Annotated in this window: 219 protein-coding genes, 4 tRNA genes, 5 pseudogenes, 1 riboswitch and 2 other annotated features (1 of these 231 cut by a window edge); of the genes and pseudogenes, 149 read left to right on the top strand and 79 right to left on the bottom strand. The window is 42.5% G+C overall.

What is annotated here, in order from left to right; all coding sequences use genetic code 11:
• A protein-coding gene (locus D8785_RS01195; protein WP_125374203.1) for a DEAD/DEAH box helicase family protein crosses the window boundary here: on the bottom strand, positions 1-1,966 show its 5' portion. The gene continues 749 nt to the left of window position 1, outside the view; 1,966 of the gene's 2,715 nt are visible here — the first part of the coding sequence; its start codon is at positions 1,964-1,966; its stop codon lies beyond the left edge, outside the window.
• 156 nt (positions 1,967-2,122) lie between these two features.
• On the opposite strand from D8785_RS01195, the gene D8785_RS01190 reads away from it, so the two are divergent.
• The 7 genes and pseudogenes from D8785_RS01190 (at position 2,123) to D8785_RS01155 (ending at position 13,701) form a co-directional block, all read left to right on the top strand.
• Entirely contained in the window at positions 2,123-2,887 is a 765-nt protein-coding gene (locus D8785_RS01190; protein ID WP_125374202.1) for a nucleoside phosphorylase, read from the top strand.
• A gap of 31 nt (positions 2,888-2,918) precedes the next feature.
• Entirely contained in the window at positions 2,919-4,301 is a 1,383-nt protein-coding gene (locus D8785_RS01185) for a TrkH family potassium uptake protein (RefSeq protein WP_125374201.1), read from the top strand.
• Between the two features lie 9 nt (positions 4,302-4,310).
• Positions 4,311-4,985, top strand: a complete 675-nt coding sequence (locus tag D8785_RS01180; RefSeq protein WP_125374200.1) for a potassium channel family protein — start codon at positions 4,311-4,313, stop codon at positions 4,983-4,985.
• 286 nt (positions 4,986-5,271) lie between these two features.
• Positions 5,272-6,036 (top strand): annotated as a pseudogene (locus D8785_RS01170) (CPBP family intramembrane glutamic endopeptidase).
• Between the two features lie 404 nt (positions 6,037-6,440).
• Positions 6,441-9,719: an ATP-dependent nuclease subunit B gene (rexB, locus tag D8785_RS01165; RefSeq protein ID WP_125374199.1), complete on the top strand. Its 3,279-nt coding sequence runs from the start codon at positions 6,441-6,443 to the stop codon at positions 9,717-9,719.
• Positions 9,716-13,393 carry a helicase-exonuclease AddAB subunit AddA gene (addA, locus tag D8785_RS01160; protein ID WP_125374198.1) on the top strand — a complete coding sequence of 1,226 codons (3,678 nt, stop codon included), beginning with the start codon at positions 9,716-9,718 and terminating at the stop codon, positions 13,391-13,393. The genes rexB and addA overlap by 4 nt, the downstream gene beginning before the upstream one ends.
• A 2-nt stretch (positions 13,394-13,395) precedes the next feature.
• Positions 13,396-13,701 (top strand): DUF4298 domain-containing protein, encoded by a 306-nt coding sequence (locus D8785_RS01155; protein WP_117744135.1) that lies wholly within the window; start codon positions 13,396-13,398, stop codon positions 13,699-13,701.
• A 42-nt stretch (positions 13,702-13,743) separates the two neighbouring features.
• On the opposite strand, the gene D8785_RS01150 is transcribed toward D8785_RS01155, so the two are convergent.
• Complete coding sequence (locus D8785_RS01150; RefSeq protein WP_003002781.1) at positions 13,744-13,914, bottom strand: DUF3042 family protein; 171 nt, start codon at positions 13,912-13,914, stop codon at positions 13,744-13,746.
• Between the two features lie 83 nt (positions 13,915-13,997).
• Here D8785_RS01150 and miaA point away from each other — a divergent pair, with 83 nt between their 5' ends.
• The 7 genes from miaA to D8785_RS01115 are packed head-to-tail and all read left to right on the top strand — an operon-like array spanning position 13,998 to position 19,553.
• Positions 13,998-14,888 (top strand): tRNA (adenosine(37)-N6)-dimethylallyltransferase MiaA, encoded by an 891-nt coding sequence (gene miaA / locus D8785_RS01145; protein WP_125374197.1) that lies wholly within the window; start codon positions 13,998-14,000, stop codon positions 14,886-14,888.
• Complete coding sequence (gene hflX / locus D8785_RS01140) at positions 14,875-16,125, top strand: GTPase HflX (protein WP_125374196.1); 1,251 nt, start codon at positions 14,875-14,877, stop codon at positions 16,123-16,125. Before miaA ends, hflX begins: the two co-directional genes overlap by 14 nt.
• Positions 16,109-16,729 carry a cystathionine beta-lyase gene (locus tag D8785_RS01135; protein WP_398575123.1) on the top strand — a complete coding sequence of 207 codons (621 nt, stop codon included), beginning with the start codon at positions 16,109-16,111 and terminating at the stop codon, positions 16,727-16,729. Before hflX ends, D8785_RS01135 begins: the two co-directional genes overlap by 17 nt.
• Before the next feature lie 10 nt (positions 16,730-16,739).
• Entirely contained in the window at positions 16,740-17,669 is a 930-nt protein-coding gene (gene rnz / locus D8785_RS01130) for a ribonuclease Z (RefSeq protein WP_023022942.1), read from the top strand.
• Position 17,670: 1 nt separating this feature from the next.
• Positions 17,671-18,426 carry an SDR family NAD(P)-dependent oxidoreductase gene (locus D8785_RS01125; protein ID WP_125374194.1) on the top strand — a complete coding sequence of 252 codons (756 nt, stop codon included), beginning with the start codon at positions 17,671-17,673 and terminating at the stop codon, positions 18,424-18,426.
• A 10-nt stretch (positions 18,427-18,436) separates the two neighbouring features.
• Positions 18,437-19,147 carry a class I SAM-dependent methyltransferase gene (locus D8785_RS01120; protein ID WP_125374193.1) on the top strand — a complete coding sequence of 237 codons (711 nt, stop codon included), beginning with the start codon at positions 18,437-18,439 and terminating at the stop codon, positions 19,145-19,147.
• A 1-nt stretch (position 19,148) separates the two neighbouring features.
• Complete coding sequence (locus D8785_RS01115; protein ID WP_125374192.1) at positions 19,149-19,553, top strand: GNAT family N-acetyltransferase; 405 nt, start codon at positions 19,149-19,151, stop codon at positions 19,551-19,553.
• Between the two features lie 172 nt (positions 19,554-19,725).
• Here the strand turns inward: D8785_RS01115 and D8785_RS01110 are convergent, their stop codons facing one another.
• Entirely contained in the window at positions 19,726-21,708 is a 1,983-nt protein-coding gene (locus D8785_RS01110) for an Ig-like domain-containing protein (RefSeq protein WP_260469855.1), read from the bottom strand.
• A 591-nt stretch (positions 21,709-22,299) separates the two neighbouring features.
• Here D8785_RS01110 and recJ point away from each other — a divergent pair.
• The 4 genes from recJ (at position 22,300) to D8785_RS01090 (ending at position 26,920) form a co-directional block, all read left to right on the top strand.
• Positions 22,300-24,516, top strand: coding sequence for a single-stranded-DNA-specific exonuclease RecJ (gene recJ, locus D8785_RS01105; protein WP_125374191.1), 2,217 nt, complete (start codon positions 22,300-22,302; stop codon positions 24,514-24,516).
• A 149-nt stretch (positions 24,517-24,665) separates the two neighbouring features.
• Positions 24,666-25,178: an adenine phosphoribosyltransferase gene (locus D8785_RS01100; RefSeq protein ID WP_003002788.1), complete on the top strand. Its 513-nt coding sequence runs from the start codon at positions 24,666-24,668 to the stop codon at positions 25,176-25,178.
• Between the two features lie 101 nt (positions 25,179-25,279).
• Complete coding sequence (gene metA, locus D8785_RS01095; protein ID WP_125374190.1) at positions 25,280-26,224, top strand: homoserine O-acetyltransferase MetA; 945 nt, start codon at positions 25,280-25,282, stop codon at positions 26,222-26,224.
• 9 nt (positions 26,225-26,233) lie between these two features.
• Positions 26,234-26,920 (top strand): DnaD domain-containing protein, encoded by a 687-nt coding sequence (locus D8785_RS01090; RefSeq protein WP_125374189.1) that lies wholly within the window; start codon positions 26,234-26,236, stop codon positions 26,918-26,920.
• Positions 26,921-26,955: 35 nt separating this feature from the next.
• Here the strand turns inward: D8785_RS01090 and add are convergent, their stop codons facing one another.
• Positions 26,956-27,975: an adenosine deaminase gene (add, locus tag D8785_RS01085; RefSeq protein ID WP_125374188.1), complete on the bottom strand. Its 1,020-nt coding sequence runs from the start codon at positions 27,973-27,975 to the stop codon at positions 26,956-26,958.
• Positions 27,976-28,112: 137 nt separating this feature from the next.
• Between add and yghU the strand changes: the two genes are divergently transcribed.
• From yghU to rfbB, 8 genes are all read left to right on the top strand, one after another.
• Positions 28,113-28,901 (top strand): glutathione-dependent disulfide-bond oxidoreductase, encoded by a 789-nt coding sequence (yghU, locus tag D8785_RS01080; protein ID WP_125374187.1) that lies wholly within the window; start codon positions 28,113-28,115, stop codon positions 28,899-28,901.
• Positions 28,902-29,238: 337 nt separating this feature from the next.
• Complete coding sequence (locus D8785_RS01075) at positions 29,239-29,928, top strand: tRNA (adenine(22)-N(1))-methyltransferase (RefSeq protein WP_125374186.1); 690 nt, start codon at positions 29,239-29,241, stop codon at positions 29,926-29,928.
• Complete coding sequence (locus D8785_RS01070; protein WP_125374185.1) at positions 29,915-30,712, top strand: Nif3-like dinuclear metal center hexameric protein; 798 nt, start codon at positions 29,915-29,917, stop codon at positions 30,710-30,712. The genes D8785_RS01075 and D8785_RS01070 overlap by 14 nt, the downstream gene beginning before the upstream one ends.
• A 9-nt stretch (positions 30,713-30,721) precedes the next feature.
• Positions 30,722-31,837 (top strand): NAD(P)/FAD-dependent oxidoreductase, encoded by a 1,116-nt coding sequence (locus tag D8785_RS01065; RefSeq protein ID WP_125374184.1) that lies wholly within the window; start codon positions 30,722-30,724, stop codon positions 31,835-31,837.
• A 224-nt stretch (positions 31,838-32,061) separates the two neighbouring features.
• Positions 32,062-32,886, top strand: coding sequence for a ZIP family metal transporter (locus D8785_RS01060; protein WP_125374290.1), 825 nt, complete (start codon positions 32,062-32,064; stop codon positions 32,884-32,886).
• Positions 32,887-32,978: 92 nt separating this feature from the next.
• Positions 32,979-33,848 (top strand): glucose-1-phosphate thymidylyltransferase RfbA, encoded by an 870-nt coding sequence (rfbA, locus tag D8785_RS01055; RefSeq protein WP_023022976.1) that lies wholly within the window; start codon positions 32,979-32,981, stop codon positions 33,846-33,848.
• Complete coding sequence (locus D8785_RS01050; RefSeq protein ID WP_125374183.1) at positions 33,848-34,441, top strand: dTDP-4-dehydrorhamnose 3,5-epimerase family protein; 594 nt, start codon at positions 33,848-33,850, stop codon at positions 34,439-34,441. The genes rfbA and D8785_RS01050 overlap by 1 nt, the downstream gene beginning before the upstream one ends.
• Before the next feature lie 266 nt (positions 34,442-34,707).
• Positions 34,708-35,754, top strand: coding sequence for a dTDP-glucose 4,6-dehydratase (rfbB, locus tag D8785_RS01045; protein ID WP_125374182.1), 1,047 nt, complete (start codon positions 34,708-34,710; stop codon positions 35,752-35,754).
• Between the two features lie 83 nt (positions 35,755-35,837).
• Here rfbB and D8785_RS01040 read toward each other — a convergent pair whose 3' ends face one another.
• Both D8785_RS01040 and D8785_RS01035 read right to left on the bottom strand, forming a co-directional pair.
• Positions 35,838-36,236, bottom strand: coding sequence for a DUF6556 family protein (locus D8785_RS01040; RefSeq protein WP_125374181.1), 399 nt, complete (start codon positions 36,234-36,236; stop codon positions 35,838-35,840).
• A 102-nt stretch (positions 36,237-36,338) separates the two neighbouring features.
• Positions 36,339-36,902, bottom strand: a complete 564-nt coding sequence (locus D8785_RS01035) for a hypothetical protein (protein WP_125374180.1) — start codon at positions 36,900-36,902, stop codon at positions 36,339-36,341.
• A gap of 240 nt (positions 36,903-37,142) precedes the next feature.
• Here D8785_RS01035 and D8785_RS01030 point away from each other — a divergent pair, with 240 nt between their 5' ends.
• Together D8785_RS01030 and thiI are read left to right on the top strand one after the other, a co-directional pair.
• Positions 37,143-38,285: a cysteine desulfurase family protein gene (locus D8785_RS01030; RefSeq protein WP_125374179.1), complete on the top strand. Its 1,143-nt coding sequence runs from the start codon at positions 37,143-37,145 to the stop codon at positions 38,283-38,285.
• A gap of 21 nt (positions 38,286-38,306) precedes the next feature.
• Complete coding sequence (thiI, locus tag D8785_RS01025) at positions 38,307-39,527, top strand: tRNA uracil 4-sulfurtransferase ThiI (RefSeq protein WP_125374178.1); 1,221 nt, start codon at positions 38,307-38,309, stop codon at positions 39,525-39,527.
• A gap of 127 nt (positions 39,528-39,654) precedes the next feature.
• Here thiI and ppdK read toward each other — a convergent pair whose 3' ends face one another.
• A complete protein-coding gene (gene ppdK, locus D8785_RS01020) occupies positions 39,655-42,276 on the bottom strand; it encodes a pyruvate, phosphate dikinase (RefSeq protein ID WP_125374177.1) in 2,622 nt (873 codons plus the stop codon).
• Between the two features lie 241 nt (positions 42,277-42,517).
• Here ppdK and D8785_RS01015 point away from each other — a divergent pair, with 241 nt between their 5' ends.
• The 10 genes and pseudogenes from D8785_RS01015 to D8785_RS00965 form a co-directional block, all read left to right on the top strand.
• Complete coding sequence (locus D8785_RS01015) at positions 42,518-43,156, top strand: helix-turn-helix transcriptional regulator (RefSeq protein ID WP_125374176.1); 639 nt, start codon at positions 42,518-42,520, stop codon at positions 43,154-43,156.
• Positions 43,157-43,158: 2 nt separating this feature from the next.
• On the top strand, positions 43,159-43,971 hold the full coding sequence (locus tag D8785_RS01010) for a pyruvate, water dikinase regulatory protein (RefSeq protein ID WP_125374175.1): 813 nt from the start codon (positions 43,159-43,161) through the stop codon (positions 43,969-43,971).
• A 53-nt stretch (positions 43,972-44,024) separates the two neighbouring features.
• Positions 44,025-45,935 carry a fructose-1,6-bisphosphatase gene (locus tag D8785_RS01005; RefSeq protein ID WP_125374174.1) on the top strand — a complete coding sequence of 637 codons (1,911 nt, stop codon included), beginning with the start codon at positions 44,025-44,027 and terminating at the stop codon, positions 45,933-45,935.
• Between the two features lie 199 nt (positions 45,936-46,134).
• Positions 46,135-46,222 (top strand) — a sequence feature (ribosomal protein L21 leader region).
• Between the two features lie 34 nt (positions 46,223-46,256).
• Positions 46,257-46,571 (top strand): 50S ribosomal protein L21, encoded by a 315-nt coding sequence (gene rplU / locus D8785_RS01000; protein ID WP_003002830.1) that lies wholly within the window; start codon positions 46,257-46,259, stop codon positions 46,569-46,571.
• Between the two features lie 15 nt (positions 46,572-46,586).
• Positions 46,587-46,931, top strand: a complete 345-nt coding sequence (locus D8785_RS00995; RefSeq protein ID WP_009731218.1) for a ribosomal-processing cysteine protease Prp — start codon at positions 46,587-46,589, stop codon at positions 46,929-46,931.
• A 17-nt stretch (positions 46,932-46,948) separates the two neighbouring features.
• On the top strand, positions 46,949-47,242 hold the full coding sequence (rpmA, locus tag D8785_RS00990) for a 50S ribosomal protein L27 (RefSeq protein ID WP_003002805.1): 294 nt from the start codon (positions 46,949-46,951) through the stop codon (positions 47,240-47,242).
• 125 nt (positions 47,243-47,367) lie between these two features.
• The gene (locus D8785_RS00985) at positions 47,368-48,270 is read left to right on the top strand and encodes a LysR family transcriptional regulator (RefSeq protein WP_125374173.1); all 903 of its coding nucleotides are present in this window, start codon (positions 47,368-47,370) and stop codon (positions 48,268-48,270) included.
• 3 nt (positions 48,271-48,273) lie between these two features.
• Positions 48,274-48,735, top strand: a complete 462-nt coding sequence (gene lspA / locus D8785_RS00980) for a signal peptidase II (protein ID WP_125374172.1) — start codon at positions 48,274-48,276, stop codon at positions 48,733-48,735.
• The gene (locus D8785_RS00975) at positions 48,725-49,615 is read left to right on the top strand and encodes an RluA family pseudouridine synthase (protein WP_023023004.1); all 891 of its coding nucleotides are present in this window, start codon (positions 48,725-48,727) and stop codon (positions 49,613-49,615) included. The genes lspA and D8785_RS00975 overlap by 11 nt, the downstream gene beginning before the upstream one ends.
• A gap of 228 nt (positions 49,616-49,843) precedes the next feature.
• Positions 49,844-50,011 (top strand): annotated as a pseudogene (locus D8785_RS00965) (pyrroline-5-carboxylate reductase dimerization domain-containing protein); the annotation flags it as partial.
• 36 nt (positions 50,012-50,047) lie between these two features.
• Here the strand turns inward: D8785_RS00965 and D8785_RS00960 are convergent.
• The gene (locus D8785_RS00960) at positions 50,048-51,571 is read right to left on the bottom strand and encodes an ATP-binding cassette domain-containing protein (RefSeq protein ID WP_125374171.1); all 1,524 of its coding nucleotides are present in this window, start codon (positions 51,569-51,571) and stop codon (positions 50,048-50,050) included.
• Between the two features lie 318 nt (positions 51,572-51,889).
• Here D8785_RS00960 and hemW point away from each other — a divergent pair, with 318 nt between their 5' ends.
• The 18 genes and pseudogenes from hemW to ldcB all read left to right on the top strand — a co-directional run bounded on the left by hemW (position 51,890) and on the right by ldcB (position 70,225).
• Positions 51,890-53,020 carry a radical SAM family heme chaperone HemW gene (hemW, locus tag D8785_RS00955; protein WP_125374170.1) on the top strand — a complete coding sequence of 377 codons (1,131 nt, stop codon included), beginning with the start codon at positions 51,890-51,892 and terminating at the stop codon, positions 53,018-53,020.
• A gap of 3 nt (positions 53,021-53,023) precedes the next feature.
• Complete coding sequence (locus tag D8785_RS00950) at positions 53,024-53,755, top strand: acyl-ACP thioesterase domain-containing protein (protein ID WP_125374169.1); 732 nt, start codon at positions 53,024-53,026, stop codon at positions 53,753-53,755.
• A 9-nt stretch (positions 53,756-53,764) separates the two neighbouring features.
• Positions 53,765-54,469: a hypothetical protein gene (locus D8785_RS00945; protein WP_185759606.1), complete on the top strand. Its 705-nt coding sequence runs from the start codon at positions 53,765-53,767 to the stop codon at positions 54,467-54,469.
• On the top strand, positions 54,459-55,229 hold the full coding sequence (locus D8785_RS00940) for a TIGR01457 family HAD-type hydrolase (protein WP_125374168.1): 771 nt from the start codon (positions 54,459-54,461) through the stop codon (positions 55,227-55,229). The genes D8785_RS00945 and D8785_RS00940 overlap by 11 nt, the downstream gene beginning before the upstream one ends.
• Positions 55,222-55,851 carry a TIGR01906 family membrane protein gene (locus D8785_RS00935; protein ID WP_125374167.1) on the top strand — a complete coding sequence of 210 codons (630 nt, stop codon included), beginning with the start codon at positions 55,222-55,224 and terminating at the stop codon, positions 55,849-55,851. Before D8785_RS00940 ends, D8785_RS00935 begins: the two co-directional genes overlap by 8 nt.
• A gap of 12 nt (positions 55,852-55,863) precedes the next feature.
• Entirely contained in the window at positions 55,864-56,823 is a 960-nt protein-coding gene (locus D8785_RS00930) for a CPBP family intramembrane glutamic endopeptidase (RefSeq protein WP_125374166.1), read from the top strand.
• Between the two features lie 343 nt (positions 56,824-57,166).
• Complete coding sequence (locus D8785_RS00925; protein WP_125374165.1) at positions 57,167-57,604, top strand: Imm6 family immunity protein; 438 nt, start codon at positions 57,167-57,169, stop codon at positions 57,602-57,604.
• A 480-nt stretch (positions 57,605-58,084) separates the two neighbouring features.
• Positions 58,085-59,920: an excinuclease ABC subunit UvrC gene (gene uvrC / locus D8785_RS00920; protein WP_125374164.1), complete on the top strand. Its 1,836-nt coding sequence runs from the start codon at positions 58,085-58,087 to the stop codon at positions 59,918-59,920.
• Between the two features lie 10 nt (positions 59,921-59,930).
• Positions 59,931-60,779, top strand: coding sequence for a metallophosphoesterase family protein (locus tag D8785_RS00915; protein ID WP_125374163.1), 849 nt, complete (start codon positions 59,931-59,933; stop codon positions 60,777-60,779).
• 788 nt (positions 60,780-61,567) lie between these two features.
• Positions 61,568-62,434, top strand: coding sequence for an OSTA/TMEM184 family protein (locus D8785_RS09720; RefSeq protein ID WP_185759605.1), 867 nt, complete (start codon positions 61,568-61,570; stop codon positions 62,432-62,434).
• A 125-nt stretch (positions 62,435-62,559) separates the two neighbouring features.
• On the top strand, positions 62,560-63,165 hold the full coding sequence (locus tag D8785_RS00905; RefSeq protein WP_125374161.1) for a nitroreductase family protein: 606 nt from the start codon (positions 62,560-62,562) through the stop codon (positions 63,163-63,165).
• A 127-nt stretch (positions 63,166-63,292) separates the two neighbouring features.
• The gene (gene pepV / locus D8785_RS00900) at positions 63,293-64,699 is read left to right on the top strand and encodes a dipeptidase PepV (RefSeq protein WP_125374160.1); all 1,407 of its coding nucleotides are present in this window, start codon (positions 63,293-63,295) and stop codon (positions 64,697-64,699) included.
• A gap of 52 nt (positions 64,700-64,751) precedes the next feature.
• Positions 64,752-65,345: a uracil-DNA glycosylase family protein gene (locus D8785_RS00895; protein WP_023026736.1), complete on the top strand. Its 594-nt coding sequence runs from the start codon at positions 64,752-64,754 to the stop codon at positions 65,343-65,345.
• A gap of 33 nt (positions 65,346-65,378) precedes the next feature.
• The gene (locus tag D8785_RS00890) at positions 65,379-65,870 is read left to right on the top strand and encodes a prolyl-tRNA synthetase associated domain-containing protein (protein ID WP_123159256.1); all 492 of its coding nucleotides are present in this window, start codon (positions 65,379-65,381) and stop codon (positions 65,868-65,870) included.
• Positions 65,871-65,891: 21 nt separating this feature from the next.
• On the top strand, positions 65,892-66,173 hold the full coding sequence (locus D8785_RS00885) for a rhodanese-like domain-containing protein (RefSeq protein WP_125374159.1): 282 nt from the start codon (positions 65,892-65,894) through the stop codon (positions 66,171-66,173).
• A 98-nt stretch (positions 66,174-66,271) separates the two neighbouring features.
• Positions 66,272-67,570: pseudogene (locus tag D8785_RS09920) on the top strand (DUF6574 domain-containing protein).
• Between the two features lie 80 nt (positions 67,571-67,650).
• Positions 67,651-69,441, top strand: coding sequence for a TcaA second domain-containing protein (locus tag D8785_RS09810; protein ID WP_260469851.1), 1,791 nt, complete (start codon positions 67,651-67,653; stop codon positions 69,439-69,441).
• Positions 69,442-69,451: 10 nt separating this feature from the next.
• Entirely contained in the window at positions 69,452-70,225 is a 774-nt protein-coding gene (ldcB, locus tag D8785_RS00870; RefSeq protein ID WP_125374158.1) for an LD-carboxypeptidase LdcB/DacB, read from the top strand.
• Positions 70,226-70,326: 101 nt separating this feature from the next.
• Here the strand turns inward: ldcB and D8785_RS00865 are convergent, their stop codons facing one another.
• From D8785_RS00865 to D8785_RS00855, 3 genes are all read right to left on the bottom strand, one after another.
• Positions 70,327-70,569, bottom strand: a complete 243-nt coding sequence (locus D8785_RS00865; RefSeq protein ID WP_023023047.1) for a type B 50S ribosomal protein L31 — start codon at positions 70,567-70,569, stop codon at positions 70,327-70,329.
• A gap of 222 nt (positions 70,570-70,791) precedes the next feature.
• Complete coding sequence (locus D8785_RS00860; protein ID WP_125374157.1) at positions 70,792-71,784, bottom strand: hypothetical protein; 993 nt, start codon at positions 71,782-71,784, stop codon at positions 70,792-70,794.
• A gap of 181 nt (positions 71,785-71,965) precedes the next feature.
• A complete protein-coding gene (locus D8785_RS00855) occupies positions 71,966-72,904 on the bottom strand; it encodes a DHH family phosphoesterase (RefSeq protein WP_125374156.1) in 939 nt (312 codons plus the stop codon).
• 177 nt (positions 72,905-73,081) lie between these two features.
• Between D8785_RS00855 and D8785_RS00850 the strand changes: the two genes are divergently transcribed.
• The 12 genes from D8785_RS00850 to D8785_RS00795 all read left to right on the top strand — a co-directional run bounded on the left by D8785_RS00850 (position 73,082) and on the right by D8785_RS00795 (position 80,700).
• On the top strand, positions 73,082-73,525 hold the full coding sequence (locus tag D8785_RS00850; protein ID WP_023026746.1) for a flavodoxin: 444 nt from the start codon (positions 73,082-73,084) through the stop codon (positions 73,523-73,525).
• A 131-nt stretch (positions 73,526-73,656) separates the two neighbouring features.
• Positions 73,657-73,938, top strand: coding sequence for a chorismate mutase (locus tag D8785_RS00845; protein ID WP_125374155.1), 282 nt, complete (start codon positions 73,657-73,659; stop codon positions 73,936-73,938).
• Between the two features lies 1 nt (position 73,939).
• On the top strand, positions 73,940-75,151 hold the full coding sequence (locus D8785_RS00840; RefSeq protein WP_125374154.1) for a chloride channel protein: 1,212 nt from the start codon (positions 73,940-73,942) through the stop codon (positions 75,149-75,151).
• A gap of 117 nt (positions 75,152-75,268) precedes the next feature.
• Positions 75,269-75,616: a 50S ribosomal protein L19 gene (gene rplS, locus D8785_RS00835; protein ID WP_003016418.1), complete on the top strand. Its 348-nt coding sequence runs from the start codon at positions 75,269-75,271 to the stop codon at positions 75,614-75,616.
• A 43-nt stretch (positions 75,617-75,659) separates the two neighbouring features.
• A tRNA-Arg gene (locus tag D8785_RS00830) sits at positions 75,660-75,731 on the top strand.
• Positions 75,732-76,058: 327 nt separating this feature from the next.
• A complete protein-coding gene (locus tag D8785_RS00825; RefSeq protein WP_125374153.1) occupies positions 76,059-76,724 on the top strand; it encodes a lantibiotic ABC transporter permease in 666 nt (221 codons plus the stop codon).
• Positions 76,721-77,170: a hypothetical protein gene (locus tag D8785_RS00820; RefSeq protein ID WP_125374152.1), complete on the top strand. Its 450-nt coding sequence runs from the start codon at positions 76,721-76,723 to the stop codon at positions 77,168-77,170. The genes D8785_RS00825 and D8785_RS00820 overlap by 4 nt, the downstream gene beginning before the upstream one ends.
• Positions 77,160-77,621, top strand: coding sequence for a hypothetical protein (locus D8785_RS00815; protein ID WP_125374151.1), 462 nt, complete (start codon positions 77,160-77,162; stop codon positions 77,619-77,621). The genes D8785_RS00820 and D8785_RS00815 overlap by 11 nt, the downstream gene beginning before the upstream one ends.
• Positions 77,622-77,759: 138 nt before the next feature.
• Positions 77,760-78,416 carry a DUF443 domain-containing protein gene (locus D8785_RS00810; protein WP_125374150.1) on the top strand — a complete coding sequence of 219 codons (657 nt, stop codon included), beginning with the start codon at positions 77,760-77,762 and terminating at the stop codon, positions 78,414-78,416.
• Positions 78,417-78,450: 34 nt separating this feature from the next.
• Positions 78,451-79,107, top strand: a complete 657-nt coding sequence (locus D8785_RS00805; protein WP_125374149.1) for a DUF443 domain-containing protein — start codon at positions 78,451-78,453, stop codon at positions 79,105-79,107.
• Between the two features lie 239 nt (positions 79,108-79,346).
• Positions 79,347-79,634, top strand: coding sequence for a hypothetical protein (locus tag D8785_RS00800; RefSeq protein WP_125374148.1), 288 nt, complete (start codon positions 79,347-79,349; stop codon positions 79,632-79,634).
• 253 nt (positions 79,635-79,887) lie between these two features.
• Entirely contained in the window at positions 79,888-80,700 is an 813-nt protein-coding gene (locus D8785_RS00795) for a PrsW family glutamic-type intramembrane protease (RefSeq protein WP_125374147.1), read from the top strand.
• Between the two features lie 446 nt (positions 80,701-81,146).
• On the opposite strand, the gene mnmE is transcribed toward D8785_RS00795, so the two are convergent.
• Positions 81,147-82,520, bottom strand: coding sequence for a tRNA uridine-5-carboxymethylaminomethyl(34) synthesis GTPase MnmE (mnmE, locus tag D8785_RS00785; RefSeq protein ID WP_125374146.1), 1,374 nt, complete (start codon positions 82,518-82,520; stop codon positions 81,147-81,149).
• A gap of 162 nt (positions 82,521-82,682) precedes the next feature.
• Between mnmE and rpiA the strand changes: the two genes are divergently transcribed.
• The 8 genes from rpiA to D8785_RS00745 all read left to right on the top strand — a co-directional run bounded on the left by rpiA (position 82,683) and on the right by D8785_RS00745 (position 89,919).
• Positions 82,683-83,360, top strand: a complete 678-nt coding sequence (gene rpiA / locus D8785_RS00780) for a ribose-5-phosphate isomerase RpiA (RefSeq protein WP_040803071.1) — start codon at positions 82,683-82,685, stop codon at positions 83,358-83,360.
• Between the two features lie 128 nt (positions 83,361-83,488).
• Positions 83,489-84,700, top strand: a complete 1,212-nt coding sequence (locus tag D8785_RS00775; protein WP_125374145.1) for a phosphopentomutase — start codon at positions 83,489-83,491, stop codon at positions 84,698-84,700.
• A 1-nt stretch (position 84,701) separates the two neighbouring features.
• Positions 84,702-85,244 (top strand): DUF1697 domain-containing protein, encoded by a 543-nt coding sequence (locus D8785_RS00770; protein ID WP_125374144.1) that lies wholly within the window; start codon positions 84,702-84,704, stop codon positions 85,242-85,244.
• A gap of 13 nt (positions 85,245-85,257) precedes the next feature.
• Positions 85,258-86,067, top strand: a complete 810-nt coding sequence (locus D8785_RS00765; RefSeq protein WP_125374143.1) for a purine-nucleoside phosphorylase — start codon at positions 85,258-85,260, stop codon at positions 86,065-86,067.
• Between the two features lie 5 nt (positions 86,068-86,072).
• Positions 86,073-87,353: a chloride channel protein gene (locus D8785_RS00760; RefSeq protein ID WP_125374142.1), complete on the top strand. Its 1,281-nt coding sequence runs from the start codon at positions 86,073-86,075 to the stop codon at positions 87,351-87,353.
• A 355-nt stretch (positions 87,354-87,708) separates the two neighbouring features.
• Complete coding sequence (deoD, locus tag D8785_RS00755; protein ID WP_042507506.1) at positions 87,709-88,419, top strand: purine-nucleoside phosphorylase; 711 nt, start codon at positions 87,709-87,711, stop codon at positions 88,417-88,419.
• Complete coding sequence (locus tag D8785_RS00750) at positions 88,419-89,195, top strand: hypothetical protein (protein WP_125374141.1); 777 nt, start codon at positions 88,419-88,421, stop codon at positions 89,193-89,195. The genes deoD and D8785_RS00750 overlap by 1 nt, the downstream gene beginning before the upstream one ends.
• Entirely contained in the window at positions 89,188-89,919 is a 732-nt protein-coding gene (locus D8785_RS00745; RefSeq protein ID WP_125374140.1) for an NAD-dependent protein deacylase, read from the top strand. The genes D8785_RS00750 and D8785_RS00745 overlap by 8 nt, the downstream gene beginning before the upstream one ends.
• A gap of 70 nt (positions 89,920-89,989) precedes the next feature.
• Here D8785_RS00745 and D8785_RS00740 read toward each other — a convergent pair whose 3' ends face one another.
• Positions 89,990-90,898: a LysR family transcriptional regulator gene (locus tag D8785_RS00740; RefSeq protein ID WP_048689847.1), complete on the bottom strand. Its 909-nt coding sequence runs from the start codon at positions 90,896-90,898 to the stop codon at positions 89,990-89,992.
• A 142-nt stretch (positions 90,899-91,040) separates the two neighbouring features.
• Here D8785_RS00740 and D8785_RS00735 point away from each other — a divergent pair, with 142 nt between their 5' ends.
• The 17 genes from D8785_RS00735 (at position 91,041) to D8785_RS00645 (ending at position 109,097) form a co-directional block, all read left to right on the top strand.
• Positions 91,041-92,408 (top strand): DUF6688 domain-containing protein, encoded by a 1,368-nt coding sequence (locus D8785_RS00735; RefSeq protein ID WP_125374139.1) that lies wholly within the window; start codon positions 91,041-91,043, stop codon positions 92,406-92,408.
• 186 nt (positions 92,409-92,594) lie between these two features.
• Positions 92,595-93,401, top strand: coding sequence for a dihydroorotate dehydrogenase electron transfer subunit (locus D8785_RS00730; RefSeq protein ID WP_125374138.1), 807 nt, complete (start codon positions 92,595-92,597; stop codon positions 93,399-93,401).
• Between the two features lie 9 nt (positions 93,402-93,410).
• Positions 93,411-94,349, top strand: a complete 939-nt coding sequence (locus D8785_RS00725; RefSeq protein ID WP_125374137.1) for a dihydroorotate dehydrogenase — start codon at positions 93,411-93,413, stop codon at positions 94,347-94,349.
• 375 nt (positions 94,350-94,724) lie between these two features.
• Positions 94,725-95,417 carry an orotidine-5'-phosphate decarboxylase gene (gene pyrF / locus D8785_RS00720; protein ID WP_023023089.1) on the top strand — a complete coding sequence of 231 codons (693 nt, stop codon included), beginning with the start codon at positions 94,725-94,727 and terminating at the stop codon, positions 95,415-95,417.
• 320 nt (positions 95,418-95,737) lie between these two features.
• The gene (gene pyrE / locus D8785_RS00715) at positions 95,738-96,370 is read left to right on the top strand and encodes an orotate phosphoribosyltransferase (RefSeq protein WP_125374136.1); all 633 of its coding nucleotides are present in this window, start codon (positions 95,738-95,740) and stop codon (positions 96,368-96,370) included.
• Positions 96,371-97,460: 1,090 nt separating this feature from the next.
• Complete coding sequence (locus tag D8785_RS00700; protein ID WP_125374135.1) at positions 97,461-98,966, top strand: glycosyltransferase family 39 protein; 1,506 nt, start codon at positions 97,461-97,463, stop codon at positions 98,964-98,966.
• A 130-nt stretch (positions 98,967-99,096) separates the two neighbouring features.
• Positions 99,097-99,753 carry a uracil-DNA glycosylase gene (locus D8785_RS00695; protein WP_125374134.1) on the top strand — a complete coding sequence of 219 codons (657 nt, stop codon included), beginning with the start codon at positions 99,097-99,099 and terminating at the stop codon, positions 99,751-99,753.
• A gap of 19 nt (positions 99,754-99,772) precedes the next feature.
• The gene (locus D8785_RS00690; protein ID WP_125374133.1) at positions 99,773-100,237 is read left to right on the top strand and encodes an NUDIX hydrolase; all 465 of its coding nucleotides are present in this window, start codon (positions 99,773-99,775) and stop codon (positions 100,235-100,237) included.
• 11 nt (positions 100,238-100,248) lie between these two features.
• Positions 100,249-101,517, top strand: coding sequence for a dihydroorotase (locus D8785_RS00685; protein ID WP_125374132.1), 1,269 nt, complete (start codon positions 100,249-100,251; stop codon positions 101,515-101,517).
• Positions 101,518-101,569: 52 nt separating this feature from the next.
• Positions 101,570-102,409, top strand: a complete 840-nt coding sequence (locus D8785_RS00680) for an SGNH/GDSL hydrolase family protein (protein ID WP_125374131.1) — start codon at positions 101,570-101,572, stop codon at positions 102,407-102,409.
• Positions 102,381-103,037: a YpmS family protein gene (locus D8785_RS00675; protein WP_125374130.1), complete on the top strand. Its 657-nt coding sequence runs from the start codon at positions 102,381-102,383 to the stop codon at positions 103,035-103,037. The genes D8785_RS00680 and D8785_RS00675 overlap by 29 nt, the downstream gene beginning before the upstream one ends.
• Positions 103,038-103,352: 315 nt before the next feature.
• Positions 103,353-104,915, top strand: a complete 1,563-nt coding sequence (locus tag D8785_RS00670) for a 2-isopropylmalate synthase (RefSeq protein WP_125374129.1) — start codon at positions 103,353-103,355, stop codon at positions 104,913-104,915.
• A gap of 11 nt (positions 104,916-104,926) precedes the next feature.
• The gene (gene leuB / locus D8785_RS00665; RefSeq protein WP_125374128.1) at positions 104,927-105,964 is read left to right on the top strand and encodes a 3-isopropylmalate dehydrogenase; all 1,038 of its coding nucleotides are present in this window, start codon (positions 104,927-104,929) and stop codon (positions 105,962-105,964) included.
• On the top strand, positions 105,961-106,230 hold the full coding sequence (locus D8785_RS00660; RefSeq protein ID WP_125374127.1) for a DUF1294 domain-containing protein: 270 nt from the start codon (positions 105,961-105,963) through the stop codon (positions 106,228-106,230). Before leuB ends, D8785_RS00660 begins: the two co-directional genes overlap by 4 nt.
• A gap of 2 nt (positions 106,231-106,232) precedes the next feature.
• A complete protein-coding gene (gene leuC / locus D8785_RS00655; RefSeq protein ID WP_125374126.1) occupies positions 106,233-107,615 on the top strand; it encodes a 3-isopropylmalate dehydratase large subunit in 1,383 nt (460 codons plus the stop codon).
• A 10-nt stretch (positions 107,616-107,625) separates the two neighbouring features.
• A complete protein-coding gene (leuD, locus tag D8785_RS00650) occupies positions 107,626-108,216 on the top strand; it encodes a 3-isopropylmalate dehydratase small subunit (protein WP_125374125.1) in 591 nt (196 codons plus the stop codon).
• Between the two features lie 95 nt (positions 108,217-108,311).
• On the top strand, positions 108,312-109,097 hold the full coding sequence (locus tag D8785_RS00645) for an L-threonylcarbamoyladenylate synthase (RefSeq protein WP_125374124.1): 786 nt from the start codon (positions 108,312-108,314) through the stop codon (positions 109,095-109,097).
• Between the two features lie 74 nt (positions 109,098-109,171).
• Here D8785_RS00645 and D8785_RS00640 read toward each other — a convergent pair whose 3' ends face one another.
• The 3 genes from D8785_RS00640 to plsY form a co-directional block, all read right to left on the bottom strand.
• A complete protein-coding gene (locus tag D8785_RS00640; protein ID WP_125374123.1) occupies positions 109,172-109,804 on the bottom strand; it encodes a DUF421 domain-containing protein in 633 nt (210 codons plus the stop codon).
• Positions 109,801-110,253: a DUF3290 family protein gene (locus D8785_RS00635; RefSeq protein WP_125374122.1), complete on the bottom strand. Its 453-nt coding sequence runs from the start codon at positions 110,251-110,253 to the stop codon at positions 109,801-109,803. Before D8785_RS00635 ends, D8785_RS00640 begins: the two co-directional genes overlap by 4 nt.
• Positions 110,254-110,424: 171 nt before the next feature.
• The gene (gene plsY / locus D8785_RS00630; protein WP_185759604.1) at positions 110,425-111,066 is read right to left on the bottom strand and encodes a glycerol-3-phosphate 1-O-acyltransferase PlsY; all 642 of its coding nucleotides are present in this window, start codon (positions 111,064-111,066) and stop codon (positions 110,425-110,427) included.
• Positions 111,067-111,254: 188 nt separating this feature from the next.
• Between plsY and parE the strand changes: the two genes are divergently transcribed.
• The 10 genes from parE to D8785_RS00570 all read left to right on the top strand — a co-directional run bounded on the left by parE (position 111,255) and on the right by D8785_RS00570 (position 121,149).
• Positions 111,255-113,204, top strand: a complete 1,950-nt coding sequence (gene parE / locus D8785_RS00625; protein ID WP_023023136.1) for a DNA topoisomerase IV subunit B — start codon at positions 111,255-111,257, stop codon at positions 113,202-113,204.
• Between the two features lie 484 nt (positions 113,205-113,688).
• Positions 113,689-114,210 carry a hypothetical protein gene (locus D8785_RS00615; RefSeq protein ID WP_125374120.1) on the top strand — a complete coding sequence of 174 codons (522 nt, stop codon included), beginning with the start codon at positions 113,689-113,691 and terminating at the stop codon, positions 114,208-114,210.
• Entirely contained in the window at positions 114,200-115,018 is an 819-nt protein-coding gene (locus tag D8785_RS00610; protein ID WP_125374119.1) for an aminoglycoside 6-adenylyltransferase, read from the top strand. The genes D8785_RS00615 and D8785_RS00610 overlap by 11 nt, the downstream gene beginning before the upstream one ends.
• 184 nt (positions 115,019-115,202) lie before the next feature.
• Entirely contained in the window at positions 115,203-117,656 is a 2,454-nt protein-coding gene (parC, locus tag D8785_RS00605) for a DNA topoisomerase IV subunit A (RefSeq protein WP_125374118.1), read from the top strand.
• Between the two features lie 79 nt (positions 117,657-117,735).
• The gene (locus D8785_RS00600; protein ID WP_312023830.1) at positions 117,736-118,854 is read left to right on the top strand and encodes a branched-chain amino acid aminotransferase; all 1,119 of its coding nucleotides are present in this window, start codon (positions 117,736-117,738) and stop codon (positions 118,852-118,854) included.
• A gap of 140 nt (positions 118,855-118,994) precedes the next feature.
• Entirely contained in the window at positions 118,995-119,225 is a 231-nt protein-coding gene (locus D8785_RS00595; RefSeq protein ID WP_125374116.1) for a DUF2969 domain-containing protein, read from the top strand.
• Positions 119,226-119,277: 52 nt separating this feature from the next.
• Positions 119,278-119,358, top strand: a tRNA-Tyr gene (locus tag D8785_RS00590).
• A gap of 49 nt (positions 119,359-119,407) precedes the next feature.
• Positions 119,408-119,479, top strand: a tRNA-Gln gene (locus D8785_RS00585).
• A 167-nt stretch (positions 119,480-119,646) separates the two neighbouring features.
• On the top strand, positions 119,647-120,846 hold the full coding sequence (rpsA, locus tag D8785_RS00580) for a 30S ribosomal protein S1 (RefSeq protein WP_006596419.1): 1,200 nt from the start codon (positions 119,647-119,649) through the stop codon (positions 120,844-120,846).
• 231 nt (positions 120,847-121,077) lie between these two features.
• Positions 121,078-121,149: transfer RNA gene (locus D8785_RS00570), tRNA-Arg, on the top strand.
• A 155-nt stretch (positions 121,150-121,304) separates the two neighbouring features.
• Here the strand turns inward: D8785_RS00570 and D8785_RS00565 are convergent.
• Positions 121,305-122,291, bottom strand: coding sequence for an L-lactate dehydrogenase (locus D8785_RS00565; RefSeq protein ID WP_006596417.1), 987 nt, complete (start codon positions 122,289-122,291; stop codon positions 121,305-121,307).
• Positions 122,292-122,486: 195 nt separating this feature from the next.
• On the opposite strand from D8785_RS00565, the gene gyrA reads away from it, so the two are divergent.
• From gyrA to radC, 4 genes are all read left to right on the top strand, one after another.
• Positions 122,487-124,949 carry a DNA gyrase subunit A gene (gene gyrA / locus D8785_RS00560; protein ID WP_125374115.1) on the top strand — a complete coding sequence of 821 codons (2,463 nt, stop codon included), beginning with the start codon at positions 122,487-122,489 and terminating at the stop codon, positions 124,947-124,949.
• An 8-nt stretch (positions 124,950-124,957) separates the two neighbouring features.
• Positions 124,958-125,704 carry a class A sortase gene (locus D8785_RS00555; RefSeq protein ID WP_125329445.1) on the top strand — a complete coding sequence of 249 codons (747 nt, stop codon included), beginning with the start codon at positions 124,958-124,960 and terminating at the stop codon, positions 125,702-125,704.
• Positions 125,705-126,009: 305 nt separating this feature from the next.
• Positions 126,010-126,288: a porphobilinogen deaminase gene (locus D8785_RS00545; RefSeq protein ID WP_125374114.1), complete on the top strand. Its 279-nt coding sequence runs from the start codon at positions 126,010-126,012 to the stop codon at positions 126,286-126,288.
• Positions 126,289-126,350: 62 nt separating this feature from the next.
• The gene (gene radC / locus D8785_RS00540; protein ID WP_125374113.1) at positions 126,351-127,034 is read left to right on the top strand and encodes a RadC family protein; all 684 of its coding nucleotides are present in this window, start codon (positions 126,351-126,353) and stop codon (positions 127,032-127,034) included.
• A gap of 187 nt (positions 127,035-127,221) precedes the next feature.
• Here radC and D8785_RS00530 read toward each other — a convergent pair whose 3' ends face one another.
• The 6 genes from D8785_RS00530 to D8785_RS00505 all read right to left on the bottom strand — a co-directional run bounded on the left by D8785_RS00530 (position 127,222) and on the right by D8785_RS00505 (position 131,256).
• Positions 127,222-127,866, bottom strand: coding sequence for a redox-sensing transcriptional repressor Rex (locus D8785_RS00530; RefSeq protein WP_042361403.1), 645 nt, complete (start codon positions 127,864-127,866; stop codon positions 127,222-127,224).
• Between the two features lie 94 nt (positions 127,867-127,960).
• Positions 127,961-128,197: a DUF4649 family protein gene (locus tag D8785_RS00525; protein WP_125374112.1), complete on the bottom strand. Its 237-nt coding sequence runs from the start codon at positions 128,195-128,197 to the stop codon at positions 127,961-127,963.
• Positions 128,197-128,544, bottom strand: a complete 348-nt coding sequence (locus D8785_RS00520; RefSeq protein WP_125374111.1) for a DUF1831 domain-containing protein — start codon at positions 128,542-128,544, stop codon at positions 128,197-128,199. The genes D8785_RS00525 and D8785_RS00520 overlap by 1 nt, the downstream gene beginning before the upstream one ends.
• Complete coding sequence (locus D8785_RS00515; protein ID WP_125374110.1) at positions 128,534-129,661, bottom strand: cysteine desulfurase family protein; 1,128 nt, start codon at positions 129,659-129,661, stop codon at positions 128,534-128,536. The genes D8785_RS00520 and D8785_RS00515 overlap by 11 nt, the downstream gene beginning before the upstream one ends.
• 9 nt (positions 129,662-129,670) lie before the next feature.
• On the bottom strand, positions 129,671-130,627 hold the full coding sequence (locus tag D8785_RS00510; protein ID WP_042361082.1) for a ribose-phosphate diphosphokinase: 957 nt from the start codon (positions 130,625-130,627) through the stop codon (positions 129,671-129,673).
• 62 nt (positions 130,628-130,689) lie between these two features.
• On the bottom strand, positions 130,690-131,256 hold the full coding sequence (locus D8785_RS00505; RefSeq protein ID WP_125374109.1) for a CYTH domain-containing protein: 567 nt from the start codon (positions 131,254-131,256) through the stop codon (positions 130,690-130,692).
• A 95-nt stretch (positions 131,257-131,351) separates the two neighbouring features.
• Here D8785_RS00505 and yjbM point away from each other — a divergent pair, with 95 nt between their 5' ends.
• The 5 genes from yjbM to mutY all read left to right on the top strand — a co-directional run bounded on the left by yjbM (position 131,352) and on the right by mutY (position 136,107).
• Positions 131,352-132,023, top strand: coding sequence for a GTP diphosphokinase (yjbM, locus tag D8785_RS00500; RefSeq protein WP_023026784.1), 672 nt, complete (start codon positions 131,352-131,354; stop codon positions 132,021-132,023).
• A complete protein-coding gene (locus D8785_RS00495; protein ID WP_006597238.1) occupies positions 132,007-132,825 on the top strand; it encodes an NAD kinase in 819 nt (272 codons plus the stop codon). Before yjbM ends, D8785_RS00495 begins: the two co-directional genes overlap by 17 nt.
• Entirely contained in the window at positions 132,822-133,712 is an 891-nt protein-coding gene (locus tag D8785_RS00490; protein ID WP_125374108.1) for an RluA family pseudouridine synthase, read from the top strand. The genes D8785_RS00495 and D8785_RS00490 overlap by 4 nt, the downstream gene beginning before the upstream one ends.
• 20 nt (positions 133,713-133,732) lie before the next feature.
• Entirely contained in the window at positions 133,733-134,707 is a 975-nt protein-coding gene (gene pta / locus D8785_RS00485; RefSeq protein ID WP_123159215.1) for a phosphate acetyltransferase, read from the top strand.
• A 245-nt stretch (positions 134,708-134,952) separates the two neighbouring features.
• Complete coding sequence (gene mutY / locus D8785_RS00480; protein ID WP_125374107.1) at positions 134,953-136,107, top strand: A/G-specific adenine glycosylase; 1,155 nt, start codon at positions 134,953-134,955, stop codon at positions 136,105-136,107.
• A 182-nt stretch (positions 136,108-136,289) separates the two neighbouring features.
• Here mutY and D8785_RS00470 read toward each other — a convergent pair whose 3' ends face one another.
• From D8785_RS00470 to D8785_RS00450, 5 genes are all read right to left on the bottom strand, one after another.
• Positions 136,290-136,637: a DUF6568 family protein gene (locus tag D8785_RS00470; protein ID WP_023026789.1), complete on the bottom strand. Its 348-nt coding sequence runs from the start codon at positions 136,635-136,637 to the stop codon at positions 136,290-136,292.
• Between the two features lie 107 nt (positions 136,638-136,744).
• Entirely contained in the window at positions 136,745-138,463 is a 1,719-nt protein-coding gene (locus tag D8785_RS00465) for a phospho-sugar mutase (RefSeq protein WP_125374106.1), read from the bottom strand.
• A 149-nt stretch (positions 138,464-138,612) separates the two neighbouring features.
• Positions 138,613-139,173 (bottom strand): ECF transporter S component, encoded by a 561-nt coding sequence (locus D8785_RS00460; protein ID WP_125374105.1) that lies wholly within the window; start codon positions 139,171-139,173, stop codon positions 138,613-138,615.
• Positions 139,170-139,709, bottom strand: a complete 540-nt coding sequence (coaC, locus tag D8785_RS00455) for a phosphopantothenoylcysteine decarboxylase (protein WP_125374104.1) — start codon at positions 139,707-139,709, stop codon at positions 139,170-139,172. The genes D8785_RS00460 and coaC overlap by 4 nt, the downstream gene beginning before the upstream one ends.
• Positions 139,710-139,714: 5 nt before the next feature.
• A complete protein-coding gene (locus tag D8785_RS00450) occupies positions 139,715-140,401 on the bottom strand; it encodes a phosphopantothenate--cysteine ligase (RefSeq protein WP_125374103.1) in 687 nt (228 codons plus the stop codon).
• Between the two features lie 264 nt (positions 140,402-140,665).
• Between D8785_RS00450 and D8785_RS00445 the strand changes: the two genes are divergently transcribed.
• From D8785_RS00445 to D8785_RS00315, 27 genes are all read left to right on the top strand, one after another.
• Positions 140,666-142,336, top strand: coding sequence for a formate--tetrahydrofolate ligase (locus tag D8785_RS00445; RefSeq protein WP_125374102.1), 1,671 nt, complete (start codon positions 140,666-140,668; stop codon positions 142,334-142,336).
• A gap of 79 nt (positions 142,337-142,415) precedes the next feature.
• On the top strand, positions 142,416-142,928 hold the full coding sequence (locus D8785_RS00440; protein WP_125374101.1) for a GNAT family N-acetyltransferase: 513 nt from the start codon (positions 142,416-142,418) through the stop codon (positions 142,926-142,928).
• 356 nt (positions 142,929-143,284) lie between these two features.
• Positions 143,285-143,578 (top strand): hypothetical protein, encoded by a 294-nt coding sequence (locus D8785_RS09805; protein ID WP_260469848.1) that lies wholly within the window; start codon positions 143,285-143,287, stop codon positions 143,576-143,578.
• Positions 143,579-143,645: 67 nt separating this feature from the next.
• Positions 143,646-144,284, top strand: coding sequence for a DUF3137 domain-containing protein (locus tag D8785_RS09800; RefSeq protein ID WP_260469847.1), 639 nt, complete (start codon positions 143,646-143,648; stop codon positions 144,282-144,284).
• Positions 144,285-144,286: 2 nt separating this feature from the next.
• A complete protein-coding gene (locus tag D8785_RS00430; protein ID WP_125374100.1) occupies positions 144,287-144,841 on the top strand; it encodes a LemA family protein in 555 nt (184 codons plus the stop codon).
• A gap of 154 nt (positions 144,842-144,995) precedes the next feature.
• Positions 144,996-146,072 carry an aspartate-semialdehyde dehydrogenase gene (locus D8785_RS00425; RefSeq protein ID WP_125374099.1) on the top strand — a complete coding sequence of 359 codons (1,077 nt, stop codon included), beginning with the start codon at positions 144,996-144,998 and terminating at the stop codon, positions 146,070-146,072.
• A 93-nt stretch (positions 146,073-146,165) separates the two neighbouring features.
• Positions 146,166-147,101 (top strand): 4-hydroxy-tetrahydrodipicolinate synthase, encoded by a 936-nt coding sequence (gene dapA / locus D8785_RS00420; protein ID WP_125374098.1) that lies wholly within the window; start codon positions 146,166-146,168, stop codon positions 147,099-147,101.
• 71 nt (positions 147,102-147,172) lie between these two features.
• Positions 147,173-147,511: an ATP cone domain-containing protein gene (locus tag D8785_RS00415; protein WP_006597242.1), complete on the top strand. Its 339-nt coding sequence runs from the start codon at positions 147,173-147,175 to the stop codon at positions 147,509-147,511.
• A 125-nt stretch (positions 147,512-147,636) separates the two neighbouring features.
• Entirely contained in the window at positions 147,637-148,488 is an 852-nt protein-coding gene (gene ylqF / locus D8785_RS00410) for a ribosome biogenesis GTPase YlqF (protein ID WP_125374097.1), read from the top strand.
• The gene (locus D8785_RS00405; protein WP_125374096.1) at positions 148,475-149,245 is read left to right on the top strand and encodes a ribonuclease HII; all 771 of its coding nucleotides are present in this window, start codon (positions 148,475-148,477) and stop codon (positions 149,243-149,245) included. The genes ylqF and D8785_RS00405 overlap by 14 nt, the downstream gene beginning before the upstream one ends.
• A 12-nt stretch (positions 149,246-149,257) precedes the next feature.
• Positions 149,258-150,184 (top strand): ROK family protein, encoded by a 927-nt coding sequence (locus D8785_RS00400; RefSeq protein ID WP_125374095.1) that lies wholly within the window; start codon positions 149,258-149,260, stop codon positions 150,182-150,184.
• A 76-nt stretch (positions 150,185-150,260) separates the two neighbouring features.
• Positions 150,261-151,103, top strand: a complete 843-nt coding sequence (gene dprA, locus D8785_RS00395; RefSeq protein ID WP_125374094.1) for a DNA-processing protein DprA — start codon at positions 150,261-150,263, stop codon at positions 151,101-151,103.
• Between the two features lie 92 nt (positions 151,104-151,195).
• Positions 151,196-153,283 (top strand): type I DNA topoisomerase, encoded by a 2,088-nt coding sequence (gene topA, locus D8785_RS00390; RefSeq protein ID WP_125374093.1) that lies wholly within the window; start codon positions 151,196-151,198, stop codon positions 153,281-153,283.
• Between the two features lie 107 nt (positions 153,284-153,390).
• Positions 153,391-154,068 carry a SatD family protein gene (locus D8785_RS00385; protein ID WP_125374092.1) on the top strand — a complete coding sequence of 226 codons (678 nt, stop codon included), beginning with the start codon at positions 153,391-153,393 and terminating at the stop codon, positions 154,066-154,068.
• Positions 154,052-154,756: a DUF3307 domain-containing protein gene (locus D8785_RS00380; RefSeq protein ID WP_125374091.1), complete on the top strand. Its 705-nt coding sequence runs from the start codon at positions 154,052-154,054 to the stop codon at positions 154,754-154,756. The genes D8785_RS00385 and D8785_RS00380 overlap by 17 nt, the downstream gene beginning before the upstream one ends.
• Before the next feature lie 173 nt (positions 154,757-154,929).
• Positions 154,930-156,264, top strand: a complete 1,335-nt coding sequence (gene trmFO / locus D8785_RS00375; protein ID WP_185759603.1) for a methylenetetrahydrofolate--tRNA-(uracil(54)-C(5))-methyltransferase (FADH(2)-oxidizing) TrmFO — start codon at positions 154,930-154,932, stop codon at positions 156,262-156,264.
• A 94-nt stretch (positions 156,265-156,358) separates the two neighbouring features.
• Positions 156,359-157,186, top strand: a complete 828-nt coding sequence (locus D8785_RS00370; protein ID WP_125374089.1) for an alpha/beta hydrolase — start codon at positions 156,359-156,361, stop codon at positions 157,184-157,186.
• A 39-nt stretch (positions 157,187-157,225) separates the two neighbouring features.
• Positions 157,226-157,966 (top strand): esterase family protein, encoded by a 741-nt coding sequence (locus D8785_RS00365; protein ID WP_125374088.1) that lies wholly within the window; start codon positions 157,226-157,228, stop codon positions 157,964-157,966.
• 21 nt (positions 157,967-157,987) lie between these two features.
• Positions 157,988-159,154, top strand: coding sequence for an ATP-grasp domain-containing protein (locus D8785_RS00360; RefSeq protein WP_125374087.1), 1,167 nt, complete (start codon positions 157,988-157,990; stop codon positions 159,152-159,154).
• A 223-nt stretch (positions 159,155-159,377) separates the two neighbouring features.
• A complete protein-coding gene (locus D8785_RS00355) occupies positions 159,378-160,346 on the top strand; it encodes a thiamine pyrophosphate-dependent dehydrogenase E1 component subunit alpha (RefSeq protein ID WP_125374086.1) in 969 nt (322 codons plus the stop codon).
• Between the two features lie 16 nt (positions 160,347-160,362).
• A complete protein-coding gene (locus D8785_RS00350; protein WP_125374085.1) occupies positions 160,363-161,355 on the top strand; it encodes an alpha-ketoacid dehydrogenase subunit beta in 993 nt (330 codons plus the stop codon).
• Between the two features lie 329 nt (positions 161,356-161,684).
• Positions 161,685-162,728: a dihydrolipoamide acetyltransferase gene (locus D8785_RS00345; protein WP_023026811.1), complete on the top strand. Its 1,044-nt coding sequence runs from the start codon at positions 161,685-161,687 to the stop codon at positions 162,726-162,728.
• 41 nt (positions 162,729-162,769) lie between these two features.
• Complete coding sequence (gene lpdA / locus D8785_RS00340) at positions 162,770-164,473, top strand: dihydrolipoyl dehydrogenase (RefSeq protein ID WP_125374084.1); 1,704 nt, start codon at positions 162,770-162,772, stop codon at positions 164,471-164,473.
• Between the two features lie 68 nt (positions 164,474-164,541).
• The gene (locus tag D8785_RS00335) at positions 164,542-165,531 is read left to right on the top strand and encodes a lipoate--protein ligase (RefSeq protein WP_070465922.1); all 990 of its coding nucleotides are present in this window, start codon (positions 164,542-164,544) and stop codon (positions 165,529-165,531) included.
• Between the two features lie 372 nt (positions 165,532-165,903).
• Positions 165,904-167,913 (top strand): DUF1430 domain-containing protein, encoded by a 2,010-nt coding sequence (locus D8785_RS00325; protein WP_125374083.1) that lies wholly within the window; start codon positions 165,904-165,906, stop codon positions 167,911-167,913.
• A 1-nt stretch (position 167,914) separates the two neighbouring features.
• Positions 167,915-168,541, top strand: coding sequence for a putative bacteriocin export ABC transporter (locus D8785_RS00320; protein WP_125374082.1), 627 nt, complete (start codon positions 167,915-167,917; stop codon positions 168,539-168,541).
• A gap of 212 nt (positions 168,542-168,753) precedes the next feature.
• A complete protein-coding gene (locus D8785_RS00315; RefSeq protein WP_125374081.1) occupies positions 168,754-169,395 on the top strand; it encodes a hypothetical protein in 642 nt (213 codons plus the stop codon).
• A gap of 86 nt (positions 169,396-169,481) precedes the next feature.
• Here D8785_RS00315 and xerS read toward each other — a convergent pair whose 3' ends face one another.
• From xerS to D8785_RS00280, 7 genes are all read right to left on the bottom strand, one after another.
• Positions 169,482-170,552, bottom strand: a complete 1,071-nt coding sequence (xerS, locus tag D8785_RS00310; protein ID WP_125374080.1) for a tyrosine recombinase XerS — start codon at positions 170,550-170,552, stop codon at positions 169,482-169,484.
• A 183-nt stretch (positions 170,553-170,735) separates the two neighbouring features.
• The gene (locus tag D8785_RS00305) at positions 170,736-171,719 is read right to left on the bottom strand and encodes an acetylxylan esterase (protein ID WP_125374079.1); all 984 of its coding nucleotides are present in this window, start codon (positions 171,717-171,719) and stop codon (positions 170,736-170,738) included.
• Between the two features lie 102 nt (positions 171,720-171,821).
• A complete protein-coding gene (locus D8785_RS00300; protein ID WP_125374078.1) occupies positions 171,822-172,589 on the bottom strand; it encodes an alpha/beta hydrolase in 768 nt (255 codons plus the stop codon).
• 64 nt (positions 172,590-172,653) lie between these two features.
• On the bottom strand, positions 172,654-174,225 hold the full coding sequence (gene ffh / locus D8785_RS00295) for a signal recognition particle protein (RefSeq protein ID WP_125374077.1): 1,572 nt from the start codon (positions 174,223-174,225) through the stop codon (positions 172,654-172,656).
• Positions 174,226-174,245: 20 nt separating this feature from the next.
• Positions 174,246-174,461, bottom strand: a complete 216-nt coding sequence (locus D8785_RS09795; RefSeq protein WP_125374076.1) for a 2-oxoglutarate:acceptor oxidoreductase — start codon at positions 174,459-174,461, stop codon at positions 174,246-174,248.
• Positions 174,462-174,463: 2 nt separating this feature from the next.
• Complete coding sequence (locus tag D8785_RS00285) at positions 174,464-174,796, bottom strand: putative DNA-binding protein (protein WP_125374075.1); 333 nt, start codon at positions 174,794-174,796, stop codon at positions 174,464-174,466.
• Between the two features lie 156 nt (positions 174,797-174,952).
• Positions 174,953-175,651: a GntR family transcriptional regulator gene (locus D8785_RS00280; protein ID WP_125374074.1), complete on the bottom strand. Its 699-nt coding sequence runs from the start codon at positions 175,649-175,651 to the stop codon at positions 174,953-174,955.
• Between the two features lie 138 nt (positions 175,652-175,789).
• Here D8785_RS00280 and guaA point away from each other — a divergent pair, with 138 nt between their 5' ends.
• Positions 175,790-177,355: a glutamine-hydrolyzing GMP synthase gene (gene guaA / locus D8785_RS00275; protein ID WP_125374073.1), complete on the top strand. Its 1,566-nt coding sequence runs from the start codon at positions 175,790-175,792 to the stop codon at positions 177,353-177,355.
• Positions 177,356-177,500: 145 nt separating this feature from the next.
• Here the strand turns inward: guaA and D8785_RS00270 are convergent, their stop codons facing one another.
• The 3 genes from D8785_RS00270 to D8785_RS00260 form a co-directional block, all read right to left on the bottom strand.
• Positions 177,501-177,989 (bottom strand): hypothetical protein, encoded by a 489-nt coding sequence (locus D8785_RS00270; RefSeq protein WP_125374072.1) that lies wholly within the window; start codon positions 177,987-177,989, stop codon positions 177,501-177,503.
• 105 nt (positions 177,990-178,094) lie between these two features.
• Complete coding sequence (locus D8785_RS00265) at positions 178,095-181,343, bottom strand: DEAD/DEAH box helicase family protein (protein WP_125374071.1); 3,249 nt, start codon at positions 181,341-181,343, stop codon at positions 178,095-178,097.
• Positions 181,340-183,226 carry an Eco57I restriction-modification methylase domain-containing protein gene (locus tag D8785_RS00260; protein ID WP_125374070.1) on the bottom strand — a complete coding sequence of 629 codons (1,887 nt, stop codon included), beginning with the start codon at positions 183,224-183,226 and terminating at the stop codon, positions 181,340-181,342. The genes D8785_RS00265 and D8785_RS00260 overlap by 4 nt, the downstream gene beginning before the upstream one ends.
• Positions 183,227-184,052: 826 nt before the next feature.
• On the opposite strand from D8785_RS00260, the gene D8785_RS00255 reads away from it, so the two are divergent.
• Positions 184,053-184,334, top strand: a complete 282-nt coding sequence (locus D8785_RS00255; protein ID WP_125374069.1) for a hypothetical protein — start codon at positions 184,053-184,055, stop codon at positions 184,332-184,334.
• Between the two features lie 54 nt (positions 184,335-184,388).
• A complete protein-coding gene (locus D8785_RS00250; RefSeq protein ID WP_125374068.1) occupies positions 184,389-184,601 on the top strand; it encodes a hypothetical protein in 213 nt (70 codons plus the stop codon).
• Positions 184,602-184,868: 267 nt separating this feature from the next.
• Here D8785_RS00250 and pezT read toward each other — a convergent pair whose 3' ends face one another.
• The 3 genes from pezT to D8785_RS00235 form a co-directional block, all read right to left on the bottom strand.
• Positions 184,869-185,639: a type II toxin-antitoxin system toxin PezT gene (gene pezT / locus D8785_RS00245; protein WP_125374067.1), complete on the bottom strand. Its 771-nt coding sequence runs from the start codon at positions 185,637-185,639 to the stop codon at positions 184,869-184,871.
• Positions 185,639-186,115 carry a type II toxin-antitoxin system antitoxin PezA gene (gene pezA / locus D8785_RS00240; RefSeq protein ID WP_125374066.1) on the bottom strand — a complete coding sequence of 159 codons (477 nt, stop codon included), beginning with the start codon at positions 186,113-186,115 and terminating at the stop codon, positions 185,639-185,641. Before pezA ends, pezT begins: the two co-directional genes overlap by 1 nt.
• Before the next feature lie 228 nt (positions 186,116-186,343).
• Complete coding sequence (locus D8785_RS00235; RefSeq protein ID WP_260469846.1) at positions 186,344-186,568, bottom strand: hypothetical protein; 225 nt, start codon at positions 186,566-186,568, stop codon at positions 186,344-186,346.
• Positions 186,569-186,738: 170 nt separating this feature from the next.
• Here D8785_RS00235 and D8785_RS00230 point away from each other — a divergent pair, with 170 nt between their 5' ends.
• Positions 186,739-187,044, top strand: coding sequence for a hypothetical protein (locus tag D8785_RS00230; protein WP_125374065.1), 306 nt, complete (start codon positions 186,739-186,741; stop codon positions 187,042-187,044).
• A gap of 48 nt (positions 187,045-187,092) precedes the next feature.
• On the opposite strand, the gene D8785_RS00225 is transcribed toward D8785_RS00230, so the two are convergent.
• Genes D8785_RS00225 through D8785_RS00185 form a run of 9 tightly spaced genes read right to left on the bottom strand, consistent with a single transcriptional unit; the run spans position 187,093 to position 193,958 of the window.
• The gene (locus D8785_RS00225) at positions 187,093-187,695 is read right to left on the bottom strand and encodes a lysozyme family protein (protein WP_125374064.1); all 603 of its coding nucleotides are present in this window, start codon (positions 187,693-187,695) and stop codon (positions 187,093-187,095) included.
• Complete coding sequence (locus tag D8785_RS00220; protein ID WP_125374063.1) at positions 187,695-188,669, bottom strand: nucleoid-associated protein; 975 nt, start codon at positions 188,667-188,669, stop codon at positions 187,695-187,697. Before D8785_RS00220 ends, D8785_RS00225 begins: the two co-directional genes overlap by 1 nt.
• Before the next feature lie 8 nt (positions 188,670-188,677).
• A complete protein-coding gene (glyA, locus tag D8785_RS00215; RefSeq protein ID WP_125374062.1) occupies positions 188,678-189,934 on the bottom strand; it encodes a serine hydroxymethyltransferase in 1,257 nt (418 codons plus the stop codon).
• Between the two features lie 11 nt (positions 189,935-189,945).
• The gene (locus tag D8785_RS00210; RefSeq protein ID WP_125374061.1) at positions 189,946-190,377 is read right to left on the bottom strand and encodes a GNAT family N-acetyltransferase; all 432 of its coding nucleotides are present in this window, start codon (positions 190,375-190,377) and stop codon (positions 189,946-189,948) included.
• 1 nt (position 190,378) lies between these two features.
• Positions 190,379-190,978, bottom strand: coding sequence for an L-threonylcarbamoyladenylate synthase (locus D8785_RS00205; protein WP_125374060.1), 600 nt, complete (start codon positions 190,976-190,978; stop codon positions 190,379-190,381).
• Positions 190,965-191,801 (bottom strand): peptide chain release factor N(5)-glutamine methyltransferase, encoded by an 837-nt coding sequence (gene prmC / locus D8785_RS00200; protein WP_125374059.1) that lies wholly within the window; start codon positions 191,799-191,801, stop codon positions 190,965-190,967. The genes D8785_RS00205 and prmC overlap by 14 nt, the downstream gene beginning before the upstream one ends.
• Entirely contained in the window at positions 191,801-192,880 is a 1,080-nt protein-coding gene (gene prfA, locus D8785_RS00195; RefSeq protein ID WP_125374058.1) for a peptide chain release factor 1, read from the bottom strand. The genes prmC and prfA overlap by 1 nt, the downstream gene beginning before the upstream one ends.
• A gap of 9 nt (positions 192,881-192,889) precedes the next feature.
• Positions 192,890-193,369 (bottom strand): GNAT family N-acetyltransferase, encoded by a 480-nt coding sequence (locus D8785_RS00190; protein WP_125374057.1) that lies wholly within the window; start codon positions 193,367-193,369, stop codon positions 192,890-192,892.
• The gene (locus D8785_RS00185; protein ID WP_125374056.1) at positions 193,359-193,958 is read right to left on the bottom strand and encodes a thymidine kinase; all 600 of its coding nucleotides are present in this window, start codon (positions 193,956-193,958) and stop codon (positions 193,359-193,361) included. The genes D8785_RS00190 and D8785_RS00185 overlap by 11 nt, the downstream gene beginning before the upstream one ends.
• A 114-nt stretch (positions 193,959-194,072) precedes the next feature.
• Here D8785_RS00185 and D8785_RS00180 point away from each other — a divergent pair, with 114 nt between their 5' ends.
• Positions 194,073-194,255, top strand: coding sequence for a 4-oxalocrotonate tautomerase (locus D8785_RS00180; RefSeq protein ID WP_001117401.1), 183 nt, complete (start codon positions 194,073-194,075; stop codon positions 194,253-194,255).
• A 177-nt stretch (positions 194,256-194,432) separates the two neighbouring features.
• Here D8785_RS00180 and D8785_RS00170 read toward each other — a convergent pair whose 3' ends face one another.
• The 14 genes from D8785_RS00170 to nox all read right to left on the bottom strand — a co-directional run bounded on the left by D8785_RS00170 (position 194,433) and on the right by nox (position 208,552).
• Positions 194,433-195,779 carry an MATE family efflux transporter gene (locus D8785_RS00170; RefSeq protein WP_125374055.1) on the bottom strand — a complete coding sequence of 449 codons (1,347 nt, stop codon included), beginning with the start codon at positions 195,777-195,779 and terminating at the stop codon, positions 194,433-194,435.
• Between the two features lie 116 nt (positions 195,780-195,895).
• Positions 195,896-197,158, bottom strand: coding sequence for a nucleobase:cation symporter-2 family protein (locus D8785_RS00165; protein WP_125374054.1), 1,263 nt, complete (start codon positions 197,156-197,158; stop codon positions 195,896-195,898).
• Positions 197,158-197,739: a xanthine phosphoribosyltransferase gene (locus D8785_RS00160; RefSeq protein WP_125374053.1), complete on the bottom strand. Its 582-nt coding sequence runs from the start codon at positions 197,737-197,739 to the stop codon at positions 197,158-197,160. Before D8785_RS00160 ends, D8785_RS00165 begins: the two co-directional genes overlap by 1 nt.
• Positions 197,740-197,813: 74 nt before the next feature.
• Positions 197,814-197,909, bottom strand: a riboswitch (purine riboswitch).
• Positions 197,902-198,885, bottom strand: a complete 984-nt coding sequence (guaC, locus tag D8785_RS00155) for a GMP reductase (protein ID WP_040803046.1) — start codon at positions 198,883-198,885, stop codon at positions 197,902-197,904. It overlaps the preceding riboswitch by 8 nt.
• Before the next feature lie 179 nt (positions 198,886-199,064).
• On the bottom strand, positions 199,065-199,742 hold the full coding sequence (locus D8785_RS00150; protein WP_260469845.1) for an alpha/beta fold hydrolase: 678 nt from the start codon (positions 199,740-199,742) through the stop codon (positions 199,065-199,067).
• 41 nt (positions 199,743-199,783) lie between these two features.
• Entirely contained in the window at positions 199,784-200,344 is a 561-nt protein-coding gene (locus D8785_RS00145; RefSeq protein WP_125374051.1) for a sugar O-acetyltransferase, read from the bottom strand.
• A 57-nt stretch (positions 200,345-200,401) separates the two neighbouring features.
• Positions 200,402-200,527 (bottom strand): hypothetical protein, encoded by a 126-nt coding sequence (locus D8785_RS09790; RefSeq protein ID WP_023023285.1) that lies wholly within the window; start codon positions 200,525-200,527, stop codon positions 200,402-200,404.
• A gap of 254 nt (positions 200,528-200,781) precedes the next feature.
• Positions 200,782-200,979: a twin-arginine translocase TatA/TatE family subunit gene (locus D8785_RS00140; protein ID WP_125374050.1), complete on the bottom strand. Its 198-nt coding sequence runs from the start codon at positions 200,977-200,979 to the stop codon at positions 200,782-200,784.
• Positions 200,980-200,981: 2 nt separating this feature from the next.
• The gene (gene tatC / locus D8785_RS00135; RefSeq protein WP_125374049.1) at positions 200,982-201,701 is read right to left on the bottom strand and encodes a twin-arginine translocase subunit TatC; all 720 of its coding nucleotides are present in this window, start codon (positions 201,699-201,701) and stop codon (positions 200,982-200,984) included.
• Positions 201,691-203,373 carry an FTR1 family iron permease gene (locus D8785_RS00130; RefSeq protein ID WP_125374048.1) on the bottom strand — a complete coding sequence of 561 codons (1,683 nt, stop codon included), beginning with the start codon at positions 203,371-203,373 and terminating at the stop codon, positions 201,691-201,693. Before D8785_RS00130 ends, tatC begins: the two co-directional genes overlap by 11 nt.
• Positions 203,351-204,559, bottom strand: coding sequence for an iron uptake transporter deferrochelatase/peroxidase subunit (efeB, locus tag D8785_RS00125; protein ID WP_125374047.1), 1,209 nt, complete (start codon positions 204,557-204,559; stop codon positions 203,351-203,353). The genes D8785_RS00130 and efeB overlap by 23 nt, the downstream gene beginning before the upstream one ends.
• A gap of 2 nt (positions 204,560-204,561) precedes the next feature.
• Positions 204,562-205,431: an iron uptake system protein EfeO gene (gene efeO / locus D8785_RS00120; RefSeq protein WP_125374046.1), complete on the bottom strand. Its 870-nt coding sequence runs from the start codon at positions 205,429-205,431 to the stop codon at positions 204,562-204,564.
• 94 nt (positions 205,432-205,525) lie between these two features.
• Positions 205,526-207,067 carry a ClC family H(+)/Cl(-) exchange transporter gene (locus D8785_RS00115; protein ID WP_125374045.1) on the bottom strand — a complete coding sequence of 514 codons (1,542 nt, stop codon included), beginning with the start codon at positions 207,065-207,067 and terminating at the stop codon, positions 205,526-205,528.
• Between the two features lie 108 nt (positions 207,068-207,175).
• A complete protein-coding gene (gene nox / locus D8785_RS00110) occupies positions 207,176-208,552 on the bottom strand; it encodes a H2O-forming NADH oxidase (protein WP_125374044.1) in 1,377 nt (458 codons plus the stop codon).
• Positions 208,553-208,767: 215 nt separating this feature from the next.
• Between nox and D8785_RS00105 the strand changes: the two genes are divergently transcribed.
• The 3 genes from D8785_RS00105 to D8785_RS00095 are packed head-to-tail and all read left to right on the top strand — an operon-like array spanning position 208,768 to position 211,575.
• Entirely contained in the window at positions 208,768-209,691 is a 924-nt protein-coding gene (locus D8785_RS00105) for an FAD:protein FMN transferase (RefSeq protein ID WP_125374043.1), read from the top strand.
• A 24-nt stretch (positions 209,692-209,715) separates the two neighbouring features.
• Positions 209,716-210,321: an NADPH-dependent FMN reductase gene (locus D8785_RS00100; protein WP_006596326.1), complete on the top strand. Its 606-nt coding sequence runs from the start codon at positions 209,716-209,718 to the stop codon at positions 210,319-210,321.
• An 18-nt stretch (positions 210,322-210,339) separates the two neighbouring features.
• Positions 210,340-211,575 carry an NAD(P)H-dependent oxidoreductase gene (locus D8785_RS00095; RefSeq protein WP_125374042.1) on the top strand — a complete coding sequence of 412 codons (1,236 nt, stop codon included), beginning with the start codon at positions 210,340-210,342 and terminating at the stop codon, positions 211,573-211,575.
• A gap of 30 nt (positions 211,576-211,605) precedes the next feature.
• Here the strand turns inward: D8785_RS00095 and D8785_RS00090 are convergent, their stop codons facing one another.
• The 3 genes from D8785_RS00090 to brnQ form a co-directional block, all read right to left on the bottom strand.
• A complete protein-coding gene (locus D8785_RS00090) occupies positions 211,606-212,175 on the bottom strand; it encodes a TlpA family protein disulfide reductase (RefSeq protein ID WP_125374041.1) in 570 nt (189 codons plus the stop codon).
• 21 nt (positions 212,176-212,196) lie between these two features.
• On the bottom strand, positions 212,197-212,904 hold the full coding sequence (gene ccdA2 / locus D8785_RS00085; RefSeq protein WP_125374040.1) for a thiol-disulfide oxidoreductase-associated membrane protein CcdA2: 708 nt from the start codon (positions 212,902-212,904) through the stop codon (positions 212,197-212,199).
• Positions 212,905-213,063: 159 nt separating this feature from the next.
• Entirely contained in the window at positions 213,064-214,383 is a 1,320-nt protein-coding gene (gene brnQ / locus D8785_RS00080) for a branched-chain amino acid transport system II carrier protein (RefSeq protein WP_125374039.1), read from the bottom strand.
• 195 nt (positions 214,384-214,578) lie between these two features.
• Between brnQ and D8785_RS00075 the strand changes: the two are divergent.
• Positions 214,579-215,601 (top strand): annotated as a pseudogene (locus tag D8785_RS00075) (YdcF family protein).
• A 48-nt stretch (positions 215,602-215,649) separates the two neighbouring features.
• On the opposite strand, the gene D8785_RS00070 reads toward D8785_RS00075, so the two are convergent.
• Positions 215,650-216,204: a GNAT family N-acetyltransferase gene (locus D8785_RS00070; protein WP_125374038.1), complete on the bottom strand. Its 555-nt coding sequence runs from the start codon at positions 216,202-216,204 to the stop codon at positions 215,650-215,652.
• 117 nt (positions 216,205-216,321) lie between these two features.
• On the opposite strand from D8785_RS00070, the pseudogene D8785_RS00065 reads away from it, so the two are divergent.
• A pseudogene (locus D8785_RS00065) lies at positions 216,322-217,677 on the top strand (MATE family efflux transporter).
• Positions 217,678-217,985: 308 nt separating this feature from the next.
• Here the strand turns inward: D8785_RS00065 and D8785_RS00060 are convergent.
• From D8785_RS00060 to D8785_RS00005, 11 genes are all read right to left on the bottom strand, one after another.
• Positions 217,986-219,770, bottom strand: a complete 1,785-nt coding sequence (locus D8785_RS00060) for an ABC transporter ATP-binding protein (RefSeq protein ID WP_125374037.1) — start codon at positions 219,768-219,770, stop codon at positions 217,986-217,988.
• A 13-nt stretch (positions 219,771-219,783) separates the two neighbouring features.
• A complete protein-coding gene (locus tag D8785_RS00055; RefSeq protein ID WP_125374036.1) occupies positions 219,784-221,520 on the bottom strand; it encodes an ABC transporter ATP-binding protein in 1,737 nt (578 codons plus the stop codon).
• A 185-nt stretch (positions 221,521-221,705) separates the two neighbouring features.
• Positions 221,706-222,158, bottom strand: coding sequence for a hypothetical protein (locus tag D8785_RS00050; protein ID WP_125374035.1), 453 nt, complete (start codon positions 222,156-222,158; stop codon positions 221,706-221,708).
• A 486-nt stretch (positions 222,159-222,644) separates the two neighbouring features.
• Positions 222,645-223,013, bottom strand: a complete 369-nt coding sequence (rplL, locus tag D8785_RS00045; protein ID WP_001196965.1) for a 50S ribosomal protein L7/L12 — start codon at positions 223,011-223,013, stop codon at positions 222,645-222,647.
• 76 nt (positions 223,014-223,089) lie between these two features.
• A complete protein-coding gene (gene rplJ, locus D8785_RS00040) occupies positions 223,090-223,590 on the bottom strand; it encodes a 50S ribosomal protein L10 (protein WP_012000594.1) in 501 nt (166 codons plus the stop codon).
• Positions 223,591-223,628: 38 nt separating this feature from the next.
• Positions 223,629-223,764: a sequence feature (ribosomal protein L10 leader region), on the bottom strand.
• Between the two features lie 62 nt (positions 223,765-223,826).
• Positions 223,827-224,624, bottom strand: coding sequence for a formate/nitrite transporter family protein (locus D8785_RS00035; RefSeq protein WP_125374034.1), 798 nt, complete (start codon positions 224,622-224,624; stop codon positions 223,827-223,829).
• Positions 224,625-224,803: 179 nt separating this feature from the next.
• Entirely contained in the window at positions 224,804-225,502 is a 699-nt protein-coding gene (locus tag D8785_RS00030; protein WP_023026847.1) for a glucosaminidase domain-containing protein, read from the bottom strand.
• 146 nt (positions 225,503-225,648) lie between these two features.
• Positions 225,649-226,245, bottom strand: coding sequence for a ribosome biogenesis GTP-binding protein YihA/YsxC (gene yihA, locus D8785_RS00025; protein WP_125374033.1), 597 nt, complete (start codon positions 226,243-226,245; stop codon positions 225,649-225,651).
• An 11-nt stretch (positions 226,246-226,256) separates the two neighbouring features.
• Positions 226,257-227,489: an ATP-dependent Clp protease ATP-binding subunit ClpX gene (clpX, locus tag D8785_RS00020; RefSeq protein WP_125374032.1), complete on the bottom strand. Its 1,233-nt coding sequence runs from the start codon at positions 227,487-227,489 to the stop codon at positions 226,257-226,259.
• Between the two features lie 210 nt (positions 227,490-227,699).
• Positions 227,700-228,212: a dihydrofolate reductase gene (locus tag D8785_RS00010; protein ID WP_125374031.1), complete on the bottom strand. Its 513-nt coding sequence runs from the start codon at positions 228,210-228,212 to the stop codon at positions 227,700-227,702.
• A 150-nt stretch (positions 228,213-228,362) separates the two neighbouring features.
• The coding region (locus D8785_RS00005; protein WP_125374030.1) for an LPXTG cell wall anchor domain-containing protein at positions 228,363-230,686 on the bottom strand (2,324 nt) is incomplete at its 5' end.

The following is a 230,686-nucleotide window of genomic DNA, read 5'->3' as shown; positions in this document are numbered from 1 at the left end:
GGGTGGAGCGCTCTAAGGTCTCTTCATTCAGTTTTTCTAAGTGTTTTTTAGTATAGCGGATCTGATCAAAGGCCAAACGTTCAATGCCGGATTCGATGAAAGGTTCCTTGTAATGGAGGCCTAAAAATTGCTTCATCCGTCTCTCTAAGAGCTCTAAATCAGGACTGTATTCTTTCAGCTGATCAGTGATGGCTTCAATTTCTTCCTTTTCAAGATCTGACTTTTCATACCATTTCTTTAGGGAAAGATTGATAGAGACTAAATGCCAGATATTACTGGTCTTATTTGGCTCTTCGGGCCACACTCGGATGGCACGACCTCGCATTTGGTTACTGAGCATAAAACTCCCAACAAAGCTAGCTAGAATCAGGGAGTTGACACAAGGAGCATCCCAGCCTTCTCCTAGAAGAGACTTGGTTCCAATGACGACCTGGATAATCCCTTCTTGAAAAAGTTGGGTTACAGCTGTCACTAAATCATGTTGAGAGCCAACCAAGCGAACCTTGAGAAAATCATCAGGGGATAATTGGCCGACACTTTGGTAAGTCAGTCGGTTCGCTCCTAGAAGCTCTTCTAGTCTTGGCTTAGCGACTGTCGGGATGATGACGATACTACCTGTTAGGACAGCGATGGCAGGAGGAGTCGTTATCTCTAGGCTTTCTCTGCGAATGGATTCAAAATACGAGAGAACTCCCAGTTGAGTGAATTGGGCGTCCTTGTCCCCTAGGTGAACTTCAAAGTCTTGACGAATATAGTCTGTTAAGACCAGTTGTCGTAGTTGGCTTCCAAGGGCCTGGTATTCGGCCTTGAAAATCTCTCGGACGGCATTAAGTTTTCCGAGGGATTGGTTGAGTAGAAGGTCTTGTTTTTTGTTGCGGACCAGTTTGACTTGTTTTCGATCGATCAAGCTGGCTGCTTTTAATTCATGAAGCAGTTGCTTCTCGTATTCCTCAGGTAGATTGTACCAGTGAGGCACCTGAAAGAGCAGGCCTTGCAGGAGAATTTCAAGCCAGTCCAGGGTGAAAGCAGGTAGTTTCTTGGCTCCTAAAAGGTCCTGGAAACGTTTGGGAAAGTCAATTCCCTTGCTTCGAAGAAAGATCAGGGTAGCAGAGAGATACTTGGGCTCATTGAGCAATTCATCGTCGCTGATCTGACCAGATAAGGCTTGGCAGTTTTGGAGGTGTTGGCAAAAGAGGGGATCGGAAGTCAGTTGTTGCAAGAGAGCATTCTTTTGTTGGCTAAAGGCATCCAATTGCTCTTGCTCTTCCTTGGTTGGAAAGGCGAAGTAGACATAGTCCTGATGAGGACAAAGGGTTTCTTCCTTGACCAATTCGGGAACCGTAATTTCCTCATCAATCTCACCACACATGCGGATATAGCGATCCCAAAGGGCAGGATCCCCTTCATAGGGCGGGGTGGCGGTAAGGGAGATCATCTTTAAGTCAGGGAAGGCTTGACGAAAAGCTTCCAAGCTCTTCCACCATTCATTGCGTAAGTGGTGGCACTCATCTAAACAAAGGGTCCCAAGTGAGATGGCCTTGAAAGTAGTAAAGATATCAAAGCCTTTGAAATCAAATGTTTCAATCTCTGCCTGGTCATCGGTATCCTCAGATTGTGATTGACCGACGACTTGGTTCATGGCGCTGTGTAGGGCCTGATAGGTAGCCACTGTAATCAGCTTAGGATGTTTTAAGTCTTGTGAAATCAGTTGTTCTGCTTGGCTTTCATCACTCAAGAATGCCTGGATAATCCGGTCCACCCATTGTTGACGAATGGTGACCGTAGGTGCCAAAATCAAGGTTGGCTGGCCAAAGCGTCTGATAAATTCGATTCCCAGGGTTGTTTTTCCAGAGCCAGGAGCTGCTACCAAATGCAGGTGGCCATCCGCCATAAAAGCGTCACTCTTATCGAGAACGCGTTTTTGATAGTGTCTCCATTGGCCTGTAAAGGCTAGTTCTTGTAACATTGGTTTCCTCCCTTGTACTGTCTCCATTATATCATAGTTGGAGGTATTCATTAGAAAGGGAGTTGCTATAGAAGGGAATTAGTTCTTTTTGCTAACTCTTCTTGACAAAGGTTAGATGGACTTATATAATGTTACAAACAAGTTTGGAGGTGGCTGATGATCCATAAGCATGATATTCCTATTTTAGAGTTTGACGACAACCCACAGGCAGTCATTATGCCGACCCATGAGGGGCTCGATGTGCACTTGCCTGAAAAATGCGTTTATGCTTTCTTAGAGGATGAGATTGATCGCTTCGCGAAAGTTGTCGGAGCCAAACAAGTAGCTAGCTTTGTCTCAGCTACCAAGACCTATCCGGTTTATGTCATGGAACACCAAGGAGAGGAAATCTGCTTGGCCCAAGCGCCAGTTGGATCTGCCCCTGCTGCCCAATTCATGGATTGGTTGATTGGCTATGGGGTGAAGAAGATTATTTCAGCAGGTAGCTGTGGCGTCTTGGTGGACATGGAAGAAAATGCCTTTTTGATTCCGACCAAGGCCTTGCGAGATGAGGGAGCTAGTTACCATTATGTGGCGCCTTCTCGGTATATAGAAGTGGATCGTCGAGCACTGACTGCCATTGAAACGGTTCTAAAACAAGCGTCCATTCCCTATCAAGAGGTCATGACTTGGTCGACGGACGGCTTTTATAGAGAAACGCCCGACAAGGTAGCCTATCGCATTGAAGAAGGGTGTAGTGTGGTGGAGATGGAGTGCGCCTCACTTGCGGCAGTAGCTCAGCTTCGAGATGCGGTTTGGGGCTTGCTCCTATTTACCGCAGATTCTCTTGCAGACCTGGAAAATTATGACCAGCGTGACTGGGGGTCTGAAGCATTCGAGAAAGCCTTAGAATTGTGCCTAGAAATGGTTCATCACTTGTAGGTCTATTCACTTTTTATGATACAATGAAGCTATGTTAGTCAAATTATTTTTTAAACAATGGCAGTCTAAGATTAAAAGCCTGTCTCCGGCTAGGCGAATCTTTCTCAGCTTTGCCTTGGTAATCTTAATCGGATCTTTCTTATTGAGTCTGCCTTTTGTCCAGCAAGCAAGCTCAAAAGCAGGTTATATCGACCACCTGTTTACAGCAGTCTCTATGGTCTGTGTAACGGGGCTCTTTACCCAGTCAGTGGCTTCGACCTATAATGCCTGGGGGCAGTTGATCTGTATGCTCTTGATTCAGATTGGTGGCCTGGGGATCTTGACCTTTATCGGTCTATTCTTTATGGAAAGCCGTCAAAAGCTCAGCTACAAGGACCGGCAGACCATTCGGGATAGCTTTGGCTTTAGTAATAACCAGAGCTTGGCTCGTTTTGTCCGTTCTATTTTCATTACCACCTTTACCATCGAAGGACTGGGGGCCTTGCTCCTCATGATTCGCTTCATTCCTCGCTTTGGCTGGGGCCATGGAATCTTTAACTCCATCTTTGTCGCGGTTTCTGCCTTTTGTAATGCGGGCTTTGATAATTTTGGGGTAGATAGCATGATGAGCTTCCAGACCGATTGGCTGGTGAACCTGACCTTGTCTGCCCTTATTATTACGGGGGGCTTGGGCTTTATGGTCTGGTTTGACCTCGCCACCAAGGCCCGCAATCAATCAGGACGGCGGACCTTACGCCTCCATACCAAGGTGGTTCTCTGGTTAACAGCTGCGATCCTCCTCTTTGGGACAGTAACCAGTCTCTTGACCGAGTTTGACAATCCGGCAACCATTGGGGCCCTCCCCTTGGGAGAGAAAATTTTAGTCAGCTTCTTCCAAACCGTCAGCATGCGGACAGCTGGTTTTGCCTCCTTAGATTATACTGCAGTCCGGCCAGTGACGCTCTTCATCTATCTCTTGCAGATGTTTCTAGGTGGGGCACCAGGCGGGACAGCAGGGGGCATGAAGATCACCACCTTCCTGGTCCTCTTGCTCCTGGCTCGGAAGGAACTGTTAGGGCTACCACATACCAACTTAGGAAAACGAACAATTTCACCGGACCTTGTTCAACGTTCCTTTGGGACAGCGGTGATTTTCCAGTTGACCTTCTTAGTGGGGCTATTAGGAATCTGTTTGGTGACGCCGGATGGCCAACGCTTTATTTATTTGGTCTTTGAGGTGGTATCCGCTCTAGCGACAGTGGGAGTGACCGCCAATGTAACCTCGACCTTAAATGGAGCGGGACTAGGCATTATCATGGTCCTCATGTTTATTGGACGGATCGGTCCCTTGACCCTCATGGTCAGCTTGAACAATTACCAAGCCAAGAAAGCAGATACCTTGCAGCATGCCAAGGCAGACATCATTATCGGATAGGAGAAACTCATGGCGAATCGAACCATTGGAATTTTAGGATTAGGAATTTTTGGACAGAGTGTCCTAAAAACGCTGCAGGACCAGGATGTGGATATTATTGCAATTGATGATCACGAGGATGTGATCAACCAGTATGAATCCATGATTACAACTGGAATTGTTGGAGACATTACGGAGTTGGACCTCCTGGATGCGGCAGATATTGGGAATTGTGACACAGTCGTCATCGCGACGGGTGAAAACCTAGAGTCCAGTGTACTGGCTGTCATGCACTGTAAGGCCCTTGGCGTCGAGCACGTCATTGCCAAGGTCAAGAATGAAGTGACCAAGGAAGTCCTTGAGAAAATTGGGGCTGATTTGGTCATCCTACCAGAGGTAGAAGCGGGAATGTCCCTAGCTAAGATGATTCTTTTCCAGCACGGGATTGAAGTTTTCCAGTTGGATGAAGAAGTGGTGGTAGCTGAGTTTACGGTGCCAGCTAGCTGGGTAGGCAAAAACCTTCAAGACTTGGCAGTCAGAGAAGAGTACCATCTCAATATTATTGGTTATCGAAATGCGGAAGACCAACCACTTCAGATTCAGATTAGTCCCGATTTTATCTGGCCAGAAGGCGTGCGCGTGATGGCGGTGACCGACAACCAGTATCTGGATAGAATCCAAGACCTCTTAGAGGAATCGAACTAAGAGAGAGTGGGACAGAAATCGGTCATTCGTTAGAATTCGATTTCGTCGTCCCACCTCCGCACAGTTGAGTAGGACTGTAAAAGCTGATGAAATCAGCGTAGTAGAGCCCACTCAACCACTGCGTCTTGCTCGACAATCCAAAGACAATTAAGAGGCTAGGATTTTTGTCCCAGCCTCTTTATCGATACCATTTTATTACTAATTAAGAATTAAAGTTATTTTAAGCTATTTCTTATATAGTAGAATCATTAGAAATACTTCACTTGTGGGAATAGAAGGATGAAAGATGAAAATTTTAAAGTTGATACGACCTGAAAAGCCTTTAAAAGAGCTCAAATGGTATGATATCGCGATAGTAACTGTTATCATGTTTGGGCAGTTTATTGTATGGTCTACAGAACTCTTCCTTGCCAGTCTTCAACCAGTTGCTCAAACCGTTACCGCGACTACTGAAACGACAGCCAATACAGCTACGGATGGCGCAGCATACTCTAGCAACTTCACCTTGCAAATCATCTTATTAGCCCTTGCTTTGACCTACTTGCTTCTACGTAATTTTGATTTTAAACAGCTTCCTATCCGTTTTAAATAGTCCGTCTTCTTTTGGGTACCCTTTATTTTTGCCATCGTTGGTCTGTTTGGGGATATCGTGACAACGGTGAGTGGAGAGTATGATTACTTCAATATCAATCTCCTCGCTTATATCGATCCCATGCAGATTATCCACAAGTTCTTAGCGCTTAGTCCCATGGCAATTGCTTATGCCTTTCTCAATGGCTTCTATGAAGAGTTCTTCTTCTTAGGAGTCATGACATCTGTTAATCAGAAGTACAAGTGGTGGGCGCTAGCTTATTCGATCTTGATTCGGATCTCCTTCCATACCTACCAAGGTTTGCTTTGGGCAGTGGTCATCGGAGTTATCTATGGACTCTTCTACTATGTTCTCTACAAGAAGGTGATCAAAAACCTCTTGCCATTTTTCCTCATGCATGCTTTGGCCGATATGTTTGGCTCTAGCATACTCTATCTTTTAATCAACTGGGGAACTTAATAACATGGTTGAAAAACTGGACATTTTGTCTGGTTTCATATTTAAGATAAAGTCTTCTTAAAAACTATCCTAAGGTGAGTACGGACGTCAGCGAACTTCGTAGAAGTTCCATGACTAATTATTGAGCCTAAGGTCTCAATAATTCCGAGTTCCTGAAACAATTGCGTTTCAGGAACTTTTTTCACGGCGGAAAGTTTTAGTTCTGTTTAAATGACTCAAAAATATATAAAGACTTTAAAAAATTATCTAACCATTTTATGAAAAAATAGTTAATCTACATTAAAACTAGACATTTTGTCTGGTTTTTTTAACTGCTTTGAATCTACTGAATGATGGGAATATCCCTGTAGAAAAGGCACAAAGATGGTATAATAGAACTATCATTTTACAGGAATCAGCACATTATGAAATTAGTCTATACAGATATTCGAACGCCTTTAACCCAGGTTTTGGTAGATGAAGCCAATCGCTTGGTTGAAGAAGGGAAGCGGGTCTTTTATATCGCGCCCAACTCTCTATCTTTTGAGAAGGAGCGCAAAGTCTTGCAACTCCTAGACCAGAAGGCTTCTTTTGCCATCACCATTACGCGCTTTGCTCAGATGGCACGCTATTTTACACTCAATGAAAGCCATCAGCAACAAGCACTCGATGATATCGGTCTCGGTATGCTCTTTTTTAAGGTGCTTTCTCAGATGCCGGATGAAGAGCTCAAGGTCTATGCCCGTCTCAAAAAGGATCCCCAGTTTATCCAACAATTGATCCAGCTCTTTCATGAGTTGCAGACGGCCCAGATGACTCCGTCAGACTTGGATGCCTTGCCGGATCAGGAGAAGAGAGAAGATCTGGTCCATATCTTGAAGTCTGTTCAAGAGCAATTAGTTGCAGGTGCTTTTGAGTCTGAGTCTAAGTTGGCTCGTTTTGCCTCTCACCTTATCAAGGGAGATTTGGATGAGGAGTTAAAAGATGTGGCTCTAGTGATTGACGGCTTTACCCGTTTCTCAGCCGAGGAGGACTACCTGGTTCATTTACTACATGACAAGGGCGTCGAGATCATTATTGGGGCTTACGCCAGTGAGAAAGCCTATCGCTCGACCTTTCGTGAGGGGAACCTCTACCAGGCCAGTGTGGACTTCCTGCTAGACTTGGCCAGAGCTTACCAGGTCACGCCAAGCTACGTCGGTCAAGGAAAAGAAGATGCCTTTAGCCGGATGACGCGGATCTTGGAAGCGCGCTATGACTTTACGGAGGTAGAGGGTAAGCTGTCTGACCAAGACAGAGAAGCGGTAGAGATTTGGACCTGCAACCATCAAAAGGAAGAACTAGAGGCTGTAGCCCGATCCATTCGCCAACGCCTGTATGAGGGAGCGCGTTACAAGGATATTCGGGTGCTTTTGGGGGATGTAGATGCTTATCAACTCCAGCTCAAGACCATCTTTGACCAGTACCAGATTCCTTTCTATCTTGGAAAGAGTGAATCCATGGCCCAACATCCCCTGGTCCAATGGGTAGAATCCTTGGATCGCCTTCGTCGATATCGGTTTTTGACCGAAGATGTGGTCAATCTCATGAAGACGGGGCTCTATGGGATGCTGACACGAGAGGATATTGACCATTTCGAACAATATGTTCGCTTTGCAGAGATCAAGGGTCTGGCTGCCTTTTCTCGTGACTTTACAGCCAACCACCAGGACAAATTTGACCTAGAGCGTCTCAATCAGATTCGCCAGCAAGTCATCGATCCTCTGCAGGACTTTTACAAGACCAAGAGTCAGACCAGCCAGGGACTTCTGAAGAAGTTTGCCCAGTTTTGTCAAGATGCCCAGTTGATGCAAAACATGCAAACCTTAGCCAGTCGTGGCTCTGAGCAGGAGATGGAACGCTATGACCAGGTCTGGAAGTCCTTTAGCCATGTGCTAGAACAATTTGCCCAGGTCTTTGATCAACTCAAGGTGACCTTGGATGATTTCCTTAGCATCCTCTTGTCAGGGCTTTTGTTGGCAAGCTATCGGACGGTCCCAGCGACTGTAGATGTGGTGACTGTTCAGTCCTATGATTTGATTGAACCTCTATCAGCTCCTTATGTCTATGCCATTGGCTTGACCCAGGAGCACTTCCCTAAGATTGCCAAGGACCAATCCTTACTGACAGATGAGGAGCGTCAGGTCTTGAACCAAGCTTCTGGGGAACAGGCTAATCTCCAAATTGCCAGTCAGGACAACTTACGGAAGAATCGTTTCGTCGCCCTGTCTCTCTTCAATGCAGCCACCAAACAGTTAGTATTGTCCAGTCCTATTTTAGTCAATGAAGTGGATGACAAGATGTCGCCTTACTTGCTTGAGCTGACCAAGGAACCGCTTGCTCTATCCGTCATTCAGAAGAAGGCAAGGGCCTCTAGTGAAGATATGGGGTCTTACCAGGCTCTCTTAGCCCGACTGATTGAATTGCACCAGGGAGAAATTGACCAGGAGTTGAGCAAGGAAGAAGCGACTTTCTGGGCAGTTGCTATTCGTGTCCTTCGGAAGAAATTAGCGTCAGAAGGCATGCACATTCCGCAAATCAGTCAAAGCTTGACGACCAAGGTCTTAGAGGATGAGACGCTGGCAGTCCTTTATCCAAAAGGGCAGGCCCTGTCTTTATCTGCTTCAGCTCTCAACACCTACTATCAAAACCAATACAGCTATTATCTCCACTATGTCTTGGGCTTGCAGGAGGAGTGGCATTTGCGCCCAGACGCTAGAAGCCATGGGAATTTCTTGCACCGAATTTTTGAACGAGTGCTGAAAGATCCTTCAGAAGGGAATTTTGATGAGCGCTTGAACAAGGCCATTCGCGAAACCAGCCAGGAGACAGAGTTTGCCCTCCTTTATCAGGAGAATGCTACGGCTGCTTTTTCAAAAGAATTGCTCCTGGATACAGCTCGGGCGACTGGTCGTGTTCTCGCTCACAATGACAGCATCGAAACCATTGGAGAAGAAGCTCTCTTTGGCCGAGAAGATCGTCCCTTCTTAACCCTTGAGGATGGTCGTCCGCTCTTGGTCAAGGGCAAGGTCGATCGGATTGACCGTCTCTCTAATACAGGAGCCTTGGGAGTGGTGGACTACAAGTCTAGCGAGACTAAGTTTAATTTTGAGAAGTTCTTTAATGGACTCAACTCCCAGTTGCCAACCTATCTGTCTGCTATCAAAGACTTTAAGTCTTTTGATCCTGACAAGGGGATTTTTGGAGCCATGTACTTGCAGATGACAGATCCTTTGGTGCCTCTCAAGGATACCAAGGCGGTTGATGATGCTGTCCAAGCGGTTCTAAAATCCCAACAATACAAGGGGCTTTTCTTGGCAGACCAAGCTAACCAACTAGGGGAGAGCTATGAGAAAAACAAGGCCATGTTGCTGAGACAAGAGGAGCTAGATCTGCTCTTGCTCTACAATGCCCATCTCTATCAACAAGCAGCCGAGGGCATCTTGTCGGGAGACTTTGCTATCAACCCTTATACTGAAAATGGTCGAAGCATCGCTCCGTATGTAGAACAATATAAATCAATTACGGGATTTGAAGCCAATCTTCATCTAGGACAAGCTCGCTTCTTGGAGAAATTGGACCCAAGTCAGTATGATAAACGCCCAGTCGGTGACAAGCTCCGTCAGGCCTGGATAGAAAAAATGAGGGAGGAATTGAATCAATGAAACCAATTGAATTTCTAAGTCCCGCTCAGATTCAAGACCTCCAAATCCAGGAGGCCCAGTCTGACAAGGAACAAAAACGAACCCCTGAGCAGATAGAAGCCATCTATTCGTTAGGAACCAATATCCTAGTCTCAGCTTCGGCCGGTTCTGGGAAGACCTTTGTCATGGTCCAACGGATCCTGGATCAATTGCACCGAGGGATTTCCGTCCAGCAATTGTTTATCTCAACCTTTACGGTCAAGGCAGCGACCGAGCTCAAGGAACGCTTGGAAAAGGAATTGGAGAAAAGCCTCAAGGCTACCAAGGACGAGGAGCTCAAGTACCACCTGGCCCAGCAAATTGCAGAATTACCAACTAGTGATATCGGGACCATGGATGCCTTCACGCAGCGGCTGGTCTCCAAATATGGCTATTTATTAGGCCTCTCGCCGACCTTCCGTATCCTCCAAAGTGCAAGTGAGCAGTCCTTACTCAAGAATGACTGCTTCGAGCAAGTCTTTGAGCAGTTTTATGAGGAGCAAGGGCCTGAACGCCTCTTTAGTCGCTTGGTTAAGAACTTTACAGGAAAGGGCAAGTCGCTAGCAGGTTTTAAGGATCAGGTCTACGCCCTAGTAGACTTCTTGCAATCCACTACGGATCCTCTCGCGTGGTTGGAGGAGTCCTTCCTCAAAGGTTATCAGGATCTGGACTATGATGAAGCCTTGGATCAGTTAGCCCAAGAGGTAAAAGAGCAACTCTTTGAATTAGAATCTTTCTTTACCTTCCATCTGGCTAATGAAGGACAAGCATTTTCAGGGGCCAAGTACCAAGAAAATGTCACCGCTATTCAAGACTTGATTGCTCGTCTTAATGAGAAATCCAGCCAGGAAGCGATTTTTGAGGTCTTGGAGTGGGTGGTCTTGATCTCCCGTGCCAGCGGAGGACGAAGTCTGACCATCACGACACGAAAAGAAGACTTGAAAGAGCTAGCGACTGCCTTTAATGACGAACGCAAAGAACGCATCGAAGCCTTGCGGGCATCAGCTTCCCAGCACTACCAACTAACCTATCAGATTCGCTTCAAGGATGAACCCTTGCCTTTGCTAGTCTTGCTCAGGGATTTTGTCCAAGCTTTCACGATTGCCTATTTGGAGCGCAAGAAGCAGGAAAACGCCTTTGAATTTGGCGACATCAGCCATTTTGCCATCCAGATTCTTGAAGAATTTCCTCATATCCGCAGTCTCTATCAGGAGCGCTACCACGAGGTCATGGTCGATGAGTACCAAGATACCAACCACACTCAAGAGCGGATGTTGGAGCTCCTGTCTAATGGCCACAACCGCTTCATGGTGGGAGATATCAAGCAGTCTATCTACCGCTTCCGTCAGGCTGATCCTCAGATTTTTAATGACAAGTTTAAGGCCTACCAAGAAGAAGGGGCAGATGGCAAATTGATCCTGCTCAAGGAGAATTTCCGGAGCCATTTAGAGGTCTTAGAAGCGACCAACCATGTCTTTGAACGTCTAATGGATGAGGAAGTTGGAGAGATCCTCTATGACCAGAGCCACCGCTTGATAGCGGGAAATCCGGAGAAGAAAGAGCCGACGCCAGCTTATGAGACGGAGTTCCTGCTCTATGATGGCAGTCAGGACGTAGCTGAAACAAGTGAAGAAGAGGAGCAAGAAGGGGATAGCCTATCCTCAGGTGAAGTCCTTTTGGTCATCAAGGAGATCATCCGCCTCCACAATGAAGAAGGGGTAAACTTCAAAGATATTACGCTTTTGACGGCTTCTCGGACCCGTAACGACAAGGTGCTTTCAGCTTTTGAAGCCTATCAAATTCCTATCGTTGCGGACGGGGGAGAGGAAAACTACCTCCAGTCTGTTGAGGTCATGGTCCTCTTGGATACCCTCCGGACCATTAACAATCCCTTACAGGACTATCCCTTGGTGGCTCTCATGAAATCAGCCATGTTTGAATTTGACGAGGACCAGTTAGCTCGCTTAGCTTTACAGGGAGTTGAAGGCAAGAAAGCAGAAAATCTCTATGAGAAATTGCAACATGCTTTAGACCAGACTGGAAGTGCTCCTCAGTTGATCGATTCAAGCTTAAGAGAGAAACTCACTCGCTTTATGGAGACACTGGATGCCTGGCGTGACTATGCCCAGACGCATTCTCTCTATGACCTGCTTTGGAAGATTTACCAGGATCGCCACTACTATGATTATGTGGGTGCCCTGCCAAATGGTGCCCAACGGCAGGCCAATCTCTATGCCTTGACCCTTCGGGCAAATGACTTTGAAAGTTCTAGTTTTAAGGGTTTGCCTCGCTTTATCTCCATGATTGATAAGATCTTGGAAAACCAGCACGACTTGGCCAATGTTGCCCAGGCAGTTCCTAAGGATGCTGTCCAACTCATGACCATCCATAAGAGCAAGGGACTTGAGTTCCCCTACGTCTTTATCCTCAACACCGATAAAAAGTTTGTCGGCAAGGAACTGTCTACTAATGCCGTTATCAGTCGGAAAAATGGGGTGGGCATCAAGTATATTGCGAATCTTCCTGTCGAGTCTGATCAAGAGGGACTTCCTGAGGCGGTTCGATTGGTCATTGAGACCCTGCCTTACCAGCGAAATGTCGAGGAAATTCGTCTGGCAGCCTTGTCGGAGCAGATGCGCCTCCTCTATGTCGCTATGACCCGGGCGGAGCGCAAGCTCTATCTTGTCGGTAAGGGCCGGCAGGATAAGCTGGAAGAGAGAAAATGGGGAGCCAGTGTCAATGGACGCTTGAGCCCAGCTCTTCGCAAGGAGATCAATTGTTTCCAAGACTGGCTCTATGCCATTCAGGCAGTCTTTGCCCAGCAACACTTAGCCTATCAGACTCATTTTGTGACCGACCAAGACTTGACGCCCGAGCAAATCGGTCACTTGGAGTTGAAGACGTCCCTCCCAGTCGATGACCTGAAGGACAACCGCCAATCAGAAGAGATTCGCCGTGCCCTGGATGTCTTAGAATCTGTGGACCGGCTCAACACCCAGTACCAAGCAGCTATCCAACTGCCTAGTGTGCGGACCCCAAGTCAAATCAAAAAATTCTATGAACCCATCCAAGATATCGAAGGAGTGGATCTCATGGAAAAAGCGGACGTCGCCTTACCAAGCTTTGAGTTTCCAAACTTTGGCAAGGAAGAAGCTGTGACAGGGGCAGCAGTCGGTAGTGCTCTGCATGAACTGATGCAACGAATTCCATTGACGACAGTTCCAACGATGGAGAGCTTAACAATGGTTCTCCAAGAGGTCAATGCCAGCCCAGCTGTCAAGGAGCGAATCGACCTCAAGAAGATCTTAGCCTTCTTCCAGACTGACTTGGGCCAACTCTTGCTCAAGGAGTCAGGCAAAGTTCATCGCGAAGCCCCATTTGCCATGCTCAAGACGGATCCAGCTAGTGGTCAGGACTTTGTAGTCCGGGGGATCTTGGACGGCTACCTGCTTCTAGAAGACCGGATTCTTCTCTTTGACTACAAGACAGACCGTTACCGCAACCCTCAGGATTTACTAGATCGCTACAGAGCCCAACTGGAACTCTACGCAGAAGCCCTCCGTCGCTCGTATGGTATAGACTGCATCGAATCGTATTTAATCTTACTAGGAGGCGAGCAATTACAAGTCGTTTCTCTAGCAGATAGAAAGGATTAATCATGACTCCTATCGAACGAATCCAAGAGATGGAAGGCCATCTCAACGCCTACCAAGGTTTAATCGAAGAGCTTGAAGCATGTTTGCGACGAGTAGAAGCAGGCCAGTCTAGCTATATCGCTCTTCGCGATTACTACACTAGCCAGGTCTATATGGACGATGTCGAACTGTCTAATCAGCCAGACTTTCCTGAAGAGGTCTACTGTGGTGTCTTATCCGAAGATGCCGTCTACGATTTGTTGGACGAGCATTACCAAAAGGCAGTGGAGATGCTAGACCTTGCGACCAAAATGTTAAAAGAACGATAAGAACACAAAAAAACTCCGGTTTCCCGGAGTTTTTTTGATTGATTAGTGTGATACACGACGGCGTGCTGCTTTTTTACGATTTTCTTCGATGAAAGCTGCTTTTTGTTCTTCTGGCTCGATGACTTTCTTCTTGAAAGTGTAAACTGCTCCTGCAACTGCAGCGACAGTACCAGCAACACCAGTAACAAAACCTTTACCAAATCCTTTAGCCATGAGAATTTCTCCTTTTTAGAACTTTAAATTTTTATGTTATAATATATGGTAACGAAAAAATGCGATTTTTGCAAGGAAAAACGATGAAAAACAAGATAATTGTGATAGTGGGACCGACCGCTGTTGGAAAAACAGCCCTCGCTATCGAGGTGGCCCAGCGCTTTCAGGGCGAGGTCATCAGTGGAGACAGTCAGCAAGTCTACCGCACACTAGATATTGGAACGGCCAAGGCTAGTCCAGAAGAGCAGGCGGCGGCTCCCCACCATCTGATCGATGTCCGTGAGGTGACAGAGACCTACTCGGCTTATGATTTTGTCAAAGAAGCCAGCCAAGCCATCGAGGAGATTCAAGAACGGGGCCATCTCCCCATTATTGCTGGAGGGACCGGTCTCTATGTCCAAAGTCTCCTAGAAGGTTATCATCTAGGAGGGGACGTTGCCCACAAAGATATACTAGCCTATCGGGAGTCATTGTCTCCTCTTACGGACGAAGAACTGTTTAAGCAAGTAGCGAAAGAAGGAATGGAGATTCCGCAGATCAATCGTAGACGGGCCATGCGGGCTTTGGAGATCGCCCATTTCGGTCAGGACTTGGAAAATCAAGCTCCAGCCTATGAGACCTATATGATCTGTCTAGACGATGATCGCCAAGCCTTATATGACCGCATTAACCGACGGGTGGATCTCATGGTTGAACAAGGCTTGTTAGAAGAAGCTAAATGGCTCTATGATAACCATCCTGAGGTTCAGGCGGCTAAGGGGATTGGCTACAAGGAGCTCTTCCCTTATTTTAAGGGGGAGCAAAGTTTAGAAGAGGCCCTAGAGCAGCTCAAGCAAAACACGCGCCGCTTTGCCAAGCGCCAGTTGACCTGGTTCCGCAATCGGATGACGGTCCATTTTTACCAGATAGGAGAAGAAGGCTTCAAGGAGCGGGTTCTTCAAGATATAGAAAGATTTTTAGATGATAGAAACTGAGAAAAAACAGGAGCGGGTCCTCATTGTCGGGGTCGAACTCCAAGGCATGGAAAACTTTGACATGTCCATGGAGGAGTTGGCCAGTCTAGCCAAGACAGCCGGAGCTGAAGTAGTCGGTGTCTACACTCAGAAGAGAGAGAAGTACGACAGTAAGACCTTCGTCGGCTCTGGAAAGCTAGAAGAAATTGCCCAAATGGTCGATGCAGATGAGGTTTCGACAGTTGTCGTTAACAACCGTTTGACCCCACGACAAAATGTAAATTTAGAAGAAATTTTGGGTGTAAAGGTTATCGATCGGATGCAACTCATCTTGGATATCTTTGCTATGCGGGCTCGGAGCCATGAAGGCAAGCTCCAGGTTCATCTGGCCCAACTCAAGTACCTCTTGCCTCGTTTGGTGGGTCAAGGAATCATGCTCAGCCGGCAGGCTGGAGGGATTGGTTCCCGTGGTCCAGGGGAAAGTCAGCTGGAGTTAAACCGCCGGAGTGTCCGCAATCAAATCACCGATATTGAGCGTCAACTCAAGGTAGTCGAGAAGAACCGAGAAGTGGTTCGAGAAAAACGTCTGGAATCTTCTGTTTTTAAGATTGGCTTGATTGGCTACACCAATGCAGGAAAGTCAACCATTATGAATGCCTTGACCAGTAAGACCCAGTACGAAGCAGATGAACTCTTTGCGACCTTGGATGCTACAACCAAGAGTATTCATCTAACAGGCAATTTACAAGTAACCCTGACAGATACGGTTGGCTTTATTCAGGACTTGCCGACAGAGCTAGTGACCAGCTTTAAGTCAACCCTAGAAGAAAGTAAGAATGTGGATCTCTTGGTCCATGTCATCGATGCCTCTGATCCCAACCATGAAGAGCATGAAAAGACAGTCCTTCAGATTATGAAAGATTTGGAGATGCTGGATATTCCACGCTTGACCCTCTACAACAAGGCAGATAAGGTCGACGACTTTACCCCGACACAGACACCTTACCGCCTGGTTTCAGCTAAGGATCCCGATAGTCGAACTAAACTTCAGGACATTCTACTTAAAAAGATGCAAGAGCTCTTCCAGCCCTTTACGATTCAAGTACCTTTTGAGCAAGCCTACCGGATCCATGAGTTGGAGACAATGGTCATTTTGACCGAGCGTTCCTATGAGGAGACTGGCGAGGTCTTAACAGGGTACATCGCACCTAAAAATGCATGGAGACTAGAGGAGTTTTATCATCATGGATTATCTTAACCTCGCCCTCAGCTATGGAGGCTATACCAGTCTAGATAAGGTCTATTTAGATCGGATCTTGGCGGGATTGACAGAGGAGCAGAAGCTCCAGTTTATTACACCACCACCGAGTGTGATCAATGCCTACTTCGCTGAGCTCTACCAAAAAAAGAGCCCAGAAGCTGCAACTGACTACTATGAACAAGTCACTGAGGCCTTTGCTCTCTATCAGACACATCCCAGCTTTGAGGAGGAGAAACCCTTTGTCCGTCTCAATCTTTCGGGTAAGGCCTATGGTTTTTGCTACCGAGAGAAGGGACTGGCTCAAGTATTTGCTCAGCAAGCAGAAGCCATCAGCATGGACCTCTTGTTTGAGATCGCGCAAATCTTTCCTCACTACCTCGTCTATGAAGAGGAAGGCTTGATCTTGATGCGCCTTGTTAGGGAACAAGAGATAGTCGAGACCAAGGAATTGTCAGCTTTGTCGAATCTCGAAGAGCTGGCAGATGGGACCATACATCTATCTGGTTACAACCAGGACGAATTGGTTCAATTAGCCGCTGCCTACCCTGGGAAAATCGCTGTTCGATCGAAGAATCGGACCGCTATGATCTATATTAGTTAGAAAGTATACAATGGAAATTCAATTTTTAGGAACAGGTGCGGGACAACCGTCCAAATCTCGTAATGTCTCTAGTCTAGCCCTCAAACTCCTGGATGAAATTAATGAAGTCTGGCTCTTTGACTGTGGGGAAGGGACGCAGAACCGAATCTTAGAAACGAGCATCCGTCCTCGAAAGGTTAGCAAGATTTTTATCACCCATCTTCACGGGGATCATATTTTTGGCTTGCCAGGTTTCCTCTCTAGCCGAGCTTTTCAGGCCAATGAAGAGCAGACCGATCTAGAGATTTATGGCCCAGTTGGGATCAAGTCTTTTGTCTTGACTAGTCTTCGGGTTTCTGGCTCTCGTCTCCCATACCAGATCCATTTTCATGAGTTTGATGAAGGTTCACTTGGGAAAATCATGGAGACAGACAAATTCACAGTCTATGCCGAGGCCTTGGACCATACCATCTTCTGTGTGGGCTACCGCATCATGCAGAAAGACCTGGAAGGAACGCTCGACGCAGACAAGCTCAAAGCGGCAGGGGTTCCATTTGGACCGCTCTTTGGCCAGGTTAAAAATGGACAGGACGTTACATTAGAAGATGGCACCCAGATCATTGCTGCGGACTATATCTCAGCCCCTCGACCCGGTAAGGTCATCACCATCCTAGGCGATACACGAAAGACCAATGCCAGCGTCAGACTGGCGGTCAATGCCGATGTCCTCGTCCATGAGTCCACCTATGGCAAGGGCGATGAGAAGATTGCTCGTAAGCACGGGCACTCGACCAATATGCAGGCGGCAGAAGTGGCGCGTGAAGCAGGGGCCAAACGCCTACTTCTCAACCATATCAGCGCCCGCTTCCTCTCCAAGGACGTCAGCCAATTGCGCAAGGATGCTGCGACTATTTTTGACAAGGTCCATGTGGTCAAGGACCTAGAAGAAGTGGAGATCTAAGATGCGAACCATCATCATCACAGGAGCGAGTGGAGGCCTAGCTCAGGGAATGGTCAAACTCCTCCCTGAAGACCGCTTGATCCTCTTAGGGAGAAATCAAGAAAAACTGGAAGACCTCTATGCCGGCCATCCTCAGGCCGAATGTATTGGACTTGATATCACAGATTCCTCAACTGTCCAAAAGCTTGTCGAAGAGCTGATTCAGCGCTATGGAAAGATTGATGTCCTGGTTAATAATGCTGGCTATGGAATCTTTGAAGAGTTTGACCAGATTACTAATGAGCAGATTCATGCCATGTTTGAAGTTAATACCTTTGCCCTGATGAACCTTTCGCGCTTGATAGGCGCGCACATGAAGGAAGCAGGCAAGGGGCATATCGTCAACATCGTCAGCATGGCGGGCTTAGTTGCAACTGCTAAATCCAGCCTCTATTCGGCGACCAAGTTTGCGGCCATTGGCTTTTCCAATGCCCTACGCTTGGAACTCATGCCTTTTGGTGTCCATGTGACGACGGTCAATCCGGGTCCAATTCGAACCACTTTCTTTGACCAGGCAGATCCAGACGGGACCTATGTTAAAGCTGTGGACCGTTATATTTTGGAGCCAGGCTTTGTGGCTAAGAAGATTGTGAAGAATTTTGGAAAACCAAAACGCGAGCTCAATCTTCCTTGGCTCTTGAACCTGACCCATAAGCTCTATACCCTTTTTCCACGCATCTCGGACAAGCTAGCCAGCAAGATGTTTAACTATAAATAGGAGGAGCCAGATGGCCGCAAATATTCAAGCCTACTTAGAAAATCTCCAGCAACCCTGGGGACAGATCTATTATGATATCCTTTTTGAGCAATTAAAGGACATCAAAGGCAAGCGGGTGCTTGATTTTGGCAGTGGCTTCGGTCTTGTGGCTAACCACCTAGCGAAAGAAAACCAAGTCCTTGCTGTGGAGCCTAATCAGGAAATGGTGGCCTTGCGGGTCCAGAATCATCCCTACGAGCAACTCGTCGGAAGTCTGGACCAGTTAGCAAGCCTTGAAGATGCTAGCTTTGATGTCATCCTCTGCCACAATGTCTTGGAGTATGTAGAGGATCGCAAGCTGGTTCTTGAGGAATTTACCCGTCTCCTGAAACTAGGAGGGATGCTCTCCATCGTCAAGCACAATGAGGTTGGTCGCGTCTTGCAGACAGTGGTCTTTGAAAACGATACTCGGAAGGCGCTTGCTCTCTTAGCAGGTCAGGACCTAGAAACCCACTCCATGGGCCTGGCTCAGGCCTATGATCTGGATGCGGCAGTAGAAGACCTAGCTCTTGAAGTGAAAGACTACCAAGGAATTCGAGTCTTTTATGGCTTGCAAGATAATCGCTTCAAAGGCCAAGAAGGCTGGCGAGAGTCCATGCTTGAAATGGAGCTGGCTGTTTGCCAAGAGTCCCCATATCGGGAGATCTCCTTCTTCCAGCACTATACCTTAAAAAGGAGGTAAGATGTTCGTTTACAAAAAAGAAATTCCAGCGATGACAGACCTACTCGCACTCTACAGCTCGGTCGGCTGGACCAATTATACCAACAATCCAACCATGCTAGAAGAAGCTGTTAAAGCCAGCCTTTGGCAATTAGCCGTCTATCATAAGGAGGAGCTCGTCGCTTATATCCGCCTAGTAGGAGACGGTCACTCCGTCCTTTTGGTGCAGGATCTCTTGGTGCGACCAGATCACCAGCACCAAGGGATTGGAACAAAACTCTTAGAAGAGGCTTTAGCGACCTTCCCCCATGTCTATCAACGGCTCCTCGTCACTGAACGGAGCGAGAAAAATCTTGTCTTTTACCAATCCCTGGGCTTTGTTGAACTTTCAGAGCAAGCCTGTACGGGCATGATCAATATGAAATAATGGACTTCCGTGAGGAAGTCTTTTTCTGTAGCAACTAGAGCGGTAGAAACAACTAGCTAGTAATAAAATTCTTTTTAAGCAACAAAAAAGAGAGAGAATGTGATTCTCTCTCTGGCTATTAGTGACTAGGAGGTGGAGCTAGTGCAAGCTAATAGTAGTTATCTGAACTGAATTAGTTATCAGTCATTTTACGTTTCAAGACAACGGCACCAGCCAAGATCAATACTCCTGTAAGAACAAGACCTGTTGCGACAACTTCACCTGTGCTTGGAAGAAGTTTCTTACGTCCGCCACCATTACCGTTTGGTCCGGTTGGATTTTCAGGTGTTGTAGTAGTACTATCTTCAGTAGATTTACTTGTCTTAGGTTCTTTAGTTGTAGTTGTTGTGCCTTTGTCTTCAGTTGTAGTTGTTGTGCCTTTGTCTTCAGTTGTAGTTGTTGTGCCTTTGTCTTCAGTTGTAGTTGTAGTAGTTGTTGTTGTACCTTTGTCTTCAGTTGCAGTTGTAGTAGTTGTTGTTGTACCTTTGTCTTCAGTTGTAGTTGTAGTAGTTGTTGTTGAAGGCTCCTCTGTAGAAACAGATGTAGCAGGAGTTTCAGGTGTAGTAGTTACTGTAGTCGAAGGCTCTCCAGTTGTTGTAGTGGTTGAAGTAGTTGGCTCTTCAGTAGTTGTAGTAGTTGAAGTAGTCGGTTCTTCAGTAGTTGTAGTAGTTGTAGTAGTCGGTTCTTCAGTAGTTGTAGTAGTTGAAGTAGTTGACTCTTCAGTTGTAGTTGTAGTGGTTGTAGTAGTCGTAGTAGTGGTTGTTGTAGTTGGTTTGTTTGATGTGTTAATAACCTTAATCACGTTAGCATCATCAATTTTTTCGACTTTTGAAGTGTAACCTTCAGGTGTGTTTGTTTCCACTACTGAGTACTCAATCTTCTTACCGTCTTTGATACCTGGCAAATTCGTAAATGCTGCTTGCCAACCAGAAGCTTTTGTAAGAGTTTGTGTCATTCCTTCTAAAGCTTGGCCGTCGGCATACAATTGAACAGTGATATCTTTACGGTCTGCTTCGCTATCTCCAACCCATTCTTTTTGAACTGTAACAGTTGTGTCACCAGTTACCCAGAAATTCAATTCTGTGTTATTCCAGAATGCTGGATCTTCTTGTGGAGTTGTAATTTCGTCAGCTTTCAATGTAGCGTTGTTGTCTACACGAATTGTAGTCTTAGGAATTAATGTTTGGTATTCAACGATTAATTCTTCGTCTGTAGCTGTTTTGAACACATCACTTACATCTGATAAATTCACAGTAAATCCGTTGCCATCTGCATCGAACTTAACATGTTTCCAGAAATCCCAACCTGAAGCAACTACTTGTCCACCTTTTCTTAATGTGAATGATGGTTTTAAGTAAGTTCCCACGAAGAATTCACTTGCTGCATGGTTCGCAGCTGGAGCAAAAGTGATTTTAGAGTAATCTACCGCTGGAGCTTGGATACGGTCAGTAACAACTGGGTTAGTGATGGCTTGTTTTTTGCCATCTCCATTGATACGGATGAACCATTTTGTAAGATAGTAGTCATCTCCAACATTCATCCATGCATAGTTTTCAGATGCATCTAATTTGAATTGCTTAGTAACATAGTCCCCAGTAAGGTTATATTTATTGATCACAGATTCAAATATGCCAGGTCCATCAGGACGAGTGATTACCACTGATTCAGAACCTACTTTTGAAGTAGCTGTTTTGTTGCCAGGGTTTCCTGGAGTGTTATCCCATTCCGCTTTGTATGAGAATCCACCTTTTACGTTTTGGTTCATTGATTCGATTGCTTTTTTGAAAGTAAAAGTAATCTTTTTACCTGTCATTGAAACAGTCGCCACTTCAGCACCGTTTGCTTGTAGTGATTGTGTTGCGATTTCAGTAATATTGACACCTTCTGGAGCGTCGATAGTAAACGTATCACCTTCCTTAACAGAAATTCCTGTCAAGTCCCAGTCAAAAGAAAATGTAACCTTTTGACCATTTGCATTTGCTTTGAGGTTTGTAATGGTTGGTGTAACAGTTGCTGCAGAAACTGGCTTGATGATTGACAAACCAAGAGCAACTACACTAATCATTGCTACAAACGCGAATAATTTTTTATAGAAAGTTTTCACTTGTTCCTCCATTCCTTTTTCCTGGTTTGGAAGTACATCACTTTTTTTCCACACATTTTAAGCGTGTCCAGCCCTATACCGACAAGGAGTCGGTTAGATGTTTATGACGGTTTTTCTGCTAGGAGTGAATGGTAGAGACCATCGTTGTAGCTAGAGAAAAGGGGAAGTCGACTGTGACAGCTTAAAACAAAAAACTGATTGTCCTTTCCACACACAGAATTAATAACTCAAATGGCCATAAAGTAAAGGATTTCAAACCAAGACGGCTGAAAAAACCGATCAGTCCGTTACCATATAATTTAAAGCCACTTATATTATATTACAATCCTTTGCAGTGTCAAGTAATTTGTATCTCAATAATAAAAAAATATAGTAGAAACTATTTATAGGGAGCGTCAGTCATTCGTAAAATGAATTTAGCGGAGATAGAGTGATTCTAATGGATACACTTGAAATGGGGTTCCAGTGTGTTAGTGGGGAAACTATAATGGGTTATCTTCTATTTGCTCTTCCCAATCTTTCCAAATATGCTCTTTCATTTTCCTGATTCCTGGCTTTCATGTTATAATATGCTGATAAGAAAAACAGGAGACAAGGACCGAGATGATCACGTCAAAATATGAATGGCAGTTTGCTGCGCCCTTTTCAGATGATACGTTTTTGGCGCAAGCAAAGAAGAGAGGATTAGAAGCATCCGCAGCCAAGTTACTGGGAGAACGAGGGATCCAGTCGGAAGAAGCGCTGGATCGTTTTCTAGAACCGCAGCTAGAAGATATCCATGATCCCTACCTGCTTCACGATATGGACAAGGCAGTGGATCGGATTCGCCAGGCTATTGAAGACTATGAACAAATCCTAGTTTATGGAGACTATGATGCAGACGGGATGACGGCCGCTTCTATCATGAAGGAAACCTTGGAGCAGATGGGGGCGGAAGTAGCAGTCTATCTACCCAACCGCTTTACAGATGGGTACGGTCCCAATGCCAGTGTCTACAAGTACTTTATCGAACAGCAGGGGATTTCCCTCATCATCACGGTAGACAATGGAGTAGCTGGACACGAAGCCATTGACTTGGCCCAAAGCATGGGAGTAGATGTCATTGTGACGGACCACCATGCCATGCCAGAAGTCCTACCAGATGCCTATGCCATTATTCACCCGGAACATCCAGATGCCGATTACCCTTTCAAGCATCTAGCAGGCTGTGGGGTTGCCTTTAAGTTGGCCTGTGCCCTTCTAGAGGAGGTGCCTCTAGATTTTCTAGATTTGGTAGCCATTGGGACCATTGCGGATATGGTCAGTTTGACAGATGAAAACCGCATCTTAGTCAAGTATGGCCTAGGTGTCCTTCGTCAAACCCAACGGATCGGCCTTCAGGAAATGCTCAAGTTGGCCTCCATCGCCCCTCAAGATGTAAATGAAGAAACGGTTGGTTTCCAGATTGCCCCTCGTCTCAATGCCTTGGGTCGCTTGGATGACCCTAATCCAGCGATCGAGCTCTTGACAGGCTTTGATGACGAAGAAGCGCTAGAGATTGCGCTGATGATTCAAGCCAAGAACGAAGAGCGCAAGGAGATTGTGCAAGCCATCTATGATGAGGCCAAAGCTATGGTTGATCCAAGTCTTTCGGTTCAAATCTTGGCCAAAGAAGGATGGAATCCTGGTGTCTTAGGAATCGTGGCAGGTCGACTGCTAGAAGAGCTCCATCAGCCTATCATTGTCTTGACTATTGACCAAGGCAAGGCCAAGGGCAGTGCGCGAAGCCCCGAAAGTGTCCATATTTTTGAAGCCCTGGATCCCCATCGTGATCTTTTTATCGCCTTTGGGGGCCATGCGGGTGCAGCTGGTATGACGTTGGAAGTAGATAATCTTCCTCGCCTGACCGAGATTTTTTCTGATTATATTCGTGAAAAAGGGATTGACCTGACGGCTAAATCTACTCTCTTTGTAGATGAGGAGTTGGATCTTGAAGAGCTGACCTTGGATACCTTGAAGAGCTTTGATCGTCTAGCACCTTTTGGGATGGACCATAAGAAACCCGTCTTTTACATTCGAGATTTCCAAGTGGAGTCTAGCCGGACCATGGGAGCAGGAAATGACCATCTCAAGTTGAAGATTCAAAAAGGCAATGCCCGCTTTGATGTGGTGGCTTTTGGTCAGGGTCATTTGGAATTGGAATTCTCCCAAGCGAAAAATTTGGAGTTGGTAGTATCCTTGGCCATCAATCAATGGAATGGACAGACCACCCTGCAATTGATGGTGGTGGATGCCCGTGTAGAAGGTGTGCAACTTTACAATATCCGAGGAAAGAATGCTCCTCTCCCACAAGCTATCCCGCTCTTTAGTCAGTTAGAAGGAAGAGTAGATTCAGCCGCCATTGTCATTGATCGCATACCGGATGACCTGGCTGACTTGAAGGCCCTTTTCCAAGAACAGAGCTTCCAAGCGGTCTATTTTAAGAATCAACTAGACAAGGCCTATTATCTGACTGGCTACGGTAGCCGGGATCAATATGCCAAACTCTATAAGACACTATATCAGTTCCCTGAGTTTGATATCCGCCATAAGCTAGGCCAACTATCTGACTACCTCAAGATTCCACAGATTTTGTTGATCAAGATGATCCAGATTTTCCAAGAATTAGGCTTTGTCCAGATTGAAAATGGCATCATGACTGTCAACAAGGATGCGGAGAAGAAGGAGATTGCCTCTAGTTCCATCTATCAGGATTTGGTGCAGACGGTCAAAGACCAAGAACTCATGGCCCTAGGATCTGTGCAAGAAATTTATGAGTATTTAACGGATTCGATGCAATGAACAAGAAGAAATTATTCCTTTGGCTCAGCCCTTTCTTCCTTTTACTATCGTTGTAGGTGTTTGGGAAAATGATTTGGCAAAAATGATGCAAGTTAGTAGAATTCATGGTATAATGGAATGTAAAAATTTTTTATGAAAGAAAGTTAACCATGAATTTAAAAGATTACATTGCAAGCATTGAAAACTATCCACAAGAAGGGATTACCTTCCGTGATATCAGCCCTTTAATGGCAGATGGCAATGCTTATAGTTATGCGATTCGTGAAATCGTTCAATACGCAACCGATAAGAAAATCGACATGATTGTCGGCCCTGAAGCGCGTGGTTTCATCGTTGGATGTCCGGTCGCTTTCGAGCTCGGTATTGGTTTTGCGCCTGTTCGTAAACCTGGTAAATTGCCACGTGAAGTCATCTCAGCGGACTACGAAAAAGAATACGGTGTGGATACCTTGACCATGCACGCTGATGCTATCAAACCAGGTCAACGCGTTCTCATCGTCGATGACCTCTTGGCAACAGGTGGTACGGTTAAAGCAACCATCGAAATGATTGAAAAACTCGGTGGAGTGGTTGCAGGTTGTGCCTTCTTGATCGAGCTCGATGATCTCAAAGGCCGCGAAGCAATCGGAGATTACGACTACAAAGTCTTGATGCATTACTAATATAGTTTAGAACTATATCTGGATAGAGAAAAACCATAATTGAAAACTATATGCTCCTGTCTTATAATAAGAGGTAACAACTTGTAAGATGGGAGCTTTTTATGCCAATTACCTTAGATAAGAAATTACCAGCAGTTGATATTCTTCGCTCAGAAAATATTTTTGTCATGGATGATATTCGGGCAACGCACCAAGATATTCGTCCGATGAATGTTCTGATTTTGAATCTCATGCCAACTAAGGTAGCCACTGAGACTCAACTGTTACGCCTCTTGGCCAATACTCCCTTACAGATCAATGTGGATTTCCTCTATATGACCAGCCATGAGTCTAAGACGACAGCGGCAGAACATATGGAAGTCTTCTACAAATCCTTCGAGGATATTAAAGAGAACTATTATGACGGCTTGATCATTACTGGAGCTCCAGTTGAGAAATTAGCCTTTGAGGAAGTGGATTACTGGGAAGAATTAACAAAGGTCTTTGATTGGTCTAAACGCCATGTCTTTTCGACCTTGCATCTTTGTTGGGGTGCCCAAGCTGGTCTCTATTACCGCTACGGCATTGAAAAGGTAGCTCTGTGCGACAAGCTATCTGGGATTTATGAGCAAACCGTCCTGAATCCACAGAACCGTTTGATGCGTGGTTTTGACGATGCTTTTTTGGCCCCTCACTCACGTTATACGGATGTCCCCCTCAAAGAAGTGCTAGACAAGAGCAACTTGCAAGTCTTAGCTCAAGGCAGTGAAGTAGGACTATCTATCCTGGCCAGCCCAGACCTTCGAGAGGTCTATAGTTTTGGCCATTTGGAATATGACCGTGATACCTTGGCCAAGGAATACCAGCGGGATGTGAAAGCAGGCTTGAATCCAGATCTTCCCAAGAATTATTATGATCAGGATGACAGCAGTCGTGACCCTCGGATGCGGTGGAATTTAGCGGCAGCCAACTTCTTTAGTAATTGGATCAATTATGCAGTTTACCAAGAAACTCCTTATCGTTTGGAGGAGTTGGAAAAAGATATTTCATTTTATGGTTACCTATAAAGGGGTAGTATGACATATTCACAAGCATTTAAGTCGGGCAATTTGGTCATACCAAGTGCCTTACTTTTCCATTATCAACACTTATTTAAAGACGCAGAGGATTTTCTGGTTTGGCAGTTCTTTTATTTGCAAAATACGACCAACCAATCCAGCCTCACACCTAATCAAATTGCAGATGCGATTGGCAAGTCTGTCACAGAAGTGAACCAGTCCATGTCTCGCCTGACCAACCAAGGTTTGCTCCAATATCGGACTATTGAGCTAGATGGAGAGATTGAAGTTCTTTTTGATGCGACTATTGCCCTCGAACGCCTGGATGACTTGCTTCAAAGTAAGACAGAGGCGTCTCAGCGTGGGCAAGGCAAGCAGGCAGAGAATGAACTGGCTGATTTGGTCAAAACATTTGAGCAGGAGTTGGGCCGTTTATTGACTCCATTTGAAATCGAAGATTTGACACAGACAGTCAAACAGGACCAAACGGATCCAGACATTGTTAAGGCTGCCTTGAGAGAAGCTGTCTTTAATGGCAAGCCTCACTGGAAGTATATTCAAGCCATCTTGCGCAATTGGCGACGTGAAGGCATTACTAGTTTGACACAATTAAAAATCAAGCAACAAGAACGGGAAGCTCTTCAGCCTGAAAATGTCACGGTTTCAGATGATTTCTTACAGGCCATGGATTTATGGAAAGATTAAAAAAACTAGCACTCATAAAGTGCTAGTTTTTTCGTTTATAAATAGTCTGCGTAGGCTTTTTCTAGTTTGGTGAGGAGCTCTTGTTTTTCCTCCTCGCTAGCAAAGGAAGCCTGGATGGCATCGACATTATGCTGGTAAAAGTCAGCTGGTGTCGTTTGGAAGTGCTGATGGTAGAGGGCGTACTCCTTGGTCAAATCTGTATCAGAGACGGTCCGGTTATCGGTGTTGATACTGATGTGAGCTTGTGCTTCCTTCATCTTGAGGTAAGGGAAGTCCTCCACAGTGGCAGCAGCCTTGGTTTGAAGGTTACTGGTCAAGCAGAGCTCACCGGTGACCCCGTTTTTCACAAACTCTTTTAGAAGTTCTGGTTCATAGGCGAGTAAGGTCACATGGCCATTTCGTTTGATCCCATAGGCTATGGAGTGAGCGACATTGGCTGGACAGTGGCATTCACCCGCATGAAGGGTCATAGGACGATTGTAGCTCTTGACCTGTTGGATGAGGGCGTCAATGGCTTGTGGTGGATAGTGGTGTTCATCTCCAGCGAAGTCAAAACCAACAAAATCTTGATCAGTGACCTGGTTGGCTTCTGCCAGGATGCGAGAGGTGAGTTCTTGATCGGACTGGCGCATGCCACAGACCAGGGCTTTTGCAACAATGCCAAATTCATCCTGGGCTTGGCGCAGTCCTTCGCAGACAGCATCGATAGTTTCTGGGACGGTAAGCCCTTGGTCCATGGACAATTCTGGAGCAAAACGAACCTCGAGGTAGAGGACATTCTCCAGAGCAGCTTGCTTAGCCACATCGTAAGCAGCAAGAGTCAAGGCTTCCTTGGTTTGAAGGAGAGGGCGAATGTAGTCAAAGGCCTCCAAATAGTCTAAGAGATTTTCACAGTGGGCAGGTGCAGTGACATGGTGTTTGAGTTCTTCATCGCTAGTAGGAAGGTCAATATTGGCCATGGCTGCCAATTGGCGAATAGTCGGAAGTGACAAGGAACCGTCTAAGTGGCAGTGCAATTCTGTCTTTGCCAAACTATGAAAGTCAATCGTGGACATATTTTTTCTCCTTAAAATATATTTTTTCTATACTATCATTTTGCCAAGAAAAGTCAAGTAAAGCTATCGTAGCAGATTTTTGAAAGTAGCGTCTGGATTTGATATGCTAGTAGTAACTCAGAAAAAGGAGAAAAGAGATGTCAGACTATCAATTACCAGAAGTATGGGAAGCACCAAGTCAAATGGGTGGAGCTTGGGGTGGCTTGAACCAACCAACAGCAGGTGCCCGTTTTGAACAAAGCCTTCCAAAAGGTGACCAGCCTTTCCAACTCTATACCCTTCCAACACCTAATGGGATTAAGGTGACTATTATGCTGGAAGAATTGAAAGAGTTGGGAATGGATGCAGGCTATGACGCTTATCGCATCAAGATTGGTGATGGGGACCAATTTGGCAGTGACTTTGTAGCCATCAATCCCAATTCAAAAATTCCAGCTATGTTGGATCAATCAGGAGATCCAGCCATTCGGGTCTTTGAATCAGCCAATATTCTCTTGTATCTAGCAGAGAAATTTGGGAAATTGATTCCTACAGATCCTGCTAAACGGACAGAAGTGCTCAACTGGCTCTTCTGGCAGACAGGAGCTGCACCTTTCTTAGGGGGAGGTTTTGGCCATTTCTTCCACTACGCTCCTGAAAAAATTGAGTATGCCATCAACCGATTTGCCATGGAAGCTAAACGCCAATTGGACCTGCTTGACAAAGAATTGGCGACTAAACCTTATATCGCAGGAGATGACTATACGATTGCAGATATCGCCATCTGGTCCTGGTATGGCCGTCTAGCCCAAGACAAGGTCTGGGACCGAGCAGGATTTTTCTTAGATGTGAAGGAATACAAGCATTTGCAAGCTTGGACAGAGAAAATTGCCAATCGCCCAGCTGTGCAACGAGGCTTGGAAGTAGAATATAAGGAAATCGACTAATGTTTAAGCATGATTATTCTTGATTTGGATAATTCAATTGTATTGAGATTTTCCTTAGGTGAGTTCGGACGTCAGCGAACTTCGTAGAAGTTCCATGACTTAGTTTTGAACCTAAAGTTTCAAAACTCCCGAGTGCATGAAACAAAAAAGTTTCATGCACTTTACTCACTGCAGAAAACTCAATACCTAAATTTTTACTCCAAGAATAAGAGATTTCTTAACTTTTGTATATAGCTAGAAGAATTTAGAAGTAATTTGACAAGGCGCCGTCGCGCCTTTTTTTAATGGTGATAACATGGTATACTAAAGGGTGGAATAAAAGTTTAGAAAGTAGCACATGGAATTTACAAAATTATCAAATCGCTTGGACTTGGTGGCTAGCTTCGTCCCAGCTGGAGCGCGTCTGTTAGATGTGGGAAGTGACCATGCTTATCTCCCAATCGCCCTTTTACAAGAAGGGAAAATTGAGGCTGCCATTGCTGGTGAGGTAGTTGAGGGGCCTTATCAATCCGCTCTTCAAAACGTCGCTGATAATGGCTTAGAAGACAAGATTGAGGTCCGCCTGGCCAATGGCTTGGCTGCTTTTGAACCATCCGATGCCATTTCTTGCATCACCATTGCAGGGATGGGCGGGCGCTTGATTGCGGATATCTTAGCGGCAGGTCTTGAGAAATTAGCCGGTGTCTCTCGCTTGGTCTTGCAACCTAATAATCGGGAAGATGAACTGCGGGCTTGGTTGGTAGACCATAATTTCCGCATTGTTGATGAAGCTATCTTGGAAGAAAATGAGAAGTTTTATGAGATCCTCGTGGTCGAACACGGTTCTCAAGAGTTGTCTGCCAAGGAACTGCGTTTTGGTCCCCATTTGATGGAGGAGCAAGCTCCAGCCTTTGTTCAAAAGTGGTCCAGAGAAGCGGAGAAATTAGCCTTTGCCTTAGAGCAGGTCCCAGTTGAGAATCAATCTGCCAGAGGTTCGTTAGAAGAGCGCATCGCACAAATCAAGGAGGTTCTGCATGCTAGCAAGTGAAGTCATCAAACGCTATGAAGCATACTGTCCCCAGGAACTTTCCATGGAGGGAGATGTCCGTGGGCTACAGGTCGGCACCCTGCAAAAAGTCATCAAGAAGGTCATGGTAGCCCTAGATATCCGTGAGCAAACGGTGGCAGAAGCCATCGCCCATGGGGTGGACTTGATCATCGTCAAGCATGCGCCAATTTTCCGTCCTATTAAGGATTTGGTAGCCGATCGGGCTCAAAATCAGATCTATATTGACTTGATCAAGCACGATATCGCGGTCTACGTCAGCCATACCAATATTGATATTGTCCCAGATGGATTGAACGATTGGTTCTGCCAGCTTTTAGAAATTGAAAATCCAGAGCCCCTCAGCCTGACAGGAGAAGGTCTAGGTATCGGCCGCATCGGTCAGGTGCGCGCCCAAACCTTTGGCCAGTTGGCCGAAAAGGTAAAAGAAACCTTTGGCTTAGATGCTTTGCGCTTGATTGGTTATGACCAGGCGGATCTGGATCGGGTCATTGAGCGTGTCGCAATCTGTGGAGGAAGTGGCCAGTCCTTTTACAAGGATGCTCTCGCTAAGGGAGCAGAGGTCTATATCACAGGAGATATCTACTACCACACCGCTCAGGACATGCTGAGCGATGGCCTTCTAGGCTTGGATCCAGGCCACCATATCGAGGTTCTCTTTGTGAAGAAACTAGTAGAAAAGCTCAATCAGTGGAAGTCTGAGGAAGCGTGGGAGATCGAAGTGTTTGGCAGTCAAGCTAGCACCAATCCTTTTTACCATATCTAAGAGGTTATCATGAAAGTTGCGATTATTGGTGCAGGGATAGTAGGATCCACTGCAGCCTATTATTTATCCAAAGAAGCACAAGTGGATGTAACCGTCTATGACCATGGAGTTGGCCAAGCAACCAAGGCAGCGGCTGGCATTATTAGCCCTTGGTTTTCTAAGCGACGAAACAAGGCCTGGTATCGCCTCGCTCGCTTAGGAGCTGATTTCTACCAAGAATTGGTAGAGGACCTAGCTAAGGATGGAATCGAAACGGACTTTTACCAGCAGACCGGTGTCTATCTTCTTAAGAAAAAAGAGGAGAAATTAGATGAACTTTATCAGTTGGCACTAGGCCGTCGGGAAGAATCACCCCTGATTGGGGAATTGGAGATCTTGACCAAAGAAGAAGTGACCCAACAATTCCCAGGTCTGCAAGGCTTTGACCAGCTCCTTTATGCCTCAGGTGGAGCCCATGTAGAAGGAGCCCTTCTGACGGCAACCCTTCTTGAAGCCAGTGGTGCAAGAGTGATTAAGGAAGAGGTTGCACTCACAGTCACAGATAATGGCTATCAGATTGCAGGAGAGAATTATGACCAAGTCCTCCTAGCAACAGGAGCTTGGTTGAGGCAACTACTTGAGCCACTTGGTTACCAAGTGGATGTCCGTCCGCAAAAGGGACAGTTGCGGGATTATCATTTAGCCTTAGATACAGACAACTATCCTGTGGTCATGCCAGAAGGGGAACTGGATATCATTCCCTTCCAAAAAGGCAAGATCAGTATGGGAGCCACCCATGAGAATGAAATGGGCTTTGACCTAAGTGTGGACCAAGCTTTGATGAACCAGATGGAAGAAGAGGCCTTGACCTACTATCCGGAACTGGCTCAAGCGACAGTCATGGGGGAGCGCGTGGGTACTCGGGCTTATACTAGTGACTTCTCGCCCTTTTGGGGAGCCGTTCCCGATCAAGCAGGCCTTTATGTGGCGAGTGGTCTGGGATCGTCTGGTCTTACAACGGGCCCCCTCATTGGTTGGCATCTAGCCCAACTAGTGACAGGAGGAGACTTGCGTTTAGATCCAGCGGATTATCCAGTTATACAATATGTGAAGAAGAGCGTAGGACAGAAATCGGTCATTCGTTAGAATTCGATTTCGTCGTCCTACCTCCGCACAGTTGAGTAGAGCTGTAGAAGCTGATGAAATCAGCGTAGTAGAGTCCACTCAACCACTGCGTCTTGCTCGACAATTCAAAGACAATTGAGAGGCTAGGACTTTTGTCCTAGCCTCTTTTTTTGAAATATCTTTCTTAATTCAGATAAAATATAGTAGAATAGAACAAGTGAATCAACAAGAAAATGGGAGTTATTATTAATTGGTTTCAATCACAATCCGTGGTCTTGCAGGCCTTTATCGCAGGATTGTTTACATGGGGCTGTACCATTGTCGGGTCGGCCATCGTCTTTTTCTTCAAGCATATTAGTCGAAAACTATTGGATATCATGATGGGATTTGCGGCAGGGGTCATGATTGCGGCTTCTTTTTGGTCCCTCTTGCAACCGTCTATTGAGTATGCGAAAACCTCCTATGGAAGCTTGGCTTGGTTGCCAGCTGCGATCGGTTTTCTAGCTGGAGGATTTTTCCTCCGCTTGATCGACGACATTGTCCCTCACCTTCATATGACGAAGGAAATTGAGGAGGCTGAGAGTATCCTTACGCCGCGGGAGAAGAAGTTGTCTAAGACAACTCTACTCTTTCTCGCTATTACCATCCACAATTTTCCAGAAGGCTTGGCGGTCGGTGTGGCCTTTGGGGCTCTCGCTAGTAATCCAAGTCCAGAAGCTTTTATCGGAGCAGTTGGTTTGGCTATTGGGATTGGCTTGCAGAATATCCCAGAAGGGGCTGCCCTCTCGATTCCGATTCGGACGGATGGAAAATCTCGTCTCAATGCCTTTTATTGGGGATCCATGTCAGCTATTGTGGAGCCAGTAGGAGCCCTGTTAGGAGCAGTAGCCGTTTTATCTATGACAGTCATCTTGCCCTATGCCCTCTCTTTTGCAGCAGGTGCTATGATCTTTGTAGTGGTTGAAGAGTTGATCCCAGATTCGCAGACCAATGGCAACACAGACGTTGCGACCTTAGGCCTCATGGTTGGCTTTGTCATTATGATGATCCTAGACGTCGCTCTTGGATAACCTGTCATCACCTTGTAACATGTGAACAAGGTGACTTTTTTATATAAACATGATAAAATAGGACTAATGAATACGTAGAAAGGCCTAACATTATGAAAGGTATTATTTTAGCCGGTGGTTCGGGTACCCGTTTGTATCCTTTGACCCGTGCTGCTTCCAAACAGTTGATGCCCATTTATGACAAGCCAATGATTTACTACCCATTGTCAACCCTTATGTTGGCAGGGATTAAAGACATCTTGATTATCTCAACTCCTCAAGACCTTCCTCGTTTTGAAGAGCTTCTTGGAGATGGTTCTGAACTTGGGATTTCCCTCTCTTATGCAGAGCAACCAAGCCCAGATGGATTGGCTCAAGCCTTCATCATTGGAGAAGACTTTATCGGAGATGATCATGTTGCCCTTGTTCTTGGAGATAATATCTTCCACGGAAATGGCTTAACCAAGATGTTGCAACGGGCGGAAGCCAAAGAAAAAGGCGCGACTGTCTTTGGTTACCAAGTCAAAGACCCAGAACGCTTTGGTGTGGTAGAGTTTGATGCGGACATGAATGCCGTTTCTATCGAAGAAAAACCAGAGCATCCAAAATCGAATTTTGCGGTGACAGGCCTTTACTTCTATGATAATGATGTCGTAGAGATTGCCAAAAATATCAAACCAAGTCCTCGTGGAGAACTCGAAATCACAGATGTCAATAAAGCATATTTAGAGCGTGGAGATCTCTCTGTTGAGCTCATGGGCCGTGGCTTTGCTTGGTTGGATACAGGTACTCATGAAAGTCTCTTGCAGGCTTCTCAATATATCGAAACCGTTCAACGCTTGCAAAATGTTCAAGTAGCCAACCTTGAGGAAATCGCCTATCGCATGGGCTATATCACAAAAGAGCAAGTCTATGAATTGGCGCAACCGTTGAAGAAAAACGAATACGGACAATACTTGCTCCGTCTGATTGGAGAAGCTTAATGACAGAACAATTTTTCGAAAAAGAATTAGCTGCCCGTAAAATCGAAGCCATCCCAGGTTTAATGGAGTTTGATATTCCAGTTCGTGGCGACAACCGTGGCTGGTTCAAGGAAAACTTCCAAAAAGAGAAGATGCTTCCTCTCGGATTCCCTGAAAGCTTCTTTGCGGAAGGTAAGTTGCAAAATAACATTTCATTCTCACGCAAACACGTTTTGCGTGGCTTGCATGCAGAACCTTGGGACAAGTACATCTCTGTAGCAGATGAAGGAAAGGTTCTCGGAACTTGGGTAGACCTTCGGGAAGGTGAGACCTTTGGGAACACCTACCAAACCGTGATTGATGCTTCAAAAGGAATCTTTGTCCCTCGCGGCGTAGCCAATGGTTTCCAAGTTTTGACGGATAAAGTGGCTTATACTTACTTAGTTAATGATTACTGGGCATTAGAACTCAAACCAAAATACGCTTTTGTCAACTACGCAGACCCAAGCCTAGACATCCAATGGGAAAACTTGGAAGAAGCAGAAGTCTCTGAAGCAGATAAAAATCACCCATTGCTCAAAGACGTCAAACCCCTAAAAGCAGAAGATTTGTAAGAATATAGCTCCTAAAACAATTAAGAAAATCATTATTTAGTTTTTAGCTTTGCTATAAACGAGCAAAGAGAGCTATATGCTTAGCTTTCCGCCGTGAGAAAAGCACCTGAACCATTGTGTTTCAGGTGCTCGGAAGTTTTGAGATATGAAGCTCAAAACTTAGTCATGGAACTTCGTAGAAGTTAGCTGACGTCCGTACTCACCTAAGGAAAGCTAAAAAAATTGATTTAAGGAACAATCAAAACTAAAAACTATTTGGAGAAAAAATGACTGAATACAAAAACATCATCGTAACCGGTGGCGCTGGTTTCATCGGTTCAAATTTCGTACACTATGTTTACAACAACCATCCAGATGTACATGTGACTGTTCTTGACAAACTCACTTACGCTGGTAACCGTGCCAACATTGAAGAAATCCTTGGGGATCGTGTTGAATTGGTTGTTGGTGATATTGCAGACGCGGCATTGGTGGACCGATTAGCTGCTAAGGCTGATGCGATCGTTCACTATGCGGCTGAAAGCCACAATGACAATTCATTGAACGACCCATCACCATTTATCCACACCAACTTCATCGGTACATACACACTTTTGGAAGCGGCTCGCAAGTACGATATCCGTTTCCACCACGTGTCAACAGACGAGGTGTATGGGGACCTTCCATTGCGTGAAGATCTTCCTGGACATGGTGAAGGTCCTGGTGAAAAATTCACTGCTGAAACCAAATACAACCCATCATCTCCTTATTCATCAACCAAGGCTGCTTCAGACTTGATCGTGAAGGCTTGGGTCCGTTCCTTTGGTGTCAAAGCAACCATCTCTAACTGTTCAAACAACTATGGACCATACCAACACATCGAGAAGTTCATCCCACGTCAAATCACCAATATCTTGTCAGGAATCAAACCAAAACTTTATGGTGAAGGGAAAAACGTTCGTGACTGGATCCACACCAACGACCACTCAACTGGTGTTTGGGCTATTCTTACCAAAGGCCGTATCGGTGAAACCTACTTGATCGGTGCTGATGGTGAAAAGAACAACAAGGAAGTGCTTGAACTGATCCTTGAAAAAATGGGTCAACCAAAAGATGCTTACGACCGTGTGACAGACCGTGCTGGTCACGATTTGCGCTATGCTATTGATTCAACAAAATTGCGTGAAGAATTGGGTTGGGAACCACAATTCACAAACTTTGAAGCCGGTTTGGAAGAAACCATCAAGTGGTATACAGACAACCAAGACTGGTGGAAAGCTGAAAAAGAAGCTGTCGAAGCCAACTACGCAAAAACACAAGAAGTCATCAAATAAAAATAAGCCTCTGTTGATCAGGATTTCTGGTCGACTGAGGCTTTTCTAGTTTATAAATAAAAAAAGACCAAATGGTCTTTTTATTAATTGGCAGATGATTCGGTATCAGTAGCAGAAGGTGTTGTTTCTGCAGGAGCTTCACTGGCACTGGTTTCTACCTGTGATGAATCACTTTGTTCAGAGCTTGCATCGGATGCTTGGCTACTGCTAGCACTGGTATCCGTCCCCGTAGCACTTGAATCAGTAGCAGATCCATCCTTTTCATGGACAACAACAACGCTAGTAGAGCTATCTTTTTTCTCCTCTGTCTTAGTCGTTGGTTTCATGATACTGTAAATGGTAAATGAAGTAACGATAATCCCGAGAAGACTAGCAATCGTTGCGACAATCATCTGGAATAAAGAAAGGCTCTGTTTCACTTTTTCGCTTCTAGATGGTTTGTTGCTGTCTTGATGTTTTTCTTTTCGTGAGTATTGTGACATAATCTATTTCCTCTTCATTTCATTTTTGGTTCTTTAATGTGAACACTTTAGTCATTATACGTTATTTTTATGAAAATGTCTAAAAAGAAATGAAAGAGGTTTTTAAAATTTCAAATTGCTTTCAAATTGGACACTTTGGGTCTCGTTTGCTTCAGAGGATGATACAAAGTTTGCCTCTCCTTTTTCAGAGAGTGAAATCGCTTGGCTTGGTTGACTAGGCTGGCTGGTGATTTGATGGTTACTAAAACTAGAGGCATCATTAGGAGTGATAAACTGACCATTTGCCTGAATCTCTATCTTGTTTGGATCCGGGATAGAGTAGTCGATCCTTCCTTTGAATTCCTTGGTCTTTGAAATTACTCTTACATCTTTCACGCGGATGATGCGACGGAACCATCCATTGTATTCGACCAAGCATTTGAATTCGATGTGGCTATCAGTTTCGCCTGGGATTGCTTGGGTAAGGGTCATTTCACGGAGGCTACCTTCATCTTCCTTAAAGTATGGCGGTTTATCCAAGGGCTGTTGTAGATCACACTGTCCTTTACCGTGACAGGCTAGTTGGGCAGAAGGGAGGGCAAATGGAAGTGGTGGTAGGACAGAGAGCAGTCCTCCAAGAGCAAGACTTCCAGCTAGGGCAATAGAAAGATAGATCGGTCGTTTCATGTTTGTCTCCTTTTATCATCTTTCGGGACCAGTTTAGTGGTTGAACAACTGTTTTAAAAGCAAGAACTTAGTTTTGTAAGCGTTTTACAAAACACTCCTTCTTCATCATAAGCTATTTTGAGAAATTTACAAGTTTTCTGTCTGAAACTAGGAACAAAATGAAGCTGGCCAAATCCTTGTCCCTCCAACCTATAAATGTTACAATAAGATGATTGAAAATTGACTAGGAGAGAGTGGAAGATGATTTACTTTGATAATTCAGCAACAACCAAACCTTATCCAGAGGCCTTGGCTACCTACACGGAAGTCGCAAGCAAAATATGGGGAAATCCATCTAGCTTGCACAACTTGGGTAGTCAGGCGACTCGGATCTTGGAGGCATCTCGCAAGCAGATTGCTTCCCTCCTAGGAAAGAAAGTAGAAGAAATCTTTTTCACCTCGGGTGGGACAGAAGGGGACAACTGGGCTATCAAGGGAGTTGCTTTTGAAAAAGCTCCTTACGGGAAGCACATGATTGTCTCAGCTATTGAGCACCCAGCTGTGAAGGAATCAGCTCTCTGGCTACAAGGTCAAGGATTTGAGGTGGATCTTGCTCCTGTTGATGCGCGTGGCTTTGTCCAAGTGGAAGAGCTGGAAAAACTCTTGCGCCCAGATACGACTCTCGTTTCGATCATGGCAGTTAATAACGAAGTCGGGTCTATCCAGCCTATTCAAGCCATTGCAGACCTATTGGCGGATCGTCCAACCATCACCTTCCACGTCGATGGGGTTCAGGCGCTAGCTAAGATTGCCACCTCTCTCTACCTACCAGAACGGGTGGATCTAGCGACCTTCTCCAGTCATAAGTTCCATGGACTTCGTGGGGTAGGCTTTCTCTACCTCAAAGAAGGAAAAAAGATTAGCCCTCTCTTAACTGGTGGAGGACAAGAAAAGGACCTTCGTTCGACGACTGAGAACTTAGCTGGGATTGCGGCGACAGCCAAGGCCTTGCGCTTGGCGATGGAGCGTCAAGAGGAATTTGAACGTAAATGCCATCAGTTGAAAGAAGTCATTCGTGAAGAATTAGCTCATTATCCAGATGTAACTATCTTCTCAGGAGATGAAGGGTTTGCGCCTCATATCTTGACCTTCGGCATCAAAGGAGTGCGAGGAGAAGTCATCGTCCACGCCTTTGAAGAGTATGAGATTTATATTTCGACCACCTCTGCCTGCTCTTCCAAGGCTGGAAAACCTGCTGGAACCTTGATCGCTATGGGAGTCGATAAGGCTCTGGCACAAACAGCTGTCCGTCTCAGTCTCGATCTCGAAAATGATATGAATCAGGTCGAGCAATTTTTGACCAAGTTCAAGCTGATCTATGAAAAGACGCGAAAGGTGCGTTAAGGAAAAGAAAAGGAAATAACTATGCCATTAACTTATTCAGAAATTATGATCCGCTATGGTGAGCTTTCTACTAAAGGAAAGAACCGGATGCGCTTCATTAACAAATTGCGAAATAATATTTCAGATGTCTTGTCCATTTATCCAGCTGTCAAAGTGACAGCCGATCGGGACCGGGCTCATGCTTATCTAAATGGGACGGATTACGAACCAGTGGCTGAATCCCTCAAACAGGTCTTCGGGATTCAAAACTTTTCACCAGTCTACAAGATTGAAAAATCTGTCCCAGCCTTAATTTCAGCCGTTCAAGAAATCATGCAGGAGATTTACCAGGAAGGGATGACCTTCAAGATTTCCAGCAGACGGAGTGACCATTCTTTTGAGTTGGATAGCCGAGAGCTCAACCAAACCTTGGGTGGGGCTGTTTTTGAAGCGATTCCAAGTATCCAAGCCCAGATGAAAAAACCGGATATTAACCTCCAAGTGGAAATCCGGGAAGAAGCAGCTTATATCTCTTATGAAACCATTAAGGGAGCGGGTGGTCTGCCGGTTGGGACTTCTGGAAAAGGGATGCTCATGCTGTCTGGTGGGATTGACTCTCCAGTAGCTGGTTACCTAGCCTTGAAGCGAGGTGTGGACATTGAAGCGGTCCACTTTGCTAGCCCGCCATATACCAGCCCAGGTGCTCTTAAAAAAGCCCACGATTTAACTCGTAAATTGACCAAGTTTGGAGGCAATATCCAGTTTATCGAAGTGCCTTTTACAGAAATCCAAGAAGAGATTAAAGCTAAGGCACCTGAAGCTTACCTTATGACCTTGACCCGTCGCTTTATGATGCGGATTACAGATCGCATCCGTCAAATCCGTGGGGGCCTGGTCATCATCAATGGGGAAAGCCTCGGTCAGGTAGCTAGTCAAACGCTAGAGAGTATGCAGGCCATCAACGCCGTGACCAATACACCAGTTATCCGTCCAGTGGTGACCATGGATAAGTTGGAAATTATCGATATCGCCCAAGCCATCGATACCTTTGAAATATCTATCCAGCCTTTCGAAGATTGCTGTACCATCTTTGCGCCGGACCGTCCAAAGACCAATCCAAAACTCAAAAATGCGGAGCAATATGAGGAGCGCATGGACGTGGAAGCTTTGGTCGAACGAGCAGTTGCTGGAATCACGATTACAGAGATCACACCTCAAGCTGAAGCGGATGAAGTCGATGAGCTGATTGAGGATTTGTTGTAAAAGATGACGGTGATCGGTTCTCACTAAGAGCTCTGACCACTGACAAGAATTTGATAAAGAAAATAGCACCCTTGAAGGTAGATGCACTAGTCTAGCTTTAAGGGTGCTTTTCGAATGTAAGGGGGACTTAATTCTGATCTTCTTGGAGTGCTACTTGAGCGACGGCTAGTCTAGCAGCAGGAACTCGGTAAGGAGAGCAGGAAACGTAAGTTACTTGAATGTCTTGGAAGAAGGAAATTGAAGAAGGATCTCCGCCAACTTCTCCACAGATACCGATGGCGAGGTTTGGTTTTACCTGACGAGCCTTGCTGATAGCAATTCTCATTAATTCACCGACTCCATCCTTATCAATTTTTTGGAAAGGGTCGAAAGAAAGAATATCCTTATCCTTGTAGTGGCCAATGAATTTCCCAATATCATCCCGAGAGAAGCCATAGGTCATCTGGGTTAAGTCATTGGTGCCAAAGCTGAAGAAATCAGCCTCTTGAGCTAGTTTATCAGCAGTTAGGCAGGCGCGGGGCAGTTCAATCATAGTACCAATTTCATAAGGGAATGGCTCCTGACCATACTGCTCGAAAAGATGTCTAATATGTTGAACGAGATACTCTTTGATGCATTCGAATTCTTTTTGATCAGCAATTAAAGGAACCATGATTTCCGGCTTGATCGTTTGACCTTGCTGATGCAATTTGATGGCACTTCTAAAAATAGCTTCCGTCTGCATCTTGTAGATTTCCGGCTTAGTTATGCCGAGACGGCAACCCCGGTGTCCCAACATCGGATTACTTTCCTGGAGACCTTCGATGCGGTCGGCAAGTTTTTCAGGAGATTTTTTTAGTTTGCTTGCTAATAATGCAATTTCTTGGGAATCCCTAGGTAGGAATTCATGCATGGGTGGATCGAGCAGGCGGACAATCATTGGTTTATCTTGGACGGTTTGGAACATTTGGAAGAAATCTTTTTCTTGGAAGTCTAGGAGCCTATTGAGTGCTTCTTTTGTTTCTTCTTCGGAATCCGCTAAGATGAGGCGACGCATTTCGAGAATCCGTTCTTGTCCAAAGAACATGTGTTCCGTGCGGGCTAGGCCGACGCCTTTGGCCCCAAAGTTCATTGCTGTTGTCAAGTCTTTGACAGTTTCTGCATTGGCTCGAACTTGAAGGATGGCGACTTCATCTGCCCAAGCAAGCAAGCGTTGGAGGTCTTGGTTATTTTCTACTAGAACAGTTGGAAGTTCGCCACGAAAAATGCGGCCAGAATAGCCGTCGACGGAGATCAGATCTCCCTCCCTTAGGACTAGACTGCCACAGGAAAGGGTTTTGTTCTCCTCGCTAATGATCAACTCTCCACAACCAGCGACACAGCAAGTTCCCATCCCGCGAGCTACAACAGCAGCGTGAGAAGTCATTCCCCCTTGGCTGGTGACAATGGCTTGACTGACAATCATCCCTTCAATGTCTTCTGGAGAAGTTTCTTGTCGAACAAGGATGACTTTTTTCCCTTCTTGATGGATTTCTTTAGCTCGGTCAGCAGTAAAGACAATTTGGCCAGTAGCTGCACCTGGGCTGGCTGGTAGGCCCTGAGCTAAGAAAGGTGCTTTCTCTAAAGCAGTTTCCTCAAAGACTGGATGAATCAGTTGACTGATGGAAGCAGGAGAGACTCTGAGGAGAGCTTCTTCCTTGCTAATCAGACCTTGGTCTACCATATCTAGGGCAATCTTTAACGAAGCCTTGGCTGTCCGTTTTCCATTTCGGGTTTGTAGGATGTAGAGCTTGCCTTTCTCAATGGTAAATTCAATATCCTGCATATCCTTATAGTGGTTTTCAAGGATCTTGGCGTAGTCTCTGAAAGCCTGATAGGTTTCTGGTTGGATCTCTTTTAAGGCTGCAATCGGCTCAGGCGTACGGATACCAGCGACGACATCTTCCCCTTGAGCATTCAGCAAAAATTCACCAAAAAGTTCCGCCTCACCAGTTGCAGGATTTCTAGTGAAGCAGACCCCTGTTCCGCTGGTTTGATCACTATTTCCGAAGACCATGGCTTGAACATTGACAGCTGTTCCTAAATCATGAGGGATCTGATGAAGCTCCCGGTAAATTCTAGCCCGGTTGTTATTCCAGGATTTAAAGACTGCTTGGATGGCAGCAAAGAGTTGCTCATTAGGATTCTCAGGAAATTGCTTCTTGTGTTTGGCGTAGAGATCTTTATAGCGCTGGATCAATTCTTGTTGCTGGGCCAGGTCAAAATCATGGACCTTTTTATTCTGTTTTTGTTCAAATGTAGCTAGTTGGTCATCAAAAAGTCCCTTATCGATGCCATAGACCACGTCAGCAAACATCTGGAGTAGACGACGATAGCAGTTGTAGGCGAAATCAAGATTGGTTTCTTTGGCCAGTAATTGAGTCCGTTGATCATTGAGACCAAGATTGAGAATGGTATCCATCATCCCAGGCATAGAAAATTTAGCTCCGCTCCGGACAGAGACTAAGAGTAAGTGAGGATCTTCTCCTCTAAAGGACTTACCCGTTTTTTCTTCCAATTGGGCAACCGCTTTTAAAACTTCCTCTTTTAAAGAGGAATCAAAGAAGTCAGGATGATCTAGGTAGTGGATACAACTTTTAGTAGTGATGGTAAATCCAGGAGGAACTGGAAGTCCCAAATGGCTCATCTCAGCTAAATTAGCACCTTTTCCACCTAGGAGATCATTGGCCTTCGCGCTCCCTTCTTCGAAGGAGTAAATCCATTTTGTCATATAAGCCTCCAAATAAAATTAAATATGTGTCACATTTAAGACAAAATCATTCTAATATACATCACATATATTTGTCAAATAAAACATACCTCTTTTTATGTTGACTATTCGAATTATTCTGCTATAATATTCAGTAAAAATGATGATTATTTTAAAACAAAAGATTGATATGATACGCATATTGTTTTGGGTGTGTCTGATATAATCATCATGAAGATAGAAATAGAAAGGCTAGGAAATTTTGAAATTAAGTGAACGTCAAAAGAAAATAGTTGAAATTGTAAAATTGCATCAGCCCTTAAGTGGAGAGAAGATTTCTGAGTTATTGGATATTTCAAGGGCGACCCTGCGTCCAGATTTGTCCTTTCTAACCTTGGTTGGTATTTTGAAAGCTACACCAAAAATTGGTTATACTTACTCTGGATTAGATCTCGAAACGCTTTTCTTTTTTGATACTTTTCAAAAAGAAGTGGCAGAGATCATGACCTCTCCTGTTTTAGTCACCCATGATTCCTATATTCAAGATGCGATTATTACCCTTTTTATGTATGATGCCGATGTCCTCTATGTTATCGATGAAGACAAGCTCTTGCTAGGAATTATGTCCCGTAAAGATCTATTGAGGGCATCTCTCAATTCGAGTATCCAGACGACCCCTGTAGCAGTTTGTATGACTCGAATGCCACATATCATTACCTGTACTAAAGACATGAACATCTTAGAAGCGGCTGCTCTCCTGCAAGATCATGCCATCGATTCCTTACCGGTAGTCGATGAGGACAATGACCGAAAAGTTGTTGGAACGGTGACCAAATCAGCCTTGCTCGATTACATTATTCTACAAGCAAGAAATGCTGAACTGAAGAGTGAAGAGGAATAAATATGAAAAAAGAGATCATTGTATATAGTATTTCAGATTCTTTGGGTGGGACTTCCCAAAAATTATTGGCAGCAGTTACCGCACAGTATCCGGATATCATTTTTAATAATAGTTATCGGTTCCCTTTTATCAATCAAGAAGAGGAACTCTTGGATATCTTATATGATGCCTTGAAGGATAATGCACTTGTCATCAGCACCTTGGTCAATAGTCAGTTAGCATCAGTAGCCAGAGAATTTAGCCAAAAAAATGCTTTGGCTTATTTGGATCTCATGCATCCATTTTTTGAAATTATTGAAGAAAAGACTGGTACCAGACCAATAGAAGTTCCAGGAACCTTGCACCGCTTAGACAGTGATTATTTTAAGAAAATTTCAGCAATTGAATTCGCTGTTAAATATGATGACGGTAAGGTACCTCAGGGGTTTTTAGAAGCCGATTTGGTCCTGCTTGGTGTTTCCCGTACCTCAAAAACTCCCCTGAGTATTTACCTGGCCAATAAGGGCTACAAGGTTGCAAATCTGCCTTTGATCCCAGAAGTTCCTTTACCTCAGGTCTTAGATAAGGTTGATTCTCGTCGCTTGATTGGTCTGATCTGTGAGCCTGAAAAATTAATGAAAGTTCGAAGCCATCGCTTGGATTCTTTAGGATTAACGCAAGAAACAAGTTATACGAATTTAGAAAAAATTTATCAAGAATTGGATTATTCCAAGAAGGTCTTTAAACAATTTGGCGCTCAAATCATCAATATGACAGATAAATCGATTGAAGAGACAGCTTTCCTAATTGAAGAGGAATTGAAGAAGATGAACTGATTCTTGAATCAGCGTAGATGAGGTTGTAAATAGAGAATCCTTGGAGAGTTGATATGGAGCAATATAAGCGTATTTTACTAGAGAAATTTGATTCTCGTCAAAAAGTCATTACTGAACTTACTAATCTTGAGGCCATTTTAAACCTACCAAAAGGGACAGAGCTTTACATTAGTGATATTCATGGAGAATTTGCAGCTTTTGATTATATTTTGAGGAGTTGTGCTGGAATTTTAAATGAAAAAATCAATGACTGCTTTGGAGCTTCATTGACACAAGAGGAAAAGAATACACTGTCAGCTCTGGTATCTTATCCAGAAAGGGTTTTGGAACAAGTGAATAAGGAGAAAGAGTGGTATAAATCAACGATTTCTCAGCTCTTAACTCTATTGAGTTTTGTAGCGGCTAAATATAGCCGTTCCAAACTCAGAAAGGCCTTGCCTCAGGAATATGCCTATATCATAGAAGAACTGATCTATAGTGATCTTACACTAGCTGATAAACATTCTTATTTCCATACTATCTTAAGTTATGTTATTGAACTAAGAGAAGCGGATCCCTTTATCTTGGGAATTGCCAGCAGTATTCGTCGCTTATTGATTGATCACCTGCATGTGGTAGGAGATATTTTTGATAGAGGGGTTGGAAGTGCCCAGGTAATGGATGAGCTCCTTGATTTTCATTCTTTAGACATTCAATGGGGCAATCACGATATCATTTGGATGGGGGCTTACTTTGGGTCCGAGGCATGTTTATTGAATGTATTGCGCATTGCAGCACGATACGGTTACTTATGGGATATCGAAAAAGCTTACGGCTTAAACATTCGTTCTTTAACCTTATTTGCGGATAAAACCTACAAAGCCAATCCTAAGTTTAGGCCCATCCTAGGGACAAGGGCGGAGGAATTTACAGCTGAAGAAATATTGCAACTGGAAAAGGTCCATCAAGCGCTGGCTATTCTCCAATTTAAGGTAGAAACTCAATTGATGAAGAGACGGCCAGAATTTCAGATGGACAATCAAATCTTGCTGGATAAAATTGATTATTGGAAGAACTCTATCACCATTGAAGGGAAGAGCTATTCCTTGCAAAACACCTGCTTCCAGACCATAGATCGGGCAAATCCTTCAGAATTAAGCATAGAGGAAAAACAAATAGTGGATAGCATGTTGGCTTCCTTCCAAGGATCTCCCAAAATGGCCAAACATATGGAGCTCTTAATGAAAAAGGGATCCATGTATAAGATTTACAATCACCACTTGCTGTTTCATGGTTGTATACCCTTGAAACCTTCTGGGGAATTTCAACCTCTAGTGCTTCATCAAGCTCAGTATGTGGGGAAAGAATTACTAGATTTTTTCGAATACCATATTCGCCTTGCAGCAAAAAACAAAGAGGTTGGGGATGACCTTTCAACAGATTTAGTATGGTATTGCTGGCGAGGGCCATTGTCTCCCCTCTTTGGGAAGAATAAGATGACGACCTTTGAACGGTATTTTATTGAGGAGCCAGAAACGCATAAGGAAGTAGAAAATGAGTATTTTAGCTATCGAAATTCAAAAAAGATTTGCCAATTACTTTTAGAGGAATTTGGTCTTGAAACCAACTTATCTCGTATTGTGAATGGCCATACACCGGTTAAGACAGGAAAAGGGGAATCACCCATTCGAGGTGAAGGACTGCTCTTTGTCATTGATGGGGGGCTTTGCGAAGCTTATCAAAAGAAGACAGGTACAGCAGGTTATTCACTCCTTAATAATTCCTATGGCTTTCAACTGGTCACCCATCAGCCCTTCCAAGATATTCAAAAGGTTGTAGATTCGCCATTTGAGCAAACGTCTTTGAAGAAGGTGATTGAAGACCTGGAGGACCGTACCCTCATCCAATCAACCACCATCGGTCAGAACTTACTAGAACAACAGCAAGAATTGATCCAATTGCTCCATGAATTTTATGATGCTTGATATCTTTCACTAAAGGAGCAAACAAAAGAAGAAAAAGAATCCTAAATAGCTTTTTTATAAAGATAAACAAGAGCTTTAGTAACTATTTAATTCTTTTAAACACTTAAAAGAAATTTTTAAAAGAAAATTCGTTTTCAAAGCGCAAAAATGCTTGTCTTTGGTTGATAGAAGTGATATACTAAGAGAGTTGACTATGCACATGCCTGTGCAACCGCTCGATCATCGTTGCTCATCCTGATGAGCTTAAGTGGTTCGCCCCACGATGCTAGGCGAGTCTTCACAAAAATATGGGGAAACCCAAAAATACATAGGAGGTGCATAATGAGCACATACGCAATCATTAAAACTGGCGGAAAACAAGTTAAAGTTGAAGTTGGTCAAGCAATCTACGTTGAAAAATTGAACGTTGAAGCTGGTCAAGAAGTTACATTTAACGAAGTTGTTCTTGTTGGTGGTGAAAACACTGTTGTCGGAACTCCACTTGTTTCAGGAGCTACTGTTGTTGGAACTGTTGAAAAACAAGGAAAACAAAAGAAAGTTGTTACTTACAAGTACAAACCTAAAAAAGGTAGCCACCGTAAACAAGGTCACCGTCAACCTTATACAAAAGTTGTCATCAACGCAATCAACGCTTAATTTTTAGGAGAACACATGATACAAGCAGTCTTTGAACGAGCCGAAGATGGCGAGCTGAGGAGTGCAGAAATCACTGGGCACGCTGGAAGTGGCGAATACGGCTTTGATGTCGTGTGTGCATCGGTTTCTACGCTTGCCATTAACTTTGTCAACTCTGTTGAGAAATTTGCAGGCTATGAACCGGAACTAGAATTAAACGAAGAAGAGGGTGGCTTCATGCGGGTTACAATCCCGACAGACATTCCACCTCATCAAAGAGAAATGACCCAACTATTCTTTGAATCATTTTTCTTAGGGATGGCAAACTTATCGGAGAACTCATCGGAGTTCATCCAAACAAGAGTTATCACAGAAAACTAACATGGAGGAAAACAATTATGTTGAAATTGAATCTTGCTAACTTGCAACTTTTCGCCCACAAAAAAGGTGGAGGTTCTACATCAAACGGACGTGATTCACAAGCAAAACGTCTTGGAGCTAAAGCAGCTGATGGACAAACTGTAACAGGTGGATCTATCCTTTACCGTCAACGCGGTACACACATCTACCCAGGTGTGAACGTTGGACGTGGTGGAGACGATACTTTGTTCGCAAAAGTTGAAGGCGTAGTACGCTTCGAACGCAAAGGTCGCGATAAGAAACAAGTTTCTGTTTACCCAATCGCTAAATAATTTGTATTCAAAAACTCTCTATCAATCAGAGAGTTTTTTTATGCTCCCTTTCGATTGATGTCCCCATCTTTTTTCATCCTCTAGATTATGGTATAATGGAGTGATATTGTTAGAAGGAAGAAGACATGAATATTCAACAATTACGCTATGTTGTCGCGATTGCCAATAGTGGTACTTTTCGTGAAGCAGCTGAAAAAATGTACGTCAGTCAGCCAAGTCTATCGATCTCTGTGAGAGACTTGGAAAAGGAACTGGGCTTTAAGATTTTTCGTCGGACTAGTTCAGGGACTTTCTTGACCCGCCGGGGAATGGAATTTTATGAAAAAGCCCAAGAATTGGTCAAGGGATTTGACGTTTTTCAAAACCAGTATGCTAATCCTGAGGAAGAAAAGAAGGAATTTTCGATCTCGAGTCAGCACTATGATTTCCTTCCCCCTTTGATTACCCAATTCTCTGTCCTTTATCCTGAGAACAAAGACTTTCGGATCTTTGAGTCGACCACGGTTCAGATCCTGGATGAAGTAGCTCAGGGGCATAGTGAACTGGGGATTATCTACCTCAACAAGCAAAATACCAAAGGGATCATGCAACGGGTGGATAAATTGGGCTTAGAAGTCATTGACCTCATTCCTTTCCAGACTCATATTTATTTGCGCAAGGGTCATCCATTAGCTAAGAAAGAATTTCTGGTCATGGAGGATTTGGCACACTTACCGACCGTTCGCTTTACCCAGGAAAAGGATGAGTATCTCTACTATTCGGAGAACTTCGTCGATACCAGTGGTAGCTCGCAGCTCTTCAATGTGACAGACCGAGCGACCCTGAATGGGATCCTAGAGCGGACCGATGCCTATGCGACTGGTTCTGGCTTCTTGGATAGCCAGTCGGTGAATGGCATTACTGTTATCCCCTTGATCGATGATTTGGATAATAAAATGGTCTATGTCAAACGGGAAGAGGTGGATCTCTCACCAGTGGCCGAGAAGTTTGTCCAAGTTATGGAAGCCTACTTTGATGAGAAGAGGTAGGACATGAAGAGAAAAGTAAGTATTTTTATCAGTATCCTCCTCCTGATTGCCTTGGACCAAGCAGTTAAGTGGTATGTGGTCAAGGAAATCCCACTGGGGGGCATGCGTTCATTCATTCCCAAAGTTGTCAGCCTGACCTATCTCAAGAACTCAGGTGCCGCCTTTTCCATGCTAGAAAACCAACAGTGGTTCTTTACCATCATTACCATCATAGCGATGGGGGCAGCCTTTGTCTACCTTTATCGTCACATCAAAGGTTCCCTCTGGCTCTTGTTGGGGTTGACCCTGATTATTTCAGGGGGAATCGGCAACTTTATTGACCGGGTTCGTCAGGGCTTTGTCGTCGATATGTTTCACCTGGATTTTATGAATTTTGCCATTTTTAATGTAGCAGATATCTATTTAACCGTCGGTGTGGGATTGTTACTGATCCATATTTTAAGAGAGGAGAGCCATGGAAGTTAGAGTGGAAGTCGCTGGAGCGCGACTGGATAAGGCCGTCTCAGAGTTGACTGAACTCTCACGTGGCTTGGCCAATGAGCAAATCAAGGAAGGAAAGATTCTTGTCAACGGTCAAGTCAAAAAGGCTAAGTATACCGTAAAAGAAGGGGATGTTATCAGCTATGAAGTCCCTCAAGTTGAAGAAGTGACCTATGAGGCAGAAGATATTCCTTTGGAGATCGTCTATCAGGATGCTGATGTCGCAGTGGTCAATAAACCCCAGGGCATGGTGGTCCATCCTAGTGCCGGTCACACCAGTGGAACTCTGGTCAATGCCCTCATGTATCACATCAAAGACTTGTCAGGGATCAATGGCGAACTTCGTCCGGGTATCGTCCATCGGATTGACAAGGACACCTCTGGCCTCCTCATGGTGGCTAAGAACGATGCAGCCCATGTAGCACTGGCAGACGAGCTTAAGGCTAAGAAATCCCTGCGCAAGTATTGGGCCATTGTCCATGGTAATTTACCTAATGATCGGGGTGTCATTGAGGCGCCGATTGGGCGGAGTGACAAGGATCGCAAGAAGCAAGCTGTGACAGCTAAAGGGAAACCAGCCCTGACCCGTTTCCATGTCTTGGAACGCTTCGGGGATTATAGCTTGGTCGAGCTACAATTGGAAACAGGACGGACCCACCAGATCCGGGTTCATATGGCCTACATTGGTCATCCGGTCGCTGGTGATGAGGTTTATGGACCTCGCAAGACTTTGAAAGGCCATGGCCAGTTCCTCCATGCTAAGACCCTGGGCTTTACCCATCCACGGACGGGAGAAGTCATGGAGTTTTCAGTCGAGGTACCGGAAATTTTCCAAGAAACCTTAGAGAAGCTTCGTCAAGGATAAGCCTATCATCATAAAAACGAGTTTAACTCTTGTGGTTCAAACTCGTTTTTTTGTGGGCAAAGAGCCTTCACTTGGTCAGCTCTTAGTATTTTTTTAGGCTTTCATGGTATAATGTTACAATCGAATACTCTGGAGAATGAAGGATATGAAGAATAAGAGAATTGTGTTTAAAGTGGGGACCTCTTCCCTAACCAATCAAGATGGGAGCTTATCTCGGAGCAAGGTCAAGGCCATCACCCAGCCTGCCTAAGGGATGCGGTTTGTAGTCCAGGAGGCTCTACCATCGCAGGAGTCAACCGTTTAGAACAAGTCGGTTTACGGGGTGACATTATTGCAGGAGTCGAAGCAGCCTACAAACGCACCCAAGAAATCGGACAAGAGGCAACGAAAAACTAGAGAAAAAAAGATTGGTTTTTGCCAATCTTTTTTACGTTAGAGCGATTCTATCTCTACTAAACCATTTTCAGTCAGACGATAGATTTTTTGGCAGACTTCTTTGAGGAAGGTCTGATCGTGGGAGACTGTAACCAATCCTCCTGGGTAGTCTGCGAATAGGCGTCGAATTTCTGGTTGGGAAGTGGGGGAAAAATTACGAGTAGGCTCGTCCAAAAGCAGAAATTGGGGACTTGTGAGTACTAATTGAAGGAGGAAGAGTTTTCCTTGCTGGCCACCAGAAAGTTCAGAGATAGGATGGTGCATTTCAGAATAAGTAAAGTTGAGGGAGGCTAAATGCAATTGAATGGTGTTGATTTCTTCGCGATCGCCTGAATGCTGTAGAAATTGAACCGGTGTCTGAGTTAGAGGGAGGAGTTCAGTGTAATCTTGAGGCATATAGGCAGTGCGGATACTCTCATTCTTCTGTAAAATCTCCCAGATCATTTTTAGGAAAGTGGATTTTCCAACACCGTTGGAACCGATAATCCCTATCTTATCCTGCCCATGAAGAGTGAGGGAGAGGTTCTTGACTAGGACACGATCACCAATTGCGAGCTCTTCCTGATCTAAGAGAAGGACACGTTTTTGAGGAGACAAGGGAGTAAGGGAAGGGAAATGCAGATTAATGATTTCCTCATCATAGGGTTGGGAAGTCATGGATTGGAATTCTCGCTCATAGCGCTTTTCCTGTGAGAGGAGAGACTTCATTTTCTTTGCTAGGAGACGTCCAGCAGTGCTATCTTTGGTATTTCGTAAGGAGGTTTCGACTTGTTGGCGGACGCGACGGTGCTTCTCCATTGTTTTTTTGTAGGCTCGTTGATCATTGGCAGCTTGCTGAGACTGTTGCTTAAATTGTTGTTCCCTCTGGCTACTGTAGTCTTGATAGCCTAGGTGCTCCACGATGGTTTCAGCCTCCTTGCGGTGTTTGATCTGTCTTAAGTGTATGATAGTATCCGCCGTCTGAGTCAAAAAATCCTCATGATGGGAAATAAATAGAATGGTTTGGGGGCTCGTTTGGATCATCTGCTGGAGCCAGTCCAGGGTTTCTAAATCTAGATCGTTTGAGGGTTCATCTAAAAATAGCAATTCATGAGGACGACAAAGTTCGTGAAGAAGTTGGACTTTGAGGGCTTCTCCTCCAGATAGACTTCCGATGGTTTGATCGCTTGCAAAGCGGTCGCTATTAAAATGCAATTGATCAGCCAGTCTGTAGAGGCTGGCATAGTCTAGCTCGTCCTCTCCAAAAAAATATTCTTCCAAAGTTTTTCCCTTCAATGCTTCCGGTAAAGTCTGGGGAATATAGGCGTAGGAGTGAAAGGAAGTGGTGATTTCTCCTTCTATGGTCAGATAATCTGGTAGAGATTTTGGGGACATGAGGACCTGAAGTAAGGAAGATTTTCCATTCCCTTCTTCGCCAATAATGGCAACTTTTTCTCCTTCATGTATGGTTAGGGACAGATTACGTACTAGATCGCGTAAATCTTTTGTATGGCGGATAGTGAGGTGGGATAGTTTTAGCATAAGATTCCTTTCTACTGGGACGAAAAACAGCTCTACCTATTTAGTAGAGCTGTATTCAAGTGGAACCCAAGCAGAAAAAGAGCTAATTTACCCAACAAAAGGTTGGAGAATAGGCGAGAGGGTACACAAAAAGAGATAGAACAAGCAGTCCACTAAATAAAGTATCTTATTTAACGAAACTTAGTTGTTCATATCTCCTTACCTCCGAATGTGATTAGCTTTATTCTATTCCTTTCATTCCTTCTTGTCAAGGAAATCCATGCTTTCCCCTTTCTTTTCTGCTCGGGCTTTGGTTGGAAATATGGTATAATAAAGGTTATGCAAGCTAAACCGTCCTCTGCCTATGTGCATATTCCATTTTGTACCCAGATTTGTTATTATTGTGACTTTTCTAAGGTTTTTATCAAGAATCAGCCGGTTGATGCCTATCTGGAACACTTGATCCAGGAGACTCGATCGTATGAGATTGGCAAACTTCGGACTCTCTATATCGGTGGAGGGACACCAACAGCCCTATCTGCTCAGCAACTGTCTTATCTCTTGACAGAATTGCCCAAGGTCATGGACCTATCGGAGGTAGAAGAGTTTACCATTGAGGCCAATCCTGGAGATTTAGATCCGGATAAGATCGCAGTTCTCAAGGAGTCTCAGGTCAATCGGGTCTCTCTGGGTGTCCAAACCTTTGATAACAAGATGTTGAAAAAGATCGGACGGAGCCACCAGGAGCAGGATATCTATGATAATATCCGCCACCTCAAGCAGGAAGGATTTGACAATATTTCGATTGATTTGATCTATGCTCTCCCTGGTCAGACCATGGACCAGGTCAAGGAAAATGTCGCCAAGGCGATCGACTTGGACATCCCCCACATGAGTCTCTATAGTTTGATTTTAGAAAACCATACGGTCTTTATGAACCGCATGCGACGGGGCAAGCTTCCTCTACCTAAAGAGGAACTGGAAGCAGAGATGTTCGAGTACATCATTGAGGAGCTAGAAAAAGCAGGCTTTGAACACTATGAGATTTCCAATTTCTCCAAGCCTGGCTTTGAAAGTCGCCACAATCTGGTCTATTGGGATAATGCAGAATACTATGGCCTGGGAGCTGGTGCTTCTGGCTATGTCGATGGAATTCGCTACAAGAATCATGGACCAATCCGGCATTACTTAGAGGCTGTTGAGGCAGGTAAGGCTCGGATCACAGAGGAACACCTGACACTGGAAGAGAAGATGGAAGAGGAGTTGTTCCTCGGTCTACGGAAAAAGACAGGTGTGTCCAAGGCACGTTTTGAAGAAAAATTTGGTATCTCCTTTGACCAACGCTATGGACAAGTTGTGGCCAGTCTAACGGAACAGGGACTCTTGGTTCCTGATGACAAGCAAGTTCGGATGACCAAGAGAGGCTTGTTCCTTGGTGATACCGTAGCAGAGAAATTTATATTGGAGTAAATGATGGCTAAAATTTATCAGTATGACATGAAAGTTCCTTTTGATATGAGCGATGTAAATGGCTTTATCAAGATGCCACAGCTCATCCTCTTGTCTTTGCAAGTCTCAGGCATGCAGTCGATGGAGATTGGTATTAGTGACAGGGACCTGCTCGAACAGTACAATCTAGTCTGGATCATCACAGACTACGACATCACGGTCCATCGCCTACCAGTCTTTGATGAAAAAATCACTATCGAGACCAAGGCCCTGGCCCACAATCGTCTCTTTTGCTACCGTTCCTTTGTGGTCAGAGACCAGAATGGGGAAGCTATCGTAGAGATGGTGGCCACCTTTGTCTTGATGGATCGGGATAGTCGTAAGGTCCAATCCGTACCGGAGGAAATTACCGATCCATATGAGTCACCGTTTGAGAAGAAGATCCGCCGTGGTCCACGCTATCCAGAACTGAATGGGGCTATGGAGCAGAACTACCATGTACGTTTCTATGATTTAGACATGAACGGCCATGTGAACAACAGCAAGTACCTAGACTGGGTCTTCGAAGTGATGGGAGCAGAATTCCTCACCCAGCATATCCCTAAACGGGTCCACCTCAAGTATGTTAAGGAGGTCCTGCCTGGGGGCATGATTACCTCTAGCGTTGAGCGAGAAGGGATGATCAGCAATCATGTCATCTCATCAGAAGGCCAAGTACACGCCCAAGCCCTCATCACTTGGGAAGAAATAGATTAAGGAAACATTATGGAAAAAAGAAGATTAAAACAGAAAAAAGAAGACTTGATGGAGGTTCAACGACGGGTTGTTGCCTATGCTCGTCGTAAGAAAAATCCTCTCTATGTATTGGGAGATGGTTTCTTAACCTTAGTCGCAGCCTTTTATATCTTTATTGAGGAAGCGATTCGTTTTGTACGCTACCGATTGAGTTTTGAAGACTTTCTTCGTTTTCTCAAGGAAGATGTACGCTGGTATCGTGTTTGGATTCATTTGATTTTGGCCTTTATCCTGCCTGTCGTCGTCTTTTCTTTGAGTATCACTAGCCAATCAGGTAGCTTTTGGAGTAACTTCTTTAATAAGCTCTCTCAAGGTGTTCTCTTCAGTACGACTGTCAGCCTCGCAGCGACTTTAATGACAGATTTCATTGAGACCATGAAGCCTATTCAGGCTGGCAAAGAGACTAATGAGGAAAAAGAAACTGGCGTCTATACCATTACCATTGATCAGGCTAAGATTGGTGGCTTAATGGTGACCATCGTCATCTTGATGATTTCATCCTTCCTCTTTACTCAGGCTGGAAAAGCAAGTATCAATTTCTTCGGTCTGGTCCTTCAATTTGCCTTATACGGGGCTTGCTTGCTTCTGTATGGAGCAGGTGGCCAGTTTCAAGTTCAGGAGAAAGAAGCAGAGGAAGTAAGTGAAAAAGGAGACCAAGAATCTCATGACTTATAAGGGTTATTTAATTGATTTAGACGGAACCATCTACAAAGGGAAAGAGCGGATCCCAGCTGGGGAAGCCTTTGTCCACCAACTGCAAGAGCGTCAGATCCCCTACCTCTTTGTGACCAACAATACCACCCGGACGCCGGAAATGGTCCAAGAGATGCTGGCTGGCCAGTTCAACATCGAAACGCCGCTGGATACCATCTATACTGCGACGCTAGCAACCATTGATTATATGGTGGATATGAATCTTGGGAAAACTGCCTATGTCATTGGAGATGTGGGCTTGAAACAGGCTATTGCTGAAGCAGGCTTCATAGAAGATACTGTCAATCCAGCCTATGTCGTGGTTGGTCTCGACTGGGAAGTGGACTATGAGAAATTCTCTATCGCTACCTTGGCCATTCAAAAGGGAGCCCATTTTATCGGGACTAATCCTGACCTCAATATCCCGACAGAGCGGGGAATGATGCCAGGAGCGGGTGCTCTAAATGCTCTTATCGAAGCGGCAACGCGCGTGAAGCCGACCTTTATCGGTAAGCCCAATGCCGTTATTATGGACAAGGCCATCGCTCACCTGGGACTAGAGCGCGGAGAAGTGGTCATGGTGGGAGATAATTACCTGACCGACATCCGAGCAGGAATTGACAATGGCATTCCTACTTTGCTGGTGACAACTGGCTTTACCAAGCCAGAAGAAGTGCCAGACCTGCCCTTGCCACCAACGCACGTCCTATCTAGCTTAGCGGAGTGGGATTTCGATGCGTGATCGGTTAAAAGTAACGGGCTTTGTCCTCTGGCTCTTAGCAACGGTGATTTTAGGGACTATTCTCGTAGCCTGGTTGATTTATCCCATGGAAATTAGCTGGTTACGGATTCAGAATCGGACCGGTTTGACACCAGCAGTCATTCAGAAGAACTTTCAGATCCTCATGCAGTATTTGACCAGTCCTTTTACTTGGAAGCTGGAGATGCCGAATTTCCCATCCTCTCCAGATGGCCTCCATCATTTTCAAGCAGTCAAGTCCCTCTTTCACCTGACCCAGGCCTTGTTCCTGATCTTATTGCCAGTGGCTATTCGATTTATTCGAACGGTGATGTGTAAGGGTTACGCAGGTCTCTATCGTCCTTTATTTGGTGGGATGGTTCTCTTGCCTATCGTCATAGGAGGAGTGACCCTCTTTATTGGCTTTGATCAATTTTTTACCCTCTTTCACCAAGTCCTCTTTGTCGGAGATGCTACCTGGCTCTTTGATCCCTACAAGGATCCCATCATATTAGCTCTTCCGGAGGACTATTTCCTACATGCCTTTCTGATTTTCTTTGTTCTCTATGAGGGGGCTTTTGGATGGTGCTACGGATGGAGCCGGAAAACAAAAACAGTAGATTAGTGGAGTGAATGGATGAAACAGTTCAATCGATTTATAGATCCCAAAAAGGATTTGGGAAGCTTTTCAGGGATGGTTTGCCTCTATCTCTTGGTCATGGTCTTTGTCAGCATCATTTCGACCTTTGTCATTACCCTCTTTATGTTTGGACGGTATGGTTTGGAGATGGCAGAGAAGCAGGAGTATGTAGAAAAACTCATCAATGGGAATGGGATTAGCTACCTGATATCTGTCAGTATAGGTGTCTTCCTATTTGCCCTTTATCGGCAAGGCTCCCTCTTTAAAGGAGATGTGAGACAAAAGGGACGCAAGATGACCTGGCAGACTTTCTTAGTATTCATTGCCTTTTTGGGCTTCGCCCAGTTGGCTTCTAGCGCCTTATCTCAACTCTTAGACCACATGATGGGAACCCTGGGCTTTTACAAGCCTCAAGAGGATATGTCTGAGCAACTCAGCCAGTCTTGGAGTCTCTTGCTCTATGCGACCCTGATCGGTCCTATCACAGAGGAATTGGTTTTCCGGGCCGCTGGACTGAGAGCATTAGAAAAGTATGGAAAAGTCTTTGCGATCGTTATGACAGCTATCGCTTTTGGGCTCTTTCATGCCAATTTTGATCAGTTGTTCTTTGCGACCATTATTGGTTTTGGATTTGGCTACTTGACCTTCGAGTATTCGATCTGGTGGGCTATTTTCTACCATATCTTTAACAACTTGGTCCTCTCACAAGGGCTTCATTACCTCGGCACGCATGTCAACATGAATGTAGCCGAGTGGGTTCAAATTCTGGTCTTTTTAGGTGGAACCATCGCCTTTACTATCGTCTTGATTTTAAAAAGAAAAGCTATTTTTCACTACATTCAAGAAAACCGACCAGCACCCGGTGTCTTCCAAAGAAGCCTGTATTCCTTCTGGTTCTGGGTCTTGGTCCTTGGGACAACTCTTATGTCCTTACTTCCTTATTTAAAAGGCTATTAATATCAAAGAGGGATCGTTTTCGATCCCTCTTTGATTGAAGATAAATTCTTCTGAAAAACTTTCCTTAGGTGAGTACGGACGTCAGCGAACTTCAAGGAAGTTCCATGACTTAGTTTTGAGCCTAAGGTCTCAAAACTCCCGAGTGCCTGAAATTCGAATTGTTTCAGGCACTTTTCTCACAGCAGAAAGTTTTTTATCCTCTTAATTGACTAAAAAAGTCATTTTTTTATAAATATCTAACTATTTTACTTAAAACAATAGTCTGTCTCCATTATAATAGAGAGAGTGTAAGACAAGGAGAAAGTATGTTTGATCGTTATTTGATGCTTACTTTTTAGAAGCGATCGTTAATCAACTGGCAACACACTATAAACCTCGGATTCGCTCTGCTTTCGATGCTTGTTGGAGCTTTTTGGAGAATAAAGATAGAGGTGGAGAAGAGCTCTATGCTCTGTTGGATGATGGAACTGATGATGGTGGTATTTTCATTTATATGCAATTGGATGAAAATGAAGCGAATATCCCATCCTGGGATAATATCAGTTACGCGATAGGCTCAACTGCAAAAGAATCTTATTCATTTGAAAATAAGGCAGCACTACCGTCTCCTTTGGAAAATATCGACGGTTCTTTGTTAGAGATTTTTATTGAGAATTTAAAAGAAATCAATTTTAATTTTTATGATCACGTTCAGGATATCAAAGACTTCCTTGCGCGTGGCAAATCACCATCTAAGAAAGAGGCCTTGAACGAATTAAAGAGAATAGGATTGTTGCAATGAAAACATTTGAAGATAATTTAATGATATTTTGAACATTCCATTATGTTTTATGCTACAATGAAAGCGAAAACAGTTCGTTTAGGTTAGAAAGGAGAAGCATAAATGCGTGGCCTTAAAATTAAACTATCATTATTTTGTTTCTCTCTTCTAATCTTGACATCAATAGCTTATTTTAGCAATAAATTAACATGTCCTCTTTTTTTAAAGCTTATATTTTACTCGATAATCATTGCCTATTGTTTCAATATAGCTTTGAGTTTTTTTAGTAAGAGGTAGAGCTAGTTATCCACCTCTACTTTATTTTGACAATATTAAAGTGAACGTAACATAATAAGGTTTTATAAGGAAAATGAAGAATACAATTGCAATTTGGATCGGTCATTTTTCAGATTTTATTTTTGTTAAATAATCAATCAATTTAATAGATTATAGAGAGGTTGGCCAAGTGCTAGACCTCTCTTTTTTGCTATAATAGAGAGTATGAACAACTTGATTAAATCCAAGCTCGAGCTCTTGCCGACGAGTCCGGGCTGTTACATTCACAAAGATAAGAACGGTACCATCATCTATGTGGGGAAGGCTAAGAATCTTCGCAATCGGGTGCGGTCCTATTTCAGAGGGAGCCATGATACCAAGACGGAAGCGCTGGTATCTGAGATTGTGGATTTTGAGTTTATCGTTACCGAGTCCAATATTGAGGCCTTGCTTCTCGAGATTAACCTGATCAAAGAGAACAAGCCCAAGTACAATATCATGCTCAAGGACGACAAGTCCTATCCCTTCATCAAGATTACCAATGAGCGCTATCCGCGTCTCATCATCACGCGCCAGGTCAAAAAGGATGGTGGCCTCTATTTTGGTCCCTATCCGGATGTAGGAGCGGCTAATGAGATCAAGCGACTTTTGGATCGAATTTTCCCATTCCGTAAGTGTACCAATCCGCCTTCCAAGGTTTGCTTTTACTATCATCTAGGCCAGTGTATGGCCCACACGGTCTGCCATAAGGATGAGGCCTATTTCAAGGGCATGGCTCAGGAGGTTTCTGATTTCCTCAAGGGGCAGGATGACAAGATTATCGATGAGCTCAAGGTCAAGATGACTACCGCTGCGCAAAACATGGAATTCGAGAGGGCGGCTGAGTATCGGGATCTGATCCAGGCCATCGGCACCCTGCGGACCAAACAGCGGGTCATGGCCAAGGATTTGCAGAACCGGGATGTTTTTGGCTACTACGTGGACAAGGGCTGGATGTGTGTGCAGGTCTTCTTTGTCCGTCAGGGTAAGCTGATCGAGCGGGACGTCAACCTCTTTCCTTACTACAATGATCCAGACGAAGATTTCTTGACCTATGTAGGGCAGTTTTACCAGGAGAAATCTCACCTGATCCCCAATGAAATCCTGATACCTCAGGACATCGATGAGGAAGCGGTCAAGGCCCTTGTGGATACCAAGGTCCTCAAGCCCCAGCGGGGGGAGAAGAAGCAGTTGGTCAATCTGGCTATCAAGAATGCGCGTGTCAGTCTGGAGCAGAAGTTCAATCTCCTTGAAAAATCTATTGAGAAGACCCAAGGTGCTATTGAAAACCTTGGAAAACTCCTGCAAATTCCAACTCCTGTGCGGATTGAGTCTTTTGATAATTCCAACATCATGGGGACCAGTCCGGTCTCAGCCATGGTGGTCTTTGTCAATGGGAAGCCAAGTAAAAAGGACTACCGCAAGTACAAGATCAAGACTGTCGTCGGGCCAGATGACTATGCCAGCATGCGGGAGGTCATTCGCAGACGCTACAGCCGGGTCATGCGAGATGGTCTGACGCCACCAGATCTGATCGTCATCGATGGGGGTCAGGGCCAGGTCAATATCGCTAAGCAAGTCATCCAAGAGGAGTTAGGACTGGACATTCCTATTGCAGGACTTCAGAAGAATGACAAGCACCAAACCCATGAATTGCTCTTTGGTGATCCTCTCCAAGTCATCGAACTCTCTCGGACTTCGCAGGAATTTTTCCTCCTGCAACGGATCCAAGATGAAGTTCACCGTTTTGCCATCACCTTCCACCGCCAGCTCCGTTCCAAGAATTCCTTCTCCTCCCAGTTGGACGGTATCGAAGGCTTGGGACCAAAACGCAAGCAGCTGCTGATGAAGCACTTCAAGTCACTGACCAAGATCAAAGAAGCTAGTGTGGATGAGATCGTTACAGTCGGCATTCCGCGAGCAGTCGCGGAGGCAGTGCTAGCCAAGCTCCATCAAGGAAAGCAGGAAGAAGCAAGTCCGTTGAGGGAAGTGGCGGAGGATTCTGAACCATACCAATCATAAGGAGTTTAAAATGAACAATCGAATTGCTATTTTATCTGATATCCACGGAGATACGACAGCCCTGGAGGCAGTGATTGCGGATGCGCGTGCTCTAGGTGCAACGGAATACTGGCTTTTAGGGGACATTTTGCTACCGGGGCCAGGAAGAGAGGACCTTTTTGACTTGCTGGATGCGATTCCCATTACAGCAGCTGTTCGTGGAAATTGGGATGATTGTGTCCTAGAGGCCTTGGATAGCGAGTACGGTCTTGAGGATCCGCAGGAGATCCAGCTTCTTCGTCTCACTCAGTATGTCATGGAGGGACTAGATCCTAAGCGGATCGATTGGCTTCGTTCCCTTCCATTGGTAGAGAAGAAGGAGGTCAATGGTATTCGCTTTTCACTAAGTCACAACTTGCCAGAAAAGAATTATGGTGGAGACTTGCGTCCAGCAAATACGACCGAAAACTTTGACCAACTGCTGGATGACCAGACCGATGTGGCCATCTACGGTCATGTCCACAAGCAGTTGCTTCGCTATGGCAGTCAGGGCCAGCAGATTCTTAATCCAGGAACCATTGGCATGCCCTATTTTGACTGGATGCCCCTACAAAACCATAGGGCCCAGTATGCGCTGATCGATGTCGAAGAAGATGGAGTGACCAACCTGCAATTCCGTAAGGTGGCCTATGACTATGAAGCAGAGCTCCAAAATGCCAAGGACAAGGGCCTTCCCTTTATTGAGATGTACGAAGAATTGAGACGCGAGGATAACTATCGGGGTCATAACATCGAGCTCCTAACTTCCTTGATTGAACAACACGACTATCTAAAGGAGGCTAATGCTTTCCTTCAGTCTATAAAAACGCATAAGGGGTAAGAAACAGAGAAATGGGATTAACTGTTGATCAACATAGAGAGCTTGTTGTAAATGATATCCGAGAAGCACTCCAACATGTTTTTGGTGAGAATTTCGAAATTGTAGACATAGAAACGACGGCCAGGAGTGCATATGGTCCGACTTTTATTCTTGAGATTTATCTTGAAGAGTATAAGATAACAGTGAATATGATGGTTGAAGGTAACGATGTATCACTCCTCTGGGGGCCTGAAAGATTTTCGATGGATTTTTTATATGATCGAGATCTTTTTAGGGATAGCTTTGGAAAGATCAAAACTTATTTGGATCAACCTGGCCTTATGTTTTCTGAAGCACTGACTCCTGATAATCTCTTAAAAAAGCGTTTTCTCCTTAAAAGAATGATAGAATCTACCTTTGAGGGAATAGCAAAAATAGACTTCTGGAGAAGACCCTTCGAAAAAAATGAGCCCTTTAGGGTTGTCTTTACTTGTCTGTTGCCTCATTATCCGGCTTTTTTTAGCCTTGAGATAGCGGGTCAGCAGTTTGTCCTTGGAGAGTTAGACCCAGCAATGTCTGGAATAGAAAGACAAGACTTCCCATTTCCTCAGCCTATTGATCTAACTGTTTCCAATATGACTTCTTTCTTGGAATGGTTTAAAGATAGTCTAAAAGGGAAACTAGAAAAGAATGCTTCCACCGATACGTTTTCTACTTTAACACTCCCCCTTGATCCTGCTACAGTTGAAGAGAATATTTCTCAAGTACAAGAGATAATCCGATTGACGTTTACAAAGGATGTTTCTTTTATGGAACCCAACAAACTGGTCAAGTCTAAGACTTTTTATGGAGTTGATTTTGCTGTTGCATCTGATTTTTATGGAGCCATATTTTCAATAAGCTTGATTGGACGACACTTTGATCTTCAGGTTATGAAGCCAGATAAACCCGACAAGAAAGACAATTGGGTGATCAATGGCTTCCCTTATAAGCTGACAGAAGAAAATCTTAGGAAAGTCATCAGGGAAGCAGAGGCCTATTTTGCTAGACAGTTAAAAGCAGTTGAAACGACAGTGGAGTCAAATGAATGTAATAGTGAAGTAGAATCAAGCACCCCAGCTCCAGTAGAAGTAGACCAAGCTAAGGAGAAAGAAGAGGCACTCAAAAAAGAGTATTTAGGATTAAGAAAACTCTGGAAAGTCCAGTTCCTGATTTTCTGTCTGTTGATGATTGCCGTCTTCGCCCTAGAAGTGTATATGGGGGAAGCTGGTTATAAGGCCTTTAAGATGAAAATTAGGTATAGTTGGATTTCTGTCCATAGTTTTTCATTTCTCTTTCTGACCTTGTATGCATTGTTGATCCTCTTCCCGACTCAAAAGAGAGTCTATGAGCTCTTGCCTCAAAACCCTAGTTGGAAATCTCTTTCGACCAAGGGAGTTCGGCTACCTAAGAAGGAAACTGGCTGGACCTCTTTAGTGATTCTAATCTTGGTTCTTCTGGGGACTATTGATTTCTTCAGTCGCAAGCCGGAACCAAAGGTTGAAAATCCGTTGAACTATCAAGAAATCAACAAACTCTATGAGGAAGAAAGAAATTCTCACTACGACGACATCATCAACAAATTCCAAGATTCTAGTGGTCCCATCTTTGAAAAAGAAGGTCCTGCATCAGAATGATCGGATCCCGTAGAAGGGCTAAGGGGCTTGTTGAAAAGGAAGTAGGCTCCTCAATGAAAAAACTCTGCAAGCTCTTTCATTTTGTGTTAAAATAGAGGTAATAGAATTAGAAAAGGAAGTTGACTATGAAATTCCTAGAACTCAACAAAAAACGTCATGCGATCAAGCATTTCACAGACCAGCCGGTCGATCCAAAGGATGTGCGGACAGCTATTGAAATTGCGACCTTGGCTCCAAGTGCGCACAATAGCCAACCATGGAAATTCGTGGTCGTTCGCCAGAAAAATGCGGAATTGGCAAAAGTAGCTTATGGTGGGAACTATGATCAAATCATGGAAGCACCTGTGACCATCGCTCTCTTCACGGATACTGATTTGGAACGTCGGGCTCGGAAGATTGCGCGTGTCGGTGGGGTCAAGAACTTCACAGATGAGCAGTTGCAATACTTCATGCAAAACCTTCCTGCAGAATTTGCTCGCTACAATGAACAACAGATCAGCGATTACTTGGCATTAAATGCTGGATTGGTCGCGATGAACTTGGTATTGGCCTTGACTGACCAAGGGATCGGCTCTAACATCATCCTGGGCTTTGACAAATCAAAAGTCAATGAAGTCTTGGAAATCGAAGAGCGTTTCCGTCCTGAACTCTTGATCACGGTTGGTTACGCAGCGGAGAAGGTGGAACCTAGCTACCGCTTGCCAGTAGACGAAATCATTGAAAAACGCTAATAGAAACAGGAAGAACCGGATGGTCTCGTCTCGTACGATACAAGTCCGGTTTTCTAGAATCCTTTGGTTGACAGTCGCTGATGGGATTCTAGGAGATTCAATTTAAATCGAACTAACGGAGGAATGCATGACAACAATTGACTTTAAAGCAGAAGTAGAAAAACGTCGCGAAGAATTGATGGCTGACCTTTTCAGCCTCTTGGAAATCAACTCAGAACGGGATGACAGCAAGGCGGATGCGACTCACCCTTATGGTCCTGGACCAGTTAAAGCCCTTGAGAAATTCTTGGAAATTGCTGAGCGTGATGGCTACGAAACAACCAACGTAGACAACTATGCTGGTCATTTCACCTTTGGACAAGGGGAAGAAGAGCTCGGGATCTTTGCTCACATGGACGTGGTACCTGCAGGTAGTGGCTGGAATACAGACCCTTATAAACCTGAGATTATCGATGGCAAGCTTTATGCGCGTGGTTCATCAGATGATAAGGGACCTACAGTAGCTTGTTACTATGGTTTGAAGATCATCAAGGATCTGGGATTGCCAGTTTCTAAGCGCGTGCGCTTCGTGGTCGGTACAGATGAAGAATCTGGCTGGGGCGATATGGACTACTATTTTAAACATGTCGGTCTTCCTGATCCAGACTTTGGCTTCTCTCCAGATGCGGAATTCCCAATCATCAACGGGGAAAAAGGAAACATTACCGAGTATCTTCATTTTGGTGGTCAAAACACAGGTCAAGCGTATCTTCATAGCTTCACCGGCGGCCTTCGTGAAAACATGGTACCTGAGTCAGCGACAGCAGTCGTTTCTGGTCAATTACCAGATCTATCTAGTCTCTTGGAGACCTTTGCCAATGAACATCAACTTCGTTATGAAGTGGCAACAGAGGATGACGGTAAATTTAAGCTCACTATTATCGGGAAATCTGCCCACGGCTCTACTCCAGAAGCTGGGATCAATGGAGCAACTTACTTGGCTCTCTTCTTGAACCAGTTTGACTTCGGTGGAGATGCCAAAGCTTACTTGCAAGTGTCAGCTTCTCTTCTTCATGAAGACTTTGCTGGTGAGAAGCTTGGCATTGCCTATACAGATGAAAAGATGGGGGCTCTCAGCATGAATGCGGGTGTCTTCAACTTTGACGAAAACAGCTCAGATAACACCATCGCCTTGAACATTCGTTACCCTAAAGGGACAGATCCAGAAACCATCAAAGCTGGACTTGAAAAAGTAGAAGGAGTGGCATCCGTTAGCTTGTCAGCCCACGGCCACACCCCTCACTATGTTCCAATGGAAGATGAATTGGTCTCAACGCTGTTGCGTGTCTATGAAAAACAAACTGGACTGAAAGGTCATGAGCAAGTAATCGGTGGTGGAACCTTTGGTCGTCTATTAAAACGTGGGGTTGCCTTCGGTGCCATGTTCCCAGACTATGTGAACACTATGCACCAAGCCAATGAATTTACGGATGTAGAAGATCTCTACCGTGCAGCTGCAATTTACGCAGAAGCTATCTACGAACTCATCAAATAAGACGCTACTCAGTCGGCACTTGCTGGCTGAGTTTTTGCTTAGAGGAGGAGAAATGAAGCAACTAGAGCAGATCAAAAAAGCCATCATGGCTGATCCACAAAACAAAGACTATACGGATAAGGGGATTGAGCCCTTGTTTGCGGCACCAAAGACAGCTCGAATCAATATTATCGGACAGGCACCTGGCCTTAAGACACAGGAAGCAGGCCTCTACTGGAAGGACAAGAGTGGGGACCGCTTAAGGGAATGGTTAGGAGTCGATGAAGAGACCTTCTACCATTCGGGTATATTTGCGGTCATTCCTATGGACTTTTATTTCCCAGGTCATGGGAAGTCAGGAGATCTGCCACCTCGCAAGGGCTTTGCGGAAAAGTGGCATCCTCAACTCCTCAAAGAGTGTCCAGATATTGAGTTGACCCTCTTGATTGGCCAGTACGCCCAAGCCTACTATCTTCATGAGAAGGTCAGTGGCAAGGTGACAGAGCGGGTGAGACGGTACAAGGACTACCTGCCCGACTATTTCCCTCTGGTCCACCCTTCGCCTCGCAATCAGATCTGGATGGCCAAGAATCCTTGGTTTGAGGCAGAAGTGGTGCCGGCTCTCCGGTCTCGAGTCCAGCAGATTATAGCCGAACATACAAAATAATAGTTAGTGATAATTGTAAAAGGAGGTATTTCCATGGATCCATATCAAAAAGTCAAAGACAAATTAGACGAACTCGGGATTGAATTTGATGTGGTGGAACACCCACCAGCATTCACGACTGAGCAGGCCGATTCTTATATTGAAGGTCTCGAAGGGGTCCGGACAAAGTCCATGTTTTTGACCAACAAAAAGAAAACCCAGTACTATCTGCTCATCATGGATGACCAGAAACTCTTAGACATGGATGACTTCAAAGAGCAAGTAGGAGCCAATCGGATACGTATGGCTTCAGCTGAATCTCTAGCAGAAAAAATGCAATTACCAGCTGGGACGGTATCCCCATTTGGCTTGTTAAACAATGCAGAAAAGGATATTCTCGTCTATTTTGATCAGGACATTGTGTCAGAGGAGATCATGACCTTCCATCCTAACACCAATGAAAAGACAATCTTTATAAAAACCCAAGACCTATTCCGTTTTTTAGAGTCCATTGATTTTAAATACGAAATACTAACTTTGCCATAGTGGCATCAAAAAGGAGAAATCATGAAAGAAATTCCATTTAATGACTTTTTAGCAAAGTACCAAGCTGGAGAGATCCAAGTCGTCGATGTCCGTGAGCAGGAGGAATACGATGCCCTTCATCTGGAGGGGGTAACCTTGCTTCCCTTATCCGTGTTGGCAGAACGGTATTCAGAACTAGATAAGGAGCAAGCCTATTATGTCATCTGCAAGTCTGGCCGGCGCTCAGCCCGTGCCTGCCAATTTTTGGAAGAAGAGGGCTATGATGTGACCAACGTCCAAGGGGGCATGGATGCATTTGAATAGATGGGATGCTCTAGACAGTTGATTCCTGTAGAATATTGAATTATAGCTAAAATTTTTATATAATATATCTGTATTTTATTTTATAAGGAGATTATTTTATGATCAAACAGGATTGGCTTGATTACTTTGAAGCTGTGAACGGTCGTTCAGCAACTGAAGCAGAGATCGCACAAGCATTGGCTGCAGGTGAGTTCCAAGAAGAACAGGCAGCTCAAGAAGCTTCACAATTTGTAGGTGCTCCAGTAGCTCCAGACCAAGCAAGCGCTGGATTCGTCGCTGCTCCAGTAGCACCAGAAGAAGCGGCTTCACAATTTGCTACTGCTCCAGAAGCACCAGTTCAAGAAGCGCCACAATTTGCTGCTGCTCCAGAAGCACCAGTACAAGAAGCGCCACAATTCACAGCTGCTCCAGAAGCGCCAGCACAAGAAACGCCACAATTTGCTGCTGCGCCAGAGGTACCAGTATAAGAAGCACCTCAATTTGCTGCTGCGCCAGAAGCGCCAGTCCAAGAAGCGCCACAATTTGCTGCTACTCCAGAAGCACCAGTACAAGAAGCACCACAGTTCGCTACTGCTCCAGAAGCACCAGTACAAGAAGCGCCACAATACACTGCTGCGCCAGAAGGACCAGCATTTGGTGCTCAACCAAATAGCTTCCAGCAAGCACCTCAACAACAGCCGCAACCAGGATTTGGTCAACCGGCTCCGGGTCAAGCTCCAGGTCAAGGCTTCCAGCAAGCACCTTATCCAGGACAACCTCAACCAGGTCAAGCTTATTATGCACAACCTGCCCAACCAAATGCCTTTGGCCAAGCAATGAAAGGATTCTTGTCATGGTTCGTTTCTGCTTTGGTTCGTCCAACAGTAGAAAATCAACCAAGAGTATTGAATGGTATCCTTCATTATGTCTTGACTGCATTTATCCTTAGCCTCTCACTTTTCTTCGTGGCGAGTGCCTTCCCTTACGCTGAAGTTGGATTTACAGCTTACCTATTGATTGTCATTGTAACTTTCTTTACAATTTATGCTACTCAATTAACTGGTTTCTTGGTTCGTAACCTTGTCTTGCAAGATAAAGAATACACATACAAACGTTCATTCGATGAGTTTGCTCGCTTGTCTATCTACGCCTTGCCAGCATCCCTCCTTGTCTTGATTTTTTCTCTAGTCAAGTATTTTGAAGGATTTATCTTCCTTCGATCGTTAATCTTCGTTCTCTATTTCTTGGGCTTGCTCTATACTGTTTACCAAGGTTTGAACAGAACAAAATTCAAGGCTGACAAATTCTTGTTGCTCCTTGCTTCTTCAGCAGTCATTCTAGTCATCTTCACAATTGTTGGCATCATTGACAGACGTATTTTAGAACAAGTATCCGTCTATATCGCTTCCTTCTTCTAATTAGATAGGAACCTTGTCATAAAAATCTTGTTCATATACATATCGGATGAAAATATTTTAGGTTTTAGGAGAACATACCGATGAACAAAAAATGGGTAGAATTATTTGAAAAAGTAATCGGTCGCAAACCTACTCCTGAAGAATTCATTGCCGGAAGAGATTCCGGCTTTGATTTTAAGGCAATCAAATCGATTGCTGGAGTAGCGATCGACCAAGTGGCTTCAGAAGCGTCAGCTTTAGGAGGACAGGGGCCAGTAGAAGCGGTTGTAAATCCTCTTCAACTTGCTTGGGAAGAGCGCTTCATCGCCCTCTATGGACGTTGCCCGCTTCCAGAAGAGATTGAATCTGCTCGAAGTCAGAACTTTGAAATCGTAGAAGCACCTGCTCCGACGATTAACTTGGAAGAGACCAATCAGACAACGCAGGTCTTCGCACCAGTGGAGAATCCATCAGAGACCCCAGAAAACTTGTCCCAGCCAGTTGAAGCTCTAGCGCCAGCAGAGGCTCCAGAGCAAGAAGAAGCTGTCAAGAAAGGCAAGAAAAAGAAAGAAAAGAAAGTCAAAAAAGAGAAAAAAGGCAAGAAAAAGAAAGTCTTCTTCTTCAGTATGTTGGCTTTGTTGGTCTTGGCCTTGTCTGGTCTAGGCTATTACTTCTCATCAACTACAGGCCCACAGGTGACAGTGGATAAATTGGTCACAGCCATTGAACAAAAGGATTACCGAGAAGTGGCGAGCATTCTTTCTACTGACAAGGATAAGTGGACCAAGGAAGAAGCTCAAGGCTTGCTAGACTATATGACTGCTCAGAAGATCGATGTCATCTACGAATTAGATCATATCGCTCAGTCTTCAAAAACAGGGATCGTCAAGGACAAAAATCAGAATCTACTGATTGGAATTGAGAAGGCGGATAAGAAATTCGGTATCTTTCAAGAATACCGCATCGCGACCTATCCACTTGAAGTCACAGCGATTACCAATCTGGATGATGCCAAGCTTAAGACCAGCGAAAAAGAGTCGACAGTGCTCAAAAAGAACCAAACAACCAAACTTGGAAAGGTTCACTTTGCGCCACGAGACATGCAACTAGATGGTAAGACCGAAGTTGGAAAAATCTCCAGTGAGGTCAAGTTAGATCCAGTTCAGGCTTCTAAGAACAAGCTGAACTTGACCTTCAATTCTGAAAAACGTCTTCTTGAAATTGAATTCCCAGAGGAAGTAAGCAATCCAACTGATATCAAGGTAGCAGTGAATGGCAAGGAAGTCGGCACAAGTACCTTATTTGAAGTCGATGTAGTAGCCCATCAAGAAATTGAAGTTCATGCAGTCTTTAATGTTAATGGTGAGAGCTATACAACTGATAAGGCTAAAGTCACAATCGGTGAAACTCCTGATGACGATGAAGTCATCACTTTGAAGCTTTCTAAGGATGTGACCAAACGATTGAAAGATGCAGAAACAGCTCGTAAAGCCAAGGAAGAAGAAGCCAAGAAGGCTGAAGAGAAGAAAACCTCTGTAACCTCCTTCCTCCAAGACTACCGGACAGAAGTCTTCTCCTCTGTCTCAAGTAGATCCAACACCTACTCTAAGTACTATGACACGTCAAGTGACGCCTACAAGGAAATGGTGGAGTGGACAACAGGTGGTGGAGTCAAGAAGGCTGAAATCGACTACTATACACCAGGTGTTTTCAACGTTCTTAGCGTTACCGAAGAGAACGGAATGGTGATCGTGAAAACCCACGAAGAATATACTGTACATTATGTGACCAGCCGAAAAGATAGCCAGAGTAGCAAGGACAAGACCTATACCCTAAAACCAGTAGGGGATACTTACGTGATTACGGCTATTGCGGTCACAGCTGGTAATTAGGAGGATTATGATGAAATTAAGCATGACAAAATGGACGCTTGCTGGCCTTGTTCTTTTGAGCCTAGGCGCTTGTGGCCAACAGAAGGAATCAAAGAGCTCAACGCAAAAAGAGCCTGCTTCCAGTAAGCAAGTCGCACAGTCATCAGCCGGAAAAGAAACCAGTGCTTCTGAAGCAACATCGTCTAACGATAGCGATAAGTCAAGGAAGAAGGCAGGCGAAGTCACCGTGGACCAAGGTGTTTCCTTCAATGGTTCTTATTATAGTGTCCAAGGAAAATCTGGAGATATCGTCATCGCCAACAAGCACTACCCCTTAGCTGCAGACTACAATCCAGGTGAGGATCCGACAGCTGTTGCGGCCTTGCATGAGTTGATTGCGGCTATGCAGGCAGAAGGCTATGCTATCAGTGATCAGTACAGTGGTTTCCGCAGTTATGAGACCCAGGTTGATCTCTACCAAAGCTATGTCAATCAAGATGGGGCAGCAGCGGCAGATCGCTACTCAGCTCGTCCTGGCTATAGTGAGCACCAGACAGGTCTAGCATTTGACCTCATCGATACCAGTGGCAATCTCGTTCAAGAATCAGGCGCAAGCAAATGGTTGCTTAAGAACGCTGCCAAGTATGGCTTTATCGTCCGCTATCAAGAAGGGAAAGAAGCGATCACAGGCTACATGCCTGAAAGCTGGCACCTTCGCTATATCGGAGAAGATGCAAAAGATGTCGCAGCCTCAGGAAAAAGCTTAGAAGAATACTTCAACTTTACTGGTGGCGACTACGAATAACAAGAAAACCGCTCTTTCAGGAAATCTGAAGGAGCGGTATTTTTGTGCTGGACAGGACAAGAAAAAACCACTGCCAAGTGGAAGTGGTTTTGATGGGTTTCTTATTTGAGACCGTATTTTTTGTTGAAACGATCCACACGTCCATCTGCTTGAGTGAACTTTTGACGTCCAGTGTAGAATGGGTGTGAGTCTGATGAAATTTCAACACGGATCAATGGGTAAGTTTCACCTTCGAATTCAACAGTCTCGTTAGAGTACTTAGTTGAACCACTAAGGAACTTATAACCAGTAGTAGTGTCCATGAAGACAACAGGGCGATATTCTGGATGGATATCTTTTTTCATTTTGCAATAATTCCTTTCTGCCATGGTCTCTTTCCGAGCCATAGATTGTTACTAAGTTAGTTTATCAAAAACAAAAGAGTTTGGCAAGGATTTTTACCAAATTTTTCGCATTTTTATTAAGAAAAAAGTGGGAGAAGCTCATCCTATCAGACAAGCTTTTCCCACTCTGCCTAACAGTCCCAGTAAAGAAATGTTGGACATGTAAGATCAATAGAAATCTTTTTATTCTTGACCAGGTTCAGTAGTTGGCTGTTCTGGTTGTTGAGGTTGCTGTTGCTCTTGAGGTTGCCAAGCTTGTTGAGGCTGTTGAGGCGCTTGTTGGAACCCTTGTCCTGGGGCAGGTTGACCAAACCCTTGTTGCCATTGTTGTTGATCAGGTTGACCAAACCCTTGTTGAGGTGCTTGTTGGAACCCTTGTCCTGGAGCAGGCTGACCAAATCCTTGTTGAGGTGCTTGTTGGAACCCTTGTCCTGGAGCAGGCTGACCAAATCCTTGTTGAGGTGCTTGTTGGAACCCTTGTCCTGGGGCAGGCTGACCAAACCCTTGTTGCGGTTGTTGCCATTGTTGTTGACCAGGTTGACCAAACCCTTGTTGAGGTGCTTGTTGGAACCCTTGTCCTGGAGCAGGTTGACCAAATCTTTGTTGAGGCGCTTGTTGGAATCCTTGTCCTGGGGCAGGCTGACCAAACCCTTGTTGTGGTTGTTGCCATTGTTGTTGACCAGGTTGACCTGGTTGTTGTGGTGATTGGACAGATGATGCAACAGACTGTGCGAATCCTCTACTTGTTGATGCAAGTTCTTGGAATGTCCCTTTAGTGATTTTACCACCAGACATCGCAAGAAGTCCTGTGACAACAAGAGCAATACTTGCAATGACTGCAATAATCAAACCAAAACCAATAGAAAAGCCATCACCGAATTCAGATGAAGCACCCAAAACTCTAAACATAGTGATGATCGTAATTAAGCTTTCAAGAATACCGATAGCAATGACACCAATGGAAAAATTCTTGTTCATTGGTGGAGCAATGTTTGGAAGGCAAGCTAGAACGATGGCACCAATAGCTAGGACAACGATGACCCATCCAAATTCACCTCGAATTCCACTGAAAGAATAACTTCCGAAGGATCCACCATTAAGTGTACTCCACGGCAAAAAGGTAGAAATGGCAGTAAGAGCTGCTGCGACAATGATAAAAATACGATGTTTATGCATAAAACGTCTCCTTTTTTGTGATTATTATAGCATAAATAAGCTCAAACTGGAATGGAAATTTAAGAAATCGTTCACATTTTTCTAAATTTTATTAACATTCATTCGTTTTTGTTTAAAATAAAAAAGGCCAATCGTCTCCACTAGAAACGACTGACCTGTGTATTTGATTCTTCATGAACATCTATTTTGTCTTGGCAACTTCCTGTAGTTCCCGATAGATTTGCTCGTTCTCTTCTAAGGAATAAGAGTTGGCTCCACTTGCGAGTGGGTGGCCTCCACCATCGTGGCGTTTGGCAATCTCGTTGATCACCAGAGCCTTACTTCGCATACGGACGCGGTAGTGGCCATCGGCTTGCTCGACAAAGATGGCCCAAACACTAACGTCTTCGATCCGACCAGGTGCTGAGACAATCGCAGCAGTCTCGGCATCTGTGATTTGGTAGTGTCTGAGTAGCTCTTGGGTAAGGGTCACGCGACTAGCTCCATTTTCATCGATTTCGAGATTGTCATAGACATAGCCTTGAAGCTTGGCAATCTTAGAGCTCATGCTATCCATCTGACGAGAAAGTCCTGCAAAGTCAAAGTCAAAGCTACGAAGGTGGGCAACCATCTCGAAAGTCCGGCTCGTCGTCGAAGGGTAGAGGAAGCGTCCAGTATCTCCGACAATACCTGCATAGAGGAGACGGGCTGCTTCTGGACTAATCTCAAGCTTTTGTTCAAGAGCCAAGAGGGTAATGAGTTCACTCGTAGAGCTCGAGTCTGTGTCTACCCAGAGGAGATCACCATAGGCATCATCGTTTGGATGGTGGTCAATCTTGATCAGAAAATCGCCGCTTGTGTGGCGTTTGTCATCGATGCGAGGGGTGTTGGCTGTATCGCAGACAATGACCAGGGCACCGGCATAGTCCTCATCTGTGACAGTATCCATGTTAGCCATCCAAGCAAGAGTCGGCTCGTTAAAGCCAGTAGCTAGGACTCTTTTTTCTGGGAAGTTGGTCTGGATGATTTCTTTCAGACCGACCTGGCTTCCGATCGCATCCGGATCGGGATTCATATGACGGTGAAGGATAATGGTATCGTATTGGTTGATTTTCTCTATAATGTCCTGTGTAATCTGCATATAGTACCTCATTTAGTTCTCATTTAATTTTAGCATAAGGCGGGCGTTTGGAAAAGAAAAAGATCATCTAGCCCTCTGGTGAAGAATTTCCGAACAATGCCAGGCTCCCAGTGCTTCCCTATGCAAAATGCGCACGAAAGTGGTATAATGTCATAAGATTATTATTTGGAGGGAATTATGACATTAGCAAAGATTGTTTTTGCAAGTATGACAGGAAATACAGAAGAGATTGCTGATATCGTAGCAGATAAGTTTCGTGATCTTGGTGTCGAAGTAGAAGTCGACGAATGTACAACAGTAGACGCAGAGGACTTTCTTGAAGCTGATATTGCAGTCGTAGCGACCTATACCTACGGTGATGGTGAGCTTCCTGACGAAATCGTAGATTTTTATGAAGACTTAGCTGGTCTTGACTTGAATGGTAAGATCTACGGTGTTGTTGGATCGGGTGATACCTTCTACGACGAGTTCTGTAAGGCAGTCGATGACTTTGATCGTGTCTTTGCAGCAACTGGTGCGGTTAAAGGTTCTGAGTGCGTCAAGGTAGACTTGTCAGCTGAAGATGAAGATATTGAAAAATTAGAAGCTTTTGCAGAAGAAGTCGTAGCAAAAGTAGGCTAAACCATAGCTAAGAAAGGTGTTTGCATGTTGCAGGCACTTTTTTTGTGGTTGAAAATGTTCAATAGCTGGATAGGGCTAGTAAGATAGCACGATTTTTGATAAAATGGGTAGCAAAAAGTGAGGAGACCAGTATGGAATTAGAGAATATTCGCCAAGAGATTGATAGTATTGATAAAGAATTGGTCCATTTATTGGAACGCCGGATGCACTGTGTAGAAGATATCATTCGGTACAAAGAAACTCATCAAAATCCTATCTTGGATCGGGCTAGAGAAGATGAGGTCTTAGCCAATGTCGCTGGCTTGGTGCAGGACAAGCGCTATGAAGAGACCATCCTTGCGACTTATCGGGACTTAATGAAGCGCTCCAGAGGCTACCAGGCCGATCAATTAGATGGGGACGAAGGTGCTTGAGATGACGATGATTAAAAGAACTTTAGTTTATACGCTAGATGCTCTTATTATTGGAGCAGTTGTTGGGGTGATAGATACCCTCTTTGGGCGTGTCTTGATTGGGATTGGAGAAGTTCGTACGGATTACCTTCTCTATCTCTTACCCTTTCTGCCTCTAGCCGGTATCTTGATCACCTATCTCAATCGCACCTATGGAGGTAAGAGTCAAAAAGGGATGGAGCTCCTCTTTGAAGTAGGAGAGGGAAGGGAGAAAGCCATTCCCAAACGCTTGATTCCCTTGACCATCCTTTCTACCTGGTTGACCCATCTCTTTGGTGGATCTGCTGGTCGAGAAGGAGTGGCGGTCCAGCTTGGGGGAACGGTGGCCCATGCTCTTCGAAGAGACTGGCTTGGCCCTCACGCTTCACGGATTTATTTGGTCACTGGGATGGCTGCCGGCTTCGGGGGACTCTTTCAGACGCCTCTAGCTGCTATCTTCTTTGCCATGGAGGTCCTAGTGGTTGGGAGACTGGAGTGGCGGTCTCTTTATCCTGCGGCCATTGCAGCCTTTGTTGCTAGTTGGACTTCTCACACCTTGGGACTAGAAAAGTTTACTCAAGTCATTTCTGCCAAACTCTCCCTATCCCCACAAGTCTTCTTGCAGTTGCTTCTCTTGGGGGTCATCTTTGGTCTGATTGGCAAGCTCTTTGCCTATCTCCTAGGCACCTTTAAACAAAGCTTTACCAGGACCTTTGCCAATCCCTATGTGCGGATTGGAGTGGTTGGCCTCGGCCTGAGTATTCTCTTGTATCTGATTGGAGCAGGTCGCTACACGGGACTGGGGACCAATCTGATTTCCCAAAGTTTTGAAGGAGCTGATGGGAAGAGTTTGATCACTGGGGCAGACTGGCTCCTCAAGCTCCTCTTCACGGTGACGACCATTGCGGCAGGCTATAAAGGAGGAGAAGTTACCCCGCTCTTTTCTATCGGGGCCAGTCTGGGTGTCTGGCTAGCTCCTTTCTTTGGACTTCCGGTTTATCTGGTAGCCGCCTTAGGCTATGCAGCAGTCTTTGCCGGAGCAACCTCGACGACGATTGGACCTATCTTGATTGGGTGTGAGGTCTTTGGTTTCCAACATTGGCCAGCCTTTCTCTTGGTCTGTCTGGTCGCAACTCGCCTCTTTCCAGCCCTGTCTATCTATGGTGGACAAAAAGTTGCGAAAAAGTTGCAATAATCCTTTACAAAAGGACATTCTTTTGGTATTATAAATTTTGTGCGTAATGGAAGCACAAAAATACAGTTTATCCGCTGAGGGAGTAGCCCTCAAGATTGACGAAGATAGGAGAATAAAATGAATCCATTAATTCAAAGCTTGACTGAAGGTCAACTTCGTACTGATATCCCTGCATTCCGTCCTGGTGACACTGTTCGTGTACACGCGAAAGTTGTCGAAGGAACTCGTGAACGTATCCAGATCTTTGAAGGCGTTGTTATCGCTCGTAAAGGTCAAGGACACACTGAAATGTACACTGTTCGTAAAATCTCTAACGGTGTCGGTGTTGAACGTACATTCCCAGTACACACTCCACGTGTAGAAAAGATTGAAGTTGTACGTTACGGTAAAGTACGTCGTGCGAAATTGTACTACCTTCGTGCATTGCAAGGTAAAGCAGCTCGTATTAAAGAAATCCGTCGTTAAGACGAATAAGGAGGCGGGAGTGATCTCGCTTCTTTTTTTATAGGTCCCCTTAGTTCAATGGATATAACAACTCCCTCCTAAGGAGTAGTTGCTGGTTCGATTCCGGCAGGGGACAGAGATAGAAAAAACACTGAATTTTCAGTGTTTTTTTCTTGTCCTATATTTGGGATTATTTCATAGGATATCTATGGTGTGGTATAATAGACAGTAGATTTTGTATTTTTAATGATGTATAGGATCTTGAATTGAATGAATTAGTTACGCAAGAACATGATAACTAAGAGTCTATTACAAATCAAATCATAGAATAGTCTCAATATGAAATCATGAAGATGTACCCATAAGCTGTGATGTGTCAAATAGTACTTAAATTCGGTAGATAAACACACTGGATTTTCATAAGGGTTGAAAAATTGGTGGGCAGGAATCGTAGGAGGATAAGATGAAAGAAAGATATTATGAATTTTTGAATATGGCAGTTGTTGATACTAGTCCCATAAAGAATTCCGACTTTTTCAGGTCAGTTGCAATTGAAGTAATATTTTCTTTACTGATATTTATAGGCTCTTTTTTTATAGAAGGTGAGAAACATGATGTGAGTATGCTTGTGTTTTACATTACCATTTTTCATCTATTGGCTTTGTTATTCATATTCTTGCTATTTCAAAAATTTTCCAAGTCAACATTATTGCAATTGGTGCCAACTAGTTCCGTGCTCATTTCTCATGTAGAATTACTTTTTGGAAGTTCTATTTTTTTAGGAGATGACTACTGGTCAATTTTCATGAAGTTAATTGGATTGAGCCTTGTTTTTCAACTACTAACCTTTGTTTACCAGCTGTTAATTGTTCCTAAGGCTAAGAATTTACCATCTGGAGAATTCAGAAAGACAATTTTACATATCCCTCCATCCATTCTAGCGTCATTAGCAGCAATTTTTGTAGTTATAGGACGTTTATTCATGTTACCCGTGATATATATGGTCCCGTGCATTGTCTGCTTAGGTATTGCATGCCTTCCCTTCTATTGGCTTGAATATGCAAGAGTATTTACCTGTTGGAAAAAGAAAAGCACCAATAACTTTATTTTTAGAGGACAAATAAAATGAAATTAATAAGAATAGATATCAGTAATATTGCTTATACAGAGAAAAAAGTTCCCATGGATTCTTTTCTAGATTTGATTGAAGGTTGTGAAAAATTATTATTTGAAACAGGAGTTTATAAAAATGGTCCGACAACGATAGAAACATGTTTGAGTGCTTTTGGAAATCCAGGAGAAGCCTTGTTTAAGGTCTATATTCCGACAAACATTCCAATTGAAGGAAATGATGAATTTCAATATTTAGAACATTTTACAATTAAGCAGTGTGTCTCTGATGTAACTCCATTTGATGAACATCTCCTTAGGAAAATTGAGGAACTGAAGCAATATATTCATGATGAGGGATTAGAAATGCTGGGAGATACTGTTTTTTTAGCGATATTGCCAATATTTGGACAGCACTTTGTTGAAATTAATATCCCAATTAAGGAGATTTCAGATGCTATTTAAAAACGTAGGAGAATACCAAGATATACAATATCGAAATGTTATCTCAAGGTATTACACAGTTTCTCCAGAAGAGATGCCAGACACTTATAATGCTTTTTTAGACGACGTAAGAAAAGCAGGATATACGCTTCGAGCACCTTTCTTTTATACGATTAATTCCAAGTTAGAAGAAAATCAAGATGTGTTGATGGAACTGTTTATCCCAGTAGAAGAAGAGTATATTGAAGATGCTTTGCCGAAAGACTTTTTGTATCACAGTATGTTTCAAGTTTTAAATACTGTTTCAACTAGAATTTTGGAACCGGATGATGAGTCAGTAAGAGAAGGGATCGACTTTTTAGCTGGCTATATTCATTTTCGAGATTATAAAGAGTTGACCCCTCCCTTCTTTTTTACTACAATCTCTGATGGGAAAGTATATACAGATATAAAAGTAGGGGTGTTGAAGTAGTAAGTCAAATTCCATCGGATAATAATATTTTGGTATTCAAACCATAGCAAACGATATGAGAGATAATCTTCATAAAAGTATATTAGATGTTGGCAAAGCCTTTGATTCAGGTATTAAATCAATTCAGAGAGTGTTTGGGTGGTAAATGTGGAAATTAATTTTAGAGGATTAGATGTTGCTTATTTTGATGTGTTAGAGATGGGAGGAAAAAAGTATGTTTTAGATTCCAACTCCACGACACCAAAGAGTTATTACTGGGGATTTTCCCCTGAAAATCTTGAAGTTGATTTGATAGAACTTGATAGTCAGAATAAAAATTTTGATAAAAAAATTAAGATGGGACCCTCAGGAATGCGTATGGTAGGTATTGGTTTTAGTCTTCTTCTGTATAGAGTAGTAACGTCAATTTTTAGATATTATAATATTAGTCATTCTCCATATTTAAAGGTATTTTTATTTCTCATATCTATTTTGATAGCTTATATTGTTTACCAAAGTATTTTAATGAAGTCTCGGAAGGAAATTTTAAGTCGTTTATCCCAAGAAAAGAAGAGATATAAAATAGTCTTTCAGAATAATAAGAAAAAAAGACAATTCCATGCCTATCTCTTTGTTATTTCACATGTAATTGCTTTAGCTATTTATGTGGGACTAGATGATGGAACAGAAGCTGCTGTCCTAGTGTTAAATGGTATGTTGGCATATCTATTCATTTGGATAGAATCTGGCGTTATTCCATTGACATATGCTTATCAACAGAAATACCTACAATATAAAGAATTGAAAAAGGTATAATAGAGCCTCTGATAAAAATCCAGAGAGCATTTGGGTGGTAAATGTGGAATTAAAATTTAAATATTCGAATATAGCAGTTTTTAGAATCGTTGAGTTTAAAAATAAAAAATATATCTTAGATTCTACTACTATAAAAGGTAAGTCCTATTTTTTCGGTTTACTTCCTAAAGAAGTTTCTGCTGAAATGGTTGAGCTATCTCCATCAAACGATAGTTTTGAAATAAAACCTAAAACTCCCTTGAGTGCGTCTACTGCTTTAGTCATCATGGTTCAACCACTTGTGTTTATTTCTCATAGATTGATGAAAGATGCATTTATTAGTTGGGGAATTAGTGAGCAAATTCTACTGAAATTAGTGCTGTTTGCTTTCTCTGTATTTTTGTCTTATCTTATGGCTGTCTGGTATGAAAAAGTTGCAGTACGAAAGTTCGAATCAAGAATCCCGCCAAATATTAAACGTTGTCGACTTGTTTTTGAACCAAAAGGGAAACGAATGTTTGATTGGTGGTACATTACGCTTGGTATTAATACGATTTGTTTAGCATTTTTTATGGGACTTAATAGTGGTTATGAAAGTGCTATATTGGTCATAAATGGTATGATTTCATGGTGGGCCTTTGTACTATTAAGAATGCCACAAATACCAGACTACTATAAAACAATGACCTTGGCTGAAATTCAAGAGTTGTAAAATGTCAGTCAAAAAATAAGATAGCAAAAAAGTTGACCAAAAATTGACCAAAATTTTCTAAAAGCATATTAGATTAGGCGTTCTAAGCATATTTTATATTTCTGCAGGGGCAGAATTAGAAATGAAACACTTATAGTTGAACCGTGTGTTGATGTTTTAGAGCTGTGTTGTTTCGAATGGTCCCAAAACTTATTTTTGTATGATTATGTCAGAATATTTTAAAAAAGAAGGAGTTTTCTATGGAGAGTGATGCGTTTTTTGATTATTATTTAAAATCACTTAAGTTTCATTTTCGTGATAGGTGTAAGGATATTGAATTTATAGAGTTTTTCAAAGATGAAAATAATTGTTTTATTACTATAGAGGATTATGTTTTGGAATCTTTTGTAGTATTGTCAAATATTTTGAGTCAGGAGAGGATTGTGTTTACTTGTGGAATTATTTATAGTAAGGGGGTAGTTACTGGAGTAGAAGTATATATGAGTGTATTAGAGTTAGAAAGATTAAATAAATTGTTTAAAATATAGTTTTGAAAAATATTAAAAACATAAGAAAATCTGTCTCTGTAGGATGTGTGGAGTTGATAATATCAATGTTTCCTGGTTATAGAGCTGTGTTGTTTCGCAAGTCCCCAAAAATATCATCAATAAACAGCAGCAACCAGCATTCGCAATTTCCGTATCCATTTATTGTTTTTTTAAGTTTTTATTGTTACAATAACCATACAGACAAAAAGACTGGATTTCCAGCCTTTTTAATTGTTTTAAAGAAAGGTTTTTTATGAAACGCAAATCGATTTTGTTTCTATTTTTATTCTTGCTCTCTATCGGTCTGACCTATGAGACACAGTCTATCACAGCTGGTTGGATGACTGGGTCCCAGTATGGGATCATTGGTATCTCTGTCCTCTTGCTTCTAGTATATGCGATTCCTGCTGTTTGGGCTCTCTTTCATTTCGCTAAGAAGTGGAAGTTGTCCTGGATTCCAGTCCTCTTTTCTCTTCTAGGCGGTGGCCTTATCGCAGGTTGGCTATCCAGTTTTGCTAACACCTATTTCCATGAGATGATTCAAGCTGTGGCGCCTAATAGTGATTTTTGGAACCAGTATGAGAGTGCCATCGCAGGCCCGCTCTTTGAGGAACCCTTCAAGTTGATTCCGATCTTCTTTGTCCTCTATTTGTTCAATGTGCGTCGGATCAAGTCCATCTTCCTTTTAGCGATTGCATCTGGTCTTGGTTTCCAGATTGTGGAGGACTTTGCCTATATCCGTCAAGACATGCCAGAAGGTTTCTCTTATGCAGTATCTGGTATCCTAGGGCGGATCATGAATGGGGTCGTCTCTCACTGGGTCTACACAGCCCTTTTCATGCTAGGTCTCTACTTGATCCTTCAAGCTACAAAAGGTCGCAAGGAATTGATGGTGACTGGTTGGTTCTATTTTGTAGCTGGCTTTGGCCTTCACTTTATTGGCAATTCACCATTTGGCCAAATCGAGACAGAACTCCCTCTTGCTATTCCTTTCTTAACAGCAGTAGGACTCTTCTTGATCTACCAAGCTTATCAAACCGTCGAGCGATTAGAACAAGGGAAATAAAAAAGAATGAGAGTGGGACAGAAATCGGTCATTCGTTAGAATTCGATTTCGTCGTCCCACCTCCGCACAGTTGAGGAGGGCTTTAAAAGCTAATGAAATCAGCGTAGTAGAGCCCACTCAACCACTGCGTCTTGCTCGACAATTCAAAGACAATTTAGAGGCTAGGACTTTTGTCCTAGCCTCATTTTTATTATTATTTATTATTATATAAAACTGATTTACAGTTTTTTTAATGAGTGAAACTGTAGTTGTTAAACAAATTTTATTTTTGAAGAAATACTTGAGACTTTCCGCCGTGAGAAAAATGCTTGAAACATTATTGTTTCAAGCACTCGGGAGTTTTGAAACGTTAGATTCAAAACTAAGTCATGGAACTTCTTCGAAGTTCGCTGACGTCCGTACTCACCTAAGGAAAGTCTCTAATTGTATAGTATCTTTTAATAGATTTATTTACCAAGACAGAATTGGCTGAAGAGTTGGGTGATGAGCTCGTCTGGTGCAGCGTCTCCTGTGATTTCACCAAGAATTTCCCAAGTGCGGGTCAAATCGACTTGAAGAAGATCGACTGGCATGCCCATGGCCAGGCCTTCGTTGACAGCTTGAAGGCTTTCAACGGCTTTCTCAATAAGAGAGATGTGGCGGGCATTGGAGAGGTAAGTAGCATCTTGCTCTACTAAGCCAGCATTTTCAAAGAAGAGGGCATTAATACGGTCTTCGATTTGATCGATATTTTGATTTTTCAGAACCGAAATCTTGATGTAATCTTCTGGCAGTTGGTCGATTTCAATCTTCTCTGGGAGATCGACCTTGTTGAGGAGAATGATGCGGTTGCTGTCTTGTGAGATCTCAAGGAGCTGCCGGTCTTGATCAGTCAGAGGCTCGCTAGCATTGAGAACCAGGAGGACCAGATCAGCTTCTTTGAGGGCTTTCCGAGAGCGTTCCACACCAATGCGTTCGACGATATCCTCTGTCTCCCGGATACCGGCTGTATCGACCAGCTTGAGGGGAACCCCGTTGATATTGACGTATTCCTCGATGACGTCACGGGTCGTCCCTTCGATATCGGTCACGATGGCTTTTTCCTCGCGCAGGAGGTTGTTCAGAAGGCTGGATTTACCGACGTTTGGCCGTCCGATGATAGCAGTAGAAATCCCCTCGCGAAGAATCTTACCACGGCGAGCCGTCTTGAGGAGGTTGGTCAAGAGGGCTTCAAATTCAGTAGTCTTTTCGCGAATGATCTCAGTGGTTGCTTCCTCGACATCGTCGTACTCAGGATAGTCGATGTTGACTTCGACTTGAGCCAGAGTATTGAGGATCTCTTGGCGCGTGTTGTTGATGAGATCAGATAGGGATCCGTCCAACTGTTTGACTGCGATGTTCATAGCCTTGTCGGTTTTAGCGCGGATAATATCCATGACTGCCTCAGCTTGGGTCAAATCGACACGACCATTCAGGAAGGCCCGCTTGGTAAATTCACCAGGCTCCGCAAGACGTGCTCCTTCACGGATGACCAACTGCAAAATTTCGTTAGTCACCGCAATCCCTCCGTGGGTGTTGATCTCGATGATGTCTTCACGGGTGAAAGTCTTAGGTGAGCGCATAGCGCCAACCATGACTTCATCCAGAATCTCATCTTTAGCTGGATCCACAATGTGACCGTAGTTGAGCGTATGGCTAGCCACGCTGGTTAAGTCTTTTCCCTTAAAGATCTTTTGCGCGATTTTAAAGCTGTCTGTCCCGCTTAGGCGGACAATCCCAATCGCTCCCTCACCGAGAGGCGTCGAGATAGCAGCAATGGTGTCAAATTCTCTAGTAATCATCTATCTTCTCTTTTCCTGTGTATTCTCTTCTATTCTATCGTAAACTAGCAAGAGGGGCAAGATATTGCTTTTAGAAGAAGGAGTTGAAAAGGTTTTCAGTTAAGTAGTGAAATCTGTCCGCCAATATGCTATACTAAATATGAACAGAAATGGAGGTCTAAGATGGTAAACCTAAAAGAACAGGTAGGCATTAAGGCGGCTGAGTTTGTCACTGACGGCATGATTGTCGGTCTCGGTACAGGGTCAACTGCTTATTATTTTGTGGCTGAATTGGGCCGTCGCATCAAGGAAGAAGGCTTGAAGATTACTGCTGTTACGACCTCAAGCGTGACCTATGAACAGGCGGAAGGTTTGGGTATTCCACTAAAAGCGATTGACGATGTAGAAGTGGTGGACTTGACCGTAGATGGTGCGGATGAAGTAGACCCAGCTTTGAACGGGATCAAAGGTGGTGGCGGTGCCCTCTTGATGGAGAAAATCGTTGCAACCAACTCAAAAGACTGCATCTGGATTGTCGATGAGTCAAAACAAGTGGAGACACTTGGTGCTTTTAAACTTCCTGTAGAAGTCGTTCAATACGGAGCAGAGAATCTTTTCCGTCATTTTGAGAAGAAGGGCTATTCCCCAGCTTATCGTGAAAAGGATGGCCAACGCTTTGTGACCGACCAAGGGAACTTTATCATTGATTTGGATTTGAAAGTGATCCCAGATGCTGAAGCCTTGGCAGAAGAGTTGGACCGGACTGTCGGTGTTGTTGACCATGGTCTCTTTTTAGGAATGGTTTCTAAAGTGATCGTAGGGACACCAGAAGGTCCAAAAATCATTAGCAAATCACTTTAAAAAAGGGCATTTTGTCCTTTTTTTCTAGGGATATTAAACTTATTTATAAAATTTTATATGAAAGCGTTACATTTTCAAAAATTTGTGTTATACTGTATTCAGTTTAAATTATAAAGGAGACATTCAATATGCCAAAATTTAATCGTATGCATTTAGTGGTTTTGGATTCAGTAGGGATCGGAGCAGCTCCAGATGCTAATAACTTTGTCAATGCTGGTGTACCTGACGGCGCATCTGACACACTCGGACACATCTCAAAAGCAGTTGGTTTGAATGTGCCAAACATGGCAAAACTTGGTCTTGGAAATATTCCGCGTGAACAAGCCTTGAAGACTGTTCCGGCTGAGAGCAATCCAACTGGTTACGCTACGAAGTTAGAAGAAGTCTCTCTTGGAAAAGATACCATGACAGGTCACTGGGAAATCATGGGTCTTAATATTACAGAACCATTTGATACTTTCTGGAATGGATTCCCAGAAGAAATCTTGACAAAAATCGAAGAATTCTCAGGTCGCAAGGTCATCCGCGAAGCTAACAAACCTTATTCTGGTACAGCTGTTATCGATGACTTCGGACCACGCCAAATGGAAACAGGCGAGTTGATTATCTATACATCCGCTGACCCTGTTCTTCAAATCGCAGCTCACGAAGACATCATTCCTTTGGATGAACTCTACCGTATCTGTGAATACGCTCGTTCCATCACTTTGGAACGTCCAGCCCTTCTTGGTCGGATCATTGCGCGTCCTTATGTTGGTGAGCCAGGAAACTTCACTCGTACGGCTAACCGTCGCGACTTGGCAGTTTCACCATTTGCTCCAACTGTTTTGGACAAATTGAACGAAGCGGGTATCGATACTTACTCAGTTGGTAAGATCAGCGATATCTTCAATGGAGCAGGTATCAACCACGATATGGGCCACAACAAATCAAACAGTCACGGTATTGACAACTTGATCAAAGCGATGAAATCAGAAGAGTTTAAACATGGTTTCTCATTTACTAACTTGGTTGACTTCGATGCCCTTTACGGACACCGTCGTGATGCACATGGTTACCGTGATTGCTTGCACGAGTTTGATGAGCGCTTGCCAGAAATCATCGCTGCAATGAAAGAAGACGATCTCTTGATGATCACTGCCGACCATGGTAACGACCCAACTTATGCTGGTACTGACCATACGCGTGAATACATCCCATTCTTGGCTTACAGCCCATCTTTCAAAGGTAATGGCTTGCTTCCAGTCGGACACTTCGCCGACATCTCAGCAACAATTGCGGACAACTTCGGTGTTGAGAAAGCCATGATTGGAGAAAGCTTCTTAGATAAATTGGTCTAAGATGACGCATTTTGCCTTACTCGTAAGAGGAATCAATGTTGGCGGCAAGAACAAGGTGGTCATGGCTCAACTCCGTCAGGAAATGACAGAGTTAGGGCTCGGCCAAGTGGAAACCTACATCAACAGTGGCAACATCTTTTTTACAACGGATCTTTCTCGCTCTGAGTTAGTAGAGTGCCTGTCGACTTTCTTTGAGCACCACTATCCCTTCATTCAGCGCTTTTCTCTCCTGAGTCGTGAAGACTACGAAGAGGAATGTGCAAACCTACCGGAATGGTGGACAGATGAAATGGCTCGCAAGGATGTGCTCTTTTATACGGAGGGTTTGGATAGGGAATCTGTAGAAGAGAAGCTGCTTGCTTTGAAGCTAGGAGATGAAGTGCTACATTTTGGCAAAACAGCGGTTTTCTGGGGGAAATTCTCAGAAGACAGCTATGCTAAAACCGCCTACCATAAACATCTGATGAAGATGCCTTTCTATCGCCAGATCACTATTCGTAACGCTAATACCTTTGACAAAATTGGTACATTACTTAAGAAATAAAAGGAGATACACAATGACATTATTAGCAAAAATCAATGAAACAGCAGCATTTTTGAAGGGCAAAGGAATCGAAGCTCCTGAATTCGGTTTGATCCTTGGATCAGGTCTTGGAGAATTGGCTGAAGAAATCGAAAATGCAGTCGTAGTAGACTATGCTGACATTCCAAACTGGGGTCAATCAACAGTGGTCGGACACGCTGGTAAATTGGTTTATGGTGATCTTGCTGGACGTAAAGTCTTGGCCCTTCAAGGTCGTTTCCACTTCTACGAAGGAAACCCATTGGAAGTGGTGACTTTCCCAGTTCGTGTCATGAAAGTGTTAGGATGTGAAGGGGTTCTTGTAACCAACGCTGCAGGTGGTATCGGCTTCGGTCCTGGTACCTTGATGGCTATCACTGACCACATCAACATGACAGGTCAAAACCCATTGATCGGTGAAAACTTGGATGACTTTGGTCCTCGTTTCCCTGATATGTCGAAAGCTTACACTCCAGCCTACCGCGAAATCGCCCACAAAGTAGCTGACAAACTTGGCATCAAATTGGATGATGGAGTTTATATTGGTGTGACAGGTCCTACCTACGAAACTCCAGCTGAAATCCGTGCGTACAAGACACTTGGCGCTGATGCTGTCGGAATGTCAACCGTTCCTGAAGTCATCATTGCGGCTCACTCTGGCTTGAAGGTTCTTGGGATTTCATGTATTACCAACTTTGCGGCTGGTTTCCAAGAAGAGCTCAACCATGAAGAAGTGGTAGAAGTCACTGAGCGCGTTAAAGGAGACTTCAAAGGCTTGCTTAAAGCGATTCTTGCTGAATTGTAAAAAACATGGAAAGAATTGTGATATCCCTTCAAGTAATTCCCTATAAAATGAAAATGGTCCTAGCAGCTTGTCTGCTAGGGCTTGTTTCGGGTTTAGCGGGTATTTTTCTTCATTTCCTTTTAGAATTAGTGGAAGGATTGGCCTTTGGTCAATCAGAGCATCAGTCTGACTTTTTGACGGATGGAGTTCCTCCTTATCGGATAGGGATCAGTTTACTAATTGTAGGTCTTACCTCGGCCTTAGTCTGGTATTTCTTACAACGAAAAGGGAAGCTCCTCTCCATCAAGGGTCAGATGAAGGTGGAGGATGCTCGTCCCACCCTTCATATCTGGAAACAGTTGCTCCATTCTAGCTGGCAAATCGTTGTCGTAGGAGCTGGGGCCCCTATTGGAAAAGAAGGAGCGCCCCGAGAGATTGGCGCCTTGTTGGCAGGTCGTCTTGCGAAAGGTTTTGACCTATCTCTGACAGATCGTATTTTCCTAATCGCTTGTGGGGCGGGAGCAGGATTAGCTGCGGTTTACCAAGTCCCATTAACGAGTGTGTTTTTTATATTTGAAACCTTAGGCATTGCATTTTCATTTAAACGCTTTGTCCTAGCTGGGGTCACGACCTATATAGCTGCTTATCTAGCAGGTTGGGTGATTTCAGATCATGCACTCTATAAGATGCCGGTTACGACTTGGTCACTACAGGTATTGTGGGTGATTCCGATCTTAGTCTTGGTCTTAACACCTCTAGCTTATGGCTTTGCGCGCTTGACCAAGCAAGCCACTGCTCATCGAATCAAAGACCAGCGTATTTTCCTGACTCTTCCACTGGCATTTCTTTTCTTAGCTGGCCTAGCTCAGAAATTCCCTCACCTTCTAGGAAATGGACGAATGGTCGCTCAGGAGGTCATCAATGGCATTTCATGGAAGACGGCATTAGTCTTATTTGTCCTAAAAGCACTCGTCGTTTTGCTTACTCTCTGGGCGGGAGCTTACGGAGGGACTTTGACACCTTCATTTGCACTAGGGATGGCAGGAGCGTCACTTATAACTCTAGCTTTTGGATTTGAGGGTCTATCTACCCTACTACTGATTGGCGCTGTTTGCTTTTTGACCGTGACCCTAAATGCTCCCTTTTCTGCTACAGGGCTAGTAATCGGCTTTACGGGTCAAGGGCTAGAAGCTCTGCCTTATCTTTTACTAACCGCTTTTCTAGCTCATGCACTTGGAAAGGCCTTGGATCGGGTTTCATGGAAAGGTTTGAGCAGAAGAAAAGTGAGAGCGTCAGAAGATGGTTAAGGGTCGGAAGAATTACATACTGGCCTTTTAACCTATCAATTAGATGAATCCTATCTTCTTATGGTATAATTGATGTATACAAACTAGGGCAGGTTGGTCTGGGGTTCAAATCGAATCTCAGGATCTTGTGGCTTGACCTATGAGAAAAAACAGGAAGCTAGAGCATGCGTTCAGATTTGAACATGAGCGGACAGCTTTTCTAAAAAAAATACACACAGAAAGGAAGGGTTAACCGTATTCGCTGAACTGAATACGGGCGGAGAACTGTGCAAAAAAGATAAACTGCCTAGCATCTACGATGCGTCGTCAGTTTCCTATTTTTCCTTTGTTCTCTGTCGCCCTTTATATCTTAAACATGTCTATCCATATTGCTGCTAAGCAAGGTGAAATTGCTGATAAAATTCTCCTTCCTGGGGATCCTCTTCGTGCGAAATTTATCGCTGAGAACTTTTTAGAAGACGCTGTTTGCTTCAACGAAGTTCGGAACATGTTTGGTTACACGGGTACCTACAAGGGTCACCGGGTATCTGTCATGGGTACTGGAATGGGGATGCCATCCATCTCTATCTATGCTCGTGAGTTGATCGTAGACTACGGTGTCAAAAAGCTCATCCGTGTGGGTACCGCTGGTTCTTTGAATGGCGATGTCCATGTCCGTGAATTGGTCTTGGCCCAAGCAGCAGCTACCAACTCAAACATCATCCGCAATGACTGGCCTATGTATGATTTCCCACAAATCGCTAGCTTTGATTTGTTAGATAAAGCCTATCACATTGCCAAAGACCTTGGCATGACTACGCACGTCGGCAATGTCTTGTCATCTGATGTCTTTTATTCAAACTACTTTGAAAAGAACTTAGAGCTTGGTAAATGGGGCGTAAAAGCTGTAGAAATGGAAGCGGCAGCGCTTTACTATCTTGCTGCTCAACACCATGTTGATGCCCTTGCTATCATGACTATTTCAGATAGTTTGGTTAATCCAGAAGAAGACACTACAGCTGAAGAACGTCAAAACACTTTCACAGATATGATGAAAGTTGGTCTTGAAACCTTGATCGCAGACTAATGACAGAATACCTTCATGATGAGTGGCTTTACGACCTTCAGACCTACCAGTATGGTCGGGCCCTCCGCTCTGCTAAGAAGCAGAAGGAAGTTCCGGAGCTGGTCTTGGCCTTATTGGACTTAATGGCCGAGCGTCGAGAGCTCAATATTCAACCAATCATGAACCTAAAGTTGAGAACCGAGTTGCTAGAAGCGACTGGTTTTCAGCTTTTTTGGCATGAGGATCCAGAAGAGGAACAGTTGGCCAACTACCTTTATGACTTAGAAGCCAAGCTCCGCAACGATCAGATGATTGACTTCATTCGTGCGGTGAGTCCTGCCATTTACCGGATTTTTATGCGCTTGATTGAAATGCAGATCCCTGATATTACAGACTACATTCACAACTCCAAGGAGTCTAGCTATGACCATTGGAAGTTTGACAAAATTCGGTCATCTGACCATCCAGCCTTGCAGAATTTCCATAGCGAGAGTGCAGTTAATTCGTCCAGTTTGACGGAGTTGATCTTGCTCTTAGACTTGCCAGATTCCACTAAGGATGTGGCCAAGCAACTGCGGGAGTTAGAAAAATCCGTCCGCAATCCTTTGGCCCACTTGATCAAACCCTTTGATGAGGAAGAATTGCACCGGACGACAGGTTTCTCTTCTCAACATTTTATGGAGCTCTTAGTGAGCTTGGCCCAGAAGACGGGGATCATTTATCAACGAGAACCTTTTTATTTTGACCAGGCCAATGCCCTTATCGAGGCTCTCTTGTATGGAGGAAGACATGGATAAACTAAAAGAGTTGCAGGACGTGATTGACCGTAGTCAGAATATTGTCTTCTTTGGTGGAGCAGGTGTCTCTACAGAGTCCAATATTCCCGATTTTCGTAGCTCAGATGGCGTCTATAGCGTCACCTTGGGTCGTCATTTTACGGCTGAGCAATTGGTCTCTCATACCATGTTTGAGCGCTATCCAGAGGATTTTTTCGACTTTTATAAGAAATACCTACTCTATCCAGATGCCAAGCCTAATGCAGCCCATCGTTATCTTGCGCGTCTTGAAGAGACCGGTAAGCTCAAGGCAGTGGTGACGCAAAATATTGATAGTCTCCATGAGATGGCAGGATCTAAAAAAGTCTTGAAACTCCATGGTAGTGCCGATCGCAATTACTGTACGGGTTGCCAGCGCTTTTATGATCTGGAGGCCTTTCTAGCTTTGGCAGGGACTATTCCTCTTTGCCTCGACTGTGGCAAGGTGATCAAGCCGTATGTGACTCTCTACGAGGAAGCCCTTGATATGGACGTCTTTAGCCAAGCAGCTCGAGCTATCCAAGAGGCTGACCTTCTCATCATCGGAGGGACCTCCCTTGTGGTCTATCCAGCAGCCAGCTTGATTCAATATTTCCAAGGGAAGAATCTTGTTGTAATCAACAAAACCAGTATCCCGCAAGACAAACAGGCAGACCTGGTTATTGAAGGAAAAATCGGGCATGTCTTTTCTCAATTGAAACAATAAAAGAACACCTGAAAGAAGTGGAAATCCACTGTTTCAGGTGTTTTATTGTGCTTGTGGAGATGGCTAATTGTTATTTATCAAATTGGACTTCCTCAAGTAAGTATTCGATAAATTTTTCACCCATCTTAGAGAGGCTAGCTTTCTCGTGTTGGATGTAGACCAGCTCGATTGGGTCGTCGATATCTAGCGGGATGGAGACGATATTATCTCCGTTGAGGTTGCTATTGAGGATACCGGTCGCAATGGTGTAGCCATCCAGACCAATCAAGAGATTAAAGAGGGTGGCACGGTCACTGACCACGATGGATTTTTTGTGATGCTCTTGGGAGAGGATCTCTTCAGAGAAGTAGAAGGAGTTGTGGGTCCCTTGGTCATAGCTGAGATAAGGGAAGTCTTCTAGGTCTTCTAGCTTGACCACTTCCTTGTTAGCTAGAGGATTGGTCTTGCTGACGAAGATGTGAGGTTGGGCAGTGAAGAGGTGGGTTGCCTTAAGGTGGCTATCATCCAGCATTTTAGAGAGGACATCCCGGTTGTATCCATTGAGGAAGAGGACACCAATCTCACTACGGAAGTTCTTGACGTCATCAATGATTTCCCAGGTTCTGGTCTCCCGTAGGAAGAGCTCGTATTTCTCCATATCGCTTTTCTTGAGGAGAGAGACGAAGGCTTCGACCACGAAGGCATAGTGCTGGGAGGATACGCTAAAGAGCTCCCGATTGGCTACTGGATTTTTATAGCGTTCTTCTAAGAGTTGGGTCTGCTCCACGACTTGACGGGCATAAGAAAGGAACTCCATCCCATCCTTGGTCAGAGTGATACCTTTGGGATTACGAATGAAGATGTCAATCCCCATTTCTTTTTCCAAGTCCCGCACAGCATTAGACAAACTTGGCTGGGTAATGAAGAGTTGCTTGGACGCCTCATTCATAGAGCCTGTTTCGACGATTTTGATAATGTAATGTAATTGTTGGATTCTCATGCTTATATTTTAACATACTTTTCGCAGAAAATCCTAGCTGGTATCAGTCTCTAGAAGGATTTTTCCCTATAAATCAGGTTTAGAATTGAAGGAATGTTAACACCTTGGTAGAATGATGGAAAAGATAAGCTTTGGAGGCCTTATGAAAAAAATTGCTAACTGGTACAAAAAATGGAACCAGGAACTGGAGACTAAATTTTTAGCCAGTGTATTAAAGATGAACTTTATGACCAACTTCCTGATATTTATTAGTTTGTCTGCTTTTCTAATTGTCGGGAGCTTGCCAGGAAATATCCAATCTTTGGGTTTCTGGAATGCTATTTTTGGAGTTGCAGTTTACAGTGTTACAATTCTGGTTCATGCCCTAGGGGTCAGTTATTTTGTTCCCAATATCTTTGTGATTCTGTATGTTATTTCTAGATGGTCTACGATACAGGCCCAGACCTTGGAAAAGGAGCTGGTCGGTGTCTATGACGAGAAAGAAGAGGAAAAAATTAAACGAAGGGTCAACAATCGCAAATACTTTGTGATCCTTTGGATAGGAGTCTTTGGCAGTATCCTAGAATCCTTCCTGATCTATCTGGTAAAAGATTTAACGGGTTATGATTGGACCCAGCAGCTCATCAATGAGCAGAAGCATACCATGATTTGGACAGAGGCTCTGCCAACTATCATTACCTTGGCTCTTATTTCCCTCTTGGCTCTGGTCATTTATTCCTACCGGGATGCCAATTCCTTGTCTCCACTTTTGAATATCTTTTGTATCAGTGGGATATTGATGGGTTTGGTGCTGGTAGGATTGTTTGACATCCAGTTGCAAGTCATCGGTTGTCACACGGTTTTCTGGTTAGTTTATTCCATTAGTCTCTTAAGGACCAGGATGAAGGAGTGGGAGGGCGAGTCTGATCCAAGTAGGGTCTATGACAATCCCATTCTCCAGCGCTTTCACACCATCCTCCACCAATCCAAACACTGGCCTTGGCTGGCGGTCGTCTTTGCCCTTCCCTTGTTAGCTGTATTGGTCATGGTTCTGATGCTTTTTGGTCAGCGACCTGATAGCTTGGTCAAGGCCTGGACCAATACGGCAGATTGGACTTTCTCGGAAAAGATTCCTCCTCAGAATCTTATCATAGATGAGCATTATCTCTGTACGGTCGCAGCAGGTGGCCATGAAAAGGTGGTCAAGCCCCAGCGGATGGGAGTCCGGCATGGTCATCCAGTGGTCGTCAATCGCCAGCTCTGCATTGCCAATGCCTTTGAGCAAGTACTGGAAGAAAAGATGCCACGTTTCCATCGCTTCTTACGTCGCAATTATGACCGCTATGGCTATCCTTTTGCTAAACATATCAAGAAGAAATGGGCTATGGATGTCATTTACTATCTGATGAAGCCTCTGGAATGGGTCTTTTTACTGGTACTTTATCTAGTTGATCACAAGCCTGAGAATCGCATCGCTTTGCAGTATATCCCGCCGGTACCAGAGGATTTTGACCCCAAGAAAGCTTCTTAAGTCGTCGATTTCTACTTGACAAGCATCTAGTAGCGCGATATAATGAGACAAATTTAACCTTTAAGGGGTCCAGAGAGGCCTGCAAGGAAAGACAGAAAAAAAGATCAGCGGACTGAGTCTAGCTGATCATTTGTAGGACCTTGCTTTTGCGAGGTCTTTTTTGTTGGAAGAAAGAAGAGGAAACCAATGGTCAGTGACAGCTGTAAAAAACGGTTTGGAAAAATCATGATGGAAGACATGGAGTTAATCGCTCAAGAAGAGATTGCGCCACGGATTTTTTCAATGGTCTTAAAGGGGGAAATGGTCGAGCAGATGCTAGCTGGGCAGTTTCTCCATATCCGTGTACCGGATGACTCTAAGCTCCTTCGTCGTCCCATTTCTATCTCAGAGATTGATCCAGACAGCCATACCTGTCGCCTCATCTATCGGGTAGAAGGAGGCGGAACGGCCATCTTTTCTCAGCTGCCTATTGGTAGTTTCCTAAGCGTCATGGGTCCTCAAGGAAATGGCTTTGACTTAAAGGAGCTTGGTCAAGGGGCGCGTGCCTTGATCATCGGTGGCGGGATTGGAGTACCTCCCTTGGTCCAAGTGGCTAAACAGCTGCATGAGCAAGGAGTAGAAGTTCATTCTGTCCTTGGATTTGCTACTAAAGAAGCGGTTATCCTCGAAGAAGAGTTGAAACAGTATGGGCAAGTCGCTATTACAACTGACGATGGAACTTATGGTATCAAGGGGTATGTTTCAACCATCGTTGATCAGATGGACCAGGAGTTTGATGCCATCTATTCTTGTGGGGCGCCTGGCATGCTCAAATATGTGAATACCAAATTCCATGATCACCCTCGTGCCTATATTTCTATGGAGTCTCGTATGGCCTGTGGGATGGGGGCTTGCTATGCCTGTGTCGTTCATCTGGAAAATGCAGGCCAAGCAGCCAATAAGCGCGTGTGTGAAGACGGTCCAGTCTTTGAAACCGGTACGATTGTGATGTAGGAGGACCATATGACAGCAAATCGACTAGCCGTATCCTTACCAGGATTAGACTTGAAAAATCCCATTATTCCTGCATCTGGCTGTTTTGGCTTTGGTCAGGAATACGCTAAATACTATGATTTGGATCTTCTTGGATCCATTATGATCAAGGCAACGACCGCTGAGGCTCGCTTTGGAAATCCCACACCTCGTGTCGCTGAGACTCCTGCAGGCATGCTCAATGCCATTGGTCTCCAAAATCCAGGCGTAGACGTGGTCCTAGCAGAGAAACTCGCTTGGTTGGCACAGCATTATCCAGATCTACCGATTATCGCCAACGTAGCTGGCTTCTCCAATGAAGAGTATGCGACGGTTTCTAGAAAAATCTCCCAGGCACCAAATGTTAAAGCCATCGAGCTCAATATCTCTTGTCCCAATGTGGACCATGGGAATAACGGGCTTTTGATCGGTCAGGTTCCTGAGTTGGCCTATGATGCCGTTAAAGCAGCAGTAGAGGCTTCGTCTGTCCCAGTCTATGTCAAGCTGACCCCGAGCGTAGCAGATATCACCCAGGTAGCCAAGGCTGCCGAAGATGCGGGTGCTAGTGGCTTAACCATGATCAATACCTTGGTCGGGATGCGCTTTGACCTCAAGACTGGTAAGCCCATTATTGCCAATGGGACGGGAGGCATGTCAGGACCGGCTATCTTCCCAGTGGCCTTGAAACTCATCCGCCAAGTAGCCCAATCCACTAACCTGCCAATCATTGGAATGGGTGGCGTGGACTCAGCAGAAGCAGCGATTGAAATGATGATTGCGGGTGCTTCTGCGATTGGTGTCGGCACTGCCAATTTCACCGATCCTTATGCTTGTCCAACGATCATCGAAGACCTGCCACAAGTTATGGATAAATATGGTGTTGATAGTTTGGAGAATTTACGAAAACATGTCCGGGACAATCTAATATAAGGATCATCAGATAACAAAAAATGCCTGTTGGCTACAACCCCAACAGGCTACTGAGTAAGTAACAACTTTAACAACCCCTTACTCAGCATAGCTAATATCTTACAGGAAAATTGATTATTTGTCAAGAATTTAACATGTTCCAGAAGGTACCAAGTTGAAATAGAAAAAAGACAGACTGAATCCGAACGTTTTATGATTATTCCTTGACTTTTCTTTCATATCGTACTACAATGTAGAAAAACCTTTAAAGCAGTCCAGAGAGGCTCCTAAGGTCTAGACGGTGAATCAGGGTAGATACTACCTAATTTTCGTGTAACCTTGCCTCGGGCAAGGTTTTTTTGTGGAAAAAATGTCACCCATTAAAAGGAGAAACCCATGCGTGAAGAACGTCCCATCATCGCCCTTGACTTTCCGGCTTTTGAAGATGTCAAAAACTTTTTAGAACATTTCCCAGAAGATGAAAAACTTTTTGTAAAAATCGGAATGGAATTTTTCTATGCAGTCGGACCAGAAATTGTCCACTATCTGAAAGGTCGTGGCCACAGTATTTTCTTGGATTTAAAATTGCACGACATCCCAAATACGGTTAAGTCAGCTATGTCTGTCCTTGGCACCTTTGGTGTGGATATGGTGACAGTTCATGCGGCCGGCGGTGTAGAGATGATGCGCGAAGCTAAAAAAGCACTTGGGCCAGGGGCCAAGTTGGTGGCGGTTACTCAGTTGACTTCTACCAGTGAAGAAGACATGCGTGATTGCCAAAACATCCAAACCACTGTCCAAGAATCAGTAGTCAATTATGCTCGTAAGGCGCAAGAAGCTGGTTTGGACGGAGTCGTTTGTTCAGCCCATGAAGTTGATTTGATCAAGAAGGCTACATCAGAAGAGTTTGTTTGTGTAACCCCAGGTATCCGTCCTGCGGGAGCAGAAATTGGTGACCAAAAACGGGTCATGACCCCACAAGAAGCCCACGCCATCGGTTCAGACTACATTGTCGTTGGACGTCCGATCATCCAAGCAGAAAATCCATGGGATGCTTACCATGAGATTAAGAGACAGTGGAATAGTTAAGAAGGTCTAAGAAGCTGTGCTTCTAAGACCTTCTACGGGAAGCCCTATAGGGCCTTCCCTAAACCATTCACTAACTTCGTTGAAAGAAAATTATCGTTTCTTTCAACGAAGTGTCGGAATTCTAAAAAGTCCGATAGGATATTCTCTAACGAGTTAACCAAATTTCAGAAGAGATAATTATTGTTTCTTCCAATGAAGTGTCGGAACTCTGAAAAGTCCGATGGGACCTCCCCTAACGCATTCACTAACTTATACTGTTATTGTTTGAAACTATTTCTGATTTAATTCGTATTCGATTAAAATCGTAAAAAGGAGTTATTATGTCATTAGCTAAAGATATTGCCAGCCATCTTCTAAAAATTGAAGCTGTTTATTTGAAACCGGAAGAGCCTTTTACTTGGGCTTCTGGGATCAAGTCCCCTATTTATACAGACAACCGTGTGACCCTCGCTTATCCTGAAACTCGTACCTTGATTGAGAATGGATTTGTGGACAAAATCAAAGAAGCTTTTCCTGAAGTAGAAGTGATCGCAGGAACAGCAACTGCGGGGATTCCTCATGGGGCTATTATTGCCGACAAGATGAACTTGCCTTTTGCCTACATTCGTAGCAAACCAAAAGATCATGGTGCTGGTAACCAAATCGAAGGCCGTGTACCGCAAGGTCAAAAGATGGTGGTGGTTGAAGATTTGATTTCTACTGGTGGATCTGTCTTGGATGCTGTTGCCGCTGCGAAACGTGAAGGAGCAGATGTCCTTGGTGTGGTGGCTATCTTCACCTACCAATTGGAGAAGGCAGATAAGAAATTTGCAGAAGCTGGTGTTCAACTCGAAACCTTGTCTAACTATACAGAATTGATCCATTTGGCAGAAGAACAAGGTTATATTACCTCTGAAGGTTTGGAAATGTTGCGCCGTTTCAAGGAAAACCAAGAAACTTGGCAAGACAAATAATATTACTGAAGAGGCTGGGACAAAAGTCCTAGCCTCTCAATTGTCTTTGGATTGTCGAGCCAGACGCAGTGGTTGAGTGGGCTCTATTACGCTGATTTCATCAGCTTTTATAGCCCTACTCAACTGTGCGGAGGTGGGACGACGAAATCGAATTCTAACGAATGACCGATTTCTGTCCCACTCTCTTCATTTTTATCCCCTTTTCACTAGTTGTTAGCTAACTTGAAATACATAGAAAATCCTGTATGATAATGGTAATTGTTTTAAGATATAAGCGATCTTAAGGGAGAAGCACATGACAAAAGAAAAGTATTTGGAAACGAAAAAGCAGGCGAGAGTTTGGTTTACCGTTAATATCCTCATCAGCTTGATTGCTATTACAGGTGGAAGTTTAGTGATCAGCAGTCAATAACGCCATATTCCGTTTTTGCTGATGTCCCTGGGTTCAATCACCTTGATGAATCGAGTCTTGATTACACCTGCTTTTAATGCTAAAAAAGCGGCTGAGGAGCAACACCCAGAGTGGAAGGACTTGTCCACGAAAGGTACTAAAATACCTGTTGAAGATTTCCAGAAAGGGTTTCTCATATCGGTTACCGCTCTTCTGATTGTCATTGTAGGTTTCTTTATGTTCTATCGTCCTCTGCCAAAAGCAGACCCTACCGTTTCGAATTTGACCCTAAGAATGCTCGAATCTTACAAGAATTGCAAGAAGATATTGAATCCAACACCCCCTCGAATTCAAATTCATTGGATATCGATAAAGCAAAAGATTTAGCAGAAAAAGCACAGCGTGAAAATTGGTTGAAAAGAGAAGAGTAAGAACTCTTTTTAGGGAATTTGTCAGTAGCTAGTCTATGTGAAGGCTTATAAAAACGTAAACGACAAGAACAACATTTTAGCTTGTTTTTGGCATTGATTTTATTTATTATTGTGATCCTCTTATACAGAGGTCTTGAATTCAAAGGCAATCGGGAAATTGAGTTTGATTTCATGGAAGATCGTAAATAATAAAGATAATTCCTCAACTTAAATGATTTCGTATCAGTCACAAACAGCAGAAATGCTGTTTTTTTGATATAATGGTCCTATGTTATCGAAAAGTAAACGTATTCTATTTGGGATACTTCATGGGATCATGTTGCTAGTGATGGTCCACTGGTTCTTGATCAGTGTGACCTATCTGAGAGAGATTTCATGGCTAGCCATTTTAGGTGCTGGATTGCTATTTCTGCTAGGCTGGTTGAAACGCGAGGGGGTAAAGAGAGCCATTGCTTGGTTGACCCGACATAAGAAAGGCTTCCTGCTTGGTGCAATCGTCTTTCAGCTGATTGTCATGGTTTGTGCGGAGCTTTTGATCCGTCGGGATGCTGCGGTGGTTTTTAAGGGAGCTTTTGAGCTGCTCAAGCAATCTTCCATCACCAACTATCTCAGCCGCAATCCGAATAACATTCCGCTCTTTCTATATGAAAAGTTTTTCTATGTTTTATTCGGCTCTAACGGTCTATGGGTCATGCAGGCCCTCAATATGCTCTATGTCAATCTGGGAGCTGTTCTCTTGTACAAACTGTCTCAGAAGCATTTCAATCAAAAAGCAGCTGATCTAGTCTATCTCTTTTATGTGAGCTTGATCTGTTACTCGCCTTATTTCTATTCCATGTATACGGACATTCCGCCACTTCCTTTAATTGCTCTGCAATTGTGGTGGGCTTTGGATCTCTTAAAGGAAAACCAAGCAGGGATCTCCTGGAAGAAGATGTTTGGTTTAGGTATTTTATCTGGCGTAACTATGTTGATCCGTCCAACGACGATTATTGTCATGATTGCCTTTTGGGCTGTACTCTTCTTCAGAGGAAACTGGAAGGCTTTTGGCAAGATTACTACGGTGACAGTGATGACGATGGGATTTGTCTTTGCAGGCTTGAATACAGCGGTCAATTATCAGAGGGTCGTGCCGATTCTGAAAGAAGAAGGGCTGGCTAAAGGACCACTATTGTTTATCAATCTGGGCTTGACGGATATGGGTCATAACCAAGAAGATATGAAAGAGGGGTTGCTGGTTTATATCGATGAGGACAAGCGCTCAGACTACAACAATGGTCTTTTTAAGAAGGAAAATGTCATTAAAGAAATCAAGCGTCGTCTTGTTGAATATGGACCTTTAGGTTTGATCGGGCACATCTATTACAAGCAATCCTTGACGGTAGCAGAAGGTACCCTGGGTTGGCTTTACCGAGATGTAAAGTATGAGAAGACGCCTTATATTAATCCTCTCTATACATCACTCACCAAAAATATTGGTCTGGCTAAATGGGTGCGGACCTATTTCCTCAGCACGGATAGTCCACAGTACAAGTATTATGAATTTATCAAGCAGTTGATCTGGATCGTCCTGTCGGCTGGCTTGCTTGGGGCTTATCTCAAGCGACGAGATACGGATGACTTTAATTTCCTTTCCTTAGCGGTTTTTGGTGGTTTGCTCTTCTTAACCATCTTTGAAGGTGGGAAGACCCGCTACCTCATCCAATTCTTACCGCAAATTTTGCTAGTGGCTTCGATTGGTCTGGCAGGATATCCCAAGAAAGAAAACACCTAAAAGCTCTCGCTTATTTAACAAGCAGAAACAGAGGTTGAATAAACTTGTCCAGCCTCTTTTTTATCCAGTGGATCTCTGTCAAATGTGGTATAATGAAAGGTAAGAATTTATTGGATAGCGGAGAGTTTCCATGCAACATTCCCCCTGGCATGAAGCCATCAAATCCCATCTTCCGGAAGGGTATTTTCATCAGATTAATAACTTTATGAATAAGGTCTATAGCCAAGGAGTGGTCTATCCACCGCGTGATAAGGTCTTTAAGGCCTTGCAGACAACGGAGATGGATCAGGTCAAGGTCTTGATCATAGGTCAAGATCCCTACCATGGACCGGATCAAGCGCAAGGCTTAAGTTTTTCTGTCCCGGATTATGTACCAGCGCCGCCTTCTTTGCAGAATATTCTCAAAGAATTGCGCTCAGACATTGGTGAGAAGCGGTCGCATGATTTGACACCATGGGCAGAGCAAGGGGTCCTCTTGCTCAATGCTTGCTTGACGGTCCCTGCTGGTCAGGCCAATGGCCATGCAGGTCAAATTTGGGAGCCGTTCACAGATGCTGTGATCAAGGTGGTTAATGAGTTGGAAGAGCCAGTCGTCTTTATCCTTTGGGGATCTTACGCTCGTAAGAAAAAGCCTCTGATTATTCACGATCGACATTTGGTCCTTGAATCAGCTCACCCAAGCCCCTTGTCGGCCTATCGCGGTTTCTTTGGTTCCCAACCCTTTTCAAAAACCAATCAGTTTTTGGAAAAAGTGGGACGCGAGCCAATTGATTGGTTGCGAAGTTAGAAAATAGAAGGAAGAACTGATGCCACAATTAGCAACGATTTGTTATATCGACAATGGGAAAGAATTTCTCATGTTGCATCGCAATAAAAAGCCCAACGATGTCCATGAAGGCAAGTGGATCGGAGTTGGCGGAAAATTAGAACGCGGAGAAACTCCTCAAGAGTGTGCAGCTAGAGAAATCCTTGAAGAGACGGGCCTGAAAGCTAAGCCGGTTCTAAAAGGGATTATCACCTTCCCTGAATTTACTCCAGATCTGGACTGGTACACCTATGTCTTTAAGGTGACCGAGTTTGAAGGGGAGCTCATCGAGTGTAACGAAGGGACATTAGAGTGGGTGCCTTATGATCAAGTCTTAAGTAAACCAACTTGGGAGGGGGACCACACTTTTGTTGAGTGGCTCTTGGAAGATAAACCCTTCTTTTCAGCAATGTTTCGCTATGACGGGGATCGCTTACTAGAGACCCATGTCGATTTCTATGAATAAAGGAGTAGAAGATGTTAGTCATTAAAAATGGTCGTGTCATGGATCCGAAAACTGGTTTGGATCAAGTATGTGATCTCTTGGTAGATCAGGGCAAAATTGTTGAAATAGGCCCATCTCTTTCTCACGAGCAAGCCCAAGTCATTGATGCAAGTGGCAAGGTGGTAGCGCCAGGTTTAGTGGATATTCATGTTCACTTCCGTGAACCTGGTCAGACCCACAAGGAAGATATTCACACTGGAGCTCTGGCAGCCGCGGCGGGTGGTTTTACGACAGTCGTCATGATGGCCAATACCACTCCAACTATTTCGGATGTTGAGACCTTAAATGAAGTCTTGGATTCTGCTGCCAAGGAAGCCATTCATGTCAAGACAGTTGCGACCGTTACCAAGAACTTTGATGGCCAACATTTGACCGACTTTGAAGGCTTGTTACAAGCTGGGGCTGTCGGTTTCTCTGATGATGGGATACCTTTGCAAAGTACCAAAATAGTTCGTCAAGCTTTGGAAGAAGCCAAACGTCTAGGTACCTTTATTAGTCTGCATGAAGAAGATCCAGAATTGAATGGCATCCTGGGACTCAATGAGCACATTGCCCGAGAACACTTCAAGGTTTGTGGAGCGACAGGTGTAGCTGAATACTCTATGGCAGCGCGTGATGCCATGATTGCTCATGCGACAGGTGGTCATCTCCACATCCAGCACCTTTCTAAAGCTGAAAGTGTTAAGGTAGTTGAGTTTGCTCAAGCAATCGGCGCTCCTGTAACAGCAGAAGTCGCTCCTCAGCATTTCTCTAAGACAGAAGATCTTTTGCTGTCTAAGGGAAGCAATGCCAAGATGAATCCTCCCCTTCGTCGGGAAGAGGATCGTCGTGCAGTGATCGAAGGCTTGAAGTCAGGAGTTATTTCTGTGATCGCAACGGACCATGCGCCTCATCATGTGGATGAAAAGAACGTGGCTGATATCACCAAAGCTCCTTCCGGCATGACAGGATTAGAAACCTCTCTATCGCTTGGTTTGACCTATTTAGTTCAAGCTGGAGAGCTTAGTTTAATGGAGCTCTTAGAAAAAATGACCTATAATCCTGCAAAACTCTATCACTTTGAAGCAGGCTATTTAGAAGTTGGTGGACCAGCAGATATTGTGATCTTTGACCCCGTGGCTGACCGTTTGGTGTCTGATCATTTTGCCTCCAAGGCAGCCAATTCCCCATTTGTTGGAGAATCCCTCAAGGGACAGGTAGCTTATACCATCTGCCAGGGGAACATTGTCTACCAAGCCTGAACTAAAAGATAAGCAAAAAAACTAAATTAAAGGCTGGACGAATGAGGAGTATATGAATAGTAAAAAAATACTAGAAATGATCTTGTATTGTTTGGTCACTTTTCTGGTCTGCTTTTTCCTGGTCAATTGGCTCCTTCCTTCAGCAGAACCAGTGATGACCAAACCATCAGCAAGCGTCCCAAAAAAGACAGTCACCTATGTAGCGATTGGGGATTCCTTGACCAAAGGCGTAGGAGATAGCACCAATCAAGGAGGCTTTGTTCCTCTTCTTGCTCAGAGTTTGACCAATGAAACAGGTCTTGAATTCAAAGCAATTAACTATGGTGTATCTGGCAATACCAGCAGTCAAATTTTGACACGTATGCAGGAGAAAAAGGAGATTCAAAAGGATTTGAAGCAGGCTCAGTTACTGACCATCACTGTCGGGGGCAATGATCTGAGAAAGGCCATTCTTGAAGATACCAGCAACTTAGATCTGGATCGCTTTGATAAGCCGTCTAAGACTTACGTGAAAAATCTCAAACAAATTATCGAATTGGCCCGTAAGGACAATCCTGATTTGCCTATTTACGTAGTGGGGATCTATAATCCCTTGTATCTCAACTTTCCTGATTTGACAGAATTGCAGACGCTTGTGGATCAATGGAACCAAAGAACGGAGGAGACCCTCTCTGCTTATCAGGGCGTCTATTTTGTTCCGATCAACGACCTTCTCTATAAGGGCATTGATGGTAAGAGTGGGGTGACAGAGAGCGAATTAGGAAAAGAAACTGTGACCAACGATGCCTTGTATGATGAGGATAGTTTTCATCCCAATAATACAGGATATGAAATTATAAAAGAAGCCGTACTGGAGAAAATACATGCAACTGAGAAAAAATGGTTCGAGTGAAAAGAAGGTCAAACCACCCACCACAGGGCCTCATTTTAAGGAGAGACGAGAGAAAACTCCGATAAATATCTGGAAATGGCTCTTTCTTAGTTTGGTCAGTTTCTTATTCGCAACCAGTCTAGTCGTATGGACTCGCTTCTCAACGGTTCGAGAGGATGTCCGTCAACTACAGACTCCTAGCCAAAAAGGAGATGTCAAGATTGGCAGTATGACAACGACAAGAGCTCAGCTTAATGAAACCATCAAGGTCATGCTGAAAAGTTATCATTTGAGTGATTATCAACTTTATGCAGACAATCAACAGATGTTACTAGAGGGGAAACTGAACTTTTTAGGAAAAGAGTACCCCCTCTATATCTATTTCCAGCCGAGTAAGCTAGAGGATGGGAGCATCCTCTTGACTCTCAAGGATTTTTCAGTCGGGACCTTGAAACTTCCTAAGAAGACCGTGATGCAGATGCTATCTACAAACAAGGATTTACCTGACTTTGTAAGCATTGATAGCAAAGAGGCGACGATAAAGATCGAGCTTGCCAAGATCAAAAATGAGATGAATTTTTATGTCAAAGCAAATACTATTGATCTATACAATGATCAAATCATCTTTGATCTCTACAGAAAAAAATAAGAATAAGAGGCGAAAGCAAGAAAGTGGCTTTCGCCTTTATTTTGTTTCTATTCAAAAAATTCAGAATATTATAGAAAATTCTTGACATTCAATTTTCCCTATGCTAAAATACTAAACAAGACATCAAACAAAGGAGAAAAGTCAAACATGAAAACAGCTAAGTTTATTCAATTTGCTTTGTTGTTGAGGTACTCGGGCTAGTGCAAAAGCATTAGTCCTGTTTGGCTTACCAAGCGGGAGTAACAAAACATCTCGCTTAGGTAACTGGCGAGATGTTTTTATTTTATTCACTATGTTTAGAAAAGAGGAGACCCTATGCGTAAAGTTGAATTTTTAGATACCAGTCTTCGGGATGGCGAACAGACTCCTGGAGTCAATTTCTCCATTAAAGAAAAGATTGCCATTGCCAAGCAATTAGAAAAATGGGGAATTTCTGCTATTGAAGCTGGTTTTCCAGCGGCCAGTCCGGACTCTTTCACCGCTGTGCAGGAAATTGCAAAGGTCTTGACCAAGACAGCTGTGACAGGTTTGGCTCGCTCGGTCAAATCGGATATTGATACCTGCTATGAAGCCTTGAAAGATGCGAAGTATCCGCAAGTTCACGTCTTTATCGCAACCAGCCCCATTCACCGAGAGTTTAAACTCAACAAGACCAAGGAAGAAATTCTTGAGGCCATCAAAGAGCATGTTTCATACGCACGCTCTAAGTTTGAGATTGTGGAGTTCTCACCGGAAGATGCGACCCGGACAGAATTGGATTTCCTCTTGCAAGTCGTTCAGACTGCAGTCGATGCAGGGGCTAGCTACATCAATATTCCTGATACAGTTGGTTTTACGACACCAGCAGAGTATGGCGCGATTTTCAAATACTTAATTGACCATGTCAAGACAGATCGCGAGATTATCTATTCTCCTCATTGCCATGATGATCTAGGGATGGCAGTTGCGAATAGCCTTGCTGCTGTCAAAAATGGAGCTGGTCGTGTCGAAGGGACCATCAATGGAATTGGTGAACGGGCTGGAAATGCCGCACTTGAAGAAGTGGCGGTTGCCCTCAATATCCGGGAAGACTATTACCAGGTTGAAAGTCCAATTGTGCTCAATGAAACCATCAACACCTCTGAGTTGGTCTCTCGTTACTCTGGTATCCCAATTCCTAAAAACAAGGCGGTTATTGGTGGCAATGCCTTCTCACACGAATCTGGGATTCACCAAGATGGAGTTCTTAAAAATCCCCTTACCTATGAAATCATCACACCTGAGTTGGTGGGTGTCAAGAGCAATAGCCTTCCTCTTGGGAAATTGTCTGGTCGCCATGCCTTCGTCGAAAAACTACATGAGTTGGGATTGGAATTCTCAGAAGAAGACATCCAACCATTGTTTGCGAAATTCAAATCTCTGGCAGACAAGAAACACGAGATCACAGACGCTGATATTCGCGCCCTTGTTGCCGGTACAGCAGTGGAAAATCCAGAAGGCTTCCACTTTGATGATCTTCGCCTCACAACGAACGAAGATGAAAGCATCACTGCAACAGTCAGTCTGAAAAATGAAGATGGTGAAATTCTTGAATACCTTGCCAAAGGTCAAGGTTCAGTGGAAGCAATCTTTAACGCTATTGATCAATTCTTCCACCAAGAAGTTCGTCTGACTTCTTATAGCATTGATGCGGTGACAGACGGGATTGATGCCCAAGCGCGTGTACTGGTTACTGTTGAGAATGAAGCGACAGATACCATCTTTAACGCTTCTGGTTTAGACTTTGACGTATTGAAGGCCTCAGCAATTGCCTATATCAATGCCAATACCTTGGTGCAAAAAGAGAATGCTGGAGAGATCGGCCACATTGTATCCTATCGTGATCTGCCCGATGCCTAAAGGAGAACACTATGACGAAAAAGATTGTCGCCCTTGCTGGAGACGGGATTGGACCAGAGATTATGGAGGCTGGTCTGTCCGTACTGAAAGCAGTGGCAGAAAAAACCAATTTTGACTTTTCAGTACAAGCGCATCCATTTGGTGGAGCAGGGATTGATGCGGCTGGTCACCCTCTACCAGCATCTACTCTAGAAGCTAGCAAGGAAGCTGATGCTATTCTCCTAGCGGCTATCGGAAGTCCCCAGTATGACCAAGCACCGATTCGTCCAGAGCAAGGTTTGTTGGCCCTTCGTAAGGAGCTCAACCTTTATGCCAACATTCGTCCGGTTAAAATCTATGATGCCCTAAAGCACTTGTCACCTTTGAAGGAGGATCGCATTCAAGGTGTGGATTTCGTAGTGGTTCGTGAGCTTACAGGCGGGATTTACTTTGGAGATCATATCTTAGAAGAAGATCAAGCACGGGATATCAATGACTACTCTCTTGAAGAAGTGGAGCGTATCGTACGTAAGGCTTTTGAGATTGCGCGTGGACGTCGCAAGAAAGTCACCAGCATTGATAAACAAAATGTCCTCGCAACCTCTAAACTTTGGAGAAGAGTGGCAGATCTAGTGGCTCAAGACTTCCCGGATGTGACCTTGGAGCACCAGTTGGTAGACTCAGCAGCCATGCTCATGATTACCAATCCTTCACGCTTTGATGTTATCGTGACGGAAAATCTCTTTGGAGATATCCTTTCAGATGAGTCCAGTGTCTTGTCTGGAACTCTTGGCGTCATGCCATCGGCTAGTCATTCAGAGTCAGGACCAAGCATGTATGAGCCTATTCATGGATCAGCTCCAGATATTGCGGGTCAGGGCGTGGCGAATCCAGTCTCGATGATCCTCTCAGTTGCCATGATGATGCGAGAAAGTTTTGATCGAGAAGAAGACGCTAGACGAATTGAAGAAGCCGTAGAGGCGACTCTTGCTGCAGGGATCTTTACTAGAGACCTAGGAGGCAGTGCTTCGACAAAAGAAATGACAGAAGAAATTATAAAACGATTATGAGTGTAAAAGGAATGATTACTGGCTTGATCCTTCTATGGAATCTCTTCGTAGGGGTCCTCTACGGAGTGGATAAGGAAAAGGCTAAACGAAATGACTGGCGGATACCAGAAAAGACCTTGCTCTTTTATGCTTTTGCAGTTGGAGGGCTAGGAGCTTGGACTGGAGGACTCCTCTTTCATCACAAAACACAGAAGTGGTATTTTAAAGTTACCTGGCTCTTAGGAACGCTTCTCACCCTATACACACTCTACGCTTTATGGAGGTAAGGATGGCGGGAAAATCAATTTTTGATAAAATCTGGGAACGGCATGTAGTGACCGGTGAGCAAGGCCAGCCCCAACTCATGTATGTGGATCAACACTATATCCACGAGGTCACCAGCCCCCAAGCCTTTCAAGGATTACGGGATGCAGGACGCAAGGTTCGACGGACAGATTTAACCTTTGGAACCTTTGATCACAATGTACCAACTGTTAACATTTATGATATCCGCGATGTGATTTCTAAGGCCCAGATTGATAAATTAGCTGAGAACGTCAAAGACTTTGGAATTGATCATGCTGCCCATGGTTCTGCTAAGCAAGGAATTGTTCATATGGTGGGCCCTGAAACTGGGCGGACCCAACCAGGAAAATTTATTGTCTGTGGAGACAGCCATACCGCAACCCATGGAGCTTTTGGTGCTATAGCCTTTGGGATCGGAACCAGTGAAGTCGAGCATGTCTTTGCTACCCAAACCATCTGGCAGGTCAAACCCAAGAAGATGTTGGTCGAATTTACCGGAACCCCACAAAAAGGGATTTATTCAAAGGATTACATCCTAGCTTTGATAGCGCGCTACGGTGTTGCCTGTGGAGTTGGCTACGTCGTAGAGTATCGGGGAGAAGCGATTGATCGCTTAACCATGGAAGAGCGGATGACCATCTGTAACATGTCTATTGAGTTTGGCTCTAAGATGGGAATCATGAATCCAGACCAAAAGACCTTTGACTACCTTCGCGGACGCGAATGTGTGCCAAATGATTTTGAGGCAGCAGTAGCGGATTGGAAGACTCTGGTCAGTGATGACGATGCCGTATATGACAAGGTCATCCGTATGGATGTATCTGACTTGGCTCCGATGGTAACTTGGGGGACTAATCCTTCTATGGGAGTGGACTTTGAAACTCCCTTTCCAGAGATTCGGGACATGAACGATGAACGTGCCTATCATTATATGGATCTAGAACCAGGCCAAAAACCTGCAGACATTGAATTAGGCTATATCTTTATCGGATCTTGTACCAATGCGCGTCTCAGCGATTTGGAGTTGGCAGCCAAGTTTGTGAAAGGCAAAAAGATCGCGCCCAACTTAACAGCCATTGTCGTACCTGGTTCTCGTCCGGTTAAGCAAGCCGCTGAAAAGTTGGGCTTGGATAAAATCTTTATGGATGCAGGTTTTGAATGGCGGGACCCAGGATGCTCTATGTGTCTAGGAATGAATCCAGATAAGGTTCCAGATGGGGTCCACTGTGCCTCTACCAGCAACCGAAATTTTGAAGATCGCCAAGGATTTGGGGCCAAGACTCATCTCTGTAGCCCCGCTATGGCAGCTGCAGCGGCAATAGCTGGTCGCTTTGTTGATGTGCGCCAAATGCCTGAAGTGCAATAAAGGAGGAATCATGGACAAATTTACCATTTATACGGGGACAACCGTTCCCTTGATGAACGATAATATTGATACCGACCAAATCCTCCCCAAGCAATTCTTAAAGCTGATTGATAAAAAAGGCTTTGGCAAATACCTCATGTATGCTTGGCGTTATTTGGACGATCGGTATACCGAGGATCCAACATTTATCTTTAATAAGCAGGAATACCGGCAGGCAACTATTTTGATCACTGGTGACAATTTTGGGGCAGGTTCCTCTCGGGAACATGCAGCCTGGGCCTTGGCTGATTATGGCTTTAAAGTCGTCATCGCTGGTTCATTTGGAGATATCCATTACAATAATGAACTCAATAATGGAATGCTCCCGATTGTGCAGCCCTTAGAGGTTCGACAACAGTTAGCTCAGTTAGCACCAACGGATACCATCACCGTTGATTTGGAAGAGCAGAAGATTATCTCGCCTGTAGGAGAGTTTCGCTTCGAGATCGATCAAGATTGGAAGCACAAATTGCTTAACGGTTTAGATGATATTGGGATTACACTTCAATATGAAGACTTGATCACCGCTTATGAAAAACAACGGCCAGCTTATTGGCAATAAAATTGTATAGTTAATTAAGAATTTTCAGAAAATATATTGAAGCTTTTTGGGAATTTTGATAGAATAGAAAAAAAGAATAGAAGAGGACGAAATTTATGATAAAACACATTCAATGGGACGGAACACTTTCACAAGAAGGATTTGACATTCTTAAAGGAGAGGGTGGCTGTATCGTCTGTCCTACAAAAGTCGGATATATCATCATGACCAGTGACAAGGCCGGCTTGGAACGGAAGTTCGAAGCCAAAGAACGCAACCGCAACAAACCAGGTGTCGTTCTTTGTGGAAGCATGGATGAACTCCGCGCTCTTGCTCAATTGAATCCTGAAATTGAAGCCTTCTACCAAAAACATTGGGACCAAGATATCTTGCTTGGTTGTATCCTTCCTTGGCGTGAAGATGCCTATGCTAAGTTACAAGCCTTCGGCGATGGACGTGAAGAACTCATGACAGATGTTCGTGGAACTAGCTGTTTTGTCATCAAATTCGGTAAAGCTGGTGAGCAAATCGCAAAAGAAATGTGGGAAAAAGAAGGCAAAATGGTTTACGCCTCTTCAGCTAACCCATCTGGTAAAGGAAATCGTGGGAAAGTCGAAGGAATCGGTGAGCGAATTGAAAGTGCCGTTGACTTGGTCATCGAAGCAGATGATTATGTAGCCTCTATCCAACCAGATAAGACCATTGAAACGCGCTATGAACAAGGGGTGATGGTATCTATGGTGGATGCGGAAGGAAAACTCATCCCAGAACAAGGAGCAGGTAGCCGTTCTGTCAATACTTGTCCAGTCGTGATTCGTAAGGGATTGGATATCGATAAGATCATGATGCACTTATCTGATCATTTCAACTCTTGGAACTACCGCCAAGGGGAGTACTATTAAAAGATAGAAAAAGGTCGTTACAGTTTGTAACGACCTTTTGGTTGTCCATTTTTTCGAATAGCTGATTTCAAACCTTAATAAGTCACGACATTAATCTCACCCTTGTCATACTCAGCGATAAAGATGTCATCGACATTTTCAAATCCTTTTTTATTCAGTTCGGCCACAAGCCATTCTTCGGTTTTACCGATGGTCTCTAAGATCTCTAGTTGGACCACACCATCTGTAATGATTGGGTATTTGGGATTTTCATCTCCCATTCGGACGATAATGAGTTGGCCATTTTGCTCGATGACGGCTCTTTTAACTTCTTTCAATTGGAAAATCCCTTGAGAGCGTAATTTCAGTGCAACATCAGAAGCAGTAAGGCCTTTTGAGCGACAAGCTTCTGGATCTAATTTTCCGTTTTTAATGATAATGGTTGGTTTTCCATCAATCAGATGTTTGATAAAGTAAACATTGGTAATAAGCCATTTGAGTGACAGAATCAAAATCGTCCAGATGATGAGGATGATGACATATTGAAGAATGGGAATAGAACTATTGTAGATAACCCCACCAATAATACCCCCAAGCACAAAGTTCTGTATTTGGTCTACTGCAGAACTTGGTGCTAGATTTCCTTTACCTGTTACATTGATAACAAAAACAAGAGACAGAAGCCCCAAGGCCAATTTAATCGCAATTGTAGCAAAAAAGCTTATCATTTTTCAACCTCCACGAGTTCAACGTCTGATTTATACAGTTCCATTTTTTCAAGCAAATAGCTATCTGGCTCCGTTCCACTAATGGCACGGTAGAATTGGTCACCTACCTTAATAATGGCTCCATCGGTTGTAGCTGAAGTATTAACATAGACCTCTTCTTTATCAACACCCAATTCCTTTGAAACAACCTCGATAAAGTGCAAGGACGTACGGAACTGATTGTCATTGGACTCTTTGTTTTGGAAGTTTGAAATACTAATCAAAACAAAGGCTACTAAGATTAACACAGAAATGATAGATAATTCACGGAACTTACTTCCACGTTTATCCTTATAAGCCTTAAAGGCGAAAAAAGCCGTAACCAAGACTAAGAGGATGGACATAATAACGATGACCCAATTTNGCTGGCTAATTTGACTAAGTACATAGTCGTAAGAATAGAATTTCATAAACATCCTTTACTTATTTTGTATTCAAGGTATTATAAACTAATTTCTCCAAATCTTCAATTAGAAAAAACGAATGAAAAAATCTTCATGAACATTTTTAAAGAAAAATTGCGTTTATAGGAGGAGTGCTTATAAAGTGATAAAAATCATAAAAAAACTAGAGCTCTAGCTCTAGTTTTTTGGTTTTTGATGAGTGATATTTTTACCCCAGGAGATGATATTTTCATTCTTGTTGAGGATTCGTTTGATATTGTCCTTGTGGCGGACGATAATTAAGGCTGCCAAAGCGAGGACGATAATGGTAAAGATCAGGTCGTAGCTTGGGAGGATCCAACCAGTCAGAGGCAGGATCAGGACTCCGATACTAGCCAGGACTGCGACCGTCACACTTGAAAAGGAAATCATACTGGTCAAAAAGAGGCTACCAAAGAAATAAATAGCTAAGATCAATAGAAAGAGAGGATAGAAACCGAAGATGACCCCTGCACTGGTCGCTACTGCCTTGCCCCCTTTAAAGCCTGCAAAAATGGGGAAGGTGTGACCAAGGACTGCTAGAAGACCAAAGACCATAGGAGAAATGTCCGCAAGTCCAAAAATAGTCGGCAATAAAACAGCCAAGGTTCCCTTTAGGAAATCAACCGCAAAGACGACCAAACCTGCCTTCGTTCCTAGGATACGGAAGGTGTTGGTGGTCCCTGTATTTCCAGAACCGTGTTCCCGTAGATTGATGTTAAAGAAGGCTTTTCCAATCCACAAACCAGAAGGAATGGAGCCTAATAGATATGCTAATACGAGTAAAAGAATTGTTTTCATCATAGTTTCATTATATCAAAATTGCTTTGAATGAAAAAGAAAATTTCGTCCATATTTGTCACATCGGATAGTCGGTTTAAGCTCATCGCATTAAAATGGGCTACTGAAAGGGAGAGAAGAAAGAAAAATTTTGCAAATTTTCCTAAAAAGCTGTAATATAGAAAAGATGAACAAACAGGAGGTTCCTTGTGTCTAAAAAGGAAATCAACATTAATAATTATAATGACGATGCCATTCAGGTTCTAGAAGGGTTGGATGCGGTCCGTAAACGTCCAGGGATGTATATCGGATCGACAGATGGAAATGGTCTCCACCATTTGGTCTGGGAAATTGTCGACAATGCAGTCGATGAAGCCCTATCTGGTTTTGGTTCTCAAATTGACGTTACCATTAATAAAGACGGTTCCCTATCTGTAGCTGACCAAGGTCGGGGGATGCCGACAGGGATGCATGCCATGGGCAAACCAACCGTTGAGGTGATCTTTACGGTCCTCCACGCTGGAGGGAAGTTTGGTCAAGGTGGCTATAAGACCTCTGGAGGTCTCCACGGTGTAGGTTCTTCGGTCGTGAACGCCCTCTCTAGCTGGCTTGAGGTTGAGATTACCCGTGATGGAGCGGTCTACAAGCAGCGCTTTGAAGATGGTGGGAAGCCTGTCACCACTCTGGAGAAGATAGGTACGGCTCCTAAGTCTAAGACAGGGACCAAGGTTACCTTCATGCCAGATCCAACCATTTTCTCAACGACGGATTTCAAGTTTAATACCATTGCTGAGCGGATTAAAGAATCAGCCTTCTTGCTTAAGGATGTGACGCTGACACTGACAGACCTTCGTAAGGAAGAAGACAACTATGTGGCCTTCCATTACGAGAATGGGGTTCAGGATTTCGTTGAGTATTTGAACGAAGATAAGGAAACCTTGACGCCGGTTCTCTACTTTAATGGAGAATCAGAAGGCTTCCAAGTAGAAGTCGCTCTCCAGTACAATGATGGCTATTCAGACAATATCTTGTCCTTCGTCAATAATGTCCGCACTAAAGATGGAGGAACCCACGAGACGGGTCTTAAGACAGCCATTACCAAGGCCATGAACGACTATGCAAGAAAGACGGGCCTTCTTAAAGAAAAAGACAAGAACCTAGAAGGATCAGACTACCGGGAAGGTCTTTCCGCTGTTCTTTCGATTTTGGTTCCAGAGGCCCATTTGCAGTTTGAAGGGCAAACCAAGGACAAACTAGGAAGTCCTTTGGCTCGTCCTGTTGTTGACGGGATTGTCGCTGACAAGTTGACCTTCTTCCTCATGGAAAATGGAGAACTAGCTTCTAATCTGATTCGCAAGGCTATTAAGGCTCGGGATGCGCGTGAAGCAGCTCGAAAGGCGCGTGATGAAAGTCGTAATGGTAAGAAGAACAAGAAGGACAAGGGACTCTTATCTGGTAAATTGACACCAGCCCAGTCCAAGAATGCCGCCAAGAATGAACTTTATCTAGTCGAAGGAGATTCAGCCGGCGGCTCGGCCAAGCAAGGTCGAGACCGCAAATTCCAGGCCATCCTTCCACTTCGAGGAAAGGTTCTCAATACTGAGAAGGCCAATATGAGCGATATCCTCAAAAACGAGGAAATCAATACCATGATCTACACCATCGGGGCTGGAGTAGGGGCTGATTTTACGATTGAAGATGCCAACTATGACAAGATTATCATCATGACCGATGCGGATACGGATGGAGCTCACATTCAGACCTTGCTCCTTACTTTCTTCTACCGCTATATGCGTCCTTTGGTTGAAGCAGGACGGGTCTATATCGCCATGCCTCCTCTTTACAAGATGTCTAAAGGCAAAGGGAAGAAAGAAGAAGTGGCTTATGCCTGGACAGATAGTGAATTGGAAGACCTACGTCGGACTTTTGGTCGTGGAGCAACCCTCCAACGCTACAAAGGGTTGGGAGAGATGAATGCGGACCAACTTTGGGAAACAACCATGAACCCAGAAACCCGCACCTTGATCCGCGTCACCATTGACGACTTGGCGCGTGCAGAACGTCGCGTATCGGTCCTAATGGGTGATAAGGCAGCCCCTCGCCGCCAATGGATCGAAGATAACGTTAAGTTTACCTTGGAAGAAACGACTGCGTTTTAAGGAGTGTAAGTGATGGATAAGACTGATTTGGCTTATTTTGGTTATATTTTCTTAGTCTCTTTACCATCTGCGTTTCTTGCATTCTACATGAATCGTCGAAGAATCAGACTATTAGGCTTGTATGCGCCAATAGTCTTTACTCTATGTATGCTAAAGGTACTAGAATCTAATATTATTGAACCAGAATATGGTTCTTTAGAGGCGTTCATTCTCATGATTTTATATGGCTTTCCCTTGATAATCGGATCTTTAGTATACACACTTATTCGTTTGTGCTTTGTTTATAAGAAAAATCTGCAGAAGGGGATTCTAATTTTTCTATCCTATATTTTTGGACCTCTTCTTGTAGGTGCTTTGGGCTTGAGTGTGGTAATGTTATTTCAGCTCCACCAGTTCATGTTCGTAGTTCTTATTTTGATGATTCTGGTTTCCTATTTGCCAGCCATATTTTTGATTATTAGTCAGAATCGCAGGAAGGTATGACATGAATGATATCTTATTACCTATAGTTTTCCCTACTTTCCCATTCTTACCGGTTATATTAGTCGCGACATTTATTTATATTGCTATTAAGAAAAATAAATCCAAGGTCCATTTTTTAGGATATTTTTTCCCACTAGCAGGGATTTTAACTATGAATACAATTAGTGGTTACCCCTCCAAAAATTTCGAAGGACATTTGGCCATTACCATACTATTGGTGTCGTTTTACTTGCCTTTATTGTATGCATCCCTAGTTTATAGTGGCATACGTCTCTATTCGGTTTATAGCCACCAATTATTGAAAGCCTCCTTGATTTTAGGGATTTATATCCTAGCTGGCATCCTTATTCATATGGCGGTTTTTAAAGCTCAAGGCCAATTTCTTAAGGTGAACATCAACATCCATTTAGCGAAACTACTTATTACGATCCTATCGATTCTTCCATCTGTATATCTATATTTTAATAGAAACGAACAATTCCAAGGCTCTTTAAGCGATAAAGGAGTGAAAGATGAGAACTGAAAAAGAAATGATGGAACTGATTGTCCAAACTGCTGAAACCCTCCAAGTGGAAGCAGTGGCTTTATCTGGTTCACGGACCACTCCAGATTCCCCAAAAGATGAGTTTCAAGATTATGATGTGGTCTATATTGTAGAGAATTTGGAAGAGCTGATTTCAGATTTATCTTGGCTAGACCAGTTTGGTAATCGTCTGATTGAACAGCATAATGTCCTAGAACATCGTCATCTTTATCTCATGCTCTTTGAAGATGGGAATCGCATCGATTTGACTCTCTGTCCCAAGGAGCACATTCAAGAGTGGGTGGACAGCGAGGCAGGTTTCAGCGTCTTAAAAGACGACAAAGGCTTGTTTGAAGACTATCTGCCTAATCCGAAGCGCTATTGGATTTGTCCGCCTACCGAAGAAGAATTTGCAGCATCCTGTAATGAATTTTGGTGGGTATCGACTTATGTCGTCAAGGGCATTCGAAGAAATCAATTGGTCTATGCGACTGACCACCTCTATAGCATTTGCCAGCAAGAACTTTTGAAGGTCTTTGCTTGGCAGGTAGCAAGTGCTCGGGGTACCGTAGACATTGGTAAGAACTACAAGTATCTCTTTCGCTATCTGTCTGCTGAGAAGGAGAAGGAGTTCTCAACACTTCTTGATTTATCCAGTATAGAGAAAATCAGTCAGTCCTTATTTGCTACCATGAATGTCTTTCATCGGGAAGCCCAAGATCTAGCCCATAAGATGGAGTTTGACTATGATTGCAAAGAGGCTGAGAAGATGATGGCTTATGCTGAGGAAAAACTGTTGAATCTTTGATTTAATCATCTATTTTAAACACTTTAAACTACAGAAAGGATCGTTTAGTTATTTGTAGTAACTGAACACGGGACTAATTTCCTAGGAAAAAAGATAAATCGGTTTGGGTTCATGGAACCCTGCATCAATTTCCTATTTTTCTACAGAAATTTTCGGCAAGCCGAAACGTCCCTTTGTATCTTATATGAGTAATATTCAAATCATGTCCCTGGAGGACATCATGGGAGAGCGCTTTGGTCGCTACTCCAAATACATTATTCAAGAGCGGGCCCTGCCTGACATTCGGGATGGCTTGAAACCAGTACAACGGCGGATTCTTTATTCTATGAATAAGGATGGCAATACCCATGACAAGGGCTACCGCAAGTCTGCCAAGTCTGTCGGAAATATCATGGGGAATTTCCACCCTCACGGGGATAGTTCTATCTATGACGCTATGGTCCGCATGTCTCAGGACTGGAAGAACCGTGAGATTCTTGTCGAAATGCACGGAAACAATGGTTCCATGGATGGTGATCCACCGGCAGCCATGCGTTATACCGAAGCCCGTCTATCTGAAATTGCTGGTTATCTCCTTCAAGATATCGAAAAGAACACAGTACCATTTGCCTGGAACTTTGACGATACAGAAAAAGAGCCAACAGTTTTGCCTGCAGCCTTTCCAAACCTTTTGGTCAATGGGGCTACAGGGATTTCAGCTGGTTACGCGACAGATATTCCGCCACATAACCTTGCTGAAGTCATAGATGCTGTGGTCTACATGATCGACCATCCATCTGCTAAGGTAGATAAGCTCATGGAGTTTTTACCTGGGCCTGACTTTCCGACTGGTGCCATTATCCAAGGGCGGGATGAGATCAAGAAAGCCTATGAAACAGGTAAGGGACGGGTGGTTGTCCGCTCTAAGACAGAGATTGAGCAACTCAAAGGCAGCAAGCAACAAATCATCGTCACTGAGATCCCTTATGAAATCAATAAGGCTGTCTTGGTCAAGAAGATTGACGATGTTCGCGTTAACAACAAGGTGGCCGGTATTGCCGAAGTTCGGGATGAGTCTGACCGGGATGGTCTTCGTATTGCCATTGAGTTGAAGAAAGATGCCAATGCAGATTTGATCTTGAACTACTTGTTCAAGTATACAGATTTGCAGGTTAACTACAACTTCAATATGGTGGCCATCGACAACTATACCCCTCGTCAAGTGGGGATTGTGCCGATTTTGTCTAGCTACATCGCTCACCGTCGGGATATCATTGTCGCTCGTTCTCGCTTTGACAAGGAAAAGGCGGAACGACGCCTCCACATCGTAGAGGGCTTGATCCGCGTCATTTCTATCCTTGATGAAGTCATCGCTTTGATCCGTGCTTCTGATAACAAGGCAGATGCCAAGGAAAACCTCAAGATCAGCTACGATTTCACGGAAGAACAAGCAGAAGCCATTGTTACCTTGCAATTGTACCGCTTGACCAATACGGATATCGTAACCTTGGAAGAAGAGCATGCTAACCTCAAGGAGCAAATTGCGACCTTGGCAGCCATCATTGGGGATGAACGGACCATGTTCAATCTCATGAAGAAAGAATTGCGTGAAGTTAAGAAACTCTTTGGCAATCCGCGTCGCAGTGAGTTGCAAGACACCGCTAAGACGATCGAGATTGATACAGCTAGTCTGATTGTCGAAGAGGAGACTTTCGTCAGCGTGACCCGTGCTGGTTATATCAAACGAACCTCTCCTCGTTCTTTCAATGCATCTACAGTGGAAGAAGTCGGTAAGCGAGACGACGATGAATTGATTTTTGTAGAGCTTGCTAAGACTACCCAGCATCTCTTGCTCTTTACCAATTTGGGAAATGCCATTTATCGACCTATTCATGAATTAGCAGATACCAAGTGGAAGGATATCGGAGAACACCTCAGTCAGACCTTGACCAATTTCGAGCAGGAAGAAGAAATTCTTTTTGCAGAGATTGTGGATCAGTTTGAAGGCGTGACCTACTTTGCAGCAACCCAACAAGGCCAAATCAAGCGCTTTGAACGCAAGGAATTGAGCCCATGGCGGACCTATCGCTCCAAATCAACCAAGTACGCTAAGCTGAAAGATGATACAGATCGTATTGTCGCTGTTGCACCAGTTGTCCTCGAAGACATCATGATCATTACCAAAAATGGTTATGGTCTCCGCTTCAATATTGAGGAAGTCCCAGTGGTTGGGGCTAAAGCAGCAGGGGTTAAAGCCATTAACCTCAAAGACGGGGATCAGGTGGTAGCTGTCTTTAAGTCTACAACACCAAGTATGTACATTCTGACCCAACGAGGCAGTCTCAAACGGATGTCGCAAGACGATATTCCTGTGACCAGCCGGGCTAAACGTGGACTGCAAGTTTTACGTGAACTGAAGTCTAAGCCACACCGCGTCTTCAAGGCAGGTCCAGTCTTCACGGACCAAGGAGATTTTGATCTCTTTACGAGCCAGGAAGAAGTGGCAGAGCAAGATCAAATCCTTCAAATCACCTCTACAACAGGTCAAGTGACAGAAGTGGATCTTACCCAGCTCAGCTTGTCAGAACGAACCAGCAATGGTTCCTTTGTCAACGATCAAATCTCTGATCAAGAAGTCTTTACTGCTAGAATTAAATAAAAACAAAATTAGCCGGTTTCTGGCTAATTTTTTTGCTAGATAAATTTTCTGAAAATTGCAAACATCACTTGAAATTCTCATGAAATGGTGTAAAATAGAGTACATGAATAAAGTCATCCCTTGTGGTGGCTCTTGCTATTTAGCAAGTCTTGAATGGAAGAAGGAAAACAAAATGACAGTATCACTTGATTGGGAAAATCTTGGATTTTCTTATATGAAATTACCCTATCGATACATTGCTTATTACCGTAATGGAGCCTGGGAGAAGGGAGAGCTATCCGAAGATTCCACTCTTCATATTTCAGAATCTTCTCCAAGTTTGCACTATGGACAGCAAGCCTTTGAAGGATTGAAGGCTTATCGGACAAAGGATGGCAGTATTCAATTATTCCGTCCAGATGAGAATGCCAAACGCCTACAACGGACGGCTGATCGTCTTTTGATGCCTCAAGTTCCAACGGATATGTTTGTGGAAGCTTGTAAAGCAGTAGTTCGTGCCAATGAAGAATATGTCCCACCATATGGAACTGGTGGAACTCTCTATCTTCGCCCCTTGTTGATTGGGGTTGGAGATATTATCGGTGTGAAACCAGCAGAGGAATACATCTTTACCATCTTTGCAATGCCAGTAGGAAACTACTTCAAGGGTGGCTTGGTCCCAACCAACTTCCTGATTCAAGATGAGTACGACCGGGCAGCACCTCATGGGACAGGTGCAGCGAAAGTTGGTGGAAACTATGCTGCTAGCCTCCTACCTGGTAAATTAGCTAAGTCTCGGAACTTCTCCGACGTGATTTACTTGGATCCAGCGACCCATACCAAGATTGAAGAAGTAGGGTCAGCAAACTTCTTTGGAATTACAGCTGATAATGAGTTTGTCACTCCACTGAGTCCTTCCATCTTGCCATCAATTACCAAATATTCCTTGCTCTATCTAGCAGAGCATCGTCTTGGTTTGACACCAATCGAAGGGGATGTGCCAATTGATCATCTAGACCGTTTTGTTGAAGCAGGTGCTTGTGGAACAGCAGCAGTCATTTCTCCGATTGGTGGAGTTCAACACGGAGATGACTTCCATGTCTTCTATTCAGAAACTGAAGTAGGACCAATTACCCGGAAGCTTTATGATGAATTAACAGGCATCCAGTTTGGTGATATTGAAGCACCAGAAGGATGGATTTTCAAGGTAACTGAATAAATCAATCATAAGAGGGGGACTCCCTCTTTTTTCATAGGAATAAATACTAGCAAAATAAAATAATTTAATCATGAAACATTTTCGGCTTGCAAGCATGTGAAAATTTTTGTAAAATAAAGGGGTTGAAATGAGGTGGAAGAATGAGTAAGAAAGATAAAAAAATCGAAATTCAAATTGCAGATAGTAAAGTGCTTGTAGGTAAGGAAACCTTTGATGGCTACCAATTAACGATTGGAAAAAAGGCTATTGCTGAGATTGCTGATATGGGTGCTCAATTTGCTCTTGTTAAAAATGCATCTGTAGACAGTCTTTATAAATCCCTTGAAAAAGCAGTAGAAACTGCCATCGAAAATTATAATTTGAACAAATAAGGGGTTGCATTTTCATTTAATCAATGGTATAATTGTGACTGTTGATTTGCTTGGAGAGATAGCGAAGAGGCTAAACGCGGCGGACTGTAAATCCGCTCCTTCGGGTTCGGGGGTTCGAATCCCTCTCTCTCCATTAGCGTTCATTATGACGATGATAAAGTGACTAATGTCAGCGCTCTTTTTGGGGTATAGCCAAGCGGTAAGGCAAGGGACTTTGACTCCCTCATGCGTTGGTTCGAATCCAGCTACCCCAGTTCTAGGTAATATCAGATAAGGTGGTAAAATATCTACTCAGGTATTTTATTTCTTTATATGAAGAAGTCGTTGTAGATCATTTTGATTTCGTTGCGAGTGCTTGCTTAGGAAAAATAATTATAAGTATGTCAAGTTTAGAAAACTTGATTGTTGGAGGATTTTTTAGATGAATGAATTTGAAGATTTGCTAAACAGTGTTAGCCAAGTTGAGCCAGGTGATGTTGTTACTGCTGAAGTTTTAACAGTTGACGCTACACAAGCTAACGTTGCAATCTCTGGAACTGGTGTCGAAGGTGTCTTGACTCTTCGCGAATTGACAAACGATCGTGATGCTGACATCAATGACTTGGTTAAACCAGGTGAAACACTTGAATTGCTTGTTCTTCGTCAAGTAGTTGGTAAAGATACTGATACAGTAACTTACCTTGTGTCTAAAAAACGTTTAGAAGCTCGCAAAGCATGGGACAAATTGGTTGGACGTGAAGAAGAAGTTGTTACTGTTAAAGGAACTCGCGCTGTTAAGGGCGGACTTTCAGTAGAATTTGAAGGACTTCGTGGATTTATTCCAGCTTCAATGCTTGATACTCGTTTTGTACGTAACACTGAACGTTTCGTGGGTCAAGAATTTGATGCTAAAATCAAAGAAGTTGACGCAAAAGAAAACCGCTTTATCCTTTCTCGTCGTGAAGTTGTTGAAGCTGCATCAGCTGCAGCTCGCGCTGAAGTATTTGGTAAATTGAACGTTGGTGATGTTGTAACTGGTAAAGTTGCTCGTATCACTAGCTTCGGTGCTTTCATCGACCTTGGTGGTGTTGATGGATTGGTTCACTTGACTGAATTGTCACACGAACGCAACGTTTCACCTAAATCAGTTGTAACTGTTGGTGAAGAAATCGAAGTGAAAGTTCTTGACTTGAACGAAGAAGAAGGTCGTGTATCACTTTCATTGAAAGCTACAACACCTGGACCATGGGATGGCGTTGAACAAAAATTAGCTGCTGGTGATGTCATCGAAGGTACTGTTAAACGTTTGACTGACTTTGGTGCATTCGTTGAAGTATTGCCAGGTATCGATGGACTTGTTCACATCTCACAAATTTCACACAAACGTGTTGAAAATCCAAAAGATGTGCTTAAAGTTGGACAAGAAGTAACTGTTAAAGTTCTTGAAGTAAATGCTGCTGATGAACGTGTATCACTTTCTATCAAAGCTCTTGAAGAACGTCCAGCTCAAGAAGAAGGCGAAAAACAAGAAAAACGTCAACAACGTCCACGTCGTCCAAAACAAGAAAAACGTGACTTTGAACTTCCAGAAACTCAAACTGGATTCTCAATGGCTGACTTGTTTGGTGACATTGAATTGTAATATTTTTAAGAGGCTGGGACAAAAGTCCTAGCCTCTGAATTGTCTTTGGATTGTCGAGCAAGACGCAGTGGTTGAGTGGGCTCTACTACGCTGATTTCATCAGCTTTTACAGCCCTACTCAACTGTGCGGAGGTGGGACGACGAAATCGAATTCTAACGAATTACCGATTTCTGTCCCACTCTCTTTTTTACTTGTAATATCCTTGAAAATTTGATATACTATAACAGTTGCCACCCTTAGTGTAATGGATATCACGTAAGATTCCGGTTCTTGAGATGGGAGTTCGATTCTCTCAGGGTGGATGACAATAGGAGAGCTGAGAGGCTCTCTTTTTTTGTTACTGGGCAAGTGATCCCCATTGGTTTGAAAAGGTTGTGGCAGGCTCTCAGGGTCCTTTTGCTTCATGTTCATAAGAAAAAGAAACACCATGTCTAGGACATGGTGTTTGATTATTTGTTTAGTTTTTAGAAGCTGCTTGGAATTCTGGATTCTTCCATGCTTCATCAATAATAGCTTGCAATTCTTTTGCAGATGCTTGCATTTTTTGTGTTTCAGCGTCGTTCAATGGAATATTTACTGGACGAACGATACCGTGGGCACCAACGATAGCTGGTTGACCGATAAAGACGTTTTCGACTCCGTATTGGCCTTCTTGGAAGACTGAAAGTGGAAGTACGGCATTCTCGTCATCAAGGATGGCACGAGTGATACGAGCAAGGGCAACGGCGATACCGTAGTAAGTAGCCCCTTTCTTGTTGATGATGGAGTATGCAGCATCACGTACAGAGATGAAGAGATCTACAAGGTCAGCTTCATTCAAGTCACGGTTTGCTTGCAACCATTGTTCCAATTTTACACCGGCAACGTTAGCATGTGACCAAACAGCGAATTCTGAGTCACCGTGTTCACCCATGATGTAGGCGTGGACTGAACGTGCATCAACACCAATGGTTTCAGCAAGAGCTTGACGGAAACGAGCTGAGTCAAGAGAAGTACCAGACCCGATAACGCGTTCTTTAGGGAAACCTGAGAATTTCCAAGTAGAGTATGTCAAGACGTCAACTGGGTTTGCAGCTACAAGGAAGATACCGTTAAATCCTGAAGCAACAACTTGCTCAACGATTGATTTGTTGATAGCAAGGTTTTTTCCGACGAGGTCAAGACGAGTTTCACCTGGTTTTTGAGGAGCACCTGCAGTAATAACAACGAGGTCAGCATCCGCACAGTCTTCGTACTTAGCAGCATAAATTTTCTTAGGAGAAGTGAAGGCAAGAGCGTGGCTAAGGTCTTCAGCATCACCAACCGCTTTTTCAAACAATTGAGGGATTTCGATGATACCTAATTCTTGTGCGATACCTTGAGTAACAAGTGCAAAAGCGTAAGATGAACCTACAGCGCCGTCACCGACAAGGATAACTTTTTTATGTTGTTTAGTTAAAGTCATTATTCTAAACGTCTCCTTCTATTTTTTTGGGTTACCCCATTCGCATTTATTCTACCACTTTTACTATTCTTTGTCACGGTTTTACGTTTAATTTGGACGATGTAAACGTTTTTACACTTGTGTTCAGAAGGAGAAAAATAGCACTAAATGTGTTATAATAGTATGGTGAATTAATTAAAGAGAGGCATTGTTTTAATGCAGGATAATAACTTAGTTGATGTTAATTTAACATCGGAAATGAAGACCAGTTTTATCGACTACGCAATGAGTGTTATCGTGTCTCGGGCTCTTCCTGACGTGCGTGATGGTTTAAAGCCAGTTCATCGTCGGATCTTATATGGAATGAATGAACTTGGGGTTACGCCTGATAAACCACATAAGAAATCTGCCCGTATTACTGGGGATGTTATGGGTAAATACCATCCACACGGTGACTCCTCTATTTATGAGGCTATGGTTCGGATGGCGCAATGGTGGAGTTATCGTTACATGCTTGTAGATGGGCATGGGAACTTTGGTTCTATGGATGGAGATGGAGCCGCTGCTCAACGGTATACGGAAGCTCGTATGAGCAAGATTGCTCTTGAAATGCTTCGAGATATCAACAAGAATACAGTTGATTTCACAGATAACTATGATGCCAGCGAACGGGAACCAAACGTCCTTCCAGCTCGCTTCCCCAACTTGTTAGTCAATGGGGCGACAGGGATTGCGGTAGGGATGGCGACAAATATCCCACCACACAACCTCGGTGAGTCTATTGATGCTGTCAAGTTAATGATGGACAATCCTGATGTGACCACGCGTGAGTTGATGGAAGTGCTTCCTGGACCTGACTTTCCAACTGGAGCCTTGGTCATGGGCAAATCAGGTATTCATAAGGCCTATGAAACAGGAAAGGGATCGATTGTCTTGCGTTCCCGCACGGAAATTGAAGAGACCAAGACTGGTCGTGAACGCATTGTTGTGACAGAATTTCCTTATATGGTCAACAAGACCAAAGTGCATGAACATATTGTTCGTTTGGTCCAAGAGAAACGGATTGATGGCATTACCGCTGTTCGGGATGAATCAAACCGTGAAGGGGTTCGTTTCGTCATTGAAGTCCGTCGCGATGCCTCAGCTAATGTTATCTTAAACAACCTCTTCAAGATGACCCAAATGCAAACCAACTTTGGTTTCAACATGTTGGCTATCCAAAATGGTGTCCCTAAAATTCTCTCCCTTCGTGAGATTTTAGGATCTTATATTGAGCACCAAAAAGAAGTGGTAACCCGCCGGACTATCTTTGATAAAGAGAAGGCGGAAGCTCGTGCCCATATCTTGGAAGGTCTCTTAATCGCTCTTGATCACATCGATGAAGTGATTAAAATTATCCGGAATAGTCAGACGGATGCAGAAGCTCAAGCTGAATTGATGAGTAAGTTTAAGCTGTCTGAGCGTCAAAGCCAAGCTATCTTGGATATGCGTCTTCGTCGTTTGACTGGGTTGGAACGGGACAAGATTCAAAGCGAATACGATGATCTCGTTGCCTTGATTGCTGATCTTGCTGATATTTTAGCAAAACCAGAGCGTGTAGTTGCCATCATCAAGGAAGAATTGGATGAAGTCAAACGTAAATTTGGAGATCCACGTCGGACAGAGCTGATGGTAGGAGAAGTTCTATCACTAGAAGATGAAGACTTGATTGAAGAGACCAATGTCTTGATTACGCTGTCTAATAAGGGTTACATCAAACGCTTGGATCAGGATGAATTTACTGCTCAAAAACGTGGGGGACGTGGTGTTCAAGGTACAGGGGTCAAGGATGACGACTTTGTCCGTGAATTGGTTTCTACTAGCACCCATGATCGTTTGCTCTTCTTTACCAATAAGGGACGGGTCTATCGTCTCAAAGGCTATGAAATCCCTGAATACGGCCGTACAGCCAAAGGGCTTCCGATTGTTAACTTGCTGAAGTTAGATGATGGAGAATCCATTCAGACAATTATTAACGTCGCTCAGGATCGTAGTGAAGACGCCTATCTCTTCTTTACGACCCGTTCAGGTTTGGTTAAACGGACCAGTGTAGCTGAGTTTGCCAATATTCGTCAAAATGGCTTGAAAGCTCTGAACCTCAAGGATGAGGATGAGCTGATCAACGTCTTCCTCACGGATGGGAATACGGACGTTATCATTGGGACTAAATTTGGGTATTCTGTCCGCTTCAAAGAGTCTGTTGTACGGAATATGGGCCGTTCAGCAACTGGTGTCCGAGGGGTCAACCTTCGTCCAGGCGATCAAGTGGTCGGTGCCAGCGTGATTACAGATCAAGATGAAGTATTGATTATCACTGAAAAGGGATATGGGAAACGCACGCGTGCTGATGAGTATCCAACCAAAGGACGTGGTGGTAAAGGGATTAAAACCGCTAATGTGGCTGATAAAAATGGTCCTCTAGCTGGTCTCATGACTGTCAAAGGAGATGAGGATTTGATGATTATCACCAATACAGGCGTCATGATTCGTACAAGTGTCGCGAATATTTCTCAAACTGGACGTTCGACCATGGGTGTGAAAGTCATGCGTCTGGACCAAGATGCCCAAATCGTAACCTTTACAACGGTTCAAGCTGACGAAAAAGATGAGTCAGAGACTGAAACGGAAAGTGAAGGGTAGGATAAAAAATGGCTTCAAGAAGAAAAAAGAAGAAAACAAGCTTACGCAATCGCTTAATTAATATCTTTGCTACCTTACTGATTCTTTTGTCTATCGCTCTGATTTTTAATGCTCCAATTCGGAACATGATCATGGTTTGGCATACCAATCAGTACCAGGTCAGCAAGGTATCGAAAAAGACCATCGATAAGAATAAAGATGCTAAGACTAGCTTTGATTTTAAAGAAGTCAAATCTCTTTCTACAGAATCTGTTATCAATGCCCAATGGCAGGCACAAAAGTTACCTGTTATTGGGGGAATTGCCATTCCAGAATTGAAGATGAACCTTCCGATTTTTAAAGGCCTAGATAATGTAGGACTTTATTATGGGGCAGGTACCATGAAAGAGGACCAAGTTATGGGGCAAAGGAATTACTCCTTGGCTAGTCACCATGTCTTTGGGTTGACAGGGGCAAATGAAATGCTCTTTTCTCCATTAGAACATGCCAAAGCTGGAATGAAAATCTATATCACTGATAAGGAAAAGGTGTATACCTATGTCATCAATTCTGTTGAGACAGTAACGCCAGATCGGGTCGATGTCATTGCAGATCGTGAAGGGGTAAATGAAATTACCTTGGTGACCTGTGAGGATGCTGCAGCAACTTATCGTACGATTGTAAAAGGTACTTTGGAAACTTCAGTAGATTACTCGAAAGCACCAAAAGATATCCTAGAAGCTTTCACAAAATCTTATAATCAAATGCAATTATAATCAACAAAGAGGCTGGGACAAAAGTCCTAGCCTCTCAATTGTCTTTGAATTGTCGAACAAGACGCAGTGGTTGAGTGGGCTCTACTAGGCTGATTTCATTAGCTTTTATAGCTCTACTCAACTGTGAGGAGGTGGGACAATGAAATCGAATTCTAACGAATAACCGATTTCTGTCCCACTCTCTTTCTGTTAATATTCTGCCAACTTGTAAGAGGATAGTCATAAAATGTTACCTGACTGACATATTTTGGCATGCTTTCTATTTTATAATAGAAGAGTGATAGAAAGAAGCTTGGAGGAAAGGAATGCGAACAGAAGATATCTATACTCTGCTAAGAAATTTCTACGGCTTACTGGTCAATGATTTCCCAAAAACGGGGCTCATTACCAAGGGAATCTACGAAGTGGAACAGGTCTTTGAAACCATCGAAAACCTTCCTGATGACCAAGAGCACTTAATTCGATACGAAATTCGTCAATTCCTAGCAACCTTGGAACAAGTGCAAGAAGGCTATAGAATTAACTTCTCAAATGAAGAAACTCGAATCCTTGAAAACCTAAGAGAAGTAGTTTGTCCTATATAAATTTTATACAGACTCATCCATTTTCCTCCTCAATTGCGAATTATTAATTGAGGAGGTTTTTTATGTATCATATTGTATTTCAAGAAGCTAGTCTTTTACCTAGAGAACGCTTGCTTACAGAAGGCCCTGATAAGCTCAGTAATCAAGAATTGCTGTCCATCATATTACGGACGGGGAACAAAAATAAAACAGTCTACGAGATCGCACAGGAACTCTTAGGCTCACTAAAGAGCTTAAAGGAATTGGCTAGTATGAGCTTTCAGGAGCTACAGGAAGTTCCAGGGATTGGGAAAGTAAAGGCAATTGAGCTGTTAGCTGCTATTGAACTTGGGAAACGAATCCAGACTTCCCAAGTGATTGAAACAGAACAAATTATGAGTAGTCAGAAGCTTGCAAAGATGATGCAGCAAAAGATCGGCCATGAGAAACAAGAGCATTTACTGGCCTTGTATCTGAATACCCAGAACCAAATTATCCATCAGCAAGTGATTTTTATCGGAACAGTCAATCGTAGCATTGCAGAACCTCGAGAGATCTTGCATTATGCCATCAAGCATATGGCGACGTCTTTAATCCTTGTTCACAACCATCCATCTGGAATCATTCATCCGAGTAAGAATGATGATGGTGTCACCCAACAAATGATTGAAGCCTGTAATTGTCTTGGAATTGTTTTTCTTGACCATCTAATTGTCTCAACCGATGACTATTATAGCTACCGAGAGGAGACAGACTTATTGGTATAGACGGAAAGAGAGTGGGACAGAAATCGGTCATTCGTTAGAATTCGATTTCGTCGTCCCACCTCCTCACAGTTGAGTAGGGCCATAAAAGCTGATGAACTCAGCGTAGTAGAGCCCACTCAAGCACTGCGTCTTGCTCGACAATCCAAATACAATTAAGAGGCTAGGACTTTTGTCCCAGCCTCATTTATTAAGTATTTTTGCGCATAAAGTAGAGAAGGGTTTGTAGTTCACTGGTTAGATCGACATATTGGACAACCACATCTTTTGGAACTGTTAAGTGTACTGGTGAAAAGCTGAGGATTCCCTTGATACCAGCTTCAACAAGTACATCTGCAACTTCTTGAGATTTTACACTTGGAACTGTTAAAATGGCTGTTTGGATCTCTTGTCCCTCTAGTTTTTCTTTCAGCGTTGAGATGCCGTAAATCGGAATACCATCTTTACTTTTAGTACCGACTAACTCATGATCATCGGTATCAAATGCCATGACAATCTTCATCTTGTTTCGCTCATGGAAGCGATAGTGAAGAAGGGCACTTCCCATATTCCCAATACCGACGATAGCAACATTGGTGATGGAGTTATCATTTAAGAGATCTGCGAAAAAGTTCATTAACTTTTTGACATCATAACCAAAACCACGTCGTCCTAGCTCTCCGAAGTAGGAGAAGTCGCGACGAACAGTTGCGGAGTCGATCCCGATGGCTTCAGCAATCTGTTTTGAATTGGCTCTCTCGATTTTCTCTGCATTAAAGCGTTTAAAAATGCGGTAGTAGAGGGAGAGTCGTTTGGCAGTAGCACGAGGAATTGGATTAGTCTTATCTTGTTTCACAATATCACAACCTTTCAAATCTATTGTATAAAAAGTTTGTGAATAAAGCAACTATCTTCTACTAAAAAAAACACCAAAAAGGTGCTTTTCTTTCTTAGTTGGAATTTCTTAAACTCTGATCAAACTGAATCAGATAGCGATAGAAGTCGCCTATCTTTCCAGTAAAAGGTAATGTTTGTCCCTTGTAGGATACGGAAACAACCTGATAGGAATCTGGAAGGGTCACACAGCCTGAAAAAGCTAATAAACAGTGATCCAAATTATCGTAGCTGATCTGACGTTCCTTTTTGTATGCATCCAAATAAGTGAGGACTACGAGACCATTGGTCATTACTTTTCAATCCTTTCAAAGATTTCCCGTTCAACTAGACTATCCATAAGGAAGTAAAATTTTTGTTGGATGATTTTGTTTTCTGGATTTTTAAAAATATTGACTAAACGAAGTCCTGACTTGTCAGTAATATTAATTTTAAATCCTGTTAAATCCTTATTGATGATAATTTTTAGCTTAAAGCCATCCCCGCTATTCGGTACAGCTTCTAATAGACGATTTAACTCGTAGTTTCCAACCTTCGTTTGTGCAAAGGTATTGTCGCGGAGGGTGTATTTTTTAATATTTGGATGGATTGCGTATGTGTAATCGCAATTTTGTAATGAGACAGATGTTTCAAATGCCATGTAATTCTCCTAAAATTTTGTGAATCGTTGTTATAAAAGTATCGACTTCAGCAGTCGTATTAAATTCGGATAAACTAATGCGAATAGATTCCTTCAAACGATGAGAATCTTCGCCATAATAAGCCGCAAGAACGTGGCTTGGTTGAACAGTTCCTGCTGTACAAGCAGAGCCGGTTGAGACTGAAATTCCTGCCATGTCTAAACGAAGCAGTAAGATATCATTGCTGATACCTGGGAAGCCAATATTTAAGACATGAGGAAGTTTGGAGTCTGTGCAATTCAGATAAAAATCTAGATCCTCTAGGCCAGTTAGGATACGTTCAGATAGGCTCTGAATATACTGGTAATTTGCGTCTAACTGATCAGTTGCTTCTTTGAGGGCTTGAGCCATTCCAGCAATTGAAATCAAGTTCTCTGTACTAGCTCGACGCTTGTCTTCTTGGTCACCACCGTGTAAGAGATTGAAAAAGTCAGGCTTTCTAGTATAGAGAAGACCAACTCCCTTAGGCCCATGAAATTTATGGGCAGAGGCGGTTAGAAAATCAATTCCTAGCTCTTCAGGGGCTACAGATAGCTTGCCAACGGCTTGAACAGCATCCACATGAAAAGCAGCAGGATGGTCTGTTAAAAGGTCTGAAATAGCCTTGATGGGTAAGAGATCGCCCGTCTCGTTATTGGCATACATGGTGGACACCAAAATAGTATCAGGACGAAGGGCGGCTTGAATATCTTCTGGCCGAATCATTTGATTGACTGGGTGAATAATGGTTACTTCAAATCCATATTCTTGGACCAAATACTCAATCGGTTCCAAAACGGCATGGTGTTCGATAGCCGTGGTGATAATGTGCTTGCCTTTATGTCTGTGTTTAAGACAGTAGCCCTTTATAACAGTGTTATTGCTTTCGGTTCCCCCAGAAGTGAAGGTAATCTGTTGACTAGAGGTCTTTAAACAAGTTGCAACGCATTCCCTAGCATCTCTAAGAATCTTTTTCGCTTGGCGACCGTGGGAGTGGAGACTGGATGGATTTCCGAAACTGGATTCCATCGTTTCTGTCATCACCTTGATCACTCCAGGGCTGAGGGGAGTGGTTGCTGCATTGTCAAAATAAATCACGCCATCACCTTATTTCTTGTGGTATGCAAAGAGTGGACTAACAGGTTTACGCTCTTGGATACGAACAAGGGCATCTCCAATCAATTCGCTTGCAGTAATGTATTTTACATTTTTTGGTTTTTGCTCTTTGGTTGCTACAGAGTCTGTAACTAAAATTTCTTTAATTGGTGCTTGATCTAGCAATTCTGCAGCTCCCTTAACGAAAAGTCCGTGACTAGAAACAGCATAAATCTCCGTAGCGCCATCCCGTTGAACAATTTTTGCAGCCTCAGAGAAGGTTTTTCCTGTATTCAAAATATCATCGATAAGGATTGCTTTTTTGCCTTTAACATCCCCGATGATGTAGCCTTGGTCACGGCTGGCATCGTCTTGGGCGTAGTCAATGATGGCAATTGGGGCATCTAGATATTCAGCAAGATTACGTGCTCGTTTCACTCCGGAGTTTTTAGGACTGACAACCACCACATCTGAACCGGTCAAACCTTGTTTGATATAATGATCAGCAAATAGAGGAATCGTGAACAAGTTGTCTACTGGGATATCGAAGAAGCCTTGTACTTGAACCGCATGAAGATCGAGTGTTACAACACGGTCTACCCCTGCCTTGACCAACATATTGGCAACTAATTTTGCTGTAATCGGTTCGCGAGGAGCAGCGGTACGGTCTTGACGTGCATAACCAAAGTATGGAAGAACGACGTTAACGGTATGAGCGCTAGCTCGTTGGCAAGCATCTACCATGATTAACAATTCCATCAAGTGATTGTTAACAGGGAAGCTGGTAGATTGGATGATATAAATATCATATCCACGGACACTTTCTTCGATATTTATTTGGATTTCACCATCTGAGAATTGACGTGAAGAAAGCTTTCCGAGTGGGATGCCAGCAACTTCCGAAATTTTTTGTGCAATTTCTTGATTGGAGTTGAGTGCGAAGAGCTTCATATTGTTTTTTTCTGACATATGTTTGATCCTCATTTAGATATTTTTGTCTAGTCTTATTTTAGCAAAAAAATTCAGTAATTTCAGCTTTTTAGCAAACTTTGAGCTAATCTTGCCACTTTACTTTTTGCTGGCTTATATTCAATTTGTTTTTCCTTGAGAAATTCGTGAAAATAAGTTTCATCTGAGGCAGCATCTACCTCCATTTCCAACTCATAGTCCTCAATAGAATTATAACGACTACGGTCAAAGGCTAATAAACCTTTAGGGATTCTTTTCTCACGTCTCTCTGTTTCCAGACTACCCCAGACATCTAAGGCAGCTAGTGGAATTCCTAAATCAGTGAGAAAGCCGGCAATCTCACCTTGAGGGAGTTTTTTCTTGGATAGAAAGTCTTCTACCTGATCAAATGTAAGAGCTTGGTTGTATTCAAAATGTCCCGCTTTTTGCGGTACTTTAAGGGTTAGCTCAGCCCGATCAGCTAAGGTACGAATTCGCAAGGCCATCTGATGATTCCGGATGGCTTGGTCGGGCGTATCGATATAGTGATTGGTTTGTCGGATAGGAGGTTGTTCCTTGAAAAAATCCTTAAGAGAGTCGTATTCTTCCTTGGTTAGTAAGGTTTTAAATTCAATTTCTAAATGATTCATAGCCACGTCCTTTTCTTTCGTTTGCAAGCTCTTTATGATATAATAATAGATGTGTTTATTTTATACAAAAAACTTTGAGATGACAAGGTGATTCAATGGCGATTGATTGGGAAAATTTTTTAGATCCCTATATCCAAGCAGTTGGTGAGTTGAAGATTAAGCTTCGTGGGATAAGAAAGCAGTATCGCAAACAACAAAAGCATTCCCCAATCGAGTTTGTGACCGGTCGTGTGAAGCCGATTGAGAGTATTCTCGAAAAAATGGAACGCAGAAGTATTTCTGAAGAGAACCTGGCTCAAGATATGCAAGATATTGCTGGTCTGCGAGTTATGGTTCAATTTGTTGATGACGTAGAAGAAGTCCTAGAAGTTCTTCGTAAGCGTCAAGATATGCGCGTGGTGCAGGAAAGAGATTATATTCGTCACAAAAAATCGAGTGGCTATCGAAGCTATCACGTCGTAGTAGAGTACCCAGTAGATACCATTAATGGCTATGAAACCATTTTGGCAGAGATACAGATTCGTACCCTGTCTATGAATTTTTGGGCCACCATTGAACACTCATTAAATTACAAATATAAAGGAGATTTTCCAGACGAGATTAAAAAGCGTCTTGAAGTCACTGCGAATTTGGCTTATCAACTCGATGAGGAAATGGGCGCCATTCGTGATGCCATTCAGGAGGCGCAAGCCCTTTTTGATCCTATGCATCGTAAATTAAACGATGGCGTCGGAAATAGTGATGATACAGATGAGGACTACAGGTAAGAAGGTTTCGATTATTCGAAATCGAAAACGCCAGAGCGAAGAGGTCTTTCAACAACTTCGTTATAAATTAAAAAAGAATAATTTTATCTTGACTGAAAAACATCCAGATATCGTGATCTCCATTGGTGGAGATGGCATGTTGCTCTCGGCTTTTCATAAGTACGAGAGTCAATTAGATCGGGTTCGTTTCGTTGGGGTGCATACGGGGCATCTTGGATTTTATACGGATTATCTAGATGATGAGATTGACAAATTAGTAGAAAATCTTAAGTACGATACGGGTGCCAAGGTGTCTTATCCAATCCTGAATGTCAAAGTGACCTTTGAAAATGGGGATACTAAGATTATGCGAGCCCTTAATGAAGCGACTATCAAACGGAGCGATCGGACGATGGTAGCTGACTTAACCATCAATGGTGTTCATTTTGAGCGCTTCAGAGGGGACGGGATTACCGTTTCGACCCCTACAGGTAGTACGGCTTATAACAAATCTTTGGGAGGAGCTGTTCTTCACCCGACCATCGAAGCACTTCAAATTGCAGAAATTGCTAGTCTCAACAACCGTGTGTATCGAACTTTGGGTTCATCGATCATTGTTCCTAAAAAAGATAAGATTGAAATTACGCCAAGCCGGCCAGGTTTTCACATTCTCTCTGTTGATAATTCAACTTATTCCTATCGAAATATCGCCCATATCGAGTACCAGATTGATAACCACAAGATCAATTTCGTAGCGAGCCCAAGTCATACCAGTTTCTGGAATCGGGTCAAGGATGCTTTTATTGGAGATATTGACGAATGAGGTTCGAGTTTATTGCAGACGAACACGTCAAGGTCAAAACATTCCTGAAGAAGCACCAGGTTTCAAAGGGCTTATTGGCCAAGATCAAGTTTTCTGGAGGCCAGATTTTAGTTAATGGCATTGAACAAAATGCTATTTATCTTCTCGACATAGGAGATAGGGTGACAATTGACATTCCTTCTGAAGAACCCTATGAAGCCTTGGAGGCCATTGATCGTGATTTGGAAATCTTGTATGAAGACGATCATTTCTTAGTCCTCAACAAACCGGCAGGAGTGGCCTCCATTCCTAGCTCTCTTCATTCCAATACCATTGCAAACTTTGTCAAGGGTTACTACGTTCGAAACCAGTATGAAAACCAGCTCGTTCATATTGTCACCCGTTTAGACAAGGATACCAGTGGGATCATGCTCTTTGCTAAACATGGCTATGCCCATGCACGATTGGATAAACAACTTCAGGCTAAGACCATTCAAAAACGTTACTTTGCATTGGTAAAAGGGAAGGGTGAGTTGGCGAGCAAAGGTGACATTATTGCCCCCATTGCGCGTGATGAAGACTCGATCATTACTCGAAAAGTAGCAAAAGGTGGCAAGTATGCTCATACCAGCTACCAAGTTGTCCAGTCTTTCGGTGATATTCATCTGGTGGATATCCAATTGCATACAGGCCGGACCCATCAGATTCGCGTTCATTTTTCACATATTGGTTTTCCACTTTTGGGAGATGATCTTTATGGTGGTTCCTTAGAAGATGGGATCCTTCGACAAGCCTTACATTGCCATTCCTTGGCTTTCTATCATCCTTTTTTGGAAGAAGAACTCCGAATTGAAAGTTCTTTGCCAAATGATTTTAGCCAGGTCTTAAAACAGTTAACAAATATTTAATTTTTTTAAAGGAGAAACTCATGGAAGTTTTTGAAAACCTCAAAGCCAACCTGGTTGGTAAGAATGCACGTATTGTATTACCAGAAGGTGAAGAACCACGTATTCTTCAAGCAGCAAAACGAATTGTGAAAGAAACAGACGTAACCCCTGTCTTGCTTGGGAATCCGGATAAGATTGGCATTTACCTTGAAATTGAAGGTGTTTTGGAAGGATACGAAGTCATCGATCCGCATTCTTACTCAGGTTTTGAAGAGATGGTAACTTCCTTAGTTGAACGTCGCAAGGGTAAAATGACAGAAGAAGAAGCACGCCAAATTTTGCTAGATGATGTCAACTACTTTGGTGTCATGTTGGTACATCTTGGAATTGTTGATGGAATGGTGTCAGGTGCGATTCACTCAACAGCAGCAACCGTTCGTCCAGCTCTTCAAATTATCAAAACTCGTCCAAATGTTAAACGGACTTCAGGTGCCTTTCTCATGGTTCGCGGATCTGAACGCTACTTGTTTGGTGACTGTGCGATTAACATCAATCCAGATGCTGAAGGCTTGGCTGAAATTGCCATCAACTCTGCTATCACAGCGAAGATGTTTGGGATTGATCCAAAAATCGCCATGTTGAGCTATTCAACAAAAGGTTCAGGTTTTGGTGAAAGTGTTGATAAAGTAGTTGAAGCAACAAAAATCGCTCATGAGCTTCGTCCAGATCTTGAAATTGATGGGGAATTGCAATTTGACGCAGCCTTTGTACCTGAAACAGCAGCATTGAAAGCTCCAGGAAGCAAGGTAGCAGGTCAAGCCAATGTCTTTATCTTCCCTGGTATCGAAGCTGGTAACATTGGTTACAAGATGGCAGAACGTCTTGGTGGCTTTGCGGCGGTAGGTCCGGTCTTGCAAGGATTGAACAAGCCAGTGAACGACCTTTCCCGCGGATGTAATGCAGATGATGTTTACAAGTTGACCTTGATCACGGCGGCTCAAGCTGTTGAACAATAAGAATGATATTAAGAGGCTGGGACAAAAGTCCTAGCCTCTCAATTGTTTTTGGTTTGTCGATCAATACGCAGTGGTTGAGTGGGCTCTACTAGGCTGATTTCATCAGCTTTTACAGCCTTAGTCAACTGTGCGGAGGTGGGAAGACGAAATCGAATTCTAACGAATGACCGATTTCTGTCCCACTCTCTTTTATTGCTAAAGTCAGAATCACTAAAGCAGAAGTCATTCTATGGTATACTAGGAATATGATGGATTTTAAAGATTACGGGATTACCATGTGGGAGGAGAGAAAAATTGCTTCTTTCCGAAGAAAATTATTAGCATGGTATGATGCCAATAAACGGGATCTTCCCTGGAGAAGGACACAGGATCCTTATAAAATTTGGATCTCAGAGATTATGCTTCAACAGACACGTGTTGATACGGTCATTCCCTATTATGAGCGTTTTCTTGACTGGTTTCCGACGATTGAGGATTTGGCTAATGCGCCAGAAGAAAAGCTCCTAAAAGCCTGGGAAGGTTTGGGCTATTACTCTCGAGTTCGCAACATGCAGAAAGCTGCTCAGCAGATGATGGAAGATCACGGAGGTGTATTTCCATCAACCTATGAGGCTATCTCGAAACTTAAGGGAATTGGACCTTATACAGCTGGTGCCATTGCGAGTATTGCCTTTGGTTTGCCAGAACCAGCAGTGGATGGGAATGTCATGCGGGTTCTAGCCCGCTTGTTTGAGGTAGACTACGATATCGGAGTCCCGACCAATCGCAAAATTTTTCAAGCGATGATGGAAGTTTTGATTGATCCGGACCGTCCTGGTGACTTCAATCAAGCCTTGATGGATTTGGGGTCAGATATTGAGTCACCAGTCAATCCACGACCAGAAGAGAGTCCTGTTAAGGAATTTAGTGCGGCCTATCAGCATGGAACCATGGATCGTTATCCCATCAAGGCTCCTAAAAAGAAACCAGTGCCAGTTTATTTAACAGCCTTTATTATAAAGGATAGTCATGGGCGTTACTTGCTGGAGAAAAATGAGAGAGAAGGTCTCTTGTCTGGCTTCTGGCATTTTCCCTTGATTGAAGTGGATAGCCTATCGGAGAACCTGGGTCAATTGTCTCTACTGGATGGAAAATGGGAAGCTGAGGACAATCCTGAAATACTTTCTTTTGAACAGGATTATGACTTGGTTATTGATTGGCAAGAGAGGTCTTATCCCATCGTCCAGCATGTTTTTTCACATCGCAAGTGGCAGGTTCAACTTCGTTACGGCTTGGTAAAAGAAGGAGAGCAGACAACAAGTGAATCGGCTCTTTGGTTAAGACCAGAAGAATTTTCGGCCTATCCTTTTGCCAAACCCCAGCAAAAGATTTGGACGACTTTTTCGGAAAACGAAAAATGAGAGTGGGACAGAAATCGGTAATTCGTTAGAATTCGATTTCGTCGTCCCGCCTCCGCACAGTTGAGTAGGGCTGTAAAAGCTGATGGAATCAGCGTAGTAGAGCCCACTCAACCACTGCGTCTTGCTCGACAATCCAAAGATAATTAAGAGGCTAGGACTTTTGTCCCAGCCTCAATTTTTTCTTATAGATGAGCGAATGCTTTAATTTCTTCTTCTGACATAGAAGAGTCACAACGAACAGTGACTTCACCTGCTTCGACGTGTAAAAATCCTGGTACAGTTGGAATGCCATAGGTTGAACGGAAGGCTTGTAAAGCCTCTAATTGGCTTGGTTCTTCACTATTGATGAAGTAGATATGAGCTTTCGTTTCAGCTACTACAGTTGCTAATTTAGCAGCGAACTTACGGCAATATGGGCAAGTCTTGCGTCCAATAAAGAAGGTTGCTGTTTCTTTTTTGTCGATGGCTTCTTGCGCACGCGCTACAGTGGTTACTTCGAGATCTTTAATATCTACTAAAAATTGTTCCATGAGATTACCTCGCTTTCTTATAAATCTAGTATGCCATAAAGAAAGAAAAAATGCTTTATTTTGATACGAAAAAAGATGAGATAGATTTATCTCATCTTTTCTCTTGCTTATTTTACAAATGCATTGATTTCAGCTTCGATGTTAGCAATCTTAGCTTGTGACTCTTCGTTGCTTTCACCAACAACTGCAATGTAGAACTTGATTTTTGGTTCAGTACCTGAAGGACGAACGGCAATCCATGAACCATCAGCAAGTGTGTATTTTAAGACATCACTTGGTGGAGTCGTCAAGGCTGTTACAGTACCATCAGCAGCAGTAGATGTTTGTGCTTTGAAGTCTTCAGTGATCGAAACGGCTGTTGCGTTAAATTCTTTTGGACCGTTTTCACGGAATTTAGCCATAATCGCTTTGATTTGCTCAGCACCATCGACACCAGAAAGAGTGACAGAAATAGTCTTCTCAGCATAGTAGCCATACTCTTTGTAGATTTCTTCGATACCGTCTGCAAGAGTCAAACCACGAGAGCGGTAGTAGGCTGCAAGTTCAGCAACAACAAGGACAGCTTGGATGGCATCTTTATCACGTACGAATGGTTTGATCAAGTAACCGAAGCTTTCTTCAAATCCCATCATGTAAGTATGATTGTGTTTTTCTTCGAATTCTTGAATCTTTTCAGCGATAAATTTGAAACCAGTCAAGACGTTGAACATGGTTGCGCCGTAGCTTTCAGCAATCTTTGTTACCAAGTCAGTTGAAACGATTGATTTGCAGAGAGCTGCATTTTCTGGAAGAGTTCCAGCGTTTTTGTGGGCTTCCAAGATGTACTTAGCCATGATAGCACCGATTTGGTTACCTGAAAGGTTAAGGTAGCTACCGTCTTTTTGAAGGACTTCAACACCGACACGGTCTGCATCAGGGTCAGTTGCAACAAGAACATCAGCTCCTACTTGACGACCAAGTTCTTCAGCTAGAGCAAAGGCTGCTTGGCTTTCTGGGTTTGGAGATTTAACAGTAGAGAAGTCTGGATCTGGAGTTGCTTGAGCTTCAACAACTTGAACAGAATCAAATCCTGCTTGAGCAAGAGCACGACGAGCCAACATTTCACCAGTACCGTGAAGTGGAGTATAGACAATCTTCATGTCTTTACCAAATTCTTCAATCAAAGTAGGGTTGATGTTAACATCTTTTACTTCTTTGAGATATTCTGCATCGATTGCTTCACCAATAACTTCGATCAAACCAGAAGCTTTTTCAGCTTCCACATCAGCGACTTCCACAGCAAATGGATTTTCAATAGCACGGATATAGGTTGTCAAAGCATCTGCATCATGTGGAGGCATTTGGCCACCATCTTCACCGTAAACCTTGTATCCATTGAATGGAGCTGGGTTGTGGCTAGCAGTGATCATGATACCAGCAAAACAGTTTAGGTGACGAACCGCAAATGAAAGTTCTGGAGTTGGACGGAGACTTTCAAAAACATAAGATTTAATACCGTGTTTTGCAAGAACTGCTGCTGATTCAAAGGCAAACTCTGGAGAGAAGTGACGGCTATCATAAGCGATGGCTACACCACGTTCTTTTTCATTACCACCTTTTGATTCGATCAAACGAGCCAAACCTTCAGTTGCTTGGCGAACAACATAGATGTTAATGCGGTTTGTACCAGCACCAATCAATCCACGCATACCAGCAGTACCGAATTCAAGGTTGGTGTAGAAGGCATCTTCTTTGGTTTTTTCATCCATGCTTTCCAAATCACGACGAAGGTAATCTGGTAGGTCGGCAAAATCAGCCCATTTTTGGAAGTTTTCTTGATAAGTCATAGTACAACTCCTTATTTCTAATGTATTAATCGCTTACATTATAGCAAATTTTTTCAGAAAATTCTAGCGATAATTGTAAATCTTTTCAAAAATAAAGGGGGAATTTTGGATAGAAAAAAGGTCTAGACAAATCTGTCTCGACCTCCTGTTTATTTTAATTTTTCAAGGGCTGGGACAACGGCACTAGTGATCAGAACCGTTGCAATAACTTCGATGAGTGAGTTAGTAGACACAATCAAGGCGAGAAAATCGTTGATTCCACCTTTGAATTGACTACCAAAAAAGAGGTAAATCCCGCTTAAAACAAAAACGGTATTGGTCATGGATCCGACAATTCCAGCTGTTATTAACCCGGTACGATTGCGCATTAATTGATAGATATAGTAAGGTGTTATTCCGATCAGGATACGTGGAACTAGAGCGATTAGAAGGGAATAGAAGTTTCCGTTTGGTACAAAGGGACTAAAGAGGTAGCTTGCAGGTGTTAAAACAAGGGTATTCATCGTTAAACTAAAGAGTCCCATAAGCAATCCTAAAGTAGCCCCGATTCGTGGCCCGTAAATGATAGACGCGATCACAACAGGAATATGAACCAAGGTTGGCTGAATACCTGATGGTACAAAATGTAAGATGAAGGAAGTTGTAAAATGGATGGTAATCATTACCGCGAAAAATATAGCAATGCGTGAAATGGATGAGGATTTTTTCATGAAAGCGACTCCTGTATAGTAGTTAGAATGGTTTCGATAGAAGCTAAAGCTCCAGACCCTTGATCGCCACAAGCCAGAGTAGCATAGCGAGGTTGAATAATCTGATAGCCGTAGTCTTGTAAGAGTTTTAGATTTCGTTGAGTAGCTGGGTGTTCCAGCATTTTCGTATTCATAGCGGGTGCTAGGATTTTTTTAGTTCCTTGAGGCAAGGCTAGAGCTGTGCTCGTCACCATATTATCTGCTAGCCCCATGGCAAGTTTAGCAATCGTATTGGCACTAGCCGGTGCTACAAGAAAGAGGTCTGTTTCTTTCCCAATGTCGATGTGTTCAATCCTCTGTGGATCCTCTTCAATCATGACATCTAGACCGACTGGATTTTTTGAAAGGACCTGAAGGGTTAGGGGAGTGATAAAAGCTGCAGCTGAAGGAGTCATGAGAACCTTCACCTGATGACCGAGCTTGGTCAATTGACTGGTGATGTCGGCTGCCTTATAAGCAGAAATACTTCCTGTAACAGCTAGTAGAATATTGGCCATTCGATTTATCCTTTGTTTGTAATGTGACGGTAGATTTCTTGAGCAATTTCCAATTTCGTTTCGGCTATTTGAACAGCATCTTTAGTAACTAAGTAAGCTCGATGCTTTCCGTCTTGGATTTCACTCAAATCATTGGCAACAATCATTTCTGCCTGATTCTTTTCGAGGCTGGCACGAGCAACTGATAGCAGTTGATCCTGGGATACATCAACCAGCAGTTTAAAGCCAACCAAGCGAATTTCAGGATTCCAAGTTTTTACCAAGGAAATTAACTTAGGATTTTTCTTCAAAAAGAGTACTTGGTAATCTTCCTCCGATGAAATCTTCGATTCCTGATTGGTTTGATGGAGAAATTGCTCTAAATTAGGAGCTTCTTTTACAGCCTGAAAACCTGACATATAGACAGGACTGTAGTCGGAAACAGCCATGGAATGAATAAGGACCTGATGAGTTGGAGTTTCTTTCTCAAGGACTGTTTGAAGTTCAGCGACATCATTTATGAACACTTTTGTTAAACAAGGATGTGCTTTCGGCTGAACCGCAGTTGGGGTGGTCACAAGCGTCACAGAAAATCCTGCCTCTAAAAATTGTTCGGAAATGATTTTTCCAAGTTGACCAGTGGAATGGTTGGTAATCGAACGAACTTGATCGATTTTTTCACTGGTTCCACCAGAAGTAATCAAAATATTCATAGGCTTATTTTACAAGAATTTTATATTTTAGTAAAGCCAAGAACACGGCTCTTACGTTAGTTTTTTAGGCGAAACGGAAGTAATGGGAGAGGAAAAGGGGACTCATAGTTATTTCGTATAGAGGGCTATAAGAAATTAGAATGAAGGCCGAAAAGGTCTATTTTACAGGCAAAATCCGAACGAATAAAAAAAGTTTGATAATTAAAATATATATCCTTGCGAAATTTCTGTATAATAGGGTTATAAAATAGTGAGGAGATTCAGATGAAGACAGATATCGAGATTGCACAAAGTATTGAATTGAAACCCATCACAGATGTGGTAGAGAAATTGGGGATTCATTTCGATGACTTAGAACTCTATGGAAAGTACAAGGCAAAATTAACCTTTGATAAGATCCAAGCCGTTCAGAAGGAAAAGCCAGGAAAACTCATCTTGGTGACAGCGATTAACCCAACTCCAGCAGGGGAAGGAAAATCTACCATCACTATTGGATTGGCAGATGCCTTGAATAAAATTGGGAAACAAACCATGATTGCCATCCGCGAACCATCTTTAGGTCCTGTTATGGGGATTAAAGGAGGAGCAGCTGGTGGAGGCTATGCCCAAGTTCTCCCTATGGAGGATATTAATCTTCATTTCACGGGTGACATGCATGCCATTACAACGGCAAATAATGCTCTATCAGCTTTAATTGACAATCATTTACATCAAGGAAATGAGCTAGGCATTGACCAACGTAGAATTATCTGGAAACGGGTAGTGGACTTGAATGACCGTGCTTTACGACACGTATCGGTTGGCCTCGGTGGCCCTCTTAATGGGATTCCTCGTGAAGACGGGTTTGATATTACCGTTGCTTCTGAGATTATGGCCATCCTATGCTTGGCGACAGATATTGAAGATTTGAAAGGCCGTTTGGCCAATATTGTGATTGGTTACCGTTATGATCGTAGTCCAGTTTATGTCCGCGATTTAGAAGTAGAAGGGGCGCTTGCCTTGATTCTGAAAGATGCAATCAAGCCAAACTTGGTTCAAACCATCTATGGAACGCCAGCCTTTGTTCATGGTGGGCCTTTTGCTAATATTGCCCATGGATGTAACTCTGTTTTGGCTACCTCAACCGCTCTTCGTTTAGCTGATTACGTGGTGACAGAGGCAGGCTTTGGAGCAGATTTGGGAGCTGAAAAATTCTTAGATATCAAAACACCAAATCTTCCTGTTAGCCCATCTGCAGTGGTGATTGTCGCAACGATTCGTGCATTGAAGATGAATGGTGGAGTTGCCAAAGATGCTCTTTCTGAGGAAAACGTAGAAGCTGTTCGTGCCGGTTTTGCTAACTTGGAGCGCCATGTTGAAAATATGCGCAAATTCGGAGTTCCTGTAGTAGTGGCCATTAATGAATTTGTAACGGATACAGAGGCTGAAATTGCAACTCTTAAAGAACTTTGTGCATCTATTCAAGTTCCTGTTGAATTGGCTAGTGTTTGGGCTGATGGAGCTGATGGAGGTGTAGCCTTAGCAGAAACTGTGGTTGCGACCCTTGAAACAAGTCCAGCCAACTACACTCGTCTTTATGATAATAATCTTTCTATTGAAGAAAAAATTACCAAGATTGCACGAGAAATTTACCGGGCAGACAATGTTGTCTTTGAGAAAAAAGCAAAAACTCAGATTGCTCAGATCGTGAAAAATGGCTGGGACAAGTTGCCGGTTTGTATGGCCAAGACGCAATATAGTTTTTCAGATGATCCAAGTCTCTTTGGAGCGCCGACTGGCTTTGATATTACTATTCGCGAATTGGTGCCTAAGACAGGTGCAGGCTTCATCGTTGCTTTGACAGGTGAAGTGATGACTATGCCGGGATTACCAAAACGTCCTGCTGCTTTGAACATGGATGTAGCAGAAGATGGTACTGCTTTAGGTTTGTTCTAATAACAGTATATAGAGGTTGGCTGACAACCTCTATTTTTGTGTTTTGAGGTATAATAGAGAGATAGAAAGTGAGAACAACATGTTGAAGATACGACCAGTCACTCTTAAAGATGCTCCTGAACTTGTCAGGATTTATGCTCCTTATGTTGAGAAAACAGCCATCACTTTCGAATACCAGGTTCCGACAATTGAGGAATTTGAAGGGCGTATCGAAAAGATCCTTCAACGTTTTCCCTATTTAGTAGCTGAAGAAGACGGTCATATCCTTGCTTACGCCTATGCGTCGACCTATTATGATCGATCAGCTTACGATTGGGCCGTGGAAGTATCCGTCTATGTGGATCAAGATTATCACGGGCAAAGACTGGGTACTCGTTTGTATGAGGCGATAGAGTCGGAGTTGGAGGCGCGTGGTTATTTGCGGTTCTTAGCTTGTATCGCTCTTCCTAATCCAGCTAGTATTGCCCTGCATGAGAAAAGAGGCTATGTGAAAGTTGCCCATTTTCCAAAAATTGGCTATAAATTTAATCAATGGCATGATATCATCTGGATGCAAAAGACAATCGAAGGGCCTGTAAAGTCCCTAATTTAAAAAACTGATGAAACTTGGCTTTCCTCTATTTTTTGAGAGGAATTCTAAAGCGAGCCTCTTGACAGCTCATATAATGTCATGGTAGACTAGGTTCATGCGATGAGTCGATTGGCTCTTAGGAGCCTTTTGCGCTGAGGAGGTCTACATTCAATTGTAACGCAGGAGCGGACCTTGAACAGTTGTGTGAACCGGCTGTTCTCATCGAAAGATGCCTCGAATCCCTTACCGTTTGGTAGGGGATTTTTTTTAGAAATTCACTGTTATCAAATACATATATTTGTTTGCCTCTTGTGATTGCTGGTGGTATAATGATGGAAATGGCTGTATTCATTTGTGTTTGAAAGGAGATGGTTATAGTGTATGATCAAAACAGTCCAAACAACAAGTGGTCACAAGAAACTTTCCAACGTATCAGTGAACTGGAGAAATTAGAACAAAATCAGGCTAAGTTGCGCATCATGAAGGAACAAATGAAAAATAACCTTCACTGGAGAAACGCCACCTTACTTGGTATTTTTTTTAGCTATACTATCTTTCCCACTTTTTGGATTGCGAGCGTTTGTTATCATTCTTCTTGCAGTGGTGTTCTATTATTTACCAGCATACCAAAAAAGAAAAGCCTTGTTCGGAGATCAGGTTCGATCCAATGACGAGATTTATATTACTAATTTTCTTTGTCCTATTTTGAAAGAAGTTTTTCCTCAAGCAGAGCTAACTTTGACAGCTAACTACCCTATGAATGTTTTGCAGGTCATTAGCCCGAGGTCGACTAAGTTTGATCTCTTTAATCAACTGTCCTTCCATGATGAAAAGAATCTCGTAGTAGCCAATCTTTATGCCTATCACATTGAGACGCGAACCAAGAGAGACTCTAATGGGGACACTCATACGGAAAATGTAGAAGTTGAAGATTTTTCTGGTCAGATTTTCTCTTTAAAATCTCCAATCTCATTTCCAGGGCACTTGAGAGTTGTTCCAACCAAGAAATCTTTCTTTTTAAAAAGAGAAGTCAAAGGAGCCTATCCAGGTGCTGGACCTAATGAAGTCCAAATCGAAACAGAAGATATCCAAAACAATGAAAACTACAATATCTATTGTACAGATGAACTTGCTGCTCGAAAATTCTTAAAACCCAAGATCCTAGAATGGTTTGATCAGCAAATTTCTCAGAATGCTATGTGTGTGTATTTAGTCCAAGATATACTTTATATTTCCTTATATACTAACCGCTACCTTTTCCCAACCCCCAATAGAAAAGAGGCAATCGAAAGTCTGTCGATTGCTGCAGAGTATCAAAAGCTCTGTAGAGAGATTGATCTCATTGATGAATTAACCAATATTTTTAAAGGAGAATAACTATGTCAGGTTTATTGATTGCCCTTATTGTTTTTGCTTTAGTAGTTGTTATGTGGTTTATCGGAGAAAGCAATCGATTGAACCGTTATCAAGTCATGATTGAAGAATCAAAGAGAACGGTCGATATCACCTTGGTTAAACGTTACGATACCATTTCGGAAATGTTGAAGGTCGCTAAGGCTTATGCCAAACATGAGGAGAAAGTCTTTAGTGAATTGGTAGCCCTTCGCCAAGGTGCTTCTATTCAAGAATCCAACCAAGTTATTTCCAATCAAAATGATGTTTTGGCCCAAATCCGAGCAGTGGGTGAGAATTATCCAGAGCTCTTGTCTTCTAATCAATTCTTGGCCTTGCAAAAAGAAATTGTAGACGAAAATGAAGATTTAGCAGCTTCTAAACGCATCGTCAATAGCAATATTAGTCAACTCAACCAAGCCATTGTAACCTTTCCAACTTCAATAGTTGCAGGTATCAAAGGGATGCAACAGGTTCAGTTCCTATTGGAAGATACTCAAGGTAAGAAGGATTTGAGTGATTTGGATTATGAGATCCATTAATTTTTATTAAAGCTATTTTATATCTAGAAACTATCCCGGTCTTAGATCGGGATTTTTGTTTTTATAAATGCAAAATACGCTTTTCATTTACCTGGAAAAATAGTATAATAGATGAAATTCACAAATTTTTAGAAAATTCCGAAAGAGGTTTGTTATGGGATATACAGTTGCTGTTGTCGGTGCGACAGGTGCCGTTGGTGCTCAAATGATCAAAATGTTGGAAGAATCAACTCTTCCAATTGATAAGATTCGCTACTTGGCGTCTGCACGTTCTGCAGGAAAAGTTTTGCAATTCAAAGGGCAAGATGTGACGATTGAAGAAACGACAGAAAATGCTTTTGAAGGAGTTGATATTGCTCTCTTCTCAGCTGGTGGTTCAACTTCTGCAAAATACGCACCTTATGCTGTGAAAGCGGGTGCGGTAGTAGTAGATAACACATCTTATTTCCGTCAAAATCCAGATGTACCATTGGTTGTTCCAGAGGTGAATGCCCACGCTCTTGATGCCCATAACGGAATCATTGCCTGCCCTAACTGTTCAACTATCCAAATGATGGTAGCTCTTGAGCCTGTTCGTCAGAAATGGGGCTTGGAACGTATCATCGTATCTACTTACCAAGCTGTCTCTGGTGCTGGTATGGGTGCGATTCTTGAAACCCAACGTGAACTTCGTGAAGTCTTGAATGACGGCGTGGATCCACGTGATTTGCATGCGGAAATCTTACCATCAGGTGGCGATAAGAAACATTATCCGATCGCCTTCAACGCTCTTCCTCAAATTGACGTCTTCACTGATAATGACTACACATATGAAGAAATGAAGATGACTAAGGAAACTAAGAAAATCATGGAAGATGATAGCATTGCCGTTTCAGCAACGTGTGTACGTATTCCGGTCTTGTCAGCTCACTCAGAGTCAGTTTACATTGAGACCAAAGAAGTAGCCCCAATCGAAGAAGTAAAAGCGGCGATTGCGGCCTTCCCTGGTGCTGTCTTGGAAGATGATGTTGCTCATCAAGTATACCCACAAGCTATTAACGCCGTTGGTTCTCGTGATACCTTTGTTGGTCGTATCCGTAAAGACTTGGATGCTGAAAAAGGGATCCATATGTGGGTTGTTTCCGATAACCTTCTTAAAGGAGCTGCTTGGAACTCAGTTCAAATCGCAGAAACTCTTCATGAACGTGGATTGGTGCGCCCAACAGCTGACTTGAAGTTTGAATTGAAATGATTCTATAACTGAATAAATCGTAATGGGGACAGTGACCAACTTTTGGACTGTCCCTCTTCCCTATCATTGGCACGAGAAAGGAGCAACCGGCCTATGTCTTATCAAGATTTAAAAAATTGTAGAATGATCACTGCCTTTATTACACCCTTTCATGAAGATGGTTCGATCAACTTTGAAGCTATTCCGCCCTTAATTGAGCACCTACTAGCTCATCACACAGATGGGATTCTTTTAGCTGGTACTACGGCCGAAAGTCCAACTCTAACGCACGATGAAGAATTAGAACTCTTTGCGGCGGTGCAAAAGGTGGTCAATGGACGGGTTCCTTTGATTGCTGGTGTCGGGACCAATGAAACCCGTGATTCTATTGAGTTTGTAAAGGAAGTAGATCAGTTTGGTGGTTTTGCTGCTGGTTTGGCCATTGTTCCATACTACAACAAACCTTCTCAAGAAGGAATGTACCAGCATTTTAAGGCTATTGCAGATGCTTCTAACTTGCCAATCATTATCTATAACATCCCAGGGCGCGTGGTTGTCGAAATGACACCAGAAACCATGCTCCGTTTGGCTGAACATCCAAACATCATCGGGGTCAAAGAATGTACGACTCTTGCCAATATGGCTTATTTAATTGAGCACAAGCCAGAAGAGTTCCTCATTTATACGGGAGAGGATGGAGATGCTTTCCATGCCATGAACTTGGGGGCAGACGGCGTCATTTCAGTAGCTTCCCATACCAATGGGGATGAAATGCACGAAATGTTCCAAGCGATTGAGAACAATGATATTAAAAAGGCGGCGGCTATCCAGCGCCAATTTATCCCTAAAGTCAATGCTCTCTTTTCTTATCCGAGTCCAGCTCCAGTTAAAGCAGTCTTGAACTATATGGGCTTTGAAGCAGGGCCGACTCGTTTACCATTAGTTCCAGCCCCTGCTGAGGAAGCAAAGCGGATCATCAAGGTTGTGGTTGACGGGGATTATCATGCAAGTAAAGAAATCATTACGGGAGTTCTTCGTCCGGATTATTGATATTTTAGATTCTTGACAAATCTCCTATTTATTAAGATAATAGAAGTATATTGAAGACCAAGGAGAAAAAGATGGAAGTCATTAAACGTAGTGGTGAAGTAGTAGAATTTGATCCAGATAAAATCTACCAAGCGGTTTTAAAAGCTGCTCAAACAGTCTATGTCTTAACGGATGATCTTCGCCAAAACTTGGCGCAAGTGACCAAGAAAGTTGTGATGGATTTAGAAGAAGCTAAAGTGGAACGTGCGACTATCAGCATGATCCAGTCAATGGTTGAGCACCGCTTACTTGGTGCTGGGTATATTACCATTGCTGAACACTATATTTCTTATCGCTTGCAACGTGATTTGGAACGGAGTGGTTATGGAGATCACATCGCTGTTCACTTACATTTTGAGCAAATTCGCTAAAATAAGAAACGAAGTTACAGATGTAGCTTCGTTTTTGTTTGTAAAAATGGGAAGCAGTTTTATAAAAGAAATACCGTATTTCATGGTATAATAGATATGATTGAATTTTGAAAGGATTTCATTTCATGGCGATTATTCAATGGTTTCCTGGACATATGTCCAAAGCTAGAAGACAAGTACAGGAAAATTTAAAATTCGTGGATTTTGTGACTGTTCTGGTGGACGCTCGTTTGCCATTATCCAGTCAAAATCCCATGTTAACAAAAATTGTTGGTGACAAGCCTAAGTTGATGATTCTAAATAAGGTAGACTTGGCTGATCCTGTCGCAACAAAAGAATGGCAGGAGTATTTCGAATCTCAAGGAATCAAAACCCTGGCCATCAACTCCAAAGAGCAGTCGACAGTCAAAAAAGTAACAGATGCTGCTAAGAGCTTAATGGCAGATAAAATTGCTCGCCAAAAGGAACGAGGGATTCAGATTGAAACTCTTCGGACTATGATTATTGGGATTCCCAACGCCGGTAAATCTACCTTGATGAACCGTTTAGCAGGGAAAAAGATTGCCGTAGTTGGAAATAAACCAGGGGTAACCAAGGGGCAACAATGGTTGAAAACCAATAAGGATCTTGAAATCTTGGATACACCAGGAATTCTTTGGCCAAAATTTGAAGATGAAGATGTAGCTCTAAAATTAGCTTTAACGGGTGCCATTAAGGATCAGTTATTGCCTATGGATGAGGTGACTATTTTTGGTCTGGAGTATTTTAAATCCCACTACCCAAAAGAGTTGCAAGAACGCTATAAGCAAATGAATTTGGAGCAGAACGCACCGGAAATCATCATGGAGATGACCCAACGCTTAGGCTTCCGAGATGATTATGATCGCTTTTACAGCTTGTTTGTCAAGGATGTACGAGATGGTCGTTTGGGACGCTATACCCTTGATCGTGTAGGTGAAGTGGATGCCAACGATTAAAGAAGTTAAAGAGCGTTTGGCGATGATTGATGAATTAGATCATCCCTTGTTTGAAGAGTTAATCTATGATGCTCGGGCGGGCGTTCAGTCGGCTATCAACAAACGAAAACGTGAACTCCAAAAACAAGTGGAGGAAGACCTGCGTTTGGAAAAAATGCTAGCCTATGAAAAAGAACTCTATGCCCAAGGGATTCAACTCATTGCAGGAGTAGATGAAGTGGGACGAGGCCCTTTGGCTGGCCCTGTCGTCGCTGCAGCTGTTATTTTGCCTAAAAATTGTAAAATTCCAGGTTTAAACGATAGCAAGAAAATTCCTAAATCTAAGCACCAGGCTATTTACCAAGCGGTTTTGGATCAGGCTATTTCGGTTGGTATTGGGGTAAAAGACAATCACGTCATTGATCAGGTAAATATCTATGAAGCGACGAAATTAGCTATGCTAGAGGCTATTCACGAATTGGACCCACAGCCTCAACATCTCTTGATCGATGCCATGAAATTGGATCTTCCTATTTCTCAGACCTCCATCATAAAGGGAGATGCTAATTCCTTGTCTATCGCGGCAGCTTCTATAGTAGCTAAGGTAACACGGGATCAGATGATGGCGGCATATGACCAAGAGTATCCAGGTTATGATTTTGTTCAGAATGCGGGCTATGGGACCACCAAGCATCTTGAAGGATTGGAAAAACAAGGGGTTAGTCCAATCCATCGCCGAAGCTTCGAACCCATTAAGTCCATGACTGATGTTGATTAGGAGGAGAAGAAAATGCTCTTAGCCTTTGATATCGGGGGAACCTTTATTAAATATGCCTTAGTCGATGAAGCCTATCAAGTGAGCGATTCCTCTAAAGTCCCGACACCAGATAGTATTGAGGACTTCTGGGAAGCCCTCGAGCGCGTGATTTGCTCGTTCCAGAATCAAATTACAGGGATTGCCATTTCTTGCCCGGGTGAAATCAATAGTCGACTTGGTTTTGTCTTTAAAGGTGGCCTTATTCCTTATTTGAGGAATATTCCTTTAGCTTCTCGTTTAAATAAGATATTTCAAGTTCCTGTGACCGTCCTCAACGACGGAGATGCTGCAGGTTTGGCAGAAGCTCGAATTGGAAACCTCCAAGATTGTTACTGTGGTGCAACTTTTGTATTGGGAACTGGCGTAGGATTAGCCTTGACTTCCAACGGTTCTTTAATTTCTACCTTGCATCTCAAGGATTATCTTCGTTGGCCGAACCCAGAGGAGCCACCAACAACTTCAGAACAAAAACAATTTCAGAGAGAGATTTTGAAGCATGGGATTTCCAGTTTGGTTCAAAATTTAGGCTCAGCTGTCAACTTTGTAGCCCAAGCCAGTCAGCTCTTGCAACTGCCGGAAGAGGATGGCATCCAGGTTTTTGAAGCCCTTCACGCTGGTTATCATGGGAAGTTACAAGACTTATTTATTTCTTATTGTCAGGAAATTGCAATCCTGATCTATAATCTTCAGTCACTTGTTCGGCTTGAAAAAGTGACGATTGGTGGAGGAATTAGTAGCCAAGACCTTCTTTTAGAAGAAATCAACCATCAGTATAAATTGTTGTTTGAGGAAAGTAGTGAGCAACGATTTTCTTTACTAGAGATTCAAGCAGCACGTTACCACAACTCAAGTAACCTTTTGGGGGCCGTTTGTCATTTTAATATTGTAGAAAATCATTAAAAAGTTCTATTTTTAGAGCTTTTTTTGTTTTCTTTTACGAATATTATAAATAGATAGTAGAAAATGAGGTTTACGAATGAACAAATATGAACTGTATAAATTAAAGGTTGCTGGCCTGTCTAATCTACAGGTTTTTAACATTGTCAATTACTGGGAAATGAATGGGGAATGGCCTTCTTTAGAATTAATGGCAAAAATTGCAGGATGTCGAAATCAAACACTTTTTATGGAACGATATATTCGGATTGATGACAAGGTCTTGATGGAGGAGTTCAAGGAGTTTGATTCGATATCCATTATGGATCCAGAATATCCTGAAGAACTTCTTTGGATGCATAACCCACCTGTTTTGTTGTTTTACTCAGGTAACATTGACCTTCTTAAACATCCAAAAATAGCAGTCGTGGGGAGTCGTTCCTGCAGCCGCACAGGGATTCAATCTGTCGAAAAAATCATTAATGAGTTAAACAATGAATTGATTGTGGTGAGTGGATTAGCCAAGGGGATAGATGCTGCGGCTCATTATGCAGCTATTCGAAATGGAGGAAAAACAATTGGTGTGATTGGTACTGGGTTAGATGTCTTCTATCCTAGATCCAATAAACAGTTGCAGAAGTACATGAGTGGTAGCCATTTGGTTTTAACAGAATACGGTCCTGGCCAAGGCCCTCAAAAACACCATTTTCCAGAGCGTAATCGGATTATTGCTGGTCTTTCTAGAGCAGTGATTGTGGCAGAAGCGCGGATGCGGTCTGGGAGTCTGATCACCTGTGAGCGTGCTATGGAAGAAGGCCGTGATGTTTTCGCTATTCCAGGTTCTATATTGGATGGTCGTTCTGATGGTTGTCATCACCTCATTCAAGAAGGAGCAAAGCTTGTGACCAGTGGAAAAGATGTCCTAGATGAGTTTGAATTTTAAAATGAGTTTTCCTATAGGAGAACTTCACGGTTGACATCCCGAAAAAAATAGTTTACACTCTATGAGGTTTATTACAAAATAGAGGTAAAAAAGTGGCTACTAAAACAAAAAAGAAAACCACAACAGCTAAAAAGAATTTAGTTATTGTGGAGTCTCCTGCGAAAGCGAAGACAATTGAAAAATATCTTGGTAGAAATTATAAGGTCATGGCCAGTGTGGGGCATATTCGTGACTTGAAAAAATCTACCATGTCCATTGATTTTGATAACAATTATGAACCTGAATACATTAATATTCGCGGAAAAGGTCCTTTGATCAATGAATTGAAAAAAGAGGCTAAAAAGGCCAAACAAGTCTTTCTCGCAAGTGACCCGGATCGTGAAGGAGAAGCTATTTCTTGGCACTTGGCCCATATTCTTCAGTTGGATAAGGAAGATAAGAACCGAGTCGTTTTCAATGAAATTACTAAGGATGCGGTAAAAAATGCCTTTCAAGAACCCCGTAAGATTGATATGGATCTGGTAGATGCTCAACAAGCACGCCGTGTTTTGGACCGGATTGTAGGGTACTCGATTTCACCAATTCTATGGAAAAAGGTGAAGAAGGGACTTTCCGCTGGTCGGGTGCAGTCAGTTGCTCTTAAATTGATCATTGACCGGGAAGAAGAAATCAATGCCTTCCAACCAGAAGAATACTGGACAATTGATGGAACCTTCAAAAAGGGAACCAAGCAGTTTCAAGCCAATTTCTATGGAATGAATGGCAAGAAGATGAAACTTCAAAACCAGGAGGATGTGAAAGCTGTTCTTTCGCATCTTGATGGGAAAGAGTATATCGTTGAAAAAGTTGAGAAAAAGGAACGCAAACGCAATGCGCCACTTCCTTACACGACTTCTTCTATGCAGATGGATGCGGCCAATAAGATTAACTTCCGTACTCGTAAGACCATGATGGTGGCTCAGCAGTTGTATGAAGGAATCAATATTGGATCAGGTGTCCAAGGTTTGATCACTTATATGCGTACGGACTCGACTCGGATTAGTCCAGTCGCTCAAAATGAAGCAGCTAGCTTTATCGTTGATCGATTTGGAGAGAAGTATTCCAAGCATGGAAGCCGGGTCAAAAATGCTTCTGGTGCCCAAGATGCCCACGAAGCCATTCGTCCTTCTAGTGTATACAATACGCCTGAGAAAATTGCTAAGTACCTAGACAAGGACCAACTCAAGCTCTACACCTTGATCTGGAACCGTTTTGTGGCTAGCCAGATGACAGCAGCTGTATTTGATACCATGAATGTCCGTTTGGGGCAAAATGGTGTTCAATATACAGCGAATGGTAGTCAGGTGAAATTTGACGGTTATTTAGCGATTTACAATGATTCGGATAAGAACAAGATGTTACCGGATATGGAAGAAGGGGATACTGTCACTCAGGTCAATAGCAAACCTGAACAGCACTTTACCCAACCACCAGCTCGTTATTCTGAAGCGACCTTGATTAAGACGTTGGAAGAAAATGGAGTGGGACGTCCTTCAACCTATGCACCAACGATTGAGACCATTCAAAAACGCTATTACGTGAAGCTTGTAGCCAAACGCTTCGAGCCAACCGAGTTAGGGGGAATCGTCAATAAATTGATCGTTGAATTCTTCCCAGATATCGTCAATGTAACCTTTACTGCTGAGATGGAAGGGAAACTAGATGATGTCGAACTTGGGAAAGAGCAGTGGCAAAAGGTTATCGATTCCTTCTATCAACCATTTAAAAAAGAAGTAGCCAAGGCTGAAGAAGAGATGGAGAAAATCCAAATCAAGGATGAGGCGGCTGGTTTTGACTGTGAAGTTTGTGGAAGTCCCATGGTCATCAAATTAGGACGTTATGGTAAGTTCTATGCTTGTAGCAACTTCCCAGATTGTCGCCATACTCAAGCGATTGTCAAAGAAATTGGGGTGGAATGTCCTAACTGTCATCAGGGCCAAATCATCGAGCGTAAAACCAAACGGAACCGTATCTTCTATGGATGCAATCGCTACCCAGAATGTGAATTCACTTCTTGGGACAAGCCAATTGGCCGTGACTGTCCAAAATGTGGTCAGTATTTGGTTGAAAAGAAAGTACGTGGTGGTGGCAAGCAAGTTGTATGTAGCAATGGGGACTACGAAGAAGAAAAAGTGAAATAAGTTTTTAGAATGATTCGATGTCTATTATAACGGCAATTTTATAAAATGTCTGTTATAATAGACATTTTTATTTTTTTTCGTTATAATAGACATAAGGAGGTGGGCTTATGTATCTTGCTTTGATTGCAGATGTTATTGATTCTAAAATGGTTCAAGAACGTTTCAACCTGCAAAAACAGTTAGAAAAAACGCTTCGAAAGATGAATGAACTCTTTGGAGATTACTTGGCATCCTGTTTTACCTTGACCCTGGGCGATGAGTTTCAGGCACTTTTAAAAGTGGATGCTCCAGTTTTTCAAATCATCGATACCTTGCGTTCAGAACTAAGCCCGACTCAACTACGTTTTGGTATCGGACTTGGAGAGATTGCAACAGCTATTGATCCCTTGCAAAGTATTGGTGCAGATGGGCCGGCCTATTGGAACGCACGCGCAGCCATCAATCTGGTTCATCAGAAAAATGACTACGGCAATACCCAGATCTATTTTTCAAGTGGGAACGACAGTAAGGACTTATTGGTAAACGCCCTCATTGCTTCAGGAGAAGCCATTCGTTCGGGTTGGCGTGGCAGTCAGGAAGAAATCCTGCTAGATCTTCTTAAGAGATTTGTATACAGTGAGAATTTTAGTCAGCAAGACTTGGCTCAATCACTGGATATCAATCCAAGCGCACTGTCTAAACGCTTGAAGAGTAGTAGTATTCGTGTGTATTTACGGGGAAGAGCAGCAACCCTTGCTAGTATACAAGCTCTAGCGAAAGGAGAGGTCTATGACCGGATTGTCTAGTATCGTAATAAGTCCATACTTGATTCTCTTGTTGATTTGTCATTTGTTATCGGATTATTATTTTCAAAGTCAAAAGATGGCGGATCGCAAGGATCGGGATAAGAAGGTGTTAGGCCTTCATATTCTCTATGTAGCTCTTCCCCTAATCGTCGTTTCCCTCTGTCACCTGGACCTATGGTGGATTTGCTTGATCATTTTGCTAACTCATGCAGGGATTGATTACAGCAAGCCTTGGGTGCAAAAACAATGGAAATTAACAAACTCATGGGCTTTTGCGCTGGATCAATTCTTGCATGTCGGTATCATTACTTGCCTTGTCCTTTTTGGAGCTAAAAACGGCACTACCTATCTGCCTTTGGACAGTTTAAATCTAATTTTTTATGTCCTCCTGGTGGGAAAACCGACCAATATAGTCTTTAAAATTCTCTTTGCTAAGTACCAGCCGACGATGGAGGATAAAATGGATACCATCACTGGGGCTGGTTCCATGATTGGTTTTTTAGAGCGGTTGATTATCGGCGCCTGTCTCGTGTATGGACAATTTGCTTCTATCGGCCTAGTCTTTACAGCCAAATCCATCGCTCGCTACAATAAAATTTCGGAGAACCCAGCCTTCGCGGAATATTACTTGATTGGTTCTTTATTCAGTATTCTATCTGCCCTCTTAGCAGCCTGGTTGTGTTTATAAGAAAACAACTAACAATCGATAGACCAGACAGGAAGGATTAGCCTCCCTGTCTTTTTTATGCCCTTTTTGGTATAATGGACCAAGTATCAATTTAGAAAGATTTGTGGGTGTCAAACAGTCCAGATAGTTGTTTTGATATGAACTTCGATTCCACCCAAAGAGGTATTAGTGTCATGTCTCAATCTTATATCAATGTTATCGGTGCGGGCCTAGCAGGCTCGGAAGCGGCTTACCAGATTGCCCAACAGGGAATTCCGGTGAAGCTCTATGAAATGCGTGGGGTCAAATCCACTCCACAACACAAAACAGACAACTTTGCTGAGTTAGTCTGTTCGAACTCTCTTCGCGGGGATTCGTTAACCAATGCTGTTGGTCTCCTCAAAGAAGAAATGCGCCGTCTTGGTTCTGTCATTCTTGAAGCAGCTGAAGCAACTCGAGTGCCGGCCGGTGGTGCACTCGCCGTGGATCGCGAAGGATTTGCCAGTCGGGTAACTGAGAAGGTGTCCCAACACCCTCTGATTGAAGTAATTCGTGATGAAATCACGGAATTGCCGGCAGATGCTATCACAGTGGTCGCAACGGGTCCCCTAACCAGCGATGCCTTGGCGGAAAAGATTCATGCGCTAAATGGTGGGGATGGTTTCTACTTCTACGATGCAGCAGCTCCTATTATCGATGTCAATACTGTCGATATGAGTAAGGTTTATCTCAAGTCACGTTATGACAAAGGAGAAGCAGCTTATCTCAACTGCCCAATGACCAAACAAGAGTTTATGGATTTCCATGAGGCCTTGGTCAATGCGGAAGAAGCCCCGCTTAACTCTTTTGAAAAAGAAAAGTATTTCGAAGGTTGTATGCCAATCGAGGTCATGGCTAAACGAGGGATTAAAACCATGCTCTATGGTCCTATGAAGCCAGTTGGTCTCGAGTATCCGGATGATTACAAGGGGCCTCGTGATGGTGAGTTTAAGACACCATACGCTGTCGTTCAGCTTCGCCAAGACAATGCGGCTGCTAGCCTCTACAATATCGTCGGTTTCCAAACGCATCTCAAATGGGGTGAGCAAAAGCGCGTCTTCCAAATGATCCCTGGTTTGGAAAATGCTGAGTTTGTGAGATATGGGGTCATGCACCGCAATTCTTACATGGACTCTCCAAATCTCCTTGAGCAGACCTACCGTTCTAAGAAACAAGCCAACCTCTTTTTTGCAGGTCAAATGACAGGAGTAGAGGGCTATGTTGAATCTGCAGCATCAGGTTTAGTTGCCGGGATCAATGCCGCTCGTCTCTTCAAAGGAGAGGAAGCAGCAATATTTCCAGAAACAACAGCCATCGGAAGTCTGGCTCACTATATTACCCATGCTGATAGCAAGCATTTCCAGCCTATGAATGTCAACTTTGGAATTATTAAAGAGCTAGATGGCCCACGCATTCGGGATAAAAAGGAACGTTACGAGAAAATTGCCGAACGTTCTTTACAAGATCTGGCAAGATTTATTGGAAAATAAAGTCAATCAATGAAAAAGTTTGGAGAAATCCAGACTTTTTCTTATAAAAATGGTATAATAAATAAAAATTTAGAATATAGAGAGTTTTCTGACAATGAATAAATCTTATTTTTATTTAGAGATGAAGACACACGAGTTGAAAGTGCCTTATACCGGAAAACTCCGTCGTGTCCGAGTCTTATTACCTAAAAATTATGAAACAGACACTGATCGACGCTATCCTGTAGTTTATTTCCATGACGGGCAAAATGTCTTCTATAGTAAGGAAGCCTTTGTAGGTCACTCTTGGAAGGTCATTCCAGCCATCAAGCGTAATCCAGATATTAGTCGCATGATTGTCGTTGCCATTGATAATGATGGCTTGCAACGGATGAACGAGTACTCTGCCTGGAAATACAAGGAATCCAACATTCCTGGGATGCAATTTGGTGGCAAGGGCGTCGAGTATGGGGAGTTTGTCATGGATGTGGTCAAACCTTTTATCGATCAAGAATATCGCACTCTTGCTGATCGAGAACATACAGCTATGATTGGATCTTCGCTAGGCGGTAACATCACTCAATTTTTAGGCTTGGAATACCAAGATCAAATCGGTTGTCTAGGAGTATTCTCCTCTGCCAATTGGTTGCATCAAGAAGCATTTGATCGCTATATCGAGCGTAAGAACTTGTATCCAGATCAACGTATATACATCTATGTAGGGACTGAAGAGGCAGATGATACTGATAAAACGTTAATGGCTGGGAATATCAAGCAAGCCTATATAGACTCATCTCTTCGTTATTACCATGATGTTATTCAACAAGGAGTTGCTTTAGAAAATATCGCCATTCGGATTCAATCCGGGGCGATCCACCATGAAGAAGCCTGGGCTGAACATCTACCAGAATGTCTTCGCTTTTTGGCAGAAAAATGGGATTAATAAACTTAAAATAAACATATAAAGAGAAAGAGGGAACTTATGAATATTGAACATTTAAGCCACTGGAGTGGCCAACTTAACCGCGAAATGTATCTAAACCGCTATGGTCATGCGGGGATTCCTATTGTGGTCTTCGCTTCATCTGGTGGAAGCCATAATGAGTACTATGACTTCGGTATGATTGATGCTTGTGCTCAGTTTATTGAAGAAGGGCGTGTTCAATTTTTCACCCTTTCGAGTGTCGATAGTGAGAGCTGGCTTTGTGAGTGGAAAAACCCTCACGATCGTGCAGAGATGCATCGTGCCTATGAACGCTATGTTATTGAAGAGGCCATTCCTTTCATCAAGCACAAAACGGGTTGGTTTGACCCAATGATGACAACCGGCTGCTCAATGGGAGCTTACCACGCGCTCAATTTCTTCTTGCAACACCCAGATGTCTTCAACAAAGTCATTGCCTTGAGTGGTGTCTACGATGCTCGTTTCTTTGTTGGTGAGTTTGGAGGAGATGAAGCGATTTACCAAAACTCTCCGTCTGATTATATTTGGCATCAAAATGATGGTTGGTTTATCGACCGTTACCGTCAGGCCGAAATTGTCATCTGTACCGGTCTTGGGGCTTGGGAGCAGGATGGACTTCCATCCTTCTATAAATTGAAGGAAGCCTTTGATCACAAAAATATCCCTGCTTGGTTTGCAGAGTGGGGGCACGATGTAGCTCATGATTGGGATTGGTGGCGGAAACAAATGCCGTATTTCTTAGGTCAGATGTATTTATAAGTAAAAAGGGAGGAGATGTCTATGAATTATCTTGTTATTTCACCTTATTATCCACAAAATTTCCAACAATTCACCATTGAGTTGGCTAACAAAGGAATCACTGTCTTGGGGATCGGCCAAGAGCCTTACGAGCAGTTAGATGAACCTTTGCGCAACAGTTTGACAGAGTATTTCCGTGTCGATAACATGGAAAACTTGGACGAAGTGAAACGTGCAGTAGCCTTTCTCTTCTATAAGCATGGCCCAATCGATCGCATCGAATCTCACAATGAATACTGGTTGGAATTGGATGCGGCACTTCGTGAGCAATTTAATGTCTTTGGGGCCAAACCTAAAGATTTAAAGAAAACCAAGTTTAAATCAGAAATGAAGAAACTCTTTAAAAAAGCGGGAGTTCCTGTCGTTCCTGGTGCAGTGGTCAAAGCAGAAAAAGACATCGACAAGGCTGTGAAGAAGATTGGGTTGCCGTTGATTGCCAAGCCTGATAACGGAGTAGGAGCGGCAGCGACCTTTAAAATTGAAACTCCAGAAGATGTGAATCGTTTCAAAGCTGAATGGGATGGACATACTGAATACTTTTTTGAGAAATTTGTTCTTTCCAGTGAAATCTGTACTTTTGATGGTTTAGTGGATCGAGATGGAAACATTGTCTTTTCAACTACTTTTGACTATGCCTATACACCACTTGACTTGATGCTCTACAAGATGGACAACTCTTATTATGTCCTCAAAGAGATGGATCCAAAATTGCGTCAGTACGGTGAAGCGATTGTCAAAGCTTTTGGTATGAAGGAGAGATTCTTCCATATTGAGTTTTTCCGTGATGGGGATGACTATATTGCGATCGAGTACAATAACCGACCTGCAGGAGGCTTTACAATTGATGTCTACAATTACGCTCACTCCATCGACTTGTATCGTGGTTATGCGGCCCTCGTAGCTGGAGAAGAATTCCCTGCTTCTGAATTTGAGCCTCTTTATTGCTTAGCGACTTCTCGTCGAGCTAATGTAAGCTATGCTCTCTCAGAAGAAGAAGTCTTGGCCAAATACCAGCATCAATTCCGAGTGAAGAAGATCATGCCTGCAGCCTTTGCGGAGCTTCAAGGGGACTATCTCTACATGTTAACAACTCCAAGTCGTGAGGAATTGGAACAAATGATTCGTGACTTTGGTCAACGAGCTGAATAAAAGTGATCCGATAGGTCTTTTCCTATCGGTTTTTTTATTCCGAAGTATCAATATTTTCTCAATATATGACTTTGTGAATCTTTTATACAACAGTTGAAAAACTCTATTACACCAATGTTCTATAGAGTTTGATTTGTGAAGATAATTGAGCATTTTTTTTGACAGTGCTTTCAATTTTGGATAAAATGAAAGAGAATGAATAAATGCTAAGAAAGGCGAAATAATGGCAACATTAGATAAAAGTCTCTTATTGGATATGTTCCGTAAAATGGAAGAAATCCGTCGCATGGACTTAAAAATTGCACAGTTAGTAAAAAAAGGGAAAGTGCCGGGAATGACGCACTTTTCTGTTGGTGAAGAAGCAGCCAACGTTGGAGCAATGCTAGCTTTGAACGAGGATGACCTGCTAACTTCAAACCACCGTGGTCACGGACAAGCGATCGCTAAAGGGATCGACTTGAATGGAATGATGGCTGAAATCCTTGGCAAGTATACTGGTACTTGTAAAGGGAAGGGTGGCTCTATGCATATCGCCGACCTTGATGCCGGTAACCTCGGTGCCAACGGTATCGTCGGTGGTGGTATGGGAATTGCAGTAGGGGCTGCCCTTACTCAACAAATGCATAAGACTGGAAAAGTTGTTGTCTGCTTCTTTGGTGATGGCGCAACCAACGAAGGTGTCTTCCACGAAGCGGTCAATATGGCTTCAATCTGGAATCTTCCCGTGATCTTCTACTGTATTAATAATGGTTATGGGATCTCTGCTGACATCAAGAAAATGACCAATGTGGAGCACATCCATGAGCGTAGTGCTGCTTACGGCATTCCTGGAATGTTTATTCCTGATGGAAACAACGTTATTGATGTCTATGAAGGATTCCAAAAAGCTGTTGAACATGTCCGTTCTGGTAAAGGTCCTGTCTTGATCGAAAGTGTCACCTATCGTTGGCTTGGACACTCTTCATCTGACCCTGGTAAATACCGGACCCGTGAAGAAGTCGAAGAGTGGAAGAAGAAAGATCCGATTGAAAACCTTCGCAAGTATCTCCTTGAAAATGAAATTGCGAGCGCAGAAGAATTGGATCAGATTCAAGAAGAAGTGAAAGAAGCAGTTGAAGCTTCAGTGAAATTTGCGGAAGAAAGCCCATTCCCTCCACTTGAATCAGCTTTTGAAGATATTTACGCAGACTAAGGGGGAGTAGAGAATTATGGAAACAAAATTAATGTCTTTCCGCGATACCATTATCCTTGCTATGTCTGAGGAAATGCGTCGCGACGAAAATGTATTGTTGATGGGGGAAGATGTCGGAGTTTTCGGTGGAGACTTCGGAACTTCCGTAGGAATGCTAGAGGAATTCGGTCCAGAACGTGTTCGTGATTGTCCGATTTCTGAGGCTGCTATCTCAGGTGCAGCAGCTGGTGCAGCCATGACCGGACTTCGTCCAATCGTTGATATGACCTTCATGGATTTCTCCGTGATTGCCATGGATGCTATCGTCAACCAAGCTGCTAAGACTCGCTACATGTTTGGCGGAAAAGGGCAAGTGCCGATGACAGTCCGCTGTGCTGCTGGTAACGGAGTTGGATCTGCAGCACAACACTCCCAATCTTTGGAATCATGGTTTACCCATATTCCTGGTTTGAAAGTTGTTGCTCCAGGAACTCCAGCGGATATGAAAGGACTTCTCAAGTCTTCTATCCGTGACAACAACCCAGTGATCATTCTTGAATACAAATCAGAATTCAACCAAAAAGGTGAAGTACCTGTAGATCCTGACTATACCATTCCACTTGGTGTCGGAGAGATCAAACGGGAAGGAACGGATGTAACTGTCGTAACCTACGGAAAAATGCTTCGTCGCGTGATGCAAGCAGCTGAAGAATTGGTTGAAGAAGGCATTTCAGTAGAAGTAGTAGACCCACGTACTTTGGTTCCGCTTGATAAAGAAATCATCATTAACTCTGTCAAGAAAACAGGAAAAGTAGTCCTTGTCAATGACGCTCACAAAACAAGTGGTTATATCGGTGAAATCTCAGCTATTATTTCTGAATCAGAAGCATTTGATTACTTGGATGCACCTATCCGTCGTTGTGCGGGGGAAGATGTACCAATGCCTTACGCGCAAAACCTTGAAAATGCAATGATTCCGACAGTTGAAAGCATCAAAGATGCCATTCGTAAAACCTACAACAAAGAATAATACATAACATAAATTATGTAACTAGCAATAATTCAGACGAAGAAACTTTGTATCTAATGATGCAAAGTTCTCTGCGTCCATAATATCTTAGATTAGAGCACGGGCTAAAAGCTCGGAAAAAAGATAAATCTCCTTGACTTCATCGAAGTCTGCGTTGATTTCCTATTTTTCAGTCGCTTTTAAACGCCCTTAGTATCTTATAATTGAATTCGGACGGAGGTCTGCGAAAAAAAGATAGATTTCCTTGTGTTCATCGAACACAGCGTCAATCTCCTATTTTTTCATTGCCCTCTGCATCCTTAATATCTTATAATAGAATAGGAGAGGTCATGGCTGATGATAAGCTAAGAGCGACTCCTGCGGCTAGAAAATTAGCGGATGATCTAGGGATCAACCTCTATGATGTTTCTGGTTCAGGCGCAAACGGTCGTGTCCACAAAGAAGACGTGGAAACATATAAAGACACAAATGTGGTTCGCATTTCACCACTTGCAAAACGAATTGCTTTAGAACACAATATTGCTTGGCAAGAAATCCAAGGAACTGGTCATCGTGGTAAGATCATGAAGAAGGATGTTCTTGCTTTCCTTCCTGAGAATATTGAGAAGGATACCATTAAGTCGCCTGCTCAAATTGAGAAGGTGGAAGAAGTTCCTGATAACGTAACACCTTATGGTGAGATCGAACGGATTCCGATGACACCAATGCGTAAAGTGATTGCACAACGGATGGTGGAATCTTACTTGACTGCACCAACCTTTACATTGAACTATGACGTCGATATGTCTCAAATGTTGGCTCTTCGTAAGAAGGTATTGGATCCAATCATGGAAGCAACTGGTAAGAAAGTCACTGTAACAGATTTGCTTTCTCTTGCAGTTGTTAAGACCTTGATGAAACACCCATACATCAATGCGTCATTGACGGAGGATGGTAAAACCATCATCACTCACAACTATGTCAACTTGGCTATGGCGGTTGGGATGGACAATGGTCTGATGACACCGGTTGTCTACAACGCAGAAAAGATGACCTTGTCAGAATTGGTGGTAGCCTTTAAGGATGTTATCGGACGTACTTTGGATGGTAAATTAGCTCCAAGTGAATTGCAAAATTCAACCTTTACCATCAGTAACTTGGGAATGTTTGGTGTTCAATCATTTGGACCGATTATCAACCAACCAAACTCAGCCATCCTTGGTGTTAGCGCAACTGTTGAAAAACCAGTTGTTGTGAATGGTGAAATCGTCATTCGTCCAATCATGAGCTTGGGCTTGACCATTGACCACCGAGTCGTCGATGGTATGGCTGGTGCCAAATTCATGAAAGACTTGAAAGCCTTGATTGAAGACCCGATTTCAATGTTGGTCTAATCAACGAGAGAGAATAGAAACAAGAAAAAGAGGGAAATATAATGGCCTTAGAAGTAATTATGCCAAAAGCCGGCGTAGATATGACCGAAGGACAAATCGTTCAGTGGAATAAAAAAGTCGGCGAATTTGTTAAAGAAGGAGAAGTTCTCCTTGAAATCATGACAGATAAAGTCAGCATGGAATTGGAAGCTGAAGAAGATGGCTACTTGATTGCTATCTTGAAAGGGGACGGCGAGACTGTTCCTGTCACTGAAGTAATCGGTTACCTTGGTGAAGAAGGGGAAAACATCCCAACAGCTGGAGCAGCACCAGAAGCGAGTCCAGCGCCAGCCACAGTAAGTGCTTCAAATGATGACAATAAGAGCGATGATGCTTACGATATCGTTGTAATTGGTGGTGGACCTGCTGGTTACGTATCTGCTATCAAGGCAGCTCAATTGGGTGGTAAAGTTGCTCTTGTTGAGAAATCTGAACTTGGTGGTACTTGCTTGAACCGCGGATGTATCCCAACTAAGACTTACCTTCATAACGCTGAAATCATTGAAAATATCGGCCATGCGGCAAATCGTGGAATCGTGATTGAAAATCCTAACTTCACTGTTGATATGGACAAGGTTCTTGAAACCAAGAACAAGGTCGTCAATACTTTGGTTGGCGGGGTTGCAGGACTTCTTCGTAGCTATGGAGTTGATGTTCATAAGGGTATCGGTACCATTACGAAAGATAAGAATGTCTTGGTCAATGGTTCTGAATTACTTGAAACTAAGAAAATCATCCTTGCTGGTGGTTCAAAAGTCAGCAAGATTAACGTTCCTGGTATGGAATCATCACTTGTGATGACTAGTGACGATATCCTGGATATGAACGAAGTACCAGAAAGCCTTGTAATCATCGGTGGTGGTGTTGTCGGTATCGAACTCGGTCAAGCCTTTATGACCTTTGGTTCTAAAGTTACGGTCATCGAAATGATGGACCGCATTGTGCCAGCTATGGATGCGGAAGTATCTAAGAATCTTCGCTTGATCCTTGAACGCAAAGGTATGACCATCTTGACTGATACCAAACTGCAAGAAATCATTGAAGAAGATGGCAAACTTCGTATCAAGGTTGAAGGCAAAGACGATATCATCGCTAATAAAGCTCTTCTTTCAATCGGTCGTGTTCCAGATCTTGAAGGAATCGGTGACGTTGAGTTTGAATTAGACCGTGGTCGGATCAAGGTCAATGAATACATGGAAACATCTGTTCCAGGTATCTATGCGCCAGGTGACATCAACGGTACGAAGATGTTGGCTCACGCTGCTTTCCGTATGGGTGAAGTAGCAGCTGAAAATGCTCTTAAAGGGAACCATGCCGTTGCTAAATTGAACTTGACTCCTGCAGCCATCTACACACTTCCAGAAGTAGCAGCAGTTGGTTTGACAGAAGAACAAGCTCGTGAAAAATACGATGTCCAAATTGGTAAATTCAACTTTGCAGCTAACGGTCGTGCCATTGCATCAGATGCAGCTCAAGGTTTTGTTAAGGTCATTGCAGACAAGAAATACGGTGAAGTTCTTGGAGTTCACATCATTGGTCCAGCAGCAGCTGAATTGATCAACGAAGCTTCTACTATCATTGAGATGGAAATCACTGTAGAAGAAATGCTCAAGACTATCCATGGTCACCCAACCTTCTCAGAAGTGATGTACGAAGCTTTTGCGGATGTACTTGGCTTGGCAGTTCACTCACCTAAGAAGAAATAATCATTAAAATGATAGAATGGCTGGACAGCAAGTGCTGGACCAGTCTCTATCGTATATAAAGGAATCTTATGAAATACATTATTAATTATTCAAATGATACTGCTTTTAATATTGCTTTAGAAGAGTATGCTTTCAAGCATCTTTTGGATGAGGATCAAATCTTCCTTCTCTGGATTAACAAACCATCAATCATTGTGGGTCGCCACCAAAACACTATCGAAGAAATCAACCGTGACTACGTTCGGGAGCATGGAATTGAGGTCGTACGTCGGATCAGTGGTGGTGGGGCTGTTTACCATGATTTGAACAACCTCAACTACACCATTATTTCGAAAGAAGATGAAAATAAGGCCTTTGACTTCAAGAGCTTCTCAACTCCTGTGATCAATACCTTGGCTCAGCTTGGGGTTAAGGCTGAATTTACTGGTCGTAACGATTTGGAGATCGACGGTAAGAAATTCTGTGGGAATGCCCAAGCTTATATCAATGGCCGGATCATGCACCATGGTTGCCTTCTCTTTGATGTTGATTTGTCTGTCCTTGCCAATGCTCTCAAGGTGTCAAAAGACAAGTTTGAGTCTAAGGGGGTTAAATCAGTTCGTGCTCGTGTCACCAATATTATCGACGAATTGCCAGAAAAAATCACGGTTGAAGAGTTCCGTGACCTGCTTCTGGACTACATGAAGAAAGAATATCCTGAAATGACGGAGTATGTCTTCTCAGATGAAGAATTGGCGGAGATCAACCGGATTAAGGAAACCAAGTTCGGTACCTGGGATTGGAACTATGGGAAGTCCCCTGAATACAATATCCGTCGTGGCACTAAATTCCCTAGCGGTAAGGTTGAAATCTTCGCGAACGTCATTGAATCAAAAATCCAAGACATCAAGATCTATGGAGATTTCTTTGGTATCGAAGACGTAGCAGCAGTAGAAGATGTCCTTCGTGGCGTCAAATACGAACGCGAAGACGTTCTCAAAGCCCTTCAAACCATTAACCTAGGTCGTTACTTCGCAGGAATCACTGCAGAAGAAATTGCTGAAGCAGTGGTGGAATAAAATCATAAGAGGCTAGGACAAAAGTCCTAGCCTCTCAATTGTATTTGGATTGTCGAACAAGACGCAGTGGTTGAGTGGGCTCTACTACGCTGATTTCGTCAGCTTTTACAGCCCTACTCAACTGTGCGGAGGTGGGACGACGAAATCGAATTCTAGCGAACTACCGATTTCTGTCCCACTCTCTTTTTTGAAACTAGTTTCACATAGAAATTATTGTTTTACTAAGGATTTTGTAGTATAGTAAAGGTGGAATAGTGTATTCGTTTACAAAAAATGTAACTGTTAGTTTTAAAACTCAGTAATTACTAAAACAACGGAAATGATTGACCAGCTAGATATTACTTACCTTTTTTCTTTAGAAAGTGTGATGATATGAAACGTGTCTTTATTCTTTTATCAAACCTTTTTATCTCTAGCTTTTTGATTTGGATTGCCTTTATTTCTCCAAATACGGTTATCCACCGCAGTCTTCCGGTAGTAGGTGTGGTAAGACAAGATAAGAGCGTCACATATGAAGAGTTATCTTCCAGTTTAGACCGCTTGGCAAGGGAAAATCATAGTATAATTGCTAGTCAGATACAAAGAACAGATTCTAAGGGTCAGGTTGTTTTCACCTATGATATCTACGGAGAGGGAAAACTTCCTCTTGGAATTAAAAGAGAGAAGAAAGAACTGGCTGCCAAAGAAAGCCTGTTAACGAATTATTATATATTAACAGGTGAATTAGAAACTGAAAAGCTGGATCAAACGCTTCATAATCTTGGCTTCTCACAAACTTTTATTGAGAAACCGAATTTTCTGCAGACCTTTATTGCCTTTTTTGGCTCAGGTTCACAATCACTTGCCTTGGTTATTTTTATCATTAGTTTTAGCGCTTTGACGATTATACAAAAAACACTTGAAATGAGAAGCGCTGGGATTCGATATATCTCAGGAATGAGACGCTTGCAACTTTTCGGACATTCTCTAAAAGAAGATAGTGTAGAGTTGCTTTTGGGATGTATAGGGGCAAGTACAATGGGTGCTGTTCTGATTTATTGCTTTCAATTGACACCTTTTTCCTATTCCATCGTCATTTCCGGTAGTATTATTTACAATGGGATTTTACTGATTCTATCTGTTTTCTTATCCTTCCTCTTTGCATATAGTATTCAAACGATTCATTTAGTCCCCCTTTTAAAAGGGAAGGTTCCATTGAAGCGCATATTGGTTTTCCTCTTTATTTGTCAATTTCTCGCTGTGGCATTAATTGGCCTTGCGATTCATCGAATCAGTATTTATGGATCAGTCTGGCAAACTCACCAAGAGGGAAGTGAGGCTTGGTTAAAACAGTCGAATTGGGTCCAAATTAGTACAAGTCGCGAGGATTTTTCACAGAAAACAAACAAAGAGACGCAAATTGAGAACAGAGCAAAATGGTCTAAGCTCATCGAGTCTGGAATCGAAAATGGTGGTCTTTTAGCTTATCATAATCTCGTATCTTTTAGTTCAAAAGGAGTTATGACGGATCCTAGTACAGGTAAAGAGTTTTCAATCACAGATTACGATCCACTTGCCAATAGCCTGTATGTCACTCCAAATTATCTTGATATCCAAGGTGTTCCAGTTTCTCCTGAAGAAAAAGATCACTTAAATCACTTACAAGCAGGAGAATTTGGTCTCTTACTTCCGGAAAAATTAAAAGGTCGAGAAGAGGAGATGATCAAGCGATATGAAGATTATCTATCTCCTCGAGATGATCAAGGAAATATCACCTTATCAATGAAGGCGAAGGTAACGTATATTCCGAATCATCAAAAACGCTTTATCTACAACAACACACCAATTAGCTATAAGCAATTCTTTACCGATCCGGTTTTAGTGGTTATTCAACCTGAAAGTTTTGGAGGCTATGAGAATCCATATTTCACCCACCTAGATTCCTACCTTTATTTTAATGGGCTTCAGAATAGTAAGAAGCTAATCGCTGAGTATAATCTTGAAAAAAGTGTTAGTCAGTACGACTATGCAGTGGACGTTTACCAGCAAATGGCCCAAAAAATACAAATAGAAAATCTCATGGCGATTGCAGGAGGAGTCTTTGGTATAGCAACCTCTGTTCTTCTTTTTAACACTATGAATTTCCTATATTTTGAAGAGTTTAGAAAACAAATCTTCTTGAAGAAGATTGCAGGTCTGGGATTTGTAAACATTCACCAAATGATTTTGCTCTCAGAAAGTGTCCTCTTACTATTAGGAAGCTTCCTTGTATTCATTCTCACTTCGGAATGGTGGATTGCTCTTGTCACTCTCTTTCTATTTCTTACTAATGCTTGGTTTATTCTCCTGTACCGGTCTCATAAAGAAGACCACTTGTTAGCCACTGTATTGAAAGGAGCCTAATATGATTAGCATAGAACATTTAACCAAATCATTTGGCCAACGAACGGTCTTTCAAGATTTGAGCTTGCAATTTACAGAAGGTAAGGTCTATGCTCTGATCGGAAATAGCGGGTGTGGTAAAACAACCTTGCTTAATATCTTGGCAAAGTTAGAACCTTATGAAAAGGGAAGTATCAGCTATCAAGGGCAAGAATTGAAACAAATCAAACAGCATCACTTCTTTAAGAATGAATTAGGCTATCTCTTTCAAAACTTTGGCCTACTTGAAAACGAAACTATCGCTACAAATTTAGATTTGGGATTGATTGGGCAAAAATTAACGAAAAAAGAGAAGAAGCAGCAAGAAGAAGAAGTGCTCAAAAAAGTAGGATTAGCTTACCTTGCTCTGGATCAAAAGATTTATGAATTATCGGGGGGAGAGGCGCAACGTGTCGCATTAGCTAAAGTTATTTTAAAAGATCCACCTTTAATTTTGGCGGATGAACTAACTGCAGCACTGGATCCAGAAACCTCACAAGAGGTGATGGACTTGCTCTTAATGTTAAAGAATCAAGAGCGTATAATCATTATTGCAACCCATAATCCAGTGATTTGGGAAAAAGCTGACGAAGTGGTAAAGCTCAACTAGTCCATGGCTGAAGAATGGTAGGATCTTCTATATTATCTTTTATAACTAGCTATTCATGAGGTATAGGCTGATGAAGTAAAAAGATCATGTCAAACCAAAATTTTTAAGATTTATCATCAAAAGTTAGTAAATGAATAGTCTCTTTTCTTGATATTCAAGAATAATGAGTGTAGAATATAGAGAAAATCTGAAGAAAAAGAGGATCGTATTCAATGATGAAAGTTCCAGTTGAAAATCTTGGTCTATTTGAACAGTTAGATCGTATCGTAGTGGCTTTTTTTAAGAAGCAACAAGCTTCCAGTCCTTATGATTTAAATATCAGTATCACACAAGAACACCTTGACCAGAAAAAGCAAGAGCTGGAACCATTAGGCTATCAAGCTGTCCAACTACCATTAGGAATGGCTTTAGATAATGTCATCCATCAACCTTATTATACAAACTTAGTGATTGGCGGACTTGCTCCCGACGAAATTATGGTCAGTAAAGAAGAATTACTGCCTTTGAAAGATATCGTAGATAGTTTTTGTATTATGTATGCTGCAGCGAATAACAGACTGGAAAATAGTAAGGCTTATGATTTAATGAAAGATAAGACGGTTTATTTTATTGGTAAACTGTTTACAGATTTCCCCAAAGCTGGTGATGAAATTGCTTATTTAGGAATTGATCGAATAGCGAGCGATGGTACACCATATGAAGCAGTTAGATGCTTTCTAACAGAAGAGAGTGCAGAGAAGTACAATGGTGAAAAAAGACCTGTCAGCCCTGCAAACTTGGCCTATCTAAAATCATTTTGGGGAAAACCAGTTATTATCGAGCCGCACCGTAATTATTGGATCGAATTTTTATAGAAAGTATAAAAGAGCGTAAGATTCCATAAAAAATCTTATGCTCTTTTTCTAATATCAAAAATATTACATAATTTATATTATGTATCTTATAAGCTATCCAATGCATTTTTCTGTTCGTCATTTACGATATGGGTATACAAGTCCGTTACCTGAGTGCTGGCATGTCCTAGCTGATGGCTGACCAAAACTTGGGATTTGGTTGCATCATAGAGACGGGTTGCAAGAGTATGGCGCAGTTTGTGGGGGGTTACGCGGACTTTGAAGTCTTCAGAATACTTGGCCACCATCTTTTCAACACTAGAAGCATCAATCCGGTTCGGAACACCTCGATATAAGGTTAGAAACAGGGCTGTATCGGTTTTTTCTGTCTTATAACGTTTGTCTCGAATAGCGAGATATTGTTCTAAATAAGGCTTAGCAAAGGCAGCAACATTAACCGAGTCTCTTTTTCCACCTTTTCGAGTGACGTCAATCACCATCATCTTAAGGTTGAGGTCTCGAAGATCCAGGTTAACGGCTTCAGAGAGACGGACACCAGAGGCAAGAAGGAGTGCGATAATGGCTAAATCACGCTCTTTATTCTTATTAAAGGAAGATAAGGCGCGATTTGAAAGTGTTTGAGGGTACTCCTCGTCAATATAGTTAAGGAAACCTTCTGTCTCATCACCTAAAAAGAGCTTTTGCTTGATATTCTCAGCTCGAGCCGCCAAGGTTTCCTTCTTTTTCTTGGTTGCAACCTTCTTCATGACATTACGATAGAAATAAGGTTCTCCTTGCTCGTTTTCAACTTCCTCAGTCAAATATTTATACAGACTAGAAAGTGCAGAAAGGGTCCGGTTAATGGTTGTTTGAGAAACCCCATTTTTAGTCGTATTGGCATTGAGAAGAGGACGTTCACGCAAGTAAAGAATGAAGGATTCCATGTCTTTCTTGGTCATATGCTCCAGAACCTCTAAAGGGATATTGGCCATGGTGTCAGCATCTGATATACCAGATTCCAAGACCCAGGTGAAAAATCGATCGTATTCCTTTAAGTATTCGTACAAGGTCGTAAAACTGTACGGAACGGCCAGTTTCGATTGATAGTATTCCAATACATACCAAGGCATGACTTGTTTGAGTTTATCAATACGTTCTAATAAGATCTCACGTTTCATGTTTTTCTCCAAATCTTTCTATACTAGTAGTATAGCATAGCTAGATATATTTTTCAAGAAAATTATAGTTTTTCGGAAAGATGTTATAGAGTATATATAGGATTGTTTGGTTTTCTATATACCTTTTAAAAACAAAACAATCAGCAAATCTCGCGGATCTACTGACTGTTTTTCTACTCTAACTTATTTTTCTACATATTGAAAGGAAATCTTGCTACCACAAAGCCAATTATAGACTCGATCATTAACTTGGACGTTCATAGCTTCATGGGCATATTCTGGCATGACCAAATGCTCTTTTGGACACTCTAATCGATTATAAATGGCAAACTGCGTCACAGGATAACAGACATCATCATCTAACCCGGTAATCATGTGAACCTGTCCTTTAATGCGATGGGCAAAATTTTTCACATCAATATAGGCTAATGTTTCCATGATTTGGTCTTCCGTTTCATGGAATGGATCATGGAACTTAAAATAACGGAAAAGCTCGTCATAGGCCTCGCTGGTATTTCCAATCTCTAATACACGTCTGAAATCTGATAAGAATGGATAAATGGCTACCGTTTGTCGGATTCGGGGATTCAATCCGGCAGCTACCAGGGCCAGGGCACCACCTTGAGAGGCTCCATAGCTGGCGAGTTTGCTGTCGTCTACTTGAGGAAGGCTCGCTACAATTTCTATTAACTGGTAAAGATCTAAGTAGACATCCTTATAAAATAGCTCATGAGGACCTTCCACAGCTCCGCGGATAATCTGTCCTTTTACGGTGTTTCCGACTGGTGATCGATCTCCGTCTGTTGAATAACCTGATTGACCTCTTACATCCATAGAGACCACACCATAGCCTGCTGCTGTATAAGCAAGCATGTCTGTCCAATCCCAACAACGGCCCATATAGCCATGAAAATGGAAAATAACAGGAATCTTTTGATCTGTTTTTGGGAAAACAACTCGCGCATAAACAAGACCATCTCGTGTTCCTTTAAAGGTTAATTCATAACAATGAACGTTTGGAATGCTGAAATCTTGTTCTTCGAGCTTGTATTCAGGAAGTTCAGCAAGGTTTGCTAAGGCTTGATCCCAGAAAGAATCAAAATCTGTCGGAACTTCATCACGTCCTTTATAAGTCTTAATTTCTTCAAGTAAGGCTGGATTTTTCATCAGTTTCTCCTTTTATTTGTAACCGGTATCAAAAATGTACCATATTTACTTAAGGATTGCAAGAGACAAAAATAAATTACATAACCGAAATTATGTAATTTATCATAGATTCAAAAACAGACTTAATTGCTTCACCAGCTCTGGATTAGTGGGTAATGCAGAATGATGAGCCTTTCGACCTTTTAACTTCACTTCTGAATAAGTTTGATTCTCAAAAATTGATTTTGCTGCTTGTGCACTAGAGAGAGGAACGATACCGTCTGATTTTCCAGCAAAGCTACCGACAAAGTTAAGGACCTCTACTTCTTTATCTAAGCGATGTTTCCAACTTTGAAAATCGTCATACATTTCTTGGTTAAATTTGTAAGGACTTCCGATAATGGCCATCTTGCTTACAGTTAACCTCTTTTTCTCTAAAAAGCCACTCTCCAATAAACCAGTCAAAACTAGTCCACCATTGGAGTGTCCGACTGCCTTGAACTCTGTAAAATAATAGTGATCAAGAAGATAGGTTAAAGCTTTCTTAAGGGATTCGATTTGCTGCTTGACATTGCTGTAGCCATCTCGATTGTTCTCAAAGCCAATCACAATCATAGGATTTGGCTCTTTTGTATTCAGTCTTCCTTCCATCTCTATAGAATCATCTTTATTGACTTTTATTTTTAAGAGACTCTGTTTTTTTCTAGAAAAACGATGGAGCATGCGGATAGTTCCATTGAAACGCTGGATACTAGCTGAACTTCCAGGTACAAAGATGATCGGATTGATTGGTGGTTTCTTCGACCCTTTTGGAAAATAAAAGGGCTTGCTATGCGAAGAAAACAATCTTACAAAGAAACGAATGAGTTGTTGAAATAGTTTTTTTAACATGTTTTCTCTAGTACTTTTTTCTAAAAGAACCCGGAACAATGTCCCAGGCCCTTATTAGAAACGATTATTTCCGTTTTTTCTTATTCTTGCGCATTTGTTTGGCCATCTTGTTCATTGCCCGTTTCATCATGAATTCGCCGGCTTTTCCTTTGAGACCGCCACCGAACATTTGGCTCATGTCAGGCATTCCAGCGCCTCCGCCAAGAGCTGATAAGTCAGGCATCCCACCTTGTCCCATCATCCCTTCGAGGGCAGACATATCGGGCATTCCGCCAGGCATGTTCTTCGGCATATTATTTGGATTCAGCCCCATTTGTTTCATCATCTTGTTCATATCGCCAGAGAGGACACCTTGCATCATCTGTTTGGCTTGGTTAAAGTCCTTGATGAATTTATTGACTTCGACAAAGCTGTTTCCTGAACCAGCCGCAATCCGACGACGACGGCTAGGGTTCAACAAATCTGGATTTTCGCGTTCAGCTGGGGTCATAGAAGATACAATCGCGCGTTTGCGAGCAATTTCTCCTTCGTCGACCTTGAGGTTCTTCATGGCTGGATTGTTGGCCATACCTGGAAGCATCTTGAGCAGATCTTCCATTGGTCCCATGTTTTGAACTTGGTCTAACTGGTCGATAAAGTCGTTGAAATCAAAGGTGTTTTCCCGCATCTTCTCAGCGAGTTCAATGGAGCGTTTCTCGTCGTATTCTTGAGAAGCCTTCTCGATCAACGTCAGCATATCCCCCATACCGAGGATCCGACCTGACATGCGGTCTGGGTGGAAGGTTTCGATATCAGTGATTTTTTCGCCAGTACCAGTGAATTTGATTGGCTTCCCAGTAATCTGACGGACAGAAAGGGCTGCACCACCACGAGTATCCCCATCAATCTTGGTCAAGATGACCCCGGTCACTTCGAGTTGTTCGTTAAACTCACGCGCCACATTGGCCGCTTCTTGACCGATCATGGCATCGACAACCAAGAGGATTTCATTTGGCTCAGCCAGGGCTTTGACATCACGCAATTCGCCCATGAGTTTCTCATCGATTTGCAGACGACCAGCTGTGTCGATCAAGACATAGTCATTGTGGTTAGCTCTTGCTTGTTCCAAACCTTGACGTACGATTTCTACTGCAGGGACTTCTGTTCCCAATGAGAAGACAGGGACATTGATCTGTTGACCAAGCGTCTTCAACTGGTCAATTGCTGCTGGACGATAGATATCGGCTGCAATCATCAAGGGACGTGCATTTTCTTCCTTGACCAATTTGTTAGCCAATTTCCCAGCAAAGGTTGTTTTACCAGCCCCTTGAAGACCGACCATCATGATAATGGTTGGAATCTTTGGAGATTTGATAATGTCTGCTGTTTCCGAACCCAAAATCGCTGTTAATTCTTCATCGACAATCTTCACGATTTGTTGGGCAGGGTTGAGGGTTTCGATGACTTCATGACCTACAGCCCGTTCGCGGACCCGTTTGATGAAGTCTTTTACAACAGGGAGGGCAACGTCGGCCTCTAAGAGGGCTAGACGAATCTCTTTGGTTGCCTCTTGGACATCCGCTTCAGAGATTTTCCCTTTCTTACGAAGATTTTTAAAGACGTTCTGTAAACGTTCGGTTAAACTTTCAAATGCCATTTTTTTCTCCTATTATTAAATCAATTCGGTGGAAATCGTCCGAAATGTTGCAAACACTCTAGTTCTTCGGGTGTGACTTCTTTCATGATTTCATTTGGATATCCCCAACAGCTAAAACCTACTTGCATAGCTTTGGAGATATCATTGGGCGAAATAATCTGTAGTCGAGTTGGAAATGGTACCTCTGCGGCTAATAGTTTGCAAGGTATTCCTTGGTAAATGACAAGACTGCCCATGGTTACTCCCGATTATCAATACTTGTTAAAATCTCAACTTGCTCTTGTAGAAAAGCATCCTCTGGATAGCGCTCTAGGATCTGATCAAAAATTTGACTGCGGACAATGTAGTCAGAGTACATATGAAGCTTCATCTCATAGTCTTCCAGAATCTTTTCAGTTCGTTTGATATTATCATAAACAGCCTGACGACTAACCCCGAACTCTTCAGCAATCTCAGCCAAGCTGTAGTCATCTGCATAATAGAGCTCGATATAGTTCATCTGCTTGTCTGTCAAAAGTGCTGCGTAAAACTCAAAGAGAGCATTCATTCGGTTGGTTTTCTCAATTTCCATACCTTTCATTATATCAAAAAAGCCCACTAAAGACTAGCGGGACTTCACTATTTTGCCTAATAAGAAACAAGAAGGTCAATTTAAAATTGTCTAGAAAATGATCAATGTTTAGTAGCTAAAAAACCTTGCTATCTTACTTAACATAAATTATGTTACCTAATTGTTTTCTAGGTAAAATTCAAACCGTTCTCCGACATATTGACTTTTTACATACTCAAAAGCGACACCATTGTCGAAATATGAAATCTGGGTCAAACCAAGAATAGCATGTCCTTTTGGTATTTCTAAGTAATGAGCAATCTTTTCTTTGGCCAAGCGTGCATAAATGGTTTGTTGAGATTTGCCAATTCGATAGCCGTGCTCTTCCAAGGTTTGGAAGAAATGGCTAGTGACTTCTTCCCGTTTGAAGTTTTTGATAAATTTTTCTGGAATCGAGGTGACTTCATAAACAACAGGGACCCCATCTGCGTAACGAACCCGTTCCATACGTACAATCGTTTCAGTTTTGTCAATCCCAAGTTTATCCACTTCTTGAAGACTTGGAATGGTCCGTTTGTAGGAAATAACCTGTGTCGAAGGTACCTTACCTTGTGCTTTCATGATTTCAGTAAAACTAGTCGTCCCTCGCATTTTTTCCTGGACGCGTGTGCTAGCTACAAAAGTACCACTACCAACACGGCGCTCCAGTACTCCTTCTTCTACCAAGAGTGTAATGGCTTGACGGAGGGTCATGCGACTTACTTGGAACTTTTCTGCCAAGTCTCGTTCACTTGGGAGGCGCTGTCCAATTTTCCAGATTTTCTGGTCAATCTCTGCCTTGATTTGGTCGTGAATTTGAATGTATGCTGGGATCATATTGCTACTCTTTCTGTGTGTTATAACCTATTGTAGCGCAATTTTGTTAAATCTTCAATCCTAGTCAGTCTTGATTGGTAATGAAGGGTCTTTTGTGTTAGAATAGAGAAAAAGATTTTTCTAGAAGAAGGGGAAAAGATGACAAACCTATCAACTGATTTGCATGATGTTGAAAAAATTATCGTGCTTGACTACGGTAGCCAGTACAATCAGCTTATTTCACGTCGTATTCGTGAGATTGGTGTCTTTTCAGAATTGAAGAGCCACAAAATTACGGCAGCTGAAGTTCGTGAAATCAATCCAGTTGGGATCGTTCTTTCAGGCGGACCAAACTCAGTGTATGAAGAAGGGTCTTTCGATATTGATCCTGAAATTTTTGAACTTGGAATTCCAATTTTAGGAATCTGCTATGGCATGCAGCTCTTGACTCACAAACTTGGTGGGAAGGTTGTACCTGCAGGGGATGCTGGTAACCGAGAATACGGTCAATCTGAGCTAAACTTAGCTGAATCTTCTGCCCTCTTTGAGGGAACACCTGATAAACAGTTGGTCTTGATGAGCCACGGTGATGCTGTTACAGAAATTCCTTCTGACTTTGTTCGTACAGGTACTTCTGCTGACTGTCCGTATGCTTCGATTGAGAATCCTGACAAGAAAATCTATGGTATCCAATTCCACCCAGAGGTTCGTCACTCAGTACACGGCTATGATATCCTTCGCAACTTTGCCTTGAATATCTGTGGTGCCAAGGGTGACTGGACCATGGATAACTTTATCGAGATGCAAATCAAACAAATCCGTGAGAAAGTTGGAGACAAACGTGTCCTCCTTGGTCTCTCTGGTGGTGTAGACTCTTCTGTTGTTGGAGTTCTTCTCCAAAAAGCTATCGGAGATCAATTAATCTGCATCTTTGTAGACCACGGTCTTCTCCGTAAAGGGGAAGCTGACCAAGTTATGGACATGCTTGGTGGGAAGTTTGGTCTCAATATTGTCAAGGCAGACGCTGCCAAACGTTTCTTGGATAAATTGGCCGGTGTTTCTGACCCAGAACAAAAACGGAAAATTATCGGTAACGAATTTGTCTATGTCTTTGATGATGAAGCAAGCAAGCTCAAAGATGTGAAATTCCTTGCTCAAGGAACACTCTATACAGACGTCATCGAGTCAGGTACGGATACTGCTCAAACCATCAAATCTCACCACAACGTGGGTGGACTTCCAGAAGATATGCAGTTTGAACTCATCGAACCACTCAACACTCTTTACAAGGATGAGGTTCGTGCTCTTGGAACTGAACTTGGTATGCCAGACCACATCGTATGGCGCCAACCATTCCCAGGCCCAGGACTTGCTATCCGTGTCATGGGTGAAATTACTGAAGAAAAACTAGAAACAGTCCGTGAATCAGATGCTATCCTTCGTGAAGAAATCGCTAAAGCTGGTCTTGACCGCGACATCTGGCAATACTTCACTGTTAACACTGGCGTTCGTTCCGTAGGTGTTATGGGTGACGGTCGTACTTACGACTATACGATTGCTATCCGTGCTATCACTTCGATTGATGGAATGACAGCTGACTTCGCCAAGATCCCTTGGGAAGTCCTTCAAAAAATCTCAGTCCGTATCGTAAACGAAGTTGACCACGTCAACCGCATCGTCTACGATATCACAAGTAAACCACCTGCAACCGTTGAGTGGGAATGATTTATAAACATGATTTGAAGTGAAATGGTTGATTTAACAGCATTTTCAGTTATTATAAAAGGTTAAAAATCAGTCAAAATTGATTGGTTCCCCACCAAAAATCCCACCAGAAATATTCTGATGGGATTTTTTATAGTAAATTTTTCTATTTCAATATTCTTAATAAAATAGATAATCTCCACTGCAATTGATAAAACTCAAAATCATGTTCAGCCATTATTAGTTGAGTTTGTATACATACTTTATCGATTGAATCTATATTTTCCTTTAAATTCACTAGTAATTTTTCTGTATTAAGACTATTCATAGCTTTCGACGAAATCTGATTATCAATTTTTTCATCAATTAATGCTTTAAGTTGCTTACTACCAGTTTCCTTATATAGCAAGCAATATTTCAACAAACTTAAAAGCATTAAGGCACTATCTTTTGATATATCATCCAAAATTGATAATGAAGTATAAACCAATAATTGATATGCTCCATAAGCCAGGAAAAATTTTTCTATTACTTCGTATATACTACCAGAGGGGTGACTCTTCTCTAACAACCACGTAATAAAAGATGAGACGATAAATATCTCAACAAAATAAATAATCAAGTGTTTAAGTCTTTGATTTTTAAATCTATTCATTTATAAAATATTTTCTTTCCAGCTGATATCTCAACAAAACTTTTCTTAAATAATTATTATTTATTTTGAAATCTAAATTTGAAACTGAGGGAATCAACAACTATCCTATCCAAAATATTTATCTACTAATTCCTGAATCCTACCTTCTTTGGCAGCTGGAATGGTATCTTCTAAAACAAAGTTTTTTCTACTGATATCTTGGGAGAGATTTCCAAAGATAAAATTAGTCGAGATGTTATAGATAATTTCTGAAGGCGCAAATCCATAAACTTGATTTTCTAAGATATGTTTTAAGCGTTCTTCAGGATTTTGAAATACATCTTTTAAGCCATTACTATTGTATAGTCGCTTAACAAGCTCTGCAATATAGAGGCCTGATTTCATGTATAAATCAATAAATGTCTTAGATGGGTCATCAAAGATTCCTGGGTTTTCTTTCTCAAGATCATCCACCATTCTTTTCACTACTCGTTTAGGAGTGAAAATCTGATTGGTTTTCTGTGGTGGAATATAGTCAAAGATATCTTCTTTTTGATCTTTAAAATAATCCGCCAACTCCTCTTTCTTGCGAAGAAATTCTTGAATGGCCTCATCGAATGTTGCTCGATCAAAGAGATGCCCTGCAAAATCTTGCCCACCATCTCTCAAATAACGAAATTGGTCAATCGTAATACCAGTCACTTCAAAGAAGACATGCTCAGGAACAAAGGTATCAAAATTATCAAGAGTTAGAGATTGATTGCCATAGGCCATGATAAAACTAGGGATTGTTCGTGCAAATCCTCGAAGGTGATCCCGAATTTCATCTTGAGCAGATTGTTTCAACTGTTCAACACGTTTGACCTCAACCTGTTCGATAAACTTCTCAGGCATCTTTTCCACTTCTTTTTTGAGTGTTTGTTCTAGTTTTTCTTTATGAATGAGATTATTTTCTTCTATTCGTTTTTCAAGAACTTCTTGAATCTTATCTTTTTGCTCCTTATCATTTACTTCCTTGAGCTGTTGCTGTACCTCTTCCTTGATATGGGCTTCAGTAATTTTACGTTCTATCTCATTTTTTCGAACTTCATTCTCAAATGTTACTGCAATTTGTTTCTTGATGTGGTCTGTTTCCCGAGTTTTTAGACCGTATCCAGCTTTCAATTCTTCTACAATTACCGTAGATACTGTCTCGCTCAAGTCATTAATTAGTTGTTTTTGAGTTTTGTCCTCATCTTTTGTGACTAATTCAACAACAGACTCACTAAGCCCATAAACTTTTTCACCAAAAAGTCGCGTTTGTTGATTAACCACTATTTCATGGTCAACAACTGCATTGCCCTCATCATCCACTGTAACATCTGAAAAATCTAGTATATCAGAAGGTGTTTGTAACTTGCCTTCCTTTTCTACTGGTAGTTCATTTAAAATGTCTAGAACGGTTTGACTAGCTTGGAAAATACCACTGATATTATCAAATAGGAGGTTAGACATAAAGCCACGTTTGAGGACTTCTCTGGCTTTTATCTGACGGGGTATGGTTAGAACTGCCTTAGCATCAATTTCAACCATCTTGCCTGCACGATCTTCTGCTATCACAGGGAAGAAATTTAGTAATTCTCTAATGTTTTCTTCGCGAGTTGCTGAAGTTCCTCCACCTCCTGCAGTTGCAAGTGATAAGTTATTTGCAAACTCATCAAAGAGAATCAGGGTTCTTTCTGGCGCAAAGTCAAATACATAGGCTCTTTCTTTGCGGAAATGATTTCCTTTGCTATCGCTCCATGAGTATGGATTTTGAGCGCGGAAGGCAGCTTGCATATAAAGCGCAGGTGATTTCAAGTTTGATAACATCAATACCCCTGTCCATTCAGGAATCGTCACTCCTGTCGTCAACTGACCAACGGAGAGGGTAATGGTTTTGTCATTCTCTGCTATCGCTTTTCTTACCAAGTCTAAGGATTTTAGATTGACCTTATCGTCATCCTCGGACATACGCCCGTCACCAGCAGCTAACACAATCTCATAGTTTTCATAGATGGGATGTTCTTCTAGCAGCGCTTTTAATGCTTTAGCTGAGGCTACACGTTCTAACAGCCAAAAAGTATGCTTGAGTTCGTTCCGAAGTTCTTTGGTTGAAAATGGATATTTTTCATTGCTTGATAGAGTATCTAACCAATTTCTGACATCTTGCTCGTGGATAAATTTCCCTTTATCATCTGTAGCGAAAAATTCACTCAAGTCAAAAGCATAGTCGATGTTCTCTCCATCAAGTTGAGCCCCTTTTTCTAACTCCTCGCCAATCATCTGAGACATTTGATAGGTAAAGAGATTTAACTGAGGTAAGCTCTCATACGGATTTTCCTCTTCTTGCTCAGGAGACCAAGTAGATTTGGCCGACTGTTCATCAGTATAAGACCAGTTGTAGATCTGCTCCTCTGTAAAATCTCCCTTAGCTAGTGCCTTAAATGGAGTTCCTGATAGATGCAAGGTAAAGTTTCGACGGATTTTATTAAAGGCCTGATCTGTCTTGAAGGTATCAACTCCTTCGTGAGCTTCATCGATGACCAATAAATCCCAATGCAGGTCTGTCACCCATTTGAGTTTATCGTGCTCTCCACCAAGATAAGCAGAGCCTTTCAAGTCTTGGAGACTGATAAAAGCAAGTTGTCTTACATCGTCATCTAAAATACTAACAAATTCTTTACGTGACAAGGTTGGGCGATTTTTAAGGCTGTCTGACTCTGAAACAAACTTGTAAGTCGTTTGACCTGCTATGAATTTTTCAAAATCATCATACCATGAGTTGGCAATGGCAGGTCTGTTGGTTACAATCAGGACATTGACAGCATCCATTCGACGAGCTAGATCATAGGTAGATAAGGTTTTACCAAAACGTGGCTTGGCATTCCAGAGGAACTTGCCTCCTGGATGATTCTTGAAATAATCTAAGGTCTTATCAACTGCTTCTTCTTGCTCTTGTCGCAGAGTATAGTCCTGTCCTTGGCCAGGCTGATAACCTGACAAATCATGCTGAACAAACTTATCAAAGAGATTTTTAGATTTTTCAGGAGTTCCATTAAAATAGAACCATTCCGTCTTAGGACGACGTTCCACATCATGGAAAGAAAGGAAATGGTGGAAATCATGGTCCTTAAAAGTCTTTCCCTTATCAGGCTCTTCCGTATAAGCTGCATCACCAGTCCATAAGACATCTGTATCTATATGAGCAGTATGCGTTTGTTCTTTAATCCGTTGTCTGACATCACGCTCCGTATAACCAATCTTAATCCAGCCCTCATTGCTGGTTACCGTAGGGGTAGTATAGGCATAGATTTTAGGATGAATCTCTTTAGAAGTTTTAATTTCTACCATCAATCCATCTCCCTTACATGCGTCTCAATAAAGGCAATTTCTTCAGGAGAAAGGTCATATTTTTGATAGAGCTGACGGTCAATATCAGCCACTGATTGTGTCCAATCAATGTCCGAATTGACCGTAAAGTCTTGGAGTGGAACGTAATACCAAGTTTTTCGAGAGTTATGCTGAGTAACTTTCAAAACACCTAATAATACTCTAGCGAATTTAGTTTTAATAAATTTAATACAAGCATCGGCTTCAAATTTTGTTTTAAAATTACCAATAGATAAAAAAGTATCTGTATGCCCGATTAGGGGTTCCCCGATTAGGGGTTCCCCGATTAGGGGTGTTGATAAGACTTCACCTAAGGCTCCACTTCCATTAGCTTCTGGTACAAAAACATTATAATTTTCGAATGTTTCCGGTAAATCTAAATATTTTTTATTAATATATCGATAAACACGTTCGGATCCAATTCTTCCAAGTAAAGCAACATGGTCTTTTTCTTCTTTGTTTTTGAAAACAAAATCTAACTGAGTTAGTGATTTCGAAACAATTTTATTTTTTGTCCCTTTTCCTTGCAGCTTTTCAGCATTTGGATAATCAGAAAAAAGTTGATTTGAAAATCTATAAATACCTTGAGGATAAACTAAATCAGAAAAAGTTTCAAAGTTTGGATGTTTTTCGATTTTTTTTACAATACTATTTAAAGCTTCAAAAATAGTAAATACTCCGATTGGTCCCAAATCTTTATCAGCATCACGATAAGTTATTGCTACTCCACCCTTAATATCTGTTCCTGTAAATACCTTACCGCTTTTAAGTTCATAGAATTGAACTTTTAAATGCTTGTCTTCAAGCATCTTTTCCATCCAATTTTTAGGAGTTTGACCAGCTTTAAATAAAAACCTTGCTGGGGTGATAAGTATCGATTTATCTGCGATTTTAATTGCTTCATCAATAAAAAAGTGATAAATTGGTTCATCTCTAGCTTCGCCTGTTTCTTGATACGGCGGATTTCCTATCACGACATCAAATTTCATTTCACTTTCCTCACTAGATAGGCGCTCAAAACCTATCATCTTATTCTTTTTCCAGTCTTTGATTTGGGTTTTAGATTCTTCTGCTTCTTGGACATCTGGATCATCTGAAAACAAACTTAGCTGTTGAGCTTGCTCTTGTTTAGCCGAGTATGGACTAGTTTTTTTCAATCCATCCATCTGAAAGACATTGTAAGAGATGATTGTCGCAATTTCTTTCTTCTGCTCTAAGGTCGGTTGATTTCCAGTCTTAGCTAGATAGTAGTCCTCAAAGGTCGCTAAAAGATTTTCACGCGCCAAAAGCAGTGAATCTCCTTGATACTCATAACCATAGGAAGCGCGGTAGGCTTCTTTTACAAGCTCATAGAAGGTGGCTTCATCTGAAACCTCACGACTAATGCGTTGCAATTTTCTATCAACAAAACCAACTCGCTCAGATAATGGAATCTCCTCACCAGTCACTGTATCATAGCGAGTAACCATATAAGGTGCTTCACCACAGGTAATTTCCAGCCAGCGTACTTGGATATAATCATAGAGAGCTAGAGCTTCAAATTCAGTTTCCACGTAGCCATTTTGCTTTTCAACTAACCAAGTTGGCGTAAAGACTTCGGCTCTAATCTTGGTTCTGTCTTTTTGTTCATACTTGGACTTTTCTGAACGAGGTTGAATCAAGTTTGCATAGGTTCCCGTCACCCTACTTGGAGTGATGCGATCGCTTGGAGCAAATCCCTTTCCCAACAATTCATAAGAATGTGTCGCCCAAACAAGATTTTTCTTTGTCGTTCGATCTTTTAAAAGAATTTTTAATAAATCAGCCGACTCCATAGCCAACTGTTCTTCACTAATATCTATTGCCATAAAGCAACCTTTCTTGTTTTTAATGGAATTTCTAAAAATACGTATTTTTCATTTATTAATCTATTATATTTTACCACAAAAACACACTGAAATACTGGTCCCAGTGTGTTTATTTCATTCTATTGTTTTCGTCTCAGTGAGCGATTTTTTCTGTAATTAGTTTTAATCTAATATGTTCTAGTTGATGACATTGTAGATGAGATAGGAAAACCAAGAACAATTGTATACCTAATTAAGCAAAATGCTATAAAAAACTTAGTAGGTGTAGTAAATGCAGATTGATTTATATCTATATTAAAAACCCTATGATTACCCTAAAGTTACACACTTAAAAATACTAAGGTTTTACAAAGGCACCGTACTTTTTATAACCATAGAATGTAAAGGTCTTGTTAAGGTATCGAAGTTTTCCAATGGTGAGGTATAGATATTTTTGAGCGAAAATAATAAGAAGTGCGACTCTCCCACAGCTCTAAGGCTTTTTGGGAGGGAAAACCACACTTCTTTCTTGACTTAATTATACACAAAATCAAATAGAGGTGTCCCACCTCCTACCGCAGAATGAACTGTTTCAAGGGGAGTTGGAAAACCTCTATTTACTATCTAATTATAACTCACAATGCAGTTTTTTTCAATAAAGGATAATAGAGTAGCGCAATAGTTACTTGTTGGAATGACAATAAAGCTAGTAAGCTTTTAAAGAACAGTAAGATACAGAGCTTTTTAGAACCATAGAATGATAAGGTTTTGGTAAGTTACAAGAGTTATGGTAAAATTAAGATAGAACAATGAGTACAAAGTAAGAACTAGAAGGATTTAAACCATTATGAAATACAGTCAACAAGTATTAGACATGCTAAAGCAAGCGGTCAGTGGTCAGATTGACAATTTTTGGGATTTCTCCTTTAAGTTTAATGCCCTTTTTGGTGAAGATGAGGACTTTGCTGAGGCTTGGAACAATGAAAACCCTGAAATGTTTGACGCTCTCAATGATTTTGAGCTGATGATGTTTTTAGAGGAACATGCCCCAAGTGATAAGCAAGGATTTATCAACTTCCTAACACCTTACTACGAAAAGGCAATACAATTAGTAAAAATTAGCGACTAGTTCAATCTAGGCGCTTTCACCTGAAAAAAAACACTATGGGAAAGGAGACCGTAAATGAGTAAGCAACTTTGGAACTACTTACACTCAAAAGTTCAGGTAGTAAATAGTGATGGTCAAGTCATAAATGGACTTGTCACTTATTTTATTGACGAAATGGACAATGACGAACAAGATGAAATTACTATCCTCATTGACAATCCTAACCCTGATGAACCGACTGAGATTTCTCTCTTTGAAAGTGAGATTGTCTCAATTAAAACAATCTAATAGGGCTTAGAATAATCTAGACACTTTTATAACCTAAATATAGAAAAAATAAAGTGTGAAAGTAAAATAAAATGCACCTATAACAGGTGCATTTTACTTGCTTTCTGAACTCATCAATTTAGTTATCTTTTTTGTTACCCTTTGTGTTTTCTCTACTTATTATTAAAGAATAATCTTTGGTAGAAACAGGACGAAAAACAGAGCAGGCTTAGGCCCGTTTTTTTAGACCTATTAATAGGAAGAAAACAAAATGTTATCTTTTCCTATTCATAATCTCTTAATTTCCCCCAGCCCTCTCAATCGTTCCTGTCCCAACTTCAACATCTCTTCCTCCACCTTACTCCATTTTCCAAAGAGGCATTCTTGTAGAACTTCTGCTGCTGAGGTTCCGTCTACTTGCGAATCATAAACACACGATTGATCTCTTTGATAAATTTGAATTTGATTAAAAATTTTGTCATTTTCTAACTCTCGTAAGTTATCAACTAAATGTTCTACAATTCCATCATGGTGCTCTTTGGGAGTCGCCCTTGCTTGACTAGGATCTATGGCGTAGAGCTCCTCATAACGTATCAAGGTACTGAGATAAGACAATTCTGGCTTGGTCGCAATCAGTGCAAGTGAGACTTGATATCCTCTAGTTGCCAATAATTGGGCCGTTTTTCGGGGAACTTCTGTTGTTCTCAAGGTACCCTCGATTAACAAATGATAACCTTTTTTACTCAACTCATCTACAAGATATTCAACCATTTGTCCCGCGAATACTTTGGTATAATCCACACTATCTTTGCCATACTTTTCCTGTAGGCCAAGGTAGTTCGGATGAAAAGAGCGATAACTATCCCCATCAATGATAATGATATTTCCTTGAAATTCCCTTTGTTTAATACGATGAATCGTTGTCTTACCAGCACCACTCTGTCCACCAAGCAAGATAGCCTTGGGCTGAGATGAAGTTGTTTTTCCACGAGTTAAAGAACGAACGAGTCGATTAGAGGCTTTAATAAAGTCATCCTGGCTAAATTTATCTAATTTCATTAAGCCACCACTAGATGACTAGCTTGTTCTAGCACACGTTCAATGCCATCCAAATAACCATTAAATCGCGCTACATCCTCAAAAGTTGCAACAAGATAAATCTTCGTGTTCATCAAATCAGAAAGATCATCGCTCATTAGTACCCAAGGATTAGAAGTATCATCAAATGCAATTCCTTGTTCATCTTGAAAACGATAAAGTTGCGCTAAGATATTCGCTCCTCGTTCTTTAATCACTTCAATTTTCAGAGTTAATTGATAATCTTCTACTGGTGTGAGCATTTTTTCCTCCCCTACGATATCGATATACGAAACATTAAATTTCTTGCAGATACGATCTATTAATTCTGTCGAAACTGAACTTGTCCCATTTTCATAACGACTCAGACTATTTCGAGAGATACCAACAATCTTTGCAAACTCAGGCTGGGTTAATTTATGTGTTTTACGTAACGTTTTTATATTTTCTCCAATCATGTAACTCCTCCTTTTATTTATTTCTATTATAGCACAAAAAACAAAAACGCACTAAAAATGGTGCGTTTTCATTCTGCTCTAGCTGAATGAAATAATTCATCTGTTACATTGTTGCCAAACCAATCATCTAATACAATGGCTTTATCAAATAATCTATCTTATCTATTTTAAAGATAGATTTACCACAAAAAAACACTGAGATACTTGTCCCAGTGTGTTTATTTCATTTTAGGATAACTTCATCAATAAACTTAAGCGTTCATCATTTTTGAGCTCCAATAACAAGCAAATTAACCGCTCATATCCAAGTTCTTTCTTCTGCTTGATTAAAGAATTCGTCATAGCCACCAAATCCTCTGGCGTAAAATTCCTTAAGTAAAGTGTAACATAACTTCCTCTACTAGAAACTAGGCTAACATGAATTGCATTATGTTCTTTTTGTCTAATTTTCATTCCTCCTGTAGACTCCCTAATATAGAACTCATACACTGTATTTTTGGGTGTTAGATGATTATCAAACAATCCAGAATGAAACAATATCTTGTATGAATCGACTACTTATGTTATGATAGTTTAAAACTATTCCTTTTTAGTAGGGAATTCATAAAGTTAGGAGAAACAACATGTCGGAAATTACAGTATCGCGTCAAACTGGCCTCGTAGGTATGTTAATGAAGGTAAACGTTTATATCAATGGAGAATGTGTTGCCAATTTAAGCACAGACGAAACCGTTACACTTCCGCTTCCTGAAGGACTTAATATGGTTAAGGTTTACGTAGATCAAAGAGGAGCCTTTACTCGTTCTAAAGAAGTTATCGTAAAAGCTGGTCAAACTGCTATTATTAAAGGATCAGCTTGGAAGACGTTTCTTGGATTCTTCGGAAGAATCTTGGGTATTCCTTATCTCTCTATCGAAGTTACAGATTAAAAAGAGGCTAGGACTTTTGTCCCAGCCTCTTTAAAGTGACTGTTTATATTAGAACCAAGAAAATGATTTCATGATGAACTGATTCATTTCAACGAGACGTGAATAATAATAATTTCCCCCATTAACGTAGAGCTCTGAGCCGTGTAAAAATGATATAGGATGGAGATAAAGATAGGTCTTACCTGTGACATTTCCAAGACTCGGTGCAACTACTTTTTTTGAATATTGACGGGCTAATTCTAGCGTATTTTTTCCGCCATTTTTAGCTACATATTCAATGTAATCCTGTCCGAAATTATAAGCTTGAACAGCGGTCCAGGGATCAACCCCCTTCTCTTTTGCTATTCGCAGATTTTCAGAGAGCGTTTGAATCCCCTGGCGAATACTTTCTTTATTATTGGTGATAGAATTTGTCTGGCCTGTTGCACTTTCACTGGCCTGCATGACATCATCTTCCTTCCCCTTAGTCTCGGTATAAATCATGGCAAGGATCAGATCTTCATTGGTACCAGTGTCTTCCTCAGCCAGTACTTCACGCACTAAGGTGCGATAAGTCATGACCTGCTTGACATCCCGGTGTATCTGATAGCCCTTGTATATGGAAAAGACGAGCAAGAGGCAAAAGAAAATTTTTATTATTCGTTTCATCATTATTTATTCTGAATGTCCTCTATATTCTTGATGAGGATCGAGTAGGTCCCATTCTCATTCTGGATAAACTCTACCGATTCAGCATCTTCGTAAACATGGTTAGGAACTAAAAGCTCAATCCCGTTTGAAAGGGAGAGTTTTTGGTTCTCAAATTTTTTTAATTGGCGACTGGCATCTATTTCATCAAAGCGAACAGGATCAGGAATGGACTCTTTTACTTGATCGACAAAACTGAGTCGAGCTGTTAAATTGTTATCAAACAAATCATTGGCTAACTTCTCTGGAGACAGTTCATTCTCTTCTTCCAGCTGGTTGAAAATAGCTGATTTGACCTTGGATTGGAACTGAAAATCGTCTTGTTGGAAATTCTCAGCAATTCGTTGGGCTGTTTTCTCTATTTCTTTGATCGATTTTTTAGGAGAAATCTTCGGTTGAGCCTGAAGGAGATTCTCAGAAAAATAGTTCAAGAACGTTCCGTTGTACTTGATCCGTTTTTCAATCAAATGGTACTTGCGGCTTTGAAGATTGATGACCAAGGCTTCATCAGCACCAGTACCAAAACCAGGTAGATTGTTTTGCGTCAGCTTGATCGGATTGTCCACTTCACCACCAAGATGGGTCAAGGTTTCCCGTAAAGCGATTCGGAGGAAGGCAAAGTGGTCCACCCCTTCTTTTGAGAATTGAATAAACACCAAATCATTGGTCTTTTGATTCTCAGAGATGACAAATTCTTCCTTCCAGCGGTTCGCTACTGCTACTGAAGTTTCTAGTAAATCATCCGAAATCATCTCAAGAAAAGGGTTATCCTCTTCAAAAATACCGGTCTTGGCCTCATCGGAGTAGACCCGTTCAATCTTTTTGCGCAAGTATTCCTCAATTTTAGGTGTGATATTGAGGAATTTGTCCGCCAGGTAGAGATCGGTATCATCTGGGATAAATTGATGAATGATGGCTTTTTTTACATAAATGTCCATAAAATGGTTTAGTCCTCGTAAAGTGTGAAGGCATCTGTCAAGGTTTTGACCTGGTCACGCACTTCTTCTAATACAGCTGGGTCATCCGCATTTTTCAACGCTTTGATAATCAATTCAGCTACCGTACGGCTTTCTTCTTCTCCAAAACCACGGGCTGTGATGGCTGCTGTCCCAATCCGAATCCCACTGGTCTTAAATGGTGATAGAGTTTCATATGGGATGGAGTTCTTGTTGAGGGTAATGTTGACCTCATCTAGTAAGTTTTGAGCCACTTTTCCATTTTCAACGACTTTCGTCACATCGACAAGGAAAAGGTGGTTCTCTGTTCTGCCTGAAATGACACGGAAATCTGGATCTTGCAAGAATACATCAGCCATAGCCTGGCTGTTTTTAATCACGTTAGCTGCATACTCTTTAAAGGCAGGATCAAGGGCTTCTTTGAAAGCAACAGCCTTGGCTGCAACGACATGCTCTAGTGGTCCTCCTTGGATCCCAGGGAAGATGGCAGAATTGATCTTCTTAGCCAAGTCCTCATCATTGGTCAAGATCAAGCCACCACGTGGGCCACGAAGGGTCTTGTGGGTGGTCGTAGTCGTGATATGAGCATAAGGCACTGGACTTGGGTGAAGACCTGCAGCGACCAATCCAGCAATATGGGCCATATCGACCATGAGTTTAGCTCCTACTGCATCTGCAATTTCACGGAATTTAGAGAAATCAATAATGTGAGAGTAGGCTGAAGCACCAGCAACGATGAGTTTTGGCTTCACTTCTTGAGCTTGTTTTAAGATAGCATCAAAATCCAAGAGTTCTGTTTCTGGATCTACACTATAGGATACAAAGTTATAGGTTTGACCTGAGAAGCTCACAGGAGCTCCGTGAGTCAAATGTCCACCTGCAGCTAGATCCATCCCCATAACCGTATCTCCAGGCTCAATCAAGGCCATATAGGCAGCACAGTTGGCCTGACTACCTGAGTGAGGTTGAACATTGGCAAACTTAGCCCCAAAGATTTCCTTAGCGCGTTCGATGGCGAGGCTTTCGACGATGTCTACGACATCAGTCCCACCGTAGTAACGACGTCCCGGATATCCTTCTGCGTATTTATTGGTCAGGATAGACCCTTGGGCAGCCATAACCGCCTTAGAGACGACGTTTTCTGAAGCAATCAACTCAATGTTATTTTGCTGGCGTTCCTCTTCTTTCGAAATTGCATCCCATAGAGCTACATCATAGGCTTTGTAATCTTCTTTGTCAAAAATCATAGGTCTTCTCCTTAAATAAATTTTATAAAACGTTTTTGTAGCTTGTCGCACGTATAACCGACCTGTTCGTAGAAGGCATGAGCGCTAATACGATGGTCTGCAGAGTTTAAACGAATAAAAGCGTACCCTCTTCGTTGGGCTTCTACTTCTAAACCTTGGAGCAAGGTTTTACCGATTCCTTTCCCTTGACTTTGGGGGATCACAGCTAATGCCAAAATATTAAATCCTGCATTGGAATAGAGGGATTCGTAGACTTCTGCATGGACATAACCAAGTAGGGCATGGCTTGCTGGATCCTCATAGCCAAGTAGGAAATGATGTGAATCCTGAGATAATCTAGCTAGTTGACTAGCCGTATCCTCTGGACTAAAAGCATAACCTAAAGCCTCTTTGTTAATCTCATAAATAGATGCAACATCTGTTTCTTTTAAAGAGCGTAGCATATCAGACCTCCTCAAAAGGGATTGCAGGTATCTTGGCAAGGATATCTTGTCGTGTAATAGCTCCTTGACGTAGAATCTTTACCTTGTCGCCAGATAAGTCTAAAATAGTCGAATCTTGACCAGTTAGAAAGCTATCGTCTTCAAGTCCTATCACTCCATGACCAAGTTCTTTAAGAATTTGCTGGCACTGGGTCCCACTAGCTTTCCCAGAGAGATTGGCAGAAGGTCCGATCAAGGGACCCGTTTTACGAATTAATTCCAATGTTTTTGGATGAGCTGGCATCCGAAAACCAACCGTAGACATCCCGGAATTAATCCAAGCTGGTACCTCTTCATTGGCTTCGAGAATGATGGTTAAGGGACCTGGTAAAAAGGTTGCGATTAGTTTTGATAGATAAGGTGGCTGATTTTTAGAATAAAATCGAATATCATCTTCGCTGGAAATATTGAGGTTCATAGCCTTTTCACGAGGGCGTTGCTTAAGAGCGTATACCTGATCAACCGCTGCTTCATCCAGTGCCTTTGCAAAGAGGCCATAGACAGTCTCAGTCGGTAAGACAACTGCATGACCAGCTTCTAATTCTTTCTTAAATGGATCCATTGTCTACCACTACCATTCTATCTTGTCCAAATTGGTCTTTTAGCACACGAACTCGTTTATCAGGAAATGCCTTTTGAAAGAGCTCTTTTACCTTGTTACCTTGCTTATAGCCGATTTCTAGATAGATCTTTCCTTCTGGTCTTAATACACTCGGTGCTTGTTGAGCAATCTTTTCATAGATAGCATAGCCATCACGATCAGCAAAGAGAGCCAAGTGTGGTTCAGAGGCTAAAACGTTGGCTCCAACTTCTTCTACATCTTCTCGAGAGATATAGGGTGGGTTGGAAACAATCAGATCGTAAGGATCTTCTAGTTCATCCAGTACATCTGATGTTTTAAAGGACACGACTGCTTCTAACTGCTGGGCATTATCTTGAGCAAGAGCTAAAGCGTCCTCTGACACATCACTAGCTTGAACCTGCCAATTAGGTCTAGCAAGGGCTAAGCTAATGGCAATGGCACCACTTCCAGTTCCGATATCCAGAACTCGTAAGGATTCCTGATCGTTTTCTTCAAGAATGAGGGTTACTAGTTCTTCTGTTTCAGGTCGAGGAATCAGCACGCGCTCATTAACTGTAAAAACATGGCCACAAAATTCTGCGCTTCCAATAATATACTGGGCAGGTACGTGATGTTTCAACTGCTCAAAGATGGATTGAAGCAAGGCTTGATCCTCTGCTTCCACTTCTTTTTGCAAGGCAAGGACAAAGTCCGTAAAGGTCCAGTTTTTTAAAGCACGATATACGAAGGAGAGGCTTTCTGCTTCCTCTCCAACTGCTATTAAGGCTTCTTCATACTGGGCTAACAATTGTCCCAACAACATTATTTGTTCAACTCTTCTAGTTTTTGAGTTTGATCATACAAGACCAAAGCATCGACCACTTCATCCAATTTACCAGATAAGATGGTATCCAATTTTTGAAGGGTCAAGCCAATCCGGTGATCCGTCACACGGTTTTGAGGGAAGTTGTAAGTCCGGATCCGCTCTGACCGGTCACCAGTACCGATGGTAGACTTCCGCTCAGCATCCTGCTCGTCTTGGGCGATCTGAGCAAAGTGGTCAGCTACACGCGCACGGATGATCTTCATGGCCTTTTCACGGTTCTTCTGTTGGGTCCGTTCTTCCTGCATCTCTACCTTGATGTTGGTAGGCAAGTGGACGATCCGAACGGCTGTTGCGACCTTGTTGACGTTCTGTCCACCCGCACCAGATGCGTGGTAGATGTCAATCCGAAGGTCCTTTGGATCAATGTCGTACTCAACTTCTTCGATTTCTGGCATGACCAGAACCGTTGCTGTAGAGGTATGGACACGACCTTGGCTTTCCGTCACAGGAACGCGTTGTACCCGGTGGGCACCTGATTCATACTTGAGTTTTGAGTAGACAGATTGCCCAGAGACCATAGCTACTACTTCTTTGATCCCACCGACGCCATTGTAGGAAGCTTCCATGACTTCAAAGCGCCAGCCTTGGCTTTCCGCGTATTTTTGGTACATCTGTAAGAGGTCACCAGCAAACAACTGGGCTTCGTCCCCTCCTGCTGCTCCACGGATTTCCAAGATAATGTTCTTGTCGTCGTTTGGATCTTTTGGAAGAAGCAAAATCTTTAGTTTTTCTTCGTAGGCTTCTTTTTCAGCCTTGGCATCTTTCAGCTCTTGCTTGGCCATTTCTTCCAAATCGGCATCGCCGCCTGCTTCCTTGATCATTTCTTCAGCATCGACGATATTTTGGAGGACTTGTTTGTATTCTCGGTAAGCTGTCACCGTGTCACGAGTGGAAGCCTCTTCTTTTGAAAGCTCCATAAAACGTTTGGTATCAGAGACCACATCTGGATCACTCAGTAATTCTCCTAACTCTTCGTATCGGTCTTCTACAGCTTGTAGTTGATCATAGATATTCATGTTTGCTCCTTAATTCTTGGTTGTTAGATCATAGATTGCTACAATTTCGTCTTCTATGACTTGGCCAGTTTCTTTAAATCCATAATGGAGATAGCAAGATCTCGCATGTTTATTTTCTGGTTCATAAGATAACCAAAGACTTGTTGCCTTTCCAGCTGGCTCTGAAGAAACAAAGTCAATGACTGCATCCATAGTCGGTTTAAAATAGCCTAAACCTTGAAAGTGTTGATCTATCATAAAACGAAATAACAAGTAGTTTCCCTTGCTGATCCCAATTTTCCGGTCATAGGCAATCATAACAAAACCAACTAATACTTCCTTATCATAAACTGCTAAGGGAGCTATAAAATCACCATTTTTATCATATACATAGGCTTCAGCTAAACTAATGGAATTGGATGCAATAAAATTCCTTTGGCTTGGCTGAACTTCTAGATTTAAAACATCAAAATAATTTTTCTTTGTAATATCCCTTAGTTCAATGGTCATAGTCTTGATCCTTATTAGATGCTATCAGTGGTGCAAAATAATGTTTACGGCAAACGGAGATATAGGTCTCGTGTCCACCGATCTGGATCTGCTCTCCATCATAGACGGGTTTACCCGCTTGCGTGCGCAAGACCATGGTCGCCTTGCGTGAACAGTATTGGCAGATGGTCTTAATCTCCTCGATCTTGTCTGCCAATAAGAGGAGATGTTTAGAACCTTCAAAGAGTTCATTTCGGAAATCATTTTTGAGGCCAAAAGCCATAACCGGCACATCTAGTTCATCTACAACTCTAGCTAAGTCATAGACATGGTGTCGTTTCAAAAACTGTGCTTCATCGACCAAGACACAGTAGGGTTTCTCTTTCAGACTTTGGATATAACCGAAGACGTCTGAATCGTCTTCAATGGCGATAGCTTCCCGTTTCATACCAATCCGACTAGAAACAACTCCAAATCCATCGCGCGTATCGATTGCTGAGGTCATGATAACGACGCTTTTTCCTTGCTCTTCATAATTATGGGCTACCTTCAAAATTTCGATGGTCTTACCAGAATTCATCGTCCCATATTTATAATATAATTGTGCCATTTTCCTTTTGTTCTCTCTAAAATGTGTTTCATTATAATTCTACCATAATTTTGCTGAGCTTTGTATCCCAAAATATGATAAAATAGACCTAAGATAGATAGAGGAGGTGGCACGATGCCATTTGTACGAATTGATTTATTCGAAGGACGCACATTAGAACAAAAGAAAGCTTTGGCCAAGGAAGTAACCGAAGCTGTTGTTCGGAATACAGGTGCTCCCCAATCTGCCGTTCACGTCATCATCAATGATATGCCTGAAGGAACTTACTTCCCTCAAGGTGAAATGCGCACTAAATAAGAGAGTGGGACAGAAATCGGTCATTCGTTAGAATTCGATTTCGCCGTCCCACCTCCGCACAGTTGAGTAGGGCTGTAAAAGCTAATGAAATCAGCGTAGTAGAGCCCACTCAACCACTGCGTTTTGCTTGATAATCCAAAGACAATTGAGAGGCTAGGACTTTTGTCCCAGCCTCTTTTAAGAAACTTGGTATTTCTTCTGAATCTGCCATAGACGCATCTGGTAACAAATACCACTAACGACAATGCTGGAAATTAAGCCAATCCAGTAAGCATACGGACCTAGGTTGGTGACATGGTCTAAAAAGATCCCCAATGGAATAGAGACACACCAGTAGCTAAAAACTCCGAGCAAGAAGGGAACGGTGGTGTCCTTGTAACCGCGTAGAATCCCTTGGATCGGTGCTGCGACCGTATCCGCTATTTGGAAAAGTAGGCTATAGGTCATGAAAATAGCTGTCTGGTGGATAAATTCCGGCTCAGTGCCATAGAGCCCTGCTACTTGATAGTGATAAAGATAGAGGAAGCTAAGGGTAAAGAAGGCAAAACCAAAGGCTGTCCATCGTCCAATCCGGCAATATTGACGTACAACATCGGGACGCCCAGCCCCAATCTCGTAGGACACAATAATAGCCATGGTATTGGAAATGCTAGCTGGAAAAGCGTACATAAGAGTTGAAAAATTCATGGCTGACTGGTGACTGGCAATGGTCATAGATGGGAATTTAGCCATGAGCAAGCCCACTACTGAGAAGATGATGACTTCTGCAAACACAATCCCACCAATCGGTAAGCCCAGGCGAATCGTCTCTTTCATCTCTTTGAGATTGAGGGGTTGAACTTTCCATAGTTGGTAGATGGCTACTTTCGGATGTTTGAAAAGGATCAAAAAGGCAATGATGAGAAGGACCCAGTAGGCCAAAGATGTCCCTAGTCCCGCTCCTGCTCCTCCTAGCTCAGGTAGACCAAAAGCTCCATAAATCAACATATAGTTAAAGCTAGCATTTAGAGGTAATAAGAGCAACATGAGATACATGGACAAACGAGTAAGTCCCAATGTATCTAGCAAGGAACGGACCACACTAAAGAGTAAGAGAGGCAAAATTCCAAGAGAGAGAAAGGCTAAGTAATGGGTTGCAATCCCCTCTACGACACTTTCTAAACCAATTTTACTTAAGACAATTGGTGCAATCAACAAGACAAAAGCGATCAAGAGGACAGCCATCATGAAAGAGAGATAGATAAATTGATAAAAATCAGAAGCGATTCTTTTTTTATTCCCCTGCCCTAAGTGATGACCAATAATGGGAGTTAAAGCAGATACAATCCCTGTTAAAAAGGTAAAAAAGGGATTCCACAAACTAGTGGCGGTTGACACTCCGGCTAAGTCCAAAGTATTGTATTGCCCTGTCATGGCTGTATCCACAAAACTGGCTGAATAGTTAGCTAGTTGATAGACCAGGAGAGGAACAAATAGACTGATAAACAAGCGCAAGCGCTCTTTAAAATGATGGGTTAGATACACGGATGATACTCTCTTCTTGTCAATTTGAAATTTTCTCTTACCACTCTACTATATGTCACCTTAAATGTCAAAAAATTAAAGAACTGAAGATCAAACGAATCCTCAGTTCTTTAAGATTATTTTTTATTGCGATTCAAGATGGCATTCAGAATGATTGCCAAGACGCTGGCAACGACAATTCCATTTGCAAAGAACATTTTAAATGCACTTGGAAGGCCGTTAAAGAGGGTACTATTGTTCAAACCGACTCCTGCTGCAATCGATACAGCTGCGATGAGGAAATTGTGCTCATTGTGTTCGAAATCGACACGTGCAAGGATCTGCATCCCTTGAATGGATACAAAACCAAACATAACCAGCATGGCTCCACCAAGTACTGGGCTTGGGATGATTTGCGCCAAAGCTCCAAACTTAGGAAGGAGACCAAGGAGAACGAGGAAACCAGCTGCGTAGTAAATTGGAAGACGAGTCTTGATACCAGACAATTTCACCAAGCCTACGTTTTGTGAGAATCCAGTGTAAGGGAAGGTATTGAAGATACCACCGAGAAGTACGGCCAACCCTTCAGCGCGGTATCCATTACGGAGGCGCGTGCTATCAATCGGATCTTTTGTAATATCTGAAAGTGCAAGATAAACACCAGTCGATTCCACCATTGAAACAGTTGCGATGATACACATCATAACGATTGAGGTGATTTCAAACTTAGGAGCTCCAAAGAAGAACGGTGTTGGAACATGAAGAATAGGGGCTTGATCCACGGGCGTGAAGTCCACCAAGCCCATAGAAGCTGCAATAGCTGTCCCAACGATCAACCCAATCAAAATAGAGATGGATTTGATAAAGCCTGTCGTATAGATATTAACCACGAGAATGATGAGAATGGTAATCACGGCCAAGATCAAACTTTGAACCGTTGGTTCTGCTGCATTATTTCCCATGTTCCCAATCGCAACTGGAATCAAGGTCAAACCGATTGTGGTAATGACAGATCCTGTCACAATAGATGGGAAGAGGTTGGCGATTTTAGAGAAGAAACCTGAGACCAGAACGACGTAAATACCTGAAACAATCAAGGCTCCAAACATAGCCCCACTACCATGGCTAGCCCCAATCATGCTAAGAGGTGCCACAGATTGGAAGGCCACCCCAAGTACGACCGGAAGACCAATTCCGAAATATTTGTTTAACTGCAATTGCAGGAAGGTGGCGACCCCACACATAAAGATATCTGTAGAGATCAGATAGGTTAGTTGGTGGGCATTATAGCCCAAAGCACCCGCAATCATGATTGGCACTAAAATAGAACCCGAATACATGGCCAATAGGTGCTGCAAGCCTAGAATGGCTGCCTGTGAATGGTTTTCTTGCTTTTGCATTAGATGTCTGCCTCCTTGAATACAACTTGACCATTTTCAAAACGGTCCAAACGAGCTAGGGATACAACTGGGTAGCCGAGTTCTTCTAACAGTCCACGGCCTTCTTGGAAGGATTTTTCAATGACGATGCCAACCGCTTCTACACTGGCACCAGCTTGTTCGATAATCTGGATCAAGCCTTTAGCTGCTTGGCCATTTGCTAGAAAGTCATCGATGATCAAGATGCGATCATCTGGTGATAAAAACTTGCCAGCAATGGAAACGGTACTGGTCACTTGCTTGGTAAAGGAATAGACTTCTGCTGTCAAAATCCCTTCATTCATCGTAATATTCTTCGCTTTTTTAGCGAAAATCATAGGAAGTTCCAAAGCTTCTGCGACATAGAGGGCTGGAGCGATTCCGGAAGCTTCAATGGTGACAACTTTGGTCAGTCCAGCATCTTTAAAACGATTCGCAAATGCCTTCCCAATCTCTTTCATCAGCTGGTAATCCACTTGGTGGGTCAAGAAGGAATCGACCTTAAGGATATTCTCCCCCAAGACATTTCCGTCTTTTAAAATACGTTCTTCTAATAATTTCATGTTTTCTCCTAAACTCTTTGGAACAAAAATAGAGACTTACCAAGTAAGCCTCTAGTGAATACAGGAATCCCTGCATCAATCTTAGACTTACTTATTGTTAGGTGTTCCGGCACCTTGTAGAGACCTTGCGCCAATTCGCAAGATAAATAAGTAATTGTAGTTTTAATGAGAGTCACCATTCCAGATAGAGTTCTTTACGATGACATAATCGACATGCTTCAGATCAGCAACCTTGCGGCCTCCAGCATAGGAAATAGAACTTTGCAAGTCTTGCTCCATCTCTGTCAAGGTATCTTGCAGATGACCTTTGGCTGGAAGAAGGATTTTCTTACCTTCAACATTTTTATAGGCCCCTTTTTGGTACTCGGAAGCAGATCCATAATACTCTTTAAAGGATTCCCCGTCGACTTCAACGGTTTTACCTGGGCTTTCAATGTGTCCTGCAAAAAGCGAGCCAATCATGACCATGCTAGCACCAAAGCGAATGGATTTAGCAATATCTCCGTGCGTCCGAATCCCCCCGTCCGCAATAATCGGCTTGCGAGCTGCTTTTGAACACCAACGAAGGGCTGCTAACTGCCAACCGCCAGTACCAAAGCCAGTCTTCACTTTGGTGATGCAGACCTTACCAGGACCGATCCCGACCTTGGTAGCATCCGCTCCAGCATTTTCCAACTCACGAACGGCCTCAGGTGTTCCGACATTTCCTGCGATGACAAAGGTATCTGGCAACTCCTTCTTGATATGCTGGATCATTTGGATCACACTATCTGAGTGACCGTGAGCGATATCGATGGTGATGTATTCAGGGGCATCGTCCTTGAGTTGAGTCACAAAGTCGTACTCATAGTCTTTTACTCCAACTGAGATAGAAGCGATTAATCCCTGATCGTGCATACGTTTGATAAAGGGAATGCGTCCATCTTCGTCAAAGCGGTGCATAATGTAAAAATATCCCCCTTTAGCCAGTTGCTCAGCTACGTCCTCATCGAGGATGGTCTGCATGTTGGCAGGTACGACTGGCAACTTGAAAGTGTGCTTACCAAACTGAACTGTGGTGTCAGCTTCTGCACGACTTTTGATAATGCACTTGTTAGGGATTAATTGAATATCTTCGTAATCAAAGATTGGAAATTCGTTTAACATACGGATTGAAATCTCGTTTCTAAATTTTAAATCGTGATGGGTCATCACTACGCCTTTCGACGTTTCCATTCAAGATTATAACAAAGATACGGAGTCGATTCAATTAGAACGTCGATTATCTAAATAATGTTCGGAAATCACTAGACTATTATTTAGAATAACTTCTGTATATGAGTTATTTATGAACAAATGCCAATCCAATTGCTGATTTCTTTGCTGACAAGATCAGGGACTGCTGTATAAAAATCGTGACCGAGATCCATTAAGAATACCTTCTTGATAGAGGGATCTAATGTCTCGAGTGCTTGAGCTCTCCAATAGGGTTCTTCTTCGTATTTAGGACCGATAAATAAGGCCTTTGTATCTGTGAGAGGAACTTGAAAAGATCGGAGATCACGTCTGAGTCTCAGCAAGGAAAGAACAGCTTGTGGATCTAAATCCAGTTCATAATGATGGAGATCAGAATTCCAGCGATAACTGGACTGGATGGCCTTTATCGTCGATGGCGAAGGATTGTCCCTATCTCCAAGTTCACTCGCAACCGCTTCTTCTAGAGATGAAAATACCTGTTGCTTCAGATAGGCGAGTGTCTCTTCTAGTTCCTGCTCTAGTGGTAGGACTTGGTCCATGTCAAGATAGCCACCGTCAAGGAGGACCAGGTGAGACATTTGTGGTATTTTCGATGCTAGGTAGCGAGCCAAATCTCCGCCCAGTGAATGGGCAATGATACAAGTATTTTCATTAGTATGCGCATGGGCTTCAAACCAATCTACTAAATCTTTTGCAGATTCCAGTTTCACCTTATAGGGATCTAGATACGTGATGGGGAATGGAAAGCATTGAGCAAATTCAGTCATATGATTCTCGTTGCTACCGAGGCCTCCGATAAAGTAAAACCTCATTCTTTCACCTCGATTTCCTTGATGATTCTGGCCGGATTTCCTGCTAAGACTACATTATCCCCAAAGGATTTTGTCACCACAGCTCCTGCTCCGACGACGACATTATCGCCTAGGGTAACACCTGGAAGAATGATGGCTCCTCCACCTGCCCAGAAGTTATCTCCAATCGTTATTGGAGCACCATATTCTTTTCCTGCATTTCGTTCGTGTGGATCCAGGGGATGAAGAGGAGTGAGAAATTGGCAATTGGGACCGATCATGGCGTTCTTCCCAATCCTAATCGGGCAGACATCTAGCATGGTTAGGTTCCAGTTGGCATAAAAGTTCTCTCCCAAGTGGATATTCACCCCATAATCACAAGCCAAAAAAGGGTGTAGGGAAAGATTCTCCCCAGTGGACCCGAACCAACTTTTTATGATTTGGCTTCGTTTTACGCCATCTGCTTCTTGGTTAAAGGCAAATTGCTTGGTCCGAGCTTCTTGCGCCAACCTCCTCAATTCTGGATCCATGGGACTGTAGAACTCACCAGCAATCATCTTTTCATATTCAGTTTTCATCATCATCTCCCGTCTAATAGTAAAAAACCACTCATAGTGAGTGGGCTTGTTTCTCTCTTAATGGTACATCAGGTAACCATCGAAGAGCTCAAATATTTTTCCTATCGCTCGGAAAACAAGAGCCGCAACAAGGGCAACCAGCAAGAAGTAAGCTACAGCAAAAATCACACTAATGATCATCATGACACACTCCTTTTTAATGTACTTTTTCCACCCTCCATTATACTCCTGGCCTATTTTAGATTCAAGGAAAACGCTATCAAATTTTGATTTGTTTTCAATTTGTAATTTACAAAAATTTTCAGACTGTTCAAAAATAACAAAAAGCAGGATTCTTACTCAGATATCGTTTTAACTCTATCCTCCTGCTTTTGCTATTATGTAAAATGAAAGAAGACAAGATCGTTCTGTCAGAAAATATCATGAAAAGAAAGCAATTATTCTTCGAGTTTATCAGTCTTTTCTTTGTCCTCTTCTTTTTCAGTGGCACCATTGTTGACGGCTGACTTGAATTCAGAGAACATTTTTCCAAGTGAGTGACCCAACTCAGGCAAACGCTTTGGTCCAAAGATTAAGAGGGCTCCCAGGATAATAATAATCAGACCTGGTGCTCCGATATCACGTAAAATTCCCATATTTATCTCCTTTTTTGTATGCGGTTATAGATAATGCGACTGATACCTAGACTCACTTCATAGAGCAAGATAAGAGGCATAGTCATTGCTAGGTCACTGATAAAATCAGCAGGGGTCAGGATGACGGCTAGTACTAGCAATAGAAAGTAGGCTATTCGGCGATAGCGCCTTAACCAGTCTGGCGTTAAGATATGAATCGAGGTCAAAAAGGCTACAAGGACCGGCAATTCAAATAAGACACCCAGAGGCACGGTCGTATGAAAGACGAAGGTCAAGTAGTTCTGTGCCGTTAACTGGATGGTAAACTGGCCTTGTCCCAACTTCAATAGGACTTCTAAGATAGCTGGACTAACCAGATAATAGCCGAAGAATAAGCCTAGTAAGAAACAAATCAAACTAGCTGGCACATAGAGCAGAATAGCCCCTGCTTCTCCTTTTCTCAATGCTGGCTTTACAAATTGCCAGACTTGAAAGAGGGTGAAGGGCAGGGTGATGGTAAAAGCCATTAAACCTGCCAATTGCAGATAGATGCTTAGAATGTCATTCGGTCCGAGAACCAAGAGTTTTTCCCGAAAGCCAGCCGTCAAGTAGGCATAAAGCTGATCAGAAAACAAGAGGGCTCCACAAAAGACAAGGAAAAAACAAAGGATGCAAGCGATGAAGCGTCGTCTAAACTCGCTTAAATGCTCTACAATCGTGAGCCTTCTATCTTCATTTTTCATGCTGCTTCACCGTCACAATCCCGATAATCAGGACGAATAAAACTTGGCAACTCAGAACTTCCAAGCTCGGGTAGATCCCTGCCCAATCAATGGTTGGGAAATTACTCAAGATATGGTTGGGAAGCATATTGGTTAATTGGAGGGCGTGTAGGCTCACCCCTAGCATCTTAAAGGCCAGGGCATAAATCATCCAAGTCAAGAGGAAGAAAATCTTATGTGGCTTGACCAGATGACTTGCCTTGGTCATGAGAATAGCAAGAATGGCTAAAACTGCAAGAGCCAAGCCGATCCCTAGGAAGAAATCAAAGGAACGAATACGGGGTAAGATCCCTACATAGAAAAGAATGGTCTCAGCTCCCTCTCGGAAGACAGCTAAGAAACTGAGAGCAAACATAGAAATGAAACTTCCAGTTGCAGTCACAGCCTTCATCTGCGTCTCCATGAATTGGTTCCATTTTTGAACAGAGGACTTGCGATGTAGCCAGATCCCAATGACAATCATCATCCATACTGCGATGATCCCTACTGCCCCTTCGATCACCTCACGGTTGGAAGCTGAAGTAACAGCTGGGAATAAGAATTGAAGAGCAACTGCAATGGCGGCACTGGCCAGGATACCTAAAATAGCCCCTGCATATACCCATTTCAGGCCTTTGGTCAATTTAGCTGACTTGAGAACGGTCACTAAGGCCATGACAATTAAGAGCGCTTCGACTCCTTCACGCAAGAGGATCAACATGGCGTCAATCGCCGAATAAGAGGCAGTGGTATCAATGGCAGACAGATCCCGAATCAGAGCTTCCAATTGCTTTTGATACTTGCTTTCATTCCCCTTGACCATAATGACTGGACTTTGGCTTTCCACTCGGGTATAGAGGGCTGGATTGGTCGTGCTGACGTCCCCTTCGATCGTTGGCCAAATGGTAATGAACTCTTTCATCACTTGACTAGCCTGGCTAGTGTCATTGGCTTGGAAGAGACTAAGAGCTTTCTTGAGGAGCTTAATCCCGTCTGAAAGGGTCAGATTGGTGGAGGTTTCCTCGATCTTTTCCCCACTGATAAATTGATCTAGTACATTCTTTAGGTCATTGTAAGAAGATTGGATGGAGTCAAAGTTTGTAGGCTCTGTTTCGATCGCACTTCTCAAGAAGGAGATAGCTGTTTCTACCTTTCCGTAATAAGCGGTACTATGATCTCTGACAACTGCTTCATTCCGGGTCCAGGTATTGTTTAAATCAGCGTAGGCCTTACGTGTTGCTTGGAGATCCTTTGCAGTGATGGATTCTTGAAGCTTCTCAAAGTAAGGTCGTAAGCGAGTTTCTAGCTTTTCCTTTTCAGCATCCAGATCGACTGGATTTTGCTCTTTTTCAAAGGCTAGCAAGGAAGTGGAGACAGTCACCAATTGCTTTTCTGTGATCTCGCCTTCCAAGTCCAGACTTTTCTGGACTTCTTTTCCTGCCTTGGAATCATGATTGGCTTTCTTCAGAAACTCTTCTTTTATCTCTGCTACTAGCGTGTGAGCCTTCTCTTGATCCTTGTCCCGAACTGCTGTCGTCGCGTCGGTAATTTTGATAAAAAGATCGCTATAAGATTCTGCTTTGACAGGCGATACGATGAAAAAGAGACAGGCTACAAAGACAACTAGAAGTTTATTCAAATAAGTCTTGACCAATGTAGCCTCCTTTCTTCACACCTCCAAAGCAGGCAAAGAGGCCACTGCCAATATGGGTCACGTATTCATTCATCTTATCGACTGCCCCAAGATTGGTTTGAATTTTTACAAAGCTGTCTGGATCCTTTTGGAAGGCAATAAAGAGTAATCCAGCATCAAACTGCCCCGTTTTCGGATCAATCCCATCAGAGTAGGAATAAGAGCGGCGCAAAATGGGTAAATCCACTTCTTTGGCCAAACGGACATGTGAGTCAACAGGTAGGAGGGAAAGATCTACTTCGTCAAATTCGTTTTTCTTTCCAAACGGTGCACCACTTTCTTTATAGCGTCCAAAGGTGTTTTCTTGCTCCTGTAGGTTAGTGCGGTCCCAGGTCTCTAAGTGCATGATAATCCTGCGGACAGCCATATAAGAGCCGTTTTTCATCCAGTCTTGACTATCAGACCAGACTACCTTATCAAAATCTTTCTCTGTCGTGACATTGGCAGTTCCATCCTTAAAACCAAAGAGGTTTCTCGGTGTTTCCATGCGATCCCCAATAGCAGCAAAGCCTGATTGACTCCACTTCATAGTCACCTTATTGCGTCCTTTGCGGATTAGGTTGCGGACGGCATGAAAGGCCACCTGCTCATCATCTGCACAAGCCTGGATAACGATATCACCACCCGTATACTTCTCTCTCAACTGTTCCTTAGGAAAAGCTGGCAAATCTCGGAAGAGTTTAGGACGTTTCTTCTCAAGTCCTAATTTTGTCAAAAAACTAGCCGAAACACCGAAGGTTAAGGTGAGGCGATAAGGATTTAGTCCAACTGTTTCACCTGTATCACTTGGTGGCAAGAGAGCGTTGGATCCATCTTTTTTGACTAAGTCTCCGTTGACCAACTTCTCACTATAGTCCGTCCAATCCTTAAATAATTGGATGATTTCTTCTTTATCTTTTGTATGGAGGTCTAGCACCACAAAATAAATGTTTTTTTGCATGGCGGTTGTAATCCCCGCCTGGTGCTTGCCATAAAAACTAATCTCTTCTTGACCGTCCGCGATATTCTTGGATCCTTGCTCCTTATTAGCGAAAAAAGCAGAAGCACCGGATAGACCAAGTGCTAAGCCTGCTCCCCCAATACCTGCTTTTTTCAGAAATTCGCGACGATCCATTTTCTTTTCAAAAAATTTTTCGTCTTTTGTCATTGTTATTTACCGTTTAAAATGATTCCCATTTGAGAGAGAGGTTCCCCCAATTTCGTTACTGCTTCCGCTAGTTCTTTGGTATCCTCTTCTGTTAGATCTGTATATGATTTATAGTTGGATTCATCCGTCATATGTTTGTCTAACAAGTCATTCACAGCCTTGAATTCTGTCTCAAGAGTTTTCACTAGCTTGGCATCCTTCTTCTCAATGAGAGGTTTGAAGAGAGCAAAGATTTTCTCAGCTCCTTCAATATTGGCACGGAAATCGTAGAGATCTGTATGAGAGAAGATTTCTTCTTCCCCAGTGATCTTTTGTGTAGCCACTTCATTCAAGAGGTCAACCGCCCCTGTCAACATCATATCTGGCGTTACTTCTACAGTAGCAATCTTAGCTTTCAGTTCTTTGATATCATTGACCAATTGCTCTGCATATTTTTCAGTACCCTTGGTCGTATTTTCTTCCCACAAGATGCGTTCAATACGGTGGAAGCCAGACCAACCTTCTTCTGATTTGTTTTCGTCAACATAGTCAACAAGTCGGAAGTCGATCTTGACATCAGACTCTCCAAAGCTTTCAGCGATTGGTTCAGAACGTTCATAAGACATCCGAATCAAAGGATAGACCTTCTTCGCTTCTTCTAAATCACCACTTTTGAGGACTCTTTGAAATTCTTCTGTGTCTTTTAACAATTGATCAATTTGGCCTTGCACAAACTCCTTGTATTCGCTTGTCGCCTGATCCAAAGCTTTTTGGTCTTCTTTAGACAAGGTCACTGTCGATGAGGAACTTTTTGAGGTGGTTTTATTTGAGGATGAATTGGCACATCCTGTTAATAAAGCAACAGATAAAAGTGCTACTGCAAGTTTTTTCATGGTTCTTTTCTCCTGGATTCGTTATTTACGTGGTCTATTATAACAAAGATTTTCTCATTTTTCAACAATTGTCAGAAAACTTTAATAAAACGATTTAGAGGAGCAACTCTTTCACCCGACCAATGTCTGTCTCTTTTACTACAAGGTAGATACTATCACCGAGATAGAGACGGGTGCTGCCATGCACTGTACTATTTTTGCCATTATGTTGGTGAGTAGTGATTAGAAGGTCTCTCGGTAGGTTCAAGTCTCGTACTTGACGACCTGCTATTTTCTCTGATACAGGAATTTCGATCAAGGTTAAGTCATCCGAACCACTGGTCACCTCAGGCATCAATTGTTCTAGCATAGCCTCGTAGACGGGGGCTCCTTTTAGTAGATCCATGGTAATGTAGGCTGTCAAAGTAACCAAGCCAATCGGCATCAAGGTTCGAATATCTCCAACCATTTCGGTCACTAGAATCATAGCCGTTAAGGGTGCTTTCGAAATCGCACTAAAATAACCACTCATTCCCAAAATGACAAACAAGGGCAGTTGATTAGACTGAATGAGACCGAACTGCAATAACACCGCAGCAACCAAGGCTCCTAAGACAGAGCCTAGAGCTAGGATAGGAAGGAAGATGCCACCAGGAAGACCACTACCGTAACTGATCATACTCCAGATAAATCGCACTCCAAAATAAAAGATGAGCGTCTGGATACTAAGTGGGACATGGGCTAAATTCAAAACCAGCTGATTGCCACCACCAAGTAAGTGAGGAAAATAATAACCGATCGGTAAAATCAAAAGAAAGGCAAAGAATGGGTAATAGGGTACAGCCAGCTTAAAATATGCACCAAGCTTTTGATAAACACGACCAATATTTAAAACAGTAATTTCATAGAAATAACCAGTTCCGCCCAGAAAAACACCCATGACTAGGAAAATCCAATAGCTGGATAAATCGATATGGGGAATGTGATCTGGCATATTTAGAACAGGTGTTTGACCAAAAATGTTAAGAGAAACAAAATTTGCTACCAAACTAGCAGCTAAGGTAGATACCCAGAAGACCCGAGAAAAGTGATGGTAGACTTCTTCTACTACAAAGAGAAGACCCGCAATTGGTGCATTAAAGGCTGCCGCCAAACCCGCAGCGGCCCCGCTAGCAATCAAGGCCCTTTCTTCTACTGGACTAAGAGCAAGTTTTTTAGCCAACCCCTTGCCTCCCATAGCGCCAAGCTGGATACTTGGTCCTTCACGACCTAACATTAAGCCACTTGCAATTGAAAGTGTTCCTAAAATGTATTTTTGCCAAAGGGTAGTCCACCAGTCTATTTGAAGCAATCCTTTTAATTCTGCTTCCACTTGTGGAATACCGGAACCCTTTACATTTTGGTTCTTTTTGATTAGTTGGCTAGCTAGTAGAATAATAAAAATATACATAGAGAGAATGATGACCCAATTGATCGGACTTCTTCCTAGTTCCTTATATAGCCCCTGCACAAAATGAAAGAAATGTTCAATAAAAAAACGAAAACTCGAGACGATGGCGCCAACTACAAGTCCCACTAAAACACCTCTGCTAACCTGAGTTAGAATAGAACTTGAGCTCGCTTGAAATTCTTTTTGGATCTGCTGACTTTGTTTCATAAATTCACTTAAACTCCAAGATTGATTGCCTTTATTATACTATTTTTCACAGCTCTTGAGTATGAGATAATCAAAAAAACGCCCTAGTGAGCGTTTTTTTGAACTTCATTATTTAGCAGTAAGTGCTGCCATTGTGATGTAGTTGTATGGTTTGTTGAAGTGTGGCAAGAAGAACAAGTCAGTCAAAGCCAATTTTTCAATTGTTACATGCTCTTGGATTGCCAATGAGAACATGTGGATACCCATTGAAATTGCAGCATCGCGTGATACCATTTGAGCACCAAGGATTTCACGGCTATCTTGATCGTAAACGATCTTAATAGCAACTTCGTGGTTGTCATGTTTGATAAATTCTGGTTTTTGAAGGTCGTTGAAGCCAGTTTCAACAGCGTTATAACCTGCTGCTTTTGCTTTTTCAAGAGTCAAACCAGTTGAAACCATGTGAAGTCCATAGATAGAGATACCGTTAGAACCTTGTACACCGATTCCTTCAAGCTCATATCCGCAAGCGTTGTAAGCACCTACGATACCAGTACGTACCGCGTTTGATGCAAGTGCGATGTAGCTAGTGTCTTTACGAGCATTGTCATAAACAGTCGCACAGTCACCCACAGCGTAAACACCTGGAATTGAAGTTTCTTGTTTCTTGTCTACAAGGAAGGCACCGTTGCGGAAGAGTTCGATCTTACCATCAGCAAGAGCTGTGTTAGGACGGAAACCAACCGCAAGAACAACCATGTCCACATCGAATGTTTCTTTGTCAGTTACCAAGCGTTCTACTTTACCGTCACCTTGGATCGCTTTAACAGTTTGACCAAGTGCCAAACGGATGTTGTGGTCTTCCAAGTTTTTAGCCATCATTTGTGTGAAGTCTTTATCATAGTATCCGTTCAAGACAGTGTCTACGATATCAACAAGAACGACTTCTTTTCCAAGACGTTCGAATGCTTCAGCAAGCTCAACCCCGATGTATCCACCACCGACAACAGCGATACGCTCAAGGTGTTTGCTCTTGTCTTCAAGTTTGTTGATAACTTCTTCAGCATTTTGGTACAATTTAACGAATTGTACATTTTCAAGAGTCGCTTTGAATTCACGGTTCCCTTTAACGATTTCAACACCTTCAATTGGTGGCAAGATTGGAGTTGAACCAGTTGCAAAGATCAATTTTTCGTATGATTCTTTGTGCTCTTTTCCGTCAACTTCTGCAGTCACAACCTTGTTGTCGTAGTCGATCGAAAGAACTGGTGAGTTCATGTAAACTTTAGCACCTTTAGCTTCTAATTTTTCTTTATCAGAATAGAACAAGCCTTCAGGTCCGTCGATTTGTTCACCAATCCAAAGAGCCATTCCGCATCCAAGGAATGAGATGTTTGAGTTTTGGTCAAAAACAACGATTTCATTTTCGTTTCCAAAATTATCCAACATTGTGTTGATACATGCAGTTCCAGCGTGGTTAGCACCCACAACTACGATTTTACTCATAGAAAAAATCCTACCTTTAATTTTATTTACCTAACAATTATAACATGAAAATGATATCGTTTCCAAATTTTTTGCTTACAATTTGTGATAATATTTTCAATACTATCAGCATAATCCCTGAAATATGTCAATAAATTTGCTTAGAGGGATTGTGAAATTGCNTTCTTTTTGATAAACTTAAAGTAGGTGAATATTGGAAAGGTGGTTTACTATTTGTGGAACTAACTAGTCGATCCGAACGCCTAATGGGCTCCACCATAACCGTTTCGATTTCTCATCAACAAGCAGACCAAATACTGGCTAATTGTTTTGCCCTCCTTCGAACTTATGAGCACCGCTTTAGTGCCAATGACCCTTCTTCTGAATTGATGGAGGTCAATCGAAAGGCTGGCATTGAACCCGTAAAGGTTCATCCTGATCTTTTTTCACTGATTGCTCTAGGAACTAGACACAGTCAGGCCCAAGGAAGCCATTTAAATATCGCAATTGGTGCACTTGTCCAAACCTGGAGAATTGGTTTTTCTGATGCAAGGAAGCCTGACAAAGAGGAAATTGAACAAAACTTGAAAATCATAGATCCTCATCAGATTTGCTTAGATCCAGATCATCAAACTGTTTTTCTCAAAAGAAAAGGGATGAAAATTGATTTAGGCGCTCTAGCTAAAGGATATTGTGCTGATTTACTAGCTAGTTATCTCAGAAGTCAGGGGATTAAGCAGGCTTTAATTGATTTGGGCGGAAATATTCTTACCCTTGGGTTAAACCCTGTCAGTCATCGCCCTTGGCGAATTGGGATTCAAAATCCTCAGCTACCAAGAGGGGAACATTTACTAGTTCTATCTGTAACAGATAAGTCCGTCGTGACGTCAGGGACATATGTTCGTCACCTCGATGTAGACGGCCAGTCCTTCCATCATATTTTTGATCCTCAAACCGGCTATCCTGTCGAAACGGAATTGGCAAGTCTCACGATTATTTCTGATCGATCAGTTGACGGAGAAATTTGGACAACGCGCTTGTTCGGTGAAGAACCGACCGACATTTTAAAGATTGTTGAAACCTTACCTGGCATCGATGCTATTTTAGTTTATCAGTCAGGTCGCCTCGCCTATACTAGTGGGCTTCATGATTATTTGTAATTTTATTTTCAGAAAGGAATTTCCATGACAAAACTTATTGCGATCGTTGGAACAAACTCCAAACGTTCAACAAACCGCCAACTACTTCAATATATGCAAAAACATTTTGCAGACAAGGCAGAGATTGAGTTAGTTGAGATTAAAGATATCCCTGTCTTCAACAAGCCAGCCAACAAACAAGTCCCTGAAGCTATTTTAGAGATTGCTGCTAAAATCGAGGAAGCTGATGGCGTTATCATTGGAACACCGGAATATGACCATTCCATCCCTGCCGTCTTAATGAGCGCACTAGCTTGGCTATCTTATGGCATTTACCCATTGCTAAGTAAACCAGTGATGATTACAGGTGCTTCTTATGGTACACTTGGTTCGTCTCGTGCTCAATTGCAACTTCGTCAAATCTTGAACTCACCAGAAATCAAAGCAACTGTCCTTCCAGACGAATTCTTGCTTTCTCACTCTCTTCAAGCATTTGATCAAAATGGTGATTTGGTAGATCTTGATGTCATCAAGAAATTGGATGCCATCTTTGATGACTTCCGTATCTTTGTTAAAGTGACTGAAAAATTGCGCAACGCTCAAGAATTGCTTCGCAAAGATGCCGAAGACTTCGACTGGGAAAACTTGTAAGATAGGAGACATACTAGCATGAAATTTGTAGGACTTGTAGGATCGAACTACGACCAATCATATAACCGCAAACTTTTGGAATTCATTCGTCGTCAATTTAAGATTAAATTTGAGTTGGAAGTTTTGGAGATTGATGATGTTCCAATGTTCAACCAGGATGAAAAATGGGACGAAAGTTTCCAATTGCGTCTCCTTAATAATAAAATTACCCGCGCTGACGGTGTTATTATTGCAACACCTGAGCACAACCATACTATATCAGCAGGTCTAAAATCTGTTCTAGAATGGCTTTCTTATGAAGTTCATCCTTTTGAAAGCAAACCTGTGATGATTGTGGGTGCCTCTTACTACGATCAAGGGACTTCTCGTGCTCAAGTTCACCTTCGTAAGATTCTTGATGCTCCAGGTGTCAATGCCTATACCCTTCCAGGGAACGAATTCCTTCTTGGAAAAGCGAAAGAGGCTTTTGATGCAGATGGCAACATCACGAACGAAGGAACCGTTAAATTCCTTGAAACTTGTTTAGATAACTTTGTTAAATACGTAGGAGTCGTTTCTAAATTGAAAAAACCAAAACCAATTGAACCAGAAGATTTGGATTGCGGAAAACCAATCGCTACTACTATCACTGAAGTTGATCCAGATGATCCAGATTGGGTAGAAAAAGTTGCAGAAATTACAGGCGCTGTATCAGGCGGTACTTATGTCAAATTGGACCATGGTATCCTGACTGTTAATCAAATCGATATGTTCCTAAAAGCTATGCCATTTGAATTGACATATGCAGATGACAACAACCAGTTCCTATACTACAACAATGCCCACCAAGATCCAGATACGATGTTTGCGAAACGCGTGCCACCGCAATCTGGTAGCCGGATGTCAACTGTTCACGGTTCACTTCCGCCAGCACGTATGAAAAACGTTGAATGGGTCATCGGTACTCTTCGCAATGGAAACCAGGAATATGTTCGTACCATTGTTCCAGGATCTCCTGAAGGCGTGATCAATACTCACAACTACCAAGCTATGTACTATCCAGATGGTTCCTATGCTGGTATCAACGAGATCGTCTTCAACTTCCAACCATGGTTGGACTGGTATCTTCAAACAACAGGTCAACGCCTTGTAGGTGGTAGCGGACCATTTGCTCCTGCTGCTGGTCATGGTGATGCAGATGCAACTTCAGGTGCTTCTGACTCAGCTGATGCCGGCCACGGAGCTGCTGATGCTACTTCAGGTGCAAGCAACTAATAAAAAAATGAAGCGTAAAGCTTCATTTTTTTATTTCAACTCTTTGATAATCTTCTTGGCATCTTCGTTTGAAATAGCCCCTAATTGAACATGTCCAATCTTTCCTTGGCTATCGATAAAGACTTCAGTAGGGATCGAACGAACTTGGTAATTTATGAAGGCAGAGCCGTCAGGATTGTACAAAACTGGTACTGATTGATAGTCTTGTTGGGCAAACCATTCAACAAACTCTTCTTCTGTTTTTTCACCTTGCATTCCCGGTGCCATAACCGTGAGAATCTCAAAATCCCGATCCTTTTCTTCAACTAATTTATTGAGTTCAGGCATACTTTGCCGGCAAGGACCACACCAAGTAGCCCAAAATTTTAAATAAACCTTTTTTCCTCTGTAGTCTGAAAGTTTTACTGTATTCCCCTTCATGTCTTTGAGTTCAAAGTCACTCGCTTCTGTTCCTACCAAAGGATGTTTACTGGTAGTCGTGTTTGTCGTTGTTTGGTTATTCATATTGTTCATACTAGTCTCACTTGATTGCTTCATAGAACAAGCGGTCAGTAAAGCGAGTGAGAGGATTGAAAAACAGGTATATTTAATAAATTTCATGGTAATAAACCTCCATTTGATTTATGAAAAAATAGCAGACAAGCTATTCAATTGTCCCAAGAGCAACAAGATCCCCATAATGATGATGATCAAGCCACCAATCTTCTTTAGTAACAAGAGATGGGGTTTTAGACGATTAAAGTATGGGAGAACGATCCCAGACGCTAAGGCCAAAAGTAAAAACGGAATGGCCATCCCTAATGTATAAATGAAAAGGTAAAGAGCTCCCATCAAGGCATCTTGTCCATTTGATGCAGCTAAGGCAAGTACAGAGCCGAGAACAGGACCGATACATGGCGTCCAACCAAAGCTAAAACCAAGCCCAAGGAGAAAAGCGGAGAACAACTCATTCTTCTGTTTGTTGGCCCCGAAATCCATTGTCTTCTGCTTCTCTAGGAAGTTGAAATGAAAGACTTCCATCTGATGAAGACCAAGAATAATGATGAGGGCTCCCATCAGGTAACGGAACCAATTGGTGTACATGATTTGACCAAGCAAACCTGCCCCGAAACCAATGAGGAGGAAAATAACAGAAATACCTGCGATAAAACACAAGGTCTTTACAATCCCATGCCAGCGAATCTTTTTCCCAAAAAGCTGGATGGATTTTTCCTGATCGCTTCCTAGCAAGACGCCGATGTATACCGGAAGTAAAGGAAAGACACAGGGAGAGAAAAAGGAGAGAATGCCTGCCAGAAAGACAGTAAAGGAGAAAACGATTTGATTCATAAAACACTCCGTATATTGATATGCTACACCTAGTATAGCATTCAAATCCCTAAATTGAAAATTTCTGCTACGCTTTGATTTCTAAAGGATCATTTAGAAACTAGTTTCAAAACCAAATAAAAACTCCAAAGCACATAACTTTGGAGTTTAATTTTCTACTTATTCTTCTGCTGCATTTTGTTTATTTGGCAAAAAGAGAGAGAGGACAATACCAACTACTGCTGGTAGTAACCATGGAAGGGATTGGGTAGCAAATGGCAAAGTTTTAATGATAGTAGCTAAGCCTGAAAGTTTGAAGGTACTTGCAAGAACATCTGCAATCGCCACCAAGCTAACTGCAAAAATGGTTAGTTGCATCCCTGGTTTTGAAAGGTCGATAAATTTATTTACAATCACAATCAACACAATGGTGATTGTGATTGGATAGAGAATCATCAAAACAGGCAATGAGAAGGTAATAATCGCGTTCAAACCAAGGTTGGCAATCGCAAACCCAATCAAAGTGAAAAGTGTCGCATAAACCTTATATGAAATCTTAGGGAAGGTCTTATGGAAGAATTCTCCTGTTGAAACGATCAAACCAGCTGTTGTTGTGAAACAAGTCACCGTCACCATCCCTGCAAGGAAGATTTGAGCAACTGGACCAAAGATAGCCTTGGTTGCTTCTGAGAGGACATAAACACCCTTATTGGCATCAGATGCCATCACTTCTGCTGGAATTGGGAAGTGATTTCCAAGGTATCCTAAACCGATATACAAAATACTAAAGCCAATGGCTACAACGATTCCAACAATCCAGATCGTTTTAATGTATTCTTTTTTGCTGGAAAAACCCAGTTGATTGAGGGTAGTTACTGCAATCACACTAAAGGCTACTGAAGCAAGAGCATCCAAGGTGTTATACCCTTCAAGGAAACCTTGACCAAAGGCAGACGCTTGATAAGCTTCTGTTGCAGATTGTGGCGCATGTCCGCTGTATTTGAGGGCACCAAGGACAACCAATACAACGATCAAGATAGCAAAGACTGGTGTCAAAATCCGACCAATACTATCTAGGATTTTAGAAGGATACAAGGCAATCAAATAAGCTAAACAGAAATAAATCAAGGTGAAAATAAAGAGGCTCAGTTTACCACTTGATTGTCCCAACAAGGGAGCGATCCCAACCTCGTAGGAAACCGTAGCTGTTCTTGGAATGGCAAAGAATGGACCAATAGACAGATACAAGGCTACAAGATAAACGATGGCAAACCAAGGAGCGATTTTACGTGAAATCTCATGGATATACCCTTTAGGATTAAGCGTCCCAATGATCAAGGTAATAATCGCAATCCCTACTCCTGATAAGACAAATCCAGCAATAGCTGGCCAAAAATGGCTACCCGACTGGGCACCTAGCGCAGGTGGAAAGATCAAATTCCCTGCACCGAAGAAAATACCAAATAACAGCAAACCTGTTAAGGAACCTTTTCGTAACATATGTTCTCCTTTACATTTTTCAATCTTATCTAGTATAACAGCTTTCTTCCACCACAGCAATTCTTTTTTTCTGAATCTATTGATTTTCTCAATTAGCAGTTAAGGCTTTTAACAATATTGAACGATTGTGGAGTTAATGAGCACCTTTTAGTCAATTGTGCTACAATATAACTACTACTACATTTAGGAGTCATCATGTTTCTAAATATATTCTGGTTGGTTCCAGCTACCATTTTTTTATTTTTCTTTTTGAACGACCGCAGAAGACTGATCAATGCTTACCTCTTTTCAATAAGTTTCGGCCTTTTTCTCCTGATTTCTGCCCTTCTACTCGTTGTTCGTACGGAGCTCTGGTTTAACCAGCAGATTGGTATCATTGTTTTTTCAGTACTTGCTATCCTTGTTTTACTCAGTATTATTTTCTCAACTGTTTTTCTTCTTTTTAACGGCCGTCAAATGATGTCTTTTGAAGGCAAAAGATTGGCTAACCTCCTCTCACTCCTATATGGGATCTTTATTATCGGCGCCTTGGCGCTACATTTCCTTCCTGATTTCCCAGGAAAAGATATCTTGATTTACCCAACAGACTTCGCCCTCTTTTACTCGACCTTTCTTTATCTCTCCTATGTTTTATATGGGACTTTTTGCAATTACTTCCCCGTTCGTAAAGAGCCGGATGCTATCATCGTCCTTGGCTCCGGTCTAATTGGGGATAAAGTACCACCACTTTTGGCCCAGCGTCTAACTAAAGCAAAGACTATCTATGAGCAGTTCGAGGGACGACCAAAACTAATTGTTTCTGGTGGGCAAGGTGCTGATGAGTTAATCTCAGAGGCGGAAGCTATGGCAAACTACCTGATGGAACAGGAGGTATAGAAGGATGCTATTCTGATCGAGAATCGTTCTCGAACGACTTTTGAGAATCTAACATTTAGTAAGGCTATTCTTGAAGATCAGGGACTAGGAAAGAGTGTCCTTGTGGTGACCAATTCCTTTCACGCTCTTCGGGCTTGTGTCTTTATGAGACGATTAAAAATTCCTGGACGCAGTGTCGGTTCAAAAACAGCTTTTTATTATCTCCCATCGGCTTGGATCCGAGAAACGGTTGGGCTAGTTTCTCTCTATTGGAAATGGCATGCTGCTTTCTTAGCTTTTCTGTTTCTGTCTTGGTTCTTTTCACAAATCATGAGTATCGTGAACTATTTCTTTAATTACTAACCAAAAAAAGTTCTCTGCAAATTAGCTGAGAACTTTTTTATATCATGTCTAATGATCACTAAAGCGTCTGTATTCAATCCGGAAATCAAAGTAATTCTCTGCTTGCAGTTTATGGAAGATGTCCCGATAAGCCTCTTCATCAAATTGATCGCCTCGATAAAGAATCTCAAAACTCAGGTCATCGTATTCTAAAAAGGCATTGGCTGGTTTGAAGCCGTTCCGCAAATAGAAGTCCATCCGAGCCCGTCGTTGTTCTAGATTATCACATTCTTCATCTAATCGCTCAACTTCTAAGAGCATGGTCCGTTGATAAAACTCGACTAATTTTTCAATAATTTCTTGACCATAGCCATGGCTTCGTAAGTGTGGCATAATGGCAAAGAAGCTGACGTAAAAGGCCTTGGCATTTGAAATAGCAAAGGCAAACCCGACAAATTCTTCCTCATTATAAAAAGCAAAAAAATGAGCATCATCATTGTTCGTATAGCGTAAAAACTCCGATAAAGGAATCCGTTCCTCTTCAGGGAATGCCTCGGTATTCAACCGCTCGACTTTATCCAGATCTGGGAACGTTTCAGTGATTAATTGGCTGGTTAAGCGCATAAAGCCTCCATTTCTGCTTCGATTATAGCAGAAATTCAAAGCGCTTTCAAGAGAGAGCTCTTGCTACGCTCCTTTTCCCCCCTTGTTTGCTGTTTTTAAACTTGTTATAATGGCTGTATGAAAAAGAAAGCCACAGTGGACCTAGTTCACAGTCCAATCCTCCCTGCTCTTTTGAGCTTTGCCTTTCCTATTTTATTGTCTAACCTCTTTCAGCAATTGTACAATACTGCGGACATTCTCATTGTTGGTCGCTTTTTAGGGGGACCTGCTCTTGCGGCTGTTGGGGCTACCACTGCAATTTTTGATCTGATTATAGGATTTACCCTAGGTGTTGGTAATGGCATGGGCGTTGTCATCGCTCGCTTCTATGGGGCCAGAGATTTTAAAAAAATTAAAGAAGCTGTTGCTGCCACCTGGATCTTGGGGGCTATTCTAAGTAGTCTAGTGATGCTTCTAGGTTTTTTAGGCCTGTATCCCTTACTGCAACTGTTAGGAACTCCAAAAGAGATTCTCCCACAATCCTATCAATATATTTCTATGATTGTCTCCTGTGTAGGTGTTAGCTTTGCCTAAAATCTCTTTGCTGGACTACTGAGAGCTATTGGCAATAGTTTAGCAGCATTAGGTTTTCTTCTCTTTTCTGCTTTGGTTAATATTATTCTGGATCTCCTTTTTATTACTTATCTTCATATGGGGGTTCAATCTGCAGGATTAGCAACGATTCTCTCTCAAGGTCTTTCAGCCATTCTCTGCTTCTTTTATATCCGTAAGAAAGCACCTATACTCCTTCCTGAAAGGAAACATTTTAAATGGAACCAGGACCTTTATCTTGATCTACTTGGTCAAGGATTGGCCATGGGGTTGATGAATTCGATCGTTTCTATCGGCAGCGTCATTCTTCAATCTTCCGTTAATTCGCTTGGTACTATCATCATCAGTGCACAAACAGCTGCTAGACGGATCATGTCTTTTGCCCTGCTACCTCTGGCCTCCATCTCTTCCTCTATCACGACCTTTACTTCGCAAAACTACGGCGCGAAACAATCAGATCGAATTGTAAAAGGCATAAGCATCGGAAGTCGACTGGCCATCTTCTGGTCGCTTCTAGTATCCGGCCTGCTCTTCTTATTTAGTGCACGTTTCGTTTCCTTTATCGCTTCTTCTAGCGATCCTTATTTGATTCAAAATGGAAGTGCATATCTTAAGATTAGTTCGATTTTTTATCCAGTTCTTAGTTTACTTTTAATCTATCGAAATTGTCTTCAAGGACTAGGACAAAAACTTCTTCCTCTTATTTCCAGTTTTATTGAACTTTTTGGGAAGATTGCTTTTGTTATTCTTATTATCCCTCAAACGAGCTATTTAGGAATTATTCTCTGCGAGCCAATTGTATGGATTCTTATGACTCTCCAATTAATCTATTCTCTTTATAATCATCCTATCATTCAAGAGGGAAGACGTATCAAAAATTAGGATGACTTGCGCCATAGACTTGTCTTTCCTTTCAATGACGATTTCTGGTGTATAAGCTAGCCAAGCAATTTTCTAGAGCCAAAATCCTGTCATTGTGCATATTGGGATGATAGTTTTTGCTTGTTTGGGTAGATCTGGTTTGATCGCATATTTTTGTAATGTCTGAAGGCCATTCAGTAGTTTTAGACGAGCCAAAGACTTATTTATTCAGAGGACCGATTTGGCCCTCTTTTTTTCAGTTGGATTTCCGTTTTATCAATTATAAATACAATAAAAAGAGAGCGATGATTCTCTCTTTTTGATGTTGCTTATGATCCTACTTCTTCTTTTTTAGAAAACTGACTGGTGTATAATTCATAGTAAAAACCTTTTGAAGCTAATAGCGATTCATGGTTTCCTTGTTCAATAATTTGACCTTCTTTGAGAACTAAGATCTTGTCTGCTTCTTGAATAGTAGACAAGCGATGGGCAATGACAAAGCTGGTCCGCCCCTTCATCAAATTCTTCATAGCCTTTTGAATCAAGAGTTCCAGACGCGTATCAACTGAAGAGGTTGCTTCATCTAAAATCAAAATTTTAGGATCAGCTAGAAGGGCACGCGCAATGGTTAACAACTGCTTCTGTCCCAAAGAGATATTACTAGACTCCTGGTTCATCTCCATATTGTAGCCCCCCGGAAGGGTCCGGATAAAATGGTCAACATTGGCAGCCTTTGCAGCAGTGACAATTTCTTCATCTGTAGCATCTAAATTTCCAAAACGGAGGTTTTCTTTAATGGTCCCTTCGTAGAGCCAAGCATCTTGTAGAACCATCCCAAACTGCTTGCGATAGTCTTGGCGAGATAAATCACGAATGTCGTAACCATCAACCGTAATAGATCCCTTGGTCACATCGTAAAAACGCATGAGCAAGTTGATGAGGGTTGTTTTCCCTGCTCCTGTCGGACCAACAATGGCCACCATCTCCCCAGGATTGACCTCAAGGTTAAAATCACGGATCAAGGGTTTATTCTCCACATACTGGAAATCAACATGATTGAAACTAACCTGTCCGGTGAGATCCTTTTTAAGGGCTTCATTCTTACCAAGCACTTCGTCTGGCTCGTCTAAGACCTGGAAGACCCGATCGAGTGAGGACTTAGCGCTTTGCAGTGTACTGGCCAACTGACTAAGGTTTTGAATCGGTTGATTGATTTGCCAGACATACTGGACATAGGCCTGCATGTTTCCGACTGTGAGTCGTCCTGCTAGGACTTGTAGTGCACCTACAAGAGCAACTAGAAGATAGGTAAGATCGGAAATGGCGTTTAGAACCGGCATCATGAGTCCAGAGATGAAATTCGCTTTAAATCCCACTTTCTGCAGTCGCCGAGTAATTTCGCGGAAGTCTTCCTGTGACGATTCTTCTCGCACGTAAAGTTTTAAAACGTTAAAACCACTTAAATTTTCCTGAACAAACCCATTTAATGCTCCAAGCGCATCAGCTTGTTGCTTAAAGTAAGGCTGGGATTTCTTCATAATGAACTGAGCACCAAAGAAGGTAATGGGAATAGATCCTATCACGATTAACCCAAGGGTTAAGTTGAGATAGAGGACCATAGCAATGACCAGAATAAGGGTGAAAATAGCATTCACAATCTGTAAGAAGGACTGTTGCAAGGCATTGGATACTGTCTCAACATCACTTGTAAAACGACCGAGAAGGTCTCCGAATTGGTGCTTATCAAAGTAAGAAACTGGGATGCAGTTGATTTTTTCAGATAAATCATTGCGCATATCCTCGATTGTACTTTGGACGGCATTGGTCATATAGTAATTGGAAAAATAGGATCCTAGTTCGTAGAGTACTCCACGGAAGAGATAAATAATCATGACCCAACCAACATAGCTAGCGTTGATCTGTGCCCCTGGCACTCCTTTCATCATATCTGTCAGGTTAGCAGTTAATTCCGTAATGGCAAGGCCTAGGATATAAGGTTCAACTACACTCATGACTACACTCAGAATTTTAAGAAGAGTGGCGAAAATAACGGCATAGCGATAGGTTTTTAAATAGCCCCAAAGGCGTACAAAACTGGAACGTTTTTCTTTCATTTTCTCCTCCCTCCTATTCTTCTGTCAATGATTGGTTATTCAACTGAGAGCGAGCAATTTCACTGTAGATTTCATTGGTTTCCAGAAGCTCTTCATGGGTTCCACGACCAACGATTTCTCCATGATCCAAGACAATGATTTGATCCGCATCCATAATGGTCCCAACCCGCTGGGCTACGATTAAAACGGTCGCATCTCCAGTCACTTCTTTTAGACGTTTTCTCAGCGTGGCATCTGTCTTATAATCAAGAGCTGAGAAGGAATCATCAAAGATATAGATATCTGGCTCCTTAACAACGGCACGTGCAATCGATAAACGCTGCTTCTGACCTCCAGAAAGGTTGCTACCACCTTCTGCTAAATGAGTGTCAAACTGCTCTTCTTTACTCTCGATAAATTCCTTGGCTTGGGCCACATCTGCCGCTTTGTCTAGCTCTTCTATACTCGCATCTTCCTTCCCATAGCGAAGGTTTTCAGCAATAGTACCTGTAAAGAGCAAGGCTTTCTGTGGAATGAAACCAATTTTATGGCGCAAGGCTTTGAGGTTAAAATCTCGCACATCCACTCCGTCGACTAGTATTTTCCCTAGGGTTACATCGTAGAAACGTGGAATGAGCTGGACGAGAGAGGACTTACCAGAACCAGTCGATCCGATAAAGGCAATGGTCTCCCCTGGCTTAGCCTTAAAGGAAATATTGTGAAGGACAGGATTCTCTGTTTCACCAGGATAGGCAAAAGTAACATTATCAAACTCCAGATAGCCCTTGGTTTCTGTCTCAGTAACCCCATTTTCATTAGGATCAATGGAAATGGGCATGTCCATGATTTCCTTCAAACGTTGGCTTGAAACAGCTGTTCGTGGGTACATAGTGAAGAGATTGGCTAGGAATAAGAAGGATAGCAAAGCATGGAAACTGTATTCGATAAAGGCGACAAGATTCCCAATTTCTAAGCTCCCATCCCCCAGAGGATCCAAGGCAAACCACACAATCGCTACAATCATCGCAATGATGATTTGAACAAAAAGTGGCTCCGTCAAACCAGTCAATTTAAAGAGTTTATTGGAATTGTCCGCATAGACTGCATTGGCTTGGCCAAACTTTTCTTCCTGGAATTCCTCACGTGCAAAAGCACGAATAACCCGGAGGCCTGTAAGATTTTCTCGCGCATATTGATTGAGCTTATCCAGAGTTTCCTGCTGCTTCTCTGACAAAGGCTTGGTCTTAACAGCGACATACCAGACGACCACGGCTAAAAATGGCATCGAAATCGCCACAATCCAGGCAAGCGAAGGACTCGTTTGTAAAATCAAGAGAATACTTGACACCATCATGATGGGAGTAATGACCCCAAGTTTTAACATCTGGTCAGAAAACTGCATCAGGACAAAAGCATCAGATGTCATCCGCGTCACTAAAGAAGAAACGCCAATCTTTTCATATTCATGGTGAGAATATTCCTGAAGCTTCTCATAAAGATCATTTCGCATATCCATAACCATGGTTGTAGTAATCTTACCAACCGCATAAGCCAGAACGATTCGACCAAGAATTCCGACGATGATCACACCAAACATAACCCAGGCCCAGAAATAAACTCGCTCTATATTTCTCGGATTGATCCCCTCATCAATCATACGGGCCAAAACAGTTGGCAAACCGAGGTTTACAATAACAAAAAAGATGGCAGCTGTAAAATTCAAGCACAACCATTTTGGATATTTTCTCAAATAGGACCAAATATATCCCATACCTTACTCCTCCCTATACAATAAAAAAGCACCCTCAAGTACTTTTTAAGCTATTTTACAAAGCACGTTGGCTCCTTCAAGTCATCCCTATTATATCAGATCCCCCCTAGGCTAGCAAGAAAATGAGCTGATGAAAGGCAAAGAATAAAAAAGAGGATAGCCTCCGCTATCCCTTCTAAAAACGATTATTTTTGACGTTTGAATTTTGCATCTTTGAAGAAAGCAAATGTTTCGCTATCGTTAGACTTAAATTTACTCAAGTCCAAAGTTAAAACATCCCCGTCAATCTTATACTTGACTTTATCATTACCACCTTCTTCTGACTCAAGAGTTTTGCTACCTTGATCAGCTTTTAGGTCAAATGATTTCTTTCTATTATTTCCTAGGGCATTCATTTCAACAGTCAATTTGGCTTTTTTATCTTTAATTTCGATCGTCATTGACAAAGAAATTTGATCAGCGACTTGCTCAAGTTGCTCTTCAGTAGCCCCTTGCTCTTTAAGGATGCTTTTAATTTGTTCCTTCTCAGCTTTATAGACATATTTCCCATTATCACTAGTTGTAGAACCACAAGCTACAAGGAAAACCGCACCAACTGCCAACAAAGTAGCAAGGACAAGACGTTTAAAGTATTTCATCAGAAATCTCCTTTTTTGTTTATAAAATTATTCTATCAAAAAAATGGAAGTTTAACAATATAATAAATTAGTAAGAACTTGATAATGACTTGAAGCAATTGATGAGCCTTACATTCAAAATAATTTAAGGCTGAGATTTTGTATGTTACCTATTTATCAGAATCCTCTTCTAACCATAAGATTTTATTCTTTTGATCTACTTTTAAATCCACAAACTTCTACTGCTATACTAACTGAAGCAAAAATGGTTTCAATGTTATCCTTAATTTCCAGTTCCACTTTTACTTTTATTTGATCAACGAAAAGACTGGCTCCACTATTTGTTCCACCTTTACAAGAGGCTAGAAGTAAAGTACAAAAAGCAAACAAAGCAAATAACCAGACTTAGAACAAAAGTAAGTATATAACAAATAAAGATCTAACTTCAAAATGGTACACAAAAAACCGAGGTCTAAACCTCGGTTTTCATTTTGATTGGAAACTCTATTATTTAAGAGTAACTGAAGCTCCAGCTTCTTCCAATTTAGCTTTGATTTCTTCAGCTTCAGCTGTAGCAACACCTTCTTTAACAAGTGCAGGTGCACCATCAACAAGTTCTTTAGCTTCTTTAAGACCAAGACCTGTGATTTCACGTACAACTTTGATAACGCCGACTTTCTTGTCACCTGCAGATGTCAATTCAACGTCGAATGAATCTTTAGCAGCACCAGCGTCAGCAGCACCAGCTGCAGCAACAGCTACAGGAGCAGCTGCAGTTACACCAAATTCTTCTTCGATAGCTTTTACAAGGTCGTTCAATTCAAGGATTGAAGCTTCTTTAATTTCAGCAATAATGTTTTCAATGTTCAATGCCATTGTTATTTCCTCCAAATAAGTTTTAAATTTTTTATTTATATTTTTTTGTAGCTAGGCTACGCTGCGTAGCTTAAGATTAAGCTGCGTCTTCTTTGTTGTCTGCAACCGCTTTGACTGCAAGAGCAACGTTGCGCACTGGCGCTTGAAGTACAGAAAGGAGCATAGAAAGAAGTCCTTCGCGGTTTGGAAGAGTTGCAAGAGCAAGGATCTCTTCTTTAGATGCGACAGCGCCTTCGATTGCACCACCTTTGATTTCAAGTGCGTCAGCGTTTTTAGCAAAGTCGTTCAAGATTTTCGCTGGTGCGATAACATCTTCGTTAGAAAATGCTACTGCAGATGGTCCAACAAAAACAGATGCAAGATCTTCAAGACCAGCTTTTTCAGCTGCACGACGTAAGATTGAGTTTTTAATAACTTTATACTCAACTTCGCTTCCACGAAGCTCACGACGAAGAACTGTATCTTGTTCAACTGTCAAACCACGAGCGTCTACAACGACGATTGATGCAGCAGCTTTCATTTTCTCAGCTACTACGTCAACTAGTTCCGCTTTCTTAGCAATAATTGCTTCACTCATTAGTGTGTTCACCTCCGTAATTATTTTGCTTGGGGAATTTTTCCAAAAGAAAAACGCGCCCAAACCTAGACACGAAAGTACAATACGCTTCTTTTTACATGATACGTTTTGTCCTCGGTAGGATACTTATGAGTCGAGCTCCCCTACTGTCTTAGGCAGTTTTTTCAAACCGTTATTTAGTTTATCACATAAAAAAAAAGAATGCAAGTATTTTTGCAAACTTTTTTTAAAAATAGTTAATCTTTATAGATAGTCTTAGTACGATTGAGCCATGCATAGGCCAAGCCCATGATCACTCCTCCTCCTACCCAGTTACCTACAAAGGTAACAGCATAGTGACGAAGCACATTGAAGAACTCTAAGTGAGGCAAATCTTTCGCAATAGAATTAAAAGTAGCTAACGAGAAGGAAGCAAAGTTCGCTGCGATGTGTTCATTGGTAAGAAATACAAACATATAAATAGCTGACAAAGCCATCAGAACTTTCGCTGTTTCATCTTTAAAGAATAAGTAGGACAAAATAGCTATATTAACAAAGATGTTGGCAACAACCCCTTCAAAGAAGACCAATTGATTAGAACGTTGCAACTTCATCTCTACAACCGAACCAAGGAAGCCTTTTNGATTCAGATTTGCAAAAGCACTTGTCTGACTGAAGAGAAATGCGAGGAACAAGGCACCAACCAGATTAAAGAACGTACAATAGAGTAAAATTTCTAAAGCTTTCTTCCAATTAATTTTCTTTAAATAAACACCGGCTGTCAGGTACATCATATTGGAAGTCGTTAACTCACTATTTAAGAAGAGTAAATAAACCAATCCCCAAGCAAAAATAAATGGGAACAAGAAACGACCAGAACCTGGCAAGAAGGTATTGAGCAAATCTGCACCTACAATCCCAACTGCTGTACTCATTGTTAAAAATGCACCCGCAAACATAGAGCGGACAGCATACCGAGCTTTAGAAGCTGTATATAGCTCTTCCTTCTTCTGACATGCTGCTTCTACCTTAAGAACAAAATTTGATTCTCCCATCTGAATCTCCTTATATATTGAATTTGTGAACTTCTTCATTATATCATAGAATAGACTTTCTGAAAAGGTTTTCAGAAAAAATTAGTAAAAATAATGTGTTCTATAAAGAAACGATTTAAAACGATGGAGAGAAAAAACAGACCTTAAAGGTCTGCTTATAATTCAATTTAATTCATATCTTACAAGAAACGATTTGCCCAAGCAATATCCAAGTTCAAGATTTCTTGGGTCGTATATTGTTGGCGATAAGGGTTGTAAACTGTCCCTTCATATCCACCATAAACACTTGGTGAATCATATTGAGTAAGATTGTAAGCTTCAATAATGTGGTTCAATTTTGCATAGTAACTAGTGTCAGTAGCATAAACACCCGTTAAAGCAGCTGTTGCATCCTGATAGCTTGTTGTATTGCTCTTCCAAGCTCCTGCAAAATGACCTTGTTTTAAAACTGCAACGTAGTCTTGTAATGATTCATAGTAGCTTGGGTATGAACGGAAAGCATCATTGATTGTATAGGCATTTCCAGCACCGTCATCTTCCCAAGTTTGCATCACTGCTGATTGACCAGCATAGCTTCCCTTAATACCGAAAAGGTTATAGTGTGGATATGATGACAAACCAGATTGACCTGAGCCACTTTCTAAGATGGCTTGAGCAATCATAACAGATGCATAAAGATCATTCTCTTGACCAAGTTGGCGAGCAGATTCACCGATTTGTGAGATGAAAGCTTCTGTTGGATCTGCGTATTGAGAATAAGCTTCATCGTTAGCACCAACATTCCCTACATGCTCACTCATGGCTGCTGCTACTGTTCCTGCAGCAACCAGAGCCACTAACGATCCAATCAATTTCGATTTATTTAGTATTTTTTTCAATGTGATAATCTCCTAATGTTTTAATGAAAACTCTTTAAGATGATTATAGCACAGAAAAACCCTAAATTGTTGAGTTAAATATTACATTTTAATTACATTATCGATATAAATCAAATAAACAAATAACAACTCGGTAATAATACGATTTATTCCGAAAAACTAAAATCAAAAATTGCGTCCCAAGCTTCTTCTACTCCAGTTTTATTAACCGATGAGAAGATGATAAAAGTATCTGATTTATCAAAATCCAACTTCTTCTTGATTATGGATTCATGCTTGTTCCATTTCCCTCTTGGAATCTTATCAGCTTTGGTCGCAACTAAGATAACAGGGATCTCGTAATATTTCAAAAATTCATACATTTGAACATCATCTGCTGAGGGTTCATGGCGAAGATCGACCAGGCTGACAACAGCTCTTAAGTTCTCTCTGGTTGTCAGATATTCTTCGATCATTTTGCCCCATTTATCGCGTTCTTTTTTGGAGACACGGGCATAACCATAGCCAGGTACATCGACAAAACGAAGTTTGTCGTCGATATTGAAAAAGTTCAACAATTGTGTTTTCCCTGGTTTCCCAGATGTACGGGCTAAATTCTTGCGATTTAACATGGTATTAATAAAAGAAGACTTGCCGACATTTGATCGACCGGCAAGTGCAACTTCTGGGATATCATCTTGAGGATAATGACTTTTATTGGTAGCGCTCAAGAGGATATCCGCATTATGTGTATTTACTTTCATAGAATTTCTTTCTAGGCAGTTTCTAAAATTGGTTTTTCAGTTCCGTTAACGGCTTCTTTGGTGATGCGAACCAGTTTGACGTCTTCTTGACTTGGAACTTCAAACATGACATCCAACATGGTTTCTTCGATGATAGAGCGTAATCCACGAGCACCTGTCTTGCGTTCGATGGCTTTGCTTGCAATTTCTTCAAGCGCTTCGTCATCAAATTCTAATTCAACATCATCAAAGGATAAGAGAGCTTGGTATTGTTTCACCAAGGCATTTCTTGGTTCTTTCAAAATACGGACCAGATCTTCAACTGTCAGTTGCTCCAAAGCAGCAAGAACAGGAAGACGACCAATTAACTCAGGGATAATACCGAATTTTTGGATATCTTCAGCAATAATTTCTTGCATATAAGAGCTGGATTCATCAATGGCTTTGTTGTTTTGGCCAAATCCGATAATCTTTTCACCTAGACGTTGCTTCACAATTTCTTCAATCCCATCAAAAGCTCCACCAACGATGAAAAGAATGTTTTTGGTGTCGACTTGGATCATCTCTTGTTGTGGGTGCTTGCGTCCACCTTGAGGTGGCACGCTGGCAACAGTTCCCTCAATGATCTTCAAAAGGGCTTGCTGTACCCCTTCACCAGAGACATCACGGGTTATAGAGACATTCTCGCTCTTCTTGGCAATCTTATCGATTTCATCTACATAGATAATGCCTCGTTCTGCACGTTCAATATTGAAGTCAGCAGCTTGCAATAGCTTAAGAAGGATGTTTTCAACGTCTTCACCGACATATCCCGCTTCGGTCAAGGCTGTCGCATCTGCGATAGCAAATGGTACGTTCAAGCTCTTAGCAAGAGTTTGAGCTAAGAAAGTTTTTCCTGAACCTGTTGGACCAACCATCAAAATGTTTGATTTTTGTAGATCCACATCGTTGTCTTCTTCACGAGTTTCGTGGAAGTTAATCCGTTTGTAGTGATTGTAGACAGCAACTGCTAGTGCTCGTTTAGCACGATCCTGACCGATGACATAGTGGTTAAGGATATTGAGGAGTTCGATTGGTTTTGGAACCTCTGAAAGGTCTGCTAAGACTTCCTCAGCTAGTTCTTCTCGAATGATTTCTTGAGCTAACTCAACACATTCATTACAGATAAAAGCATTGTTCCCAGCGATAATCTTCTGTACTTCGTCTTGGTTTTTCCCGCAGAAGGAACAATAAACCATCATATCGTTTGATTGATTTGTAGGCATTTTCTTCTCCCGATTCTAAAGTCTGTTTGTAATTTATTTAAATAAAGTCATATAAAAGGCGTGAATCGAATTCACAAGATTAGTAAAGGCATTTAGCAAGAAGAGAGTGGCTAAGCCATAGCGCTTTTTCCTAAGGGTCTGGGAAGCACATACTAGGCAAATCACGCATAAAACAGCCGTAAAAAAGCCAAAGATACTACGTTCCATGAACTAGTCTTCCTTTCTTTCAAAATGTCTAATGGTAAAATCGTAAGGGTTTTTTTCATCTTTCTCGATTGTACGCTCATCTAGTAACTGAAACTGATCCCACTGGAAGTCTTCTGGGAAATAGGTATCTCCTTCCAATTCAGCGTCGATGACAGTCTGATAGAGCTCCTCTAGATAAGGCTCGAATAGACGGATGACCTTCTCACCACCAATAATAAAGAGCGACAAATCCTGATCCTTATACCAGTTTAAAACGTCCTCAACGGAACTTTTTAACAAAACGGTTTCATTCTCTACATCATACTTGTCATCTCTAGAGAGAATAATATTGGTCCGATTTGGCAGGACGCGTTTGTTTAAACCTTCGTAGGTAACTCTTCCCATGAGGATCGCATGGCCCGTTGTCGTATGTTTAAAGTGTTGCAATTCAGCTGGTAAATGCCATGGCATCACCTGGTCCTTGCCGATTACCCCATTCTTTGTCTGAGCCCAAATGCCAATTACTTTCTTACTCATTATTACATCCTTTACACTGATAATTCTATTTTATCAAATTTTTCAAGAAAAGACTGTTTCCAACTATTGCTTCCTTGAGTAAACCTTCCTATTTTTTCAGTCAAAAAAACCGCGAATTAACGCGGTTTTTTATGAGAAAGTTCTTAAACCTTAGTCTTCTTTTTTTCGTTTAGCAAGTCCGAATAATGAGAGACCAGTTAAAGCACTTAGAAGAGCAAGACCTGTTTTAGAAGTTTCCTCAGTACCAGTTTCAGGAAGAACTGCAGTTTCATCAGATGGATTGATGAATTTAGTTTCCTTAGTTTCTGGAACTGGTTTTGGATCTGGTGTTGGAACCGGTGTTGGAGTTGGTGTAGGAACCGGAGTAGGTGTTGGAGTTGGAGTTGGTGTAGGAACTGGTGTTGGTGTCACCGTCTTCTTGTAGATGTGTTGAGTATTACCGTTCTCATCTACAATTGTCTTCACAAACTCGTAACCTGGAATATCTTTCTTCGGTTGCTCACCATCTTCTGTTGGATAACCAGGAATTGGATTTCCATTTTCATCTACGTGTGAAGTTGTAACTTTCTCGTAGACGTGCTCTGTATCACCGTTTGGCAATTTCTTCGTTTCAACGAAGCGATAACCTGGAATTTCAGCTTTTGGTTGTTCACCATCAACTGTTGGATATCCTGGAATTGCTTTACCATCTTTATCTACAAATGTAGTAACTGGTGTTACTGTTGGTGTGTATGTTGCAGAAGCTTTTGTTCCGTTCATATCTTCACGAACAACTGTCACTGATGGAGCCGTTCCAGTAAATTCTGGTTCTGGTTTAAAGGTTACTGTTCCATCTGGTGCTACCGTATAAGTACCAACTCCTTCAATTGTCTTAGTTGTTGAGCCATCTTCGAATGTTGCTGGAACATTGTCATTCATAGGAACACGACTATCGCCTTCCTTGAAGACTGGTTTACCAGATTGCTCTTGACCTTTTGGACCAATTGTTGTTGCTGGTTCACCTGTAGGAGTTACTGGTGTTACTGTTGGGGTGTACTTAGCTGTTACTGGTGTACCATTCTTATCTACACGTTTAACAGTTACGCCAGTTCCTGTTCCTGTGAATGATTTTTCTGGTACGAAGGTTACAGTTCCATCTGGCGCTACTGTGTAGGTTCCTTCACCTGGAATTACCTTAGTTGTTGAACCATCTTCAAATGTTGCTGGAGCATCATCGTCCATTGGTACACTTGGATTACCTTCTGTAAACTTAGGTTTACCTGTTTGTGTTTGACCTTGTTTGTCAGTTGAAGTAACATCTTCACCTGTTGGAACTACTGGAGTAATCTTAGGTGTGTAAGTTGTTTCTACAGCAGTACCGTTAGCATCTTTAGCTTGAACCTTAACTGGAACAACATCACCTGAGTATGATTTGTCAGTTGGTGTGAATGTTACAACACCTGTTTCTTTATCAACTGTGAAAGTACCGATTTCTTTACCTTCTGGTGATTTAGCAACTACTGATGTAGCTGGTTTGCCATTTTCGTCAAGAAGAGTAATGGTATCCTTGTCGATTGGTGCAACTGGGTCACCTTCTGTGAATGTAACAGTACCAGTTTGAACCACACCTTGAGGTGCAACTGATTCAGCTGGAGTTGCAGTTGGTGTTACTGGTGTTACTGTTGGTGTGTACTTAGCTGTTACTGGTGTACCGTTCTTATCTACACGTTTAACAGTTACGCCTGTTCCTGTTCCTGTAAATGATTTTTCTGGTACGAATGTTACAGTTCCGTCTGGTGCTACTGTGTATGTTCCTTCACCTGGGATAGTCTTAGTTGTTGAACCATCTTCGAATGTTGCTGGAACATCATCATCCATTGGTACGTTTGAGTTCCCTGGTGTGAAGGTTGGTTTACCTGATTGTGTTTGACCTTGTTTATCAGTTGAAGTAGCATCTTCAGCAGTTGGGGTTACTGGTGTTACTGTTGGTGTGTATGTCGCAGAAGCTTTTGTTCCGTTCATATCTTCACGAACAACTGTAACTGATGGAGCTGTACCAACAAATGATTTTTCAGGAACAAATGTTACTGTTCCGTCTGGTGCTACTGTGTAAGTACCAACACCTTCAACTGTCTTAGTTGTTGAACCATCTTCAAATGTTGCTGGAACATCTTCGTTGATTGGTACACGGCTGTCACCTGCAGTAAATTCAGGTTTACCNGTTTGTGTAGCACCTTGAATNTCTNTTGTTTCTGCTGGTGTTGCAGTTGGGGTTACTCCTACAACTGTTGGTGTGTATGTCGCAGAAGCTTTTGTTCCGTTCTTATCTTCGCGGACAACTGTCACTGCTGGTGCAGTTCCTACAAAGTTTGGTTCTGGAACGAATGTTACTGTTCCATCTGCTGCAACTGTAAATTTACCAACACCTTCAACAGTCTTAGTTGTTGAACCATCGTCAAATGTTGCTGGAACATCTTCGTTGATTGGAACAGTCT

This window comes from Streptococcus australis (genome assembly GCF_003943615.1).
GTDB classification, from domain to species: Bacteria; Bacillota; Bacilli; order Lactobacillales; family Streptococcaceae; genus Streptococcus; species Streptococcus australis_C.
This window is presented reverse-complemented; position numbering and strand designations above follow the sequence as displayed.

What these genes read in the sequence shown, in the direction of transcription:
- D8785_RS01190 (WP_125374202.1), top strand. Translation starts at nt 2,123, where the DNA reads ATGATCCATAAGCATGATATTCCTATTTTAGAGTTTGACGACAACCCA.
- D8785_RS01185 (WP_125374201.1), top strand. Translation starts at nt 2,919, where the DNA reads ATGTTAGTCAAATTATTTTTTAAACAATGGCAGTCTAAGATTAAAAGC.
- D8785_RS01180 (WP_125374200.1), top strand. Translation starts at nt 4,311, where the DNA reads ATGGCGAATCGAACCATTGGAATTTTAGGATTAGGAATTTTTGGACAG.
- rexB (WP_125374199.1), top strand. Translation starts at nt 6,441, where the DNA reads ATGAAATTAGTCTATACAGATATTCGAACGCCTTTAACCCAGGTTTTG.
- addA (WP_125374198.1), top strand. Translation starts at nt 9,716, where the DNA reads ATGAAACCAATTGAATTTCTAAGTCCCGCTCAGATTCAAGACCTCCAA.
- D8785_RS01155 (WP_117744135.1), top strand. Translation starts at nt 13,396, where the DNA reads ATGACTCCTATCGAACGAATCCAAGAGATGGAAGGCCATCTCAACGCC.
- D8785_RS01150 (WP_003002781.1), bottom strand. Translation starts at nt 13,914, where the DNA reads ATGGCTAAAGGATTTGGTAAAGGTTTTGTTACTGGTGTTGCTGGTACT.
- miaA (WP_125374197.1), top strand. Translation starts at nt 13,998, where the DNA reads ATGAAAAACAAGATAATTGTGATAGTGGGACCGACCGCTGTTGGAAAA.
- hflX (WP_125374196.1), top strand. Translation starts at nt 14,875, where the DNA reads ATGATAGAAACTGAGAAAAAACAGGAGCGGGTCCTCATTGTCGGGGTC.
- rnz (WP_023022942.1), top strand. Translation starts at nt 16,740, where the DNA reads ATGGAAATTCAATTTTTAGGAACAGGTGCGGGACAACCGTCCAAATCT.
- D8785_RS01125 (WP_125374194.1), top strand. Translation starts at nt 17,671, where the DNA reads ATGCGAACCATCATCATCACAGGAGCGAGTGGAGGCCTAGCTCAGGGA.
- D8785_RS01120 (WP_125374193.1), top strand. Translation starts at nt 18,437, where the DNA reads ATGGCCGCAAATATTCAAGCCTACTTAGAAAATCTCCAGCAACCCTGG.
- D8785_RS01115 (WP_125374192.1), top strand. Translation starts at nt 19,149, where the DNA reads ATGTTCGTTTACAAAAAAGAAATTCCAGCGATGACAGACCTACTCGCA.
- D8785_RS01110 (WP_260469855.1), bottom strand. Translation starts at nt 21,708, where the DNA reads ATGGAGGAACAAGTGAAAACTTTCTATAAAAAATTATTCGCGTTTGTA.
- recJ (WP_125374191.1), top strand. Translation starts at nt 22,300, where the DNA reads ATGATCACGTCAAAATATGAATGGCAGTTTGCTGCGCCCTTTTCAGAT.
- D8785_RS01100 (WP_003002788.1), top strand. Translation starts at nt 24,666, where the DNA reads ATGAATTTAAAAGATTACATTGCAAGCATTGAAAACTATCCACAAGAA.
- metA (WP_125374190.1), top strand. Translation starts at nt 25,280, where the DNA reads ATGCCAATTACCTTAGATAAGAAATTACCAGCAGTTGATATTCTTCGC.
- D8785_RS01090 (WP_125374189.1), top strand. Translation starts at nt 26,234, where the DNA reads ATGACATATTCACAAGCATTTAAGTCGGGCAATTTGGTCATACCAAGT.
- add (WP_125374188.1), bottom strand. Translation starts at nt 27,975, where the DNA reads ATGTCCACGATTGACTTTCATAGTTTGGCAAAGACAGAATTGCACTGC.
- yghU (WP_125374187.1), top strand. Translation starts at nt 28,113, where the DNA reads ATGTCAGACTATCAATTACCAGAAGTATGGGAAGCACCAAGTCAAATG.
- D8785_RS01075 (WP_125374186.1), top strand. Translation starts at nt 29,239, where the DNA reads ATGGAATTTACAAAATTATCAAATCGCTTGGACTTGGTGGCTAGCTTC.
- D8785_RS01070 (WP_125374185.1), top strand. Translation starts at nt 29,915, where the DNA reads ATGCTAGCAAGTGAAGTCATCAAACGCTATGAAGCATACTGTCCCCAG.
- D8785_RS01065 (WP_125374184.1), top strand. Translation starts at nt 30,722, where the DNA reads ATGAAAGTTGCGATTATTGGTGCAGGGATAGTAGGATCCACTGCAGCC.
- rfbA (WP_023022976.1), top strand. Translation starts at nt 32,979, where the DNA reads ATGAAAGGTATTATTTTAGCCGGTGGTTCGGGTACCCGTTTGTATCCT.
- D8785_RS01050 (WP_125374183.1), top strand. Translation starts at nt 33,848, where the DNA reads ATGACAGAACAATTTTTCGAAAAAGAATTAGCTGCCCGTAAAATCGAA.
- rfbB (WP_125374182.1), top strand. Translation starts at nt 34,708, where the DNA reads ATGACTGAATACAAAAACATCATCGTAACCGGTGGCGCTGGTTTCATC.
- D8785_RS01040 (WP_125374181.1), bottom strand. Translation starts at nt 36,236, where the DNA reads ATGTCACAATACTCACGAAAAGAAAAACATCAAGACAGCAACAAACCA.
- D8785_RS01035 (WP_125374180.1), bottom strand. Translation starts at nt 36,902, where the DNA reads ATGAAACGACCGATCTATCTTTCTATTGCCCTAGCTGGAAGTCTTGCT.
- D8785_RS01030 (WP_125374179.1), top strand. Translation starts at nt 37,143, where the DNA reads ATGATTTACTTTGATAATTCAGCAACAACCAAACCTTATCCAGAGGCC.
- thiI (WP_125374178.1), top strand. Translation starts at nt 38,307, where the DNA reads ATGCCATTAACTTATTCAGAAATTATGATCCGCTATGGTGAGCTTTCT.
- ppdK (WP_125374177.1), bottom strand. Translation starts at nt 42,276, where the DNA reads ATGACAAAATGGATTTACTCCTTCGAAGAAGGGAGCGCGAAGGCCAAT.
- D8785_RS01010 (WP_125374175.1), top strand. Translation starts at nt 43,159, where the DNA reads ATGAAAAAAGAGATCATTGTATATAGTATTTCAGATTCTTTGGGTGGG.
- D8785_RS01005 (WP_125374174.1), top strand. Translation starts at nt 44,025, where the DNA reads ATGGAGCAATATAAGCGTATTTTACTAGAGAAATTTGATTCTCGTCAA.
- rplU (WP_003002830.1), top strand. Translation starts at nt 46,257, where the DNA reads ATGAGCACATACGCAATCATTAAAACTGGCGGAAAACAAGTTAAAGTT.
- D8785_RS00995 (WP_009731218.1), top strand. Translation starts at nt 46,587, where the DNA reads ATGATACAAGCAGTCTTTGAACGAGCCGAAGATGGCGAGCTGAGGAGT.
- rpmA (WP_003002805.1), top strand. Translation starts at nt 46,949, where the DNA reads ATGTTGAAATTGAATCTTGCTAACTTGCAACTTTTCGCCCACAAAAAA.
- D8785_RS00985 (WP_125374173.1), top strand. Translation starts at nt 47,368, where the DNA reads ATGAATATTCAACAATTACGCTATGTTGTCGCGATTGCCAATAGTGGT.
- lspA (WP_125374172.1), top strand. Translation starts at nt 48,274, where the DNA reads ATGAAGAGAAAAGTAAGTATTTTTATCAGTATCCTCCTCCTGATTGCC.
- D8785_RS00975 (WP_023023004.1), top strand. Translation starts at nt 48,725, where the DNA reads ATGGAAGTTAGAGTGGAAGTCGCTGGAGCGCGACTGGATAAGGCCGTC.
- D8785_RS00960 (WP_125374171.1), bottom strand. Translation starts at nt 51,571, where the DNA reads ATGCTAAAACTATCCCACCTCACTATCCGCCATACAAAAGATTTACGC.
- hemW (WP_125374170.1), top strand. Translation starts at nt 51,890, where the DNA reads ATGCAAGCTAAACCGTCCTCTGCCTATGTGCATATTCCATTTTGTACC.
- D8785_RS00950 (WP_125374169.1), top strand. Translation starts at nt 53,024, where the DNA reads ATGGCTAAAATTTATCAGTATGACATGAAAGTTCCTTTTGATATGAGC.
- D8785_RS00945 (WP_185759606.1), top strand. Translation starts at nt 53,765, where the DNA reads ATGGAAAAAAGAAGATTAAAACAGAAAAAAGAAGACTTGATGGAGGTT.
- D8785_RS00940 (WP_125374168.1), top strand. Translation starts at nt 54,459, where the DNA reads ATGACTTATAAGGGTTATTTAATTGATTTAGACGGAACCATCTACAAA.
- D8785_RS00935 (WP_125374167.1), top strand. Translation starts at nt 55,222, where the DNA reads ATGCGTGATCGGTTAAAAGTAACGGGCTTTGTCCTCTGGCTCTTAGCA.
- D8785_RS00930 (WP_125374166.1), top strand. Translation starts at nt 55,864, where the DNA reads ATGAAACAGTTCAATCGATTTATAGATCCCAAAAAGGATTTGGGAAGC.
- uvrC (WP_125374164.1), top strand. Translation starts at nt 58,085, where the DNA reads ATGAACAACTTGATTAAATCCAAGCTCGAGCTCTTGCCGACGAGTCCG.
- D8785_RS00915 (WP_125374163.1), top strand. Translation starts at nt 59,931, where the DNA reads ATGAACAATCGAATTGCTATTTTATCTGATATCCACGGAGATACGACA.
- D8785_RS09720 (WP_185759605.1), top strand. Translation starts at nt 61,568, where the DNA reads ATGGAACCCAACAAACTGGTCAAGTCTAAGACTTTTTATGGAGTTGAT.
- D8785_RS00905 (WP_125374161.1), top strand. Translation starts at nt 62,560, where the DNA reads ATGAAATTCCTAGAACTCAACAAAAAACGTCATGCGATCAAGCATTTC.
- pepV (WP_125374160.1), top strand. Translation starts at nt 63,293, where the DNA reads ATGACAACAATTGACTTTAAAGCAGAAGTAGAAAAACGTCGCGAAGAA.
- D8785_RS00895 (WP_023026736.1), top strand. Translation starts at nt 64,752, where the DNA reads ATGAAGCAACTAGAGCAGATCAAAAAAGCCATCATGGCTGATCCACAA.
- D8785_RS00890 (WP_123159256.1), top strand. Translation starts at nt 65,379, where the DNA reads ATGGATCCATATCAAAAAGTCAAAGACAAATTAGACGAACTCGGGATT.
- D8785_RS00885 (WP_125374159.1), top strand. Translation starts at nt 65,892, where the DNA reads ATGAAAGAAATTCCATTTAATGACTTTTTAGCAAAGTACCAAGCTGGA.
- D8785_RS09810 (WP_260469851.1), top strand. Translation starts at nt 67,651, where the DNA reads ATGAACAAAAAATGGGTAGAATTATTTGAAAAAGTAATCGGTCGCAAA.
- ldcB (WP_125374158.1), top strand. Translation starts at nt 69,452, where the DNA reads ATGAAATTAAGCATGACAAAATGGACGCTTGCTGGCCTTGTTCTTTTG.
- D8785_RS00865 (WP_023023047.1), bottom strand. Translation starts at nt 70,569, where the DNA reads ATGAAAAAAGATATCCATCCAGAATATCGCCCTGTTGTCTTCATGGAC.
- D8785_RS00860 (WP_125374157.1), bottom strand. Translation starts at nt 71,784, where the DNA reads ATGCATAAACATCGTATTTTTATCATTGTCGCAGCAGCTCTTACTGCC.
- D8785_RS00855 (WP_125374156.1), bottom strand. Translation starts at nt 72,904, where the DNA reads ATGCAGATTACACAGGACATTATAGAGAAAATCAACCAATACGATACC.
- D8785_RS00850 (WP_023026746.1), top strand. Translation starts at nt 73,082, where the DNA reads ATGACATTAGCAAAGATTGTTTTTGCAAGTATGACAGGAAATACAGAA.
- D8785_RS00845 (WP_125374155.1), top strand. Translation starts at nt 73,657, where the DNA reads ATGGAATTAGAGAATATTCGCCAAGAGATTGATAGTATTGATAAAGAA.
- D8785_RS00840 (WP_125374154.1), top strand. Translation starts at nt 73,940, where the DNA reads ATGACGATGATTAAAAGAACTTTAGTTTATACGCTAGATGCTCTTATT.
- rplS (WP_003016418.1), top strand. Translation starts at nt 75,269, where the DNA reads ATGAATCCATTAATTCAAAGCTTGACTGAAGGTCAACTTCGTACTGAT.
- D8785_RS00825 (WP_125374153.1), top strand. Translation starts at nt 76,059, where the DNA reads ATGAAAGAAAGATATTATGAATTTTTGAATATGGCAGTTGTTGATACT.
- D8785_RS00820 (WP_125374152.1), top strand. Translation starts at nt 76,721, where the DNA reads ATGAAATTAATAAGAATAGATATCAGTAATATTGCTTATACAGAGAAA.
- D8785_RS00815 (WP_125374151.1), top strand. Translation starts at nt 77,160, where the DNA reads ATGCTATTTAAAAACGTAGGAGAATACCAAGATATACAATATCGAAAT.
- D8785_RS00800 (WP_125374148.1), top strand. Translation starts at nt 79,347, where the DNA reads ATGGAGAGTGATGCGTTTTTTGATTATTATTTAAAATCACTTAAGTTT.
- D8785_RS00795 (WP_125374147.1), top strand. Translation starts at nt 79,888, where the DNA reads ATGAAACGCAAATCGATTTTGTTTCTATTTTTATTCTTGCTCTCTATC.
- mnmE (WP_125374146.1), bottom strand. Translation starts at nt 82,520, where the DNA reads ATGATTACTAGAGAATTTGACACCATTGCTGCTATCTCGACGCCTCTC.
- rpiA (WP_040803071.1), top strand. Translation starts at nt 82,683, where the DNA reads ATGGTAAACCTAAAAGAACAGGTAGGCATTAAGGCGGCTGAGTTTGTC.
- D8785_RS00775 (WP_125374145.1), top strand. Translation starts at nt 83,489, where the DNA reads ATGCCAAAATTTAATCGTATGCATTTAGTGGTTTTGGATTCAGTAGGG.
- D8785_RS00770 (WP_125374144.1), top strand. Translation starts at nt 84,702, where the DNA reads ATGACGCATTTTGCCTTACTCGTAAGAGGAATCAATGTTGGCGGCAAG.
- D8785_RS00765 (WP_125374143.1), top strand. Translation starts at nt 85,258, where the DNA reads ATGACATTATTAGCAAAAATCAATGAAACAGCAGCATTTTTGAAGGGC.
- D8785_RS00760 (WP_125374142.1), top strand. Translation starts at nt 86,073, where the DNA reads ATGGAAAGAATTGTGATATCCCTTCAAGTAATTCCCTATAAAATGAAA.
- deoD (WP_042507506.1), top strand. Translation starts at nt 87,709, where the DNA reads ATGTCTATCCATATTGCTGCTAAGCAAGGTGAAATTGCTGATAAAATT.
- D8785_RS00750 (WP_125374141.1), top strand. Translation starts at nt 88,419, where the DNA reads ATGACAGAATACCTTCATGATGAGTGGCTTTACGACCTTCAGACCTAC.
- D8785_RS00745 (WP_125374140.1), top strand. Translation starts at nt 89,188, where the DNA reads ATGGATAAACTAAAAGAGTTGCAGGACGTGATTGACCGTAGTCAGAAT.
- D8785_RS00740 (WP_048689847.1), bottom strand. Translation starts at nt 90,898, where the DNA reads ATGAGAATCCAACAATTACATTACATTATCAAAATCGTCGAAACAGGC.
- D8785_RS00735 (WP_125374139.1), top strand. Translation starts at nt 91,041, where the DNA reads ATGAAAAAAATTGCTAACTGGTACAAAAAATGGAACCAGGAACTGGAG.
- D8785_RS00730 (WP_125374138.1), top strand. Translation starts at nt 92,595, where the DNA reads ATGGTCAGTGACAGCTGTAAAAAACGGTTTGGAAAAATCATGATGGAA.
- D8785_RS00725 (WP_125374137.1), top strand. Translation starts at nt 93,411, where the DNA reads ATGACAGCAAATCGACTAGCCGTATCCTTACCAGGATTAGACTTGAAA.
- pyrF (WP_023023089.1), top strand. Translation starts at nt 94,725, where the DNA reads ATGCGTGAAGAACGTCCCATCATCGCCCTTGACTTTCCGGCTTTTGAA.
- pyrE (WP_125374136.1), top strand. Translation starts at nt 95,738, where the DNA reads ATGTCATTAGCTAAAGATATTGCCAGCCATCTTCTAAAAATTGAAGCT.
- D8785_RS00700 (WP_125374135.1), top strand. Translation starts at nt 97,461, where the DNA reads ATGTTATCGAAAAGTAAACGTATTCTATTTGGGATACTTCATGGGATC.
- D8785_RS00695 (WP_125374134.1), top strand. Translation starts at nt 99,097, where the DNA reads ATGCAACATTCCCCCTGGCATGAAGCCATCAAATCCCATCTTCCGGAA.
- D8785_RS00690 (WP_125374133.1), top strand. Translation starts at nt 99,773, where the DNA reads ATGCCACAATTAGCAACGATTTGTTATATCGACAATGGGAAAGAATTT.
- D8785_RS00685 (WP_125374132.1), top strand. Translation starts at nt 100,249, where the DNA reads ATGTTAGTCATTAAAAATGGTCGTGTCATGGATCCGAAAACTGGTTTG.
- D8785_RS00680 (WP_125374131.1), top strand. Translation starts at nt 101,570, where the DNA reads ATGAATAGTAAAAAAATACTAGAAATGATCTTGTATTGTTTGGTCACT.
- D8785_RS00675 (WP_125374130.1), top strand. Translation starts at nt 102,381, where the DNA reads ATGCAACTGAGAAAAAATGGTTCGAGTGAAAAGAAGGTCAAACCACCC.
- D8785_RS00670 (WP_125374129.1), top strand. Translation starts at nt 103,353, where the DNA reads ATGCGTAAAGTTGAATTTTTAGATACCAGTCTTCGGGATGGCGAACAG.
- leuB (WP_125374128.1), top strand. Translation starts at nt 104,927, where the DNA reads ATGACGAAAAAGATTGTCGCCCTTGCTGGAGACGGGATTGGACCAGAG.
- D8785_RS00660 (WP_125374127.1), top strand. Translation starts at nt 105,961, where the DNA reads ATGAGTGTAAAAGGAATGATTACTGGCTTGATCCTTCTATGGAATCTC.
- leuC (WP_125374126.1), top strand. Translation starts at nt 106,233, where the DNA reads ATGGCGGGAAAATCAATTTTTGATAAAATCTGGGAACGGCATGTAGTG.
- leuD (WP_125374125.1), top strand. Translation starts at nt 107,626, where the DNA reads ATGGACAAATTTACCATTTATACGGGGACAACCGTTCCCTTGATGAAC.
- D8785_RS00645 (WP_125374124.1), top strand. Translation starts at nt 108,312, where the DNA reads ATGATAAAACACATTCAATGGGACGGAACACTTTCACAAGAAGGATTT.
- D8785_RS00640 (WP_125374123.1), bottom strand. Translation starts at nt 109,804, where the DNA reads ATGATAAGCTTTTTTGCTACAATTGCGATTAAATTGGCCTTGGGGCTT.
- plsY (WP_185759604.1), bottom strand. Translation starts at nt 111,066, where the DNA reads ATGAAAACAATTCTTTTACTCGTATTAGCATATCTATTAGGCTCCATT.
- D8785_RS00615 (WP_125374120.1), top strand. Translation starts at nt 113,689, where the DNA reads ATGAATGATATCTTATTACCTATAGTTTTCCCTACTTTCCCATTCTTA.
- D8785_RS00610 (WP_125374119.1), top strand. Translation starts at nt 114,200, where the DNA reads ATGAGAACTGAAAAAGAAATGATGGAACTGATTGTCCAAACTGCTGAA.
- parC (WP_125374118.1), top strand. Translation starts at nt 115,203, where the DNA reads ATGAGTAATATTCAAATCATGTCCCTGGAGGACATCATGGGAGAGCGC.
- D8785_RS00600 (WP_312023830.1), top strand. Translation starts at nt 117,736, where the DNA reads ATGAAATGGTGTAAAATAGAGTACATGAATAAAGTCATCCCTTGTGGT.
- D8785_RS00595 (WP_125374116.1), top strand. Translation starts at nt 118,995, where the DNA reads ATGAGTAAGAAAGATAAAAAAATCGAAATTCAAATTGCAGATAGTAAA.
- rpsA (WP_006596419.1), top strand. Translation starts at nt 119,647, where the DNA reads ATGAATGAATTTGAAGATTTGCTAAACAGTGTTAGCCAAGTTGAGCCA.
- D8785_RS00565 (WP_006596417.1), bottom strand. Translation starts at nt 122,291, where the DNA reads ATGACTTTAACTAAACAACATAAAAAAGTTATCCTTGTCGGTGACGGC.
- gyrA (WP_125374115.1), top strand. Translation starts at nt 122,487, where the DNA reads ATGCAGGATAATAACTTAGTTGATGTTAATTTAACATCGGAAATGAAG.
- D8785_RS00555 (WP_125329445.1), top strand. Translation starts at nt 124,958, where the DNA reads ATGGCTTCAAGAAGAAAAAAGAAGAAAACAAGCTTACGCAATCGCTTA.
- D8785_RS00545 (WP_125374114.1), top strand. Translation starts at nt 126,010, where the DNA reads ATGCGAACAGAAGATATCTATACTCTGCTAAGAAATTTCTACGGCTTA.
- radC (WP_125374113.1), top strand. Translation starts at nt 126,351, where the DNA reads ATGTATCATATTGTATTTCAAGAAGCTAGTCTTTTACCTAGAGAACGC.
- D8785_RS00525 (WP_125374112.1), bottom strand. Translation starts at nt 128,197, where the DNA reads ATGACCAATGGTCTCGTAGTCCTCACTTATTTGGATGCATACAAAAAG.
- D8785_RS00520 (WP_125374111.1), bottom strand. Translation starts at nt 128,544, where the DNA reads ATGGCATTTGAAACATCTGTCTCATTACAAAATTGCGATTACACATAC.
- D8785_RS00510 (WP_042361082.1), bottom strand. Translation starts at nt 130,627, where the DNA reads ATGTCAGAAAAAAACAATATGAAGCTCTTCGCACTCAACTCCAATCAA.
- D8785_RS00505 (WP_125374109.1), bottom strand. Translation starts at nt 131,256, where the DNA reads ATGAATCATTTAGAAATTGAATTTAAAACCTTACTAACCAAGGAAGAA.
- yjbM (WP_023026784.1), top strand. Translation starts at nt 131,352, where the DNA reads ATGGCGATTGATTGGGAAAATTTTTTAGATCCCTATATCCAAGCAGTT.
- D8785_RS00495 (WP_006597238.1), top strand. Translation starts at nt 132,007, where the DNA reads ATGAGGACTACAGGTAAGAAGGTTTCGATTATTCGAAATCGAAAACGC.
- D8785_RS00490 (WP_125374108.1), top strand. Translation starts at nt 132,822, where the DNA reads ATGAGGTTCGAGTTTATTGCAGACGAACACGTCAAGGTCAAAACATTC.
- pta (WP_123159215.1), top strand. Translation starts at nt 133,733, where the DNA reads ATGGAAGTTTTTGAAAACCTCAAAGCCAACCTGGTTGGTAAGAATGCA.
- mutY (WP_125374107.1), top strand. Translation starts at nt 134,953, where the DNA reads ATGATGGATTTTAAAGATTACGGGATTACCATGTGGGAGGAGAGAAAA.
- D8785_RS00470 (WP_023026789.1), bottom strand. Translation starts at nt 136,637, where the DNA reads ATGGAACAATTTTTAGTAGATATTAAAGATCTCGAAGTAACCACTGTA.
- D8785_RS00465 (WP_125374106.1), bottom strand. Translation starts at nt 138,463, where the DNA reads ATGACTTATCAAGAAAACTTCCAAAAATGGGCTGATTTTGCCGACCTA.
- D8785_RS00460 (WP_125374105.1), bottom strand. Translation starts at nt 139,173, where the DNA reads ATGAAAAAATCCTCATCCATTTCACGCATTGCTATATTTTTCGCGGTA.
- coaC (WP_125374104.1), bottom strand. Translation starts at nt 139,709, where the DNA reads ATGGCCAATATTCTACTAGCTGTTACAGGAAGTATTTCTGCTTATAAG.
- D8785_RS00450 (WP_125374103.1), bottom strand. Translation starts at nt 140,401, where the DNA reads ATGAATATTTTGATTACTTCTGGTGGAACCAGTGAAAAAATCGATCAA.
- D8785_RS00445 (WP_125374102.1), top strand. Translation starts at nt 140,666, where the DNA reads ATGAAGACAGATATCGAGATTGCACAAAGTATTGAATTGAAACCCATC.
- D8785_RS00440 (WP_125374101.1), top strand. Translation starts at nt 142,416, where the DNA reads ATGTTGAAGATACGACCAGTCACTCTTAAAGATGCTCCTGAACTTGTC.
- D8785_RS00430 (WP_125374100.1), top strand. Translation starts at nt 144,287, where the DNA reads ATGTCAGGTTTATTGATTGCCCTTATTGTTTTTGCTTTAGTAGTTGTT.
- D8785_RS00425 (WP_125374099.1), top strand. Translation starts at nt 144,996, where the DNA reads ATGGGATATACAGTTGCTGTTGTCGGTGCGACAGGTGCCGTTGGTGCT.
- dapA (WP_125374098.1), top strand. Translation starts at nt 146,166, where the DNA reads ATGTCTTATCAAGATTTAAAAAATTGTAGAATGATCACTGCCTTTATT.
- D8785_RS00415 (WP_006597242.1), top strand. Translation starts at nt 147,173, where the DNA reads ATGGAAGTCATTAAACGTAGTGGTGAAGTAGTAGAATTTGATCCAGAT.
- ylqF (WP_125374097.1), top strand. Translation starts at nt 147,637, where the DNA reads ATGGCGATTATTCAATGGTTTCCTGGACATATGTCCAAAGCTAGAAGA.
- D8785_RS00405 (WP_125374096.1), top strand. Translation starts at nt 148,475, where the DNA reads ATGCCAACGATTAAAGAAGTTAAAGAGCGTTTGGCGATGATTGATGAA.
- D8785_RS00400 (WP_125374095.1), top strand. Translation starts at nt 149,258, where the DNA reads ATGCTCTTAGCCTTTGATATCGGGGGAACCTTTATTAAATATGCCTTA.
- dprA (WP_125374094.1), top strand. Translation starts at nt 150,261, where the DNA reads ATGAACAAATATGAACTGTATAAATTAAAGGTTGCTGGCCTGTCTAAT.
- D8785_RS00385 (WP_125374092.1), top strand. Translation starts at nt 153,391, where the DNA reads ATGTATCTTGCTTTGATTGCAGATGTTATTGATTCTAAAATGGTTCAA.
- D8785_RS00380 (WP_125374091.1), top strand. Translation starts at nt 154,052, where the DNA reads ATGACCGGATTGTCTAGTATCGTAATAAGTCCATACTTGATTCTCTTG.
- trmFO (WP_185759603.1), top strand. Translation starts at nt 154,930, where the DNA reads ATGTCTCAATCTTATATCAATGTTATCGGTGCGGGCCTAGCAGGCTCG.
- D8785_RS00370 (WP_125374089.1), top strand. Translation starts at nt 156,359, where the DNA reads ATGAATAAATCTTATTTTTATTTAGAGATGAAGACACACGAGTTGAAA.
- D8785_RS00365 (WP_125374088.1), top strand. Translation starts at nt 157,226, where the DNA reads ATGAATATTGAACATTTAAGCCACTGGAGTGGCCAACTTAACCGCGAA.
- D8785_RS00360 (WP_125374087.1), top strand. Translation starts at nt 157,988, where the DNA reads ATGAATTATCTTGTTATTTCACCTTATTATCCACAAAATTTCCAACAA.
- D8785_RS00355 (WP_125374086.1), top strand. Translation starts at nt 159,378, where the DNA reads ATGGCAACATTAGATAAAAGTCTCTTATTGGATATGTTCCGTAAAATG.
- D8785_RS00350 (WP_125374085.1), top strand. Translation starts at nt 160,363, where the DNA reads ATGGAAACAAAATTAATGTCTTTCCGCGATACCATTATCCTTGCTATG.
- D8785_RS00345 (WP_023026811.1), top strand. Translation starts at nt 161,685, where the DNA reads ATGGCTGATGATAAGCTAAGAGCGACTCCTGCGGCTAGAAAATTAGCG.
- lpdA (WP_125374084.1), top strand. Translation starts at nt 162,770, where the DNA reads ATGGCCTTAGAAGTAATTATGCCAAAAGCCGGCGTAGATATGACCGAA.
- D8785_RS00335 (WP_070465922.1), top strand. Translation starts at nt 164,542, where the DNA reads ATGAAATACATTATTAATTATTCAAATGATACTGCTTTTAATATTGCT.
- D8785_RS00325 (WP_125374083.1), top strand. Translation starts at nt 165,904, where the DNA reads ATGAAACGTGTCTTTATTCTTTTATCAAACCTTTTTATCTCTAGCTTT.
- D8785_RS00320 (WP_125374082.1), top strand. Translation starts at nt 167,915, where the DNA reads ATGATTAGCATAGAACATTTAACCAAATCATTTGGCCAACGAACGGTC.
- D8785_RS00315 (WP_125374081.1), top strand. Translation starts at nt 168,754, where the DNA reads ATGATGAAAGTTCCAGTTGAAAATCTTGGTCTATTTGAACAGTTAGAT.
- xerS (WP_125374080.1), bottom strand. Translation starts at nt 170,552, where the DNA reads ATGAAACGTGAGATCTTATTAGAACGTATTGATAAACTCAAACAAGTC.
- D8785_RS00305 (WP_125374079.1), bottom strand. Translation starts at nt 171,719, where the DNA reads ATGAAAAATCCAGCCTTACTTGAAGAAATTAAGACTTATAAAGGACGT.
- D8785_RS00300 (WP_125374078.1), bottom strand. Translation starts at nt 172,589, where the DNA reads ATGTTAAAAAAACTATTTCAACAACTCATTCGTTTCTTTGTAAGATTG.
- ffh (WP_125374077.1), bottom strand. Translation starts at nt 174,225, where the DNA reads ATGGCATTTGAAAGTTTAACCGAACGTTTACAGAACGTCTTTAAAAAT.
- D8785_RS09795 (WP_125374076.1), bottom strand. Translation starts at nt 174,461, where the DNA reads ATGGGCAGTCTTGTCATTTACCAAGGAATACCTTGCAAACTATTAGCC.
- D8785_RS00285 (WP_125374075.1), bottom strand. Translation starts at nt 174,796, where the DNA reads ATGGAAATTGAGAAAACCAACCGAATGAATGCTCTCTTTGAGTTTTAC.
- D8785_RS00280 (WP_125374074.1), bottom strand. Translation starts at nt 175,651, where the DNA reads ATGATCCCAGCATACATTCAAATTCACGACCAAATCAAGGCAGAGATT.
- guaA (WP_125374073.1), top strand. Translation starts at nt 175,790, where the DNA reads ATGACAAACCTATCAACTGATTTGCATGATGTTGAAAAAATTATCGTG.
- D8785_RS00270 (WP_125374072.1), bottom strand. Translation starts at nt 177,989, where the DNA reads ATGAATAGATTTAAAAATCAAAGACTTAAACACTTGATTATTTATTTT.
- D8785_RS00260 (WP_125374070.1), bottom strand. Translation starts at nt 183,226, where the DNA reads ATGGCAATAGATATTAGTGAAGAACAGTTGGCTATGGAGTCGGCTGAT.
- D8785_RS00255 (WP_125374069.1), top strand. Translation starts at nt 184,053, where the DNA reads ATGAAATACAGTCAACAAGTATTAGACATGCTAAAGCAAGCGGTCAGT.
- D8785_RS00250 (WP_125374068.1), top strand. Translation starts at nt 184,389, where the DNA reads ATGAGTAAGCAACTTTGGAACTACTTACACTCAAAAGTTCAGGTAGTA.
- pezT (WP_125374067.1), bottom strand. Translation starts at nt 185,639, where the DNA reads ATGAAATTAGATAAATTTAGCCAGGATGACTTTATTAAAGCCTCTAAT.
- pezA (WP_125374066.1), bottom strand. Translation starts at nt 186,115, where the DNA reads ATGATTGGAGAAAATATAAAAACGTTACGTAAAACACATAAATTAACC.
- D8785_RS00235 (WP_260469846.1), bottom strand. Translation starts at nt 186,568, where the DNA reads ATGAAAATTAGACAAAAAGAACATAATGCAATTCATGTTAGCCTAGTT.
- D8785_RS00230 (WP_125374065.1), top strand. Translation starts at nt 186,739, where the DNA reads ATGTCGGAAATTACAGTATCGCGTCAAACTGGCCTCGTAGGTATGTTA.
- D8785_RS00225 (WP_125374064.1), bottom strand. Translation starts at nt 187,695, where the DNA reads ATGATGAAACGAATAATAAAAATTTTCTTTTGCCTCTTGCTCGTCTTT.
- D8785_RS00220 (WP_125374063.1), bottom strand. Translation starts at nt 188,669, where the DNA reads ATGGACATTTATGTAAAAAAAGCCATCATTCATCAATTTATCCCAGAT.
- glyA (WP_125374062.1), bottom strand. Translation starts at nt 189,934, where the DNA reads ATGATTTTTGACAAAGAAGATTACAAAGCCTATGATGTAGCTCTATGG.
- D8785_RS00210 (WP_125374061.1), bottom strand. Translation starts at nt 190,377, where the DNA reads ATGCTACGCTCTTTAAAAGAAACAGATGTTGCATCTATTTATGAGATT.
- D8785_RS00205 (WP_125374060.1), bottom strand. Translation starts at nt 190,978, where the DNA reads ATGGATCCATTTAAGAAAGAATTAGAAGCTGGTCATGCAGTTGTCTTA.
- prmC (WP_125374059.1), bottom strand. Translation starts at nt 191,801, where the DNA reads ATGTTGTTGGGACAATTGTTAGCCCAGTATGAAGAAGCCTTAATAGCA.
- prfA (WP_125374058.1), bottom strand. Translation starts at nt 192,880, where the DNA reads ATGAATATCTATGATCAACTACAAGCTGTAGAAGACCGATACGAAGAG.
- D8785_RS00190 (WP_125374057.1), bottom strand. Translation starts at nt 193,369, where the DNA reads ATGACCATTGAACTAAGGGATATTACAAAGAAAAATTATTTTGATGTT.
- D8785_RS00185 (WP_125374056.1), bottom strand. Translation starts at nt 193,958, where the DNA reads ATGGCACAATTATATTATAAATATGGGACGATGAATTCTGGTAAGACC.
- D8785_RS00180 (WP_001117401.1), top strand. Translation starts at nt 194,073, where the DNA reads ATGCCATTTGTACGAATTGATTTATTCGAAGGACGCACATTAGAACAA.
- D8785_RS00165 (WP_125374054.1), bottom strand. Translation starts at nt 197,158, where the DNA reads ATGCAAAAGCAAGAAAACCATTCACAGGCAGCCATTCTAGGCTTGCAG.
- D8785_RS00160 (WP_125374053.1), bottom strand. Translation starts at nt 197,739, where the DNA reads ATGAAATTATTAGAAGAACGTATTTTAAAAGACGGAAATGTCTTGGGG.
- guaC (WP_040803046.1), bottom strand. Translation starts at nt 198,885, where the DNA reads ATGTTAAACGAATTTCCAATCTTTGATTACGAAGATATTCAATTAATC.
- D8785_RS00150 (WP_260469845.1), bottom strand. Translation starts at nt 199,742, where the DNA reads ATGACTGAATTTGCTCAATGCTTTCCATTCCCCATCACGTATCTAGAT.
- D8785_RS00145 (WP_125374051.1), bottom strand. Translation starts at nt 200,344, where the DNA reads ATGAAAACTGAATATGAAAAGATGATTGCTGGTGAGTTCTACAGTCCC.
- D8785_RS09790 (WP_023023285.1), bottom strand. Translation starts at nt 200,527, where the DNA reads ATGATGATCATTAGTGTGATTTTTGCTGTAGCTTACTTCTTGCTGGTT.
- D8785_RS00140 (WP_125374050.1), bottom strand. Translation starts at nt 200,979, where the DNA reads ATGGGAATTTTACGTGATATCGGAGCACCAGGTCTGATTATTATTATC.
- tatC (WP_125374049.1), bottom strand. Translation starts at nt 201,701, where the DNA reads ATGAAAAATGAAGATAGAAGGCTCACGATTGTAGAGCATTTAAGCGAG.
- efeB (WP_125374047.1), bottom strand. Translation starts at nt 204,559, where the DNA reads ATGACAAAAGACGAAAAATTTTTTGAAAAGAAAATGGATCGTCGCGAA.
- efeO (WP_125374046.1), bottom strand. Translation starts at nt 205,431, where the DNA reads ATGAAAAAACTTGCAGTAGCACTTTTATCTGTTGCTTTATTAACAGGA.
- D8785_RS00115 (WP_125374045.1), bottom strand. Translation starts at nt 207,067, where the DNA reads ATGAAACAAAGTCAGCAGATCCAAAAAGAATTTCAAGCGAGCTCAAGT.
- nox (WP_125374044.1), bottom strand. Translation starts at nt 208,552, where the DNA reads ATGAGTAAAATCGTAGTTGTGGGTGCTAACCACGCTGGAACTGCATGT.
- D8785_RS00100 (WP_006596326.1), top strand. Translation starts at nt 209,716, where the DNA reads ATGACAAAACTTATTGCGATCGTTGGAACAAACTCCAAACGTTCAACA.
- D8785_RS00095 (WP_125374042.1), top strand. Translation starts at nt 210,340, where the DNA reads ATGAAATTTGTAGGACTTGTAGGATCGAACTACGACCAATCATATAAC.
- D8785_RS00090 (WP_125374041.1), bottom strand. Translation starts at nt 212,175, where the DNA reads ATGAAATTTATTAAATATACCTGTTTTTCAATCCTCTCACTCGCTTTA.
- ccdA2 (WP_125374040.1), bottom strand. Translation starts at nt 212,904, where the DNA reads ATGAATCAAATCGTTTTCTCCTTTACTGTCTTTCTGGCAGGCATTCTC.
- brnQ (WP_125374039.1), bottom strand. Translation starts at nt 214,383, where the DNA reads ATGTTACGAAAAGGTTCCTTAACAGGTTTGCTGTTATTTGGTATTTTC.
- D8785_RS00070 (WP_125374038.1), bottom strand. Translation starts at nt 216,204, where the DNA reads ATGCGCTTAACCAGCCAATTAATCACTGAAACGTTCCCAGATCTGGAT.
- D8785_RS00060 (WP_125374037.1), bottom strand. Translation starts at nt 219,770, where the DNA reads ATGAAAGAAAAACGTTCCAGTTTTGTACGCCTTTGGGGCTATTTAAAA.
- D8785_RS00055 (WP_125374036.1), bottom strand. Translation starts at nt 221,520, where the DNA reads ATGGGATATATTTGGTCCTATTTGAGAAAATATCCAAAATGGTTGTGC.
- D8785_RS00050 (WP_125374035.1), bottom strand. Translation starts at nt 222,158, where the DNA reads ATGAAATACTTTAAACGTCTTGTCCTTGCTACTTTGTTGGCAGTTGGT.
- rplL (WP_001196965.1), bottom strand. Translation starts at nt 223,013, where the DNA reads ATGGCATTGAACATTGAAAACATTATTGCTGAAATTAAAGAAGCTTCA.
- rplJ (WP_012000594.1), bottom strand. Translation starts at nt 223,590, where the DNA reads ATGAGTGAAGCAATTATTGCTAAGAAAGCGGAACTAGTTGACGTAGTA.
- yihA (WP_125374033.1), bottom strand. Translation starts at nt 226,245, where the DNA reads ATGAAAGTAAATACACATAATGCGGATATCCTCTTGAGCGCTACCAAT.
- clpX (WP_125374032.1), bottom strand. Translation starts at nt 227,489, where the DNA reads ATGCCTACAAATCAATCAAACGATATGATGGTTTATTGTTCCTTCTGC.
- D8785_RS00010 (WP_125374031.1), bottom strand. Translation starts at nt 228,212, where the DNA reads ATGAGTAAGAAAGTAATTGGCATTTGGGCTCAGACAAAGAATGGGGTA.